Below are 221,710 nucleotides of genomic sequence, written 5' to 3'. Positions count from 1 at the left end.
CCCCGAGTCATGCATGTTGCACCGTGAGGTGCAGGGTGAAGCGTTGACAGGGGAAACCGATGGGCCAGCCATTGAGCCGCGTAATCAGGAATTCGGGATGCCGATGCTGTTAAGCGAAGCAGAAGGCAATACGGAGCATGGCGTTATACGCCAGTCATGCTCTGATCCCGCGCGGTCGGAGACCCTGTGCACGTCGGGAAGTCTTTCGCACAGAAACTGGGAGATCTCAGCGGTGCCCGGTGCGCAAGCACCGGCCGGAGCAGGAAAGGCCAAAAGCCGTAACCCTGCTGCCCACGCCGCCGAGAAGTCGGATACGTCCGTAGTACCTGAGAAGCCGTCGAACAAAGGGCCTGGCCCTGCGGAGATTGTGGAGGAAAGGGACGTAGCCAAGGGAAACACCGACAGGCCCCCCGCGCCCCGGACACTGAGCCGGATCAGTAGCGCGTCGATGGGACTTGAAGGTGTACGTGAAGCAGCCCGAAGGAACAAGGGCATGCAGTTCACGGCACTGCTGCATCACATCACACCGCAGTTATTGGCGCAGAGTTTCTATGCCCTGCGCCGCGATGCAGCGGTAGGTGCGGACGGCATGTCGTGGCGGGAATACGAGGAAGGTCTTCTCCAGCGGGTAACCGATCTGCACGCAAGGCTCCACGGTGGAACCTATCGAGCAACGCCATCGCGGCGGGTCTACATTCCCAAAGCCGATGGCAGGCAGCGCCCGTTGGGCATTGCCTCTCTGGAGGACAAGATCGTACAGCAGGCAGTCGTTACCGTTCTGAATGCGATCTATGAAGAAGACTTTCTAGGATTCTCGTACGGGTTTCGACCGGGACGCAGCCAGCACGATGCGCTGGATGCATTAACGGTCGCGCTCAAAGGCCAGAAGGTGAACTGGATATTGGATGCGGATATCACGTCGTTCTTTGATGAGATCGACCATGAATGGATGCTGATGTTTCTGGGACACCGGATTGCAGACCGGCGCCTGCTCGGGCTTATCTGCAAATGGCTTCAGGCGGGAGTAATGGAAGATGGCCGTAGGGTAGCTGCTACCAAGGAATCCCCTCAGGGGGCCTTATGACGTCTGTCTATCGCGCGCTCTGACGTCGGCGGTGAAAGGGACGCATCAATGGCGAGGGGAGCTCTCAACCCACCACGACTGACCAGCCGTCATGGTCCGAATCCGAGTATAAGCTGAAAACGCACAATTATCTCATTAGGATAATTTGTCTTGATATCGGTTTTTTTTAGCATTATTGTCGCCTGACAATAATTCTGGTCGCTCCGCATGTGCAGGAGAAGCAGCCTGTGTGTAATCCAATCTACCCCCTGGAACCCGAGCAGCTCCGACTCAAAACGTTGAGGACAGAAGGGGAGCACGTGGCCGCGCGAGTCATTGATACGTTCTATTCTGCCCTAGATATCAAAGCCTTACGCTTTCAGCTGGATCGCAAGCTTGATCTCGAAGCCGGGAGCCATGTGATTTTTGCAGTGCCGAATGAGCCGTTCACCTTGAGCCGAACGTATTCGGTCGTGGAGTACGATCCTCATGCCCAGGTCCTGACGATTGCGGTAAAACTTGAACCGCAAAGCCGTGGTGGCTCTGCATACATGTGGTGCCTGCTTCCAGGCGATGAGGTTCCGATCACCAGTAATGGAAACTCGCTGCCATTGAGCTACGGCGCTATGAGATACGTGTTGATTACCGGAGGCATTGGGGTCACGTCACTGTTAGGGATCGTCCGTAGCTTGGTAGCAAGTGGGAAACAGGTTGATATGCACTATGCCGCAAAGGCACATTCACAGGCTGCGTTCTTGTGTGAGCTGCATAACCTGCTCGGTGAAAACCTGCAGTTCTACGCAGGGGATCTTCAGGAGAGGCTCAGTATTGATGCCATTATCGATAGCGTTGATGAAGGCACTTTGGTCTACGTGTGCGGACCACTCCGCATGCTAGACGCGGTCAGGAAATACTGGGTGCAGAGCGGCTTGCCACCCGAAAACCTAAGGTACGAGGCATTCACGGATTCAGAAGAATCTGCCTCCCCATATCCTTCCGCAATCGTCAGCGATGAAACCATCGGCAGTCTCAGGGGGCCGCCACAGCGCGTGACCTTGAATCCCCTTTCGATGAAAGGGGCTACATGGGGCCATAAGTCGTAAGGAGCTGAATAGGACCGATGGTCCATGGCTTCAGTCATCCGAACTTACTCGGCCCCCCAACACTTACCCGGCAAACCACGCTAAGGCGATAAGCGTTGAGCATGCACCGATCAGCAGTCCAGTAGCTGGAGGTGGCCAACCTTCGTGAACACAAGCGCCCATACCTGGAAGTTTCAATAATGCCCAAAACACTACTTCACAAGCTATGGAATGCCCATACCGTACGGGAAGGGCCGGCCGGCTCGGCCGTGCTCTACATTGATCGTCATTTGGTCAATGAAGTTACGAGCCCCCAGGCTTTCGAAGGATTATCCGTCGCCGGCCGCCGCCCCTGGCGGGGAGACACAGTGATTGCTACCTCCGATCACAATGTCCCCACTCGTGAGCTGGAGATGGGAATTCGCGATCCATTAGCGAGAACCCAGGTACAAACGTTGGAGCGAAACTGCGAGACGTTCGGCCTGAAGCAATACCGTCTCGGTGAGCATGGCCAGGGCATTCTTCACGTAACGGGACCCGAACTGGGTGCCACGTTACCAGGCATGACTATTGTCTGTGGCGACTCCCACACCAGCACGCACGGTGCATTTGCTGCGCTGGCATTTGGTATTGGTACTTCTGAAATCGAACAGGTACTGGCTACGCAGTGCTTACTTGTCTCCCGTATGGCGACCATGAACATCCAGATCGAGGGTACCTTGCCATGGCGTGTAACGGCTAAGGATCTGGCACTGTTCATAATTCGAAAGATCGGGGCCGCTGGTGCCACGGGTTATGCGATCGAGTTCAGTGGTTCGACCGTACGGGGAATGTCGATGGAGGCGCGCATGACCCTGTGCAACATGGCCATTGAGGCCGGCGCCCGTGTCGGCCTCATCGGTGTAGATGAAATTACTCTGACCTATCTCCACGGTCGCTCATACGCCCCTAAGGGTGAAGCGTGGGATGCAGCGTGTCTGTACTGGCGCGGCCTTCGCAGCGATGAGGGAGCTATTTTCGACAAGACGCTTCGCTTAGATGCCCGCGAGATTACTGCGCAGGTTTCATGGGGTACATCTCCGCAAATGACGTGCGATGTGACGGGTCAAATTCCCGACCCCCTAGATGAACCTGATATGAGCATTCGCCAAGCTATGGTTCATGCCCTGGAGTACATGGGGTTGCAAGGAGGTACCCAGATCCAAGCCGTGGAGCTGGACAAGATTTTCATTGGCTCGTGCACAAATGCACGACTGGAAGACCTTCGGGCAGCTGCACGCATCGTCGAGGGTCGGAAAATCTCCAAGCGCATTCGCCAAGCTTTGGTAGTGCCTGGCTCCCAGGCAGTCAAGGCGATGGCAGAGGCTGAGGGCTTGGACAAAGTCTTTAGCGATGCTGGATTCGAATGGAGAGAGCCAGGATGTTCGATGTGCCTTGGCATGAATGAGGACAGATTGTTGCCAGGTGAGCGTTGTGCTTCCACATCGAATCGTAACTTCGAAGGCCGACAAGGCCAAGGTGGAAGGACACATCTCGTCAGCCCGGTTACCGCTGCGGCAGCAGCTCTGGCGGGTCACTTTGTCGACCCTCGAACCTTATGAGCACGGAGACTTCAGAATTGAAAAATTTTGAGACGTTCAGCGGTGTAGTGGCCCCGCTTGATCGGGCCAATGTGGATACCGACGCCATCCTGCCTAAGCAGTACATGAAGCTCATCAGCAAGTATGGCTATGGAGATTATCTGTTCGATAACTGGCGTTATGAGGACGAAGGCCAGCCGGGAGATGACTGCTCCCTTCGTCCTCTCGCCAAGGACTTCGTGCTCAACAAGGCCTCGTTCAGATCCGCGCAGATACTGCTCTGCCGCGAGAACTTCGGCTGCGGTTCAAGTCGTGAGCATGCCCCTTGGGCCTTGCGTGACTTCGGAATCAAGGTCTTGATCAGCAGCAGTTTTGCGGAAATATTCCAGGGCAATTGCCTTAAAAATGGACTTCTGCCAGTCGTATTAGCCAAGTCGCGTGTTGACCAGTTGTTTGACCTGGCAGAAGCAGAATTGCCCCTCACGCTGACGGTTGATCTGCTGGGACAGCGGGTAGTGAGTTCAGATGGTGAAGTCGACATATTCGAGATCGATGCCTTCCGCAAAAAATGCCTGCTAGAAGGATTGGATGAAATCAGCGTTGCTCTGGAACACGCAAATGACGTCAGGGCTTACGAGCTACGCCGGCGGCTTAGCGAGCCTTGGCTGTTTCCTGAATAAGTGATTGAGCTTGGCTGCGATCAGCTATTCAAGCTGAGTGAGCAGCCAGCTCGGCCATCGCCCGGCTCATGGTATGACCAGCAACTGCGACCACGGGAGCGAGTCTGTCCTTCAGTTGATCCGAGGCTGCTGCCACTGGGATTACCAAGCTAATGCTGCCAATGACTCGTTTGTCATCGAAGATGGGCGCCGAGATCCCCGCCGCGCTGTGGCCTAGATCGCCTGCCGTCATAACTACTTGCTGCGATCTCAGACGACGTAGGGCCTGTTTGACCTCGGTCCAGTTCGAGCCCAAGTGGAAACGTTGGAATTCAACGGGTACATCTTCGTAGTAGGCCTTGACCTGCCGCAGGGGCAGATGGGCGAGGATGGCTTTGGACGCTGCACCTTGGTAGAGGGGCCTTGGCAGTCCGCGCTCATAGCTGATCTCTTGAGCGAAGCGAGTTTTGAATTCCTCGTGCACGCACATCACCTGCTCTCGGTAGTAGCGGCACAGAATCGCTGTGCAGCCGTCCGGCCCCGAGGAGAGCATTTCATTCATCACCGCTCTGGCGGCCTGAATCATCGGGTCGCCAGTCCTCATTTTCCTGTCCAGAGCAATGATGGCTGGGCCAAGAACATAGCGTCCAGGTGTGAATGCGCTGATGTAGCCCGCACCCGAGAGCGTACGGAAGTAGCGGTAGGTGTGGCTAGCCGACAAGCCAAGCTCGACCGCCGCCTCGTCTACAGACCAGTCATTTTTCCCATCACTACTGAAGAGCTCAAGCAAACGCATCAGGCGGTCGTGAGAGCTGCCTTTGCCTTCTTCGAGTGGTTTTTCTGGCACATCGATCTCCTGCTGCCGACTCACCGCCAACCCCTTTTCGCGTTGCTTCTGAAGTGAAAACCCGAGTGTACAAGCAAAGGCGTCACCCCGGAATACGACAAAATTATCCTAATGAAATAATTTCGTTGACACTCAGCAAAAAAAGCACAATTATCGTTTGGCGGTAAAAAATAACAAAAACCAGCCTTGGACTGCCTGCCATGAATCAGCGCGCATTACCCGTCGTGGACATTGCCCCTCTCCTTGATCACGGGCAGTGGACGCCTTTCCAGAAAAGAATCCTTCTCGCAGTGGCGCTCGTCATGATGTTCGACGGCGTGGATGCTCAGGTTCTGAGTCTGTCGCTCTCGACCATCGCCGGTGAGTGGAGTGTTGGTCGCGCCGCTTTTGCCCCAGTTCTGGGCTTCAGTTTTATCGCCATGGCACTGGGCACGGCGCTTGGTGGGTTGTTGGGTGACCGCATTGGCCGGAAATGGACCTTGGTGGCCTCGACACTGACTTTTGGTGCCATGACGATGCTCAGTGCGTTTGCCAACGATGTGACTTTTTTAGGCGTATGCCGGGTGCTGGCCTCGTTGGGAATGGGGGCCGCAATGCCAAACGTCACAGCGATGCTTGCCGAATACACGCCCTTGCATCGCCGCAGTCTCGCAATTGCGATCGGCATGAGTGCGCTTCCGTTCGGCGGCATTGTGGTCGGGCTACTGGGTTCTCAAGTTCTTCCGCTTCTTGGGTGGCGGACGTTCTTCCTAATTGCAGGCTGCGGACCAGTGCTGCTGGCATTCGTGCTAGTGCCTTGCTTGCCCGAATCACTCCGTTTCCTCGTTGCTCGCAACAGAAAACCTGAGCATTGCCGGTCCATTGTCCAGCGCCTTGGACAACCCATTGAGGCCGAAACGGTATTCGAAGACAGCCACGAAAAAGTCCAGCAACCACGCGCATCATGGGGAGCCGTTCTCACCAGTGAGTACGGTGGCGACACCCTCATCCTGGCGTGCGCGTTCTTTACAGTAATTCTCTCAAGCTACCTGATGTTCACCTGGTCTCCATCACTGTTCGTGGAGGCCGGCTACAGCGTGGGCATGGCGAGCGCGAGCATGTCCATATTCAGCTTGGGCGGATTGATTGGTGGCGTGGGTGGTGGATGGTTGTTCAGCCGCCTGGGCTCGCGCAGAACCGTGCTGCTTATGTGTGTAGGGGCTGTGGCTTGTTGCCTGACTCTGATGGCGCTCCCGCTCGGGCCAGAGGTCAATACCTTGCCAGTGGTCGCTGTTGTGCTGTTGCTGCTGGGGCTCTGCGTGCCAGGAACCCAGGCAGTGGTCTTCGTCCTTGCTGCACAAATTTTTCCCACCTCGATGCGTGCCAGTGGTGTTGGTCTGCCGGCTGCAGTCGGCCGAACTGGGGCTGTGCTCAGCGCGTTCATAGGCCCCTGGATTTTGGCCGGGTCAGGCGCACGGTTCTTCGGCTTCCTCGCCGCCATGATGGTACTGGCCTTCTTCGCGCTGCAGTTGTTCCGCCGCCATATCGCCCAGCCCAAGCTTCAGCGCAAACCCGGACTGTCCGCGGACTGATTCCTCCACAGCAAGTTAAAGGAGATACCCCATGACCACCTCTGCATTCAGGGAACTGATCGCGAGCGACAACATGACCCCCCTCTGGGAGGTGCTCAGAGGACTCACTCCGCGTGAGCCCAAGCAGGTCGATGATGTCGCCGTTTGGAGAGCTGACACCATCCGCCAGAACATGAAAATGGCCTGCGAAGTTATCTCTGCTGAGGATGCGGAGCGACGTGTGCTGGTGCTTGAAAACCCTTCACGGCGCGGCAAGTCGCAGGCCACATCCTCGTTGTACGCCGGGATCCAGATGATCCTGCCTGGCGAGGTTGCACCGAGCCACCGACATACGGCCTCTGCGCTCAGGTTAATTCTCAGTGGGCAAGGCGGCTACACCACTGTTCGTGGCGAGAAAGTCATGATGCACCCAGGGGATTTCGTGATCACCCCTACCAACGTGTTTCACGACCACGGCGCCGAAGGTGACGATCCGGTCATGTGGCTGGATGGCCTTGATGTGCCAGTGGTGCAACTTCTTAACGCCGGCTTTTCAGCTGACGATCCACAAGCCCGCCAGGCTTTGAGCCATCCAACGGGTGATGCGAGCGCTCGTTTTGCATCGGGTCTACGTCCCGTTAACGATGAGCCGTCGGGACCTGTCAGCCCGCTGTTCCACTACCCGTACACCCGAACACTCGCAGCTCTCGAACAACTTTCGCTCGCTAAGGACGTGGACGAGTGCTCGGGCATCAAGTTGATGTTCACCAATCCCACCAACGGCCTATCGCCGATTCGCTCTATGGGGGCATTCATGCAGATGTTCCCAGCGGGCTTTAGCGGTCAGCGTTTCCGCGAAACCGATGGCGCCGTTTGCTGCGTCGTGGAAGGGAGCCTGCGCGTGCAAGTTGGCGATCAAGAATTCACTGCCTGCAAGGACGATGTGTTCGTCATTCCGGGCTGGGCATGGCGCTCATTTGAAACAGACGAGCGATGCGTGCTGTTCAGCTTCTCCGATCGACCGCTGCAAGAGCATTTGGGCTTCTGGCGCAGCGAGACAAACAACCCTGATGAAGAAAACCAGGAGTAAATATGAAACTCTGCTTTTTTAACGACAATCGCCTCGGACTCGTCGAAGCCAACACCGTTTACGATGTTTCTGAAGCACTGCGTCAGCTGCCGACCTCGGGCTATCCCTATCCCCAGACCGATGCGCTGATTACCAACCTGGAGCAGCTGACGCCGGAAATTATTCGGTTGAGAGAAGGTGCATCGTCCTTCCCTTTGAACGAGGTAACACTGCTTAGCCCAGTGGCGAATCCTGGAAAAATCGTCGCAGCGCCGGTGAATTATCAAGCGCACCTGGACGAGGCGATCGCTGATCCAGCGACCTTCACACGCGCGAACGTCAGGAAGATTCAGGAAACTGGTCTTTTCCTGAAAGCGACGAGCTCGCTGATCGGCGCCGGCCAACAGGTCGTCATCGGTTTGCCCGAACGCCGTACCGATCATGAGATCGAGTTGGTAGCAGTAATTGGGAAACGCGCTAAGAATGTCAGCGCTCGTGACGCACTTTCCTACGTTGCTGGTTACAGCATCGGCCTGGATATCACTATCCGTGGTCCGGAAGAGCGAAGCCTGCGCAAGTCTCTGGACACCTACACCGTGCTTGGCCCTTGGTTGGTTACTGCAGATGAGCTGTCCGATCCTCATGCACTGGAAATGGTCCTGGACATCAACGGCGAAAAGCGACAGCACGCTAATACCCGTGACCTCATCATGGATGTAGCCGAGCTGATCGAGTTCGCTTCCCAGTACTACACCCTGGAGCCGGGTGACTTGCTGTTCACAGGCACTCCGGAGGGCGTGGCACCCATTGTTGCCGGTGATCGAATCAATGCTCGCATCGACAACATTGGCCAGTTGAGCGTTGAGGTAGTGCAGTCATGAGCCAGGCCAATCCAGTCGTTATCGTCGGTGGAGGTATCGGAGGCCTGGCGGCCGCTCTCGCTCTCTCGCAGAAAGGTATCGCATCACGTCTGATTGAGCAGGCGAATGAGTTTCGTGAAGTAGGCGCGGGCATCCAGGTAGGCCCAAATGGCTATCGTGTGCTGGAGACGCTGGGTATCGCCGATAAGGTAGCCGAGTTGGCGGTGCTGCCCGACGACCTGATCTTTATGGATGGTGTTACCGAAAAGCAGATCACTTCGATCCCAACAGGCGCCGCCTTCCGCGACCGTTTCAAGTATCCGTATTCCCTGGTCCATCGTGCCGACCTGCACAGCGTTCTGCTGGAGGCCTGCCGTGAATCTGAGTTGGTTCAATTTCAGGTAGCGACGAAGGTCATAAGCTACGAGGACACGGGGACCTCCGTGAACGTGTTCACCGATAAAGGTGAGACTTTTCAGGCTAGTGCCCTAATCGGCGCGGATGGTCTGTGGTCCAAAGTAAGGGAACGAATCGTAGGTGATGGCGCCCCAGTCGTATCCGGCCATATCGCCTACAGAGCAGTCCTGCCTATTGAGGATGTGCCGGTCGAGTTCCGCCGAAATGCCATGATTCTTTGGGGGGGACCGAAGTGCCACTTGGTTCAGTACCCACTGCGTGGCGGCAAACTGTTCAACCTGGTGGCGGTGTTCCACAGTGATAAATATGTCGAAGGGTGGAACACCGAGGGTGATCGCGATGAGTTAATCAAACGCTTCGCCGGTACCTGCCCAACGGTGCAGGCCTTGCTGTACAAAATCGACAGCTGGCGCATGTGGGTGTTGTGTGATCGTCAGCCGGTCAAGCAGTGGTGCTCGGGGCGGACCGTGCTCCTAGGTGACGCTGCTCACCCAATGTTGCAGTACCTGGCACAAGGCGCATGCATGGCCATGGAAGACGCAGTTGTACTCGCCGATGAAATGTCCAGGGCCAATGGTTGTTATGCCGGGGCCTTTGAAAAATACCAGGCTCGTCGCTATCTGCGCACCGGACGGTGCCAAGTGATGGCCCGTGTCCACGGTGACTTCTATCACGCAGAAGGAGTTGTAGCGGAGCTGCGTAATGGAATGCTTGCGAAGCGTACGGCCGAACAGGCTTACGACGGGCTGAGCTGGCTTTATGACGCGGTGATCTGAATCAAGCCTGCGGAGGTCGAACCCGACCTCCGCAGGTTGTCTTTTGAAGTTCTCGTCTTACAAAAACAATAACGAGTGAACTCATGAACGCGAGATACGCTACCTTGCTGGCAGCGCTTTGCCTTACTGAGCGCTGCATTGCCGGCGACGCGCCGGCATTTCTGTCCGAAGCCACGGCAACACTACAAACCCGAAGCTACTACTTCCAACGCAACTACTCCGATATCAGGGGTACGGAGCGCTCGAAGGCGGAAGAATGGGCTCAGGGATTCATTTTCAACTTCAAGTCGGGCTATACGCCTGGCAGCCTTGGCTTGGGCGTCGATGCTACAGCTACATTGGGCATAAAGCTGGATAGCGGACCTGGGCGCGTAGGCGTTGGATTGCTACCCGTCCAGGATGACGGCCACCCCGCCGATGAGTACAGCCGGTTAGGGCTGACATTCAAAGCCAGGTTGTCGAACACGGAATTGCGTGTCGGCGAGCTCTTCCCGGATAACCCTCTTCTCACCTTCAGCGACATACGCCTGCTGCCTCCCTCTTACCAGGGCATTTCATTAAGCAGTACAGAGTTCAAGGGGTTGAAGCTTCAAGGTGGTCACTTGAATTCCACCAGCTTGCGCAACGAGGCTGGCGACGAAAAGCTCATTGCCATGCTTGGCCACATCCCTCAACGCAATGCCAGCAGCGATGCTTTTAATTATGTTGGTGGGGATTACACGTTCAACGGCAACAGAACGACGCTGAGCGGATGGATAGGTCAGTTGGAGGACATTTATCGCCAGACGTACCTCGGGGTTGAGCATAAAGGCTCTCTGGGCTCTTGGTCATTGGCAGGCATTCTCGGGCTCTATGATGCGGTTGAAGACGGCGCCCATTTGATCGGCGATGTGGACAACCGGGCGCTTCATGGCATGGTTTCCGCAACGAAGGCAGGTCATACATTCTCGTTGGGTTACCAGCGGATGTACGGTGAAACGGCTTTCCCGCGCGTGTTCGCAAATATTGCACCGTTGAGCAATGAACTGCCCACTTACGACTTTTCGTTTACCGACGAAATCTCGTATCAGCTCAAGTACCGCTACGACTTCGTCGCAGTGGGTATCCCAGGCCTAGCGCTTACCGCGCGCTACGTGGCCGGGGGCAATGTGAAGACCGGGCGAGGCTATGAAGGGAAGGACACAGAGCGAGACCTTGATCTCTCTTACGTAGTGCAGAGCGGCTCACTTCAAGGACTGGGTATTCGCCTTCGGAACGCGGCTGCGCGCTCGAATTATCGCACTGACATAGACGAGTATCGGATCATCTTCAGCTACACCTGGGATGTGCTTTGAAGCTTCTAATGGAACAGCGCAGCACCCAGTGTCTGTTCGGTTGTGATACCGGCAGTACTCCGGCGCACTGCCGCTGCCCCGCACTGCCGACCTTGCCATGAAGGACTAATCAGAGAGAGTTCGCCGCCAGAGCAGCCATCGTGTTGCTCATTGTCTGAGCCGCAGCAGCTACTACGGGAGCCAACTGAGCTTTCACCTCATCAGATGCTAGGGCTGCTGGTACTACAAGGCTTATGCTTCCGATCACCCGTTTGTCATCGAAGATCGCCGCCGAGATGCCAGCCGCACTGTTGCCCAACTCGCCTGAAGTGATCACAGCCTGTTGCTCCCTGAGTGCTCGTAACGCCTGCTTCAATTCGGACCAGTTTGCACCTAGGTGGAAGCGCTCGAACTCCTTCGGTACTTCCTCATAGAAGGCTTTCACTTGTCGCAGAGGGAGGTGAGCAAGAATGACCTTCGATGCCGCGCCTTGGTATAGAGGCCGTGGAAGTCCGCGCTCGTAGCTAACGTCGTGCTGGAAGCGAGTGGTGAACTCCTCATGAACGCACATGACCTGGCCTTGGAAATATCGGCACAGAATTGCGATGCAGCCTGCTGGAGCAGGCACAAGCATTTCATTCATCAGTGATCGGGCCGCCTGAATCATCGGATCGCCTGTCCGCATTTTCCTATCCAGCGCGATGATTGCAGGGCCGAGTACATAGCGCCCAGGGGTGAAGGCGCTGATGTAGCCAGCGCCTGAGAGGGTGCGGAAATAACGGTATGTATGGCTAGCCGAAAGCCCTAGCTCGATGGCCGCTTCGTCTACTGACCAATCACTTTTTCCCTCTCTGCTGAAAAGTTCAAGCAGAAGCATTAAGCGATTCAGCGAGCCCGATTTTCCTTCCTCGGGCCCTCTATCTTGGGTGTCACGGGACTCATGCCGCACCGCGAATCTCCTCTAAACCTGTTGCTGGCTAGTACCAGCGGAGTGTACAGGGAAACCGCCTCTCGCCAAGAAAACAAAAACTATCCTAATGAGATAACTCTGTTGACGCGGATCAAAAAAAGCGGAATTATCGTATTGCACCAATTCTTACAAAAATCACCTTGAAGTGCGAGGTACCCACTCATGAGCCAAGCTCTGCCTGCCGACCTTAGCAGCCCCTCTCGCGAGCTAGAGAAGGCTCTGCTGCTGCCTCTCACGCTTGTCGCGATACCCGTGGCCCCTTTGCTTCTGCACAGCCCTGCCTGGCAATTGGGCGCAGCTTTGGCGAGGGCCTCCAGACAAGCGGCCCTCACAGCGGGCACCCCGCAATCCTCTGCCCTCTGGTCCTATGCGACCCGCCAAATTTTGGGTGCCATTTCGGGCGCTATACCCAGAGCGGTCTGCTGCCTTTCGCCAAGTGCTGATCGGACTAACCGGGTCACGCGCGCGTACGTAAAGAAACCTGAGCCGGCACAGGACAGCCTCGCTGAGCAGCAAGCTCAAGGTGTCTGATCTCGAACACTCCGTAGCCAAATCATCGATAGGAAGGTTGTTAGAAATGAATAAGCCGACACTGCTTCCGTACAAAATCACCGGCCAGCAATTTATCAACGGCAATTGGAGCATGGGACGCTCGGAACGTCGTCTCGACGACCGCAACCCCTATAACAATGAGCAGTTGCTCGACATGCAGCTTGGATCTGTACAGGACCTTGATGAGGCCTATCAAGGGTCGAAGCAGGCTCAGCAGCAGTGGGCGAAGGTAGCTCCTGCTGAGCGTGTCGCGCTGGTGAATGCTTTGGCTTCGGTCATGGAGTCCCGTAGCGATGAAATTATTGACTGGCTTATTCGCGAGTCAGGCAGTACCCGTGGAAAAGCAACCTTCGAGTGTTTCCATACCATTAGCATGGTTCGTGAAAGCGCCACTCTCCCGTACCAGGTGGAAGGTAAAGTCCTTACCAGCTATAAACCGGGCAAGCAAAGCTTCGTATTTCGTGAACCGCTCGGGGTCATTGGTGTCATCAGCCCCTGGAATTTCCCGCTCTATCTCAGCATGCGCTCAGTAGTGCCAGCGGTAGCACTAGGCAATACCGTAGTCTTGAAGCCAGCTAGCGATACGGCCATTACCGGAGGTCTTTTGATAGCCCACCTGTTTGAGGAAGCTGGCTTCCCGCCAGGGGTGGTAAACGTGATCGTTGGCGCCGGTTCCGAAATCGGTGATGCCTTCGTAGAACACTCCGTTCCAAGTTTGATTTCGTTTACAGGATCGACAGACATCGGCCGCAGTGTGGGGCGCATTGCTGTCGGCGGAAAATACATCAAGCGCGTAGCCCTCGAACTTGGTGGTAACGCCCCACTGGTCGTATTGGACGACGCCGACATGGAGGCCGCAGCCCATGCGGCAGTGGTGGGTCGCTTCCTGCATCAGGGCCAAGTCTGCATGAGTGTCAATCGGGTCATCGTTGATCAAAAGATCTATAACGACTTTGCCGCCCTCGTAGTGGAGCGAGTTCAGAAGCTTTCTGTGGGTGACCCTAACCTGGCTGAAACGGTGATCGGACCAGTTGTGAGCCAGAGCCAACTGACTGGTTTGCTCAACAAAATCACCCGAGCAAACCGCGATGGTCTTGAGTGCCTCCATAGCGGAGCTGCATCAGGCTTGGTTCTTCCACCACATGTTTATGGACGGGTAGCACCACATCACGAGCTGGCGTACGACGAAACATTCGGGCCGATCATGCCTTTGGTCATTTCTCAAAACGAAGAGCATGCTTTGGAGCTCTCTAACTCCAGCGAGTTCGGGCTTTCGAGCGCTGTGTTTACGCGAGACATGGATCGCGGCTTGCGCTTCGCAAGCGGTATCGTTGCAGGCATTACTCATATCAACGACATCACCATCGACGACCAGCCAAACGCGCCCTTTGGAGGGGAGAAAAACTCTGGCCTAGGTCGATTCAACGGAAGCTATGCCATCGACGAGTTCACCAGAGCTCACTGGGTAACCTGGCAGCAAGCAGGTCACAATTATCCTTTCTGAGAAGCTTTTTCTGAGAAAGCGGGGAACGGCGGCTCCGCTTTTTCGGTATCAAGAGGCAAGACCCAGCGAGAGCTCGCTAGATTGGAAAGTGAAATTAATTTCAAATAATTCGACAGGTTGCTTGAGGCAGAATTTCATTTAATCTGCTCGCACTTAATGCCGTTCAAATAAAAATAAGGCGGTTCGTGATGATGGCTAAAGTTATGCGTAGTTATGCACTTGCAGCGATAGCTGCGACTGGACTTGTTGCCTTTGATGTAAGCAAGGCGTTCGCTGTCCAGCCAACTGTTACACTTCCTACTGGTTTGAACTTAGGAGCGACAAGCTTTTATGACGGCTTTGGGGGACAGCCGGGAGACAGTGCCTGGCAGACGTATATTTCATATGCTCACAATAAAGGCATGAAAGATGGTGATGGGAAAGATATCCCTATTTTTAATGATCCAAAAATGGATGTCTATTCCGTTATCAGTCAGTACAGTTATCTGTTTAAAACAGATCAAAAGATCTTGGGTGGTCACCCTGGCGTTGATGTGATCGTGCCGATGGCCTCGCTGGATGCGAGCTTTCAAAATGCGCCACCATTTCCAGGGGTAAAACTCAAGGACAATGGATTTGGGTTGGGCGATCCAACGGTGTCGCTGTTCGTTCAGTATGACCCGATTACAATAAATGGGAATCCGTTCTTTGTTTCGCGACTGAATGCCGGCGTGACAATGCCAGTTGGAAAGTACGACAACGATAAAGATTTCAATATTGGCAACAATTTCTGGTCCATTCACACATACTGGGCGATGACATTCCTACTCAGCCCCAAGTGGTCGATTAGCCTCCGGCCTCAGTATTACTACAACTTCAAAAACAATGACCCAGCGAGCAGTCTCCCTCTCGACGAGGGTGTTGACGATACGCAAGCCGGGCAGAGTGCATCGATTAACTATAATTTTGGTTATAAAGTTAACGATTATCTCACTGTGGGCGTCAGCGGCTATTACCTGAAGCAAATTACAGACGACCAGATCAACGGGCATAGTATCTCGGATTCCAAAGAAAAAACGCTCGGTTTTGGTCCTGGTCTAGTCGTTGACTTTGATAAAGATAAGTTTTTTGTGACGGCCTATCGCGAGTCAAACGTGGAAAATAGATTTAAGGTAGAAAACTCTGTAACCCTTCGCTGGTTGCATATGTTCTAGCTTGGATAAGCGGATCGCCAACAAGTGAATGCGCAAGCATAAACAAGGTAATCGGATGCCAGAGCATTCGATTACTTTTGACGTTTACGGAGCCGAAAGCTCAGCTTCATGAGCTTCGGCATGTCTAGGCTTCAAGCTGCTATACTATTCCTGATGATTATGAAATCGAAACCTGCAGTGTTCGGCTCTCGGTTGATCGGGGATTACATGGAAAACTTGAGATCTGTCTTCGCTTACTTTCAACCCTCGTGCAGGGCAGATCAGGTTTTAAGCCAAGCTATTGTTGCACCGGTAATTCTGGAACTTGCCATTTCCAAGGTTGGTGAGAAAGAAGTTGCATGGGGGCTAGAGTTGTCTCAGCGCTCACTGGCTGTGGCTAAATCAAAGTTTTCATACCTTGATAGCTTCCCTGAGACGGAGGTTCTTAAGAGCCTTGAGCTTCTGATATTGCAACTGCTCGTCAGAATGTCGGGCCAGGATGCTGATGTCGGATTGTCTGAATCTATGCGCGCGATGGCATATAAGGCAGTGCGCATGGATGTATATTTTGAAAGCATCGTTCAAGGCATAAGAGAGATGCAGGGGCTCTGGACTAAGGAAATTTTAGATTCCTTAGACTTATCAATTGAGCGCCAGAATATCTCGCAGCTGGTTGTGATGCTGGCGCTAGTATTTGATGATGCAGTTAAAGATTTTTTTGAAGGTTGCCTGGCCGAAAAAGAGTTATTGCTGGAAGAGTCTCTTGTTTCGAAGCGAAGACTAGTGGAAGAACTTATAGAAGGCGGATCGTCTATCGGATCGGAAGTGGTCGAGGCTTTTAAGAGTAACCTAGGGGTAGATCCTGATAAATTTTACACTGCCATCATAATCTCTTCCGCTCGTGCTGCTTCTAAAGCTACCAAATATACCCAGCGGGCCATCAGTGAGCTAATTTCAAATTCTAGCTTGGTTCACTTGCCTCAGGCAGATGGAGCATGGCTTTGGATTGCAACCGGCACTCCGCCATTGAAAAATCAAATTTCCAATCTGACTACTTCTTTAAAGTCCGCGGAGGTCGGAACTTACTGCTTAGGGGAGACAGTCAGAGGCATTGAGGGCTTCAGGCGATCTCACGTACAAGCTCGTGCGTTGTTGGAGGTAGGAAAGCAGTTCTCAGTTGGTAGGGTATTACAATGGCCTACCCACGCTGCTACGGCAATTTTCATCAGGAATAAAGAGCTTACAGACTGGTTTGTACAATCTACGCTGGGAGAGTTGGCAAGCACTGATAAAAAAGTCGAGAGCTATAGAGAAACTCTCAAGAGTTATCTGCTTTCAGGAAATAGCTTACTGCATGCTGCGGAAAGTTTAGGCATTCATCGAAATACGGTTGTGTATCGACTGCAAGCTGTTGAAGATATCCTGGGCAAACCGATAAAGGAATTTGATTTTTCATTGAGCTGCGCACTGGCATTGCTTGAGCTGAAATCGCGCGACTAAACCTTTCTGGCATCTCCTGTACCTTAGTACGAATTTTTCGAAAAAATTTGTACTCGGTGTCTAATGACACGTAGGTCTGAGAGGCATAGCATCTAATAGGAGTCAGTTAAAATATCAAAACAATAACAAGATGAGGTCTTGAACATGCCTAGAAAGTGGATCGCTAAGCGCATCAATAGCCTTGATCCTACCACCGACTTTGATGAGATCTGGAAGCTGTCATCCGCCTATCGGCCCAACGATTTCATCATGAACTTGATTTACACCGTCACGTTCCCTCACTTCTTTGTGCGTGAACTCGATGCCCTGCCATTGTTTGATGAAGGCTCAGGGAAGATTCTAAGCCGTCGAGACGCGAGGGCTGACGATACGTCTTGGAAAATGCAGGTTTGGTGGAACTATGGATCATCACATGAATTAACTTTGAAAAACGTCGAGTCCATTAATAAGCTTCATGAGCATTACGCTAAAAAATTCTCAGAAAGTTTTAGCCGCAATGGCACTTATATTTATACCTTGTGTTATGAAGCTGCTGGCATGCATAGGCTTCTTCGTCGAGTAGGTTTAACTGGTTTTTCCGATAAAGAGAAGTTGGCTGCGGTTCACTACTGGACAAACATGTCTAAAGTATTTCGTAACGCAGGCACAGGCGAAGAGTTAGTCGGGTTCCCTGATTCGTTTGATGGCATCATGGAATTCATGGACAAATGGGAGGCCGAAGAGGTCCCACCTCACAAAATAGGGCCACCTGCTGCTGAAGCCATCATGAGTCAGTTTGCCGATCGCTACTTCCCGAAGATTCTGCACCCTTTGGTCTACAAGTGGATCGCGTCCCTTTATCCAGAGCACGTGCTGAAAGCCTTTTCGATAAAGCGGCCGTCAGCTGTAGGAACTGCCGTGCTAAGGAAGCTGACCGCTTGGTTCTTTTGGTTCGGTGAAAATGTCTTGCCGGACCCTCTAGACACCTTCGAGGAGCGCCGACTGAAGACCCGAAATTCTCAAACTAAGGGTTGCCCATTTTCAGCCCTGAAGGCTCGCCAGATGCAAGGCGGTTGTCCGCATCTGCGTTCCACAGACTCGGCAGGATCCGAGAGCCCGGAAGATGTTAATAGTCGGCACATCAATGATGCCGTCAAATAACAATCCAAGCACTGCTAACCTGTATGAGTAAAGAAGAGAAGCCTGCGACCGGAGTAAGTGAGATTCCGGTCGCAGCTGAGATATCGGGAAAACAATCTCACGTATTCAAGCTGCGAAACGCTGATTTACCATGCGCTGAGCCTCGGCAGTATAGAATCAACAAAAAGGCTAGGATTCGCACCAGGAGCAAATTGCTTTGTGCGGCCCGGTCTGTATTCGGGTGTAAGGGCATAGAGTCCACCGCAATTAACGATATTACTGAAGAGGCTGGTGTTTCGTTTGGTTCTTTCTATAACTATTTTTCTAGTAAGAAAGAGATTGCGCGGGCGGTGTTCATTGATGAAACATTGTTGATGTTACAAACGCTGGACTCGATTCCTCCAATGGAAGGGGGCATCGCTGAAATTCTTGATGTTAAAATTCGTCTAATCCTTCACAAAGGAGTTGCCGATCCAGTGTGGGGATGGTTTTTTATTCACTCGGCCTACAGTATTAGTGAAATGATGGACGTGGTGGGAAATCATTTGGCTCGAGACATAAGGATCGGTAAGGAGGCCAAGATCTTCCTTGTTGATGATGTTGATTCTACCGTCGATGGTATTATGGGTGGCATCCTATACTTGCTACGGAAAATTCTTGAGGGTGCTCGTTCATCAAGCGCCGTTCAAAGCTTGGTTCAGCACATTTTGGCGGGTCTTGGGGTATCTCGCGGGCCTGTGTGTTAGTATACCCGCACCTTATTCTCCGGTAGGGGTTCGCTGTTCGTAAAGTAGATTTTTCGAGCTGCCAGTGACTTTTTAGGTGTCATAACGCCCGGCTAAGGGGTCTCGGCGAGTGGTACCTTCTTCAGGACATGGATGTCTTTTTTCAGATAAGTAAAATGAGGTGGTTTAGACGCTCCTTCAGTTGACGCTAATGCCGTTCTTAAACTCAAACCTGACAAAACATAATCGTTGCTGCCGCGCCGAAATGATAAAAGCTGCCGCACCGCCGGTACTGAGTTCCAGCATTGCCACTATCTCAGCGACCAGGCTTCTCGCACGCGTTCACTCAAACGGTCCTCGCTTAGAGGACTTGGCGTAGAGGCAGGGCATCATACGCGCGGTCCTACTCTCGGTATGTCACAGAAAACTGTACGCGCGCCATGAACCCCACATTCAAAGCCGCTTGTTGATGTCCGATGCTGTGCTCCAATTTCTCAGGAGCCCATTCACCATGATGCGACCCGACGCCAAAGTCGAAAAGGTTTACCTCTATCCCAAGCCCGTCGACTTCCGAAAATCCATCGACGGGCTGGCCGTTCTAGTGGAACTTGATATCAAGGTGGCCGTGTTCGACCCGGTACTTTTCGTGTTCCTCAACAAACCACGCAATCGCGTGAAGATCCTTTATTGGGGTGTGTCACGAATGCTGGCGTCAGCCAGCGATGCTGTATCAAAGATGGGAGTAGGTCTCCCGGAGTCTGCTTGCAGGAGCCGGCTTCAAACCACCCGGTGCTGCTGCGTTCAAAAGGCGCGGTGGTGAGCGACCGTTGGAAACGGCGCCAATGATGGCGTCAGGTACGTATTGAGAAGATGAGCGAAAGCAAACCGTCCGAAGACGCATCGTTAAATATTCAAGTGCTGTCAAAACCGAGGTCGCCCAGTAGCCTCGGGATCAGTCTGGAAGATACCTGTCTACTGTCCAGATGGCAGCCGGTGTATAGGTGGCATGAGCTCAATACAGGCTTTGATATGAAACGTGAGAACCTGGCCTTTGATGCTAAGGGAAATGACAAGCGGCTACTACCGCGAGGAAGAATACCAATGCAAAGGTCCAGGGGGGAGCCATTCGTAGTAGTGATGAACCTCTTGTAATGAGAGCGGAGCGAAGGGATGGCGTTGCCCGGCTGACTCATGCCGTCAACTCGCTATGGCGAGGAGGAGCGGCATGAGCACAGCAAAGTCGTACGATATTTCCAAGTTGACAGTTTGGGAAGCTTACCAGAGTGTGAAAGCCAATCGAGGAGCCGCTGGGATAGACGAACAATCTATTGCCCAGTTTGAGCAGAAGCTGCAACGGAACCTCTACAAGCTGTGGAACCGGATGTCATCGGGTTCTTATTTACCGCCGCCGGTTCGGCAAGTGGAGATTCCGAAGCAATCAGGAGGCAAACGCAAGCTGGGTATTCCAACAGTGGCTGATCGTGTAGCTCAGACCGTCGTCAAGCTGCTTCTATCAAACAATAGGTAACCCACTGTTCTTCAAAAAGAAAAAACAGGTGCGCGGGGTCAATGGCGGCGAAGTGTCCACTCTTCTATACGTGGTCACAGCAAGCTGTGCCGACAGGGACTAACGCCGATGCCATTTGGGCCACTCTCTCATTCGGGAGCAAAGCTGCACACCAGTGCGGTCTACGGCCTCTTTCCCGCGCATTGGGAACCATAGCAAAGCATTCGGCGGCTGACCTACCCGGATCAGTCGCCGAATGCTTTTCTAGATCTCGATGTCAGTGCAGATCTAAAGTCATGCGCATCCTGTTTGCTGCGCGATAGCGCAGCCCGGAAGGGCTGGGTGATCTCTTACCTGGATGTGCAGGTAAGACTTTCCCGCGCAGGCTCTACGCGCCTTCCGGGACAGCCGTGCACGAGGAAGCATTCGACTCCCGCCCTAATGAACCGATGACTGAGGCGTTGACTTGTGGTGTGAGTAGGGCACGGCTCATAGCTGCCGGAGGACCGCTTTCCGATGCTTCAAGTCGTTAGCAACTGCCCAGAACTGAAGGGGGAAATTACCGCCAAAGCGCCGTGGTAGAAGGCTGCGCCAGTTTTAATTCTCTAGCACGTGGCGGCCAAGGTGAATTTTTACAGTCTGCGACAGTTTTACGCTTTAATTCTCGAAATTCATCCGCGATGGCTCACCCGTAGCGAGAGCTCCTCCAGAGCTGCTCTGATGGCGACCTGGTTCAGATGCAACAGCTCAAGCGTGTCAGCTGTGGTTGAGGCTTGGTCATCCATGCGCATGCTCCAGGTACGAGAATTCTTAGGGCAAATTTAGGGGCGCTTCAGGCCCGGGTAGGCGATTTGCGAAGACGAGCATAGCTGTTTTTGCTGACCTATCGAAGTCTCCGGTGCATGTCGGGCGGGTTCAAACCCCTGGCCGTCGCCAGTCAGTCTCCCTGAGCCAGGCGAACGTGGGGCAGTTTCGCGTGGTTGGCCAAGCAGCGATGGGCTTCGGTGACAACGGAGTGCAGTTTATGCTTGATCAGTTCGGCCAGGCGATCAGCTAACTCCTGAGGTAGACTCTTCACTGTCCCGGCTTCTGCACTCAGGCATGAGATGTTTTCTCGGGAAATGCCTAAGGCGTCGATGGCCCCAAGAATATAGCCTTCAAGAAACTCGCGGTTTTCAAACAAAGCGTCGCTCTCAGGGGCGTGCTGGTAATCCCAATCGACCTTGAAGCTTTTCCTGTCTTGGACTACTTCGATTTTTGGTAGCGCTGGGGACTTGGTGAGCGGGGGCATACAGGGCTCCTTGTGTTGAGGCAAAAATGGGGAACACCGGGCGCCTAACCATGCCATCCAGCGCCCGGATGAATGCATATGCATCAACGTGCATAACTGTTGAATGCCTTGTACTCCAAGGGTTGCAGCCGATTTCCGCCTAATACCCCAGCACAATCGGGGTATTTGCTGGTAGGCCGCACGGCCTTCGGCCGGGAGGGCAGACGCCTTAGAACGATCTTACGAACTCTTTCTCGATGGGGTGCCAGAGTGCGCCGCCGACATTTGCTCTTCTGACAGCGTTGCAGAGAGCCTCCGCGAGGCGCGGGTCGTTCCCGTGGGTAGCGCTTCCATTGTGGGTGATGATGACTCGAGTGCCGAAGCCGACCAAGCTATCAACAGCGTCTTGAACATATTGCGGGAGGTCCTCACTAAGGACATCTACCCACACCGTATCGCCGGGGTAAATTCTCGTGAGGGCTTCGATGGCATTGGCGAGGAGCTTTCCGTTGTCCTGGCTGTCGGGCAGGGAGGGGCATTTAATCGAGTGCACGAAGACCTGATCGTCGGCCTCGACAGTTCCCGAGAGTGAGCAGTCAAAGCCTGCTGCGATGGCTGCGTTAATTGCTGCTGTATCGCGAGAGTCGTAACCCATGTGTCCTTCTCCTTGATTTGGAGGATATCCGTCTAGTTCGGCCAGTTCGGGGAAAGCTTTAGGGGGGCTCCAAGTGCAAAGTGAGAGGGTGCAGGCGGTATACAAAGTCGTGAGGCAACCCGGAGGCCATCCTGATCTTTACCGCCTTCCTGCCACAGTTCGGTCGGCGGCTGCAGCGGGGACGCTGAGGGATCCGGTCACTCAAACAGGTGAAAATCGTCTCGGTTTTTCGGGTCAGGTGTGGCGCCGCGGCAGTTATCGGCTCGCACTGGTGGGTGATTGGGGAAGAACACCAGACCTTTGCCTCGAGAGTATGTGTAGTGGTCAACTAATCCCGGACACAGTTTTGAGTTTTTCCTCAGCTTTGGCCGGAGCCAGCCCATCGTTGAACTGATGGGGTCTTATCCAGTTGTAATGATCCATCAGGTACTGGCTAATATCTCGCTGAGCTTGCTGTCCGGTCAGGTAGCCCGTGACCGGCATCCACTCTGTTTTCAAGCTGCGAAACACCCGCTCCATCGGCGCATTATCCCAGCAGTTGCCTCGGCGGCTCATGCTCTGGCGCATGCGGTAGCGCCACAACCGCTGGCGGAACTGACGGCTACCATATTGCGATCCCTGATCGGAGTGAAATAGCAGCCCATGGGGCTTTCCACGTTGTTCGTACGCTACGTCCAGCGCCCTGATGACCAAATCTGCATCCGGTCTTTCTGACAAAGCCCAGCCCACCACGCGCCGCGCATAGAGATCGAGGACAACCGCCAGATAGTGCCATTTACCCTGCGCCCAAATGTAGGTGATGTCGCCACACCAGACCTGATTTGGCGCGTCGACATCAAACGCTCGGTTCAACACATTCGGAATGTCCGGCCGCTCCACCGTTGCTTTCTTGTAAGCGTGTGACCCTGGCTGTTTGCTGACCAGCGACAGCTCACGCATCAGGCTGCGCACCTTGAATCGTCCGATTTTCTCACCTTCATCTTGCAGCATTGACTTGATGCTGCGGCTGCCGGGTGCACCTCGACTTCGTGTGAATAGCTCATTCACTCGACTGCGCAACTTCAGGCGCTCAACGTCAGGCGTCCGCCTTTTGTGGCGATGCGCGTAATAAGTTGAGCGAGTGATTTCAAACACTTCGCACAGGAAATCAACGGGTTCATGGGCGCTAAGCTGACGAATCAGCGTATGCGCTCGAGATCTTCCGACATCAAGAGCGCGGTAGCCTTTTTTAGTATCGACTTCTCGCGCTCCAGGCGCGTGATCCGTGCTTCCAGCTCCTGGATCTTTTGCTGCTCTGGGGTCAACGCTTTGCTCGCCGGCGTGATGCCGCCGCGCTCCTGCTGAAGCTGGTTAACCCAACGGCGTAGGGCTGACTCGACCAAGCCGAGCGAGCGGGCGGCTTCGGCGTGGCTGTAGCCTTGGTCGAGCACCAGGCAGGCAGCTTCCCGCTTGAATTCAGGAGTAAAGGTACGACGTTGCTTGGTCATCAGACACCTCTCTGTGGCGAGCATTGTCGCCTAAATGGGTGTCCGGTTTCATTAGACCACTACAATGGGCGAGAGCCTGCATCGTGACGCGGCGCAGCTCGGCCCCTTTCTCGATACGTCTGATTGCGTTTGGCGAGACACCCGAGCGGAATGCCAAAGCTTCTACGCTCCAACCAAGCAGGGAACGCGCTGGTTCGCAGTGGGCGCTCTTGAAGGGCAAGGGTGGTTATTTAAAAGCAGCTCCAAGTAATCCCAAGGAGTATCAGAGCTCGGCCTTTGTGGGAATTCAAAGATGTCGGCGGTCATCGTGTTTACCTTGGGCGCTGTATCTATATACAGTATATGGTAGCCGATGTCTGCGCAAGGGCTGGGTTGTGATAGAGAGAAGATGGTACAAAAATGGTACTAGACCTGAATGGCTGCTCTGGAGGCAGCATTGTTAAAGACCCTCAGGAAGAACATTTCCAATCCATCATTGCGGTCAGAACCGGCCCGACGGAATGTTGCTGGCCATAGAGCAGCGGTTTACCTGATCAGCTCGAGGTATGGGTTGTCTGCCGGGCGCTCGCCGACAATGCCTGCTGCTCCGCGCAGGAGATAGCCCATAAGAGAGCCAGTCTTGCGGGGACCTTCCACCTTGCAGGTCCAAATATTTTGACCATTGGGCTTTTTCTGATGAACGTCCAGCTTCTCAAACTGGCGTTGGATACACCGCCAGGCGTCGCTCTCAGGATCTCTACCGGCCAGTCCGGGATGTTCGGCGGCATAGCGCTGGAAAATGCCAGGTGTCACCAAGAAGTACGTGCCTTCGACTGTGTGGATTTTGGCCTTGCTGTCGTTGACGAGTAAATGGTGGTTTTGGATTCCCTTGTGCAGCCACTCGATAAACGCCTGCCCTGAGGCATCGCTGAGTAGAGCCGTTGAGGCTTTCAGTCCTTGAACTATCGACTCATGCTCGTGCTTGACCGTCTCCTGCAACATGTCCATTAAATCATCGAGATAGGCGAAGTTCTCGTCCGGAGGCAAGCGTGCACGCTGTTCTACGTCCGAGGCCGCTTCTGGGCCAGTCGGGGCTGACTCGCTGGCTTCACTGGTTGGCATGGCATCGTCTGTCACAATCTCAACGGTTCCTTCAAAGCATTGGGGGCGCGCTTCATGGCCCCAGATGAGACTCGGTTGCAGCCGGAGGAAGGTGAAGCGGTGCTGCCACCCTTTGCCGGTGACATTTGCGCTCCATACCGCTTTGCCCTCCGGTGTCGCATCCACCAATCCATACGATTGCAGCTCATCGAACAAGGCGATGTTGGAGGAGGGGATGCCATCCACGGCCTGAGCCAGCAGGTAGGCGCGCAGTTTGTCGGTGGCGGTCTTGCTGACCAGCCATAGATGGTCTTCGGTGAGCCAGCCAGCAGCACCGGGCTGGTTGAGCTTGAACTCGTTCTTGACAAGGTGACGCAAGCCCGTGAGCAGGTGATGCTGTAGTGAGTGTTTAGGTGCCTGCAAGGCTTTGGTGGGGTTGGCACCGATGTTTTGTGCGGTGGAAACCCGGTCAGCTTGCAGCACCAGTTCCCCGAGGGTGCCGGCATGCTCGTAGTGGTTGGCCAGCAGGAAGAGCAGATGGCCCCACAAGGTTGGATAGTGGCTCAGCCAGTCGAGCTGAAGAGGCGTCAAAATATGCGTGTACAGCAGCCCCGTAGCGGCGCCGTGAAGCTTGTAGTCGCGACCGGTCACGTAGCGAAAGCGGTAGGGCTGGTTCAAAGGGCCGTGCCAGGGGTGCCACACCTCGCCACTCTGATACTCCACTTGAAGGTCGACGGCAATCTTGCCAATGTCGTGGAGCAGGGCGCCGTAGGCAATCGCCGCGCTCCAAGCGTCGGCCTGTGCGGCCTGGTCTTCCGGTGCGGCGCCGCTGGGAAGCAGGTACGACTGGCGCAGCTTTAGGCTGCAGGCCACCAGTTCCAGTCCATGGTCCAGCATGCCGCCCGGATAGGCATGATGGTGGCTTTCGCTGGCGGGGAGTTGCTGTACATAGCTGGCATAACGGCGGATCGGCTCGAGGTAGAGTTGATCGAACTGCGGCTCGGAGAGCGCCGTGTACTGCCAGATGCGCTCGAGCAGCTTTTTCCGGTGCTCGGCACAGAGCAGGGATTCAGAGGATAGCGGGAGGAGGAAGCCCTTGGGAGCTGGAGCGAGCGTGGGCTCTGCGGCACCCCCTTTTTGATGTTTAAACCACCAGCGCTTCATTGTGTTACCTGCTTTGCATTCAGAAGGTCCTTTTGCCTTTTCGGATAGGCCTCTTACCCTTGTGCCCCCTTCCATTGCCGCCGTTACCCTTTAACCCCCCTTGGGCCTTTTTGCGAACGCGAAAATACGAAGCCTGGCGCATCGGGTTACGTGCTGGATTGGAATGGCCTGTCCTTTTCTCGGGGGGTAGACTGTCTGGCATCATTTTTAGGGCAGGTGGCCTGATGACGTTGAGCGATGCCGTTTTGATCGTGCTACTGGCGGATCGAATTCATGGTACGGATGCTGCCATTCGATCAGCAGCCAAGCGCTGTGCGAAAAAGCTGCCACGCAGTCAGCGTGATATGTTGTTCAAGATTGGCAACAGCCCCGCCCCTCGGGAACTAGTAGGTCACCTTTGCCAGTTCTTGCCGGACTGAGTAGTCACATACATATGTGTAAATTCCGAAGAATGAAAAGTTATCCGAAGGGAGAATTAAAGCTCGGCTAGTAGTTGTGTCTCAGGTACTATCACCTCACATGCCTCAACCTTAGGAAAAATTGCACATGTCCAAACTTGCCGAATTCAAAGCACTGGAAGCGCAACTGGCTGCGCAACTTCAACAGCTGGACGCGATGAAAAATGACTCTGGCTTGAAGCAGGAAATCGAGTTTGAACAAAAGCTCAAAGCCTTGCTGGAAGAGTACGGCATGAACTTGCGTCAGGTGATCACCATTCTGGACCCGTCCAAGGGCGTGAGCGTGACTGCAGTCAGCTCCTCTACTGGCGTTCAGCGCAAGCCGCGTGAAGTCAAGCGCTACAAGAATCCACACAGCGGTGAAGTCGTCGAAACCAAGGGCGGCAACCACAAGATCCTCAAGCAGTGGAAGCAGGAGCACGGTTCGGACACTGTCGAGGGCTGGCTGCAGTAATCGACTGCTCAGACTCAGCAGCGGATGCCCGACAACGGGCAAAATAAAGGCCCCGATCATGGGGCCTTTTTGCTGAAAGTGTCACGCTGTTAGTCGTTCAGTCGTTTCAGTGGCCTGATCGGACTGTAGCGCCAGCAGGTATTCGGACGCCTCACGGGCCTGGCCGCTGGCGCGGAAAATCGCCCGCTTGTCTTCCTTGAGGATTTTCAGCCAGGAGGCCAGGTACTCCTCGTGACGCAGCTCACCCTGGGTGCCGGTCAGCGCGCAGAGAAATGCAGCGCCCATCTCCGCAACCAACTCCTCGAATGCGTACGCTGCGGATCCGAACGCGTGTCCGCCAGTGATGCCTTCGCGGTTCAGACGCGAACGGTGACCCGACCAGTGTGTCAGTTCATGCAGAGCCGTCGCATAGTAGCTGCCGACGTCCTCGAACTGAGCCTTGGTGGGCAACTGGATGAGATCACGCACTGGCTGATAAAAGGCGTCATCGCCATAGCGATGCTCGATTCGGGCTCCACTGGCGACCAGCAGTTGCTCGGCGGGGGCATGATCGATGAAGGCCGCTTGTCCGTCGTTTTCGTCGCCACTTGGCTCTTCGTCAGGCAAGTCCTCGGTCTGCTCGATGTTGAACAGGCAATGCGTCCGTAGAAGCGCGAACTGCACCATCTTGATGTTGCCTTGCTCATCACGAACGACCTGACCGTCCTCGTCGTGCGCTTCCTTGCTCATGGGTTTGTACAGCACCGCGAGGGTCGATTGCTCGCCCTTGCGTACATGGCCACCGGCCTTGCGCGCCTGGTTGAAGGTGAGCCAACGATCCTCGCGGAAACCGCGCAGACGGGCCTCGGCCCACAACAGCGGAATGTTGATGCCAGCGTAAGGGCGCCGAGTGATGGCGTTGATGGGAAAAGGCGAGTCAGCATGCAAGCCTGTGGTGGTCCAGGGTTTGATCCAAGGGATCACACCCTGATTCAGGGCGCTGACGACCTTGTTGGTGACGTCCAGGTAGATATCGGACATGACGTTCTCCGTTGTGAAGGGGGAACGCCGCCCGACCGGGAAGTGTTCCCGGTTGGGGTGAAAGGGGCAGTGGATGGGCTGGAGGGGTCAGAGAGCGGCGATGTCTACCGTGATCTCATCGGCCAGCCGGATGAATAGGAAAGCCGGGCCGCTGCGTGGTGTGATGCGAGCCAGCTGTAACCGTGGTGGGACGGACGCAGGTGATGTGTTTCCGCGCTGCGGGGAGTGGCACTTCAGCTCGACCGGGCACTGCACAGTACGGGGTGCTGAGGTCAGGACGCTGTCGAGCAGGGCCGTCAAGCGCTGTGCTGATTGCCTGGCGGAGTCGTTGTCTGTGGCGGCTCCAACGAACTGTCGCCATACGCCTGGGCTCAGTACCACGGCGGTGGAGAAGGGGGTGATCCTGGACATTGGAACCTCCGGGCAGCGGATTCCGCGATCCCGCAGCAGGGCGCCAGCGTGGATCTGCTCGCTACGCAGCGAGCAGGGAGCGTGCATGTATTAAAACGCCCTCGGAGGGGAGGTCAATCTCCAATCCGCAACCCACATGGGTGCGTCTGTCCAGAGCGTTCCAAGGAGGAAAATCGACCTCAAATGCCTGACCAACGGCACTCTTCAATCCTCCGCAATGTGGTGCGAAATACATCCAAAAAAGGCCCCGTTGCGAGGGGCTTCTGGACGCGGGTAAAGCCTGCAGCAGCCTTCAAGATTTTCTCTCAGGGTTAACCTCGGCGGCCAAGTACACGTGGGTGGATGTGACTTCAACCACCAGTGATCCCGCTGTCCCGCGAAGACTGGCCAGGACAGGATCATCGATGTCGAAGTACTCGGCGAAATCATCGCCACCAAATTCGTCTCGAGCGCGATTCCACCAGGAATCGAAGTCGTCGACGTCAGGGTTGCAGCCGGTGGCGTAGGCCACGCGTTTGCGGCCGCCCCCATCCGGTTTGTTCTCGCCGACCTCCGACATGAGATAGACACCGTAGTCCTTGACCAAAATGACCCGGCAGCCATTGATACCGGCCTCGGCCAACACGGCATGAAGTTCAGAGCCTGTGAAACGCAGCATGGTGAGATCCTCCAGAGGGTGCGGAGGAATGCCACCCGTGCGGGGAAATTCCCAGCACTGGAATGGATTGAGTAAGGTCGAGTCAGAGACGTAGGCTCGGTGAGCCAGAGGATTAGAGAGCGTTCATCACCGTGGGAGCGGTAACCATGCGAGCTGCCGAACGCGAATCGCATTTGGGGATAACCATCACCGGAGTGACGTAGCCTTGAAGGTTAAGGCTACCTGGGATGCTGGAAAACCAGCGATTGCACTTCTTAAATAGCAAGCGGGTAGGCCGCGGTCAACGGTAAGTCAGATGCATAATCAGGCTTCGCGTCCACATCGTTCCATGATGCTGTTTTAGTCTGGTCCCAAATGATGAGCGGTACTGCTCGCAGGTGTGAAAGGAGTAGACTTGAGTCTTGGATCCAACGAGCTATACGCCGGTGGAGGTGCAATATGAATTGCCATATCCGTTCTCATTCATTTTCGGGTCGTCTGGGATCTAGTCTAGGCACAGCTTGGCGGAATTTAATCCTCAAGGTGACTAGCTCTGAGAGGCTGGCAAAAAGCCCCCGTAGAAAAGTTTTGGAGACGGTGGCCGGCAAGCTACTTTGCTTATTTGGTCTTATTGCTGTAGCTACCGCTTTCGCTTTGCTGATCATCACCAATCTGGCAGTTGCTGTAATACGCAGCTGGTGGGGGGGCGTCGAACCTGTGGCGAGTCGAGAAGAACCAACCCCAGACTATTTGGGCGCGGATCTCTATATTGGCGATTACGATAGTAACGGTCATTACATAGGTGACTGCAAATCATCTGATTGATTTCTTTCCGGCATTGGTCAGTTGGGCTGTGCCTTTGCTTGCGGCGTCGCTCGCAGCCCTACCGCCATTTGCCAGCATGCTCTGTATTCCGTTCCCCACGGAGTACCCTGCCCAACTCATTGCGCCGACGAACAATGCCGGCAAGACAATGAACATCGCACCCATTACGTACTCGATCACCTGCGCGTTGACTGTCCCATCCATGAACCCTGCAGTAGGTAATGACAACAGCGCCTGATCCGTGGTCGAGACTTGGTGGTACAGCGTGTCCAGCATGCTCGAGTCGATCCAGCGTGCGAGCTCCCACCAGAATGTCAGCATGTGCAGCGTGAACAGCGCGAAGGTGATCGTCATCAGCGCCTTGAGCTGATAGGTGCTGATCAGCAGCACCAGTGGCAGGCTGATGATCGTGCCCATGATTAAAAAAGCCTGAACCATCGGCAATGCAGCGCGCAGTGCATTCATCGCCGGGAAATTGCTGAATGAACCCAGGGCCAGGCCGGTGTTGGTGGCGAGGTTATTAAGCCCTTGCGTCAATGAGCCGCCTCGGGCACTGCTGCCATAGTCCTGGAATACTTGCCCAGGCGCCATGCTCAACGACTGCTGCCGCGGACTCACCAGTTCACGCAGGGTGGCGTCTTCGATTTCGGTGGAGGTCCGCCCGGTCAGCCAACCGCGCAGTTGGGTGAGCAGGTTTGTATCGACCTCGGCAACCAGGCGATCACGCAACCCGACCGTGGCATCGCTCCACCATTGCTTGCAGGTAGGGAAGCCCGCGCCGTTGTCCAACCGGGGCAGCGAGGTATCCCGCGTCTCGTCGTACGGCCAAGCGACTCGGGGGGTGTGCGAGCGATCCGTGTCGTAATAGCCCGGCGTGTTGAGCAAATACGTCGAGCCGATCCAGGACGCATCGTAGCTCTGCGATTCGTCCAGCTCGGGGCGATTGGTAAACAGCCGCGAGCGCGAAAAGCCGTAGCAGTCGCGGGTGAAGTCGGCGACTTCCTGCAGCAGCACCTGGTCGTTGATCCGCGAGCTGTCGATCTCCATGCGCATCGCGCGGATGTCGGGTGCACACGGGATAGACGCAGTCGCAGCGGCGGTGATGCCCTTGCTCATGGCATGCACCAGATACCACCATACCGGCACATTCGCTGACTTCTCGCCGATGGTGTTGAACGTCGTGCCCCAGGCCGTGTCGGCGGGCTTGGCCATCGACACACCACAGCGCTGGCTAGCCGCATCATCGAAGGTCACCGAGGACAGGTTCAACGGGAAGAACGGCATGCAGCCAAACAGGATGACCACGTAGCTCATCCACAGGCGGTTCTCGACTCGTGGAATCGACAGTAAGCCCTTGTTGCCCTCGTCGGCACCCTGTTGGCGGGCCGACAGCCATTCTTGCAGGATGATCGCGCCAAACGGCGCGGCGAATAGACCCGTGTCTGCCAGCGTGTTCCAGATACCGTTGTTGATGATCCAGGCGAGCAGCGACAGGTAGTACTCAAGGTAGCTGTTGGTGCTCATGTTCATGGTTGCACCTCACACGCGCGACAGTTCGACCAGGATGATCGAGCCGAAACCGATCAGCCCCAGGTGCTTGAGCCGTTGCTGCTCCTCGGGCGCTGACCGCAAGCGCAGCCCCGCGGACCAGCCGGCGAAGATCAGGGTGTACAGCAGGGCGCGCCAGTAGGCGAAATAGGGTGACGTCAGCCGGGCTGGTTCGAACCCATCAAGCTGGGCGTCGGTCAGGTGCAGCGCCATCCAGGCAATCAGCAACATGGCCACAATGGCGCCGAAGATCAGCAGGACCTGGATGACCGTGGTCCTCCAAGAAAACGGCATCATGGTGCACTTCTCCCCTGGTCCGCCCGGCGCAGGCGGTCCGGCTGCGGGTCGCGCTGATCGATGCTACGCGAGGCGTCGGCGCCGCCGGCGTGGCGATCAAGGACCAAGCTGACGGTGTTGGTGGCCAGCAACTGGCGTACCTGCAGTTCCGTTTGCAGCAGGCGGATCTCGCGCTCCAGCGTTTCGCCATTGCTGTCGAGGGCGGTGGTGGCGGGCTGCGCCGATGCCACATTGGGCTCACGGCTGCCGGCCAGCAACGTACGCTGCAGCAGCATCGCCTTGTAGATCACACTCGACAGCGCGGTCTCACTGGCCAAGCGCCGGGCCAGCAGGTTCTGGTCAGGGTCGTCGCGCAGACCCTCGATGACCCCGCGCGAGACTGGCAGCAAAGGGCTGGAGACTTTGCCAAGGTTTTCCGGTGTAGGCTGCTCAGCGCCCGACAGCATGCGCTCAAGACCTTCAAGGTGCTGCGTGTAGGTTTCCTGGATCAGCGGCGTGAGACCTGCACCCGCGCTCACGCGCAACGTCTCGCAGTCGTCGCAGGTCTCTACCTCGGTTTCTCCGAGCACCCGAGTAGCCCATTCGGAAGCCTCCTCGGGGGTCGACCAGGCTTGGCAGATCGCGCCAGTCTGGCATCCCGAGCCGATGGCCGAGGTGTCCTCGACCGAGCGGTTGTGCAGCAGGTTATAGCCCGCCTTGACCACGTCCGAGGTCACCCGAATGGGCGCCTGGCCATGGCCGCCAGCTTTCTGCCCACCGACCCAACTGACGCCGTTGTTGCCATTGTTCGATTCGGTGTTTTTCACCGCCACCACGGCATCCCCGTCGGACTGCTCCAGGTTGTGCTGCATTTCCTGGTTCTGTGCCAGCGCTCCCCAACCGGCTTGGTCCACCTTGTCCGCCATTCTGGCCGCCATCGCCTGGCAGGTGAGCTTTGAACGGTCAAAGTCGATGCGCCCTTGCAGCACGCCATTGCTCAGGAGTTCATACAGCCCAGGGTTAGCGCGCTGGATGATCATCGCCGGCAGCGACATCACCGCCTGGGTGGCGTTCTGGATGACATTGCCCATGATCTGCTGGAAACCCTGCGTGGCACCGTTGAGCTGATTCTGCAGGGTGTTGGACAGGTTCATGTTTCCGCACATCATGTTCGCACGCCAGGACAGGCCCACGCCGAGCCCGCTGGGTCGGTAGAGCGAGGAGGGCGCGCCCGCCGCCGATCCGCCGCCGATGGTGTACATCACGCGGTCGTCCAACACCTGGGCCTGATCCCCAAGGTGGTAGCCGTTCTCGGCGGCATGGCCGGCGGCGCAAACGAGGAAACATGCCAACCCGAGCGTAAGGGCGTTCATCATCGGCCTCCATCGAAGTCGATGCTGAACAGAAAGGTCTGGCCCATGCGCTGGCAGCAGCGGTAGGGCCGCCACAGCGACCAGGCATAGGCGCCATCGGCACTCTGGATGGTCGGGCTGGGGAAGATGGCGCAGGTGTTCTGAATAACTGGTGCGAGCAACTGCCAGCGATGGTTGTTGACGTTGTTCTCCATCACCGGCTGCGGCGGCCAATAGCCCGGCGAGGGCGTTGGCTGCAGCGGTAGATAGACATGCGGTTGGCCGACGCGCGTGATGAAATCACTGGCCCGTTGCGCCATCACGGCGGAGGCTTTGAAGTCGTCGGGCTGTACCAGAAAACCCTGCCGTGGGTAGACGCTGCCCCACATGTTGCCGAGGGCCTGGCTACCAATCTCGCGCATGCCCGGAATGAGCGCCTGCGGGTAGACGGACTCGGGGATGGCTTGGCGCCAGGCCAGCGGATCGAGTGTGCTGAGGTAGTAGGGCGCAAGCGGCACCGCCCCGCTCGGACACGCATAGCCGAAGCTGTGGGCCAGGGCTGTCAACGCAGCGCCGCCGGGATGCCCGATGCCGTCGACATTCTTGAACCGGGCCAGGTTGTTGCGCTGTGGCGAAGGCGTGATCAGGTTGCCCCCGCCTTGCGACGCGGGCGTCGGCACCGACAATGCGGACATCTCGTCCCAAGGATTGCCGCCGGTGGCGGAATAGCTTGATACCACCAACTCGGGGATGAAGTGCCGGACTTTGGGCGAGGTCCTCACTGTGCAGCCGAACGGCGTGCAGAGCAGCCAGTAGCAGATCCCGACGATTCGGTACTCCAGACACTGCAGCGACGTGACGGAGGCAATGATGGCGGGGGTGGTCAGCGCCAGACACTGCTCGGCAGCCACGAGCAAAACGATCGCTATGAACGCACGGCCACGATCAGTCTTCTTGGGCTGTGGTGCTCTGCATGGGGGCGTGACGGTCACGTTCATGGGCAGCGCTCGGCAGGTGGCAGCGGTGTGCATCCATGCGCCAAGCTGCAGCATCCCCGATCAGGCAAAAGAGCGAGACGAACAAACCGAGGCCGGGGTGATCGGTTTCGTCAGTCGCTCAACTGAAGGCTGCGAATAGTGCGAAAATATCAATGGAGTACAAATGTACTTCTGTCGATTTTCATAGAGGGAAAGGGCGTCGAACTACGCTGGTACTGAGGTGTTCACGACATGCCGCGCAGGCGATCGATCTCCGCGGCGACCTGCAGGGCGGCGTCCAGCTCGGACTGCTGATGCTCCTCCATCAGCCGCCAGCGCTGGGCTTTTTCCTCGGGTTCAGTCATGGCTAGGGCGAGGTACAAACTCGGTGGTACCGCCCGAAACAGCGTCTCCAGCTGCTTCGACAGCACTACGCCCTCGGTGTACTTGCCCGAGGCTTTGCTCGCAGACAGCAGCAGCGCTTTTTGCGCCGGCGTGAGCTTCTTGAAGCGCGCAATCTCTTCAATCTCCGCTGGCGGCATGTTCAGACAGATCCACCACTCGATCATGTTGAGCATGGTCTGTGCTGTATCGGGGAAGTCGGCCAGGTTTTGCGTTGCCAACCAGAACCAGGCGCCTAGCTTGCGCCACATCTTGGTGCCCTTGACCACAAAGGGCGCCAGCAGCGGATTCTTGGTGATGATGTGGCCTTCGTCGGTCACCATGATGATCGGGCGACCGAGGTACTGGTCGCGTTCGGCGAGGTTGTTCACCGTGTTCATCAGGCTGATGTAGCTGATCGACATCTGCGCTTCATAGCCCTCACGGGCATAAGTGGCGAGGTCGACGATCGTGACATCGCTTTCCGGCCAGGGTGTGCCCGGCCGATCAAACAACGCGCCTTCGAAGCCCTGGCAGAACAGGTCGATGGACTCGGCCATTTCCTGGGCCCGCTCGCGACGCTTGTCGGGCAGATGGGCGTCGCTGGCGACCGCGCGAAGGGCATCACGAACATGGCACGTCATGACCTGCTGATTGTTGGCCGCACAGTGCCTGGCGGCATCGAGGATGCACTCACGGATCAGGCTGCGGTCTGCCCGGGTCAGTCGCGCTTCTTCCTTGGCTTCGCCGCCAGTGATCATCAGGCGGGCGGTGATCTCCAGCTCGCCCAGCACGTCGCGTTGCTCGTCACTGTCCGACGCAATCTCATCCAGATTCTCGGTCGACAGGCTGGCGACCTGGTCGGGGTGTTCGATCAGCCGCCGGGCATCGGCGAAAGGCGCCAGGCTCAAGCCGCTGCCCGGTTTGAGCTGGACCTTGTTGACGCTCAGCCCGAGGGTAGCGAAGTAGTCGCCCTGCAGGCCGAAGGAATTGCCGGCTTCGACGATAAACAGCCGGGGCCGGTACACGGCCATGACCTGCATCAGGATCGACACCAGGGTGGCCGACTTGCCAGCCCCGGTCGGGCCGAACAACAGCAGGTGGCCATTCATGGAACGGTCGAGGCGTGACAGCGGATCGAACGACAGCGGCGCGCCACCTCGGTTGAAAAAGGTGATGCCCGGATTGCCGGTACCGATGCTGCGTCCCCACAGGGGGAGCAGGTTGGCGACATGCTGGGCAAACAACAACCGGGTGTACCAGTTGCGCGTATCGCGGGCGGGGTTGTAGACCATCGGCAACCAGCGCAGGTAGCTGTTGCATGCGGCGACTTCATCGCCCTCGCGGACCGGTTGCAGGCCGGCACCGAGCAGCACATTGGCGGCCTGGATCGAGCGCTGGCGCAGTTCCTGTTCATCGGCGCCGCGCAGGTACAAGGCCAAGGTGCCGCGGTACAGCTTGTGCTGGCGGCCGATCAGCGCACGGGCCTCTTCCACGTCCTGGCGGGTCTGGGTCGAGGCGAGGTTTTCGCCGATGGCTTTGCGCGCCAGGCGATTGAGCTGCTCCTCGAGCACATCTTGGGGCGTGATCACCAAGGTCAGGCTCATGACGGCCTGCTCCGGCAATTGGTCAAACAACGCGTTGAGCGCCTCGCCTTTGCGGGTCTCGCCGGTCAGCTGGCCGATGTGGGGTGGCCTGCGCAGTTTGTCGACCACCATCACCGCGTGCGGCTGGTGATCGAAGTACCACAGCCCCTGCTCGCTGTCCGAGCGCGGCTCATGGAAGAACAGTCGCTCGGCAAAGTCGTGGTCGAACGGCAGCGACAGGCCATCGCCGTCATCTGACTCCGGGTAGGGCACACGTCGATAGAACGCCGCCGCTGATTCGCCGGTGAGGGTAGGGGCCGGGTTGAACCAGGGCAGCAGCCAGGCGTAGAAGTCACGCCCGGTCAGTCGGCGAGGATTGACCCCGCAGGCCTGCAACGAGGCCATCAGGCGGTCAGAGGTCCTTCTCAGCAACTGAGCGGGGTTTTGCCCTTCGTCGTCGGCCTGGTCACCGAGCCAGCGATAGACCACCAGCCGAATCCGCCGATTGCTGCCGCGCCAAGGCAGGTGTGAGACGACATGGTCGTCGAACAAACCACCCGGCTTGGCGATGGCATCCAGGTGGCGCTGCATCGATGTGAGGAAGGCCTGGGTGAACGGCGTGCCTGTTGCCCGCGGCGCGACGTACTGCTCCAGGCGCTCCAGGTACGGGGAAAAGTCGCTGTCGTCCTGACAGAAAAACTGCACCACCCAAGGCGCCTGGTCGAGCTCGTCGAAGCTGTCCTGCAGCGCATCTTCCAGGGCGTCCCGCGCTGCCATCAGCCATTCGGGCTCACGGCCTTCGGTCCCGATCGGCTGCAACTCGAACACGGCGCCCACCGACCGGTTGTCGTCAAGCAGAAAGCACTGCTCTTCCTCGAGGTATTCGACCCAGGGCAAGTGGTCGGTGAAGCTGGGGTTGTGCGCATACTGGGCGGCCTCATCCGCGCGCGTTGCTCGCCGACGCTGCGCCGCGCGCCAGGGCTGCCAGCGTGGCGGGGCGCGATCTGTGTCATCGTCCATCACAGATCGTCCAGGCGTTCGCCGGGCAGCGCGTACTGGACCTTCTCGTACAGCGGGAACACGGTCGAGTAACCGGGCACCGGTGTCTGCTGGGTACCGGCCAAGTGCGGGTACACGTACATGACCAGGTCAGGGTTGGGCAGGCGCGGGAACTGCGCGCGGATCTCGTTGGCGGCTGTGCGGGTGTAGGTGCTCTGGTCCTTGATCAGACGCTCGGGATCGAGCACCGGCCGGCGCAGCTCACTGCGGGCTTCCTGCAACTGCTGCTGGGTGCCGACCGAGCCGCCGCTGTTCCAGATATCCAGCATGGTTTGCTCGCTGTGGGGCAACATTTCGTCCTTGCTGGTGGTGCAGCCCGCCAGGTGCAGGCAAAGCAGCAGGCTAATCCAGGTCCAGTACCGAAACGGATGGGTTTTCATGGTTCACTCTCCGGCCTTTAGGTTCGTAGTCGATGCTGATTTCGTGATCCAGGTGCAACGCCACTTTGGCCCCCGGTGGCACGTAGATGGCGGCAAAGGCTTCGCCGTAGAGTTTGTTGATCCAGTCACGGATGTCGCCGATGCCACCGCTGATGACCGAGTTCAGCGCGCTGTTACCGCTGTTCTGGGCCAGCCCCAGGCTGCCGCTGGCCGAGTTGATGAATGAGGTATTGGTCTGTTCGCTGCCCAGCGCTGCAGCGAAGCCGGCGCCGGCTGCGGTGATCAGGCTCTGGCTGCCCAGGTACTGTTGGGCGTTGGAGCGACGTTCACCGGCGATGCAGGGAATGCCGTAAGGGTCGGAGATGTAGCCCAGGCTGCCGCGGATTTTCTCGATGTCCGAGGTCTGGGTGCTGCTGCGGTTTCGGCTGACCACCTTCTGCGGCTGTGGCACTGTGCGGACAGTACCGTCGCTGAAGACAAAGGTGATCGACTCAACCTGGCCGCGCACGCAGGACAAGGTCCAGTCTCCGGCTGCGGTCCCGCTCATGACCGCACCGACCACGTTCGGCAGGTCGATGCCGTTGGCGGTAAGGTTGTCCGGTCCCACCAGCACCTTGAACGGGTAGGGATCGTTCACCGTGCCGTCTACCGGTACGCGACCAATCAGGGCCGTCATGGCGATCGAGCCCATCAGGGTCGAGTTCTCCGGGATGGTGTAGACCGGCATGGCACCCTCGGCGCGATCCTGAGTGCTCTCCAGGTCGCGCTCGCCTTTGGCTACGGCACGTAGATGATCCTGACCGCGGTCGATCGCGTTGTTGTCCAGGCCATGCAGATCCTTGAACTTCGACGTCAGCGCCGTCAACGGGCCCTCGGCTTTGCTCGCTACTTCCTGGTTGGGTCGCGCATTCGACGGCTCGATCCATTGCACCGCATCCGCCGGCGGTTGGGCCCCAGAGAATTGTTGCTCGTCACCCGGCTCGAGACCGAAGCCCACCGGCACGTCGGACTTCGTGGTGGTGGGCTTGCTGGTGAGCTGGTCCTTGAGCCGGGACAGCAAACCCTGGGTCTCGCGGTGCTGTTGCTCGGCCTTCTGCCGGGCATCGTTGGCCTGCTGGCGTTGCTCGGAGACCTGCTGGGTGACACTGCTCAACGTGTTCTGGATTCGGCTGTCGATGTTGCCCTCACGCGTGCGCAGCCGATTGTTCTCGGTCTGCAGCGTCTCGTTGTCTTTCTTCAGCGACAGCATCTCGCTGCGCATCGCCTTGACCTGGCCGATCAACGTGGCCACGGTGTCGTGCGGCGTGTCGCCGGCGATGCCGAGGGCCTTGGCCTGATCCGGGCTGAGGGTGGTGTTCTCGGGGTCATGGACAGGCCGAGCGTTCGGTGCAGTCACCCAGGATTTGCCGATAATCAGCAAAATCCCCAGCAGAACGCCAGGTACCAGCCATTTCAGCAAGCCGTTAGCTTTCATGATCGGCGGCCTCCGGCGCTAGAGGTGGCAGCAGCAGCGCGTGCTTCAGGTCGCCGCCCCGGGTGACCAGGTACGCCACGGTGGTGTCTTCGGGCGTACCAGCGCGGCCAAGGTACTCGTGCTGGAAGGTGGCGGCGTACAGCGTGGCCTGCAGGTGACGCGGGTCCAGCGTGACCTTGGCCGGCCCACGGTTGACGATCTTCACCGCCGTCACCCAATACTCACCCAGCCGCCAGGCTGCGAGTCCCTTGATGGCCACATGCTCGGTCGGTAGCAGTGTGCTGAATCCAGAGGAGTCGCCTAGCGGGACCCGACGCACACTAGGCAAGGGTGCCACGGTGCGCAGCGGCGCATACAGGTTCTGCGCCGCATAGCGAGTCAGCACAACCGGTACTGGCGTCGCTGCAGGCGCTGTGTCTTTCGCGGTGTCCACGTCCGTAGCCTGTGCCTGGGCAACGATCTTAACCGGCTCAAGCGCCTCGTTACCTTCGAGTGCTTCGACGTCGACCAGGATGATGTCCCCCGACTTCACCGACTGCAGTTGCAGTCGAGTAGGGGGGGTGGCTTCCGACGCACGCAGGTACACCGTTCCACCGACCGACTGCACGCGCAGCTTGCTGGTGGTCGCGCTGGGCAGCCCGACGCGGAAATCCTCATCCAGCATCAGGATACGTTCCTGGCCCACCGTCAGCGGCACGGCCAGCGGCAGGCGGTCCCAGTACTTGACCTCGACGGCAGCTACGGCGGAACACCAGCCGGCGACCAAGACCAGAATCAGGATTAAGACACGCATCATCACGCACCTCCCGGCAGCGTCAGCTTCTGCGGTGTGCCTTCGTAACAGTCCAGGGCCAGGCCCCACTTGTTGTGCTCGGGATCGACGTCGAAGCGCACCACGCGCAGCGGGTAGCGCACCACCACGCGCTTCACCGGCTCAGCGGCGTAGTACTCGTCGGCATTGAGGTCGAGCTTGACCAGCCAGCTGTGCTTATCCAGCTGCTTTACCCGCAGGTCGGGATCGTTGCTGTAACCGCGGCCCAGCACTTCGTACACGCCGCGCACGCGGCCGCGCAGTTCGCCTGCGGCCTTGCGGTACTCGAAGTCGCCGTCGAAGAAGGTCTTGCACGCTGGTGTCAGGTAGGGCTGCAAGGCGAAGATGGCGCGGTGGTAGTCGACCTCGCCGTCGGTGGGCCAACGGTTGAGCTGGCCGAAGATGTACAGGGCGAAGGCGTAGATGTTTTCCGGCGGCACGTCCCACCATTTGCGGGTGCTACCGGAACGTAGGTCGGGTGGCACGTGAATGGTCAGTTCGGAGGGGGCGGACTGCCAGCCGTACCACAGTCCGGCGCACAGCAGTGCCAGGGTCACCACGGCCAGGCGCAGGCTGAGGATATGCGCCTGCTGCGCATCTACCTTGTTGCGAAAACGGCTCATGGCGTGGCCCTCACACGTCCGCGTGTACGGCGCACGGTCCACGGGCCGGAGTGCAGGATCAACTGGTGAGTACCGATGCCCCAGTGCACCGCCAGCTGCCACTGCAGGCGCCGGTACAACCAGGTTTCGGGGCGGGCGCGTTTGGCCCGGCGCAGCAGTTTGCCGCCGCCGAGCAGCACCAACGCCATGCTCAAGAACAGGCAGGTGGGGAGCGTGGCGATGGAGGCGGTGGCCACCGCCAGTGGTCCGCCGAGGACCACACCCAGCACGGCACCGACGATCAGGGCGACCCACATCTCGTCGTTGGTGAGGCCGCGAAGGACGGCTGGATCGCGGTTGAGGCGTTCCGGCAGGAAGGTCAGAGTGCCGTCGGGTAGGGTAGCAGGGACGTCGGACATGGCGACCTCACAGAATCGTGGCAGCTTTGGTCAGGAACCACAGAATCACCACCACCAAAAGTGCACCGACGCCGACCACGGCGCCGAGGTCCTTCCAGGTCTTGCGCTGGTTCTGCACGTCGGCATAGACGGTAAGTGAATGCCAGGCCACACCGAGAAAGGCGAGGGTGGCGATCAAAAGGCCTAGCAGGATGCCGCCGTCGTAGGCGTAGTTCTTGATGGTGTCGATCAGGCCCGAGCCTTCGCCGCGGGAGGGCGCTTCCATTGTCGGCAGATCAGCCCACGCCAGCGTCGAGCTCAGCAGCACCAAACTGCCGAACAGGGCTTTTGGATAGGTAGCTCGCAGCAGGGGCAGCGGAAGGAGGCAGCGACGGGAGGGTTTCATGGCAGGGTCTCCTAGTTACGACAGCATGAAAAACATCAGCACGATCAGTGCTAACGCCAGGCGCAGCGTGCTGCCGCCCAATGCGCCGAAATTGAGGTTACCGGCAGCCCATCCGCGGTAGCCGGTCCACAGGGCCCAAGCGCACCAGAGCAACGCGAGCACCAGTACCGATGAGCGCCACAGCACCGAACTGAGCTGCGGGGTGAACCCGGCCACGGCAGAAAACGCGCTGAGTTGAGCTTCAGTCATGCTCATTGGAGGGGCTCGAGTGAGGCGCTTCAGTACGGTACTGACCGGCCAGCTCGACCAGGTCGGCTGGCTGCGCGCGGGAGGGTGACAGGTAGTTACGGATGCCTTCACGTACACGTTCGAGGTCGGCCGCAAACCTCTGATAGTCGAAGCGATAGCGCGCTCCAGTGGCACCGTCAGAGCCGCTTTCCGCGCGATCCACCAACTGTTCGATGGCATTGAACTGTCGTTGCACGAGTCCCAGATCCGAGCGCTCGCGATTTTCTTGTGCAACAGCCGGGAGTGTTGCTAGAAAAATCACAAGCAACGGGAAGGCATATGTCCTCATGGCGGGCTCCAGAGCAATCTCTGGTCGCCACCATTACTGAGTGGGCGAGTTGGGGCACGAGTTAAAAGGATTCTTGGCCTTTCGCTTTCTGGCGAAGTTGGCCGGACCGGGGTAAGACTGGAGTTCAACCAAGGTGGGGACGATACTAATCTGCGAGCGCTGCTGGCCTCACGAATGCTGCAGCGAACGCCTGAGAGGCTAGCCAGCCATCAGTCGGTGAAGGACAGCTCCGCCTGAACGGAACCTATAGCGTGTGAGGTCATTTTTATTCGAGGATTGCGTGAGCTGGCCGGCAATGGACGTGCAGCTAGATCGTTCCCCAGAGTGGCCTGTAACCCTGGAATTCGGCCATCTGACTCAAGCGCCCGGATCTCGTTTTGGGTTCTGGCGAGCAACTCATTTGCCGTCTGCCCCGTATCCTCGCTTAGCGTCAAAGCTACCAGTGTCAAAGGGCTCATTTCCAATCGCTCGCTAAGCTGCTCAAGTTTGTCCAGCGTGATGCTCGATCTACCGGTTTCGAGCTTGGACAAGTAGGTACGGCTGGTCGTGTCGGCAAATCCGCGCTGGGTGATGTTGCGCTGACTGCGTAGTACTCGAAGCACGTTGGCAAACGATGACTTCAACGTCATGAAATTACCTGAGGAGTGGGGCAAGTAGGTACATTTGAAGGCGACTTTAGTTGGAGATGCATGCGCTCTGGCCACCTGATTCAACTTTACTATACACCCTTGGTTCAGGCCCTATGGGCGTCCGGGACCGTCCTGCGAACGTCTGCTTTCGACCCAGGCTGTGTGAAAACCCCAACACCATTTCGAAGAACGCGTTCTTACGCGAATTCTGAAAAAGTCTGGCTACTCAACAGATCCAGAATCCACGTAAGAACGCGATTTTTAGGTTGTTTTTTAACCAGTCTGAGCACCGTCGAAGTTTTCACACAGCCTCGACCCTATGCAGACACTCAGCTCAATTAAACCAAAAGGTCGGTTTTGCCGGTCCTGGGTTAATTTTCTCCCTCGGGTGCACGGAAGGCTTTACTGTAGTAGCCGGACGGGTCGAAACAGCAAACCTGCTTCTTGCCGGTTGCAAGCATATCGCAGGCATCACCCATTCGCTTTTCGCGTGTCTTGAGTTGCTTCGCTGAAGTAATCCAGTGGATCCAGTCTACGCGCGCGATGGTCGTTGTATTGTTCCAAACTTTACGAGCCTCAGGCGAGGCTGTCAGTGCTTCCGCAAAATCTGCCGGGATGTCAGGCTCGGGTTCCTTCTTCACAGGGGTTAGCTCGAGGGTAACGATATCTCCAACGGCCACACCTGCGACGTCGAGTAACTCGCGACCTACCTTCAGCCAATGGCTCAGTTGACCATCGGGCTCAAGGGTTGCCCGGAAAGGGTGCCCATTGATTGTGCCTTCGGCTGTCGTCCTTCCTCGCCTCGGGAACCGTTCACTCGCGTCTCTTGGAAGGACTGCGAAAGCCCACGACGTATCATCACCGGGCTTTGCCGGACGAAGAAGCTTTGCTTCGAATCGGGACTTCACATCGTTTGTTGTCATTGCAAGTCCTCCAACTGAGCCTAGTTAACCATCACCTCGTCCAGTGCCTGCTCAAGGGTGTTGACCGTGCGATCGATGTTGTGCAGTTTTTCGAGCCCGAACAGACCGATGCGGAAGGTCTGGAAGTCGGCCGGCTCGTCGCATTGCAACGGCACACCGGCGGCGATCTGCAGATTGTGGTCGGCAAACTTCTTACCGCTCTTGATGTCGGCATCATCGGTGTAGCTCACCACTACGCCTGGGGCCTGAAAGCCGGCTGCGGCCACGCTCTTGATACCTTTGCCAGTCATCATTGCGCGCACCCGATCACCCAGGGCCTGTTGTTCGTCGCGGACCTTGTCGAAACCGTAGGTTTGCGTCTCCTTCATCACTTCGTTAAATCGCGCGAGGGAGTCGCTGGGCATGGTCGCATGGTAGGCATGTCCACCCTGTTCATAAGCCTGCATGATCTGAAGCCACTTTTTCAGGTCGCAGGCGAAGCTGCTGCTTTGCGTCTGCTCGATGCGCTTGAGGGCCAAAGCGCTGAGCATCACCAGGGCGCAGCAAGGAGAGGCGCTCCAGCCCTTCTGCGGTGCACTGATCAGCAGGTCGACCGCGCATTTCTGCATATCAACCCAAAGCGCGCCTGAGGCGATGCAGTCCAGCACGAACAGGCCACCCTGCGCATGCACGGCGTCGCCTACGGCCCGCAGGTACTCATCGGGCAGGATGATCCCTGATGACGTTTCAACGTGGGGGGCGAAGACAATCTGCGGCTTCTGCGCCTCAATGGCTGCCAGCACTTCGTCCAGAGGGGGCGGAGCGTAGGCAGCCTGGCGCCCCGTGTCGACCGGTCGGGCTTTTAGCACCGTAGTGGCCGCCGGGATGTTGCCCATCTCAAGGATCTGGCTCCAGCGGTAACTGAACCAGCCGTTGCGTATCACCAAACATTGCTGGCCGTTGGCGAACTGGCGCGCCACCGCTTCCATGCCGAATGTGCCACTGCCGGGGACTACCGCAACAGCCTGGGCGTTGTAGACCTGTTTCAGGGTGCTGGAAATGTTCTTCATCACACCTTGAAACGACTGCGACATGTGGTTGAGCGAGCGGTCGGTGTAGACCACCGAGTACTCGACCAGTCCCTCAGGATCGATATCGGGATATATCTTTGACATGGTGTGACTCCTTTGGCAGAGATGTCCGTGGTATCGACCCTGCCCTAAGCGATTGCAAATGACAAGATTACTTGGGATTGAGCTGCGACTTCTGTCGACTCTGGGGGCAGATGACGGGATAACTCAGCCGGTACGCCGGCGATGAGGCCCTTACAGGCACCTCCTACAGTTAGCTGGTCATGTGTTCCCACAACTGCCTTTGCGGGCGAGTGGCGGTATTCATGCTTTCTACAGGAGGCGGCTTTCGGCCCAGGCTGTGTGAAAACGCGCTGAACGTGTTGAGGGGGGAGGATCTAGGGTCGTTTGCAAAACTGGCAGGAGATTGCGTGAATTAGCTCAATTAGCCTCGCAAGGGGGCATCTGCCCGGTATGAGTCGTTCCTGGGGACAGCGCCTCAGTAGACCATTTCACCTTTTGATCGCTTCGAGCAGCCCCCTGATGCCCAAGATGCTCATCATTCGCTTGAGGTTGTAAGCGAGCACATGAAGGTTCATTTCAGTACTGACCCTTGGCAGGGTTCTGGTCAGGAAGTGGCTCGCCCCCATCCAGTACTTGAGCGTTCCAAATGGGGGCTCGACGGTTTGGCGGCGCACCTTCATTTTCCCTGGATCGTGCTCCAGTTGAACCTGCATCGAGTCGAGGACCGTTTCATGTTCCCAGCGTTTCAACCGCCGCTCTTTACCCGTCGTACATTGCTTGTGCATTGCGCAGGACTGGCAGCCCGAGAACCAATAAACATGCATCAGCATCCCGTCTTCCCATGTTGAGTAACGCTTGGTCAGTAATTGTCCCGCAGGGCATCGATACTCATCCGATGTCGAGACGTACAGGAAATCCTGCTTGCCAAATCGACCTTCGGCTTTGCTGCTAGAGGTCAGTGGCTTCGGTACGAAGGGCGAGATTCCAGCTTGCTCACATGCAACGATTTCCGTGCCTGTGTAATAGCCCCGGTCGGCAACGACCGTCAGCGATTCAGCACCGATTTGGTCACGCGCTTGCTTCGCCATGTTGCTCAACTGGCCGCGATCATGACCGACATTCGTCACCTCATGCGCAATGATCAGATGGTGCTGATCGTCAACGGCCGTTTGTACGTTATAGTCAACGGTGCCACTGCCTCGACCGCCAACTGACATGGAGCGGGCATCGGGATCTGTGAGAGAGATTTGTTTGTCTGGGCTTTGAAGTAGCTGCGTTTCAATGTCTTTGAGCTTCTGCATCTGTTGTTTCAGCGTTTCGATCTTCTCTTTCAGTCTCTCGGCCTTGGCCACGGCCACTTCCGGCATTGCCCGGTCTGTCGAATCCATCGCTGTCAGATAGCGCTCAATGCTCTGCTCGATTTGCTGCATACGGGCCTTCACCTTGGTCTGGGTGAAGTTACGGTCGCGATTGTTCACTGCTTTGAACTTGCTGCCGTCGATGGCAATGATCGATTCAGAGAACAGATTGAGGTTATGACAGAGAATCACGAACTGACGGCAGACGCTGCGAATGGCTTTACCGTTGTCCTTGCGAAAGTCGGCGATGGTTTTGAAATCTGGAGCCAGACGCCCAGTGAGCCACATCAACTCGACATTGCGTTCAGCTTCACGCTCAAGCCGGCGGCTGGACTGAATGCGGTTTAGGTAGCCGTAGATGTAGATCTTCAGCAGGACCGCTGGATGGTAGGCCGGGCGACCTGTTGCTACCGGATCGACGCCTGCGAAACCGAGCGCGCCCAGGTCGAGTTCATCGACGAAGACATCGACCACTCGCACTAGGTTTTCATCGGTGATGTAGTCGTCCAGGCACTCCGGCAGCAATGCGACCTGCGTCCGAACCTCACCTTTGATGAACCGCTTCATGATTGCCCCCGCCACGATCACGACGGTCAGAAGGTTAGACAACCGTGGGCGTTTTCACACAGCCTGGGTCGATAGCTGCCGTTGCTGACTGTTTTCAAGTCATCATCCCTTCGCTAGCGCCTTATAATGATTCAACTCAGTGGAGTGGGTGGATCATGAAGCGAACCTTAGAAGGCATGGCCAAAGCTGGAGAGCCATTGCTACGCGAAGCCCTTGCAGCGATAAGGGCGCATCGCGAAGCTGAAGAGGGCGGGGCACCTGTGGAGGTAATCGAGCGACTTAAACTGCTGGCGGACTCGCTTTATCACGCGGTGGTAGATTTCCAGTTGCTGGAAACTGGCAGCCTGCCCGAGTCTACTCACTAACGCTGGAGCACTGATGTCCAAGCTGCCCGAGATATTACCGCCCGACCACCCTGCGTACATCGAGGCAGTTGAGGCAATGCGCCACTACCATGAGGCTCAGGATGCAGGCGCGCCTGCAATCGAAGTGGAAAGATTGCGTTTGATTGCTGAGTCTCTCTTCCAGGCTGTAACCGACTACCAGATGAAGGCCTTCGGCAAGAGCGGCAGAACAACTCATTGAGCGGCAGTTGCTCTGGAGGCGCTAGGTGCTGCGAAAGGCGGCTTTCGGCCCATTGCAGCCCATCGGTGCTAGCTGATCCGTCTCGGGTATGTGGCGAAAGATGCGTCAGTGTCCAAAGTGATATCATGCGGCATACCTGCAAGCTACACCGACCCTGCAAGATAATCACAGCGAGAAAACTGCAATGATTGAAGGCTACTCAGAGGAAGAGTTTGGCACCACCGTGCACGAGCATGTACGTCCAGCAGAGCCGATTAGCTCCATTGAGCTGCTTAAAGGCCGGCATAAGGAGCTTGAGGAAATACGTCGTGCTTTGTTTGCCAAAGGCCGTCACATGTTCATCTACGGTGATCGCGGTATCGGTAAGTCATCTCTCGCACAGACCGCTGCTTTGCAATATCAGTCCTCTGACTCAGACATTATCCAGATCGGGTGTACGCGCACGAGTACTTTCTATGAGATTATGCAGAGTATTGCCGCAAGCCTAGTCGAAAACTTAGATGGCAAGGAAATTCAAACCAAAACTGGCATTAATCTTAAGTTTTTTAATTTCGAGATCCTTGCCAAGTCCTCATCCAAGCCTGATGTGCCATCTGTATGTAACATGGAACAAGCATTGAGTGTAATATCTGACATCAGAGAGATACACTCGGAAAGACCTATCATAGTCATTGACGAATTTGATGCAATCCAAGAAGCTGAGGAAAGGTACAAATTTGCCGAGTTCTTGAAAAAGATGGGGGACTCAGGCATCTACGTTCCTATCATTTTTAGCGGAATTGCAGCGTCACTAGACGATGTCCTCGGCGGGCACCAGTCCAGCATTCGTCAGCTATTCCCCATACAGCTTTCGCCGATTTCCTGGGACTCTCGTTGGGACATTTTGGTAGAGGCACTCGAAGCCTTCAATATCGACTATGACGATGAGATAAAATATCGGGTCGCTGGCATCAGCGACGGTTTCCCTTACTACGTCCACCTAATCACAGAGCATCTACTATGGGCGATTTACGATGATCCAGAGACGTTGCAGCTTGCTAATTTCTCTCATTACAATGAAGCGCTAAAAAAGGCGGTGGAAACGGTTCAGGAACATATCCGCAAGCCGTATGACCTAGCGACAACTAGACATAGTCAAGATTTTCACCATGCATTGTGGGCCTGTGCAGATACGTCAATTTTGCATCGCAAAACCGACAGTATCTATGCGTCGTACGAACGAATTATTCGCGATCTCAATCATGCTAACCCACAGGAGACGCTAACTCCTATTGATCGCAAGAAATTCAGCCAGCGCCTCAATACGCTAACCAAGCCAAGCCACGGCTCAGTACTGAAAAAGATGAGCGACAATCGTACTGGCTGGTATCAGTTCAGTGAAAATATGCTCCGGGGCTATGTGAGGCTATTGGCGGAAACTAATGGTGTTCAACTTTGGATGGATGAAGCTAAAGTACCTAAACAGCTGATTAATCCACGACCTAGTCCCATGGGCAGCTATCGTCGATTTCAATCAAGCGTTCCTGTAGGTATTGGCCTTAAGGATGACAAAAAGGGCTAAGCACTATTTTTAGCTTTTTTCCCAATGGTCAATGCACTGTGCCTTCGCAAGAAGTGGCAATACTAGCTTGATGATCGGAGCCTTCCGACTGGCAGCTTGGGTCGAAAGCAGCTGTTCGTAAATGGCTGCTTACGAAGGGCTGCAATCGCCAGAAGTGGACATTAGAAACCTGACCCCACAGCCTCCCTCTCAATCTGTCGACCGCATATCTTGAGCATAAAGTGGAAGTCACTCGTTCGATTGATGAAAAGCCTGAGGTACAATTCTCCCTCTAATTAATTTTTCAGGAGCGACGATTTGACCGACATGGCCAAGCAAGACGCAAGCCCAAAACGAATCAGGCCATACTTGCGAATCGAAGCCGCCTTACTCATCGCTAGCATGGTCGGAGCATTCACGCTCAGTGGGTACGCATACCTTGAGAAGTATTACTTGACAATGGATGTAGCTATCGAGCGGCTGGGCATCGGCGGTCAGGAAATCCTTGCCTACGGAGCTGCCCGAGTTGGGTCTTACATCGGGGCTTTGGCTTTTGGCATGGCCCTAGTCGGAATCGTCGCTTTCCTCTTATTTCTCCTGGAGAAAACCAGAGAAATGCCGGGCGAGCCCCAGCAACTCCCAAAATGGATTGCCCATGCTCTCAATCGTGCGATCGAAAACCGCGGGATGGCCGTATGTGTTGGAGCGATCTGCATAATCGCTGGCCTGCTGACTTTTGCTTGGTTCTTGTTGGTAAGGTTACCCTCAGACGATGGCCGCTCAGCAGCGCTGAAGCAGGCATCAGAATGTGTTAAACGTCGGGTAGTCTATACAAATCTTGATCAGTATGAGGGATGCCAGGTCGCCGAGTCGGAAGACATGCTGTATCTGCTCCAACTGCAAAAATGTGACAAGTCAGGAGTTACGTTTCGGACGCTACAGCTGCCAAAACAGGGCCTCAAGAGCATAACGACAGAGAGCCTGTTCTACCCCTACAAACGGTCTGATACTCCCGGATGCTCGAAAAGCTGACCTCAACCCATACTGATACAGCAGTGTTCCCAAACATGCCATTTCCACAAATATGGTATAAAGTCAGAATTACGACTCGCGAAGGGCCGTTATGGGTTGAAAGAAGTCACTGGTAACCGGCCACTTGCGAACCCTAGTGATTTTTCAACGATATTCTTGAGTTTAGAGCAGCGTTTATTCAAGATGGTAGAGATTCATTTTGGCATTGCTCTCACCAAGTCAATAATGGCGTCCGAACCGGATGGGGACAGGATCAATTTTGGGTACGTGATAACTGTCGCGCAAAAGAAAGTAAATAGTGTAATTAGAATAGCTACGGTCCTAGAGATGCTGTTCAAAAATTTTGATTTTAGTTTGCCCTCCATGGTTGAATAAAGCCATATGAAATTATACAGAATGAGCAGAACAATCATCGCCAAACCAGCCCAGATAAAGCCTACAGTAAACCAGCGATGATCATAAGTTGAAGCTGCCATTACCTGCATCGTTGGCAGCGCTAGAAGCATAGCAAGGCATAGCGCTAAATTTTTAAGCCCATCAAAAAGAGTTTTAATGTCAGTGACAATAGCCTTGCTGATAAAGGGCTCCACCTTACGTATTACAAGGTCTTTTTTTATTATCAGAAAATCCGTACTGTTGAGCTTGTTGACTTTCTCTTCTGTTTCCAGGAAGTACGTTTTTTGCAAGGTGATTACAGTCTGCTCGCCACGACCTCTCGGCTCTTTGGTTTCTTTTGTTTTTTCAATAACAATGTACGTTTCTTTTGCTTTGCATTTGGCTTTGAAGCGACCGGTTTCGATAGCAGATGTCATTTTCGCCTTCGCGTTTTGGATGAGTTGAATGATGTCGCATTGACAGTATCACGACATCGATCTCGACTCCACGCTTTACGGCACTCATACGCGTTGAAAGGCCAAAGCATCGCTAATCTGTCGGAATGAAGAAACACTGCCCGATATGGATCGGTTAACGCCCCTGGATCGGGCTGACCATCCTTGTCCTCCCTCACGTGGAGGACAAGCCATGAGCACCATTACTACCAACAGCCATCAACCTTGGAACAAAGGAAAATTGGTCGGGCAGAAAGCCCCGCTCCGACTCAACGATATCTGGGCCATTCGGGTAAGGCTCCAAGTCGCGGAGGAAACTCGTGATTTAGCTCTCTTCGATCTGGCCATCGACAGCAAACTACGAGCCTGCGATTTGACCAAGCTTCGTGTACGCGACGTTGCGCATGGGGAGCACGTGTCATCGGGAGCAATAGTGATCCAGCAGAAAACCCAGCGACCAGTGCAATTTGAGTTTACTGAGCAAACGCGGGTGGCTCTAGAGGCCTGGAGAGCTTACTCCCGGCAGGAGGTTCTCCAAATTATTGATGCAGTACCTTATGGCCGTGAGGATTGCTGGTTTTGGTTTGTTCGCCTGGTAGAGGCGACGAGGGGCGAGCGCTTGATCAACGAGAACGGTGCTGTCCGGCATTATCAGCCTCAAAAGTTACCGCAGTAAATGCTGTCTGAGCAGACCCTGATTTTTCCCTGTAACCGCTTCTGGTCAATTTCTGCCTGTCATCACCGACTGCTATGGGTCCAGGCTGTGTGAAAACCCAAACGGGTCTCTGAAGAGCGCGAGCGTACGTGAAATCTGAAATGGCTTGGTTATTCAGCTAACCCAGATTTCGCGCAGGAGCGCGAAATTCTGGTCGTTTTCTAACCAGCCGGATCGTGCCAAGCGTTTTCACACAGCCTGGGTCGATAGCGGACGCTCAAAGATATTTTTTGAACGTTGCAGCTGTGATTGCCACCATCCATCCAAGCAGTACGGCACATGGCAGCAGCACCCAGTTGGGGTTGAGCGACCAGGGAAGAGAAAGGTAAATTACCCAGGGGCTCACCATCAGCGAAGGCAATGTCCGTTTCGCTCGGTGGTAGACAAAGCTGCTTTCCCGGCCCGCCCCGAATTTGCGCAGATCGCGTCGTATCAAACCATCGACAGCACCGGTAATAACGGCCAGCAGAAAAATGGGCATAGCTAGGGTCAGGACGGCCAGGCGCACCACGAAAGTGAAGACTGTAAACAGGGCTGCCAACAGGTAGTCCTGTAGCACAACGTAAACCTGGGCAAACTGCCCCTGCAGCGACGCCTCGCGACTGAGCAGCTTCAAGTAGGCGTCGGATTGCACCCATCCGGAGCGGACCACGACCCAGTCGTTCAGGTGCTCAAGAATTTTCGCGGTCGCTTGCGCCGGCTCTTGGACGAGCAACGAACTCTTAAAGTGGCTGCTGAGCCAGCCGAGTTCGGTCTGCCACATGGCATGGCTGTGATGCCAGCCTTGTTCCGGCCAGAACCACAGCATGCCCGCGAACTCCAGCACGATGGAGAACACCAGCGCGGCGAACAGCAGGCCCAGTAGCCTTAGGCATAGCTCGACCGTACCGAAAATGAGCCCCGGACGTCGTTGTGCCGGAGGTTGGCTGGGTGGGGTGGTGGGCATACGGGCTCCGCAGGACTCGATTGTTGCCGGGCCGCTTACGAGGCACGTCTACGTCCAGGCGGTGGCATCTCGGGATCGAAGTCGACCGTCGGCGCACCTCCGGCGCTGGTCCACCAGTTACCCGCATTGGCGTTGTAGGACTCGCGCATGCGTGCAGCGAGGGTCTGTAGGTCCGCTGGCATGGCATCCTCACTGGCCGGTTTGGGCAGCGGCATCCGTACCTTCCACAGTTGCCCGCCTTCTTGGAATGAAAACATCTGGCCCTTGGGCAGGGCGATGATGTGTGCGGGCTCGATCAGCGGCACGGCGGTGGTGGTGACACGGTCTTGCGAGGATGAGGTGAAGTCCGTGTGAGCATCGGGGTCCGCGGTGTCGGTCGCGCCGGAGACCAGGGTACGCGTTTGTACATTGACCTTGGGTAGTTGATTGGTCAGCAATTCCGCCGTCGCGGTTTCCCGCACCCGCAACATCTGCAAGGTGTTGAAATTACCGATGACCTGGCCGGCCTTGGCCCGGCTGCCGATGCGCGCCTCGATATCACTCAAGGTCTGGGTATACGCGGTGACCTGGATACCGGCACCCCCGCCCTTGTTGATCAGCGGAATGAACTCGTCGCCCATCAGCTCGTTGAACTCGTCAGCGTGCAGGTTGATAGGGACCTTATCCGCCGCGCTGGAGGAGCCTGGCAGGCCGTGGTCGATGCCATGCTTGTAGATATGGCCGGCCACGGAAACCAGGTCGGCAAACATCGAGTTACCGACGGCGGCCGCGACTTCGGCATCGGACAGCGCATCTAGGCCCACGTAGACGATGCCGCGTTTGCGGATGACCTGCAGCCAGTCGAAGATAGGCCGTGGATCGGCCAGGTCGGTATAGTTGGGGGCGAGCAGTTGCGCCGTCTTGCCGCTGGTGAGCTTCTCCAGCAACGGCAGGAGTGAGGCGACGATCTTGTCGAAGTAGGTGCGGTCATAACGCACGGCTGAGCGTAGGCCGTCCATCACCGGATCGAAGATGCGTTTGGCGGTTAGGTATTGCTCGATCGCGACTACGCGCTTTTCCCGGCCAATCATGTGCCGCGGTATGTTCTTTTCGGTGAGGCGACCCTCGATCTGCACGATCGCTTCCCAGGCCTGCGGATCATGGCGGGCGAAGAAGTGCTGGGCGTATTCGATGAACAGCGCATCGATGTTTACCACATGCCGCTGGATCTGCAGGTAGTCCGGGCGCCGGCCCAGTTCGATCAGGGCGCGAGCGATGATGTTGACAAAGCGCCACGCGAACTCACGAAACGCTGCGGAGTTGCCTTCACCGCTCAGTTGGCCGGCGATTCGTGTGGCCACTTCGGAGATCCGACCAAAGCGGCCGATGGCGTTGTAGCGTGCGGAGATCTCCGGCCAGCCCAAGTGGAAGACGTAGAATTCGTTCTCGCGGCCAGCTCGTTTCGCTTCCACATACATGCTGGTGAGGAGCTCGGCATCGCCCTTGGGATCGAAGACGATCACCACTTCCCGAGTGGGCCGGTGGATATCCTGAGTGATGTAAACCTGGGCCACACGTGTTTTACCTACCCGGGTGGTGCCCAGTACCAACGTGTGGCCCACGCGTTCGATCAATGGCAACGAGACCTCCTGCTCATTCGGCTCGACGCCATGCAACAACGGTGAGCCGCCGACCGGCGGCAGCGGACGCACCGGATTGAACGGGCTGTTCCATGCGGTCAGGCGGGGCAGGAGCGACAACCCGGGAGGGGCCTTCTCCAGCGCATGCTCCATTCGGCGTGCCCATTGAAAGGCGGCTGATTGGTTGACGTAGCGGGCCAGCGCCGGGTCCTGCGCCTCGAGCAGGCGCTGCGTATGCAGGCGGGTCCAGCGAAAGCCGCGGCCCATGAACAGGCGCTTGCCGCTCACCGGAATCTGTCGGCTGGTCAGCGAGTAGCGCGGTAAGCGTCGGATGTTGCGCCGATAACGCAGGACGATTCGTGCCTCATTGAGCCGCTTGAGGCCGAACGCGGTGTAGGCCAGGGCCATCCCGGCGCCGACCTCGGGCGACAGTGCCACTGCCCAGGGCGAGTGCAGGCACAGGGCACCGGCACCGGCGCAGATGCCCACGGTGTACAGCTCCACCGCTGGCCGCAGCAGGGATTCCATCGCGTGATCGCCCATGATGTTTCCTCATTGCTCCAGGCCGGTGGTTGTGATGAGCACGGGGTAGTGCTGCAGCTCCAGCCGCTCGGCGATGTCGTCGCCACTCACCGGCCAGATGTTCACCCCAGGGGCTGCCGCCTGGATGCGGCGCAAGGCCTGGACGTCGGTGACCTCGACCGCCAGTCCACTGGCGCCCAGGTCCCGCAGAACCTGCGCATGGCGGGACAACCACTCCAGGGACGCAAGGTCATGCCCGACCAGGAACAGCGGTGTGATGGCGGGGAGGTCCAGCGTTCTAGGCGGCACGGTACCCGGCGTGAGGCGCTCGCTGCGCACCGGCAGCACCCATTTCAGTTTGCTGGGATCGGCAGGCATGCTCGGAGTGGCGAGCGCGGCGAGCGGTAACGACAGACAGATGACCAGCGCCACCGGGCATGAGCGGTTCATGGCTGTCTCCCTCCAGGAAAAGACGCAACCGCCTGGATGCGCTGCCAGTGTCGGCTGAACTGTCTGCGATAGCGCGCCGCGGGTGCACCGCCGGCTGGCCGGTGATAGCGGCCGGCCGCCACCACCCAGTCGCCCGTGTCAGCATAGTGCGCACGCAACAGGTCGGCGGTGACGGCCAGGTTCTCACGTGGGTCGAGGGCGTCGCAGGCGCTGGGGTAGCGGTCCGGGTGGTAGCCAAGGTTGGTCTGTCCCAGTCCGACATCGATGCGCTTGGGGTTGTGGTCGGAGAGCGCCAGGCGAAGCGCGGCACAGGCTTCATGGCGGCTGGCAAAGCGCTGCGGCGTGCCGGCAACATTCAAGGTCCAGGGCCAGGGCATGAGGTGACCGCGCAGCGGCGTGCCGCTTTCTTGCAAGGCGATGGCGAACAGCACGGAGGCGGGGATACCGGCCCGCGCGGCGGCCAACTGATAGGCTGGCGGCGGCAGGGCGGCCGCCTGGACAGCGCTGACCGCGGTCAAGGCCAGGGCGAGGATCAGTCGAGCCGCTGCCATTTTCCGTCTACCTGTTGGAAGCGTGCCGGCAACGGGCGGCTGGCGCCCAGCGCGAACCAGCGACCGCGGTCGTGGTTGAGGGTCACCTGACCGCCGCTGATTTGGGCGGGGGTAATGCCAGCGCCACGCGCCCACTGGCGCAGACGCGCATCGTCGCCTTGGCTGCCGACCAGGTACACGTCCAGGCGTGCGCCGGCACGCAGCCACTGCTGGGTACGGGTCACACAGGTTGGGCATTGTTCTTCCACGAACAGGGCCGTGCGGCTGTTGCTCGTGGACGCTGCGTCGTCGGCCATGCCCTGCACAGGCAGCATTCCTGGGAACAGGCGCACCCAGGTGGCGGTGTAGGCTTTCTGGTAGGCCAACTCGCGTTCGGCGCGTTTGGCTTCGAGGCGGACCTGCAGCTCGGCATAGCGCTGTCGTTCCTGGTCTGAGTTGGCCTCCACGCCAAGGGTGGTGAGCGGGTCGAGTTGGGGCGACCAGTAGTGGCGAGGCCCGGCCTGCAGGCGCTTGAACATGGCCCATTCGTCATCGGTCAGCCCCCAGGCCTTGGCTTGAGTTGCAGCGGAATGCTGTTGGTCCAGTGGCGTCTGCTCGCTGTACTGCGGGGCAGAGTCGACCAGCGTCGGCGCGCTCCATGCCGAGTCTGCCAGCAGGCCGGCGGGGAGCAGGATGAGGGAGAGGACGAAGAGCCGAGCCATAAGCACCTCTTCACGGTAGAGATAGTGTGCGGTCGCCATGCCCCGGGACGTGGAACACGGCCTGGTCCTCGCGAATCGTACGCAACTGCCAGTTGTTCAGGCTGTCGCCGGGCTGCAGCAGGTGCACAGCCGACAATGACCGCGCACCGGCGGGCAGGGCTGCCACAAACCTAATGGCGCCCCGGATCTCGATCCCAAGCAGGGTGAAGGGCGGCGCCGGGGATTTGGCCTTGGTTTTCTGGCCGGTGGCCGTAGCCGGTCGTGTGATGGCGGCCGCTGGTACAGCGGCGGGCGTCGACAGTTTCTCGATCGCCGATTCAACCGCGGCCAGTCGTTGTTCCAGTCTGGTCAAATCGGCGTTACTCGGACCACGGGGTGTCGCTTGAAGCACTTTCAGTGAAGCGCTCAGATCAGCCAGTTGCTGGCTGAGGCCTGCCTGCGCTGAGGCACTCTGGCCTTGCGCCTCGCCCAGCGCTGCTACCTGCGGCTGGAGCGTCGCGAGCGTATTGCTCAGTGCATCGATGTCGCGGCGTAGAGCCGGGGCAGGATCGGCAGGGGTATCGCGGGCGGTGGCCTGGAGCTCGACCAGTTGCTGGTGATGGTTGTACGTTTCGGCGGCGAGCACGGCGGCGCCGAGGCACAGCGCGCCGATCACCAGGGCCTGAAAGTGCTGAACCTTCATGGCGCAATCTCCAGGGCCGAGAAGGGTGATTCGGGCGGTGGCAAGCGCAGGGCGTAGCACACGGTCCGGTCGACCGGATCAATGTCGAGCCGCCAGGCCGGGCCACCAATGATGGTCAAGGCGTCCAGCAGCGCGATCGGGCCGAGGCGGTGGTGCACGGCAGGCAGGGGACGGCGGAACAACCGATCCACCACCCCACTATCGGGACAGAGTGAGTAGCCCGAACGCTGCAGCACGTGGCGCAGGGCTTCGCCGACATTCGCGTGCAGGGCAGGGGCGATCTGCACGTTGATGAGCTGGTACAGGGGCTGGCGCTGCTCCAGCGTCGGTCGGGTACTGACCAAGGTGTAGCGGTCCTGGCGGACCCAAGCCGGTATCGAAGGCTTCGGCTTGGGCGAGGAGGGCGGTGGCTCAGCTGGTGCAGGCGTGGGCGCCGGTGGTGGGGTGTTGCAGCCAACCAGTGCGATTATCAGGCAGAGGACGGGGAGTGGGGAGCTGTGCATGACCAGGTCTCGATAAAAGTTGCCGATACCTTGGCGAAAGTGCGGACGGGTCCCCACTGGAAAACCGAATCTTGCCAGCCAGATTTCCGTCGAGGCCAAAAAAAAGGCGCCCGTATGGGGCGCCTTGGATCAGTTTTCAGTGAACAGGGGCAGCTCCGGAAGCGCTGCGGCGTCGGGGTCAAAGATCAGAAAACGGGTGTCAGCCTGACCTGCCAGCAGGAGCAGCTGGAGTAACGCGGGCGGTACATGATCATCGCGCAGGCGTGCACTGACTTCGTCGATGCTGCAACTGCTGCTTCCTGTCCCCATTCCTACTACCCAGGGTGTCGAATACAACTTGCAGCCGACGGCATGGCTGCTGTTGAGTTCAAAACACTCGAAGAAGCTCGCCGGTGAATTACACCACGCGCGTACTTGCAGGTACTCGAACGCTTCCGCCGGCAGGTGAGCGCTGCTGATTTCCCAACTGCGGCTGTAGTGTCCGGTGGCAAAGGAAAGCTGCTCGACCAGGTCGCGCGCAGCTTCCTCGCTGGGGAGGTCGCCGAGTTGCAGCAGGCGTCCGAGGTGACTGTCAATGACCTGATAGAGCACCGTCCTTACTAGACCGTCCACCGGGCAGCGCATGCGCACTAATGGTGGCACCCTTTCGCTGTCGGTGATAACGGCATAGTCGTCATCGAACAGGCACGGCTGCAAGTTGATGGCCTCATTGGGTAGCTGGTTCTGGGCTGGGTGCAGCGCGCGGTAGCAGGGCGGGCAGTCGTCGGCATAATTGATCTGGACGACGCGTTCGTAGCTGAGGTTCTGGACGCCGCGAAGAAACGGATTGCGAGTCGATGGATGCATGATGGTTCTCCGAAGGCGCAGAGGCCACCCCGAATTGGCGATGGCCTCCTTGGACAGAGGTGGGCTGTTAGAGCCAGCCGTATTCGGCCAACGAAAGCGGGGTGCCTTCGCCGACGATGATGTGGTCAAGGACGCGGACCTCAATCAGGGCCAGGGCCTCGGTCAGGCGTGTGGTGAGTATCCGATCGGCACCGCTCGGTTCCGAGCAGCCGGAAGGGTGGTTGTGGCTGAAGATCACGGCGGCCGCGTTGTGCTGCAGTGCCTTGATGACCACCTCGCGGGGATACACGGAGGCACCGTCGATGCTGCCGGTGAACAGAATGTCGAAGCTCAACACGCGGTGACGCGAGTCGAGGCAGAGCAGGGCAAACACCTCGTGGTGGTATGGGGCGAGTCGCAGTTTCAGGTAGGCCGCGGCATCGGCGGGGGTGATCAGCTGCTCGCCGCGCTGGAAGTGACGCTGGTCCAGCAACTGCAAGGCTTCGGTGATCAGCGTATCCTCACGGACGCGTTGGGCCAACACGGGGTCCAGTGGGTCGACCCGGTTCAGGGCAGTGTTCATGGGCAATTCCTCGTGGGAGATGGAGCGCCCCCTGGGGGAGTGCCCCAGGCTGGTGAAATGCGTGACTCAAAGACGCGTGAAGCGATGACGGGCACCGTGGGGCGAGCTTTGGCAGCCCTCGCACGGTCGGGTGGAAAAGGCCTCGAAACCGGCGCCGGTGTGTGGATCGAAATCGGCGCTCAGTGGCATCAGGGCCTGCAGTTGGGTGCGCAGGTGGACGATGCGTTGCTCGACTTCAGCCTCGCTGTAGTACAGCGACAGCGCGCTGAAGTCGTCATAGGCGACCGTCTGTAGGCAGTCTTCGCAAAGCCAGAAGATTTCCATGGCAACCTCCGACATGAGTGAACAACAGGTGCTCGTGGGAGCACCTGTTGTTGGCGGTCAAGCTGCCTCAGGCAGGCTGAGGTACTGCGGTGGATTTATGTGCGGCGGTCGGAGTTGGCTGACGCTGATCGGCGTCACCGCCGGTGTCCGCGTTTTCCGCTTCCGGTTCCTCTGGAGCGTCAGGGGCGCTGGCAGCGTCGGTGCGAGCGGGCGCACGGTAGCTGAACTGGCCGTCGACCTTGATCCACTCGATGAAGATCAGGCGGCCTTTGAGGCTGGCGCCGGGTTGCCCCTTGCGCTCGCCTTTCTCGTACAGGAAGGGATCCACCCAGAGGTCGCCGATGCGAAACGCGATCAAGACCTTGCGTTCAGCACGGACGTCTTCCAGGTGTTCACGGATCAGCCGGTCGGCTTCACCACTGGCGACCTTGCAGTCGAAGCGGGTGTACTCGACGTCGTCCGAGGCACCGTGCAAGGCGGCGATGTCGCACGCCATGAAGGCTTGGCCGCGGCGGACCGGGACTTCGCGAACACGGTTCAGGTAACCAATGCCGCTGGTGTGCAGGTTGAAGTAGATGGTGGGGGCGTTATTGCTTGCAGTCGTCATGATGGCGCTCCTGTTCAGCTGAAACGCGGACCTCCACCGGCCCTGGCGGCGGGTGAGTTCCGCAAGGGGAGTGCAAAAACGTGTCGGTGTAGAGAGCGCTCATCACCGAGGGGACGGTGACCGTGCGAGCTGCCGAGCGCGCATCGCACTTGGGGAGAACCACCCGAAAACGGGCGTAGCCTTGAAGGTTCTGGCTACCTTTACGCTGTCAACGACAGCGGTGTGCAGCTCATCTATAAAACGCGGGAAAAGCCCCGTCAACCGTGAGTTTCAGGCAGTTTTGGCCACGGAATACGGTGGTGTTCTGTGGATTTTCGAAGGCGAAAAAATAGCCCGACGGTCATCAGGCTAGGAAGAATTGGACCACCCTTGATCCGGCAATCTGACAGCGGGGTTCGTCGCACAATCTCCCCTGCCGATCCATCTGGATCACCCGACCCTTGTCGTGGTCTGGGTCGGCATCAACTGGCACGCATCCGCGCACAAAAGGTGCCCAGTGTTTCGCCGGCGGGCACCGGAGCTGAGCATCGTCGCCGAAGCGGATGACCCCTGAGGCCTGGCACAAGCCGCACGGGTCATCCACCTGGACAACTTGGGAACGCGGTGAAGCCATCCGAAGATGCAGAGAAGAGTGGCTCCGAACTCTACGAGTCTGACCGAGCTGCCCGGAGCGAATCGGTCTTGGATCGCCTCGCGGCGAAGGGCACCCTCACTACACCAGCGCGATGGTGCCTCGTCAAGTCACGGTTTTTTTCCCCTGCTTGGGTTTCGCCACCGGCTTGGTGCCCTTGCATTCCGGGTAGCGGGTGCAGGACCAGAAGCTGCCAGTGCGACCCTTGCGCTGACGCATGGCACTGCGGCACACCGGGCAGAACGGTCCCTTGCTGGGGGGCGCGCGCAGGGTGAGCGAGGCGTGACTGCGCACCAGCCGGGTCAGCCACTCCGCCTGCTTGGCGAGGAAGGTCTCGACACTCAGTTGGCCTGACTCGATGCGGTCCAGCGCCTGTTCCCACAGCGCGGTCAGCACCGGGTCGGCGACTTCAGGCGGTACCGCCTCGATCAAGGTATGCGCCGCCGCCGAAGCGGCCAGACTGCGTTTCTTCTTGGTCAGGTAGCCGTGATCGATCAGGCCTTGGATGATGGCGGCGCGGGTCGCCTCGGTGCCGAGGCCGCAACTGTCCTTGAGCGTCTGCTTGAGCCGCGGGTCGGCCACCTGGTTGGCGATGGTTTTCATGGCCTTGACCAGGGTGCCTTCCGTGTAGGCCTTGGGCGGCTGGGTGCGCTGCGCGTTGACCGTCGCGTCGGTCAAGGTCAATGCTGCCGCCTCATGCAGTGTCGGCACGCGCTGGGCCTGCTCAACCGGCTCGTGACCATCGCCTTCGTTGATCACCGCTTTCCAGCCGCGAGTTAGGATCTGCTTGCCGCGGGCGAGTAACCGATCAGCCTGGCTGTGGAGCAGCGCCTGGGTTTTGAGGTATTCATGCTCGGGCAGAAACTGCGCCAGGTAGCGGGCGCGAATCAACGTGTACACCGCCCGTTCGCGCTCGGAGAGCTGCGCCAGGTCCAGTGAAACGGCGGTGGGTATGATGCCGTGGTGCGCCGTGATCTTGCTGCTGTTCCAGGCGCGGGAGCGGCGGCAAGGGTCGAGGTCTTTTAGCGTTTGTCCCAGTGAAGGCGCGGCCGCCGCCAGGGCGTGAAGGACACGCGGTACCTCATCGAGCATGCTCTCGGGGAGGTAGCCGCAGTCGGTGCGCGGGTAGGTGGTCGCCTTGTGGGTCTCGTACAGCGCCTGGGCGATCCCCAGGGTCTCCTGCGCACCAAGCCCGAGCTTGGCTGAGCAGACCTCCTGCAGGGTGCCCAGATCAAAGGGCAGCGGTGGGCCTTCGCGAACCCGCTCGACCTCCACGCTGTGGACTTTGGCCGATGCCTGCCGAATCAGGCGCCGCGCTGCCGCCTGTGCGTCTACCTCGTCGATGCAACGCCTGGCGTCGTCGCAAACCTCGGCGGGTGGCTGCCAGCGCGCCTGAAAGCGCGTGCCATCGACTTCCAGCTGAGCGTCGACGGTCCAGAACTGCTGCGGCACGAAGCTCGCGATCGCCCGGTCGCGTTCGACCACCAGGCGCAGCGTCGGCGTCTGCACACGCCCCACCGGCAACAGACCATCGAAGCCGGCGCGGCGACCGAGCAGGGTGAACAACCGGCTCAGGTTGATGCCCACCAGCCAGTCCGCGCGGGAGCGGGCCAGTGCGCAGTGGTACAGCGGTAAGGTCTGCTCGCCCGGATGCAAGCTACCCAGGCCCCTACGGATCGAGGCGTCATCAAGGGCCGAGAGCCACAGGCGCAGGACCGGACCCTGGTACTGGCAGCGCTCGAGAATCTCCCGGGCGATCATCTCGCCCTCACGGTCGGCGTCGGTGGCGATCACCACCTCGCTGCAGGTGCGTAGCAACTGGTGGATGACCTTCAGTTGACTGGCGACCTTGGGTTTGACGACCAGTTGCCAGCGGGCGGGAATGATCGGCAGATCGTCCAGCGACCAGCGTTTGTAGTCGCCATAGGCTTCAGGGGGCGCGGTTTCCAGCAGATGGCCGACGCACCAGGTGACGGTGACACCCGTCCCCTGCAGGCAGCCGTCGCCCCGCCGACTGGCTTGCAGCACGCGCGCGATATCGCGGGCTTGAGATGGTTTTTCGCAAATAAAAAGGCGCATACGCAGGCCCTCTCGGTGGGTACCGATAGGGTGGCGGGGTGGGGAGGGAGCACCAGCGATAATCCGAAGCCGCCGCGCTCCTGTTGGTGTGCAGCGAGATCCGGCAGACGGTTACTTGCGCTGCGCCAGGTGGGTGGCCAGCGTTTGCAGAAACTCCAAGGCAAACTGCTTATCTGCTTCGCCCAGCGCCTTGATGATCGACGTGATCTGCACGTCCTGGTCCTGGGGGCGAGGGCTGATGGCCAGTAGCAGCTCATCGGCGGGGCAACCGTAAAGGTCGGCCAGTTGCAGCAGCTTACTCACGGAGAGCTCAACCTGGCCACGTTCGAGTCGCGACACGGCTTCACCGGAGATGTTCAGGTACTCGCCTACCTTCGCTTGGGTCAGACCACGGGCGCGACGATACGCCGCCAACTGGCGGCCAATGTGATGTGGGCTAGGCTCTTTGACTGGCAACGGGGGCGCTCTCCGGTTCAACTCATATGGCTGACCAACCACCCCAAGATATGAACGACCAAAAAATAGTTGTATCACCCGCCTGTCCACACGGAGGCTGCGATTTGCACGGATCAAACCAGACTGAGGCGGATGCGCTAGCGATCAAGGCCTATGAGCTATTCATGGCCACCCACCTGGAACCGGATAACGTCGAGGCGCGCGCCAGGTTGATCGACTGGGTCCAGGAAAGTCCGGCGCACTGGCGGGCATTCCTTGCCCTGGACCAGTACCTGGAGGACGTGTCGCAGTTGTTGGAGGGGGCCCAACGGGGGAAAGTCCGGCGAGAGTGAAAGTGCCGCAGGCGTAAGGGTTGCCCGCCGGGCAGGCTGCACAGATCCAGCGATATCGCGCTGCGGGCCGTGATTCCACTGAAATCCACCCGCTCAAGTGGTCTTGCGCGACGCCTTCTTGCTGGCCCCTTTGCGCCCGGAACCGGCGTTTTCCTGGGCCTTCTCGCGCATGGACACCGACGCCAGGCGGTGCGGCAGGATGCCAATACGCCGCGCCTCTACCTTGAAGGTCACCCGCGCATTGTCCTCGCTGTCTTCCCACTCGTCCTTGACCGTCCGACCCTCGACCAGGATGCGCATGCCCTTCTGGAACAGGGTGCTCCAGTGCTCGGCGTCACGGTGCCAGAGCTCGACCGGGGCCCAGTAGCCGCCGCGATCCTCGTAGCCGCCTTCGCGCGGTACCGGGTTGTCGAAATACACGTTCAACCGCAACAGGCGCCGTGGTTCCTCCGGGTTGTTGTTGAATTCCTGAAATTCCGGAACGCTGCCGATGTTGCCTTCGCCAACAAAGAACGTACTCATGCGTGCTACTCCTCGGTGGGGGAACGGGAAAGGGCGAGTTCGGCGACCTCGAGCTTGCTGGCACCGGCGATGGCTTGGCGATACAGCGACTGCAGGCTGCTCATCTGCAGGTTCAGCACCACGCGGTTGGTCTCCAGCTGATACAGCGCCTGCCGCAGCTCGGGGTGGAGTAACGGATGAACCATCGCCTCCTGCCACACCGCCACGCCCATGCGCTGAAAGTCTGGGCTGCGCCAACGTAAAAAGTCGGTGCCGGTCGCGCTGTGCTGGACCACCAGTCGCAGGTCCAGCAGCGCGAAGGGTGGCTGCGCTACGATCGCCAGCATCACCCCCATCAACTCGGCGACCTGGGTGCGCAGGCGCAGGATCGTCTCGGCGAACTGCTGCAGCTCCCCCTTACCCTTAAAAGGCTTTAAAAGGCCTTTTAGGGAGGCACCTTGTGCGAGCTCGCGATAGGCCTCTGCGGACAAACGCCGGGCAATCGCGTCAGCCAGGGTCATACGTCACCCCCGTCGACTGGCGCATCCGGTGTGGGCGGGGGCTCGGTCTCTGGCGCTTCGAGGGCTTCGGTCACCGCCGCCGCACCTTTACGGGCGATGGGCGGGGCGAATTGCGAGCGGCGGGCACCCTCCAGAATGTCCTGCGGCGGCAGGCCGAATTTGTCGATGGCTTCGCGCGCGCGGGCGTTGTTGGCGGCCATGTCATCCCGGCTGACGCCGGCCACGCGGTAGTGCTGCGCCAGGCCCAACAGGCTGCGCAGGACATGGGCACCACCATCGATCCAGGATTCCATGTCCATGCGACCGATCAGCGCGGTGTGGTGGGCGAGCAGTACCCGACGGACCAGGACGTCGTAGTCGGTCAGCAGGTAGATCGCGAGAAAGCCCAGCTGGCTGCCGATGAACAGCGGCAGGGTGACGGGGTGGATGTTGAGGTTGTCTCCGACATCGACCTGAGGCGGCAGGGCGCGCTCGACGTGGCTGACTTGCTGGGTCAGCGTGCGTATCTGGGCCTTGGCCTGCAGCAGCTTTTCTTCCAACTGCAGCATGAACCAGTCGGCGTACGGATCGTCCTGGCTGCTCGCCTGCTTGAGCAGGTTGGTGACTGCGATGTAGCCGGGCATACCGAGAATCGGGTGCACCCCGTCGCGGCGGCTACGGCCCTGCCACAATCGCGCCGCATGGTGGGTGTGCAGGGTGAGGGTGATGCTGCTGCGCAAGGAGCCCAGGTTGAGCTGGTAGTGATCGGCCATTGCCAGTACCTCGCCGTCGAAGTGAGGCTGACGATGGGCTGAACGGTGAAGGCCGAGGGGGATCAACGTGAAGCTGACGTGCTCGCATTACCGGCAGTGGATCAGTATGGATTTGATGGCAGTGGCATCAATTCCACAGGCGTCCACTGCCTATGACGCTGTACCGAGGCCGCGACAGCGTTGCTTCAGTTCCGCCAGGCAGGAGAGGGCGAGTGGCGAGGCGGTGCGCTGACCGTTGCGGTGTGGCCGTTCGCTGGCCAGCGTCGACACTGACTCCGGCCTTGATGCGCGTGACGGCGCAGCCGCAGGCGTTGTCGCGTCGGCGCGGGCCGCCCAGAGGGTGAATTCGCCCTGGCAGGCGCGCTTGATCAAACCCATCAAGTAGGCGACCGGTTTTCGGATCTCGCCGCGGGCGCAGCGCACCGCCGCTTCGTTGATCACCGCTTGTTGCTGCTCAGGCTCGAGCTGACGCATCGCCTGGGTGGCCATGCGCCGCTCGGTCGGGTTGAGCGGTAGATCCTCCGGCCATTGCGCTCGACCGAATTCCACCTGCGCCAGTACCGTACTTTTTTTGCTTTGGTCTTTCTGTACGGTACGGCCGGCGTCGGCATTCCGAACTACAGCCGCAACCGGTGCATTGTCGCAGGGTTCGGATTCGGTGGCCGAGGCGTGAGGATTCCGAACGGGGTGGCGCAGACCAGGTTCGGAATGTTGCGCTTGCGCGTCTTCGTTCATCAGCGGCAGCGTGTGTTGCTGTGTCGGGGGCAGTGAGCGCAGCCTGTCCTTGTCGCCCTGGGCGACCTGCGGGTCGGCTTGAATTTCGGTAAGCACATGCTGCGTCACATCACGTACGCCCTTGGTGGCATGGCTGAGGTTCTGTTGCAGTAACCCTGCGTAGCCGCTGTCCAGCTCAAGCTGCTCCGCCGGCGTCAGCGGATCACCGTGCAGCACGTAGACGCAACCGCGCAGGCAACCTTGGGTATCGCGAGAGCGGTCGACCAGGCTGAGCCAGCGGGTGGTCCGCAAGACGTTCAGTGCACGGGCGATGGTTTCGCGCGATGCCTGGTTACCGCAGGGGCTGGTCGCGAGGTAAGGCTGCAGGTCCTGGTAATGCGGCGTTTTCACCTGGCGCTCGGTGATCAACCAGCGCAATACCTGCCAGGTGTTGCGCTCCAGCGGCGTCAGCCGACGATCGAGCAGCAAGGCCTGCGGCAACGGATTATTGTCGCCGTAGTAGATCGTGCGCAGCGGCGCTTCCTCGGCGGATGCGACCGATTTGGCTTGCGCTGCCTGCCACTCGTTACGCCGCCGGAGGGCGTCATAACACTGGCGCACCACGTCCTGCCAATCGACCTCGTAGAAACTCAGCATGGCGCACCTCCGTACAGTTCGACCTGTTGCCAGACCAGGGTCAGGCTGATCTGCTGCTCCTCGGCAAGCATCATCATTGTGTCCAGCGGATCATTGTCCGGATCTTCCGCCCGCAACTGGCTCCAGCGGTGCCACACCGCATGTTCCTGCGCCTCACTGAGCTGGACCGGGCGGCCGCGGTGGGTCTCGATCTTCAGCACGCGGCGCCGCAGGGCGGTTTCCGAATGGTCCAGGCCGAAGCAGCGGTACATGATGTTGGAGCTCGCGCCCAACTTGAGCGCGCGGTTGATCAAGCGCTCGTTCTGTTCATCGCGTTCAGCCTGGACAATCAGGCGGCGCAGCACGGTGGTGTCGACTTTGACCTCGACCCAGGCGATCGACGAGTGCGCCAGGTGCGACAAGGTGGTCGGCGGCAGCGACTGCAGCACTTCGATGTCCTCGTCGGCCAAGCCCAGGGCTTTGCAACGCTGCAGGCGACCATGGCGCAGTTCATGCAGCACCTGATTCAACATGGCATGGTTCAACAGATTGAAGGTCGTGCTCATGAGGCAGTTCCTCACGTTAACGAGTGGGCGACAGCGTCAGCTCGATCAACTGCCGAGCGTGGCGGATCAGCGTGAACAGCTGCTCCAGCTGGGCGTCGGGGAGTCGTTCGAGGCCCACGGTCAGGGCAGGGCGCTCGGCAAAGGGCAGGTCGTAGACGCCGATCAGCAACTGACCAAACAATGCGGCTGGCAACTGCTGGCGTTGGCTCCAGCTCACATCATCCTGCAGGCGTAGCAAGGCCGAGAGGATCAGCTGAATGCCGGTGTGTCGCGGGCTAAGCCGATCGCTGTGTTCAGGTGACAGCGTGAACCCGAGTCCATCAGGGTGCGGGCTGACCAAGGCTGCGGCATCAGCATAATCGGCAAGGTTAGCCGCCAATTCCGCACAGCGTTCACGCAAGCTGCTGATGTCGTCCGGCGAAGCGGGGGACGATGGAGATGGGCCCACCTGCGGCTGAACGGCTTTCCCACCATCGGGTTGCTTCGCAGAAGGCGGCTCATCACTCAACGCTTGGCGAATGTGGGGCAGGCGTGGTTCCACCACCAGCGAGGGATCACTGCCAGAATCTGCCGGGTCTGGGCTGGGCAACTCAGTGGCTGTTCCAGACGCGGCCTCAAGGGTAGGTGGCGACTCCACAGGCTTGCTCGCCAGATCCTGCGGCACCGGTTGGAGAGCGGGCGACATGATAGGCGAAAGGCGTTGCTCCTGATGCATTTCCAGGGCCAGCAGACGGGGTGTCTGCTGTAGCGCCACCGCCATTTGGGCAATCAGTTCGTCCTGCAACTCGCTCGCGTCCAGCTCAGGTGTTTCACCGTCAAACGTTGACAGCACCTCCAGCCACAGCAGCGCGAACTGTTGGGTATCACCGAAATAGCGATTCCAGCTCGATTCCGCGCGACGCCTTACCGTTATCAGGCGATCGATGGCGGGTTTGCCGAGACCCGCATACAGCACCAGTGGAATGGCAGGCAGCAAGTGCTCCAACGCGTCGAACATGCGACTGATATGGGATTGGGAGATGGGATAGCCACCCTGGCTCAAGTGCACGGAGAGCTCCCGTTGACTGAGAGGCCTGTCCGGTTCCTGAAACATGTCCTTGAGTTTCGCCACGGCCAGCGACCGTTCGATGAACGTGAGTTGGCCATGCAAGTCGCTTTCAGCCAGATGCCCGAGCAAGGCATGGCACTCGGACTGCCAAGGACGAAACAGGCAATGGATGCGAAAGAACCGCTCCTCGCGGGTTTCCTGCCAAAGCTCAGCGAGGATGCTCAGCCGCGTATTGCCGCCGTTACGGATGATGAAGTGCTGCTCATCCGGCCGGCGGGTAATGGCCGGGGGCTGGTCCAGGCCGCGTTCGCGGATCGACGCTTTGATTTCGTCGTACAGCGGGTTGCGGACAATGCGTGGGTTGAGCTCGTAGGGGCGCAACTGCTCGAGACTGACCACCATGGGTGTGTCACTGATCGGCACTACCGTGGCCTCACGGTCGTGTTTTTGCGGGAAATGCGACTGCTGCAGTTGACGCGTGATGTCTTCGGAGGTCGGCGGTTTCATCACACATCCTCCGATCAGCCACGACGGATCAGCCGGCATTCGACTGCTGACTGCTGGCTGGGCATCTGCGGACCGGCCCCGACCAGCCGCTTGGCCCATTGCGGGAACAATTCGACTGCCAAGGCACGCATCACCTCCGCGGCACAAGGGCTGCGGCTTCTGGGGGGCGGGGTGGGCTCGACCCGGTGCACAGGCAGTCCCAGCGAGGCGGCATTGGGGTAGGCCACGCGGTCGGGAATGACCGTGGCGCACACGCTGACGTGAGGATCGCCTTCAAAGGACGCTTGCAGGCTCTGCATGATTAAGCGGGTATCGCGGCGATTGGCGTTGACCTGGTTGAGCAACAGCTTCACCGATGGCAACGCCACCCCCAGGTAGCGGTAGGGCTCCAATTCGTCAAACAGCCCCAGGGTGCCACGGCGCAGCTCGCGCGCGGCGAGCATTTCCGGTGGGACCGGGCACAGGGCGCAATCGGAGGCGAGGATGACCATCTCCACCACGACGCTGCGTGCCCCTTGAGTATCAATAATGAGCACATCGTATTGATCCTGGAAGGCCGGCAGCAGGTTGCGTAAACGCAGGCGGCCATCGGCGGCATGCAAGAGCAGGGTGTTGATGTGTCCGGCGCGGTCGTTGGAGACGATCAGATCCAGATGTTGAATGACCGTCGTGGAGATGACCTGCTCAGGCGCGGTGAGACCCTGGGCGATGAGCTCGTAGCTGCCGGCCTCACGGGGTGCGCACAAGGCGTAGTAGCTGGACAGCGTCGGTTGGCTGTCCAGGTCCAGCAGCAATACGCGAAAGCCCGCATCGGCAAGGACTCCGCCCAAGTTGGCGGCGACCGTGGTCTTACCCGCGCCGCCCTTGGTCGAGATCAGCGAGAGAACGTGCATGGCGCTACTCCTTGAGCGCCAGACGATCCTGGACCCACTTCTCGATCTCCAGTGAATCCCAGCCGACGGCACGCGTACCGATCCTCCGGCATTGCGGGAACTGGCCGGCCTTCATCAGGTTGTAGATGTGCGAGCGCTTGAAACCGGTTTTCTGTTCGACCTCATCGCGACGCATGATGTGGCGGTCGGTAGGCAGAGGGGCAGGGCTGATCGGTTGCATGATGTCACTCCGTAGCACCATGTGGTGCGCAGTGGGATGTGACAGTCAGTGAAGGTCGACAGGAGAGAAAAAACATTGTCAGGCAATGCCGACCATTGCCTGACAATGCAGCGTTAGCCCCGTGTGACTTGGGCCAAATGCCGACGCGCGTCGGCAAATCTCCGATCAAGGGTACTTTTGCTCAGGCCGGGAGTACCAGGGAACCGGCGCGTAATCTCTTCGACTAGAGCACTCTGGGACCTGTAGATTGACTGCACACGGCCGTCCTTCGATTTGCCCAGCGTGACCTCCAGCAGTGCACCGACGATTATGCATTGCGTACCTGCAGACGCTTCGGAGGGAATCCCGAGGGCGTCAAGCCGCTCTGATAGTTCTTTGTTATGAGCAGCGAGAGCTGTCACCTCGTCGACGGCAGCCGAATGTGTTTGGCGTAGATTTTCGAACTTGCGTAAGGCTGCATCGTGCTCCGCTTGCAGTGCCAAATAAGCGTTCAGGCTCACGCATTCAGCATGATCGATATTTTGCGAAAACAAGAATGTGGGCTTCTCTGCCGGGTAGTTGCGTACAAACCAAAGGCGAAGATCCACATGGCGAATGGACCAGTAGACGCGGTCCGCTTGGCTGTCTGTAGTGATCGGACGTCCTAGGTAGGTCGCAGGTAACTCACCACAGGCGATGGCATCGTAGATGCGCTCGGCATAGGCGTGGAGAAAAGGCCATTGTGGAAAGTGCTTGAGCAAACTACCGGGGTGAGAGAGGTCTATCTGCAGAATCTCGTCTTGGTGATCTTCGAGGTCACACCAGAGAATCGCGGCATCGATAGGGTGGTAAGAGCTTCTGATTGAGATCATGACGCACAGCCTCCTGCTGAATTCGTCCTAGACTCGCTGGCGGGGGCAATGATCTTGGCCTCAGTCTAGTGAGCCTGACTCCAACAAGACCGTTTAAGATCCAATGGTGGTGACAATGTTCTGATCAGTTGGTTCGGCAGGGTAGTGGTGGTCACGACAGGTTTCGGCGCTGCTCTCTCGTCCCTAAATCTGAGTCTGTCTGACTAAATGTGGCTGCCCTGGCAAGGTTGCCACGCTGATCCAGACATCGTCGCTCAAATCGGTCGGTGCATTGTATGGCACCTGTCGTGCCAAATACTCGCGGCTAAAGACAGGAGCTCCAGACCTAGGCCTTGCGCTCTTTGCCTCTAGCCTATGAGTACGACGCTGTGTCTGCTTCGGAATTAGTAATGGAAGTTCAGCGTCATCTGGGCCGAGCGGCCTTCAGCCCAGGTCGCATAGATTGGGTAGGATGAGGCAAAGTACTGAAGGTCGAACAGGTTCTTCAGTTTCAGATGAACGTCCAGCGACTTGGAGAATTTGTAAGACGCCATGGCATCGACCTCGGCGTAGCCTGGTGTCCACTTACGCGTGGTGTCGCTGACCGACGCGTAGATCAGGCTGGAAGCTTTCACGCTGGTGCCCACCGTCCATTTCGGCGTCACATCATAGTAGGTCCAGAGCGTCAGATTGTGTTTGGGTACCATGACCATTGGCAGGCCCGATGCCGATTCGTTAGCATCGCCGGCATCGGTGGTAACGGCATTGAGGTAAGAGTAGCCGCCGAACACACGCCATTGCGGGGTCAACTCGCCGGCCACACCCAGTTCCACGCCGCGTACGCGCTGGGAACCGGCGTTCTCGATACCGCCTAGGCCATCGCTGACACGTGCGTTGGTCTTGTCGGTCTGGAAAATCGCCGAAGTCAGCGACAGGCGACCGTCTAGCACATCCCACTTGGCCCCCACTTCGATATTGCGGCTGCGCTCGGGTGAGAGGTCGTCATTGGCCGCGGTTAGTTGGTCGTTGCCGCCCCCCGTGCCACCGTTGGCGCCGGGCGGATTGGCCGAGGTGCCGTACGAGGAATAGAGGCTTAGGTTGTCGATGGGTTTGTGCACCAGGCCCACCTGGTAGCTGAACAGGTTGGCGATGTTCTGCAGGTTCTGCGTGCCGCTCTGGTGCACCCGAGTGTTGTAGTAGTCCAGACGTACGCCGGTGTTGAGCAGCCATTTATCCGACAGAGCACACGCATTGAGCAGAGTAAAGCCAGTGTCTTTGATAAAGGCAATCTGAGGGCGGCCTTTGAGGGCTTAAAATCGGGAAAAGGAACCATGAACCGAGCAGAGCTAGGTGAGAGGAACAAACCAGTGGAGCATTGGTAAGGCGCAGAGTCTGTCCCATCTCGCGATAAAGTGAGTGGGCATTTTATGATCTTTGTACTGGGTAAGTGGCGGTTGGGCCATTCGAGAGGCACAGTGGCTAGTCTATATTATTCTATATTGAGAATTTAATATCAAATATAGAATTACTCGTGAAGACTTACTAAGCTAGAGGCTCCTCATAACAAGAAGAACGGTCTTTGATCATGCTCTTTGCACAGAAATTCTCCATTGGCGCCAAGCTTTTGGTCCTGCCCATCTTGTTCGTACTTGCATTATTGGTTGTCTCGGGTGTCGCCTACCACGGGCTGGCCAGGCAGCAGGCAGTGATCGAAGAAATTCAACAGTTGCGCTTCCAGCAATATAGGCAGGTCTTGGAAACCGCGACTGCTCTGCAGGCGGCGATGGTTGGGGCCTATGCCACGGGGGCACGCATTCTTGAATCCGGTGGGCAGACCGAGCTGGAGGAACTGGAATCTTACTTCGAGGATATACGGGCGAGTGTCGACGACATGCGCACTGGCCTTGGCAATGCAGCCCGTGAGACCCGCTTGGGTGACGAGGAAAAGGCACTCTATCGGGCGGTGCAGGAGCAGGCTGCTGTAGTGATCGAGGGACTGGACGATTTTCAGCGCACTGCCTTGAAAGATCAGATTCAGGCTGCTTCGTTGTTGGGACGGGTGCGCGCTGACAGCAACGGCTTGCAAGCGCAATTCAACCGCCTGTTAGCGCTGCAGGCGCAACTGACCTCTGACGCGTTTGCCGAGGCCGAAGCTTTGCAGCGTCAGGTATCAAAGATGCTAGTAGTGATATCACTGGCCGCCAGTGCTCTGGCGTTGCTGGTCAGTCTTTTGTTACGGGGGCAGATCTTGCGCCCCATCCGGGAAATCGAGCAGGCATCGATTAGGTTGCGAGACGGTGATCTGACGCACCGAGTGCGCGTGATCGGTGGCGACGAGATCGCTCACACTGCGCAGGCGTTCAATGAGCTAATTGACAGTTTCCAGCAGGCGATGCGTCAGGTTGCCGCGGTAGCCGCCTCGGTCAGTGCATCGGCTGAGACGTTGGTAGGCGCCTCGGCGCAGGTGGCCGAGAGCTCCTCGGCACAGACCGGTGCGGTTGGGGTAGTATCGATGACCATCGAGCATATGAGCGCCAGTATTGCCGCCATCTCCAATCATGCCCAGAGCCTGCGAGGTTCGGCCGAGGCTAGCTTGCGAGGCACGCAGGATGGACACCTGGCGCTGTCGCGTCTACTCGAAAACATCGACAGCGTACGCCTGGCATTCTTAGCCATTCGCGGCTCGGTAGGTGCTTTTGTCGAAAGCACCTCGGCGATTACCGCCAGTATCACCCAGGTCAAGGATCTCTCTGCGCAAACCAACTTGCTGGCGCTCAATGCGGCGATCGAAGCGGCGCGGGCAGGTGAAAGTGGGCGCGGTTTCAGTGTGGTAGCAGATGAAGTGCGTCAGTTAGCGCAACGCTCGGCCCAAGCGGCCAATTCAATCAATGAGTTGACAGTTAACCTTGAAGGCCAGTCCGAGGCGGTTGGCAACGCTCTGCGTGCAGGCACTGTGGCGCTGGATGACAGTGGCAGGCTACTGAGTGAACTGGAGAGCACCTTGCAGCAAGCTGCGGACCTAGTTGGGGACTCGACTAGAGGTGTAGACCAGATCGCTGATGCGGTGAGTGTGCAAAGCGAGGGCGGGCGGGGGATCGCGGAGCACATCGAGCACATCGCCCGCATGGCTGGGGAAGGCGATGCGATTACACATCAAGTGTCCGGAGCGGTAGTATCACTCCGTGAGCTTTCGGATGAACTGAGCCTGGCAGTGAGTCGCTTCCGCTTCGAAATCTGATTTTGTGAGGAGCGGCATGCGCCGCTCCCCACAAAATCAGTCAGAGCGAACTGCTACGAATCAGTTGTAGGAACTCTTGGCGAGTGTTGTACGAGTCGCGCATGCATCCGAGCATGACCGAAGTGCTCATTACCGAGTTCTGCTTTTCCACACCACGCATCATCATGCACATATGTTTCGCCTCGATCACCACCGCCACACCGGCGGCATGGGTAACTTCGGCGATCGCTTCGGCAACCTGGCGGGTCAGGTTTTCCTGAATCTGCAGTCTGCGAGCAAACATATCGACGATACGCGCCACCTTCGACAGCCCCAGCACTTTGCCTGTGGGGATATAGGCAACGTGCGCCTTGCCAATGAACGGCAACAGGTGGTGCTCGCACAGCGAATACAATTCGATATCACGGACGATGACCATCTCGTCGTTGTCCGAGTCGAACAGTGCGCCGTTGACTATCTGCTCAAGGCTTTGCTGATAGCCATGGCACAGGTACTGCATGGCTTTCGCCGCGCGCGTTGGCGTGTCCAACAAGCCCTCGCGATGCGGGTTTTCGCCGATGCCCTGCAGAATTTCGCGGTAGTTTCGGGTCAGTTCCTCGTTCATGATTGTCCCTGTTTAGAGTTGAATGATGGAAATCTTGTCGGTGGCTTGGCTGGCGTCATGAAACTGTGCAGTCGAGCCATTACGCCATTGCTCCAGTAGCTGCGCTTGACGCTGGTGAGCATGATGTAGAAAGCGCTCTTTTACTGGCCCGTAACCGCGCACGCTGTTTGGCAGCTCCAGCAGCTCACGGGCCAGTTGCAGGTTGTCGCTGCGCAGGCCCGCCAGCACTTCATCCAGAATACTTTCATAGTTACGCAACCAGTCGCGCTCAACCTTGCGCTCATGGGTATGGCCGAACGGGTCGAGCCAGGTGTTGCGTAGGCTCTTGAGTTTGGCCAGCAGCTTGAAGCCTTGCAGCATCCAGGGCCCGTAGCTGCGTTTTTTGGGCTCTTTGCTAATGCGGTTGTCGTTGAGCAGCGGCGGTGCCAAGTGGAACCGCAGGCGGTAGTTGCCTTCGAACATTGACTGGATGTTTGTCAGAAAGTCGCCGTTGCTGAACAGTCGGGCTACCTCATATTCATCTTTGATCGCCAGGACCTTGAAGTAGTGGCGGGCAACGCTTTTGGACAGCTCGTCCGGCTGGCCCAGCAGCCGAGTTTCGGCCTCCATGAACTGCTCCACGCGTTGCCGGTAACGTTGGGCATAGGCGTTATTCTGATATTGCGTCAGGACGCCCATGCGCCGCTTAACCATTTCTTCCAGGTTTTGCGAAAGTATGCGGTCGGCGCTTTGCTTTTTGCCGGCTTCGACAATGCGCAGTACCCGTGGCAAATCGTGGGCACTGCGTCGGCCCCAGGCGAAGGCTGCCAGGTTGAAGGCTACCGCGGTGCCATTCAACTCGATGGCTTGTTCCAGCGCCTCTTCGCCGACCGGCAACCAGCCTTTCTGGTAGGCATAGCCCAGCATGAAGGTATTTGTAGCGATTGAATCGCCCATCAGCGTCGTGGCAATTCTGCTTGCGTCGACAAAGTCCGCCCGCGCTGGGCCAACGGTTTCGGCTATTTGCACTGACATGCCTCGGGTATGGAATTGCGGGTCAGGGTGGCTGGCCAGATCACCGCTTTGCGCCTGCAGAGCAAAGGTACGCACGAACGCACTGGTAATGCTTTGCTCGCTGTTGACCAGGGCGTGCGTCACACCTTGGCGCAACTTGGATAACGTTTCGGTGTTGGCACTGACAACCAGATCGCAGCCCAACAACAAGGCTGCTTCACCTTCGGCGATCCGCGGGGCGAACAACTGATCCTGGCGGGCAGCGATGCGAATGTGTGACCAGACGGCGCCGCCTTTTTGTGCCATGCCAGCCATGTCGAGGTTGAGCGTACCCTTACCCTCGATAAACGCCGCCATGCCCAGTAAGGCACCGATGGTTACTACACCTGTGCCGCCCACACCAGTCACCAGGATGCTGTATGGCTCTTCGAGGGCGACGACCGAAGGAGCGGGCAGATCCCATTCATCGTCGGCTTTGGCTGCCAGGGCCTGTGGCTTGCGCAGCGTTCCGCCTTCGACGGTGACAAAGCTTGGGCAAAAGCCGTTGAGGCAAGTGAAGTCCTTGTTGCACGAAGATTGGTCGATCTCGCGCTTGCGGCCGTACTCTGTGTCCACCGCCACCACCGACATGCAGTTGGACTTGCTGCTGCAGTCGCCACAGCCTTCACATACCGCTTCGTTGATCACCACTCGACGTGCCGGGTCGGGGAACTTACCGCGCTTGCGACGCCTGCGCTTCTCCGCTGCGCAGGTCTGGTCATAGATGATTGCCGACACTCCCTGGAACTGGCGCAATTGCTCCTGGACCTCGTCCATCTTGTCGCGGCGTACTACCGGTACACCTTGGGCCAGATCAGGAATGCCTTTGTACTTCTCGACATCGTCACTGACCACCACCAGGCGCTGAACGCCTTCTGCAGCCAGTTGGCGGCTGATTTGTGCCACGCTCAGGTTGCCGTCCACCGGCTGCCCGCCTGTCATGGCCACGGCATCGTTGTAGAGAATTTTGTAGGTGATCTGCGCCTTTGCCGCGATGGCGGCACGAATGGCGAGAATGCCGGAGTGGAAGTAGGTACCGTCACCCAGGTTGGCAAAGACATGTTGGGTGGTGGTAAAGGGCGCTTGGCCGATCCAGGCTACTCCTTCGCCACCCATTTGGCTGAAGGTTTGGGTTTGCGGGTAGATCCAGGCGGCCATGTAGTGGCAGCCGATACCGGCCAGCGCGCGGCTACCTTTCGGCACCTTGGTCGAGGTATTGTGCGGACAGCCAGAGCAGTAGTGCGGCACGCGCTCCATCAGGTTGCTGAACTGGCCTTTGCAGGCCAGTTGTGCCTCCAATAGGGCTAGGCGCATTTGAAGCGAACCGCCTGGGTGCAGACGCAGGATTCGCTTGGCCAGGGCGCGTGCGATCATCGCCGGCGTCAGGTCATTGATAGCCGGCAGCAGCCAATCGGTGTGCGGCAGGCTCCATTCACCCTTGTCGTCGAACTTTCCAACGATGCGCGGACGTACGTCTTCACGCCAGTTGTAGAGCTCTTCCTTGAGTTGGTACTCGATCATGTGGCGCTTTTCTTCCACCACCACAATCTCCTCCAGGCCTTCGGCGAACTGGCGTACACCTTCAGCTTCCAGCGGCCAGACCATGCCGACCTTGTACAGGCGTAGACCGATTTTCTGCGCCTGGGGCTCGTCGATCCCGAGGATGTTCAGGGCCTGGCACACGTCGAGATAGGACTTTCCAGAAGTGACAATGCCAATTCGGGCATTCGGCGAATCCATGACGATGCGATCGATGCGGTTGGCACGGGCATACGCCAGGGCGGCATACAGCTTATGCTCCAGCAGGCGCTGTTCTTGGGCCAGGGGTGGGTCGGGCCAGCGGATGTTCAGACCGCCTTCGGGCAACGCTATGGTCGGGATTACAGGTTGTACGCGGTGAATGTCGATATCGACGACCGCCGCGCTTTCAACCGTGTCGGCCACAGCCTTGAGGGCGACCCAGCAGCCTGAGTAGCGCGACATGGCCCAACCATGCATGCCGTAGTCGAGGTATTCCTGTACGCCGGAGGGCGCCAACACCGGCATCATCACTGCCTTGAAAATGTGCTCGGTCTGGTGGGGAAGGGAAGAGGAGCGGGCGCCATGGTCATCGCCTGCGATGGCTAATACACCGCCAAATTTTGATGTGCCAGCTGCGTTCGCGTGGCGGAAAACATCACCGCAACGGTCCACGCCGGGGCCTTTGCCGTACCACATGCCGAAGACGCCATCATACATGGCACCTTCGAACAAATTGACCTGCTGCGTACCCCAGATCGAGGTGGCGGCAAGGTCTTCGTTCATACCAGGGTGGAACACTGTGTGGTGTGCTTTGAGGTAGTCACGTGCTTTCCATAGGGCCTGGTCGAAGCCGCCTAGCGGCGAGCCGCGATAGCCGGAAATGAACCCGGCGGTATTCAGACCGTTGGCCCGATCGCGTAGCCGCTGCATCAGGGGCAGGCGCACCAGCGCCTGAATCCCCGTGAGCAGTACATGTCCACTGTGTTGTACGTACTTGTCTTCCAGAGAAACCGGGGTACTCATGTTCATCCTCCAGGCGTTGTTCTTGTATGGCTGCACCGGTAAAGGGCGATGCCTTGTCGAGGCCGCCTCTAGAAAGCACGGGAGCGATCGTAAAATCACAAAAATAGCGGTGAGGTATTGGTGTTTCAAATACCTGCATGGGTCGGCATTGGTGATGCTGTGCAGCTCAAACCGGAGCTGTCGGGCTTGGATGCTAATTAAATATGGACAAATAATCAAAAAATGTTCAATTATTGATCGTGAAGACGCTTGAAAATAAAACAGACAAGGGAGAAAGCCATGCGTGCAGCCATCATTTCCGAACGCAATGCCTTGCCAAAGGTACGTGAGTTCAATGAGCCGCAAGCGCAAGACGGTGCGGTACTGATCGACGTGGACACGGCCGGCCTCGGGGGGTGGGATGTGCTCGGGGCCTACCGCCTGGGTGTCGAATACCCTTGTGTCATTCGTGGTGAGGGCGTGGGACGAGCGCCGGATGGGCGGCGGGTATATTTCGGTGAGCGTTCGGTGCTGCCCTACGGTGCCTGGGCCGAGCGCACTTTGGTGCCGCAAGCCGAAGTGTGGAATGTGCCGGACGACGTGGACGACAAAACCGCGATCAGCATGGGTATCGCCGCTACCGGGGCCATCGTGCCGCTGGAAAAGGCCGAGATCCAGGAGGGCGAAAAGGTCTTGGTGCTCGGCGCCACCGGCACCTTGGGACAGATTGCCCTGCAGCTTGCGCGTGGCATGGGTGCTGGTAAGGTCGTTGGTGCCGCGCGTTCACAGGAGGCACTTGGCCGGCTGAAGTCGCGCGGAATCGCCGACGAGGTCGTTACCCTGGGCGGCAGCGATGATGTTGGCGCACTTAAGGAGGCGGCGGCCGGTGGCTTCGATGTGGTACTCGACCTGGTGTGCGGACAACCCTTGCTGACGTCCCTGAAGGCCACCAATTGGGGCGCACGCATTATGACCATTGGCACTGGTGCTGGCCGCCAGCTCAACCTGGATATCGCCGACCTGCTGTTTCGCAGCCTGTCGTGCATCGGGACCGGCCAGCGTCCCCCTGCGGACCGGGAACAGATCTGGCTGCGACTGTTGAAGATCGCCAGGGAACAGCAGATACACGTGGACTACCTAGATTTCACCCTTGACCAGGCCGCAGAGGCTTGGGCTGCTCAGATAGATGGACCGCACGCCAAGATCACGGCCACGATCCGCCGCTGAAGGCCGCAGCGGCAAGCGGTTTCATTGGTTCTGGCGGCGGGCTCGGCATAGCAGATGATCAAGGGCAAAGACGTTTCCATGCGCCAGCTTCGGTACTTCGTGGCGGCGGCTGATGCGGGTCAGTTCTCCCAGGCGGCTCTGAAGGTGCACGTGTCGCAATCGGCCATCACCGCCGCGGTGCAGCACCTGGAAGAGACTATGGGTGTTAGCCTTTTCGACCGTTTGCCCTATGGCGTGACACTGACAGCCGAAGGCAATAAGTTTGCCCAGCATGCGCGGCATATCCTCGAAACGTTGCAGGACGCCCTGAGCGAGCCGCTGTTCCTCAGCCACTCGACACGGGGAAGCGTGCGTGTGGGGGCTTCCTACACGCTGCTGGGCTACTTCCTGCCAGCGCTGCTTGCACGATTCAAGCGCAACTATCCGCAGGTGGAGATCGAACTCGTCGACATAGATCGCCACAGCATCGAGCAGGCCGTTAACAATGGCGATCTCGACCTAGGCTTGGTGATAGTGTCCAACACCCCCAGCCTGAATGTGTTCTCCCATCAGGTGTTGATTCGGTCCCGCCGGCAACTCTGGTTGGCCATCCAGCACCCCTTAATGACTGCCTCCTCAATCAACCTCGAAGACGTGGCGCAGCACGCCTACATCCTTGCCACCGTGGATGAAGGTGACAGCTCGACGTTTCGCTACTGGGCGTCTCGTGGGTTGGCTCCCAACGTGGCTTTTCGTACTTCTTCCATGGAGGCGCTGCGCGGCATGGTCGGCCATGGCTTTGGCGTCGCCATTCTTTCCGACATGCTTTACCGACCTTGGTCCCTGGAGGGTAAGAGGATCGAGGCTCGGCCATTGACGGATGTCATTCCGCCCATGGAATTGGGACTGATTTGGCGACCCGACAAGCAGTTATCGATATCGGCCCAAGCGTTTCGACAGTTCCTGATCATGGCGTGTACGTCGTGAAACCTTGCTGGCCTTGCGTTGTTCCTCAGGGTGCTATGCGCAACACAGATAAAAATGAACAAAAATAAAATAAATGTCTATATTTTAATTGGTTCCGAAATTGCCGAACGGCCTGCTGGCCGATTACAACAAGGAGAACGCCATGCTGATCGATGTACACGCCCACCTGCTGACAGAGGGTATGCTGAACCGCCACGAATTTTGGGGCCCGTTCATGAAGGTGCAGGGGTTGACTGTCGGCCATTTTTCCCTAGGCACCAAGCAGCCGGCCAAAGCCACTAGCGACGCTGAGGCGCAAGTCAACCTATTGGCACGCATGACCCACGCCAGTCGTCGCAAGTTGATGGCCGAGCGGGGTGTCGACAAGCTGGTGGTCTCCACGCCTTCGCATTGCTTCATGTATTGGGCTGGTGATTTTGCCAACGAATACGCGCGTATTTGCAACGACGAGATGTCAGAGTTCTGTCGCGCCGACCCGGACCATTTCGACTTCTGGTGCCATGCCAATCTGGCCGATCCGCGCAACGCAGCCAAGGAAATCGAGCGAGCGGTAACCCAATTGGGGGCCAAGGGTGTATGCGTAGGCGGTGCCAACTTCAACGGATTGCAAGCTCATGACGAGCAGTTGTTCCCAGTGTGGGAGAAGCTCACACAGCTGGATGTACCAATCATGGTGCATGGCTTCAATCAGTCGATCTACTGGGGCGAAAAACATACCGACGACAAGTTCGAAACCACGTCCATTGTGGGCGATTGCGTCGATGAGACCCTGTTTTTCTGGTACCTAATCTGTGGAGGTGCCCTGGATGTCTTTCCAACCCTGAAAACCTACATCACCCATGCGGGGGGCATGGCGATCTTCCAACTGGGCCGACTCAGCGAACTCAACCAAGCTATGGCGCCCGATACGCGCAACCAGCGGCCGCTGCTGGACTATCTGCAGAACTTCTACTTCGATCTTGACGTACACGCACCTGGTTTGCGTCGTGGTGTCGCTGAAGTGGTGGGTTCTGAACGCTTGCTGTACGGTACAAACTTCGGTGGTGCCTATGACCACGGTGACCTGACGGCCGGGCTAGGACTATCGGTTGCGGATCGTGAGCGGATCCGCAGTGGTAACGCAATTGAACTGCTCAAACTGAAAGTGCCAGCTCACGCTGCGCGTGCTGTGACGCCGTGACGGGCAGTTTGCTGGCGATGAGTGCTGGGCGGCCGTATCCTCAACGTGTCGGGCGGCTGCCGCGACAACTCGGCGACCTCAGCGCCGCTTGGCTGACGGAGCTGCTGCAGCCGCGTTACCCCGGCATCGAAGTGCAGGCGTTGGCGGTGGTGGAGGTCCGCAATGGGCACACTACCAAGCTGCGCGTCAGGCTCGAGCTGAACGAGGTCGGTCAGCGCGCAGGGATACCGTCCCATGTCTGCCTGAAATCGAACTGGTCAGAAGGCTTCGAGAGCGGCGATATCTGCGAATTGGAGTCGCGTTTCTATCATCTGACCCGCGCGTGGTCCGGCGCGCCATTGCCTGCCACGTATTTCACTGATTGGGACGCCGATGGTGGTGGGCGCGGCGTAGTGGTAATGGAGGATCTTGGGCTGGCAGCCGGGAAGTTCGGCCACAGCACTGATCACCTGGGCGTGGATGGAGTCGCGCAGGGGCTGGAGTCTTTAGCCGCGTTGCATGCCGTGACCTGGGCCCACCCACGGCTGCACCGTCAGGTCTGGCTTCCGGTGTCGATGGCCAACCCGGTAGACAACGACGGCCTGCTGCGTATGTACAACTACATCAAGGTCAACCTGGGCAAGGATGACTACCGGCAGCGTCTACCTCGTTGGATCTATGAGACGCCAGAGCTCTTCAGCCATGCTTTCGATGAGTTGGCTGCCTTCGAGCGGGCACAGGTTTCGCCCTCTTGCTTGATCCATGGCGATTCGCACCAAGGGAACAGTTTTCAGCGTGACAATGGACAACGCATCTGGCTCGACTGGCAGTTGGCAAGACGCGGGCGGCCATGGCGCGATGTGGCGTACTTCATGCTCGGCGCGTTGACGATAGAAGAACGCCGCGCCGAGGGGCAACGGCTTCTGCAGGTGTACCGCGAAAAGTTGATCAGTCTGGGAGCGGCTGGTGTACTCGACCAGCACGCCGCCTGGGAGCAACTGCGGCGTTGGCCGGTGTGGGGCATGCAGACATGGATGTCGAACATGGATGACTGGGGGCAGTCAGGATTGCCGATGGTGGAGCGATTTTTTACCGCCGCCGAAGACTTCGACACGCTTCGCCTGCTGACACGAGGACGCAAGCCACGGCGTACTCCGGTGCTGGGCGAGGGCGCTCGTCCGCTGACGCCAGCCTATGCACACCTCTTGAAGGATTGAACATGGTCAAAACGCACGTGCATGGAGGTAAGCGAGGCTGAGTATGGCGGACTGGAGTACTACCTGGCGCGCTTGAGCGGTATAGATCGTTACGGCTTGGACGCGCTCCGCAATCGACTCCTAGTGGCTTAGGGCAGGGTACTTGCGGTGACCCGTACGGGTTGCCATTGGGCCAATGCAATTCCCAGCAGAATCAGTCCGCCGCCTACCGCGTGATACAGGTGCAATGGCTCACCGAGCAGCCCAATCGCCAAGGCTGCGGTGAAGAGAGGGACCAGATTCATCAGTGCCGCGGTTTTTTCCGGGCCCAGGCGTTGCAGGCCTTGCATCCACAGGCCCGGTGCCAACGCCGAAGCGAATAGACCAGCAAACAGAACCAGCGGCAGGCTCTGAGCGCTCAGGGCCATCGATGATGTAAGCAAAAATGGCGGTACCAGCATTAACGTGCCGCAGAGTATCTGTACATAAAGGCTTTCCCAGGTGGGCAGGGGGATTTGCCAGCGCTTCACCAGCACGCAATAAAGGGCGTAGGACAGTGACGCCAGCAGCATCAGCCATTCACCCAGACCCACCCCGCGCTGCCAGAGCGATGGCAGGTGGCCCGCGGTCAGCAACCATGCCAACCCTGCGAATGAAACTGCCGTGCCTGTCAGTAACGGCAGGGTGGGGCGTGTGTTCAGCAGCGGGAAGGCTACCAGTACCGTCAGCAAGGGCATGGTCGCCAGGATCAATCCCATTGAGGTGGCACTGACCGTATGTGCAGCAAAGTAGGCCAGAGACTGATACAGCGACATGCCGAGCAATCCCAGTAGCCATAGTTTGGGCAGGTATGGCCGTATCCTCTGGCGCATTCTCCAGACCCTGGGCAGCATGACTGGTGACAACACCAGCAATGCGGTCAACCAGCGATAGAACGAAATGGCCGCGGGATCTATCACCCCCACCGACAGGCGATTGACCACGGTACTGGCAGCCCAGATCAGTGTGGCAAGCACTGGAAACAGCAGCTTCATTACGGGCGCTTTAGTGGCTGTCGGTGTTTCGAGCGGCCAGTGCCGCGGCAAAATCACGCTTGAGTGTCGGGAAGTAGGCAATCTGGCCACCCATGCCCCCGGCAATGTCTATCGAAGCCGCGCTGATGAAACTGGCGTATTCGCTGGAAAGGAACAACACCATGCCTGCAACATCTTCCGGTTTGCCATAACGGCCGATCGGCACCACCTTCATAACCATCGCATCGAACTCCTCACGGCTGACCCCGGGGCCCATCTCCTTGTAGTGGCGGTCCCACTGGCCAGTGTCGATCCAGCCCATGTTCAGGCTATTGACGAGAATATTGTCCTTGGCCAGCGACATGCCCAGCGAGCGCGAAAGCGCTACACATGATGCACGGTTGATCACCGAAGGGATCCCGTCGGGGGTCGGCACGGTGCCGGCCAGGGCATTGATCTCGATGATCCGCCCCCAGCGCTGTTGCCGCATGAACGGCACCACAGCCTGGACGAAGCGAAAATGCCCCATCTGCAACACATTGGCGTGTTCAAGGATGGCTTCCGGCGTGAGGGTCTCTAGGTTGCCCCCACGCCCCTGGCCCGCGTTATTTACCAAAATGTCCACGCCTCCCCAGGTCTGCACCACCTCACCGACGAAATGTTGAACACCCTGAGTGTCCGTGACATCCACGGCTCGGGCCAGTACCGCCTGCGCATGTTCCTGCAGTTGTGCTTCCGCTTCGCGGACGGCCGCCAAGCTACGTGCGCAGATGGCCACACGGGCACCTTCCAGTGCGAAGGCACGGGCTATCGCAAGGCCTATACCGCGTGAAGCACCAGTGACAATCACGCGTTTTCCGCTCAGATCGATGTTCATGCGGGGCAAGCTCCTTGTGATTCTTGTTGGATTGACGCAGGCACGTTGCGGGTGTCTTCAGTGGCTTGTTTACCGGAAAAAAGCCGGTTGAGCAAAACATAATTGAACAGTTAGCATTTTTGTGTGCAGTATTGACCATGCTTTTCTCCATGCCCTCTGACACCGGGGGCGATCAGCGGCAACAAAAAAATCGACTGAGATTCTAAATACAGAATTGAAATCTTTATATGGAATTATTTGTTTTTCTCGGTTAATTTGAAATCAAGCCATGGGCGCGCTTCACCGGTGAAACCTGCCGACAAGCTCACCCGAGCTGCTTAGGCAGGTGAGGTAGCAGTACGTCAGCACGGCTGTAGCCAGTACTTGGCCTTATACAAACGACTGAAAATAAAAATAAAAGGTGCCGTATGAAAGACATGACCAAGCAGGGAAGGCATGTGTTTAGCCGCAGCGCGCTAGCGCTGGCAGTGCTCGGCGGGATGAGTGGAGCGCACGCTGTTTCGTTTGACCTGAGCAACCCTGACTACCGCCTGCGTTGGGACAATACCGTCCGCTACAACTTGGGCGTGCGCATGGAAGACCAAGACCACCGCATCATGCGGACCCCGACCTACGACGAGTCCGACAGCAAATTCGACAAAGGCGATATCGTTACAAATCGACTCGATGTGTTGAGCGAAGTGGATTTCTCCTACCTGAACGAATGGGGGGCACGCCTGAGTGCTGCTGGCTGGTACGACAATGCCTACCGTGACACCAAGGTCCACAGCCAGGTGGGTGGCCAGACCAGCTACGAAAATGGTCACTACAGCGATGAGGTCAAGCGCTATGTCAGAGGACCTTCTGGTGAAATCCTCGATGCGTTCGTGTGGAAAAACTTTCAGGTAGGCGATACACCGCTTAACGTCAAGATCGGTCGCCATACCAACTACTGGGGCGAGGGCCTGCTGTTCGGTGCACACTCAGTTTCCTACTCTCAGGCCCCGAGCGACGGTGTAAAAGCCGCTACCAGCCCGGGTATCGAGACAAAAGAAGTATTTCTGCCCATCGGCCAGATATCTGCCAAGGCCCAGGTCACTGATCATCTTTCCATCGCCGGCCAGTACTTCTATGAGTGGGACTACACCCGTATTCCCTACGGCGGGACCTACTTCGGCGGTGCAGACTTCCTGTTCGAAGGTCCGGATCAGATGCCAGCCGGTGCTGGGGCACTCAAGCGCGCCTCCTCCAAGTATGGTCGCGACAGTAATGCCAACTGGGGCGTGATGGCCAAATACAACGTTGAGGCGATCGAATCGACCTTCGGCTTCTACTACCGCCAGTTCGACGACTATCAGCCTTGGCTCGCACCGCAGGTCAAGGCGAACCTGGGTGAGTACCGCGTCGTGTACCCCCGCGGGGTCAAGCTTGCCGGTATCAGTTTTGCTCGTGTGTTCGATTCGGTGGCCGTGGGCACGGAGCTGTCATACCGCAAGAACGGCGCATTGAACGCCACTGGTGTCAGCACGCTGGATGACGAGGGGCCGCGTGGTGACACCATCCACTTTATCGCTAACGCCGTGTATGGCATGCCACGCAACTTCATTGCCAATAACGCGACCTTGGTTGGCGAGTTTGCCTACAGTCACCTGGTCAAGGTGACCGAGCATGACGAGTTGTTCAAGTACAAGGGCAATGCCGCCTGTACGGACGCCCGTACACCCGGTGTCGCCGGCTCCGGCGACGCGTCCGATGGTTGCTCGACGCGCGACTACTACGCGGTGGCAGTCAACTACACGCCGCAATACCTGAGCATCTTCCCATCTTGGGACATGGACGTACCTCTGACCATCAACTATGGCATTCATGGTAACGCTGCCTCGGCTGGTGGCGGCAGTGAAGGTGCGATGTCCTGGTCGGCTGGTGTGAAGTTCACCTATCAGCAACAGTATGAATTCGGCCTACGTTACGCCGATACCCGCGCCCAACCCAAGAACCTGGCAAATGGCACCGTCGGCGGCAATGGCGGCGTTGGTAATACAGACCGGGGCTGGTTGGCATTCACATTCAAAACCTCCTTCTGAACAAATCCAATAAAAACGGAGACTGCCCGAATGAAAAGACAATTGGCCTTGTCCCTGGCGCTGTTCGGCATCGCTACCTGCAGCGTGGCCGCGGTCAGCCCGGAGGAAGCGGCGCAGCTAGGTAAAACCCTGACCCTTTTCGGTGCGATCAAAGAGGGAAATGCAGAGGGCACGATCCCTGCCTACGATGGCGGGTTGCGTACTGCACCGCCAGATTTCAAACCAGACAGCGGGTTCTGGGCCGATCCATTCCGCAATGAGAAACCCTTGTTCCGCATCACTTCGCAGAATATGGCCCAATACGCTGACAAGCTCAGTGAAGGACAAAAGGAAATCCTCAAGAAATACCCGGAGTACTACTTCGATATCTATCCGAGCCACCGCACCACGGCATATCCAAAGGAGGTGTTGGATGCCACGGTACGCAACGCCACCACTTGTAACACACAGAGAGACGGGCTGGCAGTCGACCCGGCCTGCCGTGGAGGGTTGCCATTCCCGATTCCGAAGACTGGCAACGAGGTTATCTGGAACCAGCAACTGCGATACAAGATCGGCCCCGGGTACTCCACCACCAGCTCCTCTAATAGCTGGGTGATGGATGCGAATGGTCAGCGGACCAAGGCTGCCGAGCAAGCCACGTTCGAAGAGCAGCCCTACTATCAGCCTACGCAGGCCGACCGCGATCCAATGATGTATGCCCGTGTGTATTCACTGAACAACTATCCGGCACGCCGTTCGGGTGAAGTCACCGTACTCAACGATTATCTGGACCCTGCGGCCAAAGCGCGTCGAGCCTTCAGTTATTCGCCTGGCCAGCGGCGGGTGAAGCTGGCGCCGGAGTTTGCTTTCGATACGCCAGTCGCTAGCCAAGGCGGGGTTACGCTGTTCGATGAGCTGCAAATGTTCTCGGGCAGTCAGGACCGTTTCGATTACAAGCTGGTGGGCCGAAAGGAGATGTTCATTCCTTACAACGCCTACAAGTTCTACTTCGAGTGCAACCAGGACGAGCAATTCCTTAAGCACCATGCCAATCCGGCGTGCGAGCGTTGGGAGTTGCACCGTGTATGGGTTGTCGAGGCCACGCTCAAGCCGGGCAAGCGACACGTCTACAGCAAGCGAACTTATTACCTAGACGAGGACACCTTTGGGATTGGGCTGTACGACGCCTGGGACCAAAGCGGTGCCTTGTATCGCGCGATCTTCCTCAGTGGTGTGCAGTTGTACGACAAAAACTTGCCGTACAACGTGAAAAACGTCGTGTATGACTTCAACAAAGGCATGTGGGCGCTGCTCAACGACGGGTTGAAGGGCGGCTACAAGTTCGTCGATACACCACGAACCGAACGGGACATGAACCCCGAGGCAATTGTCGCTCGGGAGACCCAGCGCTAAGCCCTCCGGGCTGGTTGTGAGCTGCGCGCGTGCAAAGTGGTTCGCAGTTGAAAACGTTGTTCCTGAGCCCGGCAATGAGTGGCGCTTGTTGTCGGGTAGCAGGGCGACTCTGGCATGGTGAGGATAAAAACAATGATTAGCCAAGGCCTAGCAAGACCTAATTCTTTGAGTGTGCACTTGTTGAGTGCGGCTCTGATTCCTTTGTGGCTGGCCATGATGGGGACAACCCAGGCTGGCACGCCCACCATTGATCCGCTTGAAATGCAGGCGCCGACACTCGCACAGCCGCTGGCCGCACCGTTGATCAGCGTGGCCCGCGCCGGCGACGTGCTGGTCGGTGTCGGCCTGCACGGCCTGATTCAACGCTCCCACGACAATGGCACCAGCTGGGAGCAAGTCACCAGCCCGGTGTCCAGTGACTTCGTTCAAGTGCGCTTCAGCGATGCGCGAAACGGCTGGATTGTCGGCCACGACTCAGTGGTGTTGCACAGCAGTGACGGCGGCGCCACATGGGTCGTGCAGATGGATGGGCGCAAGTTGTTCAGCCTGCTTGGCAGTGTCTATGGCCGGCGGGCCGAACAGGGCGACCAGGAAGCCGGCGATCTGGTCCAGGAGGTAAACCGCGCGGTGGCTACGTCCGCGACACCCGCTGTGATACCGGCGCCCTTGCTGGACGTGTTATTTGACGCCAGCGGTCGCGGCTTCGTCGTAGGTGCCTTTGGCATGATCCTTCGAAGTGAGGATGCCGGCAGCACCTGGCAACCCTGGCTCGAGCGCGCAGACAACCCACGCAGAATGCATTTGTATGGACTGGCGGAGCGCAATGGCACGTTCTACATCAGCGGAGAACAGGGTGTATTGCTGCGCCTTGAGCCTGGCCAACAGCGCTTTGAAAAAATCGAGACGCCCTACACCGGCACCTATTTTGGCATCGCCGCCTTTGAAAACCTGCTGCTGGCCTACGGGCTGCGCGGCAATTTGTTCGCAAGTGTTGATGATGGCCAGCAGTGGCAGCAGATAGAAACCGGGATCGACACCAGCCTGGTCAGCATTGTGGAGCAAGGACCGGCGCTAGTGATGGTGAGCCAGGGCGGGCAACTGGTCAGTCTGGATCTCCACAGTCTCAAGGTCACTCCGCTGGTACAAACGCGCGTGGGCGAGGTGTATGCAGCAAGCGACACGAAGCAGGCCGGGCGGCTAGTGGTGGCACGCTTTGCCGGTGCCAAGGTCATCGATATCGCCCGGGCTAACTGACGCCGTCGGCACGATTCCCTAACGAGAAAGAAAACATGGTCGAGCAAAAATTCAACAGCGGGATGCCAGTGATCACCCACCTGGAGGACTTCGATAAAAGCTCCGGCGGCTGGTTTGAGCGGGTGATCTTCCGTAACCGCATGTTGGTCATCGTTGCCTGCCTGCTCGCCACCGTGGTGCTGGGCTTCTTCGCTGCACAGCTGCAGGTGAACGCCAGCTTTGAAAAGATGATTCCAAGCTCCAGCCCGTACATCAAGAACTACCTGGCTTACAAGAACCAGTTGCCGGGCCTGGGGAACAGCGTTCGTGTGGTGGTCGAGAACAAGACGGGCGATATCTACGACGCCGACTATCTGCTGGCTCTACAGAAGGTCAACGACACGTTGTACCTGATTCCTGGCGTAGACCGCTCATGGATGAAGTCGTTGTGGATGCCCATCGTGCGCTGGAAGGAGGTCACGGAAGAGGGCATCGATGGCGGGGCGGTGATGCCATCGGACTACGACGGCAGCGAACAATCCATCCAGGCCTTGCGTCGTAACATCACACGCGCCGGCATCATCGGCAATCTGGTGGCCAACGACAGCAAGTCGAGCATGCTCGTGGCACCGCTGCTCGATACCAACCCGCAAACCGGCGAGCCGCTGGACTACGGCGTGTTCTCCAAACAGCTCGAAGAGAAGATTCGCGCGTTGGAGAGCGACAAGATCGGCATCCACATCGTTGGCTTCAGCAAGCTGGTGGGCGACCTGATCGATGGTCTGTATTCGGTCATGCTGTTCTTTGGTGCTTCGGTAGTGATCGCCGGGGTGTTCGTGTACTTCTACACCCGTTGCCTGCGCAGCACGCTGCTGCTGGTAGGCGTGGCGGTGGCTGGCGTGGTCTGGCTGCTGGGGCTGATGCAACTGCTGGGTTACGATCTGGACCCCTACTCGATTCTGGTGCCGTTCCTGATCTTCGCCATTGGCATCTCCCATGGCACCCAGAAGATGAACGGCATTCTCCAGGACATCGGCCGCGGTACACACAAGTACGTGGCGGCGCGTTACACGTTCCGTCGCCTGTTCCTGACCGGGCTCACCGCGCTGTTGACCAATATCGTCGGCTTTGCGGTGCTGGTCATCATCGACATCCCAGTGATCCGCGATCTGGCCCTGACCACGAGCATCGGTGTGGCGGTACTCATCTTCACCAAGTTGCTGTTGATTCCGGTGGCGTTGTCGTACCTGGGCGTGAGTGCCAAAGCCGCGCGCATCGCAATCGCCAAGGACCAGGCGGGGGAGGCCGGACAAGGTATTTTAGGGCGTGTCTGGCGTGGCCTGGACCGTTTTACCGAGCGCCCGATGGCCACCACGATCATTGTTTTGTCGCTGGTGGTGACACTGCTGGGCAGCATGGTGATGATGCACCTGAAGGTGGGCGACCTGGATCCAGGGGCTCCCGAGCTGCGCCCGGACTCACGCTACAACCGCGACAATGCCTTCATTACCCAGAATTACGGGCTCTCCAGTGACCAGTTCGTGGTCATCATGAAAACCGACGAAGACAGTTGCAGGCTTTACCAGGCTTTGCAACGCATGGACAAGTTGGCCTGGCAGCTTAACCGGACTCCGGGGGTGCAGACCACCCAGTCTCTGGCCGAAACCGTGCGCATGATCAGTTCGGGTATGGCCGAGGGCAGCCCGAAATGGCTCAGTATCAGTCGCGACCAGGCCATTACCAACGCGGCGGTGGATGCGGCAATGATTTCCGCCCCTGGGATCACCAATCAGCAGTGTTCGGTTACCCCAATGATCGCCTACCTGGCCGATCACAAGGCAGACACCTTGAGCCGGATTCTGAAAGTATCGGAAGCGTTCGCCAAGGAAAACAACACCGGTGCGGACGCCGATAACCCAGTGGAGTTCCTGCTGGCAGCGGGCAATGCCGGCATCGAGGCCGCAACCAACATCGAGGTCGAGAAGGGCATCATCACCATGTACCTGGCGGTGTACGGCGCAACGGCGCTGCTGTGCCTGCTGACGTTCCGCAGCTGGCGCGCGACGGTGGTTGCGCTGATCCCTCTGCTGATGACCACGATCATCTGCAAGGCGCTGATGGTGTGGTTGGGCATCGGCCTGAAGGTCGCGACGTTGCCGGTCATTGCGGTGGGCGTCGGGGTCGGCGTGGACTATGCGCTGTACCTGCTCAGCGTCCAGCTGGCGGTGCAGGAGCGCGGCGCCAGCCTGGCAGTCGCCTACCGTCGTTCGCTGGACTTCACCGGCCGCGTGGTCGCGCTGGTCGGCCTGACCATGGCGGCCGGGGTGATCACCTGGGCCTGGTCACCCATCAAGTTCCAGGCCGACATGGGCATCCTGCTGACCTTCATGTTCCTGTGGAACATGCTCGGGGCGCTGGTGCTGATCCCGGCACTGTCACATTACCTGCTCAACCCCAGACGCAACGCCAAGGCCGGGGCCACCCTGGATCTTGACGAGGCCCGCGTGCAGCAGCGCCCCGACAAGCCTGCGAGCGTGGCCAAACGCCATGCATTGCCCACGCCCACCGTACGCGGCGTGCCCGCTGACTAAAAAGGCCGGGTATAGGCCTTGCCAACCCTTTCGAGGAGAGAGAAATGTTCGAATTACTGATGAGTGCCGACATGATGGTGCCGGACCCGGACGCCATGACGGAAATACTGGTCGACAAGCTCGGTATCTACAAGCACGAACGCTGGCGCCAGGCGTTCGACAATCACCCGTACATTGCGCACTTTCTGCGGGTGCACAAGTCTCTGGCCGTGTCGCCCACGCGCATTGAGCCGCAGTGGCACCTGGATCGCCCCAACCCGGGTGACCCGCTGTTCCATGAGTTCCTGGAGAGTCTAAAGGACTACCAAGGCCGCCATCGGCCCATGCTGACCCACTCCATCGTGCTGGCGCTGCATGGCAACAAGTTCGATGCGCTGGTGGACAAGCTGATGCGCCGTCGCCTGCCTTTTCGCATGGCGCAGCGTACCCCGGAAATGCCATTCGATCGCTTGTGGCTCGGTGCGACCCCCGAGAAGCCCTGTTACCAGCCGTCCGTGGACGGGGGCCTGTGCATCGAGATCATGCCGACCGAGCCATTGCAGATGCCGGCCGAAACCTACCAACTGCCGCCGGTCAAGCCGCGAGATCTCAAGCCCGGCGACATGGTGCGCGTGACCGCCCGTGGGTTCCTGGTACGAGACCTGGATGAAACCCTGCGCAAGATCTCCACCAACCTGGACTGGGAACCGAGCGGGCCGGTGGAGCATATCGCCGGTGAAGGATATCGTCGTGCACGCATGGGTTTCAGCGTGCCCAACAGCGCCACCCTCGATGTGCTGGAGGCCACTCACTGGAACACCGATGCCGGCCATTACGTCAACAACTGGGGACCGGGCCCTTACTACATCCGCATCGGCGTCAATGACTTGGCCGCCAAGGTCGAGGACCTGCGTGCCCGTGGCACCCGCTTTGAGTGGGTTGAGTCGTCGCAGGCGGTGGGCGGCCGGGCGCTGATCAAGGTCGACCCGCAAGAGCTCAATGGTCAGGTGTTCGAGTTCGAGGAGTGCCCTGCATGAGCACAGCGCTGAGCGAGCAGGTGATCAACGAGGCGGTGCGCGTGGAGTGTGACGCACGGGTCGGCTGGGTGGTGCTGACTCGCCCCAACCAGATCAACGCCATCAATGACGCGATTCGTCAGGGGGTACCGCAGGCGCTGACCCTGCTGCAGCAAGACCCCGAGATTCGCGTGATCGTGATTCGTGGTGAAGGCGAGCGCGGCTTCTGCGCTGGCGCCGACATCAAGGAACGCCGTGGCCCTGAATCCAGCCTTCAGGTACGCCAGCGCATGGAAAAGATGCGCTGGATCGAAGCTCTGGACGGTATCGCCAAGCCGGTGATCGCGGCCATCCACGGCTACTGCATGGGCGGCGGGCTGGAGCTGGCGCTGGCCTGCGACATTCGCTTCGCGGCGCCCAATGCGGTGTTTGCGCTGCCGGAAACCGGCCTGGGGCTGATCCCCGGTGGCGGCGGCACGCAACGCCTGTCGCGTGTGGTCGCACCGGGCCAGGCACTGGACATGCTGCTTTCTGGTGATCGCATGAATGCAGCGCAAGCGCAGCGCATCGGGCTGGTGAGTCGGGTGGCCAGCGACAACCACGGCCTGCTGGAGGAGGTCACGACCTTTGCCCGGCGTATCGCCGCCAAGCCGCCCACCGCATCGGCCTTCGTCAAGCAGGCGGCCCGTGCCGCGCTGGAGTTGGACCTCAAGAGCGGACTGAACCTGGAGCTCGACTTGTTCGCGCTGCTGGCACCTACCCACGACGCGCGCGAGGCTGCCCAGGCCTTTAGCGAACGACGTGAGCCGCGTTTCACCGGCGAGTGACGGGCTCACTTACAACAAGGAAATCCACATGAGTACAGGCAAGCTGGCAGGACGGGTGGCCATCATCACGGGCGCCGGTGGCGGGTTGGGGGCAGAATGCGCCCGCGTGCTCGCCTCCCATGGCGCGAGCATCGCCGTGGTCGACATCAACCTGGACGGGGCTACGGCGGTTGCCCAATCGTTGCTCGACGAAGGGCACCAGGCGTTGGCGATTCGCACCGACGTGTCGTCGGAGGCCGACGTCCAGGCGATGGTTGCCCAGGTCAGGAAGCGGTTTGGTCGTATCGACGTACTGCACAACAATGCGGCAATCCTCAATGCCGAGCAGCGCCAGGCAGACCGCGATTTCGTCAATCTCGACATGGCGGCCTGGGACCGCGCCATCGCCGTTAACCTGCGCGGCGCGGTGTTGTGCACCAAGCACGTGATCCCGGCCATGCTGGAACTGGGCAAGGGCTCGATCATTTTCGCCACCTCGGGGCTCGGCATGCAGGGTGACATGTCCCTGACCGGTTACGCTACCTCCAAGGCCGGCCTGATGATGTTACCGCGCATGGTGGCCTCGCAGTACGGCAAGCAGGGCATTCGCGGCAATGCCGTACAGATCGGTTTGGCGCCCTCCGAGCACGCCATGCCGGCGGCGTTGCTAGACATCCTGCGCGACAACCACTGTACCGCCGAACTAGGCACCCCGCGCCAGATCGCCGATGTGGTGGCGTTCCTGGCCAGCGACGAGTCGTCCTTCGTTACCGGCAGCACACTGGTGGCCGATGGCGGGTTCAGTACCCACACCCCTTCATTGGTGGCCATGCGCTCGCTATTCGCGCAGATGGGCCGAACTGGCATGTGACCCCCGCCGCGACGCGTGCCTGCGTCGCCCCGGCTGACCTTCGACTTGGAAGCATGTGATGAACCAGACGCAACTCGCAGTAAACCCTGATTTCGATGTGATCGTGGTCGGTGGCGGCACCAATGGCCTGTCTGCTGGCTGCTATCTGGGCATGGAAGGCAAGAAAGTGCTGGTGCTCGAAGCCCTGGACAAGGTGGGCGGCATGGCCTCCTCGGGCTACCTGATACCTGAGGCGCCGCAGCACCTGGTTCACCCCTGCGCGCTGGACATGATGTCGATGCGCGTGCACGCCCATGTGCCGGCGGAGCTTGGCCTGGAGCAACACGGCTTCAAGTCGGTGGAACTGGCGCCGGGGTATGTGTATCTGCACCCGGACGGCCAATCGCTGATCTTCTGGCGTGACCGCGAGCGTACCGCTGCCGAGATCCGCCGCTTCAGCACCCGCGACGCCGACGCGTTTCTTGAATTCATGAAGGTCATCGACCTGTTCCTGGAGATCGCGCTGCCGATGATGCGGGTCGATCCGGCCAAGGCCAACCTGGGGGTTAAACTGCGGATGGTCGCCACAGCAATCAGGCATAAGGCCCTGAAGCCCGAACTGATGGCGCTGATGACTGGGTCGGCTCTGCAGGCGGCGCGCGAACGATTCGAGCATCCGATCACCCGCTCTGCGATGTGCGCGCTTACCGGGCTTGCGGGCGACATCACAGCCGACGGCGGTGGCATCTACTACGCTCTGCTGGGGTTCCTGCACCGCTTCGGTGTGGGGCGGGTGATGGGCGGCATGCAGCAGTTGAGCAATGCCATGCGGGCCCGCCTGGAGGCGTTGGGCGGCCAGGTGCTGGTGTCGGCCAGCGTCAGTGAAATCGTGGCCAGTGACGGCGTGGTCAAAGGCGTGAAATTGGCCGATGGCCGTACCTTCTCTGCCCGCGCCGTGATTGCCGGCTGCCACCCCCGGCCGGCGCTGGAGATGGTCACTGCCGGTCAGCTTCCCAAGCATCTGCTGACCCGCATCGCCATGGCCCCGGCCAACGCCAAGGGCTCGGGCCCGTTGAAGGTGGATGTGGCCCTACGCGGGCAGATTTCGCTGCCACGCTTCGAGGCGGTGCGCGGCGATGGTGTCGACTTGCGCAACACCTGTCTGCTGATCGGCACCGAAGAGGCCGTGCTGGAGAACTTTGCCGCCTGTGCGCGGGCCGAAGTGCCGACCTTGCCCTACATCACCATGGCCGTACCCAGCGCCGCCGACCCGTCACAGGCGCCTGAGGGCCAGGATGTGCTGTACATCTACCCACCGGTGATGCCGGTCAACCCGAATGAAGGGTGGGATGCCCTGCGTGAGCGAGTGGCTGATCAGGTGATCGAGCAGTTGTACGCCTATGTCGACGGTATCGAGGGGCAAATCATCGGCCGACGCATCGAGGCTGCCCCGGACTTCACCGCGCGCCTGAATACCGTGAATGGTTGCGTGGTGCATATCGATACCACTTCGATGCGCTCCAGCACCATGCGCCCGGCGCACGGCCTGGGTGGCGATACGCTGCCGGTGGCGGGGTTGTACTTGGGCAGTGCGGGCATCCATCCTGGGGGCGGGGTCAATGGCATGGCAGGCCGGCTGGCGGCCAGGCGGGTCAGCCGCTACCTGAGCAAGTCGCGGCGCTGAAACGCGCCCCGTCTACAGGGGCCGCAGGCAGACGAAACCGGCAGCCGTCAGACGCTGCCGGTTTTCTTTTCTGCGCCCAGAGACAGGCTCGCAATGACGAAGTCGGCCGAGTACTGGCGCCAGGTGATCATGCCTTCGGCAGAGTCGGTATCCAGGCCGGCGAGGGTCGACATCGAATAGCGGTTGGTGAACCAGCCCGTGGTCACCAGCGAGGCACAGGCCAGTAGCAGGCGTGGGTTGATGTCGGCGCGAAAATCCCCGCTGGCGGCGCCCCTGCGCAGGATGGCCTCGAGCTTGGCAATCAGTGCCGGCGCCATTTCTTGGAAATGATTACGAGGTGTTTCGTGGGCGTCGTGATAGCGAATGCCCTCCAGCGCCAGGCTGCCGAGGAAGGGGTCGAGCCGGTACTGGTCGAAGAAGTGATTGAGGACGGCACGCAGCGCCACAGGCGGTGGCAGTTGCTCGACCTCCAGGTTCACCAGCTCGGACATGATGTGGCTCGACGACTCGTCCAGTACCGCTACGAACAGGCCTTCCTTGGAACCGTAGTAGTGGTAGACCAGCTGTTTGGTGACGCCGGCCTCCCGAGCTATTTCTTCCACCCGTGCCCCAGCCAGGCCTTTCTTGGCGAACTCCACACGTGCAGCCGCGAGCAGCCGTTTCATCGTGCTGCGCTTGCCCTGTTCGACACCGTCTGTTGCTTTGACTACCACCCTGGACTCCTCATGCCGGTGTTGGCCCTTGTTGTTCACACCTTGAAGCATTTACCCGGCTGCCTTCGTTTGACCCCGAGTCAAACGAATCGGAGCCGCCCCTCACAGACAAGGGCATACCATAGGTTGGCAGGCGATACATCCTACGTAAAGCGCAGAAATATCGGTGCGCAGGCAAGAATAAAAACAACACAGGAGATCCTGATGAGCAACGAAAGTGCAGCCCTGGACCTGGCAACGGCGTACAACGCCGTGTCGGAAATGTACCGCGGTACCGATCTGGACATTCACGCGGTGTGCCGCGAGCAACGATTGAAATCACCCATCTACGAAGGCGATTTCATCACCCAGTTCGGCGTGCCGACCAATGCGGGCACTCAGCAGGGCACGCGCCCGACCTTCGCGTTGTTCAAGTACCAGGACGTGATGAGCGTGCTGCGCGACGGCGCCACCTACACCAACGGTTTCATCGCTGAGGGCCTTGGTGCGTTTTTTGATGGACTGATCATCCTGGCTATGGACGGTGACGAGCACCGCAAGGTGCGCGCCTTGTTGCAACCGGCGTTCATGCCCGAAACGGTCAACAAGTGGCGTCCGCAGATCGACCAGGTGATCCGCGAGGAATATATCCATCCGATGCTGCCGGCGAAAAAGGCCGACCTGATGAAGTTCGGCCTGGAGCTGCCGATTCGCATCATGTACGCACTGATGGGGTTCCCCTCCGACGACCCGTCCAAATACAAGCAGTACGCGGCCTGGGCACTGGCCATCGTGGGGGGCAACCAGATCGACCCGAGCAAGATGGTCGAGGCGCGCCGCCAGGCCGGGATCGCGGTTAAAGGGCTATACGACGCGCTGGCCGAAGTGGTGGTGCAACGCCGTCAGGCGGGCAGCCAGGGCGACGACGTGGTGGGCCGCCTACTGCGCGCCGAATACGAGGGGCGCACGCTGAACGACCATGAGGTCATCACCTTTACTCGCTCGTTGCTGCCGGCGGCAGGTGAAACCACCACGCGCATGTTCGGCTCGGTCATGACCCTGCTGCTGACCACGCCGGGCCTGCTGGAGCGGGTCAATGCCGACCGCAGCCTGATTGCCAAGCTGATGGACGAAACCACGCGCTTCGAGCCGGTGGCCACCTTCAAGGTGCGCGAGACGGCCAAGGACGTCGAATTCCATGGCGTAAAAATCCCCAAGGGTTCGTTCGTGCAGTGCATGGTGGTGTCGGCCAACCGCGACGAAGACGCCTTCGAAAACCCTGACGTGTTCGACATCGACCGCAAGCCCAAGCCTTCCTTCGGCTTCGGTTTCGGTCCGCACATGTGTATCGGCCAGTTTGTCGCCAAGGTCGAGATCAGTTGCGCGGTCAACGCCATCCTCGACCTGTTGCCCAACCTGCGCCTGGACCCCAGCCAACCGCTGCCGATGATTAGCGGCGCGCAGCTGCGCGGCGTATCCAGGTTGCCAGTGATCTGGGACTGAGCCTACCTCGGATACCACATTCAGCTTTACGGCCTTACAAAAACAACAGAGGGCACTATGAGAACGTTCAAGACCATTCCAGAGCGCGGCGACTTCGGCTTCCAGCAACTGGTGGGCCCGCACAAGGTAAGCGGCGCCTCGATGTCGGCCGAGCGCGGTTTTTTCGGCCTGCACCTGAGCAAGAGCTCACCCTTCGGATCGGTGCGCGATGAGCAAGGCAACATCTATTCCTTCGTTCGCTCGCTGATGGCCCCCAACGGCACGCCGAACCCGACCAAGTTCTTTTACCTGAACAACCATGTCGACAAGGTCAACCTGCGCATGGACCACGAGAAGATGGCCAAACAGGCGCTAACGCCCATGCCCGTGCACAGCCTCGACGGTGATACCGCGCGCTGGGCCAGCCAACCGGGGGAACCGGGCAATGCCTGGGAAATCACTGCCAGCAGCGAACGCCTGACCTGGAAGGAGGAGGGCCTGTTCGCTATCGAGGGTCGCCTGCTCGGGCCGGGTTTGCAATGGTACTTGCCGGGCGTGGAGTGGGGTACGTTCTATGTTTCGCAGTTGTGGGACGTGGCGGGCGTATGTGAGGGTCGGCCGGTCAAAGGTGCGCTGGCGCTGGACCAGTTCTATATGGCTGAAGGCGGCGCCATCCATTTCAAGAAAGACCTGGTGGTGAACAATAACAAGCACGTGATCTGGTGGTCGTTCGTCACCGTGTACAAGGACGGCACCTGGGATACCGGCTCGTTCATGGTCGGCCACGACCATCTCGGCTATGCCTTCTTCAACAATGAAAAAGGCGAAGTGCGGGTGACCACCGACATCGAAGGCCAGACCGAGCACAGGGACGGTAGCTACTTCCTGAAGTCGGCGCGGATCGTACTGGAAGGCAAGGAAGAATGGGAGTTCCTGCCGGACGAGCGGGGCGAGATGATCGATTTTGTCGGCGGCTTCCCGATCACTGCCCAGCAGGAAGGGCGCTGGCGTCGGGTGGGCGATACCCGTGAGCCGTCGCACTGGCTGGGCTGGGGTGAATCTGACCGGCGCAACGGTTCGGCGCGTAATGTGCCTGGCAAGGATCTGTAACGCTGCACTGTGCGCCTGCCTCGGTGGGCAGGCGTATGCATAAAGCAAAACCCTCAACCAATAACAACAACGGGGAACCGCGATGAAGTTTCGCGACAAAGTAGTACTGGTAACCGGTGCGGGTCGTGGCATGGGTCGGGCGATTGCACTGGCCTACGCGCGCGAAGGGGCGCAGGTGGTGGTCTCGGCACGTACTGCGCGCTACGGTGAAGACACCGTCGAGCAGATCCGCGCACTGGGCGCCCAGGCATGCCTGGTGGGCGGCGACATTGCCGACCGCGAGGCCATCAGGTCGATGGTCGAGGGCGGCGTGGCGCAGTTCGGCGGCCTGGATATCGTGGTGCACTGCGCCGCCGACACCCGTCACGGGTTGATCGCCGAGATGCCGGACGACGCGTTCGATCACATCGTGCGCAGCAATATCCAGTCGCTGTTCTGGCTGGCCAAGGACAGCGCGCCGTACCTATCCAAGGCCCCAGACAAGGGCCGGCTGATCTTTATCTCCTCCGGTGAAGCCAACCGCAAATACACCCCGCGGCTGATCGCCTATGGTTCCAGCAAAGCTTTCATGAATGCCTTCGCCCGTGGGCTGGCGGTGGAATTCGGCGCCATGAACATTCTGGTTAACGTGGTCGAGCCCGGCCTTATTGGCACTGATCACATGCTCGAAACCTTGGGCGAGGAGCTGCCTCACAAGCTGGCGGCGCATTTTCCGGTCGGGCGTCTGGGCGAGTCTGCCGACATTGCCAATGCGGTGCTGTTCCTGACCTCCAACGAGGCGTCGTATATCACTGGCACCTCGTTGCTGGTGGACGGGGGCGCCACCATGGTGGCGTTGCCCAAGGTCGAAGAAATCCTCAAGGGCCAGTAACGCGCCGCGCTGCTACGGGAGTGAAAGTGCATGACTACAGACACACGTGAGCGCCAACGCGCTGGCAACGATTTTTCCGAATTCAGGCGCGGCTGGCGCGTGGTGCTGTTGGGGCTGTTCGGCATCTGCACCAGCATCACCGCCGCCTTGCTGTATGCGTTCGGCACCCTGGTGATTCCGCTGGAACAGGCCTTCGGCTGGAGCCGGGGCGACTTGCAGGCTTCGATTTCCTTTCTGTTCGCCGGGGTGGCCATCTCCACCCAGATGGTCGGTTGGCTGTATCGGCGCTACGGCCTGCGTCGGGTCGCCATCGTCTCGATCATGCTGCAGATCGTCGGCTACTTCGCCATGACCCAGATCCAGGGGTCAATCGCCTGGTTGTACCTGGCGTTCTTCAGCATGCCGATCGTGTGTGCCGGTACCATCGCCATCACTTGGACGCAGCTGGTCAACCTGTGGTTCGAGCGTAACCGGGGGCTGGCCCTGGCGGTGATCCTGTGCGGCACCGGTCTGATGGCGATGATCCTGCCTCCGTTATTGTCCCGGCTGATAGGTGCCTATGGCTGGCAGGCCGGTTTCATTGCCCTGGGGGCGATGCCGCTGCTGTTCACGCTGCCGCTGGCGTTGATGTGGTTGCGCATGCCGGTCGAGGTCGCCGTGGCCGACCCTTTGACGGCGCAGCCGCAGCCGTCGTTGTCGGGCATGAGCTTCAGACAGGCGCTGTGCTCGGGCAAGTACTGGGGTTTCAATATCGCGTTGATCCTATCAGTGTCATTGACAGTGGGCATGGTCACCAACATTGTGCCGATGCTGCAAAGCAAGGGCCTGAGCGCGCAGCAGGCCAGCCAGATCTTCAGTACGTTCGGCATTTCGATCATTGGCGGGCGCCTGCTGGTGGGGTACCTGCTGGACCGCTACTCGCCGTCGCTGGTGGCGGCGGTGAGCCTTGCGTTACCGGCACTGGGGTGCGCAATCTTCTTTTTTGGCGGCTCGCAGCACGTACCGCTGTTGATGCTGGCCACCCTGTGCATCGGTGCCAGTGCTGGCGCCGAGTTCGACCTGGCGGCGTTTCTGATGGCGCGCTACTTCGGCCTGAAGGACTACGCGCGCATCTTTGGCCTGCACCTGTGCCTGATCACCATCGTGTCCGGCCTGGTGCCGATGCTTTTCGGCCACCTGTTCGATGTGTACGGCAGCTATTCGGCAGTACTAGTGAGCTGCTTCTTCTGCGCCATCATCGGCCCGATCATTCTGCTGTGGCTGAGAATGGAACCGGCATTTCAAGCGCTGCAGCGTCAGCTCAAACAACAAACTGCCTAGGGACGACCCTTACATGACAATGGACAAACACGTGATCGAAGACTTTCTGCACGGCCAGGTCGACTGCTGGAACCGCGGCGACAAGGAAGGCTTTTTTGCCCACTACCGCAGCGTGTCACCCAATGGCTTGAGTATCGAGTATGTTGGCAAGCCGCAGCATGACGCTTGGCAGGTGCTGGAGGGCATGTGGGCGCAACAGCAACCTAAAGTTCGGGTCGAGGTGCGCCAATGCATCATCAATGGCAATGAAGTGGCGTGCCACCACTTGAACGCTTTTCGCGAGCAGGACGGTGGCATAGAGACGATCGAGCTGTACCGGTTCGAAGGGGGGCGGTTGTCCGTGCGTTACTTCATCAACCAGTAGCACCATCGGTAGAACAGGAGAGCTCGCGCCAGGCTTCTATCTGAGCGAGCATTCCGGTGAGTTTGACGCTGATCTGGCTGTAGGCGTCGGAACCGGCCAGGTAGCGCAATGGTGGCTGGTCGGTGTTGGCCAGGCGCACCAGGGCCTCGCCCAGCTTCGCCGGGTTGCCGGCCTGTTGATGGTTGCCGGCAGCCGACGCAGCCTTGACCTTGGCCGTGAACGCGGCGTAGTCCTGCAGCCCGCGGTCACCGAACATGGCGGAGCTGGCATCGAGAAAGTCGGTGCGAAACACCCCGGGTTCCACCAGCGTGACCTTGATGCCGAACTGGGCTACCTCCTGGGCCAGGGCTTCGGAGAACCCCTCCACCGCGAATTTGGAGGCGCAGTATAGTGCGGCGCCTCCCATGCCTAACACACCGGCCATGGACGACACATTGAACAGGTGGCCGCTACGTTGTGTGCGCATCACCGGCAGCACGGCGCGGCACACGTTGAACACACCGAACACATTGGTGGCGAACTGCTTTTCGGCATCGCTCGGCAGGTTGTCCTCGAAGGGTGCCAGTTGGCCATACCCGGCGTTGTTGACCAGCACGTCGATTCGACCGAAGCGGGCCACTGCCTGCTCCACGGCAGCCAATGCCTGCGCTTGATTGCTGACTTCAAGGGGCATCGCCAGCACCCGGTCGCCGTACTCGGCAAACATGCCTTGCAGGTGCGCCAGGCGCCGGCCACTGACCACCACGCAGTCACCGTCCGCCAATGCCGCCCTGGCAATGGCGGCGCCCAACCCGCGGCCCGCACCGGTAACAAACCAGACCTTGTTCATTGCATCGCTCCATCAGGTTGCGCAAACGCCGCGCTGGGCCCTTGGGGGTACAGTGCGGCGAGATGTGGGTGAGGGCTGTCAGTCGCGGTTAGCCGCTTCCCAAGTCTTGAGGTCGAAACCTTCGGCTGCTGCTTGAGCCGCCGTCAGCCTGGGCGCGCGGGCGAGAATCTTGCGCGCGGCCATGTGGTCGCCCAGGCGGTTGCAAGACTCCACAGCCACCAAGCGCTCATTGCGAAAGCACAGCACCGAAAGTTGCCGGTCATGGGCAGAACCGAGCACAACCGTGCTGTCGTAGCCGTTGGACAGCCCGGCGATCTGCAGCTTTAGGTCACCTTGATCGGTCCAGAACCAGGGTAGGGCGGCGTAGGGCGAGGGCTTACCCATCAGGCGCGCGGCCACGGTACGCGCCTGGTCAATGGCGTTCTGCACCGACTCGAGGCGGGTGTGCTGCTCTTCGTTCTGTACACATGGAAAGCTGGCCACATCACCGAGTGCGGAAATCTGTGGGTCAGAGGTGAGTAGGTGGGCATCCACCTTGATGCCGTTCTCGATGTCCAGGCCGGCCTCGGTGGCCAGTTGCGTATTGGGGATAACGCCGATGCCGAATACCACCAGGTCAGCCGGCAGGGTGCGGCCATCTGCGGTTTGCACGCCGCACACCTTGCCGTTGTCGTCGAGAATGCGGGCAAGGCCTTGGCGGAAATCGAAGTGCACGCCCCACTGCTCATGCGCCTGGCGAAACAGCTCGGACATTTCCCGCGACACCGCACGCGCCATGGGGCGCTCGCCCAGCTCCAGCACATGCACCTGCGCACCCTGGGTGGCGGCTACCGCGGCAAACTCGAGGCCGATAAAGCCTGCGCCGACCACCACCACGTTGCGGGCCTGCCTGGCCAGCGGCGCCAGGGCGTCGGCATCGGCCTTGGTCTTGATGCCGAACACCTGAGACAGCTCCGCGCCAGGCACTGGCAGCGGGCGGTTGTGCGCGCCGGTCGCCAGTATCAGGTGGTCATAGCTCAGGGCGGTGCCGGAAGCCAGCACCACGCGGCGGTTGAGCCGGTCGATGGCGGTGGCTGGGTCGTGCAGCAGCTCGATGCGCTGGGTGGCGTAGAACTCGGCCGGGCGGAATAGCAGGTTGTTTTCCTGGATCTTGCCGAGCAGGTAGGCTTTGGACAGTGGTGGGCGTTGGTAGGGCAGGCCGGGTTCATTGCCGATCAGGGTGATACGGCCTTCATAGCCTTCCTGGCGCAGCGATGCGGCTACCTGGAACCCGGCTTGGCCGGCACCGACGATAACGACTGAGGCGAGGGTCATGAGTACTCCTTGCAACGCATTCAGAATTGCGAAGAGGGCAGGTGCAGTACCATGCCTTCCATGTCTTCACTGATAATCAGTTGGCAGCTCAGGCGGCTGTTGTCACGACGCTCGAAGGCGTACTCGAGCATGTCACTCTCCATGCTTTCCGGTGCCTGCACCTTGTGCAGCCACGCTTCGTCTACGTAGGTGTGGCATGTGGCGCAGCTGCAGGCGCCGCCGCAATCGGCAGGCAGGCCCGGCACGCTGGCGAACGTGGCGGCCTGCATGACCGACTGGCCGACTTCGCCGTTGACCTGATGGTGGGTGCCGTTATGTTCGATAAAGGTCAGTGTGGGCATGTTCTGCTCCGTTTCTTGTGGGCTCAGGAGTGGCTGGGCAAGGGCTGCGCGTCGAAGCGCGGCACTCGTCCAAGGGTCAGTAGCAACAGCGGGCCGACCACGCAGCATGCGGCGCTGTACACCAGCATGGCGGTGTATGAGCCGGTACGTGCGAATAGGAAGGCGAACAGCAGCGGCGCCAAGGCCGATGCCACGGTATTGAGGCCCTGGTGCACACCGAATAACCGGCCGTATTCACGCAGGCCGAAGTAGCGCGCAATCAGGAACGCGGCGATATCGAACTCTGCCCCGGCGCCGAACCCGACCAGCACGGCTGCCAGCATCAGGGGCATGAACTCGGTGGTGCCACTCAGGTATACCAGGCAGCCGACAGCGGGCAGCAGCAGGCTGCACGCTGAGACCACCGGCGGCCACAGGCGGTCGAGCAGATAGCCGATGACCATACGCCCCAGGATCAGCGAAATACCGAAGCCGCTGAAAATGGTGGCCGCATCCGCCGCCGATAGCCCCTTGGCTTGGAGCATCGGCACCGTGCTGGTGACCATGCCGACAATCGACGAAATTACCAGGCCCAGCGCCAGGTTGCAGGTCCAGAATTTCAGCGAGCCCATGCCTTCGCGAAAGCTCATGCCCGGCAGCTGCGCCAGGGCGTCCTGCCGGGTGGTATCGGCCGCCTTGGGCAGCTTGAACCACAGCAGGATCAGCGGCAGCAGCACCAGCAGGTTGAGCAGCGCAAGGATCACGAAGGCCGCACGCCAGTCCCACAGCTCTATGCCCCAGGCCATCAGACGGGGAACGCTGGCGGCGGTGACGCCGGTACCTGACAGGCCAATGGCCAGCGCCAGGCCGCGATTTCGGTCGTACCAAAGGCTGATCAGTTGGGTCCAGGTCACGGCCAGTGCGCCCATGCCCACGATCGGCAGCAGCGCAAAGGCCAGGTACATCGACCAGATCGACGAGCTGACCTGGGTGGTGGCCAGGTAGCCGACCGACAGCAGCAACAGGGACACCACGGTGACACGCTTCATGCCAAAGCGCAGGTTGAACCAGCCCACTAGTTGCAGCGATACCACCGCTCCGCCAAACAGGAAGGTGATGCACGCCTGCAATTCGCTTTTGCCCCAGCCAAAGGCATCGCCCAGCGGCACCACTAGCGTGCCAAAGCCGTACAGAAGCGCGGCATTGATGCTGATGGCCACGCCGGCAACTGACAGAAGCAGGATTCTCCAGCTTTGCCGGAACTCGTGCAGGTCGATGGCCGCCTGGTTTTTCGAAGGGTTCATGAGTTGGCTTCCTTGTAGGTTTTGTTGAGCCAAACACTGCATTTTTTGTATGAAAACCGTGATTTCCGGTTTGTCCAGCACAGCCGTATGACTCACAGACAAACGAATGTGCTGCGCCGCGCACCCGGTTGAATCACCCTGGGTCACGCTCTGTTCAAGATCGCGCTGACCGCAGAGGGTTTGCCAGGACGCAACCGTGGTTCACTGCTGCAACTGAGGCTGAGCATATCCTCGTTAAAAATAAATTGCACATAAAATAAATAAGTGTTCATAATTTGCTGGAGCTGAACCTGATAAGGAGAAAAAAATGAGTTCAGAAAAAGCGCAGTTCAAAGCTGTTGCCGACCGTAGCCGCTGCTGTGGTTACGGCCTGTGCGCCACCATTTGCCCCAGTGTGTACAAGCTCGATGCCGACGGCCTGGTCTACTTCGATGACGCCCGGGTGCCCCCCGAACTTGAGGAGGATGCCCGCGAGGGCGCTGCCGCTTGCCCGGCCGAAGCGGTATGGCTGGAGCCCATCGACGCGCAAGACAGCCCCGCTTGAGTGCGCACTCACTTGCGAGGGTGTGATAACCAACGAGTTGAGGATGTGCTGATGGGACGTTTACACAACAAGGTGGCCCTGATTACCGGCACCGGAGGCGGCCAAGGCCGTGCGGCAGCGCTGCGCTTTGCTCGTGAAGGGGCGATCGTGGTCGGCTGCGACTTCAATGCCGAGGGCCACGAACAGACCCGTGCCCTGATGAGCGACGAGGGGTTTACCTTGTATGGCTCTGCCCCCGTGGACCTGGGCGATCACGAGCAGGCCAGGGCGTGGATCGAGGCGGCCGTCGCCGAGCACGGGCGCATTGATGTTCTCTACAACAACGCCTCAGCAGCGCGCTTCGGCCTGGTGAGTGAGCTGTCGATCGAAGACTGGCAGTACACCCTGCGTAATGAAATCGACCTGCTGTTCTATACCACCAAGTACGCCTGGGCATACCTGGCCGAGCAGCGCGGGGTGATTATCAACGTGTCTTCCACTGCGGCCTGGGGCGGCTCGAAGGTGGCCGGTATCAGTGCCCACGCGGCAGCCAAAGGCGCGGTAGTGTCGTTTACCCGGCAACTGGCCGTGGAGGGAGCAACCGTCGGTATTCGTGCCGTCAGCCTGAGTCCTGGCTTCGTCGCTACGCCTGGCACCCGGGCGTTTCTGGAGAACCCCAAGGCCCGCGCCATGCTGCTCGACGGTGTGCTGATGGACCGCCCCGGGGAACCTGAAGAGGTGGTGGCGCTGGCGGTGTTCGTGGCTTCCGAAGAGGCCTCCTTCATTACCGGTTCGGATTTTGTCATAGACGGCGGGCTGCTGGCGGTCTAGTTGCGGCGACAGCGATAGTTGGCATCGTTTCATCTCGAACAAGAACAAGGTGAACAAATTGGACATCATTGGTATCGGTTACATGGGCTTCGAAACCCCTGATCTTGACGCCTGGCGCGAGTACGGCCCGCAAGTGATGGGCTTTGGTATCGGCAAAAATCCGCCCGGCGACCCGGCGTCGCTGTATTTCAGAATTGATGATCGCCGTCACCGCTTCGCATTCCATCCGGGTAAGGTTGACCGCATCGCGTATATCGGCTGGGAAGCCATCGGGCGCGTGGCGTTCGAGGATGGGATCAGGAAGCTCGAGGCCGCCAACGTGGCCTACACCCGCGGTGACGCGCAGCTGTGCGAGACCCGCGGCGTGCGCGAGGTGGTGCGTTTTCGTGACCCGGTCGGCTACCAACATGAGTTGTTTTATGGACAGAAATGGCTGCCGCGTTCATTTCAGCCAGGACGCCCCCACAGCGGCTTTCTGGCCGACGAGCGCGGTGCAGGGCACGTGGTGCTGATCACTCCGGAGTACACCCCGGAACTTGAAGACTTCCTGCTCAATGTCATGGGCTTCAGCTGGTATGGCGCGGGAGCGGGCAAGGGGCGTACCGGCTTCTTCCGCTCCCGGCTCAACCATCACACTAGCCACGACATCGCCTATGGCCATGGGCCCGGGCGAATGGGCGTCCAGCACGTCGGGCTGTTCGTTCGCAACGTGCGTGATGTGGGCGAGACCTACGATATCGTGCGCCAGCGCGAACTGCCGATGATGATGACGCTCGGCCAGCATGCGCAAGACCCGCACCTGTCCTTCTATCACTACAACCCCTCGGGTTTTGCCTTCGAAACCATTGCTGAAATCGAGCCGTGGCAAGGCGACCCCTACGAGCTGAACCCCGAAAAACTGAGCCTGTGGGGCCACGAGATGGTGGGGCCCATCCTGGGACCGAGTGTCAAGACTCCCGAAGAGGTCCATGACGCCGAGTATCTGCCTACCTACCTGGCCCGGCAGTGACATGCGCCTGGCGCGGATCGAGCTGGGCGGGCAGGCGTTCTGGGCATTGGTAGACGCCAGCAGCGAGCACTGCCGGCGGGTTCGGGCGCCGTTCGCGTGCTGGGCGAGGCTGGGCGCGGGGCTGCACCTGGACGCCCTGGACCTGGCTTGCGAACGCCTGCCGTTGGCCGGGGCACGTTTGCTGCCGCCATTGGAACCGGGCAGCCGCGTGTTCGGCGTGGGCCTGAACTACCTGAGCCACCTCGAACGCCTGGGCAGTCAGGCCCCGGCACACCCACTGGCCTACCTCAAGCCCGAGTCGGCTTTGGTCGGGGCCAATGACCCGATCAGCTATTCGCCGCTGACCAGGCAACTGGATTACGAGGTGGAGCTGGTGGCGGTGGTGGGGCGAGCGCTGCAGGATGAACCCCGCGCCAGCGCCTGCCTTCTGGGTTTCACTGTGGGTAACGACATCAGTGCACGCGATGCGGGCCAGCAGATCGGGCGGCTCGACCTACTGACCCAGAAGGCCATGGACTGCACCACGCCCGCAGGGCCGTGGATCGTGACGGCTGACGAGCTGGGCGGCGAGCAGCAGCCTGCGCTGGAGATGCGCCTGAGCGTCAATGACGAAGTACGCCAACACGACAATACCCAGCACATGATCTTCCCCCTGGACGAGCTGCTCAATTACCTGGATGCACGGATCAAGCTGCGCCCCGGCGACCTGGTGTTCACCGGCTCCACGCACGGGGTGGGCCTGGAAAGCGGGCGCTTCCTGCAACCGGGTGACCTGGTGGTGGCGCAAATCAGCGGCATCGGCCAGCTGCGCAATACCATTGCTGCGCCGTGCCCGCTCGGCCCGGCCCGCGCGGTGGGGCGCCTGGGGCTGCCGCTGGATCACTAAACCCTGATGGGCAAGACGTTCTAAGGAGCAATGATGAGCGAGGGTTCGGCGTGGGCGCCATTTCGCAACCGGGCCTTTCGGGGCTTGTGGCTGGCCGGTGCGGTGGTGAATCTGGCGATCTGGATGCAGACGGTCGGCGCAGCGTGGATCATGACCACGCTCACCGCCTCACCGATCATGGTGTCGCTGGTGCAAAGCGCGGTGACACTGCCGGTCTTTCTATTCGCACTGCCGGGCGGTGTGATCGCCGACCTGGTCGACCGACGCCGCTGGCTGATCGTCACCCAGTGCCTGATGGTGTTCGCGGCCATCATGCTCAGCCTGTTGGCCGGGCTCGAGCGCCTCGAAGCCTGGGGGCTGCTGGCTTTCACCTTCGTGCTGGGCACCGGCAGCGCGCTGGGTATGGCGGCGTGGATGGTGACCATGATCAGCGTGCTGTCGCGTGATCAGGTACCGGCAGCGGTCGCCCTGAATGGCATTGCAGTCAACGCCACCCGTGCCCTGGGGCCGGCCTTGGCCGGGGCGTTGATTGCCTACTGGAACAACACGTCTGTGTTCGTGCTGATAGCGTTGTGCATGGCCGCCGTGATGTTCTTTCTGTTGCGCCTGGCGCCGGCACCGCCTGTCCACGGGCTGCCGCCGGAAACCCTGATGGGCGGCATGCGCAGCGGGCTGCGCTACATTCGCCATTCGGCGGTACTATCCAGCGCAATGCAGCAGGTACTGGTGTTCACTGCTAGCGCCAGTGCTCTGTGGGCGCTGATGCCCCTGGTTGCGCGCCAGCAACTGGACATGAGCGCCGGTGGCTACGGCCTGCTGATGGCATTCCTGGGGGCGGGGGCGGTACTGGCGGCACTGAATTCACCTCGCCTGCATCGCAGGCTCGGCCTGCGTCTGCTGATTGCCTGCGGTACCGCCGCCTTTGCCGCCTCCGCGCTGGCCGCTGCGTTGTCGAGCAACCGCTACGTGGTGTGCATCATGATGCTGTGTGCCGGGTTCGGCTGGATGGCGGTCAACGCCACGCTCTCTTCGGTGGTGCAGACCTATGCCGCCAACTGGGTGCGCGCCCGCGTAGCGTCGATGTACGTATTGACCCTGATGGGCGCGATGGCCTTCGGTGGCGCCGCCTGGGGCGCGCTGGCCGAGTATGCAGGGCTGCAGGCAAGCCTGCTGGTGTCGACGCTGTGCCTGTACGCCGGGGTGCTACTGACGCGTAACGGCCGCGTGGAGCTGGGCCACGAAGCCGACTTTGCACAGGCGCCGCTGACCGACAACCTTCAATTGCAGGCCCCAGTGGCGCACGCCGACGGGCCGGTTTCGGTGGAGGTGATATACGAGGTGCCTGCGCCGCAGCGAGATGATTTTCTGTTGGCGGTGTATGCGGTAGGCAAGGCGCGGCGGCGCAATGGCGCGCAGAACTGGCGGCTCTACCGCGACATGGCCGAGACGCAACGCTACAGCGAACGGTTCATCGTCGAGTCCTGGCTCGACTACTTGCGCCAGCAGGTGCGGGTGACCCAGGCCGACCTGGCCCTGGAAGGGCTTTTGCAGCAGTTTCGCCGCGAAGACCTGCAAACCCGCCGGCTGATCTACCAGCCGCCGCTGAATCCATAGGCTCCGGATCGCGGTAAATTCCCATGTAAAACTTTACGGGGCGAGTAATTCTCAGGCTAGAATATTGGTGATAACTAGTTACCGGACGCAGTATGGACACTTCAGACATGAGCGACACCGCCAAATCGGCCAATGCAACCCTCGTCAAGCCGGTATCCAACGCCATACGCATCCTGCGTCATCTGAGCCAGGTCGGCAAACCTGAACGCTCCTTGGATATCGCCCGGCAGCTTTCCATCAACCCCAGTACCTGCTTCAACATCCTGCGTACCCTGGTGCAGGAGGATGTGGTCGATTTCAGCCCGCTGTCCAAACGCTACTCAGTGGGCTCCGGCCTGGCGCGCCTGGTGGAGCAACTGGTGACCCAGGGTCATCGCGTGCAGATGGCCAAGCCGTTGTTACAGAACCTTGCGTCGCGGCTGCGGGTGACCATCACGCTGTGGCGCAAGATGAGTCCGGACCGGATCGTGATCGTCAGCTCCGCGGCCAGCCCCACCGATGTGCGCATCGACATGGCCGAAGGCCAACGACTGCCGATCCTGATGGGCGCAAGCGGGCGACTGTTCGCCACTCAGCTCGACATGCACGACCCGCTGGTGGAAAGTAATTTCGAGAAGATCCGCTGGGCCCGGCCGTTGTCTCTGGAAAATTACCGCGAGGACGTCAAAGTGGCTGCCCAGCGCGGCTGGGCGATGGACGATGGGCATTTTTCCGGCGGTATCCTGGCCGTGGCAGCGCCGATCTATTCTCCTTCCAACAGCATCGAGTTCACCGTTTCGGCGGTGATGTTCCGCGGCCAGCGCGACGAAGAGGGCCTTGCCGAGATGGGCAAGGCGCTGATCGAGTTCTGCAACGAAGTGGCCTGCGTACTCTACTGAACCCCGTCGCTATTCGCGTACCAACAGTAAGCTGCCCCCCAGCGGGCCGCCGCCTGCGGCCACCGTACTGACGCCATGGTCGCGGGTTTGCCGGCCTTCGGCGCGCCCCCACAGTTGCAGGCACGCCTCGTGCACGTAGCCCAGCCCGTGGGTGCGCCCGCCTGACAACTGCCCGCCATTGGTGTTGATCGGCAAGCTGCCTTGCAGCGCGATACGCCCTCCACCTTCGACAAAGGACCCGCTTTCTCCCACCGGGCACAGACCCAGGGCTTCCAGCCAGATCAGGGTCAGGATTGAGAAGCCGTCGTACAGCTGCGCTGAGCCGACGTCCTGCGGGGTGTAGTCGGTGCGCGCCCACATCATCTGGCCGACATCGAAGGCGGCCATCCGGGTCAGTGAAATCTGGTCCCACGACCAGGGCTGGTTCAGCGCGGCGCCCATCGCCTCGATGCGGATCGGCCTGTTCGGCAGATCCTGGGCGACATCGCGATGCGACAGGATGATCGCGGTAGAGGCATCGCAGTGCACATCGCAGTCGAACAGGCGCAGGGGCGAGGAGATCATCCGCGCGTTCATGTAGTCGTCCATCGTCATGGGCGTGCGGTACACCGCCTTGGGGTTGCGCATGGCATTGCGTCGGCAGGTGAGGGCGATCTGTGCCAGTTGCTCGGGGCGGGTGCCGTACTCGTGAAAATGGCGCTGGGCATACAGGGCCATCAGGTTGATTCCCGAATGCACATTGAACGGGGTGAACCATTGCCAGGCGTAGCTGTTGTCGCGGCCCTGGGTTTTGGCGGTCAAGGCGCCGGCCTGGCGGTTGACTGCGCGTGCCGAGGCTTCGGTGATGGTGCGGAACACCAGCACATGCTTGCATAACCCGGCGGCGATCGCCATCGCCCCGTTGATCACCCCAGCCAGGGGACCCGGTCCTTCGTAGCCTGCGCCAAACCAGTTGACGTTGAGCCCCAGTGCACTCTTCAGTGCGCTGGGCCCCACCGGGGAAAACGGGTCGCCATTGTTGTTGTCGCCGGGCCAGCAGGCCACCCCGTCGATATCGCTGCGTTGCAGCCCAGCGTCGGCAATCGCTTGCAGGCACGCATCGAGGGTCAGACGCATGGCTGATTTGTCCGACGGCCGGCCGACTTCCGACTGGCCGATGCCGGTGATGGCCACGTCTTTTTCGTAACGGTGATCGAACATCATTGAGCCCTCTCGAACAGGGGCAGCCACACGTCCTCGACATTGAGGAAACTGACCCGAACCGGCATGTCGATGTGCACATCCGTGACCGGCATGCCCACTACGTTGCTGATGAACTGCAAGCCGGCCTGTTCGGCGAGTTCGATGATCGCCACCACGTAGGGCACCTCTAGGTCGGGCGTCCAACCCTGATAGTTGATGGTGAAGCTGAGCACCTTGCCCCGGCCAGACACCACTTCGGGGCCCACCTCAAAGCTGGCGCACTGCGGGCAGAGCGGAGCAGGCGGGTGAAAGTAGCGGCTGCACGCGGCGCAGCGGTGGATCAGTAACTGGCCCGTTTCACCGCCTTGCCAGAAGGCGCGGTTGTCGGCGTTCAGTGCAGGGAGTTTTCTAGGCATCAGCAGTCCGTGGTGAATGTTTGACATGGAGTCACACAGTATCATTTGCACATATTTTGGAAAAGTGTCATATATTGGCTCAGGCGAAAGCACGAATCGACCGTTCGCGCGGTAAAACAACAAGAGGATTTGGCTATGTCCCAGTCATTACTGGACAAAAGGGTAGTCGTCACGGGCGGTTTCGGTGTCTTGGGCAGCGCGCTGGGCAAGTACTTGCTGGCGCAGGGCGCGCGAGTGGCCCTGCTGGACCGCAGCGAGGCACCTGCCGACCTGCTCGATACGCACAACCTGCTGCGGCTGGGCGGCGTCGATCTGACCTCGACCGAGTCGGCCGCTGCCGCCTTCGAACAGGTGGCAGCGCACTGGGGCGGCGTCGATGGCCTGGTCAATGTCGCCGGCGGGTTTGCCTGGGAAACCCTCGAGGGTGGCAGCCTGAACACCTGGGACCGTCTGTACCAGATGAACGTGCGCACCGCCGTGGTAAGCGCCCAGTCGGCGCTGGCTTACCTGCTGCAGTCCGGCGCCGGGCGAATCGTCAATGTCGGCGCGCTGGCATCGGTCAAGGCCGCTGCCGGCATGGGCGCCTATGCTGCTTCCAAGGCGGGAGTGGCCCGGCTGACCGAAGCCCTGGCCGAGGAGCTGAAAGACCGTGGTGTGACGGTGAACGCGGTATTACCTAGCATCATCGACACCCCCGCCAACCGCGCTGACATGCCTGGCGCCGACAGCAGCCGCTGGGTGACCCCGCAGGCACTGTCGGGGGTGGTCGCGTTCCTATTGTCCGATGAAGCGGCGGTCGTGACCGGCGCGTTGTTGCCTGTGAGCGGTAGGGTATGAGGCTGGTTACTTATACGGACGCCAATGGCGTTGACCGTGCCGGTGCACTGCTTGACCAGGATCGCCAGGTGCTCGATCTGCAAACGGCCTATCGGGTGATGCAAGGGGGCGACAGCCCCGTTCTGGAAAGCATCCTTGCGTTGGTCGAAGGCGGTGATGCGGCGCTGGAGCTGGCCCGCGCCCTGGTAGCCAAGGCGCCCTCGGCGGCTGTGCTGGAGCGCTCTGCGGTCAAGTTGCGAGCACCGATCCAGCCACCACCGCAAATACGCGATTGCTCCTGTTTCGAACTGCACCTGCGCCAGAGTTTTGCCGCCGCACGGCGCGCCCGAGCGCTGCGTACCGACGATCCCGAAGCGACCCTCAAGGCCATGAATACGCGTGCCGACGACCGAGTGATCGAGACCTTTAACAAGCAGCCCATCTACTACAAGGGCAATCGCTTTGCCGTGGTGGGCATCGACGATGAGTTTCAGTGGCCCAGCTTCAGCTGCGCGATGGATTTTGAGCTGGAGTTCGGCTGTTACATCGGCAAGCGGGGCAAGGACATCAGTCGTGAGGCCGCTGGCGCGCACATCGTCGGTTACACCATTTTCAACGACATGAGCGCCCGCGATGCCCAGGCTCTGGAAATGCCTGGCATGCTCGGCCCAGCCAAGAGCAAGGACTTCGACACTGCCAACATCATGGGCCCATGCCTGGTGACTGTGGATGAACTGGGAGATCCCTACGACCTTAACATGGTGGCGCGGGTTAACGGCGAGGAGTGGGGGCGTGGCAACACCCGAGACATGCGCTGGCGCTTCGAAGACGTGATCGCCCATGTTTCGCGTTCCGAGACTCTATACCCCGGCGAGTTCCTGGGCTCGGGCACGGTAGGCAACGGCTGTGGCCTGGAGCAGCTGCGCTACCTCAAGCCTGGCGATGTGGTCGAGCTGGAAATCGACGGTATCGGCATGCTGCGCACCCAGGTTGGCCGCAAGGCGGCTACTGAGGCCTGATACTGGACCGCCAAGGGTCTCTTTTTTGAACGTAAATTAAGTATACAAAAATTAATAAAGTGTCTTATATTCGTTGCGGACCCGCCGTGACACCCTGAGCAGGAGGCAATCATGCTAACAAGAACAAGCCCCGTATTGTCTGATGGAACCAAGGTCTCTGACCTCATTTACCCCAACACTCGCGAAGTGCAGATGCGCGTGCTGTCCGACCGTGAAATCTACGAGCTGGAGATGGAAAAGATCTTCGGCAAGATCTGGGTACTGCTGGGCCATGAAACGGAGATCCCTAACGCCGGGGACTTCATGGTTCGCGACCTGGGTTCTGACTCGGTGATCGTCGCCCGCGGCAAACAAGGCGAGGTCTTCGTCACCTTAAACGTGTGCCCGCACCGCGGCATGCGCATCACCACCGCCGATTGCGGCAACACTCAGATCCATAAATGCATCTACCATGGTTGGGCATTCCGTCCGAACGGGGATTTCATCGGTTCGCCGGTGGAGCGCGAGTGCATGCACGGCAAGATGATGCCTAAAGAGGAGCTGGGGCTGAAAAAGGCGCGGGTCACGTTGTACGGCGGCCTGGTGTTTGCCACCTGGAACACCGAGGGGCCGTCCTTCGAGGAGTTTCTGGGCGACGCTAAGTGGTACTACGACATGCTGTTCTGTCGTTCCGACAAGGGCATGGAAGTGCTCGGTCCGCCTCAGCGCTTCATCGTCAACGCCAACTGGAAAACCGCTGGCGAGCAGTCCGCCGCGGACGGCTTCCACACCCTGACCCTGCACCGCTGGCTGGGCGAGGTGGGCAACTATGCGAAGAAGGGCGAGGGTGAAACCGCCGACCTGAGCCCGGAAATGATCGGTGTCGAGATCAGTTCGCCGCATGGCCATGCCCTGCGTTGCATCGACCTGGCCCGCAAGATCAAGCGCCTTACCGGCCTGGATCCGGCCGAGCTGAGCGTGCAGCAGAAGCTTGAAGCACTGCCACCTGCCGGCATGACCGCCGGGATGGTCGAGCAGCTGGCACGCAACCTGAGCGACGAGCAGTTGCAGGTGCTCACCAGCATGCCTCCACAAGTGGGTGGCATGTTCCCGAATATTCTTTTTGGGTTTGTCTACATTCCACAGCCCGACGGCAGCGTCGTCGGTTCCATGACCCTGCACGCCTATGTGCCGCAAGGCCCTGACAAGTTGGAGTTCGTCAACTGGGTGTTCGCCGAGAAGGACGCGCCACCAGAGCTGCGAGACAAGATGCTCAAGCAGACCATTCAACTATTCGGCACCTCCGGCATGGTCGAGCAGGATGACTCCGATACCTGGCCGCACATGACGTTGGCCGCCAAGGGCGCGATGGGGCGTAAGAGCACCCTCAAGTATCAGGCCTGCTACGAGACGGGTGCGCCTGAAGGCTGGCCCGGCCCGGGCATCGTCAACGAAGGCTTTACCAAGGACGACACGCAGTGGCACTGGTGGCTGTACTGGCACGAACTGATGACTGCCGCGGATGAGGCATGAGCATGGGGGAGGCTCGCTTTTCGAAGCGGCCCTTCCTGTGCTGTCGCCTCAACTCGTCACCCTTCAAGTAGAAGAACAACAATGAGGAATTGCTCATGACGCAGGTTCAGCAACGCGGCGTGGAGGAGATCCAGCCTGGCTCCCCGGTCGGCACACGGCGAGTGCCGGTGGGGTCGGCGGTCTACAACGATGTAGTGACCTTCCTTTTCGAGGAGGCCACCTTGCTCGACCAGATTCGCCTTCAGGAATGGGCCGAGCGCCTGGACACCGACCTGGTTTACACAGTGCCGCTGCGCCAAACGCGCCTGGCCTCGGAACTTAAGACCACCATCGTGCGCAGTGTGCAGCACTACCACGACGACTACCGTTCGATGATGGGGCGCATCCTGCGCTTGTCCGGCAAGAGCGCCTGGGCAGAAGACCCGCCTTCGCGTACCCGCCGGCTGGTGACCAACGTGTTCGTGGAGGAAACGCAGAAGCCTGACGAGTTCGTGGTCACCAGTTACCTGTTGCTCACGCGCAGCCGTTTCAAAGACCACCACGTCGACATCATCAGCGGTGAGCGGCGCGATGTGCTGCGCCTGGGGGCGGCCGGGTTCAAGCTGGCGCGGCGCGAGGTGATTCTGGACCAGGCGGTGCTGGGCACACCCAACCTGGCCATCTTCCTCTAAAGCGTCGTGTAAAGGCCACTCGGCGTGTCACGCCGCGTGGTCACCGGGCATGGCACGCAGCCACGCCTGGTCCTGGGCGCACAATGCCTGTGGGTTGTTGCTGAAATCCAAGGTCGAGCCCTGCATACGCAGTGCCTGTTCGGCGCGGGCCGGTTGCTGGCTGTAGCAGCGACCGCTGCTGACGGCGTGGGCTTGTTCGTCGAGGTTGTAGGCGCGCCCCATCGATATAAGCGTGCAACGGCGCAGAAGCAGCGACGCTTCGGCGGTGTCTTCGCTGAGGGTGCCCAACGCCCAGCGCGCCATCCCTTCGCGAAGGTTGACCCCAGCATAGGGTGGCGGCCCTTCGATCATCGTACCGTTCACTTCCCAGCTCAGGACCTGCCCGCTGTCGCAGCTCAGACTGGCGCGGGTACGCCCGTCGATACGTGCGCCGACCTGGATCTCGTAGCGCCGCTCGCCGGCGCCGCGGGCGGCGCGCGCAATAGCCAGGCCGGCCAGGTCGAGCAGGTGGGTGCATTGATGGCTGGCGTCAGTGTGCCGGGTGACCGAATGCGCAATGCGCGCCAGTGGCATGCCTATCAGCGCCTGCAGTTGGTCGCCTGCCTGCGGGCACAGCGAATAGGGGTAGCGCAGCGCTTCGCCACCGATGGCCGTGACATGGCCGGCTGTGTGGCTGGCCCATACGCGAAAGTGGTGAAAATCATCTTCCAGGGCCGCACGAACGTGGTCTGCGTGGGCAATGATGTCTACGCGGCGTCGAAATACAGTCATCCTGGTGTCCTTTTGCAAAGGGTGTGAGGGGCGCTGAAATCAGCTATATTTGAACACTAAATACTATAATGTTCACTAAAAACAAGAAAAGGAGCGGTTATGGCCCTGCTGAACGAACAGGTCGCGCTGATTACCGGCGCAGGGGGCGGAATCGGCCGAGGCATCGCGCTGAACTTCGCCAAAGAGGGAGCTGCGGTGGTGGTCGCAGAACTGGATGAAGCCAGCGGGGAAGCGGTGGTAGCGGATCTCAAGGCGCTTGGCGCCAGGGCGGTGTTCATCCGCACGGACGTCTGCAGCAAGGCCGATATCGAAGCCGCGGTGCAACTGGCCGTAGACGAGTTCGGTGGCCTGGACATACTGGTCAACAACGCGTTTGCGCCCACGCCCAACGTGTTGCTGGAAGACAAGACCGATGCGATGCTCGCGCAGACACTGGGTTCGACCGTGTGGGCAGCCTGGTGGGCGATGAAGGCGGCGCTCCCGCACATGAAGGCGCGCGGGGGCGGCAAGATCATCAACTTCTACTCGATCGATATCGAGATCGGTGCCTGGCTGCATGGCGACTACAACACCGCAAAGTCGGCCATCGTGGGGCTGACCCGCAGCGCGGCCTCCGAATGGGGGCGCTTCAACATTCGCACCAACGCTATCGCGCCCACCGCGATGGGCGCCACCTTCCACAAGCTGGCGGCAGAGAACCCGGGGTTCGCTGAAATGTCTGCTTCCATGCGCCCGCTGGGGCGTTGTGGCGAGCCTGAGGCCGATATCGGCCCGGTGGTGGTGTTCCTGGCCAGCGAGATGTCGCGCTTCATTACCGGCGAAACCATTCACGTCGACGGCGGTCTGCACCTGCCTGGCTACAACTCTCGGCCCAAAGGCATCCCCGTGCGCGAATACTGAAGCCAATAAAAAAGCGCGGCTAGTGCCGCGCTTTTCGCGTGCTGGGTGAAGCGGCTACTTCTTGGCAACGCTGATCGAGGTAGTCTCGAGGTCCCAGGTAGTAGAGGTTTTGCCTTCGTCGCGCAGCAGGTATTTCAAAACACGGCCCTGTGGGTTCTTCGGCAAGCTGGGGCGAAACTCGATGTAGCGCGGTAGGGCGTAGTAGGGCACCGTCTCCACGGCCCAGTGGAACAGGTCTTCGGGGTGCAGCGTGGCGCCTTCATGCAAAACTGCAGTGACCTTCACGTCATCTTCGCCTTTGTCGGACGGCACCGCATGTACCGCCACTTCGGCCAGGGCAGGATGCACGCCGAAGGCCGCCTCCATCTCGAAGCTGGAGATGTTTTCTCCACGGCGTCGCAGATAGTCCTTTTTGCGGTCAACAAAGTAGAAGAAGCCGTCATGATCGAACTTGCCGATGTCGCCAGTATGGAACCACATGTTGCGCATCAGCTTCTGGGTGTCTTCCGGCCGGCGCCAGTAGCCCTGGAACATGATGTCCGGGCGCAGTGGGCGTACCACGATTTCACCGGCGGTATCAGGGGGTACTTCCTGGTCAAGGTCGTCGACAATGCGTACATCGAAGTCGGCAATACGTTTGCCCGAGGAGCCGGGCGCTGCATATTCGCCGGCTGCCAGCGAGGTGATCACGCAGGCTTCGGTCAGGCCATAGCCGTTGCCACCCACCAGCGGCGTGCCGAAGCGTTCGCGCCAGATCTTCTTGGTTTCTTCGGTATAGGGGTTGCCGCGAGCGGTGTGTATTTGCCCGACGCAGCGCAACATGGCCTCGTTGTCTGGCGCCTGTGCGAGGAGCCCGCCCATGCCGCCGAGAATCGAGGCGATAGTGGCGCCCGAGCGTTCCACTTCCGGCCAGAAGCCGGACACCGAAAAGCGCGGCAGGATGGCGGCACGTGCACCCACCAGAATGCTGGCGATGATCGACACGCACAGGGCATTCATGTGGAATAGCGGCAGCGGTGTGATGGTGACGTCATCGGCACTAGCAGGTCCGGCACGCAATTGCAGGCGGGCCAGGTTACACATGAAGTTGTAGCTGATCATGCAGCCTTTGGACGGGCCGGTGGTGCCCGAGGTGTAGATCAGGCAGGCGAGATCGGAAGGTTGCGGCTTAGTGGCCAGCGGGGTGGCGTCCTGGCCGCGATAGCTGTCCAGCGCGGTAATGCGAATCGCGCACTCGGGCACGCTGTCGGGGGTGCCGCGGTGCAAAATGTGGTGCACGTCATGCAGCTGTTCTGCCAGCGGTGTGATGCGCTGCAGGTAGGCAGCTTCGCAGATCACCAGCGAGGTGCCAGTGTCGGCGATCTGGTGGCGCAGAAACTCGCCCTTGAGTGCCGTGTTGATCGGCACGCTTACTGCGCGCAGCTTGTTGATGGCCAGCCAGGTGATGACCGCATCGATATTGTTGTCGAGCATGGTCAGTACAGTTTCACCCGGCTTGATGCCGAGCGACGCCAGGGCGTTGGCCATTCTTGTCGAAAGTGAATCAACTTCACCGTATGTGTATAATTCTCCGCTGAAATCCAGCAGGATTCGCTCCGGATGCCGTGCCACCGCACGGTCTAGCGCATCAATGACCGTGTCTCGTTCTCCTACCGCCCAAGTGTCTGGATTCCCACTGCTACCCATGAGTTTTCTCCGTTTAGGCCCCGAAACTGCTGGTCTGCCTGGTTTTTGTTTTAAATAGAGAACCTGATTCTAAATGCAAAATATCAAATTGTCTTTAGCATAAAGTTGAACATATACGATTATTTGTGCGCAGATTCTGTGCTAACGTTGCCTCATCATTACTCTCCACGAGCCTGCAAGTCCATGCCAAAAAATGCTACTCAGCTGGCAGAAGCGCCTAAGGCCGCTGCCAAAACCAGAAAAAAAGCCGCACCTGACGCCCCTGCAAGCGGCGCCAAAGCCGTCAAGACCGTCGAGCGACGCAATGGCCCGGCGACGTCAGGCAATAAGGTCAAGCCCAATCGCCGTTCGGAAGAAACCATCGCCAACATCCTCAAGGCGACCGAAGAAGTGGTGCTGATGTCAGGCGCCGATCGCATTTCCATTCTCGATGTGTGCCAGGTCGCGGGTGTATCGCGCGGTACCTTTTACCGCTATTTCTCTTCCCAGGAAGACCTGCTGGACACCTTCTCACGGCACAAGCGTGAAAGCTTCCACACCTCGTTGTCGCAGGAACTGGGCCACATCAGTGACCCGGAAGCGCGGCTGAACGCACTGTTCGCCTACCTCGACAACTACCTTGAGCAAAGCCGTGCGCGGCGCCTGCTGGTGGTGGCGCCAGACTATGCGCTGGGGTTCTTTCGGCGAATTTTCCACGACTCGATCGTGCGTTTTCAGGATGGCCTGGGCATTGTCTTCGATGACTGGGACGACCGCCTGGGCGTACGCCTGGATCGGGAGCTGATCTGCGAAATGATCATTCGCTATGTGTTGAGCGAAGTCCTGGTGCCGGAGGCGGCGGGACGCCGACTATTCCCGGTACGCGTGAAAAAGCTGCTTGGCGCATTGATCATGGGGTCTACCTCGCGCACCCGCCGCTGAAACCTTCTTTCGCCATTCGGTACACCCTAAGCCCCCGTCAGTCGGGGGTTTTTTGTGGTTTGTCGAAATTCTTCTTCCTCATTTTCGCGCTTGTTGGTCAGTTCAAGCCCTCTTGCCTAGGTTGGGGCAGGCTCTGCCTCGGGGGTTTCAGGGTGGCCTGAAAATAATATGAACAGAATTTTGATTTATGCTCAAATTAATTTTAAGCTCTGGCCTAGTAGCGAGCCTTGCTGTTCCCCTTCCCGCGTCGGTTGACCGTGACCGCGCAAAGGCGCCCTGCTGCAAACCAACAAAAAAGTGCCAACCTCGAGGTACCTGCACATGCTTATCGATCTGCACGCTCACGCACCCCATCCGGGCTACTACAACCAGCACCCGCACTGGGGGCCGTTCTTCGAACAGCACGCCGATGGCGATATCAAGCTGCGGGTGGGGGAATGGATTCTGGGGCTCGGTTCGCCTGAGCGTAAGGCTGCCGTGCGTTCTGGCAACGGCCCCAAGCTTGAAGAGTATTTCGCGCGCTGGGCGGATCCGAAAGTCCGCCTGGCCGGCATGGATGCGGCAGGGCAGAACCTGCAGGTAATCTCGGTGCCGTCGCACTGCTACATGTACTGGACCGAGGCCGAGTTCGCCGTACCATTTGCACGTACCGTCAACACGACGCTGGCTGAGTACTGCTCGGCGGCCCCGGACCGCCTGATGTTCTGGGCCCACGTGCCGTTGAACGCGCCCGAGGCGGCCGCCGCCGAACTGCGCTATGCCTGTACCGAGCTGGGGGCCAAGGGCATGGTGGCCGGTGGCGCCAACTTCGGCGGGCTGGAGTTCGATTCGCCGGAGCTTGACGTGGTGTGGCGCACCCTCTGCGACTTGGACCTGCCGATGTTCATCCACGGCTACAACCAGTCGGTCACCTGGGGCAAGAACGCCAACGACGACCGTTACGAAACCACCGCCATCGTCGGCATGCAGTACGACGAAAGTCGCTGCTTCTGGAACCTGATCTGCGGTGGCGTGCTGGACCGCTTCCCCGACCTCAAGGTGTACATCACCCACGGCGGCGGCTACGTGCCGTATCAGCTTGGGCGCCTGGCCAAGACCAACGAGAACCTGGACGTCAAATACAACAAGAAGCCGTTGCTCGACTACATGAAGAACTTCTACTTCGATGTCGAATTGCACGAAGTGCCGATGCGCCAGGCGTTGGTCGATATCATCGGTGCCGACCATGTGCTGTACGGCAGCAACTTCGGCGGCAGCGATGCGGTGCGTCATGACCTGACCCATGGCCTGAAGCTTTCGGATGCCGATCTGCGCAAGATCCGCTATGAGAATGCCTGCCGCCTGCTGCATCTGGATCCCACCAAGCTGGGCAAGGTAGGTGCCTGATGAAGTTGGCACGCTGTGAGCATCCAGCGGTCGGTATTTTCTGGGCCGTGGTCGATGTCGCCCAGGACCAGGTAACCCCTATTTCCGGCGACTTCAGGGACTGGGCTCCGGGCGTGGCGGCGGGGCGGGGCATCAGCTCCGTCCGGCTCGCCGGCCCGGCGCTGGCGCTGTCGAAAGTGTGCTTGTTGCCACCGATCGAACCGATCAATCGGGTAGTGGTGGCGGGCGCCAACTATGCCAAGCACCTGGTGGAGTTCGGACTGAATGCACCGGCGCAGCCGGTCGCATTCCTCAAGGCCTACGGTGCGTTAATCGGCGCCAGGGACCCAATACGCTTTCCGCCCTTGACCGAAGAACTCGACCACGAGGTTGAACTGGTGGTGGTGATCGGTACGGGCGAGATCGACGTCGAAAACCCGATGGCCTGCGTGCTGGGCTACACCGTCGGCAACGACGTGAGTGCGCGTGACCTGCAGCGCAGCGGGCCGCCCGGCATCGGCATGGACCTGTTCGCCGCCAAGAGCCAGGACCGGACCACGGGCCTGGGCCCGTGGATCGTCACCAAGGACGAGTTTGCCGAGGGCTCCCCGCGGTTGCGCTTGACCCTGAAGGTCAATGGCGAGGTTCGCCAGGATGGTTCCACCGCGGAGATGACCTGGGACGTGGGGCAGTTAATCAGCTTTGTGCAGCAACGCTCCAGCTTTGCCACGGGCGACGTACTGTTCACCGGGTCGCCGGCGGGCGTGGGCATGGGCACAGGGCTGTATCTCAAGGAGGGCGACGTGGTTGAAGCCAGCGTCGAAGGCATCGGCACATTGCGAAATGTAGTCGGTAAAAAACCGCAGCCAATCGAGAGCCAGACATGAACACCAACAATAAAGAGAAAGTAGTGGTCGTGGGTGCTGGTTTGATGGGCACCGGCATTGCGCATGCTTTCGCCAGTTCCGGCTTCGCCACCGTCGTGGTCGATACTAAGCCGGCCTCGTTGACCCACGCGCGGGCCAGCATCGAAAAGGTCCTTGGCGATGGCGTACGTCTGGGCAAGGTCAGCGAGGAGCAGGCGCAGCAATCACTGGCTAATTTGCTGACTACCAGTGACCTGAGCGAAGCCGCTAGCGGGGCGAACTGGCTGGTGGAAACCGTCTCCGAACAACTGGCGGTGAAGAAGGCAGTCATCAGCCAGGCAGCCCCGCTGCTGGCCGCCGACGCGATCATCGCCACCAACACTTCGGCCCTGAGTGTGACCGAAATTGCCGCGTCGGTGGACAGTGCCGACCGGGTCATCGGCATGCATTTTTTCAACCCAGTGCACAAGATGAAGCTGGTGGAGCTGGTGCGTGGCCTGGCCACCAGCGACGAGGTGGTGATACGCACGCGCGCGCTGTGCGAGCAGATCGGCAAGACCTCCATCATCGTCAATGAGTCGCCAGGGCTCACCACCAGTCGCATGTCTGCGCTGCTGGGTAATGAGGCGATGTGGATGCTCCAAGAAGGCACCGCGACCGCCGAAGACATCGATACCGCACTGCGCCTGGGCTTCAATCACCCGATGGGGCCGCTGGAGCTGGGCGATCTGACCGGCTGGGATACGCGATTGTCGGTGCTGCGCTACCTGCATCAGACCCTGGGCGAGAAATTTCGCCCCTGCCCACTGATTATCAAGATGGTTGCGGCCGGACGCCTGGGGCGCAAGACAGGGCAGGGCGTGTATCGCTATGCCGATGGCAAGCAGGTTCCGGGGTCCGGCCTCAAGGCGAGTGCACTATGAACGAGGTCGTTATCGTTGATGCGGTGCGCACGCCCATCGGCAGGTTTCGTGGCAGCCTTGCGGGAGTGCGCGCCGATCATCTGGGCTCGCTGGTGATCAGCCGCTTGCTGGAGCGCGTAGATATGGCTCCTGAGCAGGTCGAAGATGTGATCTTCGGCTGTGTGACGCAGATCGGTGAGCAGTCCGCCAATATCGCCCGTACCGCATTGTTGGGTGCAGGCTGGCCGGTCAGCATTCCCGGGTTGACCATCGACCGTAAATGCGGTTCGGGTGAAGTCGCTGTGCACCTGGCCGCTGGCGCCATCGCCAGTGGCGCGGTGGATGTGGTAGTGGCCGGTGGCGCGGAAAACATGAGCCGCGTTCCGATGGGCAGCAACCGAGACCTTCACGGCGAGGCGTTCGGCTGGATGGCGGTGCAACGCTATGAATTGACCAGCCAAGGCGAGGCGGCCGAGCGGATCGTCGACCAATGGTCGCTCAGCCGCGACGCCCTGGATGACTTCGCCTTTGCCAGCCATCAGCGCGCTGCGGCCGCTTGCGACGCGGGGTATTTCGACAACGAGATCGTGCAGGTCGTGGTCGATGACCTGAAGGAGCAATCACTGGCCGAGCCGGCTGGTGTGTTGCGTCGCGATGAAACCATTCGCCGGGATACCTCGCGGGAAAAGCTGGCGACGCTCAAGACCAGCTTCCGCCCCGAGTCCGGGCGCATCACCGCAGGCAATTCTTCGCAGATCTCCGATGGTGCTGCCGCGCTGCTGCTGATGAATGCCGACACGGCGAAAAAACTTGGGCTCAAGGCGCGTGCGCGCATTCGCGCTTTCACCACGGTTGGCTCTGACCCGACCTTGATGCTGACCGGGCCGATTACTGCCACTCGCAAGGTGCTGGCCAAGGCCGGGTTGAGCATCAATGACATCGACCTGTTCGAGGTCAATGAAGCATTTGCCTCGGTGCCGCTGGCGTGGATGCTGGAAACTGGCGTAACCCATGAGAAGTTGAACGTCAACGGGGGAGCCATTGCCCTGGGACATCCGCTGGGGGCCAGCGGTGCGCGCCTGATGACCACCTTGCTCAACGAGCTTGAGCGCCGGGGTGGCCGCTTCGGCCTGCAGGCCATCTGCTGTGCCGGTGGCATGGGCACCGCCACCCTTATCGAGCGGCTCGATTAAGGTGGCCCGCCTGCCTCTGGTTGCCCTCGGTGACATGCCGGCCGCGTTGCAGGACGCGGTCGAGCGTGGGCAACGTAGCCGCATGCTCAGTTCCGTCACCCCAGTTCAGGTCTGGGCGCACCGTCCCGCGGCCGCTTTGGCTTGGCTAGAGCTGATGGAAAGTTTGCATAGCGACAGCCTGCTGCCCGAGCGCTTGCGCGAGATGGTGCGCCTGAAGATCGCCAGCATCACCACCTGCCAGGCCTGCCAGTTGGCGCGCAAGTCGGACACCGTCACAGAACAGGACATCGCCTGCATGGCCAGCGACAGCGCGCAATTCAGCCCTGAGGAAAGGGCGGCGCTGGACTACGCTGAGTTGTTCGCCAGCGATTATCTGGCCATCGACGACCAGCATTTCAGACGGCTCGAAGCCTATTTTTCTGCCGGCCAGATAGCCGAGCTGGGAATGTACTGCGCGCTGATGCTGGCAGGCGGACGCATGACGCTGGTACACCAGGCCTATTGAAAATTGTCACGCATTCATGTTTGGTGATCAAAAAAGTCATATTTGTTCAGTTGTAGTTAAATAAGGCCTACCATTACCCAGCGTATAGGGGCTCTGCCACGGCCTGATAAAAAATAATGACAATAAAACAGGAGATGATCATGTCCACACCGGCACAAAGCGACCTGACCAAGGCATTCACCGATGTAGCCAGCAATTACCGGGGTACCAGCGACATCGATCTGCACGCGACCTACCGTGACATGCGCGCCAATTCCCCCGTCCTTCAAGACAACTTCATGGCACGCCTCGGGGTGCCGTCCATCGCCGGGCTGGATGCCACACGGCCCACCTTCACCTTGTTCAAGTATGACGACGTGATGGCTGTGATGCGTGATGCCGGCAACTTCACCAGCGGCTTTATCGCCGAGGGTCTGGGTGCCTTTTTCGATGGCTTGATCCTGACCGCGATGGATGGCGAGGCGCACAAGAACATCCGCAGCCTGCTGCAGCCGGTGTTCATGCCCGATACCGTCAACCGCTGGAAGGAAACCCGGATCGACCGGGTGATTCGCGAGGAATACCTCAAGCCCATGGTGTCGGCCAGGTCGGCCGATCTGATGGACTTCGCGCTGTATTTCCCCATCCGTGTGATTTATTCGCTGATCGGCTTTCCCGAAGACCGGCCAGAGCAGATCGAGCAGTATGCGGCCTGGGCACTGGCGATCCTGGCGGGGCCCCAGGTGGACCCGGAAAAGGCCGCTTCCGCACGCGGCGCGGCAATGCAGGCGGCTCAGGCGCTGTATGACGTGGTCAAGGACGTGGTAGCGGAGCGCCGTGCCCAGGGTGGTACGGGTGATGACCTGATAAGCCGCCTGATCCAGGCTGAATACCAGGGCCGATCACTGGATGATCATGAGATCGCGACCTTCGTGCGGTCGCTGCTGCCTGCGGCTAGTGAAACCACCACCCGCACCTTCGGCACCCTGATGTCTCTACTGCTGCAGCACCCCGAGGTGTTGGAGCGGGTGCGCAATGACCGCAGCCTGGTGAACAAGGCCATCGATGAAGCGGTGCGCTTCGAGCCCGTGGCCACCTTCAAGGTGCGCCAGGCCGCCAAAGACCTGCAGATCCGCGATGTACCTATCCCGCAAGGGGCGATGGTGCAGTGCATTGTCAGCTCCGCCAACCGCGACGAAGACGCCTTCGAACACCCCGACGTGTTCGACATCGATCGCAAACCGAAGCCTTCGTTCGGCTTCGGCTTCGGTCCGCATATGTGCATCGGCCAATTCGTGGCCAAGACCGAGATCAACTGCGCGCTGAACGCGATTCTCGACCTGATGCCCAACATCCGCCTAGACCCGAGCAAACCCGCGCCGCAGATAGTAGGCGCGCAGCTGCGCGGTCCGCATTACCTGCATGTGCTGTGGGATTGAAGCAGCCCCTGGTCGTCGCTGACAGCCTTGCATTCGACTAAATATGAACACAAATAAAAAAAGTGTTTAATTCTGTTTGAATCTGCTCTATGCTTCATTCACAACAACAAGCCCGAATGCGAAGGGGATAGCCATGAAAGTTGAAGATCTGATTCTCGTCAGTGTCGATGACCACGCGATTGAGCCGCCCAATGCCTTTGCCCGCCATATGCCGGCCCGCTTCAAGGGGCGCGAGCCGCATGTGGTCAAGAAAGGCGAGCGCGACGTCTGGGTGTTCGAAGAGCAGGCCACCGGCTACATGGGCTTGAACTCGGTAGTCGGCCGGCCGAAAGAGGAATACGGCATGGAGCCGCTGGGCTACGACCAGATGCGTCGTGGCACCTGGAACATCAAGGACCGTGTCGACGACATGAACGCTAACGGCGTACTGGGCTCCTTGTGCTTCCCCACCTTCCCGGGCTTTGCCGGGCAGCGCTTTCAGGTGCACGGCGACCGCGCCGTGTCGCTGGCTGCAATCCAGGCCTATAACGACTGGCACCTGCACGACTGGTGCAACGCCGCTCCGGGCCGTTTCATCCCGCTGATGATCGTACCGTGGTGGGACATGAAGGCCGCTGCCGCTGAAGTCGAGCGCCTGGCACGGCAAGGCGTGCATGCCGTTTCGCTGTCGGATAACCCGGCCATCCATGGTTACCCGTCGATTCACAGCGACTATTGGGACCCACTGTGGAAGGCCTGTAGCGACAACAAGGTGGTCATCTGCTGCCATATCGGTACTGGCGTGAAAGCGAACCATGCGTCTGACATGTCGCCTATCGATGCCTGGATCACGTCCATGCCCATCTCCATCGCCAATTCGGCGGCCGACTGGATCTGGGCGCCAATGTGGAAGAAATTCCCCGACCTGCGCATGGCCCTGTCCGAAGGGGGCATCGGCTGGGTGCCTTATCTGCTGGAGCGTGCCGACTTCACTCACCGCCATCACAACGCCTGGACCAACTCCAACTTCGGCGGGAAGATGCCTAGCGATATCTTCAACAAGCACTTCATCACCTGTTTCATTGAGGACAATTTCGGCCTCAAAAACCTGGATTTCCTCAACGCCGACATGGTTACCTGGGAGAGCGATTACCCACACTCCGACTGCACATGGCCCAACTCGCCGGAAACCGCCTGGGAAGGGCTGCAACACCTCTCCAAGGACGTCATCGACAAGGTCACCCATCTGAATGCGATGCGCGAGTTTTCCTTCGACCCATTCTCCATCCACGGTCGCGAAAACTGCACGGTGGGTGCGCTGCGGGCCCAGGCCACACACGTCAGCATCGAGCCTGCCCTGGGCCTGGGCGGCGCCGACCATGGACGCCATGACAACAAGCCTGTCACCTCCGGCGACATCAATGCGATGTTCGCCCAGGCTGACGCGCAAACCGCGTTGTAAGTCGCCCACCTTGCTTCAGGTGTCGCGCATCGGCGGCTGAAGCAAGGGGGCGGTTCTGTGGTCGCCTCAAGCGGGGCGATTGCGCCTGTGTTCAGCGTTAGAGAGCGCATATGGCCATCAGTCAATTCAGCTACAGCTCCATCCCTCCCGAGGCCGAGGCGCTTCGTGCCGAAGTCCGGGAGTTCATCCAGGTCCACCTGGCCGATTCCCCGCCGACCTTGCGTGCCCATTCATGGATGGGTTTCGACGCCGATTTCAGCAAGAAGCTGGGCGCCCGCGGCTGGGTCGGCATGGCGTTGCCCAAAGCCTACGGCGGCGCTGCGGCGGGGCCGTTCGCCCGCTACGTGATCATCGAGGAACTACTGGCTGCCGGTGCGCCGGTGTCGGCCCATTGGATCGCCGACCGGCAAAGCGGGCCGCTGATCAATCGGTTCGGTACGGAACAACAGAAACAGCGCTACTTGCCTGCCATCTGCCGGGGTGAAAGCTACTTCTGCATCGGCATGAGCGAGCCCAATTCCGGCTCTGATCTTGCGTCCATCAAGAGCAATGCAGTCCGTGAGGGGGACAGCTGGCTGCTCAACGGGCAGAAAGTCTGGACTACCAACGCCCACCATTCGCAGTACATGATTGCCCTGGTGCGCACCGGCGAAAAGCAGGCCGCGCGCCACGAGGGCATGTCGCAATTCATCGTCGACCTGAGCCTGCCCGGCATAACCATCCGGCCGATCCGCGACTTGGCCGGCGGCGAACATTTCAACGAAGTGTTCTTCGACAACGTGCGCTTGCCGGCCGACGCGTTGATCGGCAGTGAAGGCAAGGGCTGGGATCAGGTGACCGCCGAACTGGCGTTCGAGCGCAGCGGCCCCGAGCGCTTTCTCAGTTGCATGGCGCTGCTCACTGCCTTGATCGACGCACTCGGCAAGGCGCCGGATGCCTTGCAGGCACGGGAGGTGGGACGCCTGTCGGCCAAGCTGCTCACATTGCGCAACATGTCGCTGTCCGTCACCGCGCAACTGGCTGCAGGCGAACATCCTGCGTGGGCCGCTTCTTGCGTGAAAGACCTGGGTAATGTGTTTGAACAGGAATTGCCGGAAGTCGCGCAACTGCTGCTGGACACCGAGCCGCGACAGGAGGGTGGCAGCGAATACGCACGGGTGCTGGCTTACCTGACACAGATGGCGCCGTCCTTTTCACTGCGTGGCGGTACGCGCGAGATTCTGCGCGGCATCATTGCCCGGGGCCTGGAGTTGCGATAATGCGCGAACTATTTGAGACGATGATCGAACGCCTGTTTGCCGACCTGGCCACCCCGGCCTATGTGCTTGGCTGCGAGGGCGGCGAGTGGCCAGCCGAGCTGTGGTCTGCGCTCGATGAGTCAGGCTTTACCCTAGCGGGCACCGCCGAAGCGCTGGGCGGCGCGGGCGCCAGCTGGGCGGATATCTATGTGATGGTCCGCGCCGCCGGGCGCTATTCGGTGCCGGCCCCGCTGGGCGAGGCCTTGCTGGCCAACTGGCTGCTGAGCAAGGCCGGCCTTGAAGGGCGCGAGGGCGCCTTGAGCATCGCCGCCCATGCCGATTTGACCCTGACCGATGGACACGTCAGCGGCACCGCCCGCGCCGTACCCTGGGGGCGCAATGTAGATGCCGTGGTGACCGTCGCCACGACCGATGCAGGTACACCGCAGGTGGTGTTGCTGCAACGCAGCACGGCCTGCGAACTCACCCCCAGCCTCAACGTGGCGGGAGAACCGCGCGATGATCTGGTCTTCCGCGGTGCGCGGGTAGTTGCCCACGCACACCTGCCAGACGGGCTCGGTGTCGATGTCCTGGAGCTTGGGGGCGCGATGCTGCGCTCGGCGCAGACCGCCGGGGCGCTGCATGCGTTGCTGGACATGACCGCCAACTATGCGCGAGAGCGCAAGCAGTTCGGCAAGGCCATCGGGTCGTTCCAGGCGATCCAGCAACAGCTGGCGGTACTGGCCGAGCAGACGGCCGCTGCCAGCATTGCCGCTGAAGCGGCCTTTTGCGAGTCCGACGACGGGCTCGCGGCATTGACCATCGCCGTAGCGAAAATCAGTACCGCCGACGCCGCGAGTGTCGGCGCCAGCATCGCCCATTCGGTACACGGCGCCATCGGCTTTACCGAGGAATACCCCCTTCATCTGCTCAGCCGAAGGCTGTGGGCATGGCGCAGCGAGTTTGGCTCGGCCAGCCTCTGGAGCCAACGCCTGGGCGCACAAATCTGCCAGGGTGGCAGCGACGGGTACTGGCCGTTGTTGACCCACCACAGCGAGCAACCCTTGACCGGCCTTGCGAGCAATCGACTATGAACCCTTTTCTTCAGATCGAGCGCGAGGGCGGTATCGTCACTGTGCGCATGAACCACCCGGACACCCGCAATGCCCTGACCACACCGGAGCAGATCCAGGAGTTTGTCGATCTGTGCGCCGCATTGCGCCGCGACAAGTCCGCCAGGGTCATGGTGCTGACCGGCAATGGCAGCGCCTTTTGCGCCGGCGGCAATGTCAAGGATATGCACGAGCGTGCCGGCATCTTTGCAGGCTCGCCCTATGAGCTGCGCAACACCTACCGTGACGGCATCCAGCGCATTCCGCTGGCGCTGTACGACCTGGACATTCCGGTTATCGCCGCCGTCAACGGGCCCGCGATTGGCGCGGGCCTGGACCTTGCCTGCATGTGCGACATCCGCCTGGCATCCACCTCGGCGGTATTCGCCGAGAGCTTCGTACGCCTGGGTATCGTGCCGGGCGATGGCGGCGCCTGGTTGCTGCCGCGGATCATCGGCGTTCCCAAGGCGAGCCTGATGTCCTTTACCGGCGACACCATCAATGCGGTCAAAGCCCTGGAATGGGGGCTGGTGGAGCAGGTGTGCACACACGAGACGCTGATGGCTGAAGCGCGTTCGTTGGCCGAGCGCATCGCCAGCAACCCGGGGCACTCGCTGCGCCTGTGCAAGCGCTTGCTGCGCGAAGGGCAGCACATGCGCCTGGACTCACTGCTCGAGCTGTCGGCGGCTTATCAATCGCTGGCCCACCACACTGAAGACCATCAAGAAGCCGTTTCGGCGTTTGTCGAAAAGCGAAATCCCGACTACCTCGACCGGTGACCGCATAAAGGCACAACCGACGGAATTTTGGAGTATTGAAGATGCGTGGCGTTTTCCGTGAAGACCACAACATGTTCCGCGAACAAGCGCGCCGGTTCGTCGATCGCGAGATCGTGCCCTACCTGCATGAGTGGGAAAAGAACGGCATAGTGCCCAAGGAGCTCTGGCTCAAGGCGGGGGAGACCGGACTTTTGTGTTCTACCGTGCCCGAGGAGTACGGCGGGCCTGGCGGGGACTTTGGCCACTCGGCCGTGATGATCGAGGAGCTGGCGCGGGCCAATGCCACCGCGGTAGGGTTTACTACCCACTCAGAGATCGTTGCCCCTTACATTGTCGCCTACGGCAGCGAAGAGCAGAAACAGCGCTGGCTGCCCCGGATGGTCAGCGGCGAGCTGATTGGCGTGATCGCCATGAGCGAGCCGGGTATCGGCAGCGACCTGCGCTCGATGCGGACCTTGGCGCGCCGGGAGGGCGATGATTACATCATTTCCGGGCAGAAGACCTTCATCACCAACGGGGGCAATGCCGGCCTGATGGTGACCGCAACCAAGCTCGACCTCAGCGCCAAAGAGCTCACCCTGATTTGCGTCGAAGAAGAGCGCCAGGGGTTCTCCAAGGGGCGGTTGCTGGAAAAGATCGGCCTGAAGGGCCAGGACACCGCCGAATTGTTCTTCGACGATGTGCGGGTGCCTGCCGGCAACCGGCTCGGCGAGGAGGGGCAGGGCTTCAAGTACCTGACTCACCAATTGGCGTGGGAGCGCCTGATCATCGCGATCCGCGCCGCACAGTCGATCCAGACGCTACTGGAAGAGACCATCGAATACACCCGCGAGCGGAAGGTATTCGGCAAGCCGGTGCTGGATTTCCAGAACACCCGCTTCAAGCTCGCCGAAGCAAAGGCGCAGTTCACCATGCTGAGAGTATTTGTCGATGATTGCCTGGCCAAGGTCATGCGCGGCGAGCTGCCCGCGGATGTGGCGGCCATGGCCAAGCTGCTGGGCTCGGAGATGCAGGGCAAGCTACTTGACGAGTTCCTGCAACTGCACGGCGGCTATGGGTTCATGAGCGAGTACAAGATCAGCCGGGCCTGGGTCGATGCGCGTGTTGCGAGGATCTACGGCGGTACCTCGGAAATCATGAAAGAGATTATCGGTCGCACGCTGTAGGCGCCGACGGGCAGGGCGTGGCAGTGCTACCCGTAAAGTCACCGGAGAAATGAAAACAATGAGCCTTTATCGAGCGTTCACAGGTGTTTGCTTGTGTCTTGCTTGCTTGTTCGCCATGGCGCAGCCGCCGTCGAGTGACGTCTACGATGCTGAAAGCCAGCGCGCTCGTGCACTGCTGGCGAAGGCGGTGGCCCGTTACCAGGCCAGCGGCGATAACGCCCTGGCCGAGTTCAGCCGCCAGGGTGCGTTCGTCGATGGCGAGTTGTATATCTACGTGGTCGATACCTCTGGGGTGATGCTGGCCAGCGGCGGGCCATCGGTGTCGCTGGTCGGCAAACCGGTGGTGAGCGTGCTGGACGACGACCTCAAGGCCGCGTTTCGCCAAGCTATGGAGCAGCCCGCTGATGGCACCGTGCGCAGCGCCGAGTATCGCTGGTGGAACTGGCAACATGCCAAGGTAGAGCGCAAGCGCGTGTTCTATCAACGGGTGGGCGAGCGGGTGATCTCCGTGGGCTATTACATGCCGCGCTCCAGCCCTGAACGGGCCCGTGAACTGCTGCAGCGGGTCGTGGACCAAGTGCACAAGGACCCAAACGCGGCCTTTGCCCTCATCAACCAGCACGACAAAGAGCTCACCCAGGATGACCTGTATGCCTTCGTGGTGGACATCAAGAGCCAGCGCTTCGTTGCCCACGGCTTCCTGCCGCGCCTGATCGGTACGGATTTCAAGTCGCTGCGTTCCACCGATGGCCAGCCGATTGGCGAGGCTATGTTGCGGCAAATGCAACAGCATGAAACCGGTGAACTCGACTACCTGTGGCGCAACCCCATCACTGGGCAGAACGAGTTCAAGAAAACCTTATTGCAGCGGGTAAACGGGTATGTGGTTGCGCTGGGATACTACAGCGGTCAGTAGGCCGGCGCATCCCAATGCGCAGATCCTTTCGATCATCTGCTTCAACTTCATCGGGTACATATGCAGCGGCTTGCCGCTGGCGGTGCTGCCGGGCTTCGTGCTGCATGACCTCGGCTTGGGCGCGGTGCTGGCTGGCGCGGTGATCGGTGTGCAGTACGTAGCGACATTGCTCGCACGGCCGCTGGCTGGCAGCGTGGCAGACCGCTTTGGGGCCAGGTGCTCGGTGCTCTGCGGGCTCGGCGGCCTGATCGCTAGCGGTCTGTCGACCTGGCTTGCGCTTACGCTGCTGGCTCCAGTGTCGCTGTGCCTGGTGCTTCTGGTGCTGGGCAGGATCATCTTGGGTCTGTGTACCGCCATGATCTCCACGCCCTGCTGTACCTGGGCGATTGGCCTGAACGGTGTACCTAGCACCGCCAAGGTGATGTCTTGGAACGGCATCGCGGCCTATGGCGGTGTGGCGGTTGGCGCGCCGTTGGGAAGGTTACTGGGCAATACGTTCGGCATTGCCAGTGTCGGGCTGTGCAGTGCTCTGCTGGGCTTGGTATTTGTGTTCATGGCCCTGGGCAAGCGCCCGGCGCCGGTAGTGGCTGGGGTGAGGCTGGCCTTTCATCGGGTACTGCTGGCGGTGCTGCCCAATGGGATTGTGCTCGTGTGCAGCTCGGTTGGATACGGTGGGCTCATGGCATTTGTAGCACTGTATTTCGACAGCCTGGGTTGGCAGGGTGCGGCGTTTTGTCTGAGCGGGTTTGGTGCGGGTTTCATCGTGGCGCGGCTGGCATCGCCGGGCATTCTGCACCGGTTGCGCGGCTATACGGTGGTTGCTGGCTGCCTGCTGGTACAGACGAGCGGCCTGCTGCTGGTCGGGCTGGCGCCGTCACCGGCACTGGTGATCGCAGGGGGCGCCCTCACTGGCATCGGCGTGTCGTGGGTCTATCCAGGGCTAGGCATGGAAACTCTGGCGATGATCCCTGCGGCTAACCGAACCTTGGCGCTCAGTGCACTTTCATTGTTTTTTGACGTCGCAGTCGGGGTGGCTGGGCCGGCGCTGGGCCTGGTTGCTGCAGGCTACGGCTACGCTTGGGTGTTCCTTTGGTCTGCACTGTTGTCAGGGAGCGCTGGGGGGCTAGTTCTTCACCTGTATTGGAAATCCAGTTCTTCCCACCGTTGAACTCAATCTTTAGGGGCAGTAATCATGAGCAATTCCATTTACGATATTCCCTTGCAGCAGATCGATGGCACAGCCAGCACCCTTGGCCGTTATCGCGGCAAAGTTCTATTGCTGGTCAATGTGGCTTCGAAGTGCGGGCTAACCCCACAGTATGAAGGTTTGGAAAAACTCTATCAGCGCAAGAAAGACCAAGGGCTGCAGGTGTTGGGTTTCCCAGCTAACAATTTCAAGGAGCAGGAACCCGGCAGCGACACCGAAATCGCCGAGTTCTGCTCGTTGAACTACGGCATACAATTCCCGCTGTTCTCGAAGCTGTCGGTCAACGGCGAAGATCGGCACCCGCTATACGCCGAGCTCACGGCTGCGCAACCCGAGACGATTGGTGAAGGCCCATTCAGGGAGCGGCTCAAGGGCTATGGCATCGTGGCTGATAACCGCACGGACGTGCTGTGGAATTTCGAGAAATTCCTAGTAGACCGGATGGGAAAGGTTGTCGCCCGTTTCGCTCCCGATGTGGCGGCTGACGACCCACGCTTGCTCGAAGCAATCGACGCTCAGTTGGCCAGTGGGGTATAAATCTGTGCTGACAATAGGTACGGTCAAGGCGCTTCACACACACCTTGGGCACCTGCGTGCCGAACACAGCACGATAGCGCTGGTGGCCACCATGGGCAACTTGCACGACGGGCATATCGCGTTGGTTGAGCTGGCCAAGCAGAAGGCCGACGTCGTGGTGGTCAGTATCTTCGTCAACCCCCTGCAGTTCGGGCTTGGCGAAGATCTGGCCAATTACCCCAGAACGCTGCAAGCCGACAAGGAACGCTTGACGGCTGTAGGATGCGATGTGCTGTTTGCACCCACCGTCGAACAGATGTACCCGGATGGAATGCAGGATGTCACTCTCGTCAGGGTGCCGCGAGTTTCTCAAGGGTTGTGTGGCGCCTCGCGCCCTGGCCATTTTGATGGCATGGCAACGGTGGTCATCAAGCTGCTGAATGTTGTCCAGCCGGACGTGGCGATCTTTGGTGAAAAGGACTACCAGCAGTTAGCGGTCATCCGTGCAATGGTGCGAGACCTCAACATAGGGACACAGATCGTGGGGGCGCCGACAGTTCGTGCCCAGGACGGCTTGGCACTCTCTTCCCGAAATGGCTATCTGAGTGAGGAGCAACGTTCGATGGCGCCGTTGCTGCACAAGTGCCTGGTGGACCTAGCCTCATTGCTAAAGCTAGGGCAGGAGGTCGGTCCCTCCTTGAATGGTTGCCGACAGCGGTTAGAGGCAGCAGGGTTCGAGCTTGAGTACCTGGAGGTCAGAAACGCGCAGAGCTTGGAACCGGCGACACACGATGACGACCACTGGGTGATTCTGGGCGCAGCTCGTCTAGGTAAGACGCGGCTTATCGACAACCTTGTGGTCGATGTTCACGTTCCAGCGGTCGCTGTCCCTTGAATGGGAGTCGGATTCTCTACTACAGGCGCTATCTACTGCGCGATTTGCCCGTCGCTTGTATGGCCCTCTACGCCTCTAGATGCAACAACCAACTGCGAGCGGAGAAAACAAATGTCTCGAGTCTCTTCATCGCATGTCAACGCTGAAACACACGAGCGCGTGCGTCAAGCCGCGCTTGAACTATTCACCCAGAAGGGATATCAATCAACCAGCCTGCGCGACCTGGCATCCTGCCTCGGGATGCAAGCGGGGTCCCTGTACAATCATATAGAGAACAAACAGTCGCTGCTCTACGAGCTGATGGAAGAAGCGCTGGACGACCTGTTGGCCAATACACGCACCAGTGTCAAGCAGGGCAAAACTCGTAATGAGCGTATACGGCTGTTCGTCCAAGCGTCGCTGGATTTCCAGAAGCGTGAGGGCAAGCGCATGATCCTGATCAATCGCGAGATGATCAATCTCTCTACCGAGCAGCAAGAACATATCAAATCCCTAGTGGAGGATTATGCCCGCTGCCTGAAGTCGGTGATCGCCGGTCAGCCTGCCAAGGGGCATACTTTCAATCACCGCTTCGATCTTTTAATTGTGGTAATCATTGGCATGCTGCAGGGCTCGCACTTTTGGGACCGCGGCGAGGCCGCTTCATCGCCTAGGGATGAGGTTGACCAGCTGACCCGTATTATCAATGGTGCGATAAGTGCGACCGTTGCCTGACTGGGGCTTCGTACAACGCCGTTTGCAGATCGAATACCCGAACCGGCATTTCCTGTCGGAGGGGCGAACTGTCGTAACTTTTGCGGAATACCCCGCGGCATGCATCACGGGGCTTTTTGTTAGCAAGTTAGAATATGGCGGTTAGCGAGTTGTACTAGGGATGGTCTGAAATAGCCGGATATTATCCGGCTATCGAGCGGTCAGCACTTCAAAAAACGACGCACGCCAGGATTTGATCGATCCTCTTTGATTTTTCGGGCCCATCGGCCACTGCGCAGCAGCCATTTTCTGTATTACACGCGTACCTCTCCTGCGTTCGCCAACAAATGTCGACGTGCCATCCACAGGTTCGACAGAGCGAACAGCGTCACCATCTATACGGTGTTTTTGACCAAGCCCCGAAAACGCACTTTTTCATAGCCAAACTGGTGCTTGATCACCCGGAACGGGTGCTCGACCTTGGCTCGAACCTGAGCCTTGGCCTTCTCGATCTTACGTATCGCTTTGTACAGGGCACTGCGTTTTCCATGCTTTTGTAAGTGCTGCGTCGGGCTGCAATTTGCCAAATGACCTCACGTCCCGCGTGCTCTTCACGCTTCTCGGCCCCGGTGTAACCCGCATCAGCGCAGACCACGGCTTCCTCACCGTGCAGCAGTTTGCCGACTTGCGTGACGTTCGCAATATTGGCCGCCGTGACAACCACTCTGTGCACCAGGCCCGACTCGTCATCGACACCGATATGGGCTTTGGCACCGAAGTAATACTGATTATCCAGCTTGAAAGGGGGATGAAGACCGCCACGGCGAGAATGTAGGCGGTGATCCCCACGTTCAGGTCGAACGGCGTGACGCCAAAGGCGGCCATGGTGGGCAGGGCGGTCGCGATCACCGTTGCGTCAAGGTTCTCCATGAAGAAGGTCACCGCGACCACCCAGGCGATCAGGCGCGTTTGCATGCTGAGGCCGGTCTCGGTCGTGACACTGGGGGCTTGCGTGGTTGGAAGTGTCACCGATGCGATCCTTATTGGGGTCAGCGGTTGTTGAATGCGGGCGAGACCAGGCTCAGCCCCGCCAGCCGCTTGGCGTACTCCTGCAGCAGAGGGGCGACCGCTTCGACTTTCTCGGGCGTCATGCGTACGGACGGCCCGGCGATGCTGACCGTGCCGATCGGTCGTCCATCGTCCACATGGCGGATGACCGTGGCAATGGCGCTGGTGCCGGGCTCATACACGTCGCGGACCACGCCATAGCCTCTGGTGCGGGTTTCTTCTATCCGCTCCATCAGTTCTCGAAGGGTGCGTGGTGCGTTGGGGCCCATACCTTGTGCCCGCTCCATGCCCTGTTCGGCAATCAGCTCCAGGGCTCGCTCTTCAGGCTCGGCGGCCAGCCAGGCCAGGCCATTGTCGGTTGCCGGAAGGTAGACATCGGCACCGGCATCCGGGTCGTAGCGCAGCCCGCTCCGGGCTCCCTGGGACTTGGCGACCCAAATCAACTGGTTTTCTTCAATGACCGCGAGCCGGATCAGCTCGCCGGTTTCCTGGGCCAGTTCGTCCAGCAGCGGCTGGGTGGCATCTATGATGCCGCTGGAGGCCAGGTAGGTGAGTCCCAGTGAGGCGAGTTTCACCGTGAGCAGGTAATGGGTCGTCGGGTTGGAGGGTACAGGCGTGCAGGTCGGGCGCAACCACGTGGTGGTCGACGACTACTGCAGGACCGGCGAGCCCGGGGTGTCTGCCATTGGTGACCTGGCAGGGTCGCCTTGGCTTGCGCACAAGGCCAGCCATGAAGCCATGATCTGCGTCGAAAAGATCGCGGGCCAGCAGTCTTAGCCATTGCAGTCGCAGAACATCCGGAGTGCATCTATGCCTATCCTCAGGTTGCCAGCATGGGCCTGACGGAAACTCAGGCTCGGGCGCGGGGCAATACAGTCAAGGTGGGACGCTTTCCGTTTTTGGCCAACGGTAAGGCCATTGCCATGGGGGGCGGCCACAGGGTTCGTCAAACTGGTGTTCGATGCCAACGATGGCGAGTTGCTGGGGCGCACATGGTGGGGCGAAGAGGTCACGGAAATGATCCAGGGGTTCGCCATTGCCCGCACGCTAGTGTACTGTCTCAAAAATAAGTATTCCATTTGAGCTACGCTTCCTTGGTCAAACAGGACGCGGGGTGGAGCGATGAATTCTCAAGACATCGTGCTCAGTGACGATGAACAAGTTGAACTGAACCGACGAGTTCGGTCTGCCACCATCAGCCAGCGCGATGGCCGTCGAGCGCGTGTAATCTTGCTGGCCTCTCAAGGTCATTCACGTAATGAAATCGCTGAGCTGACAGGCCTCTCCGTAGTTTCCGTCACCCGCTGGTGCAAGCGGTTTCAAGCACTGCGTCTTCAGGGTTTGGTAGATTTGCCGGGGCGAGGCCGCAAGCCTTCATTGCCTGCCGAAGCCTTGCAGCGAACACTTGAGCAGGTCACTCAACCGCGCATCGGTCAGCCACGCTGGAGCTGCCGTAGCATGGCGCGTGTCGCTGGTATTTCTCCTGCCAGCGTTCAGCGGATCTGGGCTGCAAACGACATCAAGCCGCACCTCACCCGCACCTTCAAGCTGTCCAATGATCCGCAGTTCGAAGAAAAATTCTGGGACGTTATCGGCCTGTACCTGGCGCCACCGGATAAGGCGTTGGTGCTCTGCTGCGATGAAAAGAGCCAGGTTCAAGCTCTGCAACGCACGCAACCAGGCTTGCCATTGGGCATCGGCCACATCCGCACGCAAACCCATGACTATGTCCGCCACGGCACGCTAACGTTGTTCGCCGCCATGGACTATCTGCAAGGTCGGCTGATCAGCAGCATCGAAACCCAGCATCGGCATCAGGAGTGGCTGGCCTTCCTGAAAAAGATCAACCGAGAAACCCCCAAAGGTCTGCAACTGCATTTGATCGTGGATAACTACGCCACTCACAAGCATCCCGTGGTCAAGGAATGGCTTAAGCGGCATCCACGATTCCACCTGCATTTCACCCCGACTTCAAGCTCCTGGATGAACATGGTTGAGCGCTTCTTCCGGGATATCACCGTTTACCTGCGCGACGGCAGCTTCAGTTCCACACGTGAACTGGCCAGCTCCATTACCACGTTTTTAGCGCTGCACAACGCTCAACCCTCTCGGTACGCCTGGAGCGCGAAAGGTGAAGACATCTTGCGCAAGATCCAGGGTGCCCGAGAGGCAATGGCACGCGAGAGCAAAGAGAACGTTTTATCTGAGACAGGACATTAGTCCCTTATTGATGAATCTGTTCATGCACTATGCGTTCGATGCCTGGATGCAAAGATCTTATCTGGGATGTCCGTTTGCCCGCTATGCCGACGATGCGGTGGTTCACTGCCGCAGCGAGAGGCAGGCGTGTGAGGTCATGACGGCCATCAAGGAACGCTTGGAAGCATGTCTGCTGACCATGCATCCGGAAAAGTCAAAGATCGTCTACTGCAAGGACAGTAATCGCAAAGCAACGTACCCGACGACGCAGTTCACGTTTCTGGGATTCACCTTCCGACCACGGAAGGCGTGGGGTAATCAGGGACGCGTGTTTACCAGCTTCCTGCCCGGCGCCAGTAAAGAAGCTCAGAAGCGGATGCGTCAGCAAACGCGTAGCTGGAATATCCAGCGACAAACACCGGCCAGCCTTCTGGAACTGTCGCAGCAGTACAACGCTGTCCTTCGTGGATGGTGGAATTACTATGGAGCTTTCTACAAAACGGTTATGCGTAAGGTCTTCAATCACTTTGATTTGAAGTTACAACGCTGGGCACGTCAGAAATACAAACCACTGGCGGGGCACAAGCGCCGCAGTGCTGATTGGCTCAATCGAATGAAGAAGGCATGCCCATCGTTGTTCGTGCACTGGCATGTTTATGGAAATGAGGCTCGACTGGGCAACGGGAGCCGTATGAGTTGAGAGGCTCACGTACGGTTCTGCGAGAGGCTGAAGGTGAAACCCCTACGGCCTACTTACCAGCGATTCACTGGAGCTTTCGAGAGGGCCAACCCAAAGCCCTGAGTTGATACTCGTTCACAGCTTGGAATTGAGATTCAGCGATTTGACGCAGCCGCTCAATTTATTCAGCAGGGCACTGAGAAGCCTGCGCCTCGTGGTAGCGCTCCAGCGCGTCTATCGCGTCGATATACATGGGGTGGTCAGGGTAGAGGACTGGTGTCTTACGCTTCACTCGGTGACAACGCCTCATTGAATGGTCGACGGTGGCTTGCCTGCTTTCAGAACCTGAAAGTCGATGACGGCTGGTTCAGCGAATCCGCCAGTACGTGAAGCCGCTCTACCTCATGGCCTAGTAAACCAGAGGTCTCCGCATCGTTGAATGGTCGAATAACCTCTAGTGCTGCAGCATCAGCGGCTCCGGTGAATTTCTAGAATTCTCACTACCTTTGCATTCGAAATGTATGGTTTGCCTTGGCCAGGAGGAGGGGTGTAGAGCTGGAACGAAACCTCGGCTTCCATCACATCCTTCGGGCCAATCGGGCGTACCATTCCATTTTGGTAGTCATCAAGCCATTTCAAATCACTGATGTTGGCGTTGTACCGACTGCCTGTCGTGACGCTGACCATTGACCATGCTCCTTTGCCAATGTTCACGGGTGCTCGTACGTACAGGCGATCTACGCCGTTGAAGCTTGTTGTGAGGCCAAGAAACATGTTTTTCGGATTGGCATTGAAGCGCCAATGGGTGTTGATGGGGGTGACATTCTCAGTGTCCGCCAGGGACGTCTCTACGCTTTCTTCTGGCAAAAGCTTTTTGTTAGCCTCAGAGAATTTTTGCAGCGCGTAAGCAAGCTCTTTCCTATCGATCTTCGGGTTGATCATCTGCGGGTTGTCAGATTTGGTCAGTTCGTTTTCAAGCACTGATGCGATGGCATCGACCTCGCCTTCAGTAGCTGTGCTTTGAACGCCTGAAAGCGTATCCGCAAGCTGGAAACCTGAATCTATGATGGCTGAAGACATCCACTCTTTAACGCGACCAGGTACCGCTCTGATGAAGCTCGCAACAGACCCAGCCTCAACGCTCTCCAGTTGGAGCACGAAATCCTCTGTGTCGCCTAAGGCATGCACAATGACCTGGCCAAATGCCTGGTAAGCCTCGATGTAGCAACTCATAGCCTGGAAGACATCTGCCGGACGCTGGCGCTTTTCGGCGAAGTCAATTCTGATTTTCAGCGTTTCGGACATGCCAGACTACTTCCTTGAGAATGGTTGTTACTGCCAGCTGAAATCGACGCTAATCACAACTGGCATCACTGAATCATGCTTGGCGAGGAATTTCTGGAAAGGATTCTACAACCGATGATGGCAAATTGTCGTCACTCGGGAGCCGTTGATGGTAATCGGTGCGGTGGCAGATAGCAGCACTCCCGCCTTACGCTGCCCGAAGCGGGGTACCCAATGGAGGCGCCCTTTCGAGCTGTGCCTACTCAGGTTAATTTCGTTGCGGAAAACGGGGTACGCTTAAGGCCTTAGCTCAGATACCCGACATGGGATTATCTGTCTGACCTATTTGGTGGTCCTCCCATAGGGCCGTGGGCGCACCCGTTGAAAGCTGCGTAGAATGAGTCCAGAATCAAGGCTATTCCCGTTTTCGGGATGGCAGAAAATCCTTTGCTTTCAAAAGCTCGCAGGCCCGATGCGAGTCTCGTTTCCCGCTCCAAATATAGATCTACAGAGTTCCATGGGAGTCTGTAAGTCGTTGAAAAAAGGGCCTTATGGCCCTTTTTTCGTTCCCGGCGGAAACCACTGAAACCGGCAGTATCCGGGAATTTCAAGGCCAGATTTGAGGCCAGAATTGGAAATGCCCCAATTCGCTTTTCCGGTGGAGCTTGGTGGAGCACGAGACGAGCATGGAAGTGCTGGATCGTATCGAGTCTCGCGATACATTTACCATGGCGGAAAAGTGTCGGACCTGGCTGAGTCAGCTGTTTCGTTATGCGCTGGTGCGGATCGCTGGCCTTGAGCACAACCCTGCGGCCGACTTGGACGTTGTGGCGATGCCGAAGCCTCCAGTGGAGCATAATCCTTTCCTGCGTATGGCTGAGCTGCCCCAGCTGCTAAGTAAACTCCGTACTCATCACGGCGGTCAGCAGACTCTTTTGGGGATTTGGCTTTTGCTACTCACTGGTGTGCGTACCGGTGAGCTGCGCTTGGCAACGCCTGATCAATTCGACTTGGAGCGTGGGCTATGGGTTATTCCGCCAGAGGTGGTCAAGCAGTTGCAGCTCAAGATGCGCAAGAGCCGTATCAGCGCCTCCAAGGTACCCCCATACGCCGTTCCGTTGTCAGTTCAGGCGATCGAAGTGGTGAGTCTGCTAGCGGCATTTGCTCGCCCATCGAAGCGACTTGAGTAAACGCATCAGCGAGAACACTTTGAACAGTGCGCTGCGGCGTAAGGGCTTTGCTGACAGACTCACCGGGCACGGCATGCGAGCTACCATCTCAACGGTCCTCAACGAGGTCTGCTACCCGAAAGCATGGGTTGACGCACAGCTTTCACACGCCGACCCCGATAGGGTCAGCGCTTCGTACAACCACGCCGAGTATGTTGAGCAGCGCCGGGCAATGATGCAGGACTGGGCGAACCGACTGGATCTCTGCGCGCAAGGGAATGTGCAGGCAGCAAGTGCACCCTTAACAATACGCCTGGAAGGCACAGCGTCCGTGTTGGCGCGGTCTGACGCCAATGCCGAAGATGCGCTCATCATTAATTTGAGGTTATAGGCAAGCACATGAGGCGCCCTTCAAAGGTGTGTCGTTCGCCCTGGCCGAGGTTTTGGCCGAGGAGTGGGGTGTCACCCTCGAAATGCGCCCCTTCGACGCCGTCTCCAAGGTTTTCGCCACCTCGGCCGGTGCCGTAGACTGCCCCTTATAGCGGCTTGACCCTCAGGACCTGAGACAGGACTGAGCAGTGTCCAGATACCAATTGACGAAATCGATCACTTTCTTCTCATCATTCACAGAGAACGGGCCTGGCACATATCCGCGGCCCTGCACGCCTTTGAAGTTGTTCTCCGCCAGCCACTTGTCCTGGTCGTTGGTGGCGTTCCACAGCGCGGTGAGGTGGGCCAGTTCGTAGTCGCGGCCTTCCACGGCATCCTTGTGCACCAGCCACTTGCCGCGCACATGGGTGGTGCCAACATCGATCGGCCAGGCCTCGAAGCTGAAGGCGTGGTCGCGCAGAGCGTGGCTGAAGGCGTTGGGCTCGGTAGCCCAGCGCAGGGTGCCGATATTGCCCTCGCCGGAGGGAATCAGCAGCCGGGAACAGGCCAGGCGGCCGTCCAGGGTCAGGGACTCGACGCCGTCCTTGATCGGGAACCGCAGGATGTCAAACCAGGCGCCCTCGGCCGGGCCGTTGACCAGGCCATTGGCGTGGCAGACCGCTTCGAAGTCCTTCATCCAGTCCGGCTGGGCGTCGAAGTAGTCGTCCTCGGTGGGATCGCGAAACGCGGTGAGCAACTCCGGATGGCGCGCGCTGCAGTGGTAGCATTCGCGGCCGTTCTCCATCACCAGCTTCCAGTTGGCGTACTCGGGCAGCACCACGCTGTGGGCGAGCTGGGCGTTTTCCAGGTCGTGGGGGGCGAGCATCGGCTCGAGCTGGCGACGAAACTCGGCGAAATCCGGGACATCGTCCGACAGGGCGATGAAGATCACCCCCGCCACCACCTCGCAGTGCACCGGAATCAGACCATGCTGGCGCGGATCGAAGTCGGCGGGCATGTTGCGGGCGAAGATCAGGTTGCCGCCGAGGTCGTAGGTCCACTGGTGGTAAGGGCAGACTAGGCGCCGGGCCGAGCCCTTGTCGCTAGTGCAGAGCAGTGCGCCGCGGTGCCGGCAGGTATTGAAATAGCCGCGTACCACGCTTTCCGATTCGCGGATGATCACCACCGAGGTCTTGCCCAGTTGCACGGTGATGTAGTCGCCGACCCGGGGCACCTCTGCCAGGTGTCCGGCCTGCAGCCAGGCGCGGGTGAAGACCGCCTCCATCTCGAAGTCGAATACTGCGGCGCTGGTGTATAGCGCCTGGGGCAGGGTGTGGCCGCGGCGGCACTGGCCATAGAGGTCGGCCAGGTGCGGAGCGAAGGAAAGGGTGGGCACGGGAGCGTGGTGGCTGCAGCCGGTCATGGAACAAACCTCATTGAAGGTCGCCTGCGCGGGCGTTCATTGTTGTAGGGGCGCCCGCTGGTTATAAGATGCCGGCGTCGGGCCGCCAAACGAATACGCGGCATACCCTGCATTCCTTTTTTCATGCAGGCGGGCGGGCATTCCAAGGCGGAATGGGCGCATGCCGATTGATCCTTTGCGGCGGCGGCGGTGAGTTCCGATAGTGACGGGCGCAACCAACAACAAGAGCCGAACCGCCATGACCACTTTCGCGCAGTCCCTCGCGCCACGGGCCTGGAGCCCGGGGCGCCATGCCGTCCGTTGCGTGGGCACCGTCCAGGAAACCCAGGATGTCCGCACCTTCTGCTTCGTCGCCGAGCAGCCCTGCCTGTTCCTGTTCAAGCCGGGGCAGTTCGTCACCCTGGAATTGGTGATCGACGGTGAGACCCTCATGCGTAGCTACACCATTTCCAGTTCCCCGACCCTGCCCACGACGTTTTCCGTGACCATCAAGCGCGTCCCGGGCGGCAAGGTGTCCAACTGGCTACACGATCAGTTCGGCGCAGGCCAGGGCCTGATCGTCCACGGGCCGGCCGGGCGTTTCCACCTCACGCAGCGCCCGGCGGACAAGGTGCTGCTGCTGTCCGGCGGCGTCGGCATCACCCCGCTGATGTCAATGGCGCGCTGGCTGTGCGATACCCACAGCGGGGCCGACACGGTGTTCGTGCACAGCGCACGCACGCCAGGGGACATCATCTACCACCGCGAACTGCGCCATATGGCAGCGCGCAACCCGGCGTTCCAGTTGCACCTGGTGTGCGAGCGCCAGGGCAGCGGCGAAGCCTGGGCGGGTTATCGCGGCTACCTCGGCCGGGCGATGCTGGAGCTGATGGCAGCGGACTTTCTCGACCGCGAGATCTTCTGCTGCGGCCCAGCGCCCTACATGGCAGCGGTCCGACACCTGCTCGACGAGGCCGGTTTCGACCGCCGTCGCTACCACGAGGAAGCATTCGTGCCGTTGGCAGAGGCGCCGCAGCCCACCACGGAACAGGCCCACGTGGTGCATTTCGCCCGCAGCGACAAGCGCATCCGCATCGCCCCCGGCGAGACCGTGCACGCGGCCGCCGGCAGGGCCGGCGTGGCCTTGCCCAAGGCGTGCGGGATGGGCATTTGCGGCACCTGCCGGGTGCTCAAGCAAGCCGGCGAAGTGCGCATCGCGGCCAACGGCGGGATCAGCGAGGAAGAACTCGCCGAGGGCTATATCCTGTCGTGCTGTAGCGAGCCACTGGGCGATGTGGTCATCGATGCCTGAAATTGCCGGGCCGCGTGATTGCCGGTACCCTCGGACGCGCGCACCCCGCGCCCGCCCGGACCCTACCCATGACCTCGAAGAAGTTGCCACCACTCAGCGCCATCGTAGCCTTCGACGCGGTAGTGCGCCTTGGCACTTTTACCCGTGCCGCCACTGAGCTGTACCTGACCCAGAGCGCTGTCAGCAAGCAGATCAAGCGTCTGGAAGAAAGCCTGGGCACGCAACTGTTCGAGCGGCGCGGCAACGAGGTCAGCCTGACCGGCAACGGCGCCGTGCTGTACCGCGCGGTGACCCAGAGCCTGCAATGCATCAAGGAGGCGGTGCAGCAGATTGACAGTGCCCAGGCGCCCGGCCTGTCCATCGCCGCCAGCAGCGGCATCGCCAGCTACCTGGTGATTCCGCTGCTGTCGCGCTTTCGCAAGCTACACCCGCAGGTCAACGTACGGGTAGTGGCGGTCGAGGACCGCCGTGCCATCGATTTCAGCGCCACCGATTTCGCCATCGCCTACGGCGACGGGCAATGGCCGGCGCTGCGTAGCCAGCGCATCGCCGAGGAGGAAATCTTCGCTGTGTGCATCCCGGCCTATCGCGACCGTATGCAGGTCCGGGGTCTGGCCGACCTGGCCCGCTGCGACCTGATAGAACTGGAATCCAACGACCCGGCGACCCTCTCGACCCGCCAGTGGATGCGCCGCGTCGGTTTCGAGGGCCGGCACCAGGGGACCATCCTGCGCGTGTCGAGCTACGACCTGGCGATCAAGGCCGCCCTGGCCGGTGAAGGCATCGCCTTGGCCTGGGCCGAAGCCCTGCCGCCGGAAGTCGATGGTCAGCGCCTCTGCCGCGCCTGTCCCGAAACCCTGTTGACGGGGCAGGGGGAGTACCTCGCCTGTCCTGCCTCCCGCGAACTGACCCCGCTGGCGCGCACCCTGTGGGAGTGGGTCGGCGCCTCGTCCTGACTGTCATTTCCTCAGGCAAGCCTCGATACCAGCGCATCTTCACGGAATTTGCATGCGTCTTGCGCATGCAGGCCAGAAGCAATATGCGCTTTTGCCATGCCCGGGCCGGGGGTATGTTGGGCCTGTACACGGCACCCGCCGTGCACCTCTCGAACAAGAACAATAACAAGCTCGCGGCGCCACTGGTGCGCCGGTCAGCGGCTGGAGGTCAACGATGTCCGTGCAGTCGAACAGTCTCAACACCACCCTGTCGTCCACCGAATCATCCATGGTCGCCGGCCCCGGCGCCTGGACCACCTTGTTCATCCTTACTGCGGTCTATGCGATCAACATCGCCGACCGCTATGTCCTCTCCACCCTGATCGAACCGATCAAACACGAATTCCAACTCAGCGATGCCTCCGTCGGGTTTCTTACCGGAGTCGCCCTGGCGATCTTCTACGTCGCCGCTGGCCTGCCCCTGGGCGCGCTGGCCGACCGCACCAACCGCAAGCGCATGATCGGCGTGGCGGTGGCGGTCTGGTCGGCCATGACCGTGCTCTGCGGACTGAGCGGCAACTTCTGGCACCTGCTGTTGGCGCGGATCGGTGTCGGTGTAGGCGAGGCGGGTGGGACGCCGCCCAGTCACTCGATCATCGCCGACAAGTTCCGTCCCCGGCTGCGTGCCTTCGCCCTGTCGCTATACGGCATCGGTGCCAGCGTCGGCGCCTGGTTCGGTGCTTCCGGGGCCGGCTACCTGAACGACGCCTATGGCTGGCGCACTACGCTGCTGGTGTTCGGCCTCTGCGGCTTGCCCTTCGCCCTGCTGGTGTGGCTGTGCATTCGCGAACCGAAGCGGGTGCACGATGAGCCGGTCGTACCTGCAAGCGAAGACAGCAGCTTCAAGGCAGCGCTGGCCTACACCTTGCGGCGCCGCGCACTGTTCCACCTGATCGCCGGCGCCACCGTGATCACTTTCTGGGGCTGGGGCATTCTCTGGTGGGCCACCTCGTTCCTGGTGCGCAGCCATGGCCTGACGGTGGGCGAGGCGGGGGCGCTGCTCGGGCCCATCCACGGACTGGCCGGAACCGCGATGATGATCGTCACCGTGCTGGTCATGCTGCTGTTGCGCGGCAAGCCGATGGGCCGCCAGTCCAGTTTCGTGGCCTGGACCACCTTGCTCGGCACGCTGTTTTCCGTGGCCCTGTTCAGCACCTCGCGGCTCGACCTCGTTCATGTGCTGCTGTGGCTCTTCGTGCCCATTACCTATATCTACATCGGCCCTTCCATCGGCCTGTTGCAGAACCTCTATCCCGCGGGGATGCGCGCCAAGGGCTCGGCGATCCTGCTGTTCACCGCCAACATCGCCAACCTGGCCATCGCCCCGCAACTGGTCGGCCTGCTCTCCGACCTAGTCGGCCCGTACCTGGCCAACCCGGCCGAATCGCTGCGCTATGTCCTGCTTGGCTGCGCCTTCACCGGCTTCTGGGCGACCTACCATTACTGGGCCTGCGCCCGTCACATGCAGAGGGAAATCCAATGATCCAGCCACTCGCGATCAACGTCGACCAGGTGCGCTACACGCAACGCCCGCTCTCGGGACAGGCACGGGTCAAGATGGGCTGGTCGGTCCCGCTGGAGGACGAGGGGCCGCTGCTGGCCGGGTTCGCCCGCTGGGATGGCGATGACTCGCCGTACAAGATCCTCGACTACGACGAGGTGCTGATCGTGCTGGAAGGCCACTTCGGCTTCCAGCTGGAATCCGGCGAACGCTTCGAAGGCGGTCCGCATACCACCTTGCGCATCCCCAGGGACACCGCGGTCAAGTACTTCGGCACCGAGGCGAAAGTCTTCTTCGTCATTACCCCGCCAGGCGAGTGAACGGCATCATGGACGCAGCAGCAATGGATATAAGGCTCAAACCCCACGACGATCGCACCAACGGCTGGTCGGCGATCCTGCCCCCGCGCCAGGCCCATGCGCCCCTTGACCAGCGCATCAAGGCCGACTGGCTGGTGATTGGCGCCGGTTACGCCGGGCTGGCTGCGGCGCGGCGCCTGGCGCACAACCGTCCCAACGAGCATATCGTCGTGCTCGAAGCCGGTGAGGCGGGTGACAATGCCTCGGGGCGCAATTCCGGTTTCGCCATCGATGTACCGCACAACGTCGGCAGCTCTACCGCAGAGCTGGAGAAGGCGGCCAACTACAAGCGCCTGATGAAGGCGGGCATCGCTTACCTTGACGATATCGTCAGGGCGCGGCAGATCGCCTGCGACTGGAGCGAGAAGGGCAAGTACCACTGCGCCGCCGCACCGCAGTTGGCCGAGACTCTGCTGCGCCAGCATGCCCATGAACTGGATACACTGGGCGAGCCCTACCAGTGGCTGGAGCAGGCCGAGCTGGCCCGACGCCTGGGCACCTCGTTCTTCCATGCCGGGATCTACACCCCCGGTTGCATCCTGCTCAACCCGGCGGCGCTGACCCGTGGTCTGGCCGATACCCTGCCGGAGAATGTCACGCTGTACGAGAACAGTGCTGTCACCCGCCTGGAATGCGGTGCGCGCATCCACGCCAGCACCGCCGGAGGTGCGGTCAGTGCCAGCCGGCTGATGCTGGCCAACAACGGCAGCGCTTCGCAGTTGGCAGGCTTCGAGCGGCAGATGTTCAATGTCGCATCCTATGGCAGCCTGACCCGGCCACTGACGGCTGAGCAGCGGGCGCGGATCGGCAACGTCGAGGAGTGGGGCGTGACCCCGGCCAACGCGGTCAGCGGCGCGACCATGCGTTATACCCGTGATCATCGCCTGCTGATCCGCCAGCAGTTCGACTTCACTCCGCGCCTACAGGTCGACGAACGTGTTCGCCAGCGGGTCCGGGCGCAGCATCGCGAAGTGTTCCTGGCACGTTTCCCGGCGCTGGAGGATGTGGCGCTGGAGCATTTCTGGATGGGTTTCTTCAGCATCACTCGCAATGGCGCGCCGCGATGGGGCAAGATCGAGCGTAATGTCTACGCCGCCGTGGGCTGCAACGGGGTCGGAATCGCCAAGCAGACCATCGCCGGGGTGACCCTGGCCGACCTGGCCTGTGGCGTGGACAACGAACTGATCACCGACATGCGCGAACTGGGCGTCCCGCAGCGGTTGCCGCCCAGGCCATTCCTCGATCTTGGGGTCAAGGCCTATCTCGCCAAGGAGCGTTGGGTCGGGAGACAGGAATATTAAGAAAGGCGGGCCATGAGCATATCCAGAAAGCGACTTCCTCCCCTGCAGAACCTCGAAGCCTTCGAGGCTGCCGCCCGGCACCTGAGCTTCACCCGGGCGGCGGAGGAGATCAACCTGTCGCAGAGCGCGGTGAGCCGGCAGATCAAGCATCTGGAAGAGAGCATGGGCGTGCAGTTGTTCACTCGCACGCACAAGGCTCTCGACCTGACCAAGGCCGGTCGCACCCTGCTTGGCGGCATCGAGCGCAGCCTGGCGGAACTGCGCCGTACCGTGGAGACCATCGAGAACGACAAGAGTCCCACCGTGACCATCAGCGCCAGCATGGCCATCGCCAGCTTCTGGCTGCTGCCCGGCATCGCCGAGTTCAAGGATCGCCATCCGGAAATCCGCGTGCGGGTCATCGCCGTTGACGGCGAGGACTACGCGGCGATCCAGGACAACGAGACCGACTTCACTATCCTCTACGACCAGGGCCAGCGCGGCGGGCACGTGTGCATCGGCCTGTTTGAAGAGGTGATCTTCCCCGCCTGCACCCCGGCCTACCTCAAAGGCCGCGACCTCCCTGGCATCGCCGATCTGTCCCGGGAGAAGCTGATCGACTTCGAGGTCCGGCACCTGCGCACGGTCAAGGGCTGGCCGGACTGGTTCAACCGCGCCGGCTGCGAAACCCGGGGGATCAACTACACCCTGTCGGTTTCCAACTACGACCTGGCCTGTCGCGCCGCCTTCGCCGGCCAGGGGGTGATGCTGATGTGGGCCTACGTCGCGCCCCTGGCGGACTTCGCCAATGGCAGCCTGGTGCGACCAGTCGACGCGGTGGTTAATACCGGGCATGTCGAGTACCTGGTGCATGGCCAGGGCCTGGAGGCGTCCCGTCCGCACATGGTGTTCAAGGACTGGATCCTGGATTACGCCCGCCGTACCAACGAGGCGACGCGGGCGTTCCTCGGTCTCTGAACACCTTCGCGTGCATGCGTCTGCGGCATGCACTGCCTGGGAAATGAGCGTTTGTCCGCCGGCCGGCGGCGCGGCAACACTGACGGCTCCTCATACAAGAACAACAAGAGGTTCGTCATCGTGTCCCGACCCATCCGTACTCACCGCGCATTCTGCGCTAGCGCCATGCTCCTGTGCAGCCTGCCCCTGATGGCCGAGGAAGCCGCCGAAGGCCTGCTGGAAGGCAGCTCCCTGCAACTGATCAATCGCAACTTCTATTTCAACCGCGATTTCCGCAGCCGCGGCGATGGCATCTTCAATCCCCGGCAGCAGAGCTATCGGGAAGAGTGGGCCCAGGGGTTCCAAGGCTTCTTCAGTTCCGGCTATACCGCGGGAACCCTGGGTGTCGGAATCGACGCCCATGCCTTGCTGGGCTTGAAGTTGGACAGCGGCGGCGGCACTTCTGGCACCAACCTGCTGCCGCTGGACAGCCAGCGACGCGCCGAGGATGACTTTTCCGCCGCGGGCGCAGCGCTCAAGCTGCGGGCGTTCGACACGGAGATGAAAGTCGGCGACCTGTTCCCCATAACGCCGGTGTTTCAGCGTGGCGATGGCCGCCTGCTGCCGCAGAGCTTTCGCGGCGTTTCGCTGCGCAACACCAGCCTCGACGGCCTGACCCTGCAAGGCGGCCATCTGCATGCGGCGCGCAACAAGGCCAGCAGCAACCACGACGGCGAGATGAGCACCGAATACGGCGGCACTGCTTACCGCAGCGCCAGCTACCTTGGCGGCGATTACGCCTTTGCCGACGGCACCGCGTTTAGCCTTTACCAGGCGCGCTTCGAGGATGTTTGGACGCAGCGCTACATGAGCTTGGCGCGTACGTTCGCATTCGATGAGGGGCATGCCCTGGACCTGGGCGGCAATTTCTATCGCACCCGCGACCAGGGCCGCGCACTGGCCGGGGATATCGCCACTGACAGTTGGAGCACCTACGCCCGTCTGCGCACGGGAGCGCATTCGATGACGCTGGCTTATCAGCGCATCGACGGCGACCAGCCATTCGACTACCTCGGCGACGGCGATTCGATCTACCTGGCCAACTCGGTGCTGTATTCCGATTTCAACTCACCGAACGAGCGCTCTTGGCAGATCCGCTACGACTTCGAGCTGGCTGCCTGGGGGCTGCCAGGGTTGAGCTTCATGGCGCGCTATCTGCGCGGCTCTGGCATCGACAACAGCGAAGTCGACAGCACTGGCGCCTATGCTTATTACGCGACTTTGGGAGATGGCGGCAAGCATTGGGAGCGCGATTTCCAGCTGAAATATGTGGTGCAAAGTGGGCCAGCGAAAAACCTGTCGTGGGTAGTGCAGCAGACCACCCACCGCGCCAACTCAGCCCAGGCCGATGGAGACGTTGATCAGGTACGGATCATCACCCAATATCCGGTTGACGTCTTTTGAAACCAGGATGGGGAATGGGTGATAAATGGATACCTGGTATATGGCGTGAGGCTGGACTTGTGGTATTCCTTTTCCTTGGGTCTGCTTTGGACGAGCGCATCCCATATGAAAATTTTTTTATACACAGCTCCATTCTTCACGGCTCTAGGCCTTCACTTCAAATTAGATTTCAACAGCTCGCAGGCCCGATGCGAGTCTCGTTTCCCGCTCCAGTTATAGATCTACAGAGTTCCATGAAAGTCTGTAAGTCGTTGAAAAAAAGGGCCTTCGGGCTAATGCCAGTCAGTTAAGCCTTAGTGGCAGCCATTGGGGCCGCAAAGCGACCCCAATCGCTTAACTGACCGACATTAGCCTTCGGTCCTTTTTTCGTTCCAGCGGGAACCATCGAAAACCGGCGAAGTCATTTGCCGTTCGCCGTTCGGTGACTTTCACCTTGCGCAAGCTACGGGTGTGCATCGACCTTGGGGCTTTTTCGCCGTGAGTGAAGCATGGGTATGGCTGGCTGAGGAGGAATCGCAAGACCACTAGCCCTGCTGCTGGCTGGTGCCATCGCCTCCCACCCAGCGGACACCGCCCGCTCACTTGCCGCCAGCGGTGACCTCACGATAAATCTCCTGCAGGTTGGCCTTGCGTTCCTGGGTAGTAGGATGACGCAAGATCGGCGACGTGACGATTTCTTCCACGTCACCGGCCATGACACTGGCCTGATTGCTGCCGGCGTTCGCAACCGGCTCAGCTTTGGCTGCTGGCAAGTCCTTGATGAATGCCTCGAGTGCCTGCGCCAACTGCTCGCGATCGGGGTAGACTCGACTGAGCATCTTCACCGCGCAGGAGTCGGCCTGCAGCTCCTGATCGACGTGGTGACGGGTGAATTGCCCTTTCTCCAGCTTGATCCGATCGACCACCGCCTTAGGGTTGCCTTCGGCGTTTCTCATCACATCGAGCAAGGCCGACTTGGCACTGAAGGAGTCGACCACCAGGCTCTGCATCTCTTTGGTTTCATGCCGCTGCAACACGTGGGATATCTCGTGGGCCAGGGCGAAGTAGGCCTTTTTCTGCATCTGTGACGTGGTCAGCAACCCCTTGTCCAGATACAGGTAGCCCCCAGGCAAAGCCAGGGCGTTGTGGCTGTCGGTGCCGACGATGAACAACTTGAATCGATAATCGTAAGGTTCGTGGATGCTCGCCAGAATATCGCTGAGCATCTTGTCGGCGGCCGGGTAATACTTGCGCCCCTGCTTGCTGGTGCGGCCCAGCAGTTCGCTTTCGGCAGACCTATGCTGGCGCTCGGCATACATCACCTCGGCACTCATGGGCATCCAGTTCAACTGTTTGGCTGCCCGTTTCGCCGAGTCACCGAGCTTGTCGGTGGAGGGGGCCGCTTGCGCACCACCTGCGCCGAGCAGCCGGGTCAGGTGCCCGGAAACGCTGTCCAGGCCTTCTTTCATGCCAAATACCGACAGCGAGGCAAAGTTATCGGTCAGCCGATAGGGCTGCACCAGCTCGGCGCAGTTGCGGTCGAGCACCACCAATGCCCTGGGCGGTAGGCTGTCGAATTCCTTGATGTGCTGCGGGGCTTTGGAGCTACCGAAGGGGTTGGAAAGCTTCGTCGGGCTGCAGGCGCTGGACAATATCGCCAAGGCCAGCAACCCATGCAGGGCCATGCGTCCACTCATGGTATATCCTCGACAGATGCTTGCCTGTCACTTGAGTTGTTGCTTGATCTGGTTGATGCGCAAGTCCCTGGCGCCGTAGTACCCCTCTTCATCCAGAACCGCCGCTTCATACACCAAGCGTTGGGTCGGGTCGGTCACTTCCTTGCGAATTTTCTCCAGGCGAGGTCGGACCTCGGGATCGGCCTCGGCGCTGGCCAGGTCGGACTGGGCGGCCTGGGCGTTGAACGGGCGGTCTTCCTCGAGCTTACGGCCACCTACCTTGCGAGTGCTGGCCAACCTGGAAAACACCGATGCCAGCGAGCCGCAGTCGGACTGTGCTGGTCCGTTCTCGGTCGTTTGCGCCGCCAACTTGGCCAAGTGGGCCGGCAAGTCTTGCAGCCCTTTGCAGTCCTGGGCCATAGCGGCCGTCGAGGCAGGCAGCAGTAGCATGGCGATGCAGAGCTTGAAACAGAGCGAATTCATGGCATGTCCTCGACTAGTGAAAGAAGCCCTTGACCAGTGACGCAAACCAATCCCAGTAGTAGGCAAGCAAGAGCACCAGGAAGAACGCCACCCGGCGTATGCCCAGCAAGACCGCCGCGCCATATTTCTCGCGATGCCACAAACGCGCGCAATCCAGGTAGAAGAAACGCGTCGCCCGCTCTTGAAGGGTGTGCGCATAGTGCGGGCGCTGTTCGGCTTCCAGGGCCAGCCGGCTGGCATAGCTGTCGGGGCCGCTGGCCTGCAAGCGCCGCACCAGGGCTTGACGCTGCTCATAGCCTTGCTTCACGGCGGTGCCGATGGCGCTGGTGAAGAAACTCTCGATCAGCATCCCCACGGCCATCGGCAGCGGCGATAGCCAAATACTGAAGCAGCGCAGCACCAGGTATGACCCTACGGTCAGCACACCGACCACGATCACGAAACCGATGGCCAGTAGCAGGATCAGCCAAGGGGCCGCCTGTCGCTCCAAGGCCTTGGCACTGAAGCGCAGAGAGAAATAGCCACGCCAGGATAAATCGATCAGGCCGCCCATCATCAAGCCAAGCAGCACATCCAGGCTGAATGCGAGCAGGTCATACCGGGTGGTGGGTTGCAATAACGACATGAACGCGGCGGCATGCACCTCCACGCCATACATGATGCCGAGCGGTGTCAGGAAGGTATCGCCATCACCGAAGCTGGCCCCGACGAAGACGACCTTGTCTTTAACATCACCGATCGCTTCATACCGCGAGTCGTGACATTGCGCTGCTCCCATGCGGGAAGACAACTGGCAAAACGAAACGACACGCAACCCGGAAAGATATTGCCCCGGGCTGATGATCAGTGGTGGGCGGTGGTTTGCATGCTTTTTCAGGCAGTTGTCCGGCCAATTGGAGGGGGAATCGCCCCGATAGACCTTGAATGCGGTGGCAGCCACTGAGTCGTCATTGCAGTCTAGGTCGTTGACCAGGCCGAAGTTGACGCTGATGCTGGGGTCCTCGGCAAAGGTCACGTGATGCCCAGCTCGTTCCACGGCAGCGCGCCACTCTTCGCTACGCTGCTGGGCTTGCGCATCCAGCATCGGGAACGGTGCAATCAGTACCGTATGGGTTTCTGCGTCGGGTTGGGCGAGCAATACTTGGAGCTTGTTGTCGCAATCCAGGGAACTCAGGTCCTCGGAGCCGTCAGGATGCAGAAGGGGCAGTCCGGGAGAAAGGTCGAGGTCGATCACCAGCAGCTTCGGCTTTAGCGCGTAGATGTCGCTGAGATCCTGCCACAACTGGCAGCGATCCAACGGATTACGTCCCCGGTAGAAGTCCTCATGGTTATTTTGGTCGAGCAGGACCAGGGTCACCGTGGCAGCGCTGCTGTCCGGCAATGGCATATTCTGGGCCGTGACATTGGCGATCCCAAGAAAAGCGTACCCCTCGATGGCCTTCAGCCAATGCAACCGGTGATCGAAGATGAATACCACTGCAGCAACCATCAGCGCGGCCGGCAAATGGTGGGTACACACGGACAATAAATGGGCAAGCCAGTGCTCGGATTTGACATGGCCGGTCATACCATCGCTTCCGCCATTCGCAAAACGTTGACGCAGGCATCTACCCAAGGGGCTACAGAAACCTGCCGTTGTTGCGCTCCGGTACCGAGCAACGGCCTAGACCATTGCAATGAATGGCTTGCTCAAGCGTTGCGCTCACCGTTCACAGTAGCAGTTAGCCAGCTTGCCGCAAGCGCGCTTTATCGACTTGCTCGTTCCAGCACGGCATCACCCAGCTGAAGTAAGGAAAAGGGGCTCCGCTTGCCACCTGGCCCCGGTCAGAGACAAATTTCAAATAATGGGGTCCTGCCCCAGAACCTTGCTCAAGGCCACCCGCGCATCTTCCAGTTGCACCAGGGCGGCATGCCGGGCGCCGAGGGCATCGCCATTCTGGATTGCGGTAAGGATTGCCTTGTGCCGAGGCAGGGCAAGTTCGTCAAAGTTGGCGCGCTGGTTGGAATAGCGCACCGACTCGCGCAATGCCATCGATAGCATGTTGCACAAATAGGCCAGCAGGTCGTTGTGGGTTGCATCGGCGATGCGTGCATGGAAGTCCAGGTCCGGCTGCAGGCGCTCTTCATGGGTGCGTGCAGCTTCCATGCGTAGATAGGCCTCAGCGATCGAAGCGACGTCCTCGGCGGTGGCGTTGGTGGCGGCCAGGGCAGCGGCGGCCGGCTCGATGACCCAGCGCACACTGGACAAGGTATTGAAGAACTCCTGCTGCGGGGTGGCCTGCATCAACCAATGGAGCACGTCAGGGTCGAGCATGTGCCAGTCATGGCGCGGCCTGACCAAGGTACCGACCCGGGGACGGGCTTCGACCAGGCCCTTGGCGGTGAGGGCGCGCATGGCCTCGCGGAACACCGGCCGACTGATCGCGTAGGCTTCGCACAGGCTGGCCTCGGAGGGCAGCTTCTGCCCGGGAGTGAGTTGGCCGGATACGATCTGCAGGCCGAGGTCCTGGACCAGGGTGGCATGCATGCTCTTGCGCGGAGTGGGCTGGCGGTAGTTCATGTGGGGCGCGGAGGATCCTTCGGGTAGAGCTGCGCATCATAGCGTGTGGGAACGGCCTTGTGTCGCGAAAGGGCCGCGAAGCGGCCCCCACAAGGCGGCATGGCCCGGCTCAGTGCGAATGCTTGGGCACTGCCGCGCCACGGCAGCCGACCAGGAAGTCGAAATCGCAACCTTCGTCGGCCTGCATCACATGATCCAGGTACAGCCGCGCATAGCCGCCACTGATCAGCTGGGGCGGGGCCTGCAGGTCTGCCAGACGGCCGGCCAGTTCTGCATCGGAAACATCCAGGTGCAGGCGGCCTTCCTGGCAATCAAGTTCAATCCAGTCGCCTTCGCGCACTGCCGCCAACGGTCCACCTGCGGCCGCCTCCGGGGCTACATGCAGAACCACCGTGCCGTAGGCGGTGCCGCTCATGCGTGCGTCAGAGATACGCACCATGTCGGTCACGCCTTGGGCCAGTAGTTTGGCCGGCAGGCCCATGTTGCCGACTTCGGCCATGCCCGGGTAACCCTTCGGTCCACAATGTTTCATCACCAGCACCGAGTTGGCGTCCACCTCCAGCTCAGGATCGTTGATGCGCGCCTTGTAGTCCTCGAAGTTTTCGAACACCACGGCGCGACCGCGATGGCGCATCAGTTCGGGCGTCGCCGCCGACGGTTTGAGCACAGCGCCTTTAGGTGCAAGGTTGCCGCGCAGAATGCAGATACCGCCATCGGCAACCAGTGGCTGGTCGATCGGGCGGATGACCTGTTCGTCGTACAGCGGTGCGGCCTGGCAGTTGTCCCACAGGCTCTTGCCGTTGGCGGTGAGGGCGGTGGGGTTGGGCAGCAGGCCGTGTTCACCAAGGCGACGGATTACTGCGGGCAAGCCGCCGGCATAGTAGAACTCTTCCATCAGGAAGCGCCCCGATGGCTGTAGGTCGACAAGGGTCGGCGTACCGCGGCCAATGCGGGTCCAGTCCTCCAGTTGCAGGTCGACGCCGATGCGCCCGGCAATCGCCTTGAGGTGGATCACGGCATTGGTCGAACCGCCGATGGCCGCGTTGACGCGGATGGCGTTTTCGAACGCTTCGCGGGTGAGAATCTTCGACAAGCGCAGGTCTTCGCGAACCATATCGACGATACGCATGCCCGACAGATGGGCAAGCACGTAGCGACGGGCGTCCACCGCCGGGATCGCAGCATTGTGCGGCAACGAGGTGCCCAGCGCCTCAGCCATGCAGGCCATGGTCGAGGCGGTGCCCATGGTGTTGCAGGTGCCCGCCGAGCGCGACATGCCGGCCTCGGCCGAGAGGAATTCGTTGAGGTCGATCTGGCCGGCCTTGTAGGCCTCGTGCATCTGCCAGACGATGGTGCCAGCACCGATATCCTTGCCCTTGTGCTTACCGTTGAGCATCGGCCCGCCGGTGACCACGATCGCCGGCACGTCGCAGCTTGCAGCGCCCATCAGCAACGCCGGGGTGGTCTTGTCACAGCCGGTCAGCAACACCACGGCATCGACGGGGTTGCCGCGGATGGCCTCTTCCACATCCATGCTCGCCAGGTTGCGGGTGAGCATCGCGGTGGGGCGCAGGTTGGACTCGCCGCTGGAAAACACCGGGAACTCCACCGGAAAACCACCAGCTTCCAGCACGCCTTTTTTCACATGCTCGGCAATCTTGCGGAAATGCGCGTTGCAGGGAGTGAGCTCGGACCAGGTGTTGCAGATGCCGATGATTGGCTTGCCTTGGAATTCATGATCGGGGATGCCCTGGTTCTTCATCCAGCTGCGGTACATGAAACCGTTCTTGTCGGCGGTGCCGAACCATTGGGCGGAGCGCAGGGGGCGTTTGCTATCAGACATGGGTAGACACCTTATTAGTATTACTAATTGTCGTTATTCGGCTGACTCTACCGGCAAAAACGACTGATGTGAAGGCTTGTTGTTTTAAATAGTAATACTATATTATCGATTGGCCCGGTCAGAGGTCTGCCCAAAAAGTCCCGGCCAGGTGCTGTGCTCATTACAAGAACAATTGGAGGCATCGCCATGATTCAGGAGCAGCGGCTCGTCCGCCTGATCACACTGAAACTCATCCCCTTTTTGGTCCTGCTTTATCTGGTGGCTTATGTCGACCGTTCGGCGGTGGGCTTCGCCAAGCTGCACATGGGCGCCGATATCGGGCTCGGTGACGCTGCCTACGGTTTAGGCGCCGGGCTGTTCTTCATCGGTTATTTCCTGTTCGAGGTACCGAGCAACCTGCTGCTCGACCGCTTCGGCGCGCGTCGTTGGTTCGCCCGCATCCTGGTGACTTGGGGCGCGATCACCGTCGGCATGGCGTTCGTCACCGGGCCTAACGGCTTCTATGTGATGCGGTTCCTGTTGGGGGCGGCCGAGGCTGGCTTCTTCCCGGGCGTGCTGTATTACATCACCCAGTGGTACCCGGTGCGCCATCGCGGCAAGATCCTCGGCTTCTTCATCCTTTCGCAGCCGTTGGCGATGCTGATCACCGGGCCGTTGTCAGGCGCACTGCTAGGGCTCGATGGCAGCTATGGCCTGCATGGTTGGCAGTGGTTGTTCATCTGCATTGGCACCCCGGCGGTGCTGTTGGCCTGGCCAACCCTGCGCTTGCTGCCGGATGGCCCGGCCAAGGTACGTTGGCTCAGCGACGAGCAACGTAGCTGGTTGCAGGAACAACTGGCCAACGACCTGCGCGACTTCGGCCAGACCCGTCATGGCAACCCTCTGCATGCCTTGAAGGACCGCCGGGTACTGCTGCTGGCGCTGTTCTATCTCCCGGTCACCCTGAGCATCTATGGCCTGGGCCTGTGGCTGCCGACGCTGATTCACCAGTTTGGCGGCAGTGACCTGGTTACCGGGTTTATCTCGGCAGTGCCGTACCTGTTCGGCATCATCGGCCTGCTGATCATTCCGCGCAGCTCTGATCGTTTGAATGATCGTTACGGCCACCTGGGCGTGCTTTACGGCTTGGGGGCCTTGGGCCTGTTCCTCAGCGCCTGGCTGAGTGTGCCCGCGATGCAGTTAGGCGCATTGTGCCTGGTGGCCTTCGCACTGTTTTCCTGCACGGCAATCTTCTGGACCTTGCCAGGGCGGTTCTTCTCCGGTGCCAGCGCTGCAGCGGCGATCGCCCTGATCAACTCGATCGGCAACCTTGGCGGCTATGTGGGGCCGTTTGCCATCGGCGCGCTCAAGGAGCACACCGGGCAACTGTCGTCCGGCCTGTATTTCCTGGCTCTGGTGATGCTGTTCGGGCTGTTGCTCACTGGTGTGGTCTACAACCGCCTCGAGCGCCGCCAGCGCCTGGCTTCCACGCGGGTGGCCGAGGCCAGCCGCTAATCTTCGCAACCGAAAAGCGAGAACAAGCATGCGATTGATCCAATTCGAAACTGCCACCGGCCAGCGCCGCGTGGGTGTGGTGGAGGGCGAGCAGGCCCTGGAAGTCCGCGGCGTCAGCAGCACCCGCGAACTGGCCCTGCAGGCCATCGCCGCTGGCCGCGACCTGGCAAGCCAGGTACAGGTGGCGGGCTTGGGGGAAGGGCATGACTATCCGGCACTGTTGGCCGAGGGCCGGGTGCTACCGCCGCTTGACCATGAAGACCCGGCGCATTGCCTGGTCACCGGTACCGGGCTGACCCACCTGGGCAGCGCCGCCACCCGTGACAAGATGCACCAGCAGCAGGCCGAGGGTGCAGTCACCGACAGCATGCGCATGTTCCAGTGGGGTCTCGAGGGCGGGCGACCGCCAGCGGGCGAGGAGGGCGCGCAACCGGAGTGGTTCTACAAGGGCGATGGCGCCATCGTCGTGCGCCCTGGTGCCGACCTGCCGCTGCCAGCCTTTGCCGAAGATGCTGGCGAGGAGCCAGAGCTGGTCGGGCTGTATGTGATCGGTGAATGCGGCACGCCGTTCCGTCTCGGCTATGCCCTGGGCAACGAGTTTTCCGACCATGTCATGGAGCGGCGCAACTACCTGTACCTGGCCCACTCCAAGCTGCGCGCCTGCAGCTTCGGCCCGGAGCTGCGCCTGGGCGCGTTGCCAGCGCACCTGGAGGGCCGTAGCCGCATCCTGCGCGATGGCCAGGAACTGTGGAGCAAGCCGTTCCTTTCCGGCGAGCAGAACATGTGCCACAGCTTCGAGAACCTTGAGTTCCACCATTTCAAGTACGCCCAGTTCCTGCGCCCAGGCGATGTTCATGTGCACTACTTCGGCACCGCCACGCTGTCGTTCGCCGACGGCATCCAGGCGCGCCCGGGCGACACCTTCGAGGTCAGCCTGGACGCCTTCGGCCAGCCGCTGCGCAATGGCATCGCCGCTGCGTCCGAGGCGGTGCGCCCCGGGGGCGTGAAAAGCCTCTGAGCCGAATGCCAGTCAGTTAAGCCTTAGTGGCAGCCATTGGGGCTGCTTTGCAGCCCATCGCCGGCAAGCCAGCTCCCACAGGGACCGCGCAGATCTCAAGCTTTGCGCAGTCCCTGTGGGAGCTGGCTTGCCGGCGATGGGCCGCACAGCGGCCCCAAATGGCTTAACTGACCGGCATTAGCCTCTGAGCCTTCTTTCTTCGTTACAGGAGTCAACCATGTCTGGAAGCAACTTCATTGGCGGCCAGCGTCGCGCGGCCGGTAGCGTGCGCCTGCAGAGCCTCGACGCACGTACCGGCGAAGCCCTACCCGTGGCCTTTGTCCAGGCCACCCCTGAAGAGGTGGCCGCTGCGGCGGTGGCCGCCGAGGCGGCATTCGCTGAATACAATGGCTTGGCGCCGGAGCGCCGGGCGCAGTTCCTGAATGCTATTGCCGACCAGCTGGACGCGCTGGACGATGCCTTCGTCGCCATTGTGTGCCGCGAAACCGCGCTGCCCGTTGGGCGCATCCAGGGCGAACGTAGCCGTACCAGCAACCAGATGCGCCTGTTCGCCCAACTGCTGCGTCGTGGCGATTACCTGGGCGCGCGCATCGACCGTGCGCAGCCCCAGCGTCAGCCGTTGCCGCGCCCGGACCTGCGCCAGTTCCGCACCGGCGTCGGCCCGGTGGCAGTGTTTGGCGCCAGCAACTTCCCGCTGGCATTCTCCACCGCCGGTGGCGACACCGCTGCCGCTCTGGCCGCCGGTTGCCCGGTAGTGGTCAAGGCGCACAGTGGCCACATGGCCAGCGCCGAGCAGGTAGCCGAGGCGATCGAGCGAGCGGTCGTGGCTACTGGCATGCCAGCTGGCGTGTTCAACATGATCTATGGCGCAGGCGTCGGCGAAGCACTGGTGCGCCACCCGGCGATCCAGGCGGTGGGCTTTACCGGCTCGCTCAAGGGCGGCCGTGCCTTGTGCGATTTGGCTGCGGCGCGTGCGCAACCGATTCCGGTGTTCGCCGAAATGAGCAGCATCAACCCGGTCGTGCTACTACCAGGGGCACTGCAGGCCCGGGGTGGGCAGGTGGCCAAGGAACTGGCCGCCTCGGTGGTGTTGGGGGTCGGGCAATTCTGCACCAACCCAGGCCTGGTCATCGGTATCGCTGGCGAGTCGTTCAGCGCCTTCGTCGCCTCCCTTGGCGCGCACCTGGCCGACCAGGCTGGCCAGACCATGCTCAACGCTGGCACCCTGCGTAGCTATGCCAATGGCGTGCAGCGTCTGCATCAGCACCCCGGTGTGCGTCATCTGGCCGGGGTCGACCAGGCCGGCGACCAGGCCCAGGCGCAGCTGTTCCAGGCCGACGTGAGCCTGCTGCTCAATGGTGACGAACTGCTCCAGGAAGAAGTCTTCGGCCCAACCACCGTGGTCGTCGAAGTGACTGATGAGGCCGAACTGCGCCGTGCACTGGAAGCCCTGCATGGGCAGTTGACTGCCACCTTGATCGCCGAACCGGAGGATTTCCAGCGTTTCGCCGCACTGGTGCCCGTGCTGCAACGCAAGGCCGGGCGTCTGCTGGTCAACGGCTACCCGACCGGGGTCGAGGTGTGCGATGCGATGGTGCACGGTGGACCATACCCGGCCACCTCCGATGCCCGCGGCACGTCGGTTGGCACCTTGGCCATCGACCGCTTCCTGCGGCCGGTGTGCTACCAGGACTACCCGGACGCGCTGTTGCCGGACGCCCTGAAAAACGCCAACCCGTTGGGCCTGCAACGCCTGGTCGACGGTAAGCACAGCCGCGACGCGCTGAGCTGAGGCCAGCGCCAACGAGCGTGACGCGGTTGCGGCGGGGGATCAGGCGTCTGTGGCCCACCCCTGCCGCGCCGCACGGCGAATGCCTTGGAGCAACATGGCGAATGCCGGGTTGTCGTTGTCCTGGTGCCAGCTCAGATACAGTTCGCTCACCACGCCTTCACCCAGGTCGATCTCGCGAAACACCACATGCTTGAACGCCACACTGCTGGCACATCGTGGTACCAGGGCTAGCCCCATGGACGCGTTGACCAGTGCCAGGATGGTCAGGGACGACCCTAGCCATTGCACGAACTCAGGTGCGACACGCGCTGAGCGTAGCCTGCCGGTGAGCAGCTCGTTGAACGGCGGGTACGCGGAATGGGCGTACATCAGAAACGGCTGGGCATCCAGGTCCTGAATCGAAACTACATCAGCGCTGGCGAGCCGATGGCTGCTGTGTACGGCCAGCACGAACGGCTCGCGCACCAGGCATTCGTTGACATAGCCCGGCTCCATGAACGGCGCCCGCACGATGCCCAGATCGATGCGTCGGGCACGCAGGGCTTCGTGCTGCTGATAGGTGTTCATCTCGGACAGATTGATCTTCACCTGCGGTTGCTTGAGGCGGGCCTCGGCAATGACCTTGGGTAGGAACTCATATACCGCGCTGCCCACGAAACTGACGTTCACCGTACCGATATCGCCTTCGGCATAACGCCTGGCGCTGGCTGCGGCCTGCTGGGCACGCTCCAGCAGGTTCTGCGCCTCGATGAAGAACGCCCGGCCGGCGGCGGTAAGGGCAACCGTGCGCGTGGTGCGGGTGAATAGCTCGACGCCCAATGCATGCTCCAGTAGCTGGATCTGCCGGCTGAGCGGCGGTTGAGTCATGTTCAAGCGTTCCGCTGCCCGGCGGAAATTAAGCTCGGTGGCCACGGTGGTGAAGCAGCGCAGTTGGGTAAGTTCGAACATTGATCCAATCCGGGTATCAATCCTATGCCAGGTTAGATTAGACAGTAATAATACCGGGCGTCCATCATTCGTCGTCCCTAAAAAAACAATGAACGGGAGTCAATGTTGAAGACCTTACACGCCTCGCCAGACCCCGCCGCACTTGCCCGCGCGGCCACCAAAGTCAAGCGCCATGTGCTGCCGTTGTTCGTCATCATGTTCATCGTCAACTACATCGACCGGGTCAATATCGGCTTCGTGCGTAGCCATCTGGAAACCGACCTGGGTATCGGCGCGGCGGCCTATGGCCTGGGCGCCGGGCTGTTCTTCATTGGCTACGCCATCTTCGAAGTGCCATCGAACATGCTGTTGCAGCGCTATGGCGCCCGTGCATGGCTGACGCGCATCATGTTCACCTGGGGCGCAGCGGCCATGGCCATGGCATTCGTGAAGGGCGAAACCAGTTTCTACGTGCTGCGCTTCATCCTCGGGGCGGCCGAAGCCGGCTTTTTCCCGGGCATCATCTACTACTTCACGCAATGGTTGCCGGCTGCCGAGCGTGGCAAGGCCATGGCCATTTTTCTCAGCGGGTCGGCTATCGCTTCGGTGATCTCCGGGCCGGTGTCGGGCGCACTGTTGCATATCGACGGGCTGAGCCTGCATGGCTGGCAGTGGATGTTCCTGATCGAAGGCTTTGCCTCTATCGCGCTCTGTGGTTTCGTCTGGTTCTGGTTGCAGTCGCACCCTCGCCAGGCCCGGTGGCTCAGCAAGGTCGAACAGGACGCACTGGTCTCGGCCATCGAACTGGAGCAGCGAGCCCGCGAGGCGAATCAGGTCTGCCGTCCCTCGATCTTCAGGTTGCTGGTGGACAAGCAGATCGCGCTGTTCTGTTTCATCTACTTCTCCATCGCCCTGACCATCTATGGCGCGACCTTCTGGTTGCCGAGCATGATCAGGAAAATGGGCAGCCTGAGCGACTTCGAGGTCGGCCTGTTCAACGCGATTCCCTGGTTGATTTCCATCATCGCGATGTATGCCTTCGCCGCCATGGCCAGCAAATGGAAGCGCCAACAGGCCTGGGTCGCGCTGATGCTGGTGATCGCCGCGGTCGGCATGTTCATGTCGACCACCGGCGGGGCGGTATTCGCCTTCGTTGCCATCTGCTTCGCCGCCATTGGCTTCAAGGCTGCGTCGGCCTTGTTCTGGCCCATTCCCCAAGGCTACCTCGATGCGCGTATCGCGGCTGCGGTCATTGCCTTGATCAACTCCATCGGCAACCTGGGCGGGTTCGTGGCGCCGACTGCCTTCGGTTTTCTGGAACAGACCACTGGCTCCATCGAGGGCGGGCTCTATGGCCTGGCCGCGACTTCGCTGCTGGCCGCGGCCGCCGTGTTCTTCGCCCGTACCACACCGCGCGGCGGTCACGGTTTGCCGACCGTGAGGCCCGCAGCCCACGACTCTTGCGAAGTGTCATCCCATCATCACGCCACGCGTTCTGGTCTACAGGGAGCTGCCTCTTGAAAGTTGTCCGCGTAACCGTCACCCCCATCGCTTTTCGCGATCCGCCGCTGCTCAATGCCAGCGGTATTCATGAACCCTATGCACTGCGCTCGATCATCGAGGTCGAGAGCGACACCGGTTACATCGGCCTGGGCGAAAGCTATGGCGATGCCCCGGCACTGGCCATCCAGCAAGCGGTGCAGCAGCAACTGATCGGGCTCGACCCGTTCAACCTCAACCAACTGCGGGCCATCGTCCAGGCCACGGTGGCTGCGCATCGGCCGGCGAGCCTGGCCGGTGCCGAACTGGCGCCTGGCTCCCATGCCAGCAAGGCGGTGAGCAACGCCTATTCGGCGTTCGAAGTGGCGTTTCTCGACCTGCAGGCGCGCTCGCTGAATGTGCCAGTGGTGGACCTGCTCGGTGGCGCGATCCGCGACCGCATTCCGTTCAGTGCGTACTTGTTCTTCAAGTACGCCAGGCACATCGATTCGCCCTATGAGCCGGACGACTGGGGCGAGGCGATCAGCGAAGCGCAAATCGTCGCCCAGGCCCGTCGCATGATCGAAACCTATGGCTTCAAGAGCATCAAGCTCAAGGCGGGCGCACTGGAGCCGGGGCACGAGGTGTCGTGCATCAAGGCATTGAAGAAGGCGTTCCCGGGCGTGCCGCTGCGCATCGACCCCAATGGTAACTGGTCGCTGGAAACTGCCATTCACATGGCTGAACTGCTGGCTGACGACCTGCAGTATTACGAAGACCCTACCCCGGGGTTGGAGGGCATGGCCGAATTGCATAAGCGCACTGGCCTGCCGCTGGCAACCAACATGGTCGTCACCGATTTCGACGAATTGCGCCGCAGCATTCGCCAGAACAGCGTGCAGATCGTCCTGGCCGACCACCATTACTGGGGGGGGCTGCGCGATACTCAGGTACTGGCGAAGATGTGCGAGACGTTCGGTTTGGGCGTGTCCATGCACTCCAACTCGCACCTGGGTATCAGCCTGATGGCCATGGCGCATGTGGCTGCCGCCGTGCCCAACCTCGACTACGCCTGCGACACGCACTACCCCTGGCAGGAGCCGGACGAAGAGGTGATCAAGGGGGGTAAATTGCCGATCGTCGACGGGTGCGTACAGATCACCCGCGCGCCGGGGCTGGGTGTAGAACTGGATCACGACCAACTGGGCAAGCTGCATGACCAATACCTCAGTTGCGGAATTCGCCAGCGTGACGACGTCAAGCAGATGCAGCGCTACCGGCCGGATTGGAAAGTCGTCAAGCCGCGCTTCTGAGCCGAAACGGGTAAGAGCAGTTTTGTTGCCCGCGAGCCCGTCACGATAGCCCCGTCACGACAGCCCCGGCGGCGATGAATGGTCGCTGCCGAGGTTTTGCCTGACTTGCTGGGCAAAGGCCTGCAGCGCTGGCAGGTAGCGCTCGGCGGCCAGTTCGATGCTCATGGCCTTGGCGATGTAGATAAGGCTGACACAGCCCAGTAGTCGTTGGCTGTCATGGTCGTACAGGGGCACCGCAATGGAGGCGATGTTGGCTTCCCGGTTCCAACCCATGTAGTTCTCGCCGTAACCACGATGGCGTGCCTTGCGCAGGATATTGTCCAGCGCCAGGCGGTCGCGGGCCAGGTGGCATTCGGGCTCGTCGCGGGTGGCCAGCAGCGCCAGGATCTGCTCACGTTCCGCCTCGCCGCAGAATGCCAGGTAGGCCAGCCCGGTTGCCGTTTGCAGCACCGGCAGGCGACGTCCGACCATCGAACGGTGGAACGACAGGCGGCTGAACCGGTGCGTCGTCTCGCGCACCACCATCTCGTCCACGTCCAGCGTGCAGATATCGGTCGGCCACACCACGCGCTGCAACAGGTCACCGAGCAACGGTGCGGCGATGGCGGAGATCCACTGTTCGTCGCGAAACCCTTCGCTCAGCTCACGCACCTTGAGGGCCAGGCGGAAGCTGTCGTCGGATTCGCTGCGGCGCACGTAGCCTTCGTCCTGCAAGGTCTCGAGCAGGCGCCGAACGGTCGTGCGATGCAGGCCGGTGATTTCGGCCAGGCGCGTCGGGCTGGCACCCCCGTCCAGACGGTTGAGGGCGTTGAGCAGGGCCAGGCCACGGCTCAGCCCGCGTACGGTCTTATACTCGGAATCTCGGTCAAAATTCAAGAAAAATCCTTATAAAACAATGATGTGCACTTGGTGCACAGCAAGGCGGTTTTTCATTGTAGGGCAATCGGCATCATTTCTATACTCGCCGCAACAACTACAAATGCCCTGACAGGGGAATACAACATGCGCCATGCCTGCCTGCTGTCCCTATCCATTGCCTGCGCCTTCCTCCTTCGAAGCGTAGTGACATTCCGCTAGACCCCGTACCAGTCAAAACGCCCCTTCATCCCTCTTGCGCCTGCCTGCGCGAGGACGGTCGCGGCTTGCCTGGAATATGCCGGGGACGCCGTGGGGCAGTGTCGAGGATTACAACAATGAACAAGCCGCATCCAGATCATTTTCAGGCCGACTACACCGCAGACGTAGTGATCATCGGTGCCGGCCCGGTAGGGCTGGCCATCGCCAACTATCTCGGCCAGGCTGGGGTGCAGGTGCTGCAGATCGAGAAGCTCGACCAGCTGATCGACTACCCGCGCGCCATCGGCATCGACGACGAGTCGCTGCGGACCGTGCAGGCCATCGGCCTGGTCGAGCAGGTACTGCCGCACACCACACCTTGGCACGCGATGCGCTTCCTGACGCCCAAGGGCCGCTGCTTCGCCGATATCCAGCCCACCACCGACGAGTTTGGCTGGTCACGCCGCAATGCCTTCATCCAGCCACAGGTCGATGCTGTGCTACACCGGGGGCTGGCGCGTTTTGCCAATGTGCGCACGCTGTTTTCTCGCGATGTGGTGGAGTTCCAGCAGGACGAGCAGGGCGTCAGCCTGCGCATGAATGGCCCGGAAGGCTGCCAGGAAAGCGTGCGTGCCCGCTACCTGGTGGCATGCGACGGCGGCAACAGCCTGATCCGCCGCACCCTGGACATTGCCTTCGAAGGCAAGACCGCCCCCAACCAGTGGATCGTCATCGACATCGCCAACGACCCGCTGGGCACCCCCAACGTCTACCTGTGCTGCGATCCGGTGCGGCCGTATGTGTCGGCGGCGCTGCCGCACGGCGTGCGCCGCTTCGAGTTCATGGTGATGCCGGGTGAGACCGAAGAACAGCTGGGCAAGCCCGAGAACATGCGCAAGCTGCTGGCCAAGGTGCTGCCGGACCCGGACCGCGTCGAGCTGATCCGCAAGCGCGTGTACACCCACAACGCCCGCCTGGCGAGCCAGTTCCGGGTCAAGCGGGTGCTGCTGGCCGGCGACGCTGCGCACATCATGCCGGTGTGGCAGGGCCAGGGCTACAACAGTGGCATGCGTGACGCCAGCAACCTCGGCTGGAAGCTGGCCCTGGTGGTCAAGGGCCTGGCAGGCGAAGCGCTGCTCGACACCTACGAGCAGGAACGCCGCGACCATGCCAAGGCGATGATCGATTTGTCGGTGCTGGCTGGCCACGTGCTGGCGCCGCCCAAGCGCTGGCAAGGTACCTTGCGTGACGGCATTTCCTGGATGCTGAACTACCTGCCTGCGGTCAAGCGCTACTTCCTGGAAATGCGCTTCAAGCCCATGCCGCAGTACACCAAAGGTGCACTGGTGACCGAGCCGGGCAGCAAGAACAAGGCCTCGCCGGTCGGGCGCATGTTCATCCAGCCCAAGGTACTCACCGAGTCGGGTGACATCCGCCTGTTGGATGACGTGATCGGCAGCAACTTCGCCTTCATCGCCTGGGGCAACGATCCGCTATGGGGCTTGAGCAGCGCCCAGGTGCAGGCCTGGCGTGCGCTGGGTGCCTGCTTCATCCAGGTGCTACCGGAAGTCCAGCTCAAGGCTGGGCGTGAAGTGCCGGACGGGGTCGTTCGCGTGGGTGACTGCACTGGTCGCCTGAAGGAGTGGTTCGGCCGCTACCCGGTATCGATCGCGCTACTGCGCCCAGATCGTTTCGTCGGCGCGGTGGCCATTCCACAGACCATCGGCCAGGCCAGCGACGTCTTGCTGCGCGCATTGGCCGCCCAGCCTCAGGCTGGCCAACAGGCGCCACTGGCGTCCAAGGTGGCTTGAGATGAGCGCTTATCTGCATTGCCTGTCGCATACCCCGTTGGTGGGTTACGTCGATCCGGAGCAAGCCGTGCTGGCCGAAGTGGATGAGGTGATCGGCGCCGCCCGTGCGCGCATCGCCGCGTTCGACCCGGACCTGGTGTTCCTGTTCGCCCCGGACCACTACAACGGCTTCTTCTATGACGTCATGCCGGCCTTCTGCATCGGCATGGGAGCCACCGCCATCGGTGATTTCCAGAGCGCCGCCGGCCCGCTCGACGTACCGCGCGACATCGCCGAGGCCTGTGCCGACGCGGTGTTGGCAGCTGGGGTGGACGCCGCCGTGTCCTACCGCATGCAGGTCGACCATGGTTTTGCCCAGCCGCTGGAGTTCCTGCTCGGTGGCCTGGCGCAAAAGCCGGTGATCCCGGTATTCATCAACAGCGTGGCGGTACCACTGCCAGGCTTCGCCCGCGCCCGCCTGCTTGGCGAGGCCATTGGGCGTTTTGCCCGCAACACCGGCAAGCGCGTGCTGTTTCTCGGCTCCGGCGGCTTGTCGCACCAGCCGCCGGTACCGGAGCTGGCCCATGTCGATGCACGCATGGCCGATCGCCTGATGGGCAGCGGCCGCGACCTGCCGGCCAACGAACGCCAGGCCCGGCAGCAGCGTGTGATCAGCGCCGCCGAAGGTTTCGTGCGCGACCAGCACACCTTGCATCCGCTCAACCCGACCTGGGACAAGCACTTCCTCGACCTGCTGGAGCAACGCCGTTTCGGCGAGCTCGACGCCATGGCCAATGCCGAGCTGTCGGCGCTGGCCGGCAAGTCGACCCACGAGGTCAAGACCTGGGTAGCGGCCTTCGCTGCGCTCTCTGCGTTCGGCGACTACCAGGCCAGCGAGCGCTACTACCGGCCGATCCCGGAGTGGATCGCCGGCTTCGGCTCGCTCAGCGCCCATTCCCTTACCTGATGAACGGAGGAACCATCATGACCAACATCTCTCTCAGTGAAGCCGCCAGCAGCCGTTTCGCCCGCATCCGTGAAGGCGAACTCGACCTGCAACTGCACTACAACGACCTCGGCGAAGGCGCCGAGACCGTGGTCATGCTGCACGGCTCAGGCCCGGGTGCCAGTGGCTGGGCCAACTTCAACCGTAACATCGAGCCGCTGCTGGCTGCCGGTTACCGCGTGGTGCTGATGGACTGCCCGGGCTGGAGCAAGAGCGACCCGATCGTCAACCGTGGCTCGCGCTCGGACCTCAACGCCACCGCGCTCAAGGGCCTGCTCGACGTACTGGGCCTGGAGCGCGTGCACATCCTCGGCAACTCCATGGGCGGCCACAGCGCCGTGGCCTTCACCCTGAGCTACCCCGAGCGCGTCGGCAAACTGGTGCTGATGGGCGGTGGCACCGGTGGCGCCAGCCCGTTCGTGCCGATGCCCACCGAAGGCATCAAGCTGATCAACGGCCTGTACCGCGAGCCGACCATCGACAACCTGAAGAAGATGATGAACGTCTTCGTCTACGACCCGAGCGACCTCACCGAGGAGCTGTTCCAGACCCGCCTGGACAACATGCTCAGCCGCCGCGATCACCTGGAGAACTTCGTCGCCAGCCTGGCCGCCAACCCCAAGCAGTTCCCCGATTTCGGCGCGCGCCTGGGCGAGATCAAGGCCAAGACCCTGGTGGTTTGGGGCCGCAACGACCGCTTCGTGCCGATGGATGTCGGCCTGCGCCTGATCGCCGGTATCGCCAATTCCGAGCTGCACGTGTTCAACAACTGCGGCCACTGGGCGCAGTGGGAACACGCCGACACGTTCAACCGCCTGGTGCTGGACTTCCTCCAGCACTGATTTGAGGTACATCCCATGACCATCGATTCGAAAACCCTCGAGCGCCTGGCCGCCGACCTGCGCCGCGCCCAACAGCAGGGTGAGGCCATCGCCCCGTTGCGTGATGCCATCGGCGCGGAAAACGCCGAGGCGGCCTATGCCATCCAGCGTCTGAACGTTGCCCACGCCCTGGCCGAAGGCCGCCGCCTGGTGGGCCGCAAGATCGGCCTGACCAACCCCAAGGTGCAGGCGCAACTGGGTGTCGATCAGCCGGACTTCGGCAGCCTGTTTGCCGACATGTGCTACGGCGACAACGAAAGCGTGCCGTATGCCAGCGTCATGCAGCCGAAGATCGAGGCCGAGATCGCCCTGGTGCTGGCTCATGATCTGCCCAGCGCACAGACCACCTTCGCCGATGTGATCGCCGCCACCGGCCATGTGCTGCCGGCACTGGAGATCGTCGGCAGCCGCGTGCAGGGCTGGAACATCCGTTTCGCCGATACCGTGGCCGACAACGCTTCCAGTGGCTGCTTCGTGCTCGGCGGCCCGGCGCGCCAGCTGCACGACCTGGACCTGCGTGGCGCGGCCATGCGCATGACCCGCAACGGTGAGCTGGTGTCCAGTGGCACTGGCGCCGAGTGCCTGGGCCACCCGCTCAATGCCGCGGTGTGGCTGGCCCGGACCATGGCGCGCCTGGGCGAGCCACTGCGGGCCGGCGACATCATCCTCACCGGTGCCCTCGGGCCGATGGTGGCGGTGGCGCCGGGCGACCATTTCGAAGCCGAAATCGACGGCCTGGGCCGTGTCGGCGTGACCTTCAGCGGCGAGTGACGGAGAACAACATGAGCCAGAAACGCAAAGTCGCCATCATCGGTTCCGGCAACATCGGCACCGACTTGATGATCAAGATCCTGCGCAATGCCAAACACCTGGAAATGGCGGCGATGGTCGGCATCGACCCGGCCTCTGACGGCCTGGCCCGGGCGGCCCGCCTGGGCGTGGCCACCACCCACGAAGGGGTGGAGGGCCTGACCCGCCTGCCGGTGTTCAAGGACATCGATTTCGTCTTCGATGCCACCAGCGCCGGTGCCCACGTGAAGAACGACGCCTTCCTGCGCCAGCACAAGGCCGACCTGCGCATCATTGACCTGACCCCGGCAGCCATCGGCCCGTACTGCGTGCCCGTGGTCAATCTGGAGCAGCACCTGCAGGCGACCAACGTCAACATGGTCACCTGCGGCGGCCAGGCCACCATCCCGATGGTCGCGGCGGTATCGCGTGTGGCCAAGGTGCACTATGCCGAGATCGTTGCTTCGATCGCTTCGAAGTCCGCCGGCCCCGGCACCCGCGCCAACATCGACGAATTCACCGAGACCACCAGCAAGGCCATCGAAGTGATCGGCGGCGCGACCAAGGGCAAGGCGATCATCATCATGAACCCAGCCGAGCCGCCGCTTATGATGCGCGACACGGTGTACGTGCTGAGCGAGGCCGCCGACCAGCGGCAGGTGGCGGCGAGCATCGAGGAAATGGCCGCTGCGGTGCAGGCCTACGTGCCGGGCTACCGCCTCAAGCAGCAGGTGCAGTTCGAAGAAGTGCGCGACCTCAAGCTGCCGGGGCAGGGGACCTTCACCGGGCTGAAGACCTCGGTGTTCCTGGAAGTCGAAGGCGCCGCCCATTACCTGCCGGCCTACGCCGGCAATCTCGACATCATGACCTCTGCCGCGCTGGCTACCGCCGAGCGTATGGCGCAAGCAATGGAGGCCTCGGCATGAACGGCAAGAAACTCTACATATCCGATGTGACCCTGCGCGATGGCATGCACGCCATCCGCCACCAGTATTCGCTGGATGACGTGCACGCCATCGCCACGGCACTGGACCGGGCCAAGGTGGACTCCATCGAGATCGCCCATGGCGATGGTTTGCAGGGCTCCAGTTTCAACTACGGCTTCGGTGCCCACACCGACCTCGAATGGATCGAAGCAGCCGCCGACGCGGTCAGCCACGCCAAGATCGCCACGCTGCTGCTGCCAGGGATCGGCACTATCCACGACCTGAAGAACGCCTACGACGCCGGTGCCCGCATCGTCCGCGTGGCCACCCATTGCACCGAGGCGGACGTCTCGCGCCAGCACATCGAGTATGCCCGTGAGCTGGGCATGGACACGGTCGGCTTCCTGATGATGAGCCACATGCAATCGCCTGAAGGGCTGGCGCAACAGGCCAAGCTGATGGAGGGCTACGGCGCCACCTGCATCTACGTGGTGGACTCTGGCGGAGCGATGAACATGGACGATATCCGTGCGCGTTTCCGGGCGGTGAAGGCCGTGCTCGACCCGGCCACCCACACCGGCATTCATGCCCACCACAATCTCAGCCTGGGCGTGGCCAACTCCATCGCCGCGGTGGAGGAGGGCTGCGACCGCATCGACGCCAGCCTTGCCGGCATGGGTGCCGGTGCCGGCAACGCGCCGCTGGAAGTGTTCATCGCAGCCGCCGACAAGCTGGGCTGGAACCACGGCACCGACCTGTATGCGCTGATGGATGCCGCCGACGACCTGGTGCGGCCGCTGCAGGACCGGCCGGTGCGGGTAGACCGGGAAACCCTGGCGTTGGGCTATGCCGGGGTCTACTCGAGCTTCCTGCGCCATGCCGAGGTGGCTGCTGCGCGCTACGGCATCAAGGCGGTGGACATCCTCGTCGAGCTGGGCAAGCGACGCATGGTCGGTGGTCAGGAAGACATGATCGTGGACGTGGCACTGGACCTGCTCAAGCGCTGACCCGCGAATGGGGCGCACAGCGCCCCCAACCCAACACAAAAACAAAATGGGTGATTCATGACTTCCGCCAACAACCCGCCTCGCGTGGCCGTCACCATCGGCCTATGTTTCCTCGTCGCCCTGCTCGAAGGCCTTGACCTGCAAGCTGCCGGCATCGCCGCCCCGGGCATGGCCAGTGCCTTTGGCCTGGGCAAGCTGCAAATGGGCTGGGTCTTCAGCGCCGGCATTCTCGGCCTGCTGCCCGGTGCCTTGGTCGGCGGCTGGCTGGCCGACCGCTTCGGTCGCAAGCGCATCCTGATCGGCTCGGTGGCGCTGTTCGGCCTGTTCTCCCTGGCCACGGCCCATGCCTGGAGCCTGCCCAGCCTGCTGCTGGCGCGCCTGTTCACCGGCGTGGGGCTGGGTGCCGCACTGCCCAACCTGATCGCCCTGTGCAGCGAAGCCGCCGGCCAGCGCCTGCGTGGTAGCGCGGTCAGCTTGATGTACTGCGGCGTGCCGTTGGGCGCGGCGATCGCCGCCGGTATCGGCATCGCCGGCTACAGCGGCGAGTGGCAAACGGTGTTCCATGTCGGTGGCGCCGGGCCGCTGCTGATCCTGCCGCTGCTGGTGGCCTACCTGCCCGAATCGGGCCAGTTCCGCGCCACTGGCCAGGCCGAGGATGCGCCGAGCCTGCGTCGCGAGCTGTTCGGCCAACGCGCCACCTGGCTGCTGTGGCTGAGCTACTTCTTCACCCTGATGGTGGTGTACATACTGATCAACTGGCTGCCGAGCCTGCTGGTAGGGCAGGGCTTCAGCAGCCATGACGCCAGCTGGGTGATGTTCGCCCTGCAGATCGGCGCGGCCATCGGCACGTTGATCCTCGGCCAGATGCTCGAGCGTCTGCCAGCCGGGGTAACCGCCGCCTTGGTGTACGTCGGCCTGCTCGCCGCCTTGGCGGGCCTGGGGCTGGCCAACTCGCTGGCGACGATGCTCGTCGCCGGTTTCTTCGCCGGCTTCTTCGCCACTGGCGGGCAGGGCGTGCTGTATGCCCTGGCGCCGCACTTCTACCCGGCCCGCGTGCGTGCCACCGGCGTTGGCGCAGCGGTGGCGATCGGGCGCCTGGGGGCCATGAGCGGCCCGCTGGTGGCCGGGCAGATGCTTGCCCTCGGTGCCGGTTCTGCCGGGGTGCTGATGGCTTCGGCTCCGGGGGTGGTGATCGCCGCCCTGGCGCTGTTCCGCCTGATCGGCCGTCGCCCGGCCTGATCCCGCCCGCCGTCAAACCTTGCTTGCTCCCCTGCTGCTCACGCGGCAGGGCACCCTACAACTACAAGAAAGTGAAGTGACCATGCACAAGGCCCCAAAAACCTGCCTGGCCCTGGCCATCGGCCTGCTCTGCGCCAACCTGTCCCACGCCGCTGGCTTCGTCGACGACAGCCATGCCGAGCTGGTGCTGCGCAACTACTACTTCGACCGTAACTACGTGGGCCAGACACCGCAGGCGGCCGCCCGCGAATGGGCCCAGGGTTTCATCCTCAATGTCACCTCCGGCTTCACCGAAGGGCCGATCGGCTTCGGCCTGGATGCCAAGGGCATGCTCGGCGTCAAGCTCGATTCCTCGCCTGACCGGGTCGGCACCGGGCTGCTGCCCTTCGACCCGGCCACCCGCGAACCCGCCGACAACTATTCCGAGCTGGGCCTGACCGGCAAGATGCGCATTTCACGCAGCGAGCTGCAAGGCGGCACCATCAGCACCTTCCTGCCGATCGCCTTCGCCAGCCCGACCCGGCTGCTGCCGCAGACGTTCCGCGGCGCTTATCTGCGTTCCAGCGATATCGAGCGCCTGAGCTTGCACGCCGGTTGGCTCGACCGCATCAACCTGCGCGACTCCACCGACTACCAGAAAATGAGCGTCGCCGCGCCCAACGGCCGTTTCAACGGCGCCGCTACTTCCGATCGTTTCACCTTTCTCGGTGGCGACTACGCCTGGTCCGATGCCTTGACCCTGCGCTACTACCACGCCGAGCTGGACCAGCTGTACCGCAAGGACTACTTCGGTTTCGTCGATGAGCGCAAGCTGGGGACGGGCCGCCTGAAGAGCGATTTCCGCCTGTTCGTCACCGGTGAGGACGGCGCTGCCAAGGCCGGCCCGGTCGACAACCGCAACACCGCGTTGATGCTCACCTATGCCTGGGCCAGCCACAGCTTGGGGGTCGGCTACATGCGGCTGGATGGCGACACCGCGATGCCGTACCTGTACGGCACCGAGCCGCTGGTGATCACCGAAGGCACGCTCAGCTCCGAATTCATCAACCCCAAGGAGCGCAGCTGGCAGGTCAAGTTCGACCAGGACTTCGCCCCGTTCGGCGTGCCGGGGCTCAAGGGCATGCTGCGCTATGTGCGCGGTGACAATATCGAGCTGGCGCGCTTCGGGGGCGGGGGGCTGAGCGAGAGCGAGAAGGATGTCGAGCTGTCGTACACCGTGCAGCAGGGCACCTTCAAAGGCGTGGCGCTGCGCCTGCGCCACGCCTGGTATCGGAACGATTTCCTGCCCGGCGCGACGCACCGGGATGATAACGAGCTGAGGGTCAACGTGGACTACACCATTCGGCTCTGGTGAGCTTTGCGTGGCAGGGCGTCCTGATTCAGGACGCCTTTGCCAACTGGCGCAGGGCGACGCCCGGGTCGCATAGCGTTGCTTCATCCACCTGCGCGCGCCTGGCGATCAGTTCCTTGGCTGGGCGCATATCCTTGCCGGCGTTGACCGTGACCGCGCCGACGACAGCACCTTCCTCCAGGCCGAACAACATGAACGGCGCCTTGCCGGGCTCGCCGCGCAGCAACCACTGCGGTGCGGTCATGTCGCCGGCGAACTGCACGTTATAGCCACATTGGTCGGTCCAGAACCACGGCACCGGGTACGGTGCAACACTTTGTTGGAGGATATCGCCCACCGCCGCCGAGGCTTGCAGGTTGGCGTTTTCCCAGCTTTCGATGCGCCGGTGTTGGCCGTTGGCGGCAATCTGCAGCACCGCGTCGCCAGCCGCATAGATGTTCGGCTGCGAGGTACGGCAGTGCTCGTCGACCACGATCGCCCCCTGCTCCATGCGTAGGCCGGCGGCCTTGGCCAGCGTATCGTCCACGCATACGCCGATACCATAGACCAGCAGGTCGCCCAGCAGTTGCGTGCCGTTTTCCAGGGTAAGCAGTACGCGGTCGCCGCTACGCTCGGCAGCGCTGACGCCGGTATTGAAGTGGAAGGTGACACCACGGGCCTCATGGGTGTCCTGCAAAAAGCGGCCGATCAGCTCTGGCGAGTTGCGCAGCATGGCGCGCCTTGCCGGGTCGACGACGTCCACCTGCACCCCCAATTCGGTCAAGCTTGAGGCAAGCTCCAGCCCGATCACCCCGGCACCGACCAGGATGGCCCGCTTGCCAGCTTGAGCCTGGGCTTTGATGCGCTGGGCATCCTCGACGGTGCGCAGCACATGCGCCCGGTCGCCCAGGGCGTCCAGCATGGGCAGGTGCCGGGGTTGCGCGCCGATGGTCAGCAGCAGCTTGTCGTAGGCCAGGGTCTCGCCATTGGCCAGCGTGACGGTGCTGGCCTGGCTGTCGATGGCAATGGCGCGGATGCCGAGCTTCAGTGCAATGCCCTGTTCGGCGAACTGCTCCGGGGTATACAGGGCAAGCCTGGCCTGGTCTGGTTGCAGCAACGCTTCCTTGGACAGCGGCGGGCGCTCATAAGGCGCATGCACTTCATCGCCAACCAGCACGAGAGGCCCGGTATGGCCCTGGCGGCGCAACGCCATCGCTGCGTTGGCGCCAGCCTGGCCGGCGCCGATGATCACGACGCGGACGGTCATAGCGCGAGCCCTCCGGCGACATTGCGGATGCCGCGGATGCCCAGCCCGGCGTCAGCGTTGATCATTACCCCGCTCAAGGTCTGGTTGTTCTGGCGCGAGGCCAGCAGGACGAATGGCCCGGTGAACTCGCTGGCATCCGGGAAAAATTGCAGCGGCAAGATCGCCTTGATCGCGTCCGGCGAGCGTGAATCCATGATGCGGGTGTCCTGCTGGCCCAGTGCGGTTGGGCCGCGCAGATCGGTGTTCATGCCACAGGGGCCGACGCCGTTGACTCGCACCTTTGGCGCCAGCTCGAAGGCCAGCTCACGGATCAGCCCGACCGCCGCATGCTTGCTGGCGGTGTACAGCGGGCCGCCACCCTCGGGGTAGAACGCTGAATTGCTCAAGGTGAAGATCATGCTGCCGCATGACTTGACCAGCTCGCTGGCGGCTGCCTTGGCACCCAGCAGGTAGCCCTTGACGTTGATCGCGAACAGCTCGTCGAAGCCCTGCGCTAGTTTGTCTGCGTCGGTGTCGAGCAGGCGCACGCCGTGGTCCCACACGCCTGCGTTGCCGACGAAGCAATCGAGCTTGCCAAAACGTGTCACGGCGGCGTCCACCGCACGTTGGTTGTCCGCGCTGCTGCACACATCGCCCTCGGTCACCACGACCTCATTAGGGAAGCTCTCCCGCAACATCGCGCATTTTTCCGCGGAGCGTTCCAGCACGGCGAGCTTCGCCCCTTCGGCCAGGAAGCGCTCGACCAACGCCAGGCCCAGGCCTGAGCCGGCGCCGGTGATCAGTACCACTTCATCTTGCAGCCAACCGCTCATGCCGCGTCCTCCAACAGCACATGGATCATGTCGTCGATGACGCTAACCGGGTAGGTGCGCAGCGGTTCGGTGGCCGGCTGGCACAGCGCCGCACCGCTCTTGAGGCAGAAGCGTGCGGCATGCAGGGGGCATTCGACGGTGGCATCGTCCTCGACGTAGCCTTCGGACATGGACGCGTTGCCGTGGCTGCAACGGTCGTCCAGGGCATAGAACTCGCCGCCGACGTTGAACACGGCGATCAGGCGGTCGGGGGCTTGTACTTTCACGGCTTCGCCATCGGCGAGCGCGTGGGTTTCACAGACGTTGATAGTGGTCATTAGGGACACCGATTTTCCAGGGTGGTTTGAGAAGCGGGCCAATGGCAGCTGGTTAGCGTTATTGGGGCTGCTGTGCAGCCCATCGCCGGCAAGCCGGCTCCCACAGGTACAGCGCAGCCCTCAACTGTGGGAGCCGGCTTGCCGGCGATGGGCCGCACAGCGGCCCAAATCGCTTAACTGACTGGCATTAGCGTGCGGGTAGAGGCCCTGCGTTTCAGAACAGCACGCTGAGGTTGTGCGAGGTGATCACGACTTGGTCGAGGGCGATGTCGCGGTAATAGATCTCGAAGCCGAAGCCGTTATCTACCCGGCGCAGGCGGTCGATGCGCATGCCGTAGTAGCTCACGTTGTCTTTTTCTTTCTGCGAACGGTGCAGCAGGTAGTTGCTGCGTACCTCGAAACCCTGGCCGTCTTCGGTCGGGCGGATGCGCAGGTTGCTGACGAAGTGTCGGGTCCGGCTGGGTGGCTCTTCGGCCCAGGCCATGCCGGTCTCCAGGCGCGCGACGCGCCGTTCCAGCTGGTGCCAGTTGTCGTTGAAGATCCAGGTGGTGGGTGGGCCGACCTTGCGCCGTCGATCACGGGTTTGTGCGTTGGCGCCGGTGCGCATGCTGTAGTTGATGTCCTGGGCAATGACGATCAGCCAGTCGCGAAAACGCCAGTCATCCAGCAGCTCGGCTTCCTGGAAAATGAAGTCGGCAATCTCGTGGTGCGTCTGGGCATCGACGATCGGTTGCGTGCTGGGCGCGAGCGGGTCGTGGATAACGGCACTGTTCATTTCAGCAACTCCTGCTCATAGGCTTCGCTGCGGCAGGTCACTTCGTCCCAGGACGCGGACAACAGCTGGTCGGCCCAGTACTGGTACAAGCCGCGCGCGGCGGTTTCGCTGAAGATGTAGTTGGTGATGCCAGGCATGTCCTCACGCAGCTTTTCATTGCCCAGGCCCATTTCCATGCATAGGGTCGTGTTGCGCGCACGTTTGCCGCGCAGGACCTTCTGGATTTCGGTCCAGTTTTCCGAGTCGTCTTGTTCGAGGAAGCCGGCCGGGCCGAACGCCCGGGTTTCACTGCGCTCGAAGGCGGCCTTGACCTCATCCGGGGCGGCAGCATCGGCGATACAGAAGTTCCAGACCTCGACCTGGTTCGGCCCGCGTGGGTGCCACACGCGGATGGTTGCGGTGCCATTGAGCCAACTCAGCGTCGGGAACATGTTGTTGTGGCCCGCCAGGCGCAGCGCACGGATCTCGCCCAGGCGTGCCTTGGCCTCTTCGAAGGTGTCGCGGAAGTAACGTGAGACTTCGCCGTCGACCCAGACGTTGGCGTCAGGCTTTTCGGTGAAGAAGAAACCGCTGCCATGGCCGCGCTGACCATACTGGACCGCATCCTTGGCGGTTTCCCATACCGGGCGGGCGGTTTGGCCGGAGCCGAGGGCCTTTTCGCTGTCGCCAGGCGCCTGCCCCAGCACCTGTACGGCAGAGGCATGTGAATAGAGCGCGTGGTATTGGTCGGAGGCGAACTGCTCGGCAGGGAGTTTCCAGTTGCAGTCGATGGTCCACTTCTGCACGCCGCCGATGATCTCGGTGCCGCCTTCGCGGCGGTCGAGCACGCCATCCAGGTACCAGGCAATATCGCCCATGTAGTCTTCGAGCTCCGGCGCATCGGCGTCCCAATTGCCGAACACCAGGCCCTTGTACTCGCGTACGCGGGTCACCGGTTGCAGGCCCCATTTTTTCTTGCATAGGCCCTGTGGATAGGCACGCGGCTCCTGCGGCACATCGATCAACTCGCCGTCAGTGCCGTAGCTCCAGCCGTGGTAGGGGCAGGTGAACGCCTTGGTGTTGCCCGAGTCGGCATAGGAAACGCGCATCGAGCGATGGCGGCATTGGTTGAGGAAGGCATTGATCGAGCGGTCTTTCTGGCGCACGACCACGATGGGGTCTTCGCCCATGTAGGTATTGAAGAAGTCACCAGGCTTGGGGATTTGGCTGACATGGCAAAGGAACAGCCAGGTACGGCCGAAGATGCGTTCGAGCTCCAGCTCGTAGAGCGCCGGGTCGGTGTATATGGCAGGGCGGATACGACCGTTGCGGGCGTCAACCAGCGTCGCGATCTGTTCTGGGGTGATAGCCACTCTTATTCTCCTCACCGCTCACTAGGAGGGTTCGTTTTTTGTCGAATGTGCTGTTGGCGCCAACAGATGCGCTAAATCTAGGGGAGCTGGCCCGAATCAAAAAATACTTTCTTTGGATCTATCGATCGGTTAAACCTATCAATGGTATCGCCGTGCAGGCGAACCTTGGCTTTGCGCTCGACCTTGGGAGGCTAAAGTGGAACTGCGGCATCTGCGCTATTTCGTCGCCGTGGCGGAAGAGCTGAACTTCACCCGCGCAGCAGGCCGGTTGTATACCTCGCAGCCCTCGTTGAGCGAGCAGATACGCAACCTGGAGCTGGAAATCGGCTTTTCGCTGCTTACCCGCACGCGGCGCAAGGTCGAGTTGACGGCCGCCGGTGTGGTGTTCCTTGACGAAGCTCGACAGATCCTCACCCATGTGGAAGCGGCCGTGGCGCGTGCCGCCAAGGCGGCCTCTCAGGCGCGCGAGTGCATCACCATCGGCTTCGTGCCCGCCGCCGAAGTGCGTATTTTCCCCAGCGTGCTGCCGGTATTTCGCGTGTCGTTTCCCGAAGTGGATATCGTCCTGCGCAGCCTGACCTCCGAAGAGCAAGAGGTGGCCTTGTCGCGTGGCGAGATCGATCTGGGCTTCATGCGCGGCCCCGTGCGCGCAGCCAACCTGCGCAGTGAAGTGGTGTTGGTTGAGCCGTTTCGGGTGTTCCTGCCACAAGGGCACAGCCTGGCCGCAGTCGATTGCGTCTTGCCCATGCACCTGGATAACTTGCCTGCCATCAACATCGACCCAGGTTATGGGCGCGCGATTCACGATGCGCTGGCGCACTACCTGGTGCGTCACGGGGTGACGGTCGGGCATGTCTATCCGTCGTCCAATCCGCTGATGAGCATCAACCTGGTGGCAGCTGGCTTGGGCTATACCTTGTTGCCAGCCTATGCGGAAAACTTCATGCCCAAGAATGTCATTGCTCGACGCCTTCCTGATGACGCACCTGAAAGCGAGCTACTGGTGGTGAGCGTTAGCGAAGTCAGCGCTATCACACCTGCGGCTCGGCATCTGCTCGAGTTGGTGCGCGGCTTGCTTGACTGAGCGGTAAGCGCGTCGGTACTCCTTGGCCGCCAAACGACTTTAAAGTTAAAGTAGGCTTTAAGGTCAAATCATATTTGGAAGGTGCTTCAATGAGAATAGGAGAGCTGGCCAAGCTCACCGGCCTGGCGCCTTCGCGCATCCGTTTCTACGAGGCGAGTGGGCTGATCCAGTCGGTCGAGCGCAAGGCCAATGGCTACCGTGATTATTCAGAGGATGCCGTGTGGATGCTGGAGATGATCACCAGCGCCCAGGCGGCAGGGTTTTCCCTGGAGGAGATCCGCAATCTGTTGCCTGTGAGTGCGAACGGTTGGCGGCATGACGAACTGCTGTTTGGCCTGAAACGCAAGGTCGAGGAAATCGAAGCACTGCAACAGCGTCTGGCGCGCAACAAGGAGCAGTTGCTGATGGTGATCGAGGGCATTGAAAGCAAGCCCGAGGGCATGCCGTGCGCTGACAACTCCCAGCGGGTGCTTGACCGGTTGCGCGAAGAGATCGCCTTGAACAAGGCGAACGCCGCAAAAGCGCATTTCTAGAACTTCAGCGGATACTCGACGATCAGGCGTACTTCGTTGATGTCTGGCAGGTCGACCTGCGCCTCGTGGTTGCCACGATAGGTGGCCACGCGGGTGCGTATGGAGAGGTCGCGGGCTGGGCCTTGCTGCACCACGTAGCGCAATTCGAGGTCCAGCTCATGCCATTTGGCGCCGTCATACAGACCATAGCTCGATAGCGCCCCACCGGCATAGCGTCGGCCCGGTCGCCAGTGCTGGTCGCTGGCCTCGCTGCCGGTGACGTAGCGGGTCATGAAGTTCAGGCCGGGGATACCGTACCCTGCGAAGTTGAGGTCGTAGCGTGCCTGACGGGATTTCATGCCGGGGGCATTGAAGTCGGAGATCTGTACCGAGTTGGCCAGGTCGATGGACAGGCCGCCGACATAGTCGAAGGGCGTGTCGCCGTCGATCTGCTGGTAGGCCAGGGTGACACGGTGGGCACCCTGCCTCCAGGCGCCAGCCAGGCTCCAGCTGGTGTTGTCCACCTGGCCGGAAAGGGCGCGGCCAGTGTCGTCGGTGCGATACAGGTGCAGGTCGAAGTTCAGGCCGCTGGCCGATGAGAACGGCACATCCTGGTTGATGTTGAGGTAGTTCTGCAGCCAGTTGTCCTCGGCGCGGGCGTGGAACAACTTGACGCTCAGCGTTTCGTTGACCTGGTAGGTGGCACCGACGAAATCCAGGCTGCGTACTTCGACGTCGGAGTAGCGGGTGCGCAGGCTGTCGTCTGCGTTGCTCGACGTGAAATCCCGATAGGCGGTGAAGTGGCCCGCTTCGAGCTGCAGGTCTGGCACAGCATCGTTACGCAAATAAAAGCCGGTGGCCATTTCCGGCAGCAGGCGGCTGTCGGCGGTGGTGAACACCGGGGTCGAGGTGCGCATCTCGCCCCATTTCAATTCGCTACCGAGCGCGCGAACCTTGAGCGCCGCGCCTGCATGGCTATAGTCATCGGCCACTTCGGCATTGCGCTGGCGGTTATGGCTGACGGGCAGCAGGAGGGTGCCGGTACGCCCTGGGCCGCTGTCGAGCTTCAGGCCGATCTGGGCATGGGCATCGAGCCCCAGGCCCAGGGGGCCCTGGGTGAACCCTGAGGTGAGGCCGAGCATCACGCCGTGGGCCCATTCCTCGCGGTACCCCTTGCGCGCGTCGGCGGGGCGGGCAGCATTGTCGCCCTGGCCATTGCTGGCGCCGTTGCGAAAGTCGCGGTTGAAATAGAAGTTGCGGTTGCGCAGCTCCAGTTGGCTGCCCTCGATCAGGCCCTGGCTATCAGCCACGGCGTCGGTGGCCAGCAGGGCGGTGCAGAGCAGTGTGGCATGGCGATGGAACATGAAGGTTCACCTGTTGTTCTTGTTCTGGGCGCAGCCAGGTACCCCGGGCAGAAGGCCCGTGGACATGGCAAGAAGGCGAAGGGCTCGTCCGTGAGCGGGTGGGGTCAGTCGAGGTCTTTGCCGGCGGTTTCCGGTGCCAGCTTCAGGCCGACCAGCGACAGCAGGATCGCTGCGATGATGTAGAACGCGGGCGCATTCATGTTGCCGGTCAGGCTGACCAGCCCGGCGGCGAACAGTTGGGCGAAACCGCCGAACAGGGCCACGCCGATGCAATACGCCAGTGACATGCCGCTGGCGCGGATACGGGTGGGGAACAGCTCCGGCAGGATCGCCAGATTGGGCACGATGGTGTAGGTCAGCGGGATGCTCAGCAAAAACACCACCGTCAGCAGTACCGGCAGGCCGGGGTGTTGGTTGAGCAGCAGGAAGGCTGGGTAGATCGCCAGCAACAGCAGCGGCAACGGCCAGAAGATCGCCTTGCGCCGGCCGATGCGGTCACTCAGGCGGCCGGCATGGGCCGACAACAGCAGCGGCGGCAGGCAAGCGACGATTGCCGCCCAGGTACCACTGGACAGCGGCATGCCCAGCACGCCAATGGCATGGTTGGCGAGATAGAACTGGATGGTGTAGATGGGCACGGTGGCGCCGATCACCAGCAACACCCCCGCCAGCATCTGCCGTGGGTGTTGCAGCAGCAAGGCCAGTTGCTTGCCTTGCGACACGGGTGCACGGCTGTCCGTGACGTGGCGATGGGCGAGCGTTTCCTCGAGGCGATGGCGGATGTATTCGCTGACCGGGATGGCCAGGATGCCCATGGCGAAGATCGCTCGCCAGCCCCAGCTGTCCATGGCTGCCGGGCTGAGCAGGTTGCTCAGCAGGGTGACCATCAGTGCTCCCAGGCAGATACCCAGGCTCTGGCTGAAGGTCTGCCAACTGCAGTAATAGCCGCGTGAGTGGTTGTCGGCGTACTCCATCAGCATGGTGGTCGAAGTGCCGATCTGCCCGCCGACCGCAAAGCCCTGCAGGAGCCTGGCGACGATCACCACTGCCGGGCCGATCAAGCCAGCCTGGGCGTAGGTGGGGGCGATGGTGAACATCAGCGAGCCGATCGCCATCAGCCACAAGGTCAGGCGCATGGCCGCCTTGCGTCCCACGCGGTCGGCATACATTCCGATCACCAGGCCGCCTAGCGGGCGCATGACAAAGCCGGTGCCGAATACGGCCAGTGACAGCATCAAGGGGATCAACGGGTGGTCACTGAACGGAAAGAACAGCCTGGCCATGAGCGTGGCCAGCAGGCTGTAGACCAGGAAATCGTAGAACTCCAGGGCATTGCCCACGCAGATCGCGGCGATCGCTCGGCGCTTGCTGGGGTGTGGGGCAGGGGTTTCGATGGCGAAGTCTGTTGTTTTTGTTGTCATCGTTGTTGCTCTCTTGCGGTGGCCGTCAGGCCAGGAAGCGCTGCGCCAGTCGCACCCAGAAGGTCGCGCCCAGAGGCAGTGCCAGGTCGTTGAAGTCGTAGCCGGGGTTGTGCACTTCGCAGCTGCCGCTGCCTTCGCCATTGCCGATCAGCAGGTAGCAGCCGGGCACCTGCTCCAGCCAGAAGGCAAAGTCGTCGCTGGCGCAAATCGGTTTCTGGCCCGTTGCCAGGCCTTCTTCGCCAAGCCAGTCACGTATGACCTGCTCGGCCAGCTGGGTAGCCTGCGGGGTGTTGACCAGCACCGGGTAGCCTTCGCCAAAGCTCACCTCGGCGCTGGCGCCGTAGCTTTGCGCATGGTGCTCGGCCAAGGCCTGTATGCGCTGGCGCAGCAGGTGGCGAACGTTGGCGTCGAGTGCACGTACGCTCAGGCGCAGCTCGGCCCGGCCGGGGATGACATTGGCGGCATCGCCGGCGAGAAAGGCGCCCACGGTGATGATCGCGGTTTCGCTGGGCGGCACGTTGCGCGAGACGATGGTCTGCAGCGCCAGCACCAGCGAGGCACCGACCACTACCGGGTCGATCGCACGGTTCGGCATGGCGCCATGGCCGCCGTTGCCGTGGATGACGATGGTCACGTTGTCGGTGGAGGCCATGCGTGGCCCGGCGAGCACGCCGAACTGGCCAAGGGGCATGCCGGGGGAGTTGTGCAGGGCGTAAACGGCGTCGCAGGGAAAACGTTCGAACACGCCTTCATCGAGCATGCGCTTGGCTCCGGAACCACCATGGCCTTCCTCGGCGGGCTGGAAGAACAAGTGCAGGGTGCCTTGCCAGTGGCGTTCGCGGGCCAGTTCGCAGGCAGCGGCCAGCAGCATCGCGGTATGCCCGTCATGGCCGCAGGCGTGCATCTTGCCCGGCACCGTGCTGGCCCACGGTTGCCCGCTCTGTTCGTCGATGGGCAAGGCATCCAGCTCTGCGCGCAGGCCGAGCGTGGGGCCCTTGCCATTGCGCAAGGTGGCAACCACGGCGGTACTGGCCATGCCCTGGTGAACGTCGTAGCCCCATTCGCGCAGGTGGCTGACCACCCGTGCGCTGGTGGCGAACTCTTCGAAGCCCAGTTCAGGCTGGCGGTGGATAGCCCGGCGCAGTTCAACCATGGCCGGGGTGATGGCAGCGATGCCGGGGGCGATGCGGGGTGTAGGCATATTGTTCTTTCCTGGTCGGTGAGGCGACACTGCACTGCCCATTGGCGGCCTTGACCTCGTGCTCTACCCTAGCGCCGGCGGTAGCGGGGCATAAGCCGCAAAAATGTTGTCATGACGACCCTTGGTGTTCAGGCAGGAGACTTTTCGTGAAGCTGCATCAGCTACAGGCCCTGATGGCCGTGGCCGACCACGGTGGCATCCGTTCGGCCGCCCGGGCCCTGGACCTGTCCCAGGCCGCCATTACCCGTGCGTTGCGCGAGCTGGAAGAAGAGCAAGGGCTACCCTTGCTGGCCCGCCATGCTGGCGGCGCGCGCCTGACCTCGGCCGGCCTGACCCTGTTGCCGCACGCGCGGCAGATCGCCAGCCAGTTGGAGAAGGCCCAGCGTGACCTGGCCAGCTTGCGCGGCGAGGCGCCGACGCGCCTGTGCGTGGGGATCACACCGTGGTTCGGGCAGACCTTGCTGGGCGCTGCGTTGCGGGCCTTTCGCCAGGAAATGCCGAGCGTCCAGCTGGAGCTCTATGAAGGTTTGCAGGCGGTCAGCCTGGCATTGTTGCGCAGTGGCCAGATGCAATTCGCCCTCGGGCCGGCGGGTGGGCTGCCGGGGCAGGAATTCAGCCATCAGGTGCTGGCGCACTACCCCATGCGGGTGCTGGCGCGCATCGACCATCCTTTGCAGGCCGCGCGTTCGCTCGGCCAGTTGCTGGAGCATGACTGGGTGATGAACTTCACCCAGGCTGGCCAGCACGCGCTGATGCACCAATTGTTCGGCCGCCACGGCTTGAGCATCGCACCGGGTCGCATCGTTTGTGCCCAGTCCAGCGCGATGCTCAGCAGCCTGATCGTCGATGGTGGACTGCTTGGCTATTCGCCCGCACCGATGCTGCTCTGCGAGCCGCTGCGCAGCAAGGCACAGGCCTTGACCCTGGACGAGCCGCTGGAGGCGGGTGATATCAGCGTGATCCACTTGCGCGACCAGGCCCTGGACCCGGCGGCACGGTGCCTGGTGCGTTGCCTGGAGCAGGCGCTGAAAGCCTGCAGCCGTTCGCGCGATGCTGATGACCGGCGCTTGGCTGATATGCTCAGGTTGAGTTTCTGAGCGGTCGGGCCGTGGCTAACGCCCCGAGGCCGAGCGCTGCGAGGGCGGCGCTCGGTCTCGAATGTGCAGTGGACGTGCCATCAAACACATGGCCGTATCATGTGCTCAGTATCTGACCTCAACCCCCACGTACGCGCCAACCCCATCCCCCGGCCAGAATGACGCAGTATCCTGCCCGCGCGCGTTGTACACCGGCGTTACCGCCGTCACGTATGCCTTGTTCGCCAGGTTCTTCAGGTCCAGCGATACCTTCCAGTTGCCATTTGGCGCCTCATATCCCAGGTTCGCCCCCCAGATGGTGTACGACGGCGCATACAGGCTGTTGGCATAGTCCACAGCCGTGCGCGAGGCTGACTGTACGTTGACGCCGGTGTACCAGCCGCTGTGGTCCTGGTACTGCAACTCACCCTGGTAGATGTGCTTGGGCACGCCCGGCAACTGGTTGTCACCGAAGGTGTCGTCATGCCGGTAGTAGAAGTCGTTGTAGGTGTACATCTGGCGCCAGCGCACCAGGTCGCCCTGAGGGTTTTCCCAAAGGCGGGTGTTGAGGCCGGCTTCGACACCCTGGTGGATGGTCGGTGAGGCGTTGAAGGCGCCGGTGACCGCTGCCGACGATGACGTGGCGGGGATGATCTGCACGTTCAGCAGTTCGTCGTGGATCCATGATCGGTACAGTGCCAGGCTGCCATCGAAGATGCCGTGCGAGCCCTTGATACCGACCTCGAAGGTGTTGCCTTTCTGCTCCACTAACGGGCGGATGTAAGGCAGGGTCGGGCCGGAGCCCGAGTATTCCCAGGAAGCAGGCGGGTCGATGCTGCGGCTGAAGTTGGTGAATACCTGCAGGTTCGGGCTGAACTCGTAGCGCAGGCCGATGCGCGGAGCAACGCTCCAGTTGTCGTAGTCGACGTGCTGCGGGAAGGTAGTGGTGTTGGGGTTCACCGCGTAGTCGATGTCCACCTTGCGCCGTACGTTGATGAACGACACGCCGCTGGTGAGCCAGAGATTGTCGACCAGGTTGAGATCGTTGCCCAAGGCGATCACCCGGTCGAACGAATCCTTGTAGTTGACCTGCTTGAGCGACACCTTGTCGTCGTTGGCCGAGTTCACCCCGCCGCGCAGGTGCTGGGTGGAAGTGAAGGCGATGTTGCTGCGGCTCTCGTGGCCGAACAAGTAGTCGACCCGGTCGTAGCCCAACAGCAGGCCGAGGTCGTGCCAATCCCAGTAACTGGGGTTGCTCGGGCTGCGCGGGCTGTTGGTGTGACGATAGTCGTGGTATGACAGGCCGAAGGTCAGCCGTGCATCGTCGTCAAAGGTATAAGTGGTCTTGCTGCCCGCCCAGATGCTGCCCGGGCGGCGAGCGCCGGCACCGCTGCTCTCGGCGGTAGCGCTGGCGCGGCGCGGGTGGTGCAGTGCAGCGTCGAGGGTGGTGGCGCTGGGGTCGTTGTGGGTTTCGTCGCGGTAGCGCAGCAGCAGGCGGGTTTCCAGCTTGGGGCTGAAGCGGTAGCCGGCATTGGCGACGATGCCCGAGCTCTTCGACAGGCTGTAGTCGCGGGAGCCCTCGTTGCGGTAATTGTCGGCCTGCAGGTAGTAGTCCAGGTCGCCCTCGACCCCGCCGTAGCTGATGCTCTGCTTCTGGTAGTGGTAGCTGCCGGCTTCAGCGCGCACACGCAGGCCAGGGGCGCTGTAGCCGCTGTGGTTGACGAAGTTGACCGCGCCACCGAGGGTCAGCGCGCCATACTGGAAGGCGTTGGCGCCGCGCAGGATCTCGGTGTAGTTCACGCCGCTGGCGTTGAGGAATTCGTAGGGGGTGCCGCCAGGGCCGGTCAGCGGCAGGCCGTCGAACAGGAACTTGATGCCTTCCCGGAAGTAGCCGGGCGAGGTATTGGCGCCGGAGCCGCGGATCGAGATCTTCGCTGCGTCGTTACCGCCGGTGGACTGCACGAATACCCCGGGCTGGTAGCCGAGGGTGTCCTGCAGTGTGGCAGTGCGGCCCTTGGCGACCTCCTCGCTGTCGACCACGCTGGTGCCACCGGGCACCTCGGCCAGGGCGCTGGCTGCTCGTTGCACTTCGGATTGTTTGGCGGCCTGCACGGTCACCGTGCCGAGGGTCGGGTCAGCGGCTAGTACCGTGACCGGGGCCAGCAGTGCCGTGGCCGCGGTGGCCAAGGCAGCGTGGCGGATGGCCAGGCGCAATGGATGGGGGTGAATCGCACGCATCGTTGAATTCCTTGAAAGTCATCGTAGGTCCTTGGCGCTCTATGGGAATAGTCAGGCCTGTCGAAATGCTGGAGAGCAGTTTCCGTGCCAGTTGGTATCAGCCCATAAGTTGTAGGGTGGGCGGGTTTTTTTAGTTTTAAAAGTGAGCGAAACAAGAAGTTTTGTTGTGCCGCTGTTGTTTGTCGAACAGTGCGAGTTATAAGCAAATGCCTAATAGTTTGTGCGGGGGCTGAGAGTTGTATGGGTCAGCCATGGCAAGGGTTTGAGGTTTTTGATGTTGATTTTTCAACAGCGCTTTAACAGTTTGTCTGATTACGCAGGTGGTTATTTTTGAATGGGCCAGTAAATACGCATTGAAAAGGCTGGCACGACAACTGCAATACTTCATTTAAATAGGATGGCGTTGTTCGCAGTCGCTGCGAAAAACAGCCTTTTATATGAAAGGGAGTATGTGCAGTGCGTGCGAAAGTCAGACCCTGCAGCCACCCATTGGTCAGCGCTGTCGGTGTGCCTGTGACATTGGCGTTGCCCAGTTCCAGTACGTGTGTGCGTCACCGGTGGGGCGTGCGGCGTCCGATGGCCGCGTCGATGCTGCTCCTGGCCCAGAGCACCCTGTTGACGAGTGCGCTGCTGCTTGCTGCGTGCGCACCGCCTGCGCCGCAGGCTACGGGCACACTGAAGGGCAAAGCGGTCCATGCAGTGAAAGGGGTGATGCGTTACCCTGCCAGCGATTTTGTCGAGCAGCAGGCTGGCCAGCGCGGTGGCACCCTGCGCGTGTCGGCCGCGATCGACGCCGGCAGCTTCGATATCCATGCACTGTCCAACGGCAACATGCAGTGGATGGGCCGCATCCTGTTCGACTGCTTGGTGTACCAGGCCGAGGACGGTACCCTCACGCCGTGGCTGGCGAAAAGCTGGGACATCAGCGCCGACGGCCTGACTTATACCTTCCACCTGCGTGACGACGTCACTTTCAGCGATGGCGAGCGCTTCAACGCCGAGGCCGTGCGGGTCAACCTCGAACACATGCGCGACCCGACGACCAAGTCGCCATTGGCCGCCGCCTATATCGCGCCGTACCTGCGGGGTCGGGTGGTGGACGAGTACACGTTCGAGGCTACCCTGCATGCGCCTTATGCGCCGTTTCTCGATGTGCTGTCGCAGGCCTGGCTGGGGATGATTTCGCCGCGGCAGATCCTCGAGGCGCCGAAGACCATCGCCAGTCAACCCATCGGTACCGGGCCATTCGTGTTGACCGGCTGGGTGCGCGACCAGCGTGCCAGTTTTGTCCGCCGCCCGGGGTACAACTGGGCGCCGCCAGCGATCAACCACCAGGGCGAGGCGTATCTGGATGGCATCGAGTTGAGCTACGTGCCCGAAGCGATGATCCGCTACACCTCGCTGGAAGCCGCCGACAACGACATGGCCTTGGACGCCCCGGCGCAGAATGCCGCAGCGATCCGCGCCAACCCGCAACTGACCCTGCGCAACCGCATTCGCAAGGGCAATCCATCGCGCAGCATCACCTTCAATGTCGAGCGTGCGCCGTTTGATGACGTGCGAGTGCGCCAGGCAGTGGCCAAGGCCATCGACCGTGATGGCCTGGCGTGGATCTCCGGCTTTGGCGAGTACCTGGCCAAGGGGGATTTCCTCGCCGTGAATACCCCCGGCTATGACCCGGTGGCCCGCGATGCCTTGGCCTTCGATCCGGTCGAAGCCGGGCGCTTGCTCGATGCCGCCGGCTGGACCGGGCGTGACGCCGAAGGCTATCGCAGCCGTGATGGCCAGCGCCTCGGGGCGACCTTGCTGAGCTATGACAACCCGGCGTTTCCGGCCAATGTCTCGGTGGCTGCCCAGGCGGACCTGCGCAAGGTCGGCTTCGACCTGCGCATCGAGCTGCTGCCGATCAGCAAGGTCCTGGAGCTACGTTACCTCGGCAACTTCGACGCCATCGGCGGCGGCTACTGGCACACCAACACGGCTGACGGCTTGTACATCCTCTACCACAGCCAATCCATCCCCAGCGCGCGGATGATTGGCCAGAACGTCGGCCACTTCCGTGACGCCACCCTCGACCAGTTGCTTGGCGCCGCCCGGCGCAGCACCGACCCGATGCAACGTCGCGAGCTGTATCGCCAGGCCCAGCAACGCCTGGGCGAGACTGTGCCGGCCGTACCCTCGGTAGAAAGCCAGATGCTGCTGGCCTACCGCAATGCTGTAGGCGGTGTGCTGTTCGATGGCTCGCACAACGTTCCCCTGTTCACCAGCGTGTGGCTGGCAAAGGAGCAACCATGAAACTGCTGACGGTCTTGCTGCGCCGCCTGCGTGACGGTGTGATCGTGCTATGGGCGGCGGCCAGCCTGACCTTCCTCGGTATGCAGCACAGCGGTGGCGACATCGCCCTGGTGATCCTTGGCGGCCCGGATGCCATGCCAAGCGAGGCGGTGCTGGCCCAGGCGCGCGCCGAGTACGGCCTCGATCAACCGCTGTGGGTGCAGTACGGTCACTACCTGGCGCGCCTGGGCAAGGGCGATCTGGGCGAGTCGTATCGGTTGCGCATACCGGTCGGCCAGGCGATTGGCGAACAGGCCGGCGCGACCCTGGCCCTGGCCAGCAGCGCCGCTGTGCTGGCGGTGCTGCTGGCGATGGCCTCGGCGTTGCTCACCGCCAACCGCGGGCGGCGTTTGCGGGCGGTGGTCTCGGGCATCGAGCTATTGCTGTCGTCGGCCCCCAACTTCGTGATCGGCACGCTGCTGCTGTTGGTCTTCGCGTTCCACTTCCATTGGCTACCGCCGTCCGGGTCCAGCGGTTGGCGCTCGCTGGTACTGCCGAGCCTGGCCCTGGCGCTGCCGATCGCGGCGGTGCTTGCCCAGGTGTTGCGCCAGTCGCTGGAGCAGGTGCTGGAACAACCCTTCATCGCCCAAGCCCGTGCCCGTGGCATGGGCGATACCGCTGTGCGTCTGCGCCATGCCCTGCGTCATGCCCTGGTGCCGCTGGTGACCCTGGCCGGATACGTGTTCGCCAGCCTGCTCGGCGGCGCAGTGGTGCTGGAGTTGCTGTTCGGCCGCCAAGGCATTGGCCGGTTGATGCTCGACGCTACCGCCAGCAAGGACGTGCCACTGGTGCTCGGCGTCACCCTGTTGGCGGCAGCGATCTACGTGCTGGTCAACCTGCTGGTGGACCTGGCGACCCAGGCCATCGACCCGCGCACCGCGCGCCTCTGAATTCACGAGAAAGGAACCATCATGAGTCAAACCACGATTACAGATGCCGAACTAGATGCGCGTTTTGCACCAATCTACGCGCGTATCGCCGAAGGCGCGGTGGCCCGCGAGCAGCAGCGTACCCTGGCCCATGAGCCGGTGGCCTGGTTGCGCGAGGCCGCCTTCGGCGCCCTGCGCGTACCACGCAGCCACGGTGGCTCAGGCGCAACCTTGCCGCAGTTGCTGCGCCAGTTGGTGCGCCTGGGTCAGGCTGACTCCAACCTGCCGCAGATCTTTCGCGCCCACTTCGGTTTCGTCGAAGGGCGGCTGTCGTCCAGCGATGCCGCCTCCCAGGACTACTGGTTCGCCCGCGTGGTCGCTGGCCAGCTGTGGGGCGCCGCCATGGCCGAGCGTACCGACAGTACCGGCAATACCGTGCAGTTGAGCGAAGGCGAGGGCGGTTACCGCCTGGACGGCGAGAAGTACTACTGCACTGGCGCGCTGTACGCCGACTGGGTGGCGGTAGTGGCCAACCATGGCGACGACTTTGTCAGCCTCGCGGTGCCGACCCGTGTACCGGGCGTGGAGCAGGTCGACGACTGGGACGGTTTTGGCCAGCGCCTGACCGGCAGTGGCACCACCCGTTTCACCCAGGTGAGCGTGCAGCCGGAGCACTTGCTGCGGCGTTTCGCCAAAGGCGAATTGCGTGCCGAGTCGTACCTCACCGCGTTCTACCAGGCGGTGCACCTGGCTACCCTGGCGGGTATCGGCCATGCAGTACTGGCCGATGCCGTAGCTTTCGTCCAGGGCCGCACCCGCGCCTTCGGCGTGCCGGGGCAGTCACGGCCAGCTGCCGACCCGCGGGTGCAGGCGGTGATCGGTCGCCTGTCGAGCCTGGCCTTCGCCGCCGATGCGCAAGTCACTGCCGTGGGCCAGAGCCTGCATGCTGTGTTCGAAGCCGGGCAGCAGGGTGAGGTGGCCGAGCAGCTTTACACCGACGCCGAGATCCATGCCTTTCAGGCGCAGCAGATTGTCCTGGCGCAAGTGCTGGATGCGAGCACCTTGCTGTTCGAAGTCGGCGGCGCATCGGCCACCAGCAATGCTCGGCGCCTCGATCGCCATTGGCGCAATGCCCGCACCCTGGCTTCGCACAACCCGGCGATCTACCGCGAGCAGGCGCTAGGCAACTACTACCTCAATGGCATCAGCCCAGCTCAGGCCTGGCGCGCCCTTCAGGCTACCGCCAGCGAAGGCCAGGGCAGCGGCGACGAAGCCAGCGCAGTCTGATCAGGAGAACCGGCATGACTACGAAACAGATGAGCCTGGGCATGAATATCCTCGGCTTCGGCTCGCATTCCGGCGCCTGGCGCCAGGGTGAGGCGGCACTCGACGCCTATATCGACGTCAACTATTACCGTGATGTCGCACGTATTTCCGAGCGCGGCTGCCTGGATGCAATCTTCCTGGCCGATGGCCCGGCGTTGCCGCCGGATGTGTCCGCCCAGCCGGGCGGGCGCCTGGAGCCGACCGTGCTGCTCACTGCGGTGGCGGCCGCCACTGAGCGCATTGGCGTGATCGCGACCTGCTCCAGTACTTACAACGAACCCTTCAACCTGGCCCGGCGAATTGCCTCGCTGGACCATATCAGCGGCGGCCGGGCAGCCTGGAATGTGGTCACCAATGCCGGTGACGCGGCGGCACAGAACTTCGGCCTGGCTGGCGCGCCTTTGCATATGGACCGCTACGGGCGGGCCGAGGAGTTCGTCGACGTGACCCTGAAGCTTTGGGACAGCTGGGAGGACGACGCGATCATCGGTGACCGCGCCGCTGGCCGTTTTGCCGACCCGAGCAAGGTCCACACCCTGAATTTCAAGGGAAAGCACTTTCAGGTCAAAGGGCCGCTGAACCTGCCGCGCTCGCCGCAGGGCAGGCCGGTGCTGGTGCAGGCCGGCTCTTCCGAAGGTGGCAAGGCACTCGGTTCACGCTATGCAGATGCGATCTTCACCACCCAGACCACCCTGGCCGACGGACAGGCATTCTATCGGGAGATGAAGGCGCGGGCCAAAGCCTGGGGCCGTGACCCGCAGCACCTGAAGATCATGCCTGGCCTGTCGACCGTGATCGGCGGCACCGAGGCCGAGGCCCACGCACGCTTCGACGAGCTCAATGCCTGGCATGGCGAGCACGGCCTGTTGCAGCAGGTGGCGGGGCGTATCGGCATCGACGCCAGCGAGCTGGACCCGGATGCGCCGTTGCCTTGGGCGCGGATTGGCGCGGTGGCGGATTTCGAGCGGGGGTCGCATGGTTTTCTGGAAGCTCAGTTGAATCTGGCGCGCAGCGAGAACCTGACCATTCGCCAGTTGTCGCGGCGGATTCTGGTCGGGCACCGCTTGGCCGTCGGTACCCCGGAGCAGGTCGCCGCTACCCTGGCTGAGTGGTTCCTGGCAGGAGCGGGGGATGGTTTCAACATCATGCCCGACATGTTCCCGTCAGGCGCGCGGGTGTTTGTCGAAGAGGTGGTGCCGCTGCTGCAGAAGCGCGGGTTGTTCCGTACCGAATACACCGGCACCACCTTGCGTGAGCACCTGGGTTTGCCGAAAGCAGTGAACCAGTTTGCACAAGCCCGGCGCGAGGCTGCACGGGCTGTTTAAGGGTTGCACCCAGACATCAACGTATCACCCAAGGACTCGACACCATGCGCTACCGCCCATTAGGCCACACCAATCTTCAGGTCAGCCTCCTCAGTCTCGGCACCATGACCTGGGGGCACCAGAACAGCGAACAGGACGCCCACCAGCAACTGGACGCCGCCCTCGCTGCCGGCATCAACTTCATCGACACCGCCGAGATGTACCCCACGCCCACCCGCGCCGAAACCTGGACCACCACCGAGCGCTACATCGGCACCTGGCTCGCCGCCCGCGGCAGCCGTGACAAGCTCGTGCTGGCCAGCAAGATCGCCGGCCCTGCCCGCGACCCCGGCGGCCAGGCGCATATCCGGGATGGCCTGTCGCACCACGACCGCAAGAACATCGTTGCCGCCCTGGAGGGCAGCCTGCGCCGCCTGAACACCGACTACCTCGACCTCTACCAACTGCACTGGCCCGATCGCACCAGCAATTTCTTCGGCATCCGCGAATACCCCTACGTTGACGACCATCCGCAAACGGCGGCCATCGAAGAAACCCTGGCCGTGCTCGACGAGCAGGTCAAGGCTGGCAAGGTACGTCATATCGGAGTGTCCAACGAAACGCCGTGGGGGGTAGCGCAGTTTTTGCGACACAGCGAGGACAAGGGCCTGGCGCGGATTGCCAGTATCCAGAACCCGTACAGCCTGCTCAACCGCTTGTACGAGAACGGCCTGTCGGAGTTCAGCCATCGCGAAGGGGTTAGCCTGCTGGCCTATTCGCCGCTGGCATTCGGGGCGTTGACCGGCAAGTACCTGAACGGGGCAAAGCCGGAGGGTTCGCGGTTGTCGTCGGTGTATCGCACCTTCAATCGCTATGGCAGTGAGGAGGCCAACAGCGCTATTGCCAGTTATGTGCAGATTGCGCGGGAGCATGGGCTGACACCGGCGCAACTGGCCTTGGCTTTCGTCATACGCCAGCCGTTCGTGGCCAGTGCGATTACCGGGCAGACCACCTTGCTGCAGTTGCAGGAGAACCTGAGTGCCCTGGATGTGTCGCTCAGTGATGAGGTGCTGGCCGATATCCAGGCGGTGCACCGCCGTATTCCCAACCCGGCACCGTAGCCCGCATGGCAAGGGCTCTCACAGGATCATCGCAATGCTGAAACTTGTGCGGTCTCTGTGGGAGCGGGCTTGCCCGCGAATAGGCCCATGCAGGCGATACAAGAAGGACCGCCATGAACACGATATCTTTAGCACCCTCCCGCTGGGTCAGCAGACCGAAGTGGCAATTGCGCCCTGGCCTGTTCTGCGCCTGGGCCATGCTCGGTTTGCTCCTGCTGGCAGTAGCCTTCCCCGACTGGCTTTCCTCGACCGATCCATTGGCCGCCGACGCCCGCCTGGCTTACCACCCGCCAAGCCCCACCTTCTGGCTGGGCAGCGACGAGAACGGCCGCGATGCCCTCAGCCGGCTGATCCACGGCGCCCGCCCATCGCTCTACATCGGCCTGGCCGCCACCCTGGTCGGGCTCGGCCTTGGTACGCTGCTCGGCTTGCTTGCCGGCCTTGCCCCCGCTTGGCTGGACAATCTGCTGATGCGCGCCGTCGATGTGCTGCTGGCCTTCCCCGACCTGTTACTGGCGCTGGTCATCATCACCCTGTTCGGTCAAGGCACCAGCAACCTGATCCTCGCCGTCGGCATCGCCTCGGTGCCGCGCTACGCCCGCCTGGTACGCGCCCAGACCCTGACTATCCGGCATGCCAGTTTCGTCGAAGCTGCGGTAACGCTGGGCCGCAGTCCCTTGGCAGTGGTGTTCTGGCATGTGCTGCCTAACGCAGTCCAACCCGTGTTGATCCTGGCCTGCATCGGCCTGGGCGGCGCCATCACCGCTGCCGCTGCGCTGAGCTTCCTCGGCTTCGGCGCACCACCTCCCGCGCCGGAGTGGGGCGCGATGATGGCCGTGGCGCGCAACTTCATGGCCAACGCACCCTGGCTGATGGCCTGGCCAGCGCTGGCGATCACCCTGACCGTAATTTCCATCACCGTCATTGGCCGTGACTGGCTGCGCCGTAGCGAGGGCAGAAGCGTATGAGCATCTTCGAGGACAACCTGACTCCGCTGGTGGACATCCGCGACCTGCATGTGAGCTTCAACGGTGTGCCGGTGGTACGCGGCGTCGACCTGCAATTGCGCGCGGGGCAATGCCTGGCGCTGGTGGGCGAATCGGGCTCGGGCAAGAGCGTCACGGCGCGTACCCTCGTCGGCCTGACCGGGGCTGGCGCTCATGTGCAGGCGCAGCGCCTGGCCTTCGCCGGGCAGCACCTGGGCCAGCTCGATGAGAACGCGTGGCAGCGTTTGCGTGGCGAGCACATCGGCTTTGTCATGCAAGATGCGCTGGGTTCGCTCGACCCGCTGCGACGCGTGGGTGCAGAAATCGAAGAGCCATTGCTGTTGCACACCGAGCTGACTGCGCAACAGCGTCGTCTGCGAGTCCTTGAGCTATTGCGCCAGGTCGGTGTGCCTGAACCTGAAGTGCGCGCCGGGCAATACCCGTGGCAGCTTTCCGGAGGCCTGAGACAGCGCGCCTTGATCGCCTCGGCGATCGCCTGTCAGCCGCGTCTGTTGATCGCTGACGAGCCCACCACCGCGCTGGACGCCACGGTGCAGGCGCAGATTCTCGACCTGCTGGAGCAACTGCGCGAGCGCGACAACAGCCTGTTGATGGTCAGCCATGACCTGGCCGTGGTCGCACGCCTGGCCGACTGGGTGGCTGTGATGCGCCAAGGGGTAGTGGTGGAGCAGGGCAGCGTCGAACAGATCCTGCAGGACCCGCAGGCCCCCTATACCCAACGCCTGCTGAATGCCGCTCGGGCCGTGCATTTCAAGCGTCCGGCGGTGCCGGCCCTGGCGCTGGTGGAGAATGCCGTGGACGAACAACCGGTGGTGCTGGAGGCACGTGGCTTGAGCAAAGCCTTTGCTGGGCCGGACGGGCGGTTGCGCCCGGTGCTGAACGATGTGTCCCTGCAGTTGCGCGCCGGGCAAACCCTTGGCGTGGTGGGCGAGTCCGGTTCCGGCAAGAGCACGCTGGGACGCATCCTGCTGGGCCTGGAACGGCCGGAGCAAGGCAGTCTGCAACTGCTCGGGCAGGACTGGTTTGCGCTTTCCGCCGCGCAGCAGCGCCGGGCACGGCACGGGATCCAGGTGGTGTTCCAGGACCCGCTGGCTTCGTTCGACCCGCGCTACACCGTGTTGCGGATATTGGCCGAGGCACTGGCGCATGCGGGGGGGCCGCGTGCGTTGCAGCGCACCGAGACGGCGGCGCTACTGGAGCGGGTGCAGTTGCCGGTGGGTTTGCTCGACCGCCGTCCACTGGAGTTGTCGGGCGGGCAGCGGCAGCGCATCGCGATTGCCCGAGCACTGGCCATGAAGCCCAAGGTGCTGGTGCTGGATGAACCGGTATCGGCGCTGGATGTGTCGGTGCAGGCGCGAATCCTGGCATTGCTGGCCGAACTCAAGGCGGAGTTGAACCTGGCTTGCCTGTTCATCTCTCACGACCTTGGGGTGGTGGAGCAGGTCAGTGACCACGTGTTGGTGATGCAAGGGGGAAGGGTGATGGAACAGGGCCCGGCAGCCCAGGTGCTTGGCCAGGCACGTCATGGCTATACCCGCGCTTTGCTCGATGCCGTGCCTCATCTTCCGGCGGCACGGCCAAGCTGGTTCCGGCGCATCGCCGTATAAGCAAAACACAAGGAGAATACTGTGCCATCCACCCGCCGCCTGCCCGATGGTTGGGACATCCGTCACCTGCCAGACACCCCGCTGGCCTTCCTTCGCGCTTTTATCCTGCGTCACCCATTGGCCTACGCCGGTATGCTCGCCTTGCAGACCCTCGCCATGTTCTGCGCTGTGCTGGTCCCTTGGCAACTCGGCCAGATCACCCGTCTGGTCAGCCAGGGCGTGGACGCGAGCCATGTCGTCACGGTGTTGAGCTGGCCCTTGATGGGTTTTGCCTTGATGCTGATGCTTGAGATGGTCAGCACGCGGGCCGCCAGTGGCTTGCATATCTACACCGTGCCCCGTCAGCGGCGCGCTGTGACCCAGGCCTTGTTCGCCTACCTGCAACGCCATTCGCATCGCTACATCACCAGCGAGTTCGCTGGGGCATTGGCGCACCGTATCAGCGAGGTTTCGATCGGCACCACTCAGACGCTGGCGATTCTGATCTTCGATCTTATCCCGTTGCTTGCGACCCTTGCCCTGGCGGTTATCCTGCTGGCCACCGCAAACGCCTGGCTGGCGGCGTTCATGGGCCTGTGGGCGGTCGGCTTTCTCATGTTGTGCTGGTTCTTGGCCAGGCGTAGCCACCCGCTGGCCCGCGACTTTGCCGCAGCGCGTAGCGTCAGCACCGGCAAGGTGGTGGACGCGGTAAGCAACCTCACCAATATCCGTCTGTTCGCCCGTCACCCCTATGAGCATGGCTACCTGGGCAAGTTTCTCGACCGCGAGGTAATAGCGGCAGACCGCTCGCTCGGCTATATGGAGAAGATCCGCTGGCTGCAGAACACCTGTGGCGTGCTGCTTAAGCTGGGTATCTTGCTGTTGGCGCTGTGGTTGTGGCAACGCGGCAGCATCGACATCGCCACCTTCGTCACCGCTACCAGCCTGTCGCTGATGATCATCACCGATGTGGCCGGGCTGTCGCGGCGCTTGCTGGAGTTCTTCGAGGCCATGGGCAATATCGCCAATGGCGTGCGCACCCTGGTGCGGCCACACGAAGTGCGCGACACGGCTGACGCAGCGTTGCTGAAGGTCGAGCGGGGCGAAGTGCACTTTGCGGATGTGACCTTTGGCTACCACCCAGGACGGCCGATCTTTCAGAATCTGAACCTGCATATTCCGGCGGGGCAGCGGGTAGGCCTGGTCGGTGCGTCCGGCTCGGGTAAATCGACCTTGCTCGGGCTGTTGCTACGGTTGTACGACGTGGATCAGGGGCAGGTGCTGATCGACGGGCAGGACGTGCGCACGGTGACCCAGCATTCGCTGCACCAGCAGGTCGGGCTGATTCCGCAGGAGCCGGGGCTGTTCCACCGCAGCATTCGCGAGAACATCCACTACGGTTGCCTGGAGGCTGGTGACGATGCGTTGGCGGCGGCGATCGAACGCGCCGGTGCCCGGGATTTCATCGAGGCCATGGAGCAAGGCTTCGAGTCGCTGGTGGGCGAGCGCGGTGTGAAGCTATCCGGCGGGCAGCGTCAGCGTATCGCCATCGCCCGGGTGCTGTTGAAGAACGCGCCGATCCTGGTAATGGACGAGGCGACCTCAAGCCTCGACTCGATCACCGAGCGATATATCCAGGATAAGCTCGACGAGATCATGGACGACAAGACGGTGATCGTGGTGGCACACCGGCTGTCGACCGTGGCGCACCTTGACCGGATCGTGGTGTTCGAGGATGGACGCATTGTCGAGGATGGCAGCCATGCGCAGTTGCTGGCGCGACGGGGGTATTACCATCGGCTGTGGAGTCGGCAAGGGGAGGCGGCCTGAGACTCGCAGCAAGATCCTGAGTCGGGCCTATCGCCGGGCTTGCCGGCGTAGGCCCGAACCGCACTGTTGCCATTCGAACACCCCTTGCACACTTTGCCCTCGCAACAGCACCACATCCTCGCCAAACCCCAGCAAAATCAACCCCTTGAACCCGGCACAACTCCTGCAACAGGCCTATCAAAGTCCAGTCCCCGCAGGAGCGTCCTTGAACACACTCATCTTCCCCCTGATCCCGCTCTGCACCGTACTGGCCTTGCTCGGCTGCGAGCAAGCCAAGCAGCGCACGGCGCAAAGCACCCAGCCGCAGCAGGGTGGCACCCTGGTCTATGCCTCCGACCGTGAGCCTACCTGTCTCGACCCACATGTGGCCGGCGATATGCCGCAGGTGTTCGTTGCCCAGCAGTACCTCGATTCACTGGTGTCGATGGACAGCAAAGGCCAGATAGGTCCTTGGCTTGCGACAAGCTGGGAGGTCTCGCCAGACGGCCTGCGCTACACCTTCCATCTGCGTCGCGACGTGCAATTCACCGATGGCACGCCGTTCAATGCTGAAGCGGTCAAGGCCAACCTCGACCACATGGCCAACCCCAAGACCCAGTCCAGTACCGCCGGTGGCTACATCCGCCAGTACCGCGACACCAAGGTGCTCGACGCCTACACCGCCGAAGTCACTCTGGCGACACCCTACGCGGCCTTCCTTGAAGTGTTGGCCCAGGGCTTTCTTGGCATCCAGTCGCCCACCGCACTGCAACGCAGCCGTGACGAGAACTGCGCGAGCCCGGTCGGCAGCGGACCGTTCAAGGTGGTGCGCTGGGACCGGCAGAACCAGGTGGAACTGGTGCGCAACCCGGTCTACAACTGGGCGCCACCGACCGCGCAGCACCAAGGCCCTGCTTACCTGGAGCGCATTGTCTGGAAGTTCATCCAGGAACCGTCGGTGCGTTTCGCCTCGCTGCAGGCCGGTGAGGTCGATGTGATCGAAGCGCTGCCGCCGGAGTCGCACGAAGCAGCACGACGCAACCCGGACGTGGAGCTGATCATCGCCCAGCGCCCGGGCAACCCCACCAACGGCACTTTCAACCTGCGCCGCGCACCGTTCGACGACATCCGGGTACGCGAGGCCTTCGTTCGCAGCGCCGATGTCGAGGGCGCACTGAAGAGTGTGTACTTCGGCGAGTTTCCCCGCGCCGGTGGCCCGCTGAGCATTGCCACGCCGTTCTACAGCGGTGACTTCGAGCACAGCCAGGACTACGACCCGGCCCGCGCTGGAAAACTGCTCGACGAAGCCGGCTGGACCGGCCGTGACGACGAGGGCTACCGCACCAGGAACGGTCAGCGCCTGCGCGCCGTCGTGCTGATCGGCGCACGCACGCCGCCGTCGGAACTGACCCTGTGGGAACAGGTACAGGCCACTACCCGCCAGGCTGGCCTGGAACTGGTGCTGGACCAGATGAGCGATGCCCAGGTCACCGCCCGCCAGGCCGCCTGGGACTATGACATCCGCATTGGCTACTGGAACACCAACACCCCTGACGTGCTGCGCATCATCTTCACCAGCGCGTTCGTGCAGCCAGCCGGGGTTGGCGGCTATCACCAGAACTCCTCCGGTTACGCCGACCCGGGCTACGACGCGCTGCTCGACAGTGCCCTGGCCACCCAGGATGTGGACCTGCGGCGCCAGCGCTACTTCCAGGCGCAGCAACAGGCCGCCGCGCAATACCTGCAACTCACCACATACCCGCAAAGCACGCGCCTGGGTATCTACAAGACCGCCCATGGCGTGCGACTGGAACCTTCGCTGGCGGTGACCTACCTCTATGATGCATGGGTGAACAAATGAGTACGACGACGCTCGCTTTGACCAACCTGCGCCGCGAACGTCTGGCCGCCCTGGGCCGGCGCGCCGCCATCCGTCTGGGCGGTGGCGTGCTGGTGCTGTGGGCGGTGGCGACCCTGACCTTCTTCGCATTACGGCTAATGCCGGGTGACCCGGTGCTGGCGATTCTCGGCGGCCCCAGCGGCAACCCGACACCGGAAGCGATTGAAGCCGCGCGCGTGGAGTACGGCCTCGACAAACCGTTGGCGGTGCAGTACGTGTTCTACCTCGGGCGCCTGTTGCAAGGCGACTTGGGGGTGTCCTACTCGCAGCACCTGCCGGTCACTCGCGTGCTGGCCGAGCAGGGCGGGGCGACGCTGGAACTGACCCTCGCCGCCCTGCTGCTGGCCTGGCTGCTGGTGCTGCTGTTGACGGTGATCACAGCGGGGCGCGGAAGGCTGGTAGGCGGCATCGCCTCGCTGGCGGAAACCCTCAGTGCAGCGCTGCCGCACTTCTGGCTCGGCGTGGTGCTGCTGGCGGTGTTCGCTTTCGGCCTGCGCTGGTTCCCGCCGGCAGGTAGCGACAGCGTCGCCAGCCTGATACTTCCGGCGTTGTCCCTGGCGATTCCGTTGGCCGGCTTCATCGCTCAGGTCACCCGAGAATCGCTGGAATTGACCCTCGATCAACCCTTCATTCTCACCGCCCGCACACGTGGTCTCAGCGACCTGGCCGTGCGCTTCCGGCACGCCTTGCGCCATGCCTTGTTGCCAGGTGTGTCGCTGTCGGGCTGGGCTATCGGCGCGCTGATCAGTGGCGCGGTGGTGTGCGAGGTGATCTTTTCCCGCAAGGGGGTGGGCCGCCAACTGTACCAGGCGGTGCAGGCCCAGGATTTGCCGCTGGTGATCGGCATCAGCCTGGTAGTGGCGGCCGGCTATGTGCTGGCGAACATTCTGGTCGACCTGCTGTACCAGTGGATCGACCCTCGGCAGCAGGAGGCTGCAGCATGACAGACCTGACCCATGATCAAGCGCTCACGCCGTTGCGTCGGCAGCGCCAGCTGGAACTGCCGCCACTGGGCGCAAGCCTGGCGATCCTGTTCCTGTTCGCATTGCTTTTGGCCGCGTTGGCACCGGGCCTGTTCACCCGCATCGACCCGTTGGCCATCGTACCGCGTGAGGCTTTTCAGCCGCCAAGCTGGGTGCACTGGCTGGGCACCGACCAATCGGGCCGCGACATCTTTGCGCGGATCATCCACGGCGCCCGTCAGAGCCTGCTGATCGGCCTTGCGGCTACGGCCATTTCCATGGTTATCGCCATCGCCCTCGGCCTGCTCGGTGGGCTTGGCGGCGCACGCGTGGACCGTGTGGTCGGTTGGCTGCTGGAGGTGCTGTTCGCCTTCCCCAGCCTGGTGCTGGCGCTGCTGTTCGTGGCGGTATTCGGCAGCGGCGTCGGCCCGTTGATCGTCGCCACCGGGCTGGGCGGTGCGCCGGGGTACGCGCGCATGGTCCGTGGCCAGGTGCTGGCGGTACGCAACGCCGGTTACATCGAAGCGGCGCGGGCGCTGGGGCACCCGACATCGCGCATTGTGCTGCGGCAACTGTTGCCCAACGCCATGCGGCCATTGGTGGTGACGCTGACCATGGGCGTTGGCCAGGCCATCGTCTGGGCCTCGGCGCTGAGCTTCCTCGGCCTGGGGGCCCGGCCGCCGGCGCCGGAGTGGGGGACCATGTTGTCCATGGGCCGTGACTTCATCGCCAATGCCTGGTGGCTCACCTTCTTCCCCGGTCTGTTCATCGTCCTCACCACCCTGGCGACGACCGTGACTGGCCGCTATATCCAACAACGCCTGGAGGGTCGCCTGCCATGAGCGACAAGACCTTGATCGTCGAAGGACTGAACGTGGCCTTTGATGGCGCCAGCGTGGTCCGTGACTTGTCCTTCACAGTGTTGCCGGGCCGTTGCGTGGCCTTGGTCGGGGAGTCTGGCTCGGGCAAGAGCGTCAGTGCCCGCTGCCTGGTCGGCCTGGCCGGAGGGCGAGCGCAGGTGAGTGCCCGTCGCTTGAGTTTCGCTGACCACGACCTGCTCGACCTCAGCGAACGCCAGTGGCGCGCGGTGCGCGGCAAGGACATCGGCTTCGTGTTGCAGGATGCGCTGGTGTCGCTTGACCCGCTGCGGCCGGTAGGCAAGGAAATTCTCGAAGTGCTGCAGACCCACCAGTATGGTGACCGTCACACCCGTAACAGGCGTGTGCATGAGTTGCTAGAGCGAGTAGGTGTGCCGGATGTCGAGTTGCGCGCTCGTCAGCGTCCTGGGCAGTTGTCCGGTGGCCTGCGCCAGCGTGCACTGATCGCCAGTGCTCTGGCCCTCGACCCCGCGCTGGTGATTGCCGACGAGCCGACCACCGCGCTGGACGCCACCGTGCAGGCGCAGATCCTTGAAGTGTTCCAGCAGATCAAGGCCCGTGGCGCCTCGCTGCTGATCATCAGCCACGACCTGGCGGTGGTCGCGCAATTGGCCGATGAGGTGGTGGTGCTACGCCATGGCGAAGTGGTGGAGCAGGGGCCGATGCAGCAGGTGCTGCGTCAGCCGCGTCACCCGTACACCCAGGCCTTGTTGGCGGCAGTGCCGGCCGAGCACCCGCGTGGCAGCCGGCTGTCACCCGAGCGGGTTGGCGTGTGCCGTGAACCGCAGGCACGCTTGCACAGCGACGTGCTGCTCGAAGGCCGTGGCCTGGGCAAGCGCTACCTCGGCCCGGACGGGCTGGCGCGGCAGGTGGTGCAGGGCGTCGACTTCACCCTGCGGGCCGGGCGCACCCTGGGCATTGTCGGCGAGTCCGGCTCGGGCAAGACCACCGTGGCTCGCATCGTCCTCGGCCTGCTGCAGCCCGACGAGGGCGAAGTCCTCTATCGCGGGCAGCCCTGGAACGGCCCGGCCAACGCCGTGAGCGAGGCGCTGCGCAGGCCGTTGCGCCGCGAGGTCAGCGTGATCTACCAGGACCCGCTGGGCTCGTTCGACCCGCGCTGGAGCGTAGCGCAGATCCTTGATGACGCCCTGCAGGTCGCCGGCATCGAGGCACCCGCCAGGCCTGCACGCATCGCTGTGCTACTCAACCAGGTGCGTCTGCCGGCAGCGCTTGCCCAGCGCCGACCGTTGCAACTGTCGGGTGGCCAGCGCCAGCGGGTGGCAATCGCCCGTGCGATTGCCAGCGAACCCAAGGTGATCATCTGCGACGAGCCAGTCTCGGCCCTGGACGTGTCGGTACAGGCTCAGGTGCTCGATCTCCTGGCCGACCTGCAGGACGAATTGGGCCTGGCGTACCTGTTCATCTCCCACGATTTGGGGGTGATCCGCCATGTCAGCGACGACGTGCTGGTGATGCGTCACGGCCAGGTGGTGGAGCAGGCACCGGTCGAGCAGTTGTTCGAGAGCCCTGCCCACGAATACACCCAACGGTTGCTTGGCGCGGTACCGCGCCTGCCCGGCAGCGGTGCCGAACTGGTGGTGCCCCCGCTGGATCTGGAACACGAAGCCTTCGACCTGTTCGATGAAGCGCGACTGTGGAAGATTGCCATTTGAAGCCTGGCGCTCCCACACAAGCCGCTACCTCTGTACGAATCCTGAATTTAAAGGAGTGAACCATGACCTCTTTTCAACGTTTTCCTACCCAGCCTCCGGCCGTCAGCGTTGCAGCGCTTAAGGCCCGCATCACGGCCTTGTTGCCTGCGATCGGCGAAGGGGCCGGGCAGCGCGAGCGCGAACGTCAGTTGCCCTATGAGGCCATTGCCCAGCTTGCGGCCGCCGGGATTTACACTGTGCGTATCCCTGGCCAGTACGGCGGCCCCGGCGGCAATGTCAGCGATGTGATCGAGTTGCTGCTGCAGATTGCTTCTGCCGACTCTAACGTGGCCCAGGCCCTGCGCCCAGGTTTTGCCTTTGTCGAAGGCCTGCTGGCCGCGCAGGCCGAAGGTGCCGAGCAGGAGCGCGAGCGCTGGTTCGCGCGTTATCTCGAGGGTGCGGTGATCGGCAATGCCGGCTGGGAACTGGGCGGTGCCAATGGTTCCATCGCCGCGCGCCTGGTGCGCGAGGGCGAGCATTTCCGCGCCAATGGCAGCAAGTTCTACAGCACGGGTGCGTTGTTCGCCGATTACGTCAGCGCCGTTGCCCTGGACGAGGACGAGCAGCCAGTGTCGTTCATCCTGCCTCGCGATCGCCAGGGCCTGGAGTTGGTCGACGACTTTGACGCCATGGGCCAGCGCCTGACCGCCAGCGGCACCACCCACTTGCGTAATGTGCGCGTCGAGGCCAGCGATATCCGCACGCGTACCGTGGAGGAGGGCAAGCGCACCATCGTCACGCCGTTCCTGCAACTGTTCCTTGCCACTGTGTCGGCCGGTATCGCCCGCAATGCGCTGGATGACGCGACCCGCTTCGCCCGCGAGCATGCGCGCCCTATCAAGCACAGCACGGCCAGCCGCTCGGTAGATGACCCCTATGTAGAGCTGTCTGTAGGTGATATCGCGGCCCGTGCCTATGCCGCTGAGGCCCTGGTCCTCAAGGCCGCTGCAACCATCGACAAGGCATGGGCCGCGCAACTGGATGAAGCCACCGTGGAGCAGGCCGCCATCGAAGTGGCGCAGACCCAGTACATGGTCGCCGAGCTGGCGCTCAAGGCCGCGGAAACGCTGTTCGACGTTGGTGGTGCCTCAACCACCGATCGCCAGCACAACTTCGACCGCCACTGGCGCAATGCCCGTACCGTGGCCAATCATAACCCGCGCCAGTGGAAGGCGGCGGTGGTCGGTGCCTGGCAGCTCAAGGGCACTCGTCCACCTGTCTCGGGGCTATTTTGACCGCCCAGCCGGCTTTGCTCGCCGGCCATGTGCAAAGCCCCAAGGTACCGGTGATCATCGGTGCCGCATTGTTCATGGAGCTGCTCGACAGCACAGCGGTGATGACCGCCCTGCCGCGGATGGCCGCCGATTTCGGCGAGCCGGGGCTGCGCATGAATTTGGTGGTGTCGCTGTACATGCTTGCCCTGGCCTTGTGCGTGCCGGTCAGCGGTTGGGCCGCCGAGCGCTTTCGCCCGCGTCAGGTCATGTTGTCGGCGATGGGTTTGTTCACCTGTGCCTCGCTGGCCTGTGCCCTGGCCGATACGCTCTGGCAACTATGCCTGGGGCGTATGCTGCAGGGGGCAGCCGGGGCATTGATGACACCGGTGGGACAGGTGATCATCCTGCGTTGGTCGAGCCGCGAGCAGCTGTTGCAGGCCATGTCCTGGTTGGCCCTGCCGGCACTGGTGGGGCCGCTGGTCGGTCCGTTGCTTGGCGGTTTGCTGGTGACGGTGTTGTCCTGGCACTGGATCTTCCTGATCAACCTGCCAATCTGCCTGCTCGGTTGCTGGCTGATCCTGCGCCATGTGCCGGACTACCCGGCACGGTCGGTGCCACCGCTGGACATGCGTGGCCTGCTGCTCAGCGGCGGGGCCCTGGCCATGCTAGTGTTCGGCCTGGAATCGCTGGGGCTAGGGCAGTTGCCGCAAGCCTGGGCGATGGCGTTGGTGGCCGCTGGAGTAGCCTGTGCGTTGGGGTATCTGCTGCACGCCCGGCGACATCCCAATCCATTGGTGGACTTGTCGCTGCTGCGCTTGCGCAGCTTTGGTGTGGCCCAGGCGGGTGGCGGGCTGTTCCGCTTGGGTTCGGCAGCCCAGCCGTTCTTGATTGTGCTGCTGCTGCAGAACTGCTTGGGCTTGAGCCCCTTGGCGGCGGGTTGGCTGGTGGTCAGTGGTGGCGTCGGTGCGCTGCTGATGAAGCTGCTGGCCGTGCCATTGGTTCGGCGCTACGGCTATCGACGGGTACTCAGTTGCAATGCCGTGCTCAGCGGTGTGGGGATCGCCCTGTGCGCCGGCTTCGATCATGATATTGCTGTCTGGCTGATGGCAGCGGCGTTGTTCGCCGCAGGTCTGGTGCGTTCACTGCAGTTCTCGACGCTGGGCGCTGCCAGTTATCAGGACGTGCCCGGTGAGCGTTCGGCGGCGGCCAGTTCGTTGTCGGCGATGTCCGTGCAGTTGACCATGGCCATGTCGGTGAGCCTGGCAGGGGGGCTGTTAGGGGGCCTGGCCGGGTTGGACGGGCGTAGCGAAACCTCGGTGGCCGATATCGCCACGGTGATGTTGCTGTGTGCTGTTATGTGCGGGACTTCTGGTTTGGTGTTCCGGCGTTTGGCTGGCTAGCGGCCGTGGTCTCGGTGACCCCGGGCTCCACCCGTCCCGCGCATGTTGATCAGGCCCAAAAACCAAACAGCACCAACGCCGCCACACCCAGCCCGACCGCAACCGAACAGCCGCCCAACGACAGCGCCGCGCGACCTTGCCGGTACCAGCCGTCGTGGCCCAGTTGCCGTGCCGGTGCCAACAGGCTGCGCCAGCGCAGTTCCGTTTCGTGAAACGCCTGCAAGTTCGCCGGGTCCGCATCCAGCCAGCGGCGGAAATCGATGCGTTCGCACGCGGTCACCTGAGGGCTTTGCAGGCGCACATACCATTGCCCGGCGACACTCGCCAGTACGTCCCGGCGCGAGCGGCCTGCCAGCAGTGCCTGGTCCATATGCCGCTCGATACTCGCCAGGGGCAGGTCGAGGCGGGCAGCGATGCTGGCGAAGTCCAGCTGGTCGAGGCGGTTGAGCAGGAACACTTGCTGCACGCGCCGAGGTAGCCGCTTCAGCGCGTGCAACAGGGCATCTTCGGCATCGTGCTCGGCAACGGGGGTTGGGTGGTCAAGGGGCAGCAGCAGGCGGGTCATGGACAGCTCCTTGCTCAAAAGGGGGAGGGGTGGGGGCATCTTCCTTGATGCGAGACCAGCGTAAGCGAAACGAGATTGATTCTCAAGTGCTGATTCCGCAAAGTTTTGTAATGAGCGTTCACGCCCTGAAACACCTTTGCTATCATGCGCGCCATCACGATCTTCATTAGCCTGAAGAGCCAAAAAAAAGACCCGGCAAAAAGCCGGGTCAAAAACCGTGATTAGCCTGATGAGGAGATAATCTGAGAGCGACCTAAGCTCCAGGTTATCCAGCGGATCTCGCGATCAGCTGAGTGCAATAATAATCGTTATCATTTGCCAGTCAAATGAATTTTCGCTAATCCGGTAAAAAAGTTTTACCGATGCGCTTCCTTGTCCCGGCAATCGGGGCTTTCGCTGCTACCCGGCTATCACGTTCTCTCTCTCTTTTTTGCCTACAAACCCGTTTCCACGGTGCGTTTGTGCTCCAGCAGTGCGCGAGCCATGTCCATCATATGCATCAGGGCGAAGGTCAGTTCGCGCTGGCTGCCGTGCTGGTGGGTGGCGGTTTCCTGCGCGGTAGCGGCGGCGCAGCGCAGCAGGGCGATGGCGTGCTCCTGGGCCTGGTCGCTGGTTACACCTTCATGCAGGGTCCAGATCCTGTTGTCCAGGGTAGGCCGTGGCGGGTTGGGGTTAAGGTAGTAGTCGAGGGCGCGGCGGGCTGCTTCGCTGTCGAGATCTGTTTCGTCGTTTTTCGATGGTTTCATCCTGATACCTGCTAAAGCCAGTAGGGAAAGGGTTCAGGTCGATACTAATACCTGAAGTATTTTTATGCTTTTCGATAAATAATACTAAATGTTTATTGAGCGGCTGAGGGTAGTCCGTATCGTGCCAGCGATGAATATGGATAAATGGATTGCCCTCGTCCGCGACCGGATGGAGGAGCTAGGGCTCACTCAAGAGCAGCTTGCCGAGCGCGTTGGCGTGTCTCAAGGCAGCGTGGGGCATTGGGTGAACAAGCGGCGTCAGCCAAAGATCGAGTCGATGAACCGTACGTTCGTCGAGATTGGCATGCCTCATTACCACGTCAGCCTGCAGTTGCGCATTCAGGGCCAGGTTGGCGAGGAGCGCGGCATTTACGAGGTTGATGACGATGATGATGAGTTGGACCTCATGCAATACATCGTATGTTTCCGCTACCCGGTGCTGGGTTGGAGTGAGTTAGGTGCTGAAGCGTCTGAAGAGCCTGGGCTGTTCGAACAGACTGATTATTTGGCTCAGGGCAAGGCGTTCTGGCTGACTGTGGAAAATGATGCGATGAGCGCCGTCAGTGGCCGCAGTGTGCCGCAGGGCATGCGAATGCTGGTGGATCCTGGGGTGGAAGCTGAACCTGGGCGTCTGGTCATCGCGCGTCAGCCGGGTAAGCCGGCGATTTTTCGTGAGCTGGCCGAGGAAGGTGGGCAGCGGTATCTCAAGGCATTGAACAGTAACTTCCCGGCGTTGCTGTGCGAAGAGGGCTGCGAGTTCCTGGGGGTGGTCGTGCGGGTGCATGGGACCTTTTAGATTGCCGGGGCTGCTACGCAGCCCAATCGCGACGCAAGGCCGCTCCCACAGAGACTGCGTAAGTTACGAGACCCGTACCGTCTGCTTATGGAAAGTTGGAATTCATTTCTTAGGCGCTACAAGCGAGAACACAACCTCAGCCAGCTCAAGCTGGCTGAGCGCCTGGGCATGACTCAGGGCGGCGTGGGGCATTGGTTGCGTGGCACGCGGCGGCCGACTCTGGAGACTATCAACGAAAAGCTCGAAAAGCTTGGGCTGGTGTTTCTGGAAGCACAAGTCATGGTGGTGGAGCGCGATATCGGGCCTGAAGTGCCTGGACGCTATGCGAGCTTTCGCTTCCCGGTGCTGAGCTGGTCTGACTTGCAGGGGCCTTTGCCTGAAACGAGCAAGACGCTCGAACAGACGGACTACATGCCCGCAGGTAATGCGTTCTGGCTGGTGGTGGAAAATGACTCGATGAATGCAACCAGCGGCAAGAGCGTGCCTGAAGGGATGCGTGTGCTGGTGGATACCGGCCTGCAGGCAGAGCCTGGTCGGCTGGTGATTGCGCGTCAGCCAGGGCGGCCTGCAGTGTTGCGGCAGTTGGTCGAGGAGGGCGGAGACAAGATGCTCAAACCGCTGAATACGCGTTATCCGACGGTTCTGTGTGAAGAGGGCTGCGAGTTCCTGGGGGTGGTCGTGCGGGTGCATGGGACCTTTTAGATTGCCGGGGCTGCTACGCAGCCCAATCGCGACGCAAGGCCGCTCCCACAGGTACCGTGCATGCCTTTAGGTTGGCGCGGTATTTGGGAGCAACTGTCTTGTATTGCCTGGGCGGGCCTCATCGCCGGCAAGCCAGCTCCCACAGGTACTGCACAGGGCTTTAGGCCTATGCGGTCGAGGTGGGAGCGGCCTTGTGTCGCGAAAGGGCCGCAAAGCGGCCCCAATGGCTTCACTCCACTAGTTCGACCAGTACCGTCCCTTCGCTGACCATATCCCCTTCCTGGCAGAACAATGCCTTCACCGTCCCACCATGCGGCGCACGAATGCTGTGCTCCATCTTCATGGCCTCCAGCACCACCAGCGCCGTACCGGTTTCCACCACCTGCCCCGGCTCGACCAGCACCCGCACGATGCTGCCGTTCATGGGCGCACCCAAGCCACCCTGGTGACTGTGGCTGGCCTCGGCCTCGGCGATCGGGTCGAAGGCTTCGATGGCATGCATCTCGCCATCCCAGTGCAGGTACAGCGTGTCACCACGGCGAATCGCCAGATGCTGGCGACGCACGCCATCCTGGTCATGCAGCAACTGCTCGCCCACCAGCTGCCAGGTAGAGGCAGCGCTGCGTTCCAGAGCGACCGCCTGGTCCTGGCCAGCACTCACCAGGTGCAGGCTGCTGCGTGCCGGCAGCCCCAGGCGCAGGCCGTTGCGCTCGCCCCACGGCGAACTGCAGTCGTCATCGCGTCGATGCCCGGCCTGACCCTGCAGCCAAGCCTCGGCCGCCGCTTCCCAGAAGCCTGCCGGCAGCGCTTGCGGCGCAGGCAGCAAAACCTCCTGGTGACGTGGAATGAAACCGGTATCCAACTCCGCCGCAGCGAACGCCGGGTGCGCCAGAATGCGCCGCAGGAACGCGATATTGGTCTTCAGCCCGCCAATGGCGAACTCGTCGAGCATGGCCAGCAAGCGCAGGCGTGCCTGCTCGCGGTCTTCGCCCCAGGCAATCAGCTTGCCCAGCATCGGGTCGTAGAACGGCGACACCACGTCGCCTTCGCTGACCCCGCTGTCCACCCGCCGGCCTTCACCCGCGGCCGACTCACGGTACAGCGCCAGCTTGCCGGTGGCAGGCAGAAATTCGTTGGCCGGGTCCTCGGCATACAGGCGTACTTCGATGGCATGGCCGATCAGCGGCACCTGGTCCTGAGTGATCGGCAGGGCCTCGCCGCAGGCTACGCGAATCTGCCAGGCCACCAGGTCGAGGCCAGTGATGGCCTCGGTGACCGGGTGCTCCACCTGCAGGCGGGTGTTCATCTCCATGAAGAAGAACTCGCCTCGGGCGTCGAGCAAGAATTCCACGGTGCCGGCGCCCACATAGCCGATGGCCTGGGCCGCGCGTACCGCCGCCTCGCCCATGGCCCGGCGCAGTTCTGGCGACAGGCCAGGGGCGGGGGCTTCCTCGACCACTTTCTGGTGGCGGCGCTGGATCGAGCAGTCGCGCTCGTTGAGGTACAGGCAGTTGCCGTGCTGGTCGGCGAACACCTGGATCTCTACGTGACGCGGCTTGAGCACGTACTTTTCCACCAGCATGCGCGCATCGCCGAACGACGATTGCGCTTCACGCTGGGCCGAGGCCAGGGCGTCGGCCAGCTGGCTTTCGTCCTCGACCACTTTCATGCCCTTGCCGCCACCACCGGCGCTGGCCTTGAGCAGCACCGGGTAGCCGATACGCTCGGCGGCGGCGCGGAAGGTGTCCAGGTCCTGGGCTTCGCCGTGGTAGCCCGGCACCAGCGGCACGCCAGCGGCCTCCATCAGCGCCTTGGCCGCTGACTTGCTGCCCATGGCGTCGATGGCGCTGGCCGGTGGGCCGAGGAAGATCAGCCCGGCCTGTTCGATGGCACGGGCAAAGCCGGCGTTCTCGGACAGGAAGCCATAGCCCGGGTGGATGGCCTGGGCGCCGCTGGCCTTGGCGGCGGCCAGCAGCTTGTCGACCAGCAGGTAGCTTTCGGCGGCCTTGGTGCCGCCCAGGTCAACGCGGATATCCGCTTCGCGGCTGTGCCGGGCGTCACGGTCGGTGGCGCTGTGCACGGCGACGGTGGTCAGGCCCATGGCCTTGGCGGTGCGCATCACCCGGCAGGCGATTTCGCCGCGGTTGGCGACCAGCAGGGTGGTCAAAACGGGGCGGCTCATGGGCGCGGCTCCTTCTTGTCGTCGGTTTGCCAGGCGGGGCGGCGTTTTTCCAGGAAGGCGCGCAGGCCCTCCTGGCCTTCGGCGCTGACGCGGATGCGGGCGATGCTGTTCTCGCAGTAACGGCGCAGGGCTGGGCTGAGTTCGCCATCGTCCACTTCGCGCAGCAGGTCCTTGGTCGCGCGCAGCGCTTGCGGGCTGTTCTGCAGCAGGTTGTTCACCCAGGCTTCGACCTGGGTGTCCAGTTCACTGGCTGGGTACACCTCGGCCAGCAGGCCCAGCTCGCGGGCCCGCACGCCGCTGAAGCGCTCGGCGGTCAGGGCGTAGCGGCGCGCAGCGCGTTCGCCGATGGCCTTGACCACGAACGGGCTGATCACCGCCGGGGCCAGGCCGATGCGCACTTCCGACAGGCACAGCTGGGCGTCTTCGGCGCCAATGGCCATGTCACAGCAGCTGATCAGGCCCAGGGCGCCGCCAAACGCTGCGCCTTGCACCACGGCCAGGGTTGGCGCTTTCAGGCGGTGCAGGGCGTACATCAGCTCGCCCAGTTCGTGGGCGTCGTCCAGGTTGGTGTTGAAGTCCAGCTGTGCCGATTGCTGCATCCAGGCCAGGTCGGCGCCGGCGCTGAAGTGCCGGCCACGGCCGCGCAGCAGCACGAAGCGCAGGCTGGCGTCTTCGGCCAGTTGGTCGATGGCCACGATCAGCTCGCGGATCATCTGCGCGTTGAAGGCGTTGTTCTTGTCCTCGCGGCTCAGCCACAGGGTGGCGAAGCCGCGCGGGTCGCGAATCACTTCGAGGGTGCTGAAATCGCTCATGGGTCACATCCGGAAAATGCCGAAGCGGCTCGGTTCGATCGGCGCGTTCAGCGCGGCAGACAACGCCAGGCCCAGCACGTCGCGGGTCTGGGCCGGGTCGATGACGCCGTCGTCCCACAGGCGGGCGCTGGAATAATAGGGGTGGCCCTGGTGTTCGTACTGGTCGAGGATCGGCTGCTTGAGCCTGGCCTCGTCCTCGGCGCTGAAGGGGTGGCCGCTGCGTTCGCTTTGCTCGCGCTTGACCTGGGCCAGCACCCCGGCGGCCTGTTCGGCACCCATCACGCCGATGCGCGCGTTGGGCCACATCCACAGGAAGCGCGGGTCGTAGGCACGGCCGCACATGCCGTAGTTGCCGGCACCGAAGCTGCCGCCGATGATCACCGTGAACTTCGGCACCTGGGCGCAGGCCACGGCGGTGACCAGCTTGGCGCCGTGCTTGGCGATGCCGCCTTCTTCGTACTTCTTGCCGACCATGAAACCGGTGATGTTCTGCAGGAACAGCAGCGGAATGCCACGTTGGCAGGCCAGCTCGATGAAGTGCGCGCCTTTTTGTGCGGCTTCGGCGAACAGGATGCCGTTGTTGGCCAGGATCGCCACCGGGTAGCCGTGCAGGTGGGCGAAGCCGCACACCAGGGTGGTGCCGAACAGCGCCTTGAACTCGTCGAACACCGAGCCGTCGACCAGGCGCGCGATCACCTCGCGCACGTCGAACGGCTGCTTGGCATCGGCCGGCACCACGCCGTACAGCTCGTCGGCGGCATACAGCGGTGCCACCGGTGCCAGGCGCTGCAGCTTGCCCAGCTTGTGCCAGTTGAGGTTGGCCACGCTGCGCCGGGCCAGGGCCAGGGCGTGCTCGTCGTTGTCGGCATAATGGTCGGCCACGCCGCTGGTGCGGCAATGCACGTCGGCACCGCCGAGGTCCTCGGCGCTGACCACTTCACCGGTGGCGGCTTTTACCAGCGGCGGCCCGGCGAGGAAGATGGTCGCCTGCTGGCGCACCATGATCGCTTCGTCGGCCATCGCCGGCACATAGGCGCCACCCGCCGTGCACGAGCCCATCACCACGGCGATCTGCGGGATACCCTGGGCGCTCATGTTGGCCTGGTTGAAGAAGATCCGCCCGAAGTGCTCGCGATCGGGGAACACTTCGTCCTGGCGTGGCAGGTTGGCGCCGCCGGAGTCCACCAGGTAGATGCACGGCAGGCGGTTCTGCAGGGCGATGGTCTGCGCGCGCAGGTGCTTCTTTACCGTCAGCGGGTAGTACGAGCCGCCTTTGACCGTGGCGTCGTTGGCCACGATCATGCATTCCACGCCTTCGACGCGGCCGATGCCGGCGATCACGCCAGCGGCGGGCACGTCTTCGCCGTATACCTCATGGGCCGCCAGCTGGCCGATCTCGAGGAATGGCGAGCCCGGGTCCAGCAGGCGATCGATACGCTCGCGCGGCAGCAACTTGCCGCGCGAGGTGTGCCGCTCTTGCGCCTTGGGCCCGCCGCCTTGGGCGACCTGGGCGAGCAGGCCACGCAGGGCCTGGACCTGTTCGAGCATGGCCGCGCTGTTGCCGGCGAACTCCGCCGAACGCGGGTTGATCTGGGTGTGCAAGGTAGCCATGTGCGCCCGTCCCTTGTGCTCAGCGGGTTTCGTTGAACAGTTCGCGGCCAATCAGCATCCGGCGGATTTCGCTGGTGCCGGCACCGATTTCGTACAGCTTGGCGTCGCGCAGCAGGCGGCCTGCCGGGAATTCATTGATATAGCCGTTGCCACCGAGAATCTGGATTGCCTCCAGGGCCATTTGCGTGGCGCGTTCGGCGGTGTACAGGATGACCCCGGCGGCGTCCTTGCGGGTGGTCTCGCCACGGTCGCAGGCCTGGGCCACGGCATACAGGTAGGCACGGCTGGCATTGAGTTGGGTGTACATGTCGGCGATCTTGCCCTGGATCAGCTGGAACTCGCCGATGCTCTGGCCGAACTGCTTGCGGTCATGGATGTAGGGCACCACCAGGTCCATGCAGCTTTGCATGATGCCGGTGGGGCCGCCGGACAGCACCACGCGCTCGTAGTCCAGGCCGCTCATCAGTACGCGCACGCCGCCGTTGAGCTGGCCGAGGATGTTTTCTTCCGGTACTTCGACGCCGTCGAAGAACAGCTCGCAGGTGTTGGAACCGCGCATGCCCAGCTTGTCGAACTTGTTGCTGCGGCTGAAGCCTTTCCAGTCACGCTCGACGATGAACGCGGTGATGCCGTGCGCGCCCTTGTCCAGGTCGGTCTTGGCGTAGATCACGTAGGTGTTGGCATCGGGGCCGTTGGTGATCCAGGTCTTGCTGCCGTTGAGCACGTAGTGGTCGCCGCGTTTTTCCGCGCGCAGTTTCATCGACACCACGTCGGAGCCGGCGTTGGGCTCGCTCATGGCCAGCGCGCCGATGTGCTCGCCGCTGATCAGCTTGGGCAGGTACTTGAGTTTCTGCTCATGGCTGCCGTTGCGGTTGATCTGGTTGACGCAGAGGTTGGAGTGGGCGCCGTAGGAGAGGGCCACCGAGGCCGAGCCACGGCTGATTTCTTCCATCGACACCACATGGGCCAGGTAGCCCAGGCCGGCGCCACCGTACTCTTCCGGCACGGTGATGCCCAGCAGGCCCATGTCGCCGAACTTGCGCCACATGTCGGCGGGGAACAGGTTGTCGTGGTCGATTTGTGCGGCGCGCGGGGCCAGTTCGGCGGCGACGAAGGTGCGCACCTGGTCGCGGAGCATGTCGATGGTTTCGCCCAGGGCGAAGTTCAGGGTTGGGTAATGCATGCTGGGGCACCTTGTTGTTCTTGAAATATGGGAAACACCCTAACTCAAGGATCTGTCGCCGAACCCTGTGGGAGCGGGCGTGCCCGCGAATGCGTCCGCAGGACCACCGTCATTGCCTGAGTGATCGCATTCGCGGGCACGCCCGCTCCCACAAGGTTCGGCTTCAAGCCTGAGGGCCGGTGTCGTTCATCACCTTTACGTTAACGTAAACCTGCATGCGATGACTGTCAATCGACTCATCACCTTTACGTAAACGTAAATCTGCGCCAGAGTATTCCCCGCTTGCTTCAGTCGTGCCCAGAACAACCACAAGAAGGGACACCCATGAGTCAACCGAGCTATACCCGCGGTCGCCAGGACCGACCCTTGCTGACCCAGACCATCGGCCAGGCGTTCGATGCCACCGTAGCCCGTTGTGCCGATGGCGAGGCCTTGGTATCGCGCCACCAGGGCTTGCGCTACAGCTGGCGGCAACTGGCCGAGCAGGTCGAAGTACACGCCCGTGCACTGATGGCCCTGGGGGTGAACACCGGCGATCGTGTCGGTATCTGGTCACCCAACTGCGCCCAGTGGTGCATCTTGCAGCTGGCCAGTGCCAAGGTCGGCGCCATCCTGGTCAATATCAACCCGGCCTACCGCGTGGGCGAGCTGGAATATGTATTGCGTCAGTCTGGTTGCCGCTGGCTGGTGTGTGCCGATGCCTTCAAGTCATCCGATTACCACGCCATGGTCCAGGAGCTGGTGCCAGACCTGGCCAGCGCCACCTTGGGTGAACTGAGCAGTGAATGCCTGCCCGACCTGCGCGGTGTGATCAGCCTGTCCGCCAACCCCCCGGCCGGCTTCCTGCCCTGGCAAGCGTTGTCCGAGCGGGCAGGGCAGACCCCCTCCGCGGCATACACAGCCCGCCAACAAAGCCTGCAATTCGACCAGCCGGTGAACATCCAGTACACCTCCGGCACCACCGGCGCGCCGAAGGGCGCCACGCTCAGCCACTACAACATCCTCAACAACGGTTTCATGGTCGGTGAAAGCCTGGGCCTGAGCGAACGCGACCGCATGGTGATCCCGGTGCCGCTGTACCACTGCTTCGGCATGGTCATGGCCAACCTCGGCTGCATCACCCACGGCAGCACCATGATCTACCCCAGCGATGCCTTCGACGCCGAGCTCACCCTGCGCGCCGTGGCCGAAGAGCGCGCCAGCATCCTTTATGGTGTGCCGACCATGTTCATTGCCATGCTCGACCACCCGTCGCGTGCGCACATGGACCTGTCGACCCTGCGCAGCGGCATCATGGCCGGTGCCACCTGCCCGATCGAAGTGATGCGCCGGGTCATCGACCAGATGCACATGGCCGAAGTGCAGATCGCCTACGGCATGACCGAAACCAGCCCGGTGTCACTGCAAACCGGCCCGGACGACGACCTGGAACTGCGCGTGACCACGGTCGGCCGCACCCAACCGCAACTGGAGAACAAGCTGGTGGATGCCGACGGTTGTATCGTTCCCCGTGGCGAAATTGGCGAGCTGTGCACCCGTGGCTACAGCGTGATGCTCGGCTACTGGGACAACCCCCAGGCCACGACAGACGCCATCGACCCGGCAGGGTGGATGCATTCGGGTGACCTGGCGGTGATGGACGAACAAGGCTATGTGCGTATTGTCGGGCGCAACAAGGACATGATCATTCGTGGTGGCGAGAATATTTACCCGCGTGAGCTGGAGGAGTTCTTCTACACCCACCCGGCCGTGGCCGATGCGCAGGTGATCGGCATCCCGTGTAGCCGCTATGGTGAAGAAATCGTCGCCTGGATCAAGCTGCACCCGGGGCATAGCGCCACGGTCGAGGAGCTGCAGGGCTGGTGCAAGGCGCGCATCGCCCACTTCAAGGTGCCGCGGCATATCCGCTTTGTCGACGAGTTCCCGATGACGGTGACCGGAAAGGTGCAGAAGTTCCGCATGCGTGAGATCAGCGTGGCGGAGATTGCGGCTGTAGCTGTGGGTTGATGGGTTTGCTCAGCTGGCCCTTTCGCGGGTAAACCCGCTCCCACCTCGACCGCATAGGCCTCAAGCCCTGTGCAGTACCTGTGGGAGCCGGCTTGCCGGCGATGAGGCCGGGCCTGCCAGCGCAAAATCCTGGTCTACCCTTAAGCCTTTACCGGCGGCTCCTGGCTCGGCGGGTCGCCCACCGTCGGCGGCACGGTCGGCTTGATCGGCAGCTCGTCCGGCTCTTCTTCCGGCACCGGCGGCGGCAAGCTCGGGTCGTCGATGTTGGGATCGGGTGTCTCCGGTGGAATGGGAATGTTCATGGCCTGACCTCGCGTGGGTGAATGAAGAGGTGCTGCAGGCTTCGACTTCGCGCAGCTGCCGTTCGCTCAATTTTTTTGAACCCCGCGCCTGTGCCCGGCTCTGAACCCTTACCGCTACCAGCCTAAGGGAGCAAGGTCCGATGTCACGAAACGAGCCCTTCGAAAGCGTGCCCATGGCCAACGATCACCCCGACCAGGCCATCAGCCTGTCCCAGGCATTGCTGGCACCGCGCATCGTGATCGAAGATACCCAACCTGTGCTCGAAGGCGGCGCCTTCGCTGCCAAAGCCATCAGCGGTCAGCCGGTGGCTGTCAGCAGCAAGGTCTACAGCGATGGCCACGACCGCTTGGCGGTGATGCTCAATTGGCGTCAGGCCCACAACCGGCGCTGGCATTGCGTGCCCATGCACTCGCCGGGCAACGACCTGTGGCTGGCCGAGTTCACCCCCATCGAGCTGGGGCCACACCTGTTCAGCATCGAAGCCTGGATCGACCCGTTCGCGACCTATTGCCACGACCTGGAGAAGAAGTACCACGCCGGTGTCGAGGTCAAGCTGGAGCTGGAAGAAGGCCGGCTGATGCTGGGGCAGGGCATCGCCCTGTGCGATGGCCTCCTGCGCGAGGAGCT

Annotated in this window: 201 protein-coding genes and 8 pseudogenes (1 of these 209 only partly in view); 118 read left to right on the top strand and 91 right to left on the bottom strand. The window is 60.9% G+C overall.

All coding sequences use genetic code 11. The annotated features are described in order from the left end of the window. Nucleotides 1-13 precede the first annotated feature (13 nt). From TZ03_RS31425 to leuD, 4 genes and pseudogenes are all read left to right on the top strand, one after another. Nucleotides 14-1,081 (top strand): annotated as a pseudogene (locus TZ03_RS31425) (reverse transcriptase domain-containing protein); the annotation flags it as partial. A gap of 302 nt (nt 1,082-1,383) precedes the next feature. After that, nucleotides 1,384-2,166: a ferredoxin reductase gene (locus TZ03_RS27945; protein ID WP_146050511.1), complete on the top strand. Its 783-nt coding sequence runs from the start codon at nt 1,384-1,386 to the stop codon at nt 2,164-2,166. Nucleotides 2,167-2,342: 176 nt separating this feature from the next. Continuing rightward, nucleotides 2,343-3,746: a 3-isopropylmalate dehydratase large subunit gene (leuC, locus tag TZ03_RS03710; RefSeq protein WP_201775707.1), complete on the top strand. Its 1,404-nt coding sequence runs from the start codon at nt 2,343-2,345 to the stop codon at nt 3,744-3,746. A gap of 17 nt (nt 3,747-3,763) precedes the next feature. Continuing rightward, nucleotides 3,764-4,405, top strand: a complete 642-nt coding sequence (gene leuD / locus TZ03_RS03705) for a 3-isopropylmalate dehydratase small subunit (protein WP_051095818.1) — start codon at nt 3,764-3,766, stop codon at nt 4,403-4,405. Nucleotides 4,406-4,433: 28 nt separating this feature from the next. Here the strand turns inward: leuD and TZ03_RS03700 are convergent, their stop codons facing one another. Continuing rightward, entirely contained in the window at nt 4,434-5,255 is an 822-nt protein-coding gene (locus TZ03_RS03700) for an IclR family transcriptional regulator (RefSeq protein ID WP_196997225.1), read from the bottom strand. A gap of 176 nt (nt 5,256-5,431) precedes the next feature. Between TZ03_RS03700 and TZ03_RS03695 the strand changes: the two genes are divergently transcribed. The 5 genes from TZ03_RS03695 to TZ03_RS03675 all read left to right on the top strand — a co-directional run bounded on the left by TZ03_RS03695 (nt 5,432) and on the right by TZ03_RS03675 (nt 11,237). Beyond that, nucleotides 5,432-6,802, top strand: a complete 1,371-nt coding sequence (locus TZ03_RS03695; protein ID WP_051095776.1) for an MFS transporter — start codon at nt 5,432-5,434, stop codon at nt 6,800-6,802. A gap of 31 nt (nt 6,803-6,833) precedes the next feature. Next, entirely contained in the window at nt 6,834-7,871 is a 1,038-nt protein-coding gene (locus TZ03_RS03690; RefSeq protein WP_051095775.1) for a cupin domain-containing protein, read from the top strand. Nucleotides 7,872-7,873: 2 nt separating this feature from the next. Continuing rightward, nucleotides 7,874-8,731 carry a fumarylacetoacetate hydrolase family protein gene (locus TZ03_RS03685; protein ID WP_051095774.1) on the top strand — a complete coding sequence of 286 codons (858 nt, stop codon included), beginning with the start codon at nt 7,874-7,876 and terminating at the stop codon, nt 8,729-8,731. After that, nucleotides 8,728-9,903 (top strand): 3-hydroxybenzoate 6-monooxygenase, encoded by a 1,176-nt coding sequence (locus TZ03_RS03680; RefSeq protein ID WP_051095773.1) that lies wholly within the window; start codon nt 8,728-8,730, stop codon nt 9,901-9,903. The genes TZ03_RS03685 and TZ03_RS03680 overlap by 4 nt, the downstream gene beginning before the upstream one ends. Nucleotides 9,904-9,986: 83 nt before the next feature. Next, nucleotides 9,987-11,237: an OprD family porin gene (locus TZ03_RS03675; protein WP_053388393.1), complete on the top strand. Its 1,251-nt coding sequence runs from the start codon at nt 9,987-9,989 to the stop codon at nt 11,235-11,237. 109 nt (nt 11,238-11,346) lie between these two features. On the opposite strand, the gene TZ03_RS03670 is transcribed toward TZ03_RS03675, so the two are convergent. Further along, entirely contained in the window at nt 11,347-12,165 is an 819-nt protein-coding gene (locus tag TZ03_RS03670; RefSeq protein WP_256250325.1) for an IclR family transcriptional regulator, read from the bottom strand. A gap of 598 nt (nt 12,166-12,763) precedes the next feature. On the opposite strand from TZ03_RS03670, the gene TZ03_RS03660 reads away from it, so the two are divergent. The 7 genes and pseudogenes from TZ03_RS03660 to TZ03_RS03630 all read left to right on the top strand — a co-directional run. Then, entirely contained in the window at nt 12,764-14,242 is a 1,479-nt protein-coding gene (locus TZ03_RS03660) for an aldehyde dehydrogenase family protein (RefSeq protein WP_051095770.1), read from the top strand. A 188-nt stretch (nt 14,243-14,430) separates the two neighbouring features. Continuing rightward, entirely contained in the window at nt 14,431-15,435 is a 1,005-nt protein-coding gene (locus tag TZ03_RS03655) for a transporter (RefSeq protein WP_051095769.1), read from the top strand. A 120-nt stretch (nt 15,436-15,555) separates the two neighbouring features. Beyond that, nucleotides 15,556-16,914 carry a PucR family transcriptional regulator gene (locus tag TZ03_RS03650; protein ID WP_051095768.1) on the top strand — a complete coding sequence of 453 codons (1,359 nt, stop codon included), beginning with the start codon at nt 15,556-15,558 and terminating at the stop codon, nt 16,912-16,914. A gap of 144 nt (nt 16,915-17,058) precedes the next feature. Continuing rightward, nucleotides 17,059-18,054 carry a hypothetical protein gene (locus tag TZ03_RS03645; protein ID WP_152645361.1) on the top strand — a complete coding sequence of 332 codons (996 nt, stop codon included), beginning with the start codon at nt 17,059-17,061 and terminating at the stop codon, nt 18,052-18,054. Between the two features lie 23 nt (nt 18,055-18,077). Beyond that, on the top strand, nt 18,078-18,779 hold the full coding sequence (locus TZ03_RS03640) for a TetR/AcrR family transcriptional regulator (protein WP_051095767.1): 702 nt from the start codon (nt 18,078-18,080) through the stop codon (nt 18,777-18,779). Between the two features lie 490 nt (nt 18,780-19,269). Then, nucleotides 19,270-19,578: an IS66 family insertion sequence element accessory protein TnpB gene (gene tnpB / locus TZ03_RS03635; RefSeq protein ID WP_051095814.1), complete on the top strand. Its 309-nt coding sequence runs from the start codon at nt 19,270-19,272 to the stop codon at nt 19,576-19,578. 405 nt (nt 19,579-19,983) lie between these two features. Further along, nucleotides 19,984-20,271, top strand: a pseudogene (locus tag TZ03_RS03630) (group II intron reverse transcriptase/maturase); the annotation flags it as partial. Nucleotides 20,272-21,202: 931 nt separating this feature from the next. On the opposite strand, the gene TZ03_RS03625 reads toward TZ03_RS03630, so the two are convergent. The 5 genes from TZ03_RS03625 to mobH all read right to left on the bottom strand — a co-directional run bounded on the left by TZ03_RS03625 (nt 21,203) and on the right by mobH (nt 25,921). Next, the gene (locus TZ03_RS03625) at nt 21,203-21,556 is read right to left on the bottom strand and encodes a hypothetical protein (RefSeq protein ID WP_051095765.1); all 354 of its coding nucleotides are present in this window, start codon (nt 21,554-21,556) and stop codon (nt 21,203-21,205) included. Between the two features lie 208 nt (nt 21,557-21,764). Continuing rightward, nucleotides 21,765-22,190 carry a hypothetical protein gene (locus TZ03_RS03620; protein ID WP_051095764.1) on the bottom strand — a complete coding sequence of 142 codons (426 nt, stop codon included), beginning with the start codon at nt 22,188-22,190 and terminating at the stop codon, nt 21,765-21,767. 324 nt (nt 22,191-22,514) lie between these two features. Then, nucleotides 22,515-23,677, bottom strand: a protein-coding gene (locus tag TZ03_RS28250) for an IS3 family transposase (protein ID WP_096010314.1) whose coding sequence is annotated in 2 segments (ribosomal slippage) — nt 22,515-23,422 and nt 23,422-23,677 — 1,164 coding nt in all. Because the reading frame shifts where the segments join, the coding sequence is not laid out codon by codon here. Further along, nucleotides 23,646-23,897, bottom strand: coding sequence for a helix-turn-helix domain-containing protein (locus TZ03_RS28245; protein WP_082056528.1), 252 nt, complete (start codon nt 23,895-23,897; stop codon nt 23,646-23,648). Before TZ03_RS28245 ends, TZ03_RS28250 begins: the two co-directional genes overlap by 32 nt. Nucleotides 23,898-24,202: 305 nt before the next feature. Continuing rightward, complete coding sequence (gene mobH / locus TZ03_RS03600) at nt 24,203-25,921, bottom strand: MobH family relaxase (protein WP_051095763.1); 1,719 nt, start codon at nt 25,919-25,921, stop codon at nt 24,203-24,205. Between the two features lie 224 nt (nt 25,922-26,145). On the opposite strand from mobH, the gene TZ03_RS31415 reads away from it, so the two are divergent. Both TZ03_RS31415 and TZ03_RS03595 read left to right on the top strand, forming a co-directional pair. Beyond that, the gene (locus TZ03_RS31415) at nt 26,146-26,340 is read left to right on the top strand and encodes a hypothetical protein (protein ID WP_075045791.1); all 195 of its coding nucleotides are present in this window, start codon (nt 26,146-26,148) and stop codon (nt 26,338-26,340) included. A gap of 127 nt (nt 26,341-26,467) precedes the next feature. Continuing rightward, nucleotides 26,468-26,833, top strand: coding sequence for a histone-like nucleoid-structuring protein, MvaT/MvaU family (locus TZ03_RS03595; protein ID WP_051095762.1), 366 nt, complete (start codon nt 26,468-26,470; stop codon nt 26,831-26,833). An 81-nt stretch (nt 26,834-26,914) separates the two neighbouring features. Here TZ03_RS03595 and TZ03_RS03590 read toward each other — a convergent pair whose 3' ends face one another. After that, entirely contained in the window at nt 26,915-27,853 is a 939-nt protein-coding gene (locus TZ03_RS03590) for an ArdC family protein (RefSeq protein ID WP_051095761.1), read from the bottom strand. 703 nt (nt 27,854-28,556) lie between these two features. Continuing rightward, nucleotides 28,557-28,922, bottom strand: a complete 366-nt coding sequence (locus tag TZ03_RS03580) for a DUF3085 domain-containing protein (protein WP_051095759.1) — start codon at nt 28,920-28,922, stop codon at nt 28,557-28,559. A gap of 438 nt (nt 28,923-29,360) precedes the next feature. Between TZ03_RS03580 and TZ03_RS31195 the strand changes: the two genes are divergently transcribed. Further along, nucleotides 29,361-29,726, top strand: coding sequence for a hypothetical protein (locus tag TZ03_RS31195; protein WP_177328428.1), 366 nt, complete (start codon nt 29,361-29,363; stop codon nt 29,724-29,726). Here TZ03_RS31195 and TZ03_RS03575 read toward each other — a convergent pair. From TZ03_RS03575 to TZ03_RS03495, 17 genes are all read right to left on the bottom strand, one after another. Continuing rightward, a complete protein-coding gene (locus tag TZ03_RS03575; protein WP_051095758.1) occupies nt 29,715-31,256 on the bottom strand; it encodes a conjugal transfer protein TraG N-terminal domain-containing protein in 1,542 nt (513 codons plus the stop codon). The genes TZ03_RS31195 and TZ03_RS03575 overlap by 12 nt on opposite strands. A 9-nt stretch (nt 31,257-31,265) precedes the next feature. Next, nucleotides 31,266-31,571 carry a hypothetical protein gene (locus tag TZ03_RS03570; RefSeq protein WP_051095757.1) on the bottom strand — a complete coding sequence of 102 codons (306 nt, stop codon included), beginning with the start codon at nt 31,569-31,571 and terminating at the stop codon, nt 31,266-31,268. After that, complete coding sequence (locus TZ03_RS03565) at nt 31,568-32,923, bottom strand: integrating conjugative element protein (protein ID WP_051095756.1); 1,356 nt, start codon at nt 32,921-32,923, stop codon at nt 31,568-31,570. The genes TZ03_RS03570 and TZ03_RS03565 overlap by 4 nt, the downstream gene beginning before the upstream one ends. Then, a complete protein-coding gene (locus TZ03_RS03560) occupies nt 32,923-33,900 on the bottom strand; it encodes a TIGR03756 family integrating conjugative element protein (protein WP_051095812.1) in 978 nt (325 codons plus the stop codon). Before TZ03_RS03560 ends, TZ03_RS03565 begins: the two co-directional genes overlap by 1 nt. A gap of 224 nt (nt 33,901-34,124) precedes the next feature. Continuing rightward, on the bottom strand, nt 34,125-36,866 hold the full coding sequence (locus TZ03_RS03555) for a conjugative transfer ATPase (RefSeq protein ID WP_051095755.1): 2,742 nt from the start codon (nt 36,864-36,866) through the stop codon (nt 34,125-34,127). Further along, nucleotides 36,866-37,285: a TIGR03751 family conjugal transfer lipoprotein gene (locus TZ03_RS03550; protein WP_051095754.1), complete on the bottom strand. Its 420-nt coding sequence runs from the start codon at nt 37,283-37,285 to the stop codon at nt 36,866-36,868. The genes TZ03_RS03555 and TZ03_RS03550 overlap by 1 nt, the downstream gene beginning before the upstream one ends. Beyond that, on the bottom strand, nt 37,248-38,759 hold the full coding sequence (locus TZ03_RS03545) for a TIGR03752 family integrating conjugative element protein (protein ID WP_051095753.1): 1,512 nt from the start codon (nt 38,757-38,759) through the stop codon (nt 37,248-37,250). Before TZ03_RS03545 ends, TZ03_RS03550 begins: the two co-directional genes overlap by 38 nt. Beyond that, nucleotides 38,749-39,555: a TIGR03749 family integrating conjugative element protein gene (locus TZ03_RS03540; RefSeq protein ID WP_051095752.1), complete on the bottom strand. Its 807-nt coding sequence runs from the start codon at nt 39,553-39,555 to the stop codon at nt 38,749-38,751. The genes TZ03_RS03545 and TZ03_RS03540 overlap by 11 nt, the downstream gene beginning before the upstream one ends. Next, nucleotides 39,555-40,193 (bottom strand): PFL_4703 family integrating conjugative element protein, encoded by a 639-nt coding sequence (locus TZ03_RS03535; protein WP_051095751.1) that lies wholly within the window; start codon nt 40,191-40,193, stop codon nt 39,555-39,557. Before TZ03_RS03535 ends, TZ03_RS03540 begins: the two co-directional genes overlap by 1 nt. After that, nucleotides 40,190-40,591 (bottom strand): TIGR03750 family conjugal transfer protein, encoded by a 402-nt coding sequence (locus tag TZ03_RS03530; protein ID WP_051095750.1) that lies wholly within the window; start codon nt 40,589-40,591, stop codon nt 40,190-40,192. The genes TZ03_RS03535 and TZ03_RS03530 overlap by 4 nt, the downstream gene beginning before the upstream one ends. A gap of 7 nt (nt 40,592-40,598) precedes the next feature. Further along, nucleotides 40,599-40,976, bottom strand: coding sequence for a TIGR03745 family integrating conjugative element membrane protein (locus TZ03_RS03525; RefSeq protein WP_051095749.1), 378 nt, complete (start codon nt 40,974-40,976; stop codon nt 40,599-40,601). 15 nt (nt 40,977-40,991) lie between these two features. Continuing rightward, nucleotides 40,992-41,231, bottom strand: a complete 240-nt coding sequence (locus TZ03_RS03520) for a TIGR03758 family integrating conjugative element protein (protein WP_051095748.1) — start codon at nt 41,229-41,231, stop codon at nt 40,992-40,994. Beyond that, the gene (locus TZ03_RS03515) at nt 41,218-41,553 is read right to left on the bottom strand and encodes an RAQPRD family integrative conjugative element protein (RefSeq protein WP_051095747.1); all 336 of its coding nucleotides are present in this window, start codon (nt 41,551-41,553) and stop codon (nt 41,218-41,220) included. Before TZ03_RS03515 ends, TZ03_RS03520 begins: the two co-directional genes overlap by 14 nt. 209 nt (nt 41,554-41,762) lie before the next feature. After that, nucleotides 41,763-42,182, bottom strand: coding sequence for a helix-turn-helix domain-containing protein (locus TZ03_RS03510; protein WP_051095746.1), 420 nt, complete (start codon nt 42,180-42,182; stop codon nt 41,763-41,765). 371 nt (nt 42,183-42,553) lie between these two features. Beyond that, nucleotides 42,554-43,105: a YdeI/OmpD-associated family protein gene (locus tag TZ03_RS03505; protein ID WP_051095745.1), complete on the bottom strand. Its 552-nt coding sequence runs from the start codon at nt 43,103-43,105 to the stop codon at nt 42,554-42,556. Between the two features lie 20 nt (nt 43,106-43,125). Beyond that, nucleotides 43,126-44,259 (bottom strand): aminotransferase class V-fold PLP-dependent enzyme, encoded by a 1,134-nt coding sequence (locus TZ03_RS03500; protein WP_051095744.1) that lies wholly within the window; start codon nt 44,257-44,259, stop codon nt 43,126-43,128. Nucleotides 44,260-44,666: 407 nt separating this feature from the next. Beyond that, nucleotides 44,667-46,103: an IS1182 family transposase gene (locus TZ03_RS03495; protein ID WP_051095811.1), complete on the bottom strand. Its 1,437-nt coding sequence runs from the start codon at nt 46,101-46,103 to the stop codon at nt 44,667-44,669. Between the two features lie 155 nt (nt 46,104-46,258). On the opposite strand from TZ03_RS03495, the gene TZ03_RS03490 reads away from it, so the two are divergent. From TZ03_RS03490 to TZ03_RS03475, 4 genes are all read left to right on the top strand, one after another. Continuing rightward, complete coding sequence (locus TZ03_RS03490) at nt 46,259-46,468, top strand: hypothetical protein (RefSeq protein WP_051095743.1); 210 nt, start codon at nt 46,259-46,261, stop codon at nt 46,466-46,468. Nucleotides 46,469-46,481: 13 nt separating this feature from the next. Further along, entirely contained in the window at nt 46,482-46,688 is a 207-nt protein-coding gene (locus tag TZ03_RS03485) for a hypothetical protein (protein WP_051095742.1), read from the top strand. A 184-nt stretch (nt 46,689-46,872) separates the two neighbouring features. After that, a complete protein-coding gene (locus TZ03_RS03480; protein WP_051095741.1) occupies nt 46,873-48,249 on the top strand; it encodes an AAA family ATPase in 1,377 nt (458 codons plus the stop codon). A gap of 306 nt (nt 48,250-48,555) precedes the next feature. Then, entirely contained in the window at nt 48,556-49,260 is a 705-nt protein-coding gene (locus tag TZ03_RS03475; RefSeq protein WP_051095810.1) for a hypothetical protein, read from the top strand. Nucleotides 49,261-49,454: 194 nt separating this feature from the next. Here TZ03_RS03475 and TZ03_RS03470 read toward each other — a convergent pair whose 3' ends face one another. Further along, entirely contained in the window at nt 49,455-50,072 is a 618-nt protein-coding gene (locus TZ03_RS03470) for a hypothetical protein (RefSeq protein WP_051095740.1), read from the bottom strand. Nucleotides 50,073-50,283: 211 nt separating this feature from the next. Between TZ03_RS03470 and TZ03_RS03465 the strand changes: the two are divergent. Beyond that, nucleotides 50,284-50,598 (top strand): annotated as a pseudogene (locus tag TZ03_RS03465) (integrase); the annotation flags it as partial. Nucleotides 50,599-51,022: 424 nt separating this feature from the next. Here TZ03_RS03465 and TZ03_RS03460 read toward each other — a convergent pair. The 13 genes from TZ03_RS03460 to TZ03_RS03400 form a co-directional block, all read right to left on the bottom strand. Continuing rightward, nucleotides 51,023-51,751: a TIGR03747 family integrating conjugative element membrane protein gene (locus tag TZ03_RS03460; protein ID WP_051095739.1), complete on the bottom strand. Its 729-nt coding sequence runs from the start codon at nt 51,749-51,751 to the stop codon at nt 51,023-51,025. 35 nt (nt 51,752-51,786) lie between these two features. Further along, nucleotides 51,787-53,913: a type IV conjugative transfer system coupling protein TraD gene (gene traD / locus TZ03_RS03455; RefSeq protein ID WP_051095738.1), complete on the bottom strand. Its 2,127-nt coding sequence runs from the start codon at nt 53,911-53,913 to the stop codon at nt 51,787-51,789. Between the two features lie 9 nt (nt 53,914-53,922). After that, nucleotides 53,923-54,342 carry an integrating conjugative element protein gene (locus TZ03_RS03450; RefSeq protein ID WP_075045781.1) on the bottom strand — a complete coding sequence of 140 codons (420 nt, stop codon included), beginning with the start codon at nt 54,340-54,342 and terminating at the stop codon, nt 53,923-53,925. Further along, the gene (locus TZ03_RS03445; protein WP_051095737.1) at nt 54,339-54,893 is read right to left on the bottom strand and encodes a glucosaminidase domain-containing protein; all 555 of its coding nucleotides are present in this window, start codon (nt 54,891-54,893) and stop codon (nt 54,339-54,341) included. Before TZ03_RS03445 ends, TZ03_RS03450 begins: the two co-directional genes overlap by 4 nt. Next, on the bottom strand, nt 54,875-55,594 hold the full coding sequence (locus tag TZ03_RS03440; protein ID WP_051095736.1) for a TIGR03759 family integrating conjugative element protein: 720 nt from the start codon (nt 55,592-55,594) through the stop codon (nt 54,875-54,877). The genes TZ03_RS03445 and TZ03_RS03440 overlap by 19 nt, the downstream gene beginning before the upstream one ends. Nucleotides 55,595-55,604: 10 nt before the next feature. After that, entirely contained in the window at nt 55,605-56,276 is a 672-nt protein-coding gene (locus TZ03_RS03435) for a hypothetical protein (protein WP_051095735.1), read from the bottom strand. After that, the gene (locus TZ03_RS03430) at nt 56,273-56,779 is read right to left on the bottom strand and encodes a PilL N-terminal domain-containing protein (protein ID WP_051095734.1); all 507 of its coding nucleotides are present in this window, start codon (nt 56,777-56,779) and stop codon (nt 56,273-56,275) included. The genes TZ03_RS03435 and TZ03_RS03430 overlap by 4 nt, the downstream gene beginning before the upstream one ends. Nucleotides 56,780-56,908: 129 nt before the next feature. Then, complete coding sequence (locus TZ03_RS03425; protein ID WP_051095733.1) at nt 56,909-57,625, bottom strand: hypothetical protein; 717 nt, start codon at nt 57,623-57,625, stop codon at nt 56,909-56,911. Nucleotides 57,626-57,692: 67 nt separating this feature from the next. Beyond that, a complete protein-coding gene (locus TZ03_RS03420) occupies nt 57,693-58,187 on the bottom strand; it encodes a JAB domain-containing protein (protein ID WP_051095732.1) in 495 nt (164 codons plus the stop codon). Nucleotides 58,188-58,253: 66 nt separating this feature from the next. After that, nucleotides 58,254-58,511, bottom strand: coding sequence for a hypothetical protein (locus TZ03_RS03415; protein ID WP_051095807.1), 258 nt, complete (start codon nt 58,509-58,511; stop codon nt 58,254-58,256). A 67-nt stretch (nt 58,512-58,578) separates the two neighbouring features. Continuing rightward, on the bottom strand, nt 58,579-59,118 hold the full coding sequence (locus TZ03_RS03410; RefSeq protein ID WP_051095731.1) for an STY4534 family ICE replication protein: 540 nt from the start codon (nt 59,116-59,118) through the stop codon (nt 58,579-58,581). Between the two features lie 736 nt (nt 59,119-59,854). Beyond that, nucleotides 59,855-61,828: a DNA topoisomerase III gene (locus TZ03_RS03405; protein WP_051095730.1), complete on the bottom strand. Its 1,974-nt coding sequence runs from the start codon at nt 61,826-61,828 to the stop codon at nt 59,855-59,857. A gap of 111 nt (nt 61,829-61,939) precedes the next feature. Next, nucleotides 61,940-62,284 carry a helix-turn-helix domain-containing protein gene (locus TZ03_RS03400; RefSeq protein ID WP_051095729.1) on the bottom strand — a complete coding sequence of 115 codons (345 nt, stop codon included), beginning with the start codon at nt 62,282-62,284 and terminating at the stop codon, nt 61,940-61,942. Nucleotides 62,285-62,388: 104 nt separating this feature from the next. On the opposite strand from TZ03_RS03400, the gene TZ03_RS03395 reads away from it, so the two are divergent. After that, nucleotides 62,389-62,616, top strand: a complete 228-nt coding sequence (locus TZ03_RS03395; protein ID WP_051095728.1) for a hypothetical protein — start codon at nt 62,389-62,391, stop codon at nt 62,614-62,616. Nucleotides 62,617-62,709: 93 nt separating this feature from the next. On the opposite strand, the gene TZ03_RS03390 is transcribed toward TZ03_RS03395, so the two are convergent. From TZ03_RS03390 to TZ03_RS03345, 10 genes are all read right to left on the bottom strand, one after another. Next, entirely contained in the window at nt 62,710-63,138 is a 429-nt protein-coding gene (locus TZ03_RS03390; protein ID WP_051095727.1) for a single-stranded DNA-binding protein, read from the bottom strand. A 5-nt stretch (nt 63,139-63,143) separates the two neighbouring features. Continuing rightward, nucleotides 63,144-63,638, bottom strand: coding sequence for a DUF3158 family protein (locus tag TZ03_RS03385; protein WP_051095726.1), 495 nt, complete (start codon nt 63,636-63,638; stop codon nt 63,144-63,146). Further along, nucleotides 63,635-64,390 carry a PFL_4669 family integrating conjugative element protein gene (locus TZ03_RS03380; protein ID WP_051095725.1) on the bottom strand — a complete coding sequence of 252 codons (756 nt, stop codon included), beginning with the start codon at nt 64,388-64,390 and terminating at the stop codon, nt 63,635-63,637. The genes TZ03_RS03385 and TZ03_RS03380 overlap by 4 nt, the downstream gene beginning before the upstream one ends. A gap of 150 nt (nt 64,391-64,540) precedes the next feature. Then, a complete protein-coding gene (locus TZ03_RS03375) occupies nt 64,541-65,761 on the bottom strand; it encodes an STY4528 family pathogenicity island replication protein (protein ID WP_051095724.1) in 1,221 nt (406 codons plus the stop codon). Then, the gene (locus tag TZ03_RS03370; protein ID WP_051095723.1) at nt 65,755-66,306 is read right to left on the bottom strand and encodes a DUF2857 domain-containing protein; all 552 of its coding nucleotides are present in this window, start codon (nt 66,304-66,306) and stop codon (nt 65,755-65,757) included. The genes TZ03_RS03375 and TZ03_RS03370 overlap by 7 nt, the downstream gene beginning before the upstream one ends. 16 nt (nt 66,307-66,322) lie before the next feature. Further along, a complete protein-coding gene (locus tag TZ03_RS03365) occupies nt 66,323-67,861 on the bottom strand; it encodes a ParB family protein (protein WP_051095722.1) in 1,539 nt (512 codons plus the stop codon). A gap of 14 nt (nt 67,862-67,875) precedes the next feature. Continuing rightward, nucleotides 67,876-68,754, bottom strand: coding sequence for a ParA family protein (locus tag TZ03_RS03360; RefSeq protein ID WP_051095721.1), 879 nt, complete (start codon nt 68,752-68,754; stop codon nt 67,876-67,878). Between the two features lie 4 nt (nt 68,755-68,758). Continuing rightward, the gene (locus TZ03_RS03355) at nt 68,759-68,974 is read right to left on the bottom strand and encodes an AlpA family transcriptional regulator (protein WP_051095720.1); all 216 of its coding nucleotides are present in this window, start codon (nt 68,972-68,974) and stop codon (nt 68,759-68,761) included. A 113-nt stretch (nt 68,975-69,087) separates the two neighbouring features. Beyond that, on the bottom strand, nt 69,088-69,825 hold the full coding sequence (locus TZ03_RS03350; protein WP_051095719.1) for a hypothetical protein: 738 nt from the start codon (nt 69,823-69,825) through the stop codon (nt 69,088-69,090). 383 nt (nt 69,826-70,208) lie between these two features. After that, the gene (locus TZ03_RS03345) at nt 70,209-71,045 is read right to left on the bottom strand and encodes a TonB-dependent receptor (RefSeq protein ID WP_256250322.1); all 837 of its coding nucleotides are present in this window, start codon (nt 71,043-71,045) and stop codon (nt 70,209-70,211) included. A gap of 344 nt (nt 71,046-71,389) precedes the next feature. On the opposite strand from TZ03_RS03345, the gene TZ03_RS03340 reads away from it, so the two are divergent. Next, nucleotides 71,390-73,042 (top strand): methyl-accepting chemotaxis protein, encoded by a 1,653-nt coding sequence (locus TZ03_RS03340; protein ID WP_051095805.1) that lies wholly within the window; start codon nt 71,390-71,392, stop codon nt 73,040-73,042. A 40-nt stretch (nt 73,043-73,082) separates the two neighbouring features. Here the strand turns inward: TZ03_RS03340 and folE are convergent, their stop codons facing one another. Both folE and TZ03_RS03330 read right to left on the bottom strand, forming a co-directional pair. Continuing rightward, nucleotides 73,083-73,646, bottom strand: coding sequence for a GTP cyclohydrolase I FolE (folE, locus tag TZ03_RS03335; protein WP_051095718.1), 564 nt, complete (start codon nt 73,644-73,646; stop codon nt 73,083-73,085). Nucleotides 73,647-73,658: 12 nt separating this feature from the next. Beyond that, nucleotides 73,659-77,222: an indolepyruvate ferredoxin oxidoreductase family protein gene (locus TZ03_RS03330; protein WP_051095717.1), complete on the bottom strand. Its 3,564-nt coding sequence runs from the start codon at nt 77,220-77,222 to the stop codon at nt 73,659-73,661. A gap of 279 nt (nt 77,223-77,501) precedes the next feature. Here TZ03_RS03330 and TZ03_RS03325 point away from each other — a divergent pair, with 279 nt between their 5' ends. The 4 genes from TZ03_RS03325 to TZ03_RS03310 all read left to right on the top strand — a co-directional run bounded on the left by TZ03_RS03325 (nt 77,502) and on the right by TZ03_RS03310 (nt 81,770). Then, the gene (locus tag TZ03_RS03325; RefSeq protein WP_051095716.1) at nt 77,502-78,428 is read left to right on the top strand and encodes a quinone oxidoreductase family protein; all 927 of its coding nucleotides are present in this window, start codon (nt 77,502-77,504) and stop codon (nt 78,426-78,428) included. A gap of 54 nt (nt 78,429-78,482) precedes the next feature. Then, nucleotides 78,483-79,394, top strand: coding sequence for a LysR family transcriptional regulator (locus tag TZ03_RS03320; RefSeq protein WP_046785890.1), 912 nt, complete (start codon nt 78,483-78,485; stop codon nt 79,392-79,394). Nucleotides 79,395-79,536: 142 nt separating this feature from the next. Beyond that, nucleotides 79,537-80,574, top strand: a complete 1,038-nt coding sequence (locus TZ03_RS03315) for an amidohydrolase family protein (RefSeq protein ID WP_046785891.1) — start codon at nt 79,537-79,539, stop codon at nt 80,572-80,574. Next, nucleotides 80,571-81,770: a phosphotransferase gene (locus TZ03_RS03310; RefSeq protein WP_053388391.1), complete on the top strand. Its 1,200-nt coding sequence runs from the start codon at nt 80,571-80,573 to the stop codon at nt 81,768-81,770. Before TZ03_RS03315 ends, TZ03_RS03310 begins: the two co-directional genes overlap by 4 nt. A 128-nt stretch (nt 81,771-81,898) precedes the next feature. Here the strand turns inward: TZ03_RS03310 and TZ03_RS03305 are convergent, their stop codons facing one another. Continuing rightward, nucleotides 81,899-82,783 carry a DMT family transporter gene (locus TZ03_RS03305; RefSeq protein ID WP_046785892.1) on the bottom strand — a complete coding sequence of 295 codons (885 nt, stop codon included), beginning with the start codon at nt 82,781-82,783 and terminating at the stop codon, nt 81,899-81,901. 10 nt (nt 82,784-82,793) lie between these two features. Continuing rightward, complete coding sequence (locus TZ03_RS03300) at nt 82,794-83,639, bottom strand: SDR family oxidoreductase (RefSeq protein ID WP_046785893.1); 846 nt, start codon at nt 83,637-83,639, stop codon at nt 82,794-82,796. A gap of 407 nt (nt 83,640-84,046) precedes the next feature. Between TZ03_RS03300 and TZ03_RS03295 the strand changes: the two genes are divergently transcribed. From TZ03_RS03295 to TZ03_RS03260, 8 genes are all read left to right on the top strand, one after another. Beyond that, nucleotides 84,047-85,702: a DUF1302 domain-containing protein gene (locus TZ03_RS03295; protein ID WP_051095715.1), complete on the top strand. Its 1,656-nt coding sequence runs from the start codon at nt 84,047-84,049 to the stop codon at nt 85,700-85,702. Between the two features lie 30 nt (nt 85,703-85,732). After that, complete coding sequence (locus tag TZ03_RS03290) at nt 85,733-87,097, top strand: DUF1329 domain-containing protein (protein ID WP_046785895.1); 1,365 nt, start codon at nt 85,733-85,735, stop codon at nt 87,095-87,097. A 132-nt stretch (nt 87,098-87,229) separates the two neighbouring features. Next, nucleotides 87,230-88,351, top strand: a complete 1,122-nt coding sequence (locus TZ03_RS03285) for a WD40/YVTN/BNR-like repeat-containing protein (RefSeq protein ID WP_051095714.1) — start codon at nt 87,230-87,232, stop codon at nt 88,349-88,351. 35 nt (nt 88,352-88,386) lie between these two features. Further along, the gene (locus tag TZ03_RS03280) at nt 88,387-90,921 is read left to right on the top strand and encodes an efflux RND transporter permease subunit (RefSeq protein WP_051095713.1); all 2,535 of its coding nucleotides are present in this window, start codon (nt 88,387-88,389) and stop codon (nt 90,919-90,921) included. A 44-nt stretch (nt 90,922-90,965) separates the two neighbouring features. Continuing rightward, nucleotides 90,966-91,937 carry a lactoylglutathione lyase gene (locus tag TZ03_RS03275; RefSeq protein WP_051095712.1) on the top strand — a complete coding sequence of 324 codons (972 nt, stop codon included), beginning with the start codon at nt 90,966-90,968 and terminating at the stop codon, nt 91,935-91,937. Further along, entirely contained in the window at nt 91,934-92,743 is an 810-nt protein-coding gene (locus TZ03_RS03270; protein ID WP_051095711.1) for an enoyl-CoA hydratase/isomerase family protein, read from the top strand. Before TZ03_RS03275 ends, TZ03_RS03270 begins: the two co-directional genes overlap by 4 nt. A gap of 28 nt (nt 92,744-92,771) precedes the next feature. Then, nucleotides 92,772-93,593, top strand: a complete 822-nt coding sequence (locus TZ03_RS03265; RefSeq protein WP_051095710.1) for an SDR family NAD(P)-dependent oxidoreductase — start codon at nt 92,772-92,774, stop codon at nt 93,591-93,593. Nucleotides 93,594-93,651: 58 nt separating this feature from the next. Then, nucleotides 93,652-95,256 (top strand): phytoene desaturase family protein, encoded by a 1,605-nt coding sequence (locus TZ03_RS03260; protein WP_051095709.1) that lies wholly within the window; start codon nt 93,652-93,654, stop codon nt 95,254-95,256. Between the two features lie 47 nt (nt 95,257-95,303). On the opposite strand, the gene TZ03_RS03255 is transcribed toward TZ03_RS03260, so the two are convergent. Beyond that, entirely contained in the window at nt 95,304-95,969 is a 666-nt protein-coding gene (locus TZ03_RS03255) for a TetR/AcrR family transcriptional regulator (protein WP_051095803.1), read from the bottom strand. Nucleotides 95,970-96,173: 204 nt separating this feature from the next. Here TZ03_RS03255 and TZ03_RS03250 point away from each other — a divergent pair, with 204 nt between their 5' ends. From TZ03_RS03250 to TZ03_RS03230, 5 genes are all read left to right on the top strand, one after another. Next, the gene (locus TZ03_RS03250) at nt 96,174-97,451 is read left to right on the top strand and encodes a cytochrome P450 (RefSeq protein ID WP_177328427.1); all 1,278 of its coding nucleotides are present in this window, start codon (nt 96,174-96,176) and stop codon (nt 97,449-97,451) included. Nucleotides 97,452-97,508: 57 nt separating this feature from the next. Beyond that, nucleotides 97,509-98,540: a hypothetical protein gene (locus TZ03_RS03245; RefSeq protein ID WP_051095708.1), complete on the top strand. Its 1,032-nt coding sequence runs from the start codon at nt 97,509-97,511 to the stop codon at nt 98,538-98,540. Between the two features lie 82 nt (nt 98,541-98,622). Further along, nucleotides 98,623-99,411: an SDR family NAD(P)-dependent oxidoreductase gene (locus TZ03_RS03240; protein WP_051095707.1), complete on the top strand. Its 789-nt coding sequence runs from the start codon at nt 98,623-98,625 to the stop codon at nt 99,409-99,411. Nucleotides 99,412-99,441: 30 nt separating this feature from the next. Then, a complete protein-coding gene (locus TZ03_RS03235) occupies nt 99,442-100,731 on the top strand; it encodes an MFS transporter (RefSeq protein ID WP_051095706.1) in 1,290 nt (429 codons plus the stop codon). Nucleotides 100,732-100,744: 13 nt separating this feature from the next. Next, a complete protein-coding gene (locus TZ03_RS03230) occupies nt 100,745-101,095 on the top strand; it encodes a nuclear transport factor 2 family protein (RefSeq protein ID WP_046785904.1) in 351 nt (116 codons plus the stop codon). Here the strand turns inward: TZ03_RS03230 and TZ03_RS03225 are convergent. From TZ03_RS03225 to TZ03_RS03210, 4 genes are all read right to left on the bottom strand, one after another. Further along, nucleotides 101,085-101,924 (bottom strand): oxidoreductase, encoded by an 840-nt coding sequence (locus tag TZ03_RS03225; protein WP_051095705.1) that lies wholly within the window; start codon nt 101,922-101,924, stop codon nt 101,085-101,087. The two genes, TZ03_RS03230 and TZ03_RS03225, sit on opposite strands and share 11 nt — an antisense overlap. Nucleotides 101,925-102,002: 78 nt before the next feature. Further along, entirely contained in the window at nt 102,003-103,238 is a 1,236-nt protein-coding gene (locus TZ03_RS03220) for an NAD(P)/FAD-dependent oxidoreductase (protein WP_051095704.1), read from the bottom strand. A 20-nt stretch (nt 103,239-103,258) separates the two neighbouring features. After that, a complete protein-coding gene (locus TZ03_RS03215) occupies nt 103,259-103,579 on the bottom strand; it encodes a 2Fe-2S iron-sulfur cluster-binding protein (protein WP_046785907.1) in 321 nt (106 codons plus the stop codon). A gap of 23 nt (nt 103,580-103,602) precedes the next feature. Beyond that, nucleotides 103,603-104,862: an MFS transporter gene (locus tag TZ03_RS03210; RefSeq protein WP_051095703.1), complete on the bottom strand. Its 1,260-nt coding sequence runs from the start codon at nt 104,860-104,862 to the stop codon at nt 103,603-103,605. A gap of 307 nt (nt 104,863-105,169) precedes the next feature. Between TZ03_RS03210 and TZ03_RS03205 the strand changes: the two genes are divergently transcribed. The 6 genes from TZ03_RS03205 to TZ03_RS03180 all read left to right on the top strand — a co-directional run bounded on the left by TZ03_RS03205 (nt 105,170) and on the right by TZ03_RS03180 (nt 110,603). Beyond that, nucleotides 105,170-105,406 carry a ferredoxin gene (locus tag TZ03_RS03205; RefSeq protein WP_051095702.1) on the top strand — a complete coding sequence of 79 codons (237 nt, stop codon included), beginning with the start codon at nt 105,170-105,172 and terminating at the stop codon, nt 105,404-105,406. A 51-nt stretch (nt 105,407-105,457) separates the two neighbouring features. Beyond that, the gene (locus TZ03_RS03200; RefSeq protein WP_051095701.1) at nt 105,458-106,216 is read left to right on the top strand and encodes an SDR family NAD(P)-dependent oxidoreductase; all 759 of its coding nucleotides are present in this window, start codon (nt 105,458-105,460) and stop codon (nt 106,214-106,216) included. Between the two features lie 58 nt (nt 106,217-106,274). Next, nucleotides 106,275-107,225 carry a VOC family protein gene (locus TZ03_RS03195; protein ID WP_051095801.1) on the top strand — a complete coding sequence of 317 codons (951 nt, stop codon included), beginning with the start codon at nt 106,275-106,277 and terminating at the stop codon, nt 107,223-107,225. A gap of 1 nt (nt 107,226) precedes the next feature. Then, nucleotides 107,227-108,111, top strand: coding sequence for a fumarylacetoacetate hydrolase family protein (locus TZ03_RS03190; protein WP_051095700.1), 885 nt, complete (start codon nt 107,227-107,229; stop codon nt 108,109-108,111). 33 nt (nt 108,112-108,144) lie between these two features. Then, the gene (locus TZ03_RS03185) at nt 108,145-109,725 is read left to right on the top strand and encodes an MFS transporter (protein ID WP_051095699.1); all 1,581 of its coding nucleotides are present in this window, start codon (nt 108,145-108,147) and stop codon (nt 109,723-109,725) included. 107 nt (nt 109,726-109,832) lie between these two features. Next, on the top strand, nt 109,833-110,603 hold the full coding sequence (locus tag TZ03_RS03180; protein ID WP_374700445.1) for an IclR family transcriptional regulator: 771 nt from the start codon (nt 109,833-109,835) through the stop codon (nt 110,601-110,603). Nucleotides 110,604-110,612: 9 nt separating this feature from the next. On the opposite strand, the gene TZ03_RS03175 is transcribed toward TZ03_RS03180, so the two are convergent. Beyond that, a complete protein-coding gene (locus tag TZ03_RS03175) occupies nt 110,613-111,803 on the bottom strand; it encodes a thiolase family protein (RefSeq protein WP_051095800.1) in 1,191 nt (396 codons plus the stop codon). Further along, a complete protein-coding gene (locus TZ03_RS03170) occupies nt 111,803-112,201 on the bottom strand; it encodes a Zn-ribbon domain-containing OB-fold protein (protein ID WP_046786390.1) in 399 nt (132 codons plus the stop codon). Before TZ03_RS03170 ends, TZ03_RS03175 begins: the two co-directional genes overlap by 1 nt. Before the next feature lie 135 nt (nt 112,202-112,336). Here TZ03_RS03170 and TZ03_RS03165 point away from each other — a divergent pair, with 135 nt between their 5' ends. The 4 genes from TZ03_RS03165 to TZ03_RS03150 all read left to right on the top strand — a co-directional run bounded on the left by TZ03_RS03165 (nt 112,337) and on the right by TZ03_RS03150 (nt 116,219). Beyond that, nucleotides 112,337-113,038, top strand: a complete 702-nt coding sequence (locus TZ03_RS03165) for an SDR family NAD(P)-dependent oxidoreductase (protein WP_051095697.1) — start codon at nt 112,337-112,339, stop codon at nt 113,036-113,038. Next, on the top strand, nt 113,035-114,036 hold the full coding sequence (locus TZ03_RS03160) for a fumarylacetoacetate hydrolase family protein (RefSeq protein WP_051095696.1): 1,002 nt from the start codon (nt 113,035-113,037) through the stop codon (nt 114,034-114,036). Before TZ03_RS03165 ends, TZ03_RS03160 begins: the two co-directional genes overlap by 4 nt. A 111-nt stretch (nt 114,037-114,147) precedes the next feature. Then, nucleotides 114,148-115,548: an aromatic ring-hydroxylating dioxygenase subunit alpha gene (locus tag TZ03_RS03155; RefSeq protein ID WP_051095695.1), complete on the top strand. Its 1,401-nt coding sequence runs from the start codon at nt 114,148-114,150 to the stop codon at nt 115,546-115,548. Between the two features lie 95 nt (nt 115,549-115,643). Continuing rightward, nucleotides 115,644-116,219 (top strand): aromatic-ring-hydroxylating dioxygenase subunit beta, encoded by a 576-nt coding sequence (locus TZ03_RS03150; protein WP_051095694.1) that lies wholly within the window; start codon nt 115,644-115,646, stop codon nt 116,217-116,219. Nucleotides 116,220-116,246: 27 nt separating this feature from the next. On the opposite strand, the gene TZ03_RS03145 is transcribed toward TZ03_RS03150, so the two are convergent. Continuing rightward, entirely contained in the window at nt 116,247-116,990 is a 744-nt protein-coding gene (locus TZ03_RS03145; protein WP_051095693.1) for a DUF2889 domain-containing protein, read from the bottom strand. Nucleotides 116,991-117,089: 99 nt separating this feature from the next. Between TZ03_RS03145 and TZ03_RS03140 the strand changes: the two genes are divergently transcribed. Continuing rightward, nucleotides 117,090-117,890: an SDR family NAD(P)-dependent oxidoreductase gene (locus TZ03_RS03140; RefSeq protein WP_051095692.1), complete on the top strand. Its 801-nt coding sequence runs from the start codon at nt 117,090-117,092 to the stop codon at nt 117,888-117,890. A gap of 54 nt (nt 117,891-117,944) precedes the next feature. Here the strand turns inward: TZ03_RS03140 and TZ03_RS03135 are convergent, their stop codons facing one another. Continuing rightward, nucleotides 117,945-119,576, bottom strand: a complete 1,632-nt coding sequence (locus tag TZ03_RS03135) for an ATP-dependent acyl-CoA ligase (protein ID WP_051095691.1) — start codon at nt 119,574-119,576, stop codon at nt 117,945-117,947. 183 nt (nt 119,577-119,759) lie between these two features. Here TZ03_RS03135 and TZ03_RS03130 point away from each other — a divergent pair, with 183 nt between their 5' ends. The 17 genes from TZ03_RS03130 to TZ03_RS03050 all read left to right on the top strand — a co-directional run bounded on the left by TZ03_RS03130 (nt 119,760) and on the right by TZ03_RS03050 (nt 136,730). Continuing rightward, nucleotides 119,760-120,497 carry a TetR/AcrR family transcriptional regulator gene (locus TZ03_RS03130; RefSeq protein ID WP_051095690.1) on the top strand — a complete coding sequence of 246 codons (738 nt, stop codon included), beginning with the start codon at nt 119,760-119,762 and terminating at the stop codon, nt 120,495-120,497. Nucleotides 120,498-120,818: 321 nt separating this feature from the next. Continuing rightward, nucleotides 120,819-121,883 carry an amidohydrolase family protein gene (locus TZ03_RS03125; protein WP_051095689.1) on the top strand — a complete coding sequence of 355 codons (1,065 nt, stop codon included), beginning with the start codon at nt 120,819-120,821 and terminating at the stop codon, nt 121,881-121,883. After that, nucleotides 121,883-122,749, top strand: coding sequence for a fumarylacetoacetate hydrolase family protein (locus TZ03_RS03120; protein WP_051095688.1), 867 nt, complete (start codon nt 121,883-121,885; stop codon nt 122,747-122,749). The genes TZ03_RS03125 and TZ03_RS03120 overlap by 1 nt, the downstream gene beginning before the upstream one ends. Then, nucleotides 122,746-123,651, top strand: coding sequence for a 3-hydroxyacyl-CoA dehydrogenase (locus tag TZ03_RS03115; RefSeq protein ID WP_051095687.1), 906 nt, complete (start codon nt 122,746-122,748; stop codon nt 123,649-123,651). Before TZ03_RS03120 ends, TZ03_RS03115 begins: the two co-directional genes overlap by 4 nt. Continuing rightward, complete coding sequence (locus tag TZ03_RS03110) at nt 123,648-124,823, top strand: thiolase family protein (RefSeq protein WP_051095686.1); 1,176 nt, start codon at nt 123,648-123,650, stop codon at nt 124,821-124,823. Before TZ03_RS03115 ends, TZ03_RS03110 begins: the two co-directional genes overlap by 4 nt. Nucleotide 124,824: 1 nt before the next feature. Continuing rightward, nucleotides 124,825-125,328 carry a carboxymuconolactone decarboxylase family protein gene (locus tag TZ03_RS03105; RefSeq protein ID WP_177328426.1) on the top strand — a complete coding sequence of 168 codons (504 nt, stop codon included), beginning with the start codon at nt 124,825-124,827 and terminating at the stop codon, nt 125,326-125,328. Between the two features lie 140 nt (nt 125,329-125,468). After that, nucleotides 125,469-126,746 (top strand): cytochrome P450, encoded by a 1,278-nt coding sequence (locus tag TZ03_RS03100; protein WP_051095685.1) that lies wholly within the window; start codon nt 125,469-125,471, stop codon nt 126,744-126,746. 133 nt (nt 126,747-126,879) lie between these two features. Next, nucleotides 126,880-128,187, top strand: coding sequence for an amidohydrolase family protein (locus TZ03_RS03095; RefSeq protein ID WP_051095684.1), 1,308 nt, complete (start codon nt 126,880-126,882; stop codon nt 128,185-128,187). Between the two features lie 110 nt (nt 128,188-128,297). Next, nucleotides 128,298-129,446, top strand: a complete 1,149-nt coding sequence (locus tag TZ03_RS03090) for an acyl-CoA dehydrogenase family protein (RefSeq protein WP_051095683.1) — start codon at nt 128,298-128,300, stop codon at nt 129,444-129,446. Then, entirely contained in the window at nt 129,446-130,519 is a 1,074-nt protein-coding gene (locus TZ03_RS03085) for an acyl-CoA dehydrogenase family protein (RefSeq protein ID WP_051095682.1), read from the top strand. The genes TZ03_RS03090 and TZ03_RS03085 overlap by 1 nt, the downstream gene beginning before the upstream one ends. Continuing rightward, nucleotides 130,516-131,316: a crotonase/enoyl-CoA hydratase family protein gene (locus tag TZ03_RS03080; RefSeq protein ID WP_051095681.1), complete on the top strand. Its 801-nt coding sequence runs from the start codon at nt 130,516-130,518 to the stop codon at nt 131,314-131,316. The genes TZ03_RS03085 and TZ03_RS03080 overlap by 4 nt, the downstream gene beginning before the upstream one ends. A gap of 41 nt (nt 131,317-131,357) precedes the next feature. Further along, a complete protein-coding gene (locus tag TZ03_RS03075; RefSeq protein WP_051095680.1) occupies nt 131,358-132,482 on the top strand; it encodes an acyl-CoA dehydrogenase family protein in 1,125 nt (374 codons plus the stop codon). A gap of 58 nt (nt 132,483-132,540) precedes the next feature. Then, nucleotides 132,541-133,398 carry a cache domain-containing protein gene (locus tag TZ03_RS03070; RefSeq protein WP_051095679.1) on the top strand — a complete coding sequence of 286 codons (858 nt, stop codon included), beginning with the start codon at nt 132,541-132,543 and terminating at the stop codon, nt 133,396-133,398. Next, nucleotides 133,364-134,566, top strand: coding sequence for an MFS transporter (locus TZ03_RS03065; protein WP_051095678.1), 1,203 nt, complete (start codon nt 133,364-133,366; stop codon nt 134,564-134,566). Before TZ03_RS03070 ends, TZ03_RS03065 begins: the two co-directional genes overlap by 35 nt. A 24-nt stretch (nt 134,567-134,590) precedes the next feature. After that, the gene (locus tag TZ03_RS03060) at nt 134,591-135,142 is read left to right on the top strand and encodes a glutathione peroxidase (protein WP_051095677.1); all 552 of its coding nucleotides are present in this window, start codon (nt 134,591-134,593) and stop codon (nt 135,140-135,142) included. 4 nt (nt 135,143-135,146) lie between these two features. Beyond that, nucleotides 135,147-136,016 (top strand): pantoate--beta-alanine ligase, encoded by an 870-nt coding sequence (panC, locus tag TZ03_RS03055; protein ID WP_051095676.1) that lies wholly within the window; start codon nt 135,147-135,149, stop codon nt 136,014-136,016. Between the two features lie 111 nt (nt 136,017-136,127). Continuing rightward, entirely contained in the window at nt 136,128-136,730 is a 603-nt protein-coding gene (locus TZ03_RS03050; protein ID WP_053388390.1) for a TetR/AcrR family transcriptional regulator, read from the top strand. A gap of 374 nt (nt 136,731-137,104) precedes the next feature. Here TZ03_RS03050 and TZ03_RS28235 read toward each other — a convergent pair. The 3 genes and pseudogenes from TZ03_RS28235 to TZ03_RS03035 form a co-directional block, all read right to left on the bottom strand. After that, nucleotides 137,105-137,469 (bottom strand): annotated as a pseudogene (locus TZ03_RS28235) (transposase). A gap of 29 nt (nt 137,470-137,498) precedes the next feature. Then, nucleotides 137,499-137,684, bottom strand: a pseudogene (locus TZ03_RS28230) (MFS transporter); the annotation flags it as partial. Between the two features lie 74 nt (nt 137,685-137,758). Further along, a complete protein-coding gene (locus TZ03_RS03035; RefSeq protein WP_053388389.1) occupies nt 137,759-138,352 on the bottom strand; it encodes an IclR family transcriptional regulator in 594 nt (197 codons plus the stop codon). A gap of 25 nt (nt 138,353-138,377) precedes the next feature. Here TZ03_RS03035 and TZ03_RS31880 point away from each other — a divergent pair, with 25 nt between their 5' ends. The 4 genes and pseudogenes from TZ03_RS31880 to TZ03_RS03025 all read left to right on the top strand — a co-directional run. Beyond that, nucleotides 138,378-138,554 (top strand): FAD-dependent oxidoreductase, encoded by a 177-nt coding sequence (locus TZ03_RS31880; RefSeq protein WP_201775704.1) that lies wholly within the window; start codon nt 138,378-138,380, stop codon nt 138,552-138,554. Continuing rightward, on the top strand, nt 138,521-138,847 hold the full coding sequence (locus tag TZ03_RS31875) for a hypothetical protein (protein WP_374700446.1): 327 nt from the start codon (nt 138,521-138,523) through the stop codon (nt 138,845-138,847). The genes TZ03_RS31880 and TZ03_RS31875 overlap by 34 nt, the downstream gene beginning before the upstream one ends. 52 nt (nt 138,848-138,899) lie before the next feature. Next, a complete protein-coding gene (locus TZ03_RS03030) occupies nt 138,900-139,997 on the top strand; it encodes an IS630 family transposase (protein ID WP_051095673.1) in 1,098 nt (365 codons plus the stop codon). Further along, nucleotides 139,993-140,676 (top strand): annotated as a pseudogene (locus tag TZ03_RS03025) (reverse transcriptase domain-containing protein); the annotation flags it as partial. The gene TZ03_RS03030 and the pseudogene TZ03_RS03025, both read left to right, overlap by 5 nt. Nucleotides 140,677-141,123: 447 nt before the next feature. On the opposite strand, the gene TZ03_RS03020 reads toward TZ03_RS03025, so the two are convergent. Beyond that, nucleotides 141,124-141,960, bottom strand: coding sequence for a hypothetical protein (locus TZ03_RS03020; RefSeq protein ID WP_051095672.1), 837 nt, complete (start codon nt 141,958-141,960; stop codon nt 141,124-141,126). 665 nt (nt 141,961-142,625) lie between these two features. On the opposite strand from TZ03_RS03020, the pseudogene TZ03_RS03015 reads away from it, so the two are divergent. After that, a pseudogene (locus TZ03_RS03015) lies at nt 142,626-143,466 on the top strand (tyrosine-type recombinase/integrase); the annotation flags it as partial. 195 nt (nt 143,467-143,661) lie between these two features. Here TZ03_RS03015 and TZ03_RS03010 read toward each other — a convergent pair. Next, on the bottom strand, nt 143,662-144,900 hold the full coding sequence (locus TZ03_RS03010; RefSeq protein ID WP_053388388.1) for an aromatic ring-hydroxylating oxygenase subunit alpha: 1,239 nt from the start codon (nt 144,898-144,900) through the stop codon (nt 143,662-143,664). A gap of 238 nt (nt 144,901-145,138) precedes the next feature. Between TZ03_RS03010 and TZ03_RS03005 the strand changes: the two genes are divergently transcribed. The 8 genes and pseudogenes from TZ03_RS03005 to TZ03_RS31405 form a co-directional block, all read left to right on the top strand. Continuing rightward, entirely contained in the window at nt 145,139-146,191 is a 1,053-nt protein-coding gene (locus TZ03_RS03005) for a hybrid-cluster NAD(P)-dependent oxidoreductase (RefSeq protein WP_051095671.1), read from the top strand. A gap of 68 nt (nt 146,192-146,259) precedes the next feature. Continuing rightward, a complete protein-coding gene (locus tag TZ03_RS03000) occupies nt 146,260-147,147 on the top strand; it encodes a LysR substrate-binding domain-containing protein (protein WP_053388387.1) in 888 nt (295 codons plus the stop codon). A 214-nt stretch (nt 147,148-147,361) separates the two neighbouring features. Continuing rightward, a complete protein-coding gene (locus tag TZ03_RS02995; RefSeq protein WP_051095670.1) occupies nt 147,362-148,669 on the top strand; it encodes a spinster family MFS transporter in 1,308 nt (435 codons plus the stop codon). After that, nucleotides 148,666-149,007, top strand: coding sequence for a hypothetical protein (locus TZ03_RS02990; protein WP_051095669.1), 342 nt, complete (start codon nt 148,666-148,668; stop codon nt 149,005-149,007). Before TZ03_RS02995 ends, TZ03_RS02990 begins: the two co-directional genes overlap by 4 nt. A gap of 23 nt (nt 149,008-149,030) precedes the next feature. Then, nucleotides 149,031-150,347, top strand: a complete 1,317-nt coding sequence (locus tag TZ03_RS02985) for an NAD(P)/FAD-dependent oxidoreductase (protein ID WP_051095668.1) — start codon at nt 149,031-149,033, stop codon at nt 150,345-150,347. Between the two features lie 12 nt (nt 150,348-150,359). Next, nucleotides 150,360-151,304, top strand: coding sequence for a LysR substrate-binding domain-containing protein (locus TZ03_RS02980; protein ID WP_051095667.1), 945 nt, complete (start codon nt 150,360-150,362; stop codon nt 151,302-151,304). 120 nt (nt 151,305-151,424) lie between these two features. Further along, the gene (locus TZ03_RS02975) at nt 151,425-152,747 is read left to right on the top strand and encodes an OprD family porin (protein WP_236692761.1); all 1,323 of its coding nucleotides are present in this window, start codon (nt 151,425-151,427) and stop codon (nt 152,745-152,747) included. Between the two features lie 78 nt (nt 152,748-152,825). Then, a pseudogene (locus tag TZ03_RS31405) lies at nt 152,826-152,912 on the top strand (hypothetical protein); the annotation flags it as partial. A 413-nt stretch (nt 152,913-153,325) separates the two neighbouring features. Here the strand turns inward: TZ03_RS31405 and TZ03_RS02970 are convergent. The 5 genes from TZ03_RS02970 to TZ03_RS02950 form a co-directional block, all read right to left on the bottom strand. Beyond that, the gene (locus TZ03_RS02970) at nt 153,326-154,423 is read right to left on the bottom strand and encodes a M48 family metalloprotease (protein ID WP_082056524.1); all 1,098 of its coding nucleotides are present in this window, start codon (nt 154,421-154,423) and stop codon (nt 153,326-153,328) included. A 27-nt stretch (nt 154,424-154,450) separates the two neighbouring features. Further along, nucleotides 154,451-154,885 (bottom strand): hypothetical protein, encoded by a 435-nt coding sequence (locus TZ03_RS02965; protein WP_051095665.1) that lies wholly within the window; start codon nt 154,883-154,885, stop codon nt 154,451-154,453. A 13-nt stretch (nt 154,886-154,898) separates the two neighbouring features. Beyond that, a complete protein-coding gene (locus TZ03_RS02960) occupies nt 154,899-156,452 on the bottom strand; it encodes a CHASE2 domain-containing protein (RefSeq protein ID WP_051095664.1) in 1,554 nt (517 codons plus the stop codon). Between the two features lie 270 nt (nt 156,453-156,722). After that, nucleotides 156,723-157,445, bottom strand: a complete 723-nt coding sequence (locus tag TZ03_RS02955; RefSeq protein WP_051095663.1) for a FadR/GntR family transcriptional regulator — start codon at nt 157,443-157,445, stop codon at nt 156,723-156,725. A 109-nt stretch (nt 157,446-157,554) separates the two neighbouring features. Further along, entirely contained in the window at nt 157,555-159,288 is a 1,734-nt protein-coding gene (locus TZ03_RS02950; protein WP_051095662.1) for an IlvD/Edd family dehydratase, read from the bottom strand. A gap of 186 nt (nt 159,289-159,474) precedes the next feature. On the opposite strand from TZ03_RS02950, the gene TZ03_RS02945 reads away from it, so the two are divergent. The 3 genes from TZ03_RS02945 (at nt 159,475) to TZ03_RS02935 (ending at nt 163,592) form a co-directional block, all read left to right on the top strand. Beyond that, entirely contained in the window at nt 159,475-160,782 is a 1,308-nt protein-coding gene (locus TZ03_RS02945; protein ID WP_051095661.1) for an MFS transporter, read from the top strand. Between the two features lie 28 nt (nt 160,783-160,810). Further along, on the top strand, nt 160,811-161,800 hold the full coding sequence (araD1, locus tag TZ03_RS02940) for an AraD1 family protein (protein WP_051095660.1): 990 nt from the start codon (nt 160,811-160,813) through the stop codon (nt 161,798-161,800). Between the two features lie 217 nt (nt 161,801-162,017). Then, nucleotides 162,018-163,592, top strand: coding sequence for an aldehyde dehydrogenase (NADP(+)) (locus TZ03_RS02935; protein WP_051095659.1), 1,575 nt, complete (start codon nt 162,018-162,020; stop codon nt 163,590-163,592). Nucleotides 163,593-163,631: 39 nt separating this feature from the next. Here TZ03_RS02935 and TZ03_RS02930 read toward each other — a convergent pair whose 3' ends face one another. Continuing rightward, the gene (locus tag TZ03_RS02930) at nt 163,632-164,540 is read right to left on the bottom strand and encodes a LysR family transcriptional regulator (protein ID WP_051095658.1); all 909 of its coding nucleotides are present in this window, start codon (nt 164,538-164,540) and stop codon (nt 163,632-163,634) included. Between the two features lie 102 nt (nt 164,541-164,642). Here TZ03_RS02930 and TZ03_RS02925 point away from each other — a divergent pair, with 102 nt between their 5' ends. Next, nucleotides 164,643-166,040 (top strand): MFS transporter, encoded by a 1,398-nt coding sequence (locus TZ03_RS02925; RefSeq protein ID WP_414860298.1) that lies wholly within the window; start codon nt 164,643-164,645, stop codon nt 166,038-166,040. Next, nucleotides 166,037-167,311 (top strand): glucarate dehydratase family protein, encoded by a 1,275-nt coding sequence (locus TZ03_RS02920; RefSeq protein WP_051095657.1) that lies wholly within the window; start codon nt 166,037-166,039, stop codon nt 167,309-167,311. Before TZ03_RS02925 ends, TZ03_RS02920 begins: the two co-directional genes overlap by 4 nt. A 54-nt stretch (nt 167,312-167,365) precedes the next feature. Here TZ03_RS02920 and TZ03_RS02915 read toward each other — a convergent pair whose 3' ends face one another. Continuing rightward, nucleotides 167,366-168,187 (bottom strand): DNA-binding transcriptional regulator, encoded by an 822-nt coding sequence (locus TZ03_RS02915; RefSeq protein ID WP_051095656.1) that lies wholly within the window; start codon nt 168,185-168,187, stop codon nt 167,366-167,368. 317 nt (nt 168,188-168,504) lie between these two features. Between TZ03_RS02915 and TZ03_RS02910 the strand changes: the two genes are divergently transcribed. The 8 genes from TZ03_RS02910 to TZ03_RS02875 all read left to right on the top strand — a co-directional run bounded on the left by TZ03_RS02910 (nt 168,505) and on the right by TZ03_RS02875 (nt 177,359). Next, nucleotides 168,505-170,178 (top strand): bifunctional 3-(3-hydroxy-phenyl)propionate/3-hydroxycinnamic acid hydroxylase, encoded by a 1,674-nt coding sequence (locus tag TZ03_RS02910; RefSeq protein WP_051095655.1) that lies wholly within the window; start codon nt 168,505-168,507, stop codon nt 170,176-170,178. Between the two features lies 1 nt (nt 170,179). Then, on the top strand, nt 170,180-171,124 hold the full coding sequence (gene mhpB, locus TZ03_RS02905; protein ID WP_051095654.1) for a 3-carboxyethylcatechol 2,3-dioxygenase: 945 nt from the start codon (nt 170,180-170,182) through the stop codon (nt 171,122-171,124). Between the two features lie 17 nt (nt 171,125-171,141). Then, nucleotides 171,142-172,005, top strand: a complete 864-nt coding sequence (locus TZ03_RS02900) for an alpha/beta fold hydrolase (RefSeq protein ID WP_177328425.1) — start codon at nt 171,142-171,144, stop codon at nt 172,003-172,005. A gap of 15 nt (nt 172,006-172,020) precedes the next feature. Then, on the top strand, nt 172,021-172,815 hold the full coding sequence (gene mhpD / locus TZ03_RS02895; RefSeq protein WP_051095653.1) for a 2-keto-4-pentenoate hydratase: 795 nt from the start codon (nt 172,021-172,023) through the stop codon (nt 172,813-172,815). Nucleotides 172,816-172,826: 11 nt separating this feature from the next. Next, nucleotides 172,827-173,759 carry an acetaldehyde dehydrogenase (acetylating) gene (locus TZ03_RS02890; RefSeq protein ID WP_051095652.1) on the top strand — a complete coding sequence of 311 codons (933 nt, stop codon included), beginning with the start codon at nt 172,827-172,829 and terminating at the stop codon, nt 173,757-173,759. Next, nucleotides 173,756-174,766: a 4-hydroxy-2-oxovalerate aldolase gene (mhpE, locus tag TZ03_RS02885; RefSeq protein WP_051095651.1), complete on the top strand. Its 1,011-nt coding sequence runs from the start codon at nt 173,756-173,758 to the stop codon at nt 174,764-174,766. Before TZ03_RS02890 ends, mhpE begins: the two co-directional genes overlap by 4 nt. Nucleotides 174,767-174,823: 57 nt before the next feature. After that, the gene (gene mhpT, locus TZ03_RS02880) at nt 174,824-176,005 is read left to right on the top strand and encodes a 3-(3-hydroxy-phenyl)propionate transporter MhpT (protein WP_051095650.1); all 1,182 of its coding nucleotides are present in this window, start codon (nt 174,824-174,826) and stop codon (nt 176,003-176,005) included. Between the two features lie 82 nt (nt 176,006-176,087). Then, the gene (locus TZ03_RS02875) at nt 176,088-177,359 is read left to right on the top strand and encodes an OprD family porin (RefSeq protein ID WP_051095790.1); all 1,272 of its coding nucleotides are present in this window, start codon (nt 176,088-176,090) and stop codon (nt 177,357-177,359) included. A gap of 25 nt (nt 177,360-177,384) precedes the next feature. On the opposite strand, the gene hcaD is transcribed toward TZ03_RS02875, so the two are convergent. The 5 genes from hcaD to hcaE form a co-directional block, all read right to left on the bottom strand. Further along, the gene (hcaD, locus tag TZ03_RS02870) at nt 177,385-178,602 is read right to left on the bottom strand and encodes a 3-phenylpropionate/cinnamic acid dioxygenase ferredoxin--NAD(+) reductase subunit (protein WP_051095649.1); all 1,218 of its coding nucleotides are present in this window, start codon (nt 178,600-178,602) and stop codon (nt 177,385-177,387) included. Further along, nucleotides 178,599-179,414 (bottom strand): 3-phenylpropionate-dihydrodiol/cinnamic acid-dihydrodiol dehydrogenase, encoded by an 816-nt coding sequence (gene hcaB, locus TZ03_RS02865; protein WP_051095648.1) that lies wholly within the window; start codon nt 179,412-179,414, stop codon nt 178,599-178,601. Before hcaB ends, hcaD begins: the two co-directional genes overlap by 4 nt. After that, nucleotides 179,411-179,731: a 3-phenylpropionate/cinnamic acid dioxygenase ferredoxin subunit gene (hcaC, locus tag TZ03_RS02860; protein WP_051095647.1), complete on the bottom strand. Its 321-nt coding sequence runs from the start codon at nt 179,729-179,731 to the stop codon at nt 179,411-179,413. Before hcaC ends, hcaB begins: the two co-directional genes overlap by 4 nt. 214 nt (nt 179,732-179,945) lie before the next feature. Continuing rightward, nucleotides 179,946-180,506, bottom strand: a complete 561-nt coding sequence (hcaF, locus tag TZ03_RS02855; RefSeq protein ID WP_051095646.1) for a 3-phenylpropionate/cinnamic acid dioxygenase subunit beta — start codon at nt 180,504-180,506, stop codon at nt 179,946-179,948. Next, entirely contained in the window at nt 180,503-181,858 is a 1,356-nt protein-coding gene (gene hcaE / locus TZ03_RS02850) for a 3-phenylpropionate/cinnamic acid dioxygenase subunit alpha (RefSeq protein ID WP_051095645.1), read from the bottom strand. The genes hcaF and hcaE overlap by 4 nt, the downstream gene beginning before the upstream one ends. 196 nt (nt 181,859-182,054) lie before the next feature. Between hcaE and TZ03_RS02845 the strand changes: the two genes are divergently transcribed. Further along, nucleotides 182,055-182,942 (top strand): LysR substrate-binding domain-containing protein, encoded by an 888-nt coding sequence (locus TZ03_RS02845; protein ID WP_051095644.1) that lies wholly within the window; start codon nt 182,055-182,057, stop codon nt 182,940-182,942. Between the two features lie 89 nt (nt 182,943-183,031). Continuing rightward, nucleotides 183,032-183,475: a MerR family transcriptional regulator gene (locus TZ03_RS02840; protein ID WP_051095643.1), complete on the top strand. Its 444-nt coding sequence runs from the start codon at nt 183,032-183,034 to the stop codon at nt 183,473-183,475. On the opposite strand, the gene TZ03_RS02835 is transcribed toward TZ03_RS02840, so the two are convergent. From TZ03_RS02835 to TZ03_RS02825, 3 genes are all read right to left on the bottom strand, one after another. After that, a complete protein-coding gene (locus TZ03_RS02835; protein ID WP_051095642.1) occupies nt 183,472-184,818 on the bottom strand; it encodes an OprD family porin in 1,347 nt (448 codons plus the stop codon). The two genes, TZ03_RS02840 and TZ03_RS02835, sit on opposite strands and share 4 nt — an antisense overlap. 104 nt (nt 184,819-184,922) lie before the next feature. Then, nucleotides 184,923-186,239, bottom strand: a complete 1,317-nt coding sequence (locus tag TZ03_RS02830) for an MFS transporter (RefSeq protein ID WP_051095641.1) — start codon at nt 186,237-186,239, stop codon at nt 184,923-184,925. Nucleotides 186,240-186,264: 25 nt separating this feature from the next. Next, nucleotides 186,265-187,440: a M20 aminoacylase family protein gene (locus tag TZ03_RS02825; protein WP_051095640.1), complete on the bottom strand. Its 1,176-nt coding sequence runs from the start codon at nt 187,438-187,440 to the stop codon at nt 186,265-186,267. A gap of 146 nt (nt 187,441-187,586) precedes the next feature. Between TZ03_RS02825 and TZ03_RS02820 the strand changes: the two genes are divergently transcribed. Continuing rightward, nucleotides 187,587-188,537, top strand: coding sequence for a LysR family transcriptional regulator (locus TZ03_RS02820; RefSeq protein WP_051095639.1), 951 nt, complete (start codon nt 187,587-187,589; stop codon nt 188,535-188,537). Between the two features lie 105 nt (nt 188,538-188,642). On the opposite strand, the gene TZ03_RS02815 is transcribed toward TZ03_RS02820, so the two are convergent. Beyond that, nucleotides 188,643-190,754 carry a TonB-dependent receptor family protein gene (locus TZ03_RS02815; protein ID WP_051095638.1) on the bottom strand — a complete coding sequence of 704 codons (2,112 nt, stop codon included), beginning with the start codon at nt 190,752-190,754 and terminating at the stop codon, nt 188,643-188,645. A gap of 711 nt (nt 190,755-191,465) precedes the next feature. Here TZ03_RS02815 and TZ03_RS02810 point away from each other — a divergent pair. From TZ03_RS02810 to TZ03_RS02745, 14 genes are all read left to right on the top strand, one after another. Next, nucleotides 191,466-193,049, top strand: coding sequence for an ABC transporter substrate-binding protein (locus TZ03_RS02810; RefSeq protein WP_414860297.1), 1,584 nt, complete (start codon nt 191,466-191,468; stop codon nt 193,047-193,049). Continuing rightward, nucleotides 193,046-193,978 (top strand): ABC transporter permease, encoded by a 933-nt coding sequence (locus tag TZ03_RS02805; RefSeq protein WP_051095636.1) that lies wholly within the window; start codon nt 193,046-193,048, stop codon nt 193,976-193,978. The genes TZ03_RS02810 and TZ03_RS02805 overlap by 4 nt, the downstream gene beginning before the upstream one ends. 21 nt (nt 193,979-193,999) lie before the next feature. Then, nucleotides 194,000-195,244, top strand: a complete 1,245-nt coding sequence (locus tag TZ03_RS02800) for an acyl-CoA dehydrogenase family protein (RefSeq protein ID WP_051095635.1) — start codon at nt 194,000-194,002, stop codon at nt 195,242-195,244. A 14-nt stretch (nt 195,245-195,258) separates the two neighbouring features. Continuing rightward, entirely contained in the window at nt 195,259-196,608 is a 1,350-nt protein-coding gene (locus TZ03_RS02795) for an LLM class flavin-dependent oxidoreductase (protein ID WP_051095634.1), read from the top strand. 44 nt (nt 196,609-196,652) lie between these two features. After that, entirely contained in the window at nt 196,653-197,708 is a 1,056-nt protein-coding gene (locus tag TZ03_RS02790) for an NADP(H)-dependent aldo-keto reductase (protein ID WP_051095633.1), read from the top strand. A gap of 113 nt (nt 197,709-197,821) precedes the next feature. Next, nucleotides 197,822-198,676, top strand: coding sequence for an ABC transporter permease (locus tag TZ03_RS02785; protein WP_051095632.1), 855 nt, complete (start codon nt 197,822-197,824; stop codon nt 198,674-198,676). Then, complete coding sequence (locus tag TZ03_RS02780) at nt 198,673-200,322, top strand: dipeptide ABC transporter ATP-binding protein (protein WP_051095631.1); 1,650 nt, start codon at nt 198,673-198,675, stop codon at nt 200,320-200,322. Before TZ03_RS02785 ends, TZ03_RS02780 begins: the two co-directional genes overlap by 4 nt. Before the next feature lie 21 nt (nt 200,323-200,343). Beyond that, a complete protein-coding gene (locus tag TZ03_RS02775; RefSeq protein ID WP_051095630.1) occupies nt 200,344-202,131 on the top strand; it encodes an ABC transporter ATP-binding protein in 1,788 nt (595 codons plus the stop codon). A gap of 205 nt (nt 202,132-202,336) precedes the next feature. After that, nucleotides 202,337-203,971: an ABC transporter substrate-binding protein gene (locus TZ03_RS02770; RefSeq protein ID WP_051095629.1), complete on the top strand. Its 1,635-nt coding sequence runs from the start codon at nt 202,337-202,339 to the stop codon at nt 203,969-203,971. Then, complete coding sequence (locus TZ03_RS02765; protein WP_051095789.1) at nt 203,968-204,954, top strand: ABC transporter permease; 987 nt, start codon at nt 203,968-203,970, stop codon at nt 204,952-204,954. The genes TZ03_RS02770 and TZ03_RS02765 overlap by 4 nt, the downstream gene beginning before the upstream one ends. Continuing rightward, nucleotides 204,951-205,814, top strand: a complete 864-nt coding sequence (locus TZ03_RS02760; protein WP_051095628.1) for an ABC transporter permease — start codon at nt 204,951-204,953, stop codon at nt 205,812-205,814. The genes TZ03_RS02765 and TZ03_RS02760 overlap by 4 nt, the downstream gene beginning before the upstream one ends. Continuing rightward, nucleotides 205,811-207,523 (top strand): dipeptide ABC transporter ATP-binding protein, encoded by a 1,713-nt coding sequence (locus TZ03_RS02755; RefSeq protein ID WP_051095627.1) that lies wholly within the window; start codon nt 205,811-205,813, stop codon nt 207,521-207,523. Before TZ03_RS02760 ends, TZ03_RS02755 begins: the two co-directional genes overlap by 4 nt. A gap of 62 nt (nt 207,524-207,585) precedes the next feature. Continuing rightward, a complete protein-coding gene (locus TZ03_RS02750; protein ID WP_051095626.1) occupies nt 207,586-208,797 on the top strand; it encodes an acyl-CoA dehydrogenase family protein in 1,212 nt (403 codons plus the stop codon). Further along, nucleotides 208,794-210,176, top strand: a complete 1,383-nt coding sequence (locus TZ03_RS02745) for an MFS transporter (protein WP_051095625.1) — start codon at nt 208,794-208,796, stop codon at nt 210,174-210,176. Before TZ03_RS02750 ends, TZ03_RS02745 begins: the two co-directional genes overlap by 4 nt. A 49-nt stretch (nt 210,177-210,225) precedes the next feature. Here TZ03_RS02745 and TZ03_RS02740 read toward each other — a convergent pair whose 3' ends face one another. Beyond that, a complete protein-coding gene (locus TZ03_RS02740; RefSeq protein WP_051095624.1) occupies nt 210,226-210,741 on the bottom strand; it encodes a DUF4880 domain-containing protein in 516 nt (171 codons plus the stop codon). Nucleotides 210,742-211,175: 434 nt separating this feature from the next. Continuing rightward, entirely contained in the window at nt 211,176-211,487 is a 312-nt protein-coding gene (locus TZ03_RS02735; RefSeq protein WP_051095623.1) for a DUF6124 family protein, read from the bottom strand. Nucleotides 211,488-211,575: 88 nt separating this feature from the next. Here TZ03_RS02735 and TZ03_RS02730 point away from each other — a divergent pair, with 88 nt between their 5' ends. Together TZ03_RS02730 and TZ03_RS02725 are read left to right on the top strand one after the other, a co-directional pair. Continuing rightward, the gene (locus tag TZ03_RS02730; protein ID WP_051095622.1) at nt 211,576-212,283 is read left to right on the top strand and encodes a LexA family transcriptional regulator; all 708 of its coding nucleotides are present in this window, start codon (nt 211,576-211,578) and stop codon (nt 212,281-212,283) included. Nucleotides 212,284-212,370: 87 nt separating this feature from the next. After that, complete coding sequence (locus tag TZ03_RS02725; protein ID WP_051095621.1) at nt 212,371-212,985, top strand: LexA family protein; 615 nt, start codon at nt 212,371-212,373, stop codon at nt 212,983-212,985. 229 nt (nt 212,986-213,214) lie between these two features. On the opposite strand, the gene TZ03_RS02720 is transcribed toward TZ03_RS02725, so the two are convergent. Genes TZ03_RS02720 through TZ03_RS02705 form a run of 4 tightly spaced genes read right to left on the bottom strand, consistent with a single transcriptional unit; the run spans nt 213,215 to nt 218,773 of the window. Next, nucleotides 213,215-215,167 carry an acetyl/propionyl/methylcrotonyl-CoA carboxylase subunit alpha gene (locus TZ03_RS02720; protein WP_051095620.1) on the bottom strand — a complete coding sequence of 651 codons (1,953 nt, stop codon included), beginning with the start codon at nt 215,165-215,167 and terminating at the stop codon, nt 213,215-213,217. Further along, entirely contained in the window at nt 215,164-215,979 is an 816-nt protein-coding gene (locus TZ03_RS02715; protein ID WP_051095619.1) for a gamma-carboxygeranoyl-CoA hydratase, read from the bottom strand. Before TZ03_RS02715 ends, TZ03_RS02720 begins: the two co-directional genes overlap by 4 nt. A gap of 3 nt (nt 215,980-215,982) precedes the next feature. After that, the gene (locus tag TZ03_RS02710; protein ID WP_051095618.1) at nt 215,983-217,590 is read right to left on the bottom strand and encodes a carboxyl transferase domain-containing protein; all 1,608 of its coding nucleotides are present in this window, start codon (nt 217,588-217,590) and stop codon (nt 215,983-215,985) included. Between the two features lie 19 nt (nt 217,591-217,609). Then, nucleotides 217,610-218,773: an isovaleryl-CoA dehydrogenase gene (locus TZ03_RS02705; RefSeq protein WP_025339821.1), complete on the bottom strand. Its 1,164-nt coding sequence runs from the start codon at nt 218,771-218,773 to the stop codon at nt 217,610-217,612. Between the two features lie 324 nt (nt 218,774-219,097). Between TZ03_RS02705 and TZ03_RS02700 the strand changes: the two genes are divergently transcribed. Next, nucleotides 219,098-220,780, top strand: coding sequence for an AMP-binding protein (locus TZ03_RS02700; protein ID WP_051095617.1), 1,683 nt, complete (start codon nt 219,098-219,100; stop codon nt 220,778-220,780). 140 nt (nt 220,781-220,920) lie between these two features. Here TZ03_RS02700 and TZ03_RS31190 read toward each other — a convergent pair whose 3' ends face one another. Then, complete coding sequence (locus TZ03_RS31190; protein ID WP_015271006.1) at nt 220,921-221,082, bottom strand: hypothetical protein; 162 nt, start codon at nt 221,080-221,082, stop codon at nt 220,921-220,923. 140 nt (nt 221,083-221,222) lie between these two features. Here TZ03_RS31190 and TZ03_RS02695 point away from each other — a divergent pair, with 140 nt between their 5' ends. Beyond that, a protein-coding gene (locus TZ03_RS02695; RefSeq protein ID WP_051095616.1) for an alpha-1,4-glucan--maltose-1-phosphate maltosyltransferase crosses the window boundary here: on the top strand, nt 221,223-221,710 show its beginning. It continues 1,531 nt past the right edge of the window; the window shows 488 of its 2,019 coding nt (coding positions 1-488); its start codon is at nt 221,223-221,225; its stop codon lies off the right edge, out of view.

Source organism: Pseudomonas sp. 10-1B, assembly GCF_000935045.1.
Classification (GTDB): domain Bacteria; phylum Pseudomonadota; class Gammaproteobacteria; order Pseudomonadales; family Pseudomonadaceae; genus Aquipseudomonas.
Note: the sequence above shows the minus strand (reverse complement) of the source record. Positions and strands in the feature narration are given on the sequence as shown.

What these genes read in the sequence shown, in the direction of transcription:
- tnpB (WP_051095814.1), top strand. Translation starts at nt 19,270, where the DNA reads ATGATGCGACCCGACGCCAAAGTCGAAAAGGTTTACCTCTATCCCAAG.
- mhpD (WP_051095653.1), top strand. Translation starts at nt 172,021, where the DNA reads ATGACCATCGATTCGAAAACCCTCGAGCGCCTGGCCGCCGACCTGCGC.
- TZ03_RS02985 (WP_051095668.1), top strand. Translation starts at nt 149,031, where the DNA reads ATGGATATAAGGCTCAAACCCCACGACGATCGCACCAACGGCTGGTCG.
- TZ03_RS03075 (WP_051095680.1), top strand. Translation starts at nt 131,358, where the DNA reads ATGCGTGGCGTTTTCCGTGAAGACCACAACATGTTCCGCGAACAAGCG.
- TZ03_RS03620 (WP_051095764.1), bottom strand. Translation starts at nt 22,190, where the DNA reads ATGGGTTACGACTCTCGCGATACAGCAGCAATTAACGCAGCCATCGCA.
- TZ03_RS03165 (WP_051095697.1), top strand. Translation starts at nt 112,337, where the DNA reads ATGTCCCAGTCATTACTGGACAAAAGGGTAGTCGTCACGGGCGGTTTC.
- TZ03_RS03065 (WP_051095678.1), top strand. Translation starts at nt 133,364, where the DNA reads ATGTGGTTGCGCTGGGATACTACAGCGGTCAGTAGGCCGGCGCATCCC.
- TZ03_RS03580 (WP_051095759.1), bottom strand. Translation starts at nt 28,922, where the DNA reads ATGCTGCGTTTCACAGGCTCTGAACTTCATGCCGTGTTGGCCGAGGCC.
- TZ03_RS03265 (WP_051095710.1), top strand. Translation starts at nt 92,772, where the DNA reads ATGAGTACAGGCAAGCTGGCAGGACGGGTGGCCATCATCACGGGCGCC.
- TZ03_RS02910 (WP_051095655.1), top strand. Translation starts at nt 168,505, where the DNA reads ATGAACAAGCCGCATCCAGATCATTTTCAGGCCGACTACACCGCAGAC.
- hcaC (WP_051095647.1), bottom strand. Translation starts at nt 179,731, where the DNA reads ATGACCACTATCAACGTCTGTGAAACCCACGCGCTCGCCGATGGCGAA.
- TZ03_RS03350 (WP_051095719.1), bottom strand. Translation starts at nt 69,825, where the DNA reads ATGATCTCAATCAGAAGCTCTTACCACCCTATCGATGCCGCGATTCTC.
- TZ03_RS02925 (WP_414860298.1), top strand. Translation starts at nt 164,643, where the DNA reads ATGTTGAAGACCTTACACGCCTCGCCAGACCCCGCCGCACTTGCCCGC.
- TZ03_RS03085 (WP_051095682.1), top strand. Translation starts at nt 129,446, where the DNA reads ATGCGCGAACTATTTGAGACGATGATCGAACGCCTGTTTGCCGACCTG.
- TZ03_RS03515 (WP_051095747.1), bottom strand. Translation starts at nt 41,553, where the DNA reads ATGAGGACATATGCCTTCCCGTTGCTTGTGATTTTTCTAGCAACACTC.
- TZ03_RS31190 (WP_015271006.1), bottom strand. Translation starts at nt 221,082, where the DNA reads ATGAACATTCCCATTCCACCGGAGACACCCGATCCCAACATCGACGAC.
- TZ03_RS31195 (WP_177328428.1), top strand. Translation starts at nt 29,361, where the DNA reads ATGAATTGCCATATCCGTTCTCATTCATTTTCGGGTCGTCTGGGATCT.
- TZ03_RS03445 (WP_051095737.1), bottom strand. Translation starts at nt 54,893, where the DNA reads ATGGCAGCGGCTCGACTGATCCTCGCCCTGGCCTTGACCGCGGTCAGC.
- TZ03_RS02835 (WP_051095642.1), bottom strand. Translation starts at nt 184,818, where the DNA reads ATGTTCCATCGCCATGCCACACTGCTCTGCACCGCCCTGCTGGCCACC.
- TZ03_RS03230 (WP_046785904.1), top strand. Translation starts at nt 100,745, where the DNA reads ATGACAATGGACAAACACGTGATCGAAGACTTTCTGCACGGCCAGGTC.
- TZ03_RS03645 (WP_152645361.1), top strand. Translation starts at nt 17,059, where the DNA reads ATGCCTAGAAAGTGGATCGCTAAGCGCATCAATAGCCTTGATCCTACC.
- TZ03_RS03180 (WP_374700445.1), top strand. Translation starts at nt 109,833, where the DNA reads ATGAGCGACACCGCCAAATCGGCCAATGCAACCCTCGTCAAGCCGGTA.
- TZ03_RS03235 (WP_051095706.1), top strand. Translation starts at nt 99,442, where the DNA reads ATGACTACAGACACACGTGAGCGCCAACGCGCTGGCAACGATTTTTCC.
- TZ03_RS03690 (WP_051095775.1), top strand. Translation starts at nt 6,834, where the DNA reads ATGACCACCTCTGCATTCAGGGAACTGATCGCGAGCGACAACATGACC.
- mhpB (WP_051095654.1), top strand. Translation starts at nt 170,180, where the DNA reads ATGAGCGCTTATCTGCATTGCCTGTCGCATACCCCGTTGGTGGGTTAC.
- folE (WP_051095718.1), bottom strand. Translation starts at nt 73,646, where the DNA reads ATGAACGAGGAACTGACCCGAAACTACCGCGAAATTCTGCAGGGCATC.
- TZ03_RS03355 (WP_051095720.1), bottom strand. Translation starts at nt 68,974, where the DNA reads ATGCAACCGATCAGCCCTGCCCCTCTGCCTACCGACCGCCACATCATG.
- TZ03_RS03680 (WP_051095773.1), top strand. Translation starts at nt 8,728, where the DNA reads ATGAGCCAGGCCAATCCAGTCGTTATCGTCGGTGGAGGTATCGGAGGC.
- TZ03_RS02950 (WP_051095662.1), bottom strand. Translation starts at nt 159,288, where the DNA reads ATGTCTGATAGCAAACGCCCCCTGCGCTCCGCCCAATGGTTCGGCACC.
- TZ03_RS03285 (WP_051095714.1), top strand. Translation starts at nt 87,230, where the DNA reads ATGATTAGCCAAGGCCTAGCAAGACCTAATTCTTTGAGTGTGCACTTG.
- TZ03_RS03575 (WP_051095758.1), bottom strand. Translation starts at nt 31,256, where the DNA reads ATGAACATGAGCACCAACAGCTACCTTGAGTACTACCTGTCGCTGCTC.
- TZ03_RS03425 (WP_051095733.1), bottom strand. Translation starts at nt 57,625, where the DNA reads ATGCATCCATCGACTCGCAATCCGTTTCTTCGCGGCGTCCAGAACCTC.
- TZ03_RS02785 (WP_051095632.1), top strand. Translation starts at nt 197,822, where the DNA reads ATGAACACGATATCTTTAGCACCCTCCCGCTGGGTCAGCAGACCGAAG.
- TZ03_RS02700 (WP_051095617.1), top strand. Translation starts at nt 219,098, where the DNA reads ATGAGTCAACCGAGCTATACCCGCGGTCGCCAGGACCGACCCTTGCTG.
- TZ03_RS02765 (WP_051095789.1), top strand. Translation starts at nt 203,968, where the DNA reads ATGAGTACGACGACGCTCGCTTTGACCAACCTGCGCCGCGAACGTCTG.
- TZ03_RS03430 (WP_051095734.1), bottom strand. Translation starts at nt 56,779, where the DNA reads ATGCACAGCTCCCCACTCCCCGTCCTCTGCCTGATAATCGCACTGGTT.
- TZ03_RS03200 (WP_051095701.1), top strand. Translation starts at nt 105,458, where the DNA reads ATGGGACGTTTACACAACAAGGTGGCCCTGATTACCGGCACCGGAGGC.
- TZ03_RS03500 (WP_051095744.1), bottom strand. Translation starts at nt 44,259, where the DNA reads ATGTCAAAGATATATCCCGATATCGATCCTGAGGGACTGGTCGAGTAC.
- TZ03_RS03675 (WP_053388393.1), top strand. Translation starts at nt 9,987, where the DNA reads ATGAACGCGAGATACGCTACCTTGCTGGCAGCGCTTTGCCTTACTGAG.
- TZ03_RS02755 (WP_051095627.1), top strand. Translation starts at nt 205,811, where the DNA reads ATGAGCGACAAGACCTTGATCGTCGAAGGACTGAACGTGGCCTTTGAT.
- TZ03_RS03100 (WP_051095685.1), top strand. Translation starts at nt 125,469, where the DNA reads ATGTCCACACCGGCACAAAGCGACCTGACCAAGGCATTCACCGATGTA.
- TZ03_RS03315 (WP_046785891.1), top strand. Translation starts at nt 79,537, where the DNA reads ATGCTGATCGATGTACACGCCCACCTGCTGACAGAGGGTATGCTGAAC.
- TZ03_RS02815 (WP_051095638.1), bottom strand. Translation starts at nt 190,754, where the DNA reads ATGCGTGCGATTCACCCCCATCCATTGCGCCTGGCCATCCGCCACGCT.
- TZ03_RS03110 (WP_051095686.1), top strand. Translation starts at nt 123,648, where the DNA reads ATGAACGAGGTCGTTATCGTTGATGCGGTGCGCACGCCCATCGGCAGG.
- TZ03_RS03250 (WP_177328427.1), top strand. Translation starts at nt 96,174, where the DNA reads ATGAGCAACGAAAGTGCAGCCCTGGACCTGGCAACGGCGTACAACGCC.
- TZ03_RS31415 (WP_075045791.1), top strand. Translation starts at nt 26,146, where the DNA reads ATGACGTTGAGCGATGCCGTTTTGATCGTGCTACTGGCGGATCGAATT.
- TZ03_RS03565 (WP_051095756.1), bottom strand. Translation starts at nt 32,923, where the DNA reads ATGAACGCCCTTACGCTCGGGTTGGCATGTTTCCTCGTTTGCGCCGCC.
- TZ03_RS03070 (WP_051095679.1), top strand. Translation starts at nt 132,541, where the DNA reads ATGAGCCTTTATCGAGCGTTCACAGGTGTTTGCTTGTGTCTTGCTTGC.
- TZ03_RS02760 (WP_051095628.1), top strand. Translation starts at nt 204,951, where the DNA reads ATGACAGACCTGACCCATGATCAAGCGCTCACGCCGTTGCGTCGGCAG.
- TZ03_RS03175 (WP_051095800.1), bottom strand. Translation starts at nt 111,803, where the DNA reads ATGTTCGATCACCGTTACGAAAAAGACGTGGCCATCACCGGCATCGGC.
- TZ03_RS03205 (WP_051095702.1), top strand. Translation starts at nt 105,170, where the DNA reads ATGAGTTCAGAAAAAGCGCAGTTCAAAGCTGTTGCCGACCGTAGCCGC.
- TZ03_RS03155 (WP_051095695.1), top strand. Translation starts at nt 114,148, where the DNA reads ATGCTAACAAGAACAAGCCCCGTATTGTCTGATGGAACCAAGGTCTCT.
- TZ03_RS03300 (WP_046785893.1), bottom strand. Translation starts at nt 83,639, where the DNA reads ATGAACATCGATCTGAGCGGAAAACGCGTGATTGTCACTGGTGCTTCA.
- TZ03_RS03485 (WP_051095742.1), top strand. Translation starts at nt 46,482, where the DNA reads ATGTCCAAGCTGCCCGAGATATTACCGCCCGACCACCCTGCGTACATC.
- TZ03_RS03190 (WP_051095700.1), top strand. Translation starts at nt 107,227, where the DNA reads ATGCGCCTGGCGCGGATCGAGCTGGGCGGGCAGGCGTTCTGGGCATTG.
- TZ03_RS03185 (WP_051095699.1), top strand. Translation starts at nt 108,145, where the DNA reads ATGAGCGAGGGTTCGGCGTGGGCGCCATTTCGCAACCGGGCCTTTCGG.
- TZ03_RS03435 (WP_051095735.1), bottom strand. Translation starts at nt 56,276, where the DNA reads ATGAAGGTTCAGCACTTTCAGGCCCTGGTGATCGGCGCGCTGTGCCTC.
- mhpE (WP_051095651.1), top strand. Translation starts at nt 173,756, where the DNA reads ATGAACGGCAAGAAACTCTACATATCCGATGTGACCCTGCGCGATGGC.
- TZ03_RS03010 (WP_053388388.1), bottom strand. Translation starts at nt 144,900, where the DNA reads ATGACCGGCTGCAGCCACCACGCTCCCGTGCCCACCCTTTCCTTCGCT.
- TZ03_RS02840 (WP_051095643.1), top strand. Translation starts at nt 183,032, where the DNA reads ATGAGAATAGGAGAGCTGGCCAAGCTCACCGGCCTGGCGCCTTCGCGC.
- TZ03_RS03685 (WP_051095774.1), top strand. Translation starts at nt 7,874, where the DNA reads ATGAAACTCTGCTTTTTTAACGACAATCGCCTCGGACTCGTCGAAGCC.
- TZ03_RS03020 (WP_051095672.1), bottom strand. Translation starts at nt 141,960, where the DNA reads ATGTCCGAAACGCTGAAAATCAGAATTGACTTCGCCGAAAAGCGCCAG.
- TZ03_RS03145 (WP_051095693.1), bottom strand. Translation starts at nt 116,990, where the DNA reads ATGACTGTATTTCGACGCCGCGTAGACATCATTGCCCACGCAGACCAC.
- TZ03_RS02935 (WP_051095659.1), top strand. Translation starts at nt 162,018, where the DNA reads ATGTCTGGAAGCAACTTCATTGGCGGCCAGCGTCGCGCGGCCGGTAGC.
- TZ03_RS03650 (WP_051095768.1), top strand. Translation starts at nt 15,556, where the DNA reads ATGTCTAGGCTTCAAGCTGCTATACTATTCCTGATGATTATGAAATCG.
- TZ03_RS03640 (WP_051095767.1), top strand. Translation starts at nt 18,078, where the DNA reads ATGAGTAAAGAAGAGAAGCCTGCGACCGGAGTAAGTGAGATTCCGGTC.
- TZ03_RS03050 (WP_053388390.1), top strand. Translation starts at nt 136,128, where the DNA reads ATGTCTCGAGTCTCTTCATCGCATGTCAACGCTGAAACACACGAGCGC.
- traD (WP_051095738.1), bottom strand. Translation starts at nt 53,913, where the DNA reads ATGGGCGATCACGCGATGGAATCCCTGCTGCGGCCAGCGGTGGAGCTG.
- TZ03_RS03240 (WP_051095707.1), top strand. Translation starts at nt 98,623, where the DNA reads ATGAAGTTTCGCGACAAAGTAGTACTGGTAACCGGTGCGGGTCGTGGC.
- TZ03_RS03380 (WP_051095725.1), bottom strand. Translation starts at nt 64,390, where the DNA reads ATGGCCGATCACTACCAGCTCAACCTGGGCTCCTTGCGCAGCAGCATC.
- TZ03_RS03370 (WP_051095723.1), bottom strand. Translation starts at nt 66,306, where the DNA reads ATGAGCACGACCTTCAATCTGTTGAACCATGCCATGTTGAATCAGGTG.
- TZ03_RS02900 (WP_177328425.1), top strand. Translation starts at nt 171,142, where the DNA reads ATGACCAACATCTCTCTCAGTGAAGCCGCCAGCAGCCGTTTCGCCCGC.
- TZ03_RS03125 (WP_051095689.1), top strand. Translation starts at nt 120,819, where the DNA reads ATGCTTATCGATCTGCACGCTCACGCACCCCATCCGGGCTACTACAAC.
- TZ03_RS03360 (WP_051095721.1), bottom strand. Translation starts at nt 68,754, where the DNA reads ATGCACGTTCTCTCGCTGATCTCGACCAAGGGCGGCGCGGGTAAGACC.
- TZ03_RS03490 (WP_051095743.1), top strand. Translation starts at nt 46,259, where the DNA reads ATGAAGCGAACCTTAGAAGGCATGGCCAAAGCTGGAGAGCCATTGCTA.
- hcaD (WP_051095649.1), bottom strand. Translation starts at nt 178,602, where the DNA reads ATGACCGTCCGCGTCGTGATCATCGGCGCCGGCCAGGCTGGCGCCAAC.
- TZ03_RS03095 (WP_051095684.1), top strand. Translation starts at nt 126,880, where the DNA reads ATGAAAGTTGAAGATCTGATTCTCGTCAGTGTCGATGACCACGCGATT.
- TZ03_RS03625 (WP_051095765.1), bottom strand. Translation starts at nt 21,556, where the DNA reads ATGCCCCCGCTCACCAAGTCCCCAGCGCTACCAAAAATCGAAGTAGTC.
- TZ03_RS02890 (WP_051095652.1), top strand. Translation starts at nt 172,827, where the DNA reads ATGAGCCAGAAACGCAAAGTCGCCATCATCGGTTCCGGCAACATCGGC.
- TZ03_RS03115 (WP_051095687.1), top strand. Translation starts at nt 122,746, where the DNA reads ATGAACACCAACAATAAAGAGAAAGTAGTGGTCGTGGGTGCTGGTTTG.
- TZ03_RS03135 (WP_051095691.1), bottom strand. Translation starts at nt 119,576, where the DNA reads ATGGGTAGCAGTGGGAATCCAGACACTTGGGCGGTAGGAGAACGAGAC.
- TZ03_RS03160 (WP_051095696.1), top strand. Translation starts at nt 113,035, where the DNA reads ATGAGGCTGGTTACTTATACGGACGCCAATGGCGTTGACCGTGCCGGT.
- TZ03_RS03330 (WP_051095717.1), bottom strand. Translation starts at nt 77,222, where the DNA reads ATGAGTACCCCGGTTTCTCTGGAAGACAAGTACGTACAACACAGTGGA.
- TZ03_RS03695 (WP_051095776.1), top strand. Translation starts at nt 5,432, where the DNA reads ATGAATCAGCGCGCATTACCCGTCGTGGACATTGCCCCTCTCCTTGAT.
- TZ03_RS03590 (WP_051095761.1), bottom strand. Translation starts at nt 27,853, where the DNA reads ATGTCCGATATCTACCTGGACGTCACCAACAAGGTCGTCAGCGCCCTG.
- TZ03_RS03450 (WP_075045781.1), bottom strand. Translation starts at nt 54,342, where the DNA reads ATGAACCGCTCATGCCCGGTGGCGCTGGTCATCTGTCTGTCGTTACCG.
- TZ03_RS03030 (WP_051095673.1), top strand. Translation starts at nt 138,900, where the DNA reads ATGAATTCTCAAGACATCGTGCTCAGTGACGATGAACAAGTTGAACTG.
- TZ03_RS03555 (WP_051095755.1), bottom strand. Translation starts at nt 36,866, where the DNA reads ATGGACGATGACACAGATCGCGCCCCGCCACGCTGGCAGCCCTGGCGC.
- TZ03_RS03005 (WP_051095671.1), top strand. Translation starts at nt 145,139, where the DNA reads ATGACCACTTTCGCGCAGTCCCTCGCGCCACGGGCCTGGAGCCCGGGG.
- TZ03_RS02995 (WP_051095670.1), top strand. Translation starts at nt 147,362, where the DNA reads ATGTCCGTGCAGTCGAACAGTCTCAACACCACCCTGTCGTCCACCGAA.
- TZ03_RS02990 (WP_051095669.1), top strand. Translation starts at nt 148,666, where the DNA reads ATGATCCAGCCACTCGCGATCAACGTCGACCAGGTGCGCTACACGCAA.
- TZ03_RS03440 (WP_051095736.1), bottom strand. Translation starts at nt 55,594, where the DNA reads ATGGCTCGGCTCTTCGTCCTCTCCCTCATCCTGCTCCCCGCCGGCCTG.
- mhpT (WP_051095650.1), top strand. Translation starts at nt 174,824, where the DNA reads ATGACTTCCGCCAACAACCCGCCTCGCGTGGCCGTCACCATCGGCCTA.
- TZ03_RS02715 (WP_051095619.1), bottom strand. Translation starts at nt 215,979, where the DNA reads ATGAGCGATTTCAGCACCCTCGAAGTGATTCGCGACCCGCGCGGCTTC.
- araD1 (WP_051095660.1), top strand. Translation starts at nt 160,811, where the DNA reads ATGCGATTGATCCAATTCGAAACTGCCACCGGCCAGCGCCGCGTGGGT.
- TZ03_RS02960 (WP_051095664.1), bottom strand. Translation starts at nt 156,452, where the DNA reads ATGACCGGCCATGTCAAATCCGAGCACTGGCTTGCCCATTTATTGTCC.
- TZ03_RS03080 (WP_051095681.1), top strand. Translation starts at nt 130,516, where the DNA reads ATGAACCCTTTTCTTCAGATCGAGCGCGAGGGCGGTATCGTCACTGTG.
- TZ03_RS02795 (WP_051095634.1), top strand. Translation starts at nt 195,259, where the DNA reads ATGACTACGAAACAGATGAGCCTGGGCATGAATATCCTCGGCTTCGGC.
- TZ03_RS02810 (WP_414860297.1), top strand. Translation starts at nt 191,466, where the DNA reads ATGCGTTACCCTGCCAGCGATTTTGTCGAGCAGCAGGCTGGCCAGCGC.
- TZ03_RS03535 (WP_051095751.1), bottom strand. Translation starts at nt 40,193, where the DNA reads ATGAGCCGTTTTCGCAACAAGGTAGATGCGCAGCAGGCGCATATCCTC.
- TZ03_RS03365 (WP_051095722.1), bottom strand. Translation starts at nt 67,861, where the DNA reads ATGAAACCGCCGACCTCCGAAGACATCACGCGTCAACTGCAGCAGTCG.
- TZ03_RS02800 (WP_051095635.1), top strand. Translation starts at nt 194,000, where the DNA reads ATGAGTCAAACCACGATTACAGATGCCGAACTAGATGCGCGTTTTGCA.
- TZ03_RS03570 (WP_051095757.1), bottom strand. Translation starts at nt 31,571, where the DNA reads ATGATGCCGTTTTCTTGGAGGACCACGGTCATCCAGGTCCTGCTGATC.
- TZ03_RS03510 (WP_051095746.1), bottom strand. Translation starts at nt 42,182, where the DNA reads ATGACGTTGAAGTCATCGTTTGCCAACGTGCTTCGAGTACTACGCAGT.
- TZ03_RS02725 (WP_051095621.1), top strand. Translation starts at nt 212,371, where the DNA reads ATGGAAAGTTGGAATTCATTTCTTAGGCGCTACAAGCGAGAACACAAC.
- TZ03_RS02780 (WP_051095631.1), top strand. Translation starts at nt 198,673, where the DNA reads ATGAGCATCTTCGAGGACAACCTGACTCCGCTGGTGGACATCCGCGAC.
- TZ03_RS03390 (WP_051095727.1), bottom strand. Translation starts at nt 63,138, where the DNA reads ATGAGTACGTTCTTTGTTGGCGAAGGCAACATCGGCAGCGTTCCGGAA.
- TZ03_RS03560 (WP_051095812.1), bottom strand. Translation starts at nt 33,900, where the DNA reads ATGAACGTGACCGTCACGCCCCCATGCAGAGCACCACAGCCCAAGAAG.
- hcaB (WP_051095648.1), bottom strand. Translation starts at nt 179,414, where the DNA reads ATGAGCGGTTGGCTGCAAGATGAAGTGGTACTGATCACCGGCGCCGGC.
- TZ03_RS03545 (WP_051095753.1), bottom strand. Translation starts at nt 38,759, where the DNA reads ATGAAAGCTAACGGCTTGCTGAAATGGCTGGTACCTGGCGTTCTGCTG.
- TZ03_RS03245 (WP_051095708.1), top strand. Translation starts at nt 97,509, where the DNA reads ATGAGAACGTTCAAGACCATTCCAGAGCGCGGCGACTTCGGCTTCCAG.
- TZ03_RS03520 (WP_051095748.1), bottom strand. Translation starts at nt 41,231, where the DNA reads ATGAGCATGACTGAAGCTCAACTCAGCGCGTTTTCTGCCGTGGCCGGG.
- TZ03_RS03225 (WP_051095705.1), bottom strand. Translation starts at nt 101,924, where the DNA reads ATGAACAAGGTCTGGTTTGTTACCGGTGCGGGCCGCGGGTTGGGCGCC.
- TZ03_RS03000 (WP_053388387.1), top strand. Translation starts at nt 146,260, where the DNA reads ATGACCTCGAAGAAGTTGCCACCACTCAGCGCCATCGTAGCCTTCGAC.
- TZ03_RS03480 (WP_051095741.1), top strand. Translation starts at nt 46,873, where the DNA reads ATGATTGAAGGCTACTCAGAGGAAGAGTTTGGCACCACCGTGCACGAG.
- TZ03_RS03120 (WP_051095688.1), top strand. Translation starts at nt 121,883, where the DNA reads ATGAAGTTGGCACGCTGTGAGCATCCAGCGGTCGGTATTTTCTGGGCC.
- TZ03_RS03090 (WP_051095683.1), top strand. Translation starts at nt 128,298, where the DNA reads ATGGCCATCAGTCAATTCAGCTACAGCTCCATCCCTCCCGAGGCCGAG.
- TZ03_RS02965 (WP_051095665.1), bottom strand. Translation starts at nt 154,885, where the DNA reads ATGAATTCGCTCTGTTTCAAGCTCTGCATCGCCATGCTACTGCTGCCT.
- TZ03_RS03215 (WP_046785907.1), bottom strand. Translation starts at nt 103,579, where the DNA reads ATGCCCACACTGACCTTTATCGAACATAACGGCACCCACCATCAGGTC.
- TZ03_RS03505 (WP_051095745.1), bottom strand. Translation starts at nt 43,105, where the DNA reads ATGACAACAAACGATGTGAAGTCCCGATTCGAAGCAAAGCTTCTTCGT.
- TZ03_RS03655 (WP_051095769.1), top strand. Translation starts at nt 14,431, where the DNA reads ATGATGGCTAAAGTTATGCGTAGTTATGCACTTGCAGCGATAGCTGCG.
- TZ03_RS03320 (WP_046785890.1), top strand. Translation starts at nt 78,483, where the DNA reads ATGATCAAGGGCAAAGACGTTTCCATGCGCCAGCTTCGGTACTTCGTG.
- TZ03_RS03550 (WP_051095754.1), bottom strand. Translation starts at nt 37,285, where the DNA reads ATGAAAACCCATCCGTTTCGGTACTGGACCTGGATTAGCCTGCTGCTT.
- TZ03_RS02955 (WP_051095663.1), bottom strand. Translation starts at nt 157,445, where the DNA reads ATGAACTACCGCCAGCCCACTCCGCGCAAGAGCATGCATGCCACCCTG.
- TZ03_RS03210 (WP_051095703.1), bottom strand. Translation starts at nt 104,862, where the DNA reads ATGAACCCTTCGAAAAACCAGGCGGCCATCGACCTGCACGAGTTCCGG.
- TZ03_RS02875 (WP_051095790.1), top strand. Translation starts at nt 176,088, where the DNA reads ATGCACAAGGCCCCAAAAACCTGCCTGGCCCTGGCCATCGGCCTGCTC.
- TZ03_RS02970 (WP_082056524.1), bottom strand. Translation starts at nt 154,423, where the DNA reads ATGAGTGGACGCATGGCCCTGCATGGGTTGCTGGCCTTGGCGATATTG.
- TZ03_RS03150 (WP_051095694.1), top strand. Translation starts at nt 115,644, where the DNA reads ATGACGCAGGTTCAGCAACGCGGCGTGGAGGAGATCCAGCCTGGCTCC.
- TZ03_RS03540 (WP_051095752.1), bottom strand. Translation starts at nt 39,555, where the DNA reads ATGATGCGTGTCTTAATCCTGATTCTGGTCTTGGTCGCCGGCTGGTGT.
- TZ03_RS03405 (WP_051095730.1), bottom strand. Translation starts at nt 61,828, where the DNA reads ATGCGCCTTTTTATTTGCGAAAAACCATCTCAAGCCCGCGATATCGCG.
- TZ03_RS02730 (WP_051095622.1), top strand. Translation starts at nt 211,576, where the DNA reads ATGTTTATTGAGCGGCTGAGGGTAGTCCGTATCGTGCCAGCGATGAAT.
- TZ03_RS02825 (WP_051095640.1), bottom strand. Translation starts at nt 187,440, where the DNA reads ATGCCTACACCCCGCATCGCCCCCGGCATCGCTGCCATCACCCCGGCC.
- TZ03_RS03305 (WP_046785892.1), bottom strand. Translation starts at nt 82,783, where the DNA reads ATGAAGCTGCTGTTTCCAGTGCTTGCCACACTGATCTGGGCTGCCAGT.
- TZ03_RS02930 (WP_051095658.1), bottom strand. Translation starts at nt 164,540, where the DNA reads ATGTTCGAACTTACCCAACTGCGCTGCTTCACCACCGTGGCCACCGAG.
- TZ03_RS03290 (WP_046785895.1), top strand. Translation starts at nt 85,733, where the DNA reads ATGAAAAGACAATTGGCCTTGTCCCTGGCGCTGTTCGGCATCGCTACC.
- TZ03_RS03325 (WP_051095716.1), top strand. Translation starts at nt 77,502, where the DNA reads ATGCGTGCAGCCATCATTTCCGAACGCAATGCCTTGCCAAAGGTACGT.
- mobH (WP_051095763.1), bottom strand. Translation starts at nt 25,921, where the DNA reads ATGAAGCGCTGGTGGTTTAAACATCAAAAAGGGGGTGCCGCAGAGCCC.
- TZ03_RS03475 (WP_051095810.1), top strand. Translation starts at nt 48,556, where the DNA reads ATGGCCAAGCAAGACGCAAGCCCAAAACGAATCAGGCCATACTTGCGA.
- TZ03_RS03170 (WP_046786390.1), bottom strand. Translation starts at nt 112,201, where the DNA reads ATGCCTAGAAAACTCCCTGCACTGAACGCCGACAACCGCGCCTTCTGG.
- TZ03_RS02790 (WP_051095633.1), top strand. Translation starts at nt 196,653, where the DNA reads ATGCGCTACCGCCCATTAGGCCACACCAATCTTCAGGTCAGCCTCCTC.
- TZ03_RS03595 (WP_051095762.1), top strand. Translation starts at nt 26,468, where the DNA reads ATGTCCAAACTTGCCGAATTCAAAGCACTGGAAGCGCAACTGGCTGCG.
- TZ03_RS02740 (WP_051095624.1), bottom strand. Translation starts at nt 210,741, where the DNA reads ATGACCCGCCTGCTGCTGCCCCTTGACCACCCAACCCCCGTTGCCGAG.
- TZ03_RS03495 (WP_051095811.1), bottom strand. Translation starts at nt 46,103, where the DNA reads ATGAAGCGGTTCATCAAAGGTGAGGTTCGGACGCAGGTCGCATTGCTG.
- TZ03_RS03460 (WP_051095739.1), bottom strand. Translation starts at nt 51,751, where the DNA reads ATGCCCACCACCCCACCCAGCCAACCTCCGGCACAACGACGTCCGGGG.
- TZ03_RS03385 (WP_051095726.1), bottom strand. Translation starts at nt 63,638, where the DNA reads ATGACCCTGGCTGACGCGATTGCCCGGCGTTTGTCCGCAGAGGCCTAT.
- TZ03_RS03270 (WP_051095711.1), top strand. Translation starts at nt 91,934, where the DNA reads ATGAGCACAGCGCTGAGCGAGCAGGTGATCAACGAGGCGGTGCGCGTG.
- hcaF (WP_051095646.1), bottom strand. Translation starts at nt 180,506, where the DNA reads ATGAACAGTGCCGTTATCCACGACCCGCTCGCGCCCAGCACGCAACCG.
- TZ03_RS03295 (WP_051095715.1), top strand. Translation starts at nt 84,047, where the DNA reads ATGAAAGACATGACCAAGCAGGGAAGGCATGTGTTTAGCCGCAGCGCG.
- TZ03_RS03375 (WP_051095724.1), bottom strand. Translation starts at nt 65,761, where the DNA reads ATGCTGAGTTTCTACGAGGTCGATTGGCAGGACGTGGTGCGCCAGTGT.
- TZ03_RS03130 (WP_051095690.1), top strand. Translation starts at nt 119,760, where the DNA reads ATGCCAAAAAATGCTACTCAGCTGGCAGAAGCGCCTAAGGCCGCTGCC.
- TZ03_RS03140 (WP_051095692.1), top strand. Translation starts at nt 117,090, where the DNA reads ATGGCCCTGCTGAACGAACAGGTCGCGCTGATTACCGGCGCAGGGGGC.
- TZ03_RS03220 (WP_051095704.1), bottom strand. Translation starts at nt 103,238, where the DNA reads ATGACCCTCGCCTCAGTCGTTATCGTCGGTGCCGGCCAAGCCGGGTTC.
- TZ03_RS03280 (WP_051095713.1), top strand. Translation starts at nt 88,387, where the DNA reads ATGGTCGAGCAAAAATTCAACAGCGGGATGCCAGTGATCACCCACCTG.
- TZ03_RS02750 (WP_051095626.1), top strand. Translation starts at nt 207,586, where the DNA reads ATGACCTCTTTTCAACGTTTTCCTACCCAGCCTCCGGCCGTCAGCGTT.
- TZ03_RS02735 (WP_051095623.1), bottom strand. Translation starts at nt 211,487, where the DNA reads ATGAAACCATCGAAAAACGACGAAACAGATCTCGACAGCGAAGCAGCC.
- TZ03_RS02945 (WP_051095661.1), top strand. Translation starts at nt 159,475, where the DNA reads ATGATTCAGGAGCAGCGGCTCGTCCGCCTGATCACACTGAAACTCATC.
- TZ03_RS02705 (WP_025339821.1), bottom strand. Translation starts at nt 218,773, where the DNA reads ATGCATTACCCAACCCTGAACTTCGCCCTGGGCGAAACCATCGACATG.
- TZ03_RS02805 (WP_051095636.1), top strand. Translation starts at nt 193,046, where the DNA reads ATGAAACTGCTGACGGTCTTGCTGCGCCGCCTGCGTGACGGTGTGATC.
- TZ03_RS03410 (WP_051095731.1), bottom strand. Translation starts at nt 59,118, where the DNA reads ATGACGACTGCAAGCAATAACGCCCCCACCATCTACTTCAACCTGCAC.
- TZ03_RS03260 (WP_051095709.1), top strand. Translation starts at nt 93,652, where the DNA reads ATGAACCAGACGCAACTCGCAGTAAACCCTGATTTCGATGTGATCGTG.
- TZ03_RS03470 (WP_051095740.1), bottom strand. Translation starts at nt 50,072, where the DNA reads ATGACATCTGCTATCGAAACCGGTCGCTTCAAAGCCAAATGCAAAGCA.
- TZ03_RS03060 (WP_051095677.1), top strand. Translation starts at nt 134,591, where the DNA reads ATGAGCAATTCCATTTACGATATTCCCTTGCAGCAGATCGATGGCACA.
- TZ03_RS03525 (WP_051095749.1), bottom strand. Translation starts at nt 40,976, where the DNA reads ATGAAACCCTCCCGTCGCTGCCTCCTTCCGCTGCCCCTGCTGCGAGCT.
- TZ03_RS02980 (WP_051095667.1), top strand. Translation starts at nt 150,360, where the DNA reads ATGAGCATATCCAGAAAGCGACTTCCTCCCCTGCAGAACCTCGAAGCC.
- TZ03_RS03275 (WP_051095712.1), top strand. Translation starts at nt 90,966, where the DNA reads ATGTTCGAATTACTGATGAGTGCCGACATGATGGTGCCGGACCCGGAC.
- TZ03_RS03660 (WP_051095770.1), top strand. Translation starts at nt 12,764, where the DNA reads ATGAATAAGCCGACACTGCTTCCGTACAAAATCACCGGCCAGCAATTT.
- TZ03_RS03340 (WP_051095805.1), top strand. Translation starts at nt 71,390, where the DNA reads ATGCTCTTTGCACAGAAATTCTCCATTGGCGCCAAGCTTTTGGTCCTG.
- TZ03_RS03420 (WP_051095732.1), bottom strand. Translation starts at nt 58,187, where the DNA reads ATGAACACTGCCCTGAACCGGGTCGACCCACTGGACCCCGTGTTGGCC.
- TZ03_RS02830 (WP_051095641.1), bottom strand. Translation starts at nt 186,239, where the DNA reads ATGACAACAAAAACAACAGACTTCGCCATCGAAACCCCTGCCCCACAC.
- TZ03_RS03415 (WP_051095807.1), bottom strand. Translation starts at nt 58,511, where the DNA reads ATGGAAATCTTCTGGCTTTGCGAAGACTGCCTACAGACGGTCGCCTAT.
- TZ03_RS02720 (WP_051095620.1), bottom strand. Translation starts at nt 215,167, where the DNA reads ATGAGCCGCCCCGTTTTGACCACCCTGCTGGTCGCCAACCGCGGCGAA.
- TZ03_RS02710 (WP_051095618.1), bottom strand. Translation starts at nt 217,590, where the DNA reads ATGGCTACCTTGCACACCCAGATCAACCCGCGTTCGGCGGAGTTCGCC.
- TZ03_RS03530 (WP_051095750.1), bottom strand. Translation starts at nt 40,591, where the DNA reads ATGTCCGACGTCCCTGCTACCCTACCCGACGGCACTCTGACCTTCCTG.